Below are 230,686 nucleotides of genomic sequence, written 5' to 3' on the forward strand. Positions count from 1 at the left end.
TACCTGTTCAGGAAAAAGCATGTGCAGTTGCCGGTTTTCAATCTTATGCCCGATAAAATCGATATCGTGATTACCTGAGCCAACTTCGAAAAGCATGAAAAGAAAAAAATCGTGCTTATGCGGTTTATCAATAATCCGTTTTCCTATTAATTCATGGTAAAGCAATACATTTCCCGTATCATTACCGGCATTAAATTCATCGATATTTAGGACAGGAAATTGCGCCATAAGCGATTATAAGAAAAAAATCCTGCATACAATTAAGTAAGCAGGATTTTAATTAGAATTTGTGGAAGCAATATTAATTTAAAACCATTTACGAAAAAGGAATATTTATTTTACATAAAAATTCCATCGCTTAATTGTTATTACACCTAAACCTCCCATAACAACAAGAAGACAAGGCATATAATTATCAATAGGACAAGGAACAAAATCATAGGTAACTAAAAATCCATTGTATCTATAATTTCCCGCATTATTAGGATTTGTTCCAGGGCCAATAAAATCAGTCCAACAAACCGTACCTGGTATTGTAGTATTAGAAATATTTCCAGGATGAGTAGTTGAATAACCTGCATTAGCCGGACAATTTTCATTATAATAATCCGACCCCGTAAAATATCTTACAGGATTATTTTGTGAACCTGGGTACTGTTGATAGTAAATTCTGGTTTCAGGAACACTTAAAGTTACGCGACAACCCTGAAGGGCAAAACAGTTCATAGTAATACTCAGCAATATCAATATTGTTGCGATTAATTTAGAGGGATGAAACATAATTTGTAAAGATGCACCTAATATTGTCCTATTATGTTATTTGAAAGTTAAAAAAACGCAACTTAATTGTTTGAATGAAAATCAAATTAAAAATATCATTTGAACATTAAGTTAATAGGAATAAATTTACTTAGCTTTTCATAGACAAATTAGTCCCATAATACAAAACAGCCTCCATATTTAAATACAGAGGCTGTTTTTCGGTGGAGCCGAAGGGAGTCGAACCCTTGTCCAGTTGTGAGATAAATTATACCTTCTACATGCTTATTTTTCAATTAATTTTCGGGAAATAAACGGGCTGAAAACCGACCTAATTTAAATCCTTAGATACTTTATCTCACCTTAAGTCGTACCTCCTCAAGGCCAGCTTTGTTGTTTCGATGCCCCGGTTTCTAACCCAACAATGCAGCAGTTAGAGGGACAAAAGCTAAGCTAGTTCTAAACTAGGCAGCTAAGGCGTAAGTATTTTCGCCAACTAAAATGTGAACGTTCACTTTAAGTGCTCTCCGTACAACGCACTGCATGCTAACATAACCTTCGCCACCCTGTCAAATCCAAGAACGGCCCCGGTTCATGTCTGAGATTAGCCGATTTTAATTGGCTTTCTCAAACAGGTAACAAATATACGAAAATACCAGCAAAATTTAAACCTATAGACAATTACAAATCCGAATAATCCGTAGGATAAACAAATAGCGTAACATTTTTAGAAACATTATGCTGGTACTGAGGCAGTCCACTTATCTTTTTATAATCTTCGCCAAAGGCAACCCAATGTTTATCCCGATCGGCTTTATTATTAAAAGTGGTTAAATACATCAGGTTCGGCATTCTGCTACCCGATATTACCTGACCATAGAAAACTGCATTAAAGTTTAATTTAGAAAAAATCGCTACTTCATGGTCATTAAACATCCCGATTTTGTTTAAGGAAAGGTTTTCTGTTGCCGCCTCATAGCTTCTCAGCTCGTAAACCCTTTCACTTTTGGGTGTACTTAGCTGAGGAATTGCGAATTCAGGCATTGCCGAAAAAGCTTTTAAAATAATCGATTCAATTCTGGTATAAGGAGCTGCATTATATTCTGATTTCAAATAACCTGCCCCTGCTTCAAGGTATTGCTGGTCTTTAGCTAAGGTTTCATTCAGTTTTAAAAAATCATCCATTTTTTTAAATGGGATAAAAACGTAAACGAGTTGCTCTAAAGTATCTTTTGCAATGGGCTTAAAAACACCAATACTTTTAATCCCGGCGCGATGCACAGCAGGCAAAAAAGCATCCTTTAAATAGGCATCTAACAATGTTTCTTGTGCCTGGGTTTTTAGATGGTAAACTTTAAGCTGATAGTAAGACTGATTTTTGGCTGCAAAGGCAATGGAGCTGGTAGCCATTAAAACTATTGCTAAAAATAGTAGTTTGCTTAGGGTAGATTTCACGTTAGTAGGTTTTTGGTTTAACTGTTTACGCCCATGGCGTATAAAATAATATTCACCCCAAATTTAGTATTATCTTCGGCCAAAAAGCGTTTATTTCTAAAATCATAATCCCACTCGCAGCCATAATCTTTATTACTATATAAAACGCCAATCCGGTTATTAATTGTAATTGCTTTGAGGTAATCGTGTACCAAATCATCCCCCCAGCCATTCAATTCGAAAGAAGTAGTTGGCGGGCCTTTCTCAAATTTGAAAAATGAACTGTAGATACCGTGGTTATTCGGTATTTTTTTTAGTGCTGTTGGGCCAAACAAATTACTCATTTGCGTTTCGAAAGAACGGGCAAATAAACCATCGATATCGTGGTTACAGTCATCAACAAAAACGAAACCACCATTATGCACATAGGTTTTAAAATTTACGGCTTCCTGTTGGGTAAATTGCACCAGTTTATGTCCACTTAAATAACAAAAAGGGTATTTAAATAAATCAGGGCTGCTTAACTCAACAATTTTTTCCTCTTCATCTAAAGGGATAGTAGTATATTCTAAAAGCGAATTTAATAGGTTCGATGGCATACGCTGGTCGGTATCCCAATCACCAGAATTATATTTTAGCCTCGCAAATGTGAATTTAGCTCTTTGCATCGCTCTAAATTACTTTCAATTTTTATCAATTAAGGTTTTTCAAAAGATAATCTTGTAAATTTTTTGATATTTTATTACAGCGCTTAAAAAACATGTGCCTTTAAGCGCTATCTTGAGACACAATATCTCACATACTAAAAAATAAAACTGTTTTGGAGCGTTCAGAAAGCAACTTAAAAGCACTTATCAACAAAATATCTTCTTTAAAAAGCGAAATACAAAAAGTTATTGTAGGACAAGATGTAATTATTGAAGAAATGTTAATTGCCTTAATGGCGGGCGGGCACTGTTTATTGGAAGGTGTACCGGGTTTAGCTAAAACTTTAATGGTACGCACCATGTCGCAAGCTTTAGATCTTTCTTTCAGAAGGATTCAGTTTACACCCGATTTAATGCCAACTGATATTGTAGGCACAGAGATTCTTGAGGAAGACCATGTAACAGGTAAACGATTTTTCAAGTTTAATAAAGGGCCATTGTTTGCAAATATTGTGCTTGCCGACGAAGTGAACAGAACCCCTCCGAAAACGCAATCGGCACTTTTAGAGGCCATGCAGGAATTTGAGGTTACTTATGGTGGCCAAACTTATCCTTTAGACAGGCCTTTTTTCATTCTAGCAACGCAAAATCCTATTGAACAAGCCGGAACCTATCCCCTTCCTGAAGCACAGTTAGACCGTTTTCTCCTGTATATAAAAATTGGTTATCCAACAGCTGCCGAAGAAGCACAGATTTTAAGCAGCACTACGGGAAGTAAAAAAGCAGTAATTAACCCGGTTATTGGTGCCGAAGAAATTAAAGAGTTGCAGGCAATCACCCGTGAAGTAAGCATTAGTGATGATTTGGTAACTTATGTAGGTGAACTAATCAGGGCCACCCGACCAGATACAACTGCTGTACCTTTTGTTAAGGAATGGGTGAGATGGGGCGCTGGCCCGCGTGCAGGTCAGGCTTTAATTTTAACAGCAAAAGCCCGTGCCTTATTTAAGGGTCGTTATGCCGTAATTTTAGAAGATTTACAAACAATGGCTTATCCGGTATTGCGCCACAGGGTTTTAATGAATTTTAAAGCAGAAGCAGAAAATGTTTCAGCAGATAAAGTAACCGATGAATTGATTAAAGCAATTTCAAAACCTAAAGCAAATATTTAATGAGTAAACTACTCGATCCGAAGGTATTAATGGCGATTAAAGAACTGAGTTTGTCAGCAAAAATGACAATCGATGGTTTTATGAGCGGCATTAACAAAAGTACCATTAAAGGTGCAGGATTAGAGTTTAGTCAGTACCGGAGCTATCAGCCTGGGGATGATTTACGTTCTCTAGACTGGAAAATGTTCGCACGCTCCGATCGGTATTATATCCGCGAATCGGAGGTTGAAACCAATATTGCTGTGAGGATTTTAATTGATGCCAGTGCATCGATGAATCATAGCGATGGTGATTTTACCAAAATAGCTTATGCAAGATATCTTGGGGCATCACTGGCGTACCTCGCAAATTTGCAGGGAGATGCCATAGGATTATATGTTTTTAAGAATTCGGGGATTTATTCGATGACACCAAAACAGGATTTCCAGCATCTGGCCAGATTGTTTTACCAGCTTGAAAGCATAAACCCTGAAGGAACCTTTACCAAACCAATACATTACAAAGAGCTCTTTGCAGGCTCACAAAAAAGGGAACTGCTCATTTTTGTTACGGATTTATATCAAACAGATGAAGAAATTATAAACCTGTTAGATACCTTAAATACACTACGGCATGAAATTTTAGTTTTTCATGTTGTGTCGAGGAACGAACTTGAACTGGATTTTAAAGGTTATTCTACTTTTGAAGATTTGGAAACCGGCGAAACTATACAAATAGATCAGGCAAAGGCCAGAACAGCATATAAAACTAAACTGGCGAGTTACCTGGAAGAAACCAGAATTAAAATGCTCGACAGAAGGATTTTTTACAGGACAATTTGTACAGATGAACCTCTGGAACAAGCCTTGAGAGATTTTTTAAAACAAAGAAGTAAACTTAGAATTTAACTGTGCATTTTTTATACCCGATTGGTTTTCTGGCGTTTGCAGGCTTAATAATTCCGCTTATTATACATTTATGGAATGTTAAACAGGGAAAAACATTAAAAATTGGGAGCATCGTATTATTAGGGGAAAGTTCAAGAGCGAGTTCGAAAAGTTTCAGGATTAACGACTGGCTTTTACTCCTTTTAAGAGCATTGCTTTTAATCCTGATCGCTTTTCTCATTACTCAGCCTTTTTTACGAAAAACCATTTCAAATAAAGGCAGCGGGTGGATTTTAGTAGAAAAATCAATGTTTCCACAAGTATTTAAAGATAACCGTAAAACGATAGATTCTTTACTAAAGTTAAACTATAAAATCCATGATTTTAATACGGGTTTTGCTAACATTGAATTAAAAGATACCATAAATACCGACACGAGCAAAGCAGGTTCGATAAGCTATACTTCGCTACTAAATCAGTTGAACGGAACATTATCTTCAGGAAATACCGTTTATCTGTTTGCCGACCGTCGGTTAGCGAAATTCGGGAACCAGCTTCCGCAAACTGGCTATAAGCTGCAATGGAAAGCTTTGAATCAAACCGATACACTTTCGAGCTGGATTACTGATTATGCCGGAAAGAAATATGAGGCTAAATCTACCCCTTCAAACACCACATATACAGCAATTAAGGATAACAATATTATTCCGGTTAAAATTGCCATTTATGAGACAGCAGGAAATAATGATAAAAAATATTTGATTGCCGCTTTAAAAGCCATTGAAAGCTTTACCGGAAGACGAATAGAAATCAATCCAACTGGAAAAGCTGATATTGCTTTCTGGTTGTCTGCTAAACCGGTAGCTTCAGATTTTAAGTCGGCTATAAATACTAATGGGACCTTGTTTCAATACGAAAGCGGAAAAATTATTGATGAGCATTCATTTATAATTATTGAAGGAAATAAGGTTACCTTAAACAAACGTATCGAAGCACCAAAATCTTTATCAAATAGTTGGGAAGACGGTTTTGGCAACACTGTTTTAGCTAAAGAGAAAGCAAACAATATAAATATTTTTCATTTCTATAACCGGCTTAACCCCCAATGGAACCAGTTGGTTTGGGATGAAACTTTCATAAAAGCCCTGCTACCGATTATATTCCCGGATCAGGGTACTGAAGATTTTGGTTTTGAGCAAAATCCTGCCGACCAAAGACAATTAAGCGAAAAACAGGAAAAAAATATTCAGGTAAGTACACCTTCTTTAGCGGCTAACACGATTCAAAGCCCAGCCTTAAGTAACTTTTTTTGGATAGCCGCACTGCTGCTCTTTATTATCGAACGCATTTTATCTTTCGGAAAAAAAACGACTGTTTATGTTAAAAACTGAAGGACGAAATTGGATTCATAAGTTAAGGGCAAAGTGGATAACGCTTTCGTTGATTCGGTTATTGGCAATTAGTTTGGCAATTTCGCTCATCTTAACAGCCGTTTTCGTTTATATATTCCATTTAAGTCTCTGGTGGTTTACGCTTATTTTTATAGCTATAATAGTTGTTTCACTGTTTTTCAATCCCATCTGGAAAACTACCGATAAAGATTTTACCAGATTTGTGAACAACCATTATCCCGAGCTTGAGGAAAGTGCCGATTTACTGCTCCAGAACCCTGAAGAATTATCGATGCTACAGCGTTTACAGCTCGCTAAAATTGAAAGTATAATTCCGCAGATTCCTGTTCCAAAAGAACCTCAAAAGAAATTATATAGCGGTTTTATGATTCTCCTGGCCGGTATTTTAGCTGCGCTCGCGATAACTAAAATACCGCAGCTTAAAAAAGCATACCAATCTGACACAGTAGAAAAGATTGCAGCACCGGCAATTAAGGAAAAAATTCCGGCAGAAATTTCTGATTTCAGCGCAACAATAATCCCACCAGCTTATACCGGAAAACCTGAACGCCACCAAAAACAATTTTCGATAAAAGTTGAAACAGGTGCAAAAATTAACTGGAAATTTGAAACAAATATTAGTTTAAAGACACTTAAAATCATTTTTAATGATAAGGAAACTGTTACATTAAAGCCAAATAATCAGGCTGCAACTGATTGGTCTTTTTCCAGAAAAATTGAAAAATCAGGTTTCTATCAGCTGGAAATTAATGGTAAAAAATCAGATTTATATCAACTCGAAGTTATTCCTGATTTACCTGTTTCCATCAAAATTACACAACCAAAACAACACACTACAATTGATATTGGCCAGCCGCAAAAAATCAACCTTAATGTTGCGCTAAACGATGATTACGGCATTAATGATGCTTATATCTCGGCAACAATGGCCAGTGGAAAAGGCGAAGGTGTTAGTTTTACAGAGAAAAAATTAACATTTAACGCGAGTTTTAACAGCCAGAAGAGCATTTCGTTAAGTAAACAAATTGATTTAAAAAGCCTTGGGATGAAACCCGGAGATGAGCTTTATTTTTTCATTAAGGCTTTAGATAATCATGGGCAATCGAGCAGGTCGGATGTTTATTTTGTTTCGATAGTGGATACAACAGAGTTGATGAGCATGGCTGGCATGACCAATGGTGTTAACCTTGTTCCTGAATATTTCAGGAGCCAGCGACAAATTATTATCGATACGGAGAAATTACTGAAAGAACAATCGGGTTTAGCGACCGATGCTTTCAAAACACGGAGCAATGAACTGGGAATTGACCAAAAACTTTTAAGATTACGTTACGGACAGTTTCTGGGCGAGGAAAATGAAACCGAGATTGGTGGCGACCATGATGAACATGCGGAACATAAGGGCGGAGAAGAAAAATTTGGCGATGTAACCGCCATTATGGACAAATATGCACACAAGCATGATATTGCTGAAGATGCAACTTTCTTCGAACCTGAAATGAAAGCCCAGTTAAAGGCTGTTTTAACCGAAATGTGGAATTCGGAACTCCGTTTAAGAACTTATAAACCTCAGGAAGCTTTACCTTTTGAATATAAAGCCTTAAGGTTATTAAAAGATTTGCAACAAAAATCGAGGGCTTACGTGGCGAAAACAACGGTGAAAACAGCGTCATTAAAACCTGAAAAACGATTGAGTGGCGAACTGGACAAAATTACACAACCCGTTCAGAAAATGTCGGCAGAACAAAAAGAACAGCGGGTAAAACACTTAAAAGCATCGCTGGCACTGCTAGAAAACAGGAAATTGGGTAAGCCGTTTACCGAAGGCGACAAATTCTTGTTAAATGAAACCGAAAAATACATTATTGGTGCAGCAGCCGATAACCCGGCTACTTACCTTAACGCTTTAACAAGTTTAAGAAGATTATCATCTGCCGGAAAACTATTAAATAAGGATATCGATATCGTTCAGCAAGCGATACAGAAGATGATTAAAGGTGAAACGGCAATACCACAAGCGCAAAGTACGCTTCCGGCCTCGGCATTGTACCAGAATTATTTTAACAACTTAAATAAAGCCAGCAGGTAAACATGGAATTCAACAATATCGCTATCGTTTTGTGCTCGCTTTTACTTATTTTTTTATTGTTTAAAGAAATAAGTAGAAATAATAAATCAAGGTTAATCTGGAGGATTTTGGCCAGTATTATTGCCGTAACTTGTTTTGCATTACTGGTTATCCCGGTTAAATATCAAACAAAAATACAGCAAAATACAGGTGAAATAATTTTGCTTACCGAGGGAACAAATCCCGATTCAGTTGCAAAAATAAAAGGGACAAAATATTCGCTACCATCAGCAGACTTAAAAAATATAAAAACAACTGTACTGCCCGATCTCTCCTATTTTTTAAATACACATAAAGCAATAAGGAAAATAACTATTTACGGTTACGGATTAACCGATGAGGAACTAAAAGGTTTAAATGGTTACGAAATAAGCTTTCACCCATCCCTTAATCCAACAGGTGTGAGTGCGGCGAACTGGCCACAAAAACTAAAACACTCCGGTGGGTTAAGCATTCAGGGAAATTATCAAAACAACAGTGATAAAACCGTAAAACTTTTGCTTAAAGGTTTAGGAAACGTTGTCGATTCAACATTCATTGAAGCACAATCAAATAAAAAATTTTCCTTTAAAAGTAAACCAAAGCAAAGCGGAAGAGCCGTTTATGAGTTAATATCCTTTAATGGAAATGACACCTTAGCCAAAGAACCTGTGCCATTCATTGTTGAAGAACAGGCACCAATGAAAGTTTTAATATTGGCATCCTTTCCTGATTTTGAATACAAATTTCTCAAAAAGTGGCTATTCGATAACCAATACGCTTTAGCTTTCAGAAGTCAGATTAGTAAGAATAAATATAGCACCGATTTTCTTAACATGGATAGCATAAGCATTAACAGGATAAGTACTTCCTCGCTTAGAAAATTCGATGTGCTTATTATTGATGAAGAAGAGCTGGCTGCACTTGGACAGGATGAAAAGACAGCAATTAATAACGCTGTAAACAACGGCATGGGGCTATTCATAAGAATTTCAAACCCAAAACCGCTTGCTGTGCCAGGTGGAAATTTTGCCCGGTTTGAAAATCCTGCAACGAAAGACAAACACTTATCGCTTTTTTCAAAAGATGGTGGGTATAAATTTAGTCAGCTACCTGCGGAGCAAACCTTATACTTAAAACCATCGAAAAATGAGTTACCTGTAATTATTGATGGCAACGGAAAAACTTTAGTAAACAGCAACTTAAAAGGCTCCGGAAAGGTTTTAATCTCTTCTATCGCCTCAACTTTTAACTGGCAACTTTCCGGAAAAACGGCAGATTACACCAATTACTGGTCAGAAATTTTATCAAAAGCAGCAAGAAAAAAAATCGAAACGCAGTTTGTAAAAACCTCACCACAGTTCCCTTTAATAAATCAACAAATTCACTTTGTGACAGACCTAGCATCGGCAGGAAAAATACCTTCCTTAAAGGCTGAAGGGGTTAAACTCGCTCCAAAGCAAAACCTCGAGTTGCCTTTCGAATGGGATGCTGTATTCTGGCCGGTAAACAGTGGCTGGAACAACTTATCCGTGAATCAGTCGGATGTATCCTTTTTCGTATATAAAAATAACGATTGGCTTACATTAAAAAATCAGCAAAAAATAAATTCCACACGCCAATATTCCATTATTTCAAAAAATCAGGAAGCAAAAAGTTCATCAAACAATATTTTTATACAAGAAGAAGTATCGATCTGGTGGTTTTTTACCGGATTCTTATTCGCAATTGCATTTTTATGGTACGAATCAAGAATTCTGGACACCAAATAGTGTTTGAAACTAAAATGTTATAAACAATATTACCTTTTAAAACTACAATTTGGCTATATTGGAATCGTATATCACCTAAACTGAACCAATTGAAAAGAAAAGATTTCCTCTATTTATCCGGAATGGGTATGGGTGCCTTGTTGCTTCCCGACCTCTCCGCATTCGGAACCCCCATCGACCCTTTGCAGGCGCTTGATGGAGTTGATGTAAAAATTAAGAAAGAGCTGGCTGATGTTGCATTGAATGCAGCAAAATCTAAAGGTGCAACATATGCCGATATTCGCATTGGCCGCTACCTTAACCAGTTTGTAGCAACCCGCGAAAAACGGGTGCAGGGCGTAGCCAATACCGAATCTTACGGTGTTGGAATCCGCGTTCTTGCTAATGGCTGCTGGGGTTTTGCCGCTACAAACAATGTTACTAAAGATGCAATTGCCAAGGCCGCAGAACAAGCAGTAACCGTTGCAAAAGCCAATGCAAAAATTCAGGGCGAACCTGTTCAGCTGGCTCCTCAAAAAGGCTATGGTGAGGTAAGCTGGAAAACCCCTATCGAAATCAATGCCTTCGAAGTTCCAGTTAAGGAAAAAGTAGATTTACTGCTTAATGTTAATGATGTTGCCATGCAAAACGGCGCAAATTTCGTTAACTCCGTGATTTTTGCCGTAAACGAACAAAAATATTTTGCCTCAACTGATGGTTCTTATATAGACCAGGATGTTCATCGCATTTATCCAAACTTTAACGTTACCCGAATCGACAGGGCATCGGGACAGTTTAAAACCCGTAATTCCTTAAGCTCGCCAATGGGCAAGGGTTACGAATACATGCATGCACGACCAGAAGATAAGGTAAGCGGAATTGTTACCCGTTATAAAGGTCGTTACGATATGCTTGAAGATGTTAAAGAGGCTGCACGAGTAGCTACTGAAAAGATAAAAGCAAAATCTGTTGAACCTGGTAAATATGATTTAGTTCTAGACCCCTCTCACCTTTGGTTAACCATTCACGAATCTGTTGGACACCCGACTGAATTAGACCGTGTATTGGGTTACGAAGCAAACTATGCTGGTACGAGCTTCCTGACACTCGATAAATGGGAATCGAAAAAATTCAAATTTGGCAGTGATAAGGTAAACATTGTTGCCGATAAAACCCAGGTTGGCTCATTAGGTGCTGTTGGTTATGATGATGAAGGCGTAAAATGCAAGAAATGGGATTTGATTAAAGATGGCGTTCTGGTAAGCTATCAGGCAATCCGTGATCAGGCGCACATTATCGGTTTAACTGAATCGAATGGTTGCTGCTACTCTCAGGGCTGGGACGATGTTCAGTTTCAGCGTATGCCAAATGTATCCCTGCAACCTGGAAAAGAAAAACTAAGTGTTGATGATATGATTAAAAACGTCGAAAAGGGTATTTACATCATTGGTGATGGGAGTTTCTCTATCGACCAGCAACGTTATAATTTCCAGTTTGGCGGTCAGATTTTCTACGAAATTAAAGAAGGTAAAATTGTTGGCATGTTAAACGATGTGGCATACCAGGCGAATACGCAGGAATTCTGGAATTCTTGTAATGCCATTTGCGATGAAAGTGACTATCGTTTAGGCGGTTCATTCAATGATGGAAAAGGTCAGCCTTCACAAAGCAGTGCAGTTTCTCACGGTAGTTCTACCGCGAGATTTAATGGAGTTAATGTTATCAATACAGCAAGAAAAATATAATTATGGCTATATTAAGTAAAGAAGAAGCCCAGGCAATATTAAAAAAGGTAGTAGGTTTTTCAAAAGCCGACTTCTGCGAAGTGAGTTTAAGAGGTTCTGATGGTGGAAATATTCGTTACGCCCGTAATGCAGTATCAACCGCCGGACAAATCAGCACCATGAGTTTAGGTGTGAGTTCTACTTATGGTAAAAAAACAGGCTCGGCAACCATTAACGAATTTGATGACGCATCATTAGAAAAAGTAGTAAGGAGAGCCGAAGAACTGGCCATGCTTGCACCTGAAAACCCAGAGTTTATGCCGCTTTTAGGCCCTCAGACTTTTGCTGAATCAAAAACATTTAATGCGAATACAGCAGCTATGACTCCTGATACAAGGGCTGAAATGGTTGGAAAGAGTTTAAGTGTATCTAAAGCCGCAGGTTTAGATGCCGCAGGTTTCCTGGAAAACTCAACCAGCTTTAATGCGGTAATGAATTCAAAAGGCCTGTTTGCATATAACAAAGGGACAAACGTCTCTTTTTCGGTAACCGTAAGAAATAAACAAGGTACCGGTTCTGGTTATGTTGAGCAGGATTTTAACGACCTTTCTAAAATGGATACGCTTGCGCTGAGTAAAATTGCAGCAAGTAAAGCCAATGGTTCTGCCGGAGCAAAAGCCATCGAACCTGGAAAATATACCGTTATTCTGGAACCACTTGCAGCAAGTGATATGCTTGGAAATATGTTCAGGGGTTTTGATGCCCGCAGTGCTGATGAAGGCAGAAGCTTCATGAGTAAAAAGGGTGGCGGTACACGACTGGGAGAACAATTATTTTCAGAAAATGTAAATATTTATTCAGACCCTTTAAATCCTGAAGTTCCATCATCTACGTGGAGTGGCGATGGTTTACCAGTTAAAAGAACACAATGGGTAGAAAAAGGTATAGTTAAAAATCTTTCCTATTCAAGATACTGGGCAGCTCAAAAAAATGTTCAGCCAGTACCATTCAGTCGTAGTATTGTTATGGAAGGCGGAACCCAGTCGCTTGAAGATTTAATAAAAAGTACTGAAAAAGGGATTTTAGTAACACGTTTCTGGTACATCCGTTCGGTAGACCCACAAACATTACTACTAACAGGTTTAACGCGTGACGGTACTTTTTACATTGAAAATGGCGAAATTAAATTCCCGATTAAAAACTTCAGGTTTAATGAAAGTCCGGTGATTATGCTAAACAATGTTGAAGCATTGGGTAAACCGGTTAGAACAGGAAGTGGTTTAATTCCACCGATGAAAATCCGTGATTTTACATTTACATCATTATCAGACGCAATTTAACAAATTATCCCGTCATTGCGGAGGAACGAAGCAATTTTAGCCATCAGACCATTCGATGATTAAGATTGCTTCGTTTTCATCATCATAAATTAAATACTACCCTAAAGTTGAGAAGAAGAGATTTTTTATACATGACAGGCGTTGGTCTGGGCACCACAATGCTTCCAAACATTCCTGCTTTTGGCAAAATTATTTCCGTTGAGGAAGCATTAACACCAGTTGATGTTGCATTAAAGAAAAAAATGGCTGATGTAGCCCTCAATGCGGCAAAAAGTAAAGGCGCTACCTATGCTGATGTTCGTATTGGCCGCTATTTAAATCAGGTTATTGCCACACGGGAAACGAGAGTTGAAAATATTTCAAATGCCGAGTCTTATGGATTAGGTGTGCGGGTTATTGCTAATGGAAGCTGGGGTTTTGCCGCCACCAACAACCTCGACAATACAAGCATTGCCAAAGCGGCCGAAGCAGCAGTAGCCATCGCAAAAGGAAATGCTAAATTAATGGAAGAACCGGTTCAGCTGGCACCGCAACAAGGATTTGGCGAAGTAAGCTGGAAAACACCCATTGAAATTAATGCTTTTGAAGTACCGATAAAAGATAAGGTTGATTTGCTTTTAAAAGTAAATAGTGAGGCTTTAAAAGGTGGCACCAAGTACATTAATTCTAATCTTTTCATGATTAATGAGCAGAAATATTTTGCATCAACAGATGGCTCATATATCGATCAGGATATTCACAGGATCTGGCCAACTTTCACCTTAACGAAAACAGATGCTGCCAATGGCAAGTTCGAAACGAGAAACGCCTTAAGCGCACCAATGGGCATGGGCTTTGAATATCTTACACCGAAAGACACTGAAAAAATTAAGGGTGGTCCGGTAACGATGTACAAAAAACGTTACGATATCCTTGAAGATGTTCGGGAGGCTGCAGTTCATGTTGATGAAAAACTAAAAGCAAAACCGATAGCTCCGGGCAAATACGACCTAGTTTTAGACCCCTCTCACCTATTTTTAACCATTCACGAATCGGTTGGTCATCCAACAGAATTAGACCGGGTTTTAGGCTATGAGGCAAACTATGCCGGTACAAGCTTCTTAACTTTGGATAAATGGGAATCTAAAAAGTTTAATTTCGGGAGCAAAGAGGTAAACATCCTTGCCGACAAAACGGAAACCGGTTCACTAGGTGCTGTTGGCTATGATGATGAAGGCGTTAAATGCGGTAACTGGGACATCATTAAAGATGGGATCCTGGTAAACTACCAAACCATCCGCGATCAGGCACACATTCTGGGACTTAAAGCATCACAAGGTTGTTGTTACGCCGATAGCTGGGACAGCATTCAGTTCCAGAGAATGCCAAATGTTTCTTTAGCACCGGGAAATACGCCATTAAGTGCTGCAGAAATGGTTAAAAATGTTGAAAAAGGTATCTATATGTTTGGCCGTAACTCCTATTCTATCGACCAGCAGCGTTACAACTTTCAGTTTAGCGCACAACTGGCTTATGAAATTAAGGAAGGGAAAATTGTCAGCATGTTTAAAGATGCCGCTTACCAGGCAAATACACAGGAATTCTGGAACTCATGCGTGCAGCGCTGCGATAAAAATGACTATCGCTTAGGCGGAACCTTTTCGGATGGAAAAGGTCAGCCCGGACAGGCAAGTGCCGTTTCTCATGGAAGCGCAACTACTCGCTTTAATGGTGTAAATGTGATTAATACCGGCAGAAGATTGGGATAATTTCTAGTAATCAACCGCTCCTTAAACAGCGGTTGATTATTTAAACCATTTCTTTTTTAAAAATCTCCTGAATGGTTTTTAGTTGTTCTTCATAAATGGTCTTCTTCCTTGTACCGAAATACAAGGTATTTTCAATCTGGTTATAACCATCCCAAAGTATTTTAACCTTACCCGATTCCAGGTCTTTTTTTGAGAGAAAATCAGGAACTACGGCGATTCCATTACCCGAACTTAAACACCTTAGAATAGAACATATATTGGGCACTATATAATTTGGCTTAAAATCCGGTCGGGTACCAAAATTGGTATGCCAGAACCTTCTTAAATGTTCCATATCCCCCGCGGTACCATACCAAATCTGTTTCTTTAACCAGCTTTGTATTTCCGGAAGTTTATTCTTTTTAAAAAAGGCATCTGCTTCTTGTGTTTCGGTTTCAGCACCCGCAACAACAACTAGTTTTTCTTTAAAAAAAGGTTTGTACATAAGGTTTTTATAATCGCCCTTTTGCGGTGTTATAATCATATCAAGGATACCATTATCCAAATCGGCAAGCATTTGCGGGTACTCTCCAAATTTGATAATTACATTAAAAGGTAAAGTTGGCAGATATGATTCAAGGGTAAACTGAAAAGTTTCGAAACACATGCCAATACTTATGGTCGGTATATCTTTTTCTGTCGATTTATGAAAATGTTTTTCCGCTTCTTCCAGTTTGCAAATCGCCTCCTGAACATAGTTGTAAAGTATTTTACCACGCTCTGTCGATACCATTTTTCTGGAAGCACGATCAAATAATTTATAACCAACATAGCTTTCCAGTGAACTTAAATGCAAGCTGACACCCGGCTGCGAAATAAACAAATGCTCGGCCGCAGCCGTTAAAGAACCCGTTTCATAAATAGCTTTAAAAGTTCTGAACCATTCTAAATTTACCATCATTCAAATCATCATAATTATAATACAAATATATAATTTATATTATTTTATTAATAGAACATACTGTTATAGTTTTGCTTCATCAAAAGAAAATAAGCAAATGAAAAATATATTTGTAATAAACGGAGGCCAGGTTTTTGGCCATTCTGGTGGAAAATTTAATAAATCATTATTAGAAGCTACGGTTTCATTTTTTGAAAACCATCCAGGTTTTGAAGTAAAGTTTACCGACATCAACAAACCTTACAACTTAAAAGAAGAAGTTAAAAAATATAAATGGGCCGATATTGTAATTTACCATACCCCGGTTTGGTGGTTTCAAATCCCCTTTGGTTTTAAACAATACATCGATACGGTTTTTACCGAGGGGCATAAAACAGGTATTTACCATAGCGATGGTCGTTCTGCGGCAAATCCTGCAATAAATTATGGTACAGGTGGAATGTTACAGGGCAAACACTATATGCTTACTACATCGTGGAATGCACCAAAAGAGGCCTTTACCTTGCCAGGAGAATTTTTCAACGAACATAGTGTTGACGAGGGACCGATGTTTGGCTTTCATAGAATGAATGCTTTTATTGGAATGAAACCACTGGAAAGTATTCATTTCCATGATGTAATGAAGAATGATTTTATCCTTCAGGATCTGGAAAATTATAACCAACATTTAACTAAAATATTTACAGCTAATAAAATAGAAAATGAAAGTTTACTTAACAGCGCTATTGAAAGCTAAAAAAGAAAATGCTCCGGTTTTAAAGGCAGTTTTGGAGAACATGGTTTTAAACTCGAGAAAAGAAAAGGCCTGTTTGCAATATGATTTATTTGAGACGGATGATGCTCAAACATTCATCTTCCACGAAATATGGGAAACACAGAAAGGGCTTGATTTGCATAACAATATGCCTTACATCACCGAATTCCGCAATAAACATTCGGAACTGGCAAATGAAATTATCATCTATAAAACCAATAAAATAGCTTAAAATTAATCAGGCTGGCCGGGAATACACATTATTCCCGGTTGGCTTATTTACTCCACACCCTTAGCCGTTGTTGGCAATGTATAAAGTGATTTGGAAGCCGTAATAAACAATATATTTCTGTTCTTGCCACCAAAACAGATGTTGCCGCACCAATTTTCAGGCACTTCGATATGCCCGATTTGTTCTCCATTTGGTTTATAGATATTTACACCTTTCCCCGTAACATAGATATTTCCATTGTTATCTAAAGTCATCCCGTCAGAATTCTGATTTAAAACAAGTGTTCTATTGCTTAATGAAGCATCTTTATTAATTTGATAACGATAAGTTTTATTAGCAGCCATATCTGCAACATATAGCGATTTACCATCAGGCGTTCCAACTATTCCATTTGGCTTAATTAAATCATCCGCTACAACAATAGCTTCTTTTTTTCCTTTTGGGAGGTAATAAACACGTTGCTTTTCAATCTCTGGCTTTTGTCTTGTCCAGTAATCGCGTTGGTAATAAGGGTCGGTAAAGTAGATACCACCTTTGGCATCGAGCCAGATATCATTCGGGCCGTTAACTTTCTTCCCTTCAAAATCGGAAAATAATACCGTTATTTTTTTGTTCTTATCAATAGACCAGATTTGATTATTTTCATCGGCGCAAACAATCAGGTTTCCTTTTTTATCGAAATAAGTTCCATTTGCACGGCCCGATTTATCCATATATAAGCTTAGTTCGCCTTTAGTGTCGTATTTCCAGATTTTATCGTTTGGCTGATCGGTGAAAAACACATTGCCTTCTTTATCTACCGATGCCCCCTCAGTAAATTTAAATTGCGAGGAAATCAACTTTAAACTATCCTGAACAAAAATCGGGCTTTGCGATTGTCCATAAGATAAAGCCGGGCAAATTAATGTGATAACAGAAAGAAGCAGGTATTTTTTCATAGGATGATATTTGGTGAAGCAAAGTGCCTAATAATATCCTGTATTGCAAGTAAAAATGTTGTGCGAAACATCAAACCACACGTCATTTCAAGCGTAGAGGAGAAATCTTTGATTATACAAGACTTCAGTTTAAGCAATTATTTTTTCCCCTATCGCATCATCCATTCGCCATATCACATCATCCATATTACATATTGCATCATCGATTATTTACCTTTTACTCAAGTAAACTGATTATCAAAACGCTTTCTAACTCACCCGTTTTCCTTTCAACAACAGATCTAAAGCATCATTGAGTGTACCCGCTTGCTGAACTTCACCTTCGTTTACAAAGTAAATTTCATCTGCATTTTCGATGGTATTCAAGCGGTGCGCAATAATAACCAATGTGGTTTCTTTAGATAATTTATTCAGGATATTGCCAAGCAATTGCTCTGTAATGGTATCAATATTAGCAGTTGCCTCATCTAAAATTAACAACTCAGGGTTACGTAGCACGGCACGCATGAAGGCAATTAATTGTTTCTGCCCTAAACTAATACTATCCGAACCTGATGTAATCTGGGTATTTAATCCCTCGTCAAAAATGGCAAGCAGTTCATTTAGGTTTGCATCCTGGATAATCTTTTTTAACTCCTCATCACTTACATCCTTATATGCACTGTTGCCGTAAAGAATATTATCTTTCACAGTACCCGTAAACAAAAATGGTTCCTGTAAAATAAAGCCTATTTTCTGTGTGCGTTCTTCGGCACTAAAAGAGCGTATATCTCTTCCGTTAAGCAAAACAGTGCCTTTGGTTGCATCATATAAACGCGAAATTAATGAAGCAGTTGTTGTTTTTCCACCGCCAGTAGGGCCAATTAAAGCGTAAGTTTTGCCTTTTTCAAACCTCAGGTTAATGTTATGGAGAATTTCTTTCGAGTCATCATACGAGAAGTGAACATTTTTAAATTCCAGTAAGGCATCTGAAGTGATCGTTTCTGTATTTGGTATTTGAGTTAGATTAGTATCGAGTAAAAGGATTTGAGAAATCCTGTCCCAACCTGCCATGGCAACCTGAAAACTGGTCCAAAGGGCTGCCAGCTGCCTTAAAGGATTGTAAAAATTGGTACAATAAGAAATATAACTTACCAATAAACCCAAAGAAAAGTTACCGGTTGAAATCAGGTAAATACCAAAAAGTAATACGATTAATTGTGCAGCACTGGAAAGTAAACCGTAAACAGGGACAAAAATATTATTGGCCAAACCTGCGCCAATGGCGGTTTTGTAATTCTCAGCATTGGCTTCATCGAAACGTTTTCTAAAGTAATCGCGACGGTTAAAAGCAATGATCACCTTAAAATTATTAAGGCTTTCCTGTATTTCGGCACTCATACCGCCAACACTTTTTAAGTTTTTGGCATTTTTTCTTTTAACCCAGGGGGATAAAACCATGGTGAAGAGCACAATTACAACTGCCGGTGCCAACGCTGCAGCACCTAGCTCGAAATTGATCGTTAGCAGAAAGAACCCCGCACCAATCATGGTTACAATACTGCCGATAAACTGCATCAACGATTGCGAGAAAAACTGGTTTAACTTATCGGTATCATTGTTTACCCTGGAAATTAAATCTCCGGCTTTATTTTGATTAAAAAAGGAAACAGGTAACTCTTGTAACTTATTAAATATAGCATTTCTCAGCGTATAGAGCATCCTTTGCCCTATCCCTCCCATTAATTTGGTTTGCGTGTAGCCTGTAACCATAGCAACCATGTACATCACCAAAAGAATTCCGCCAAAAATCAGAACACCATGAAATTGTTTTGTACGAATGTAGGCATCGATGGTATGTCCAACTAAAAGCGGACCAAGCAACAACAGCCCTGAATTTATCAGGATGGCAATTAAGGCCAGCCAAAGATTTTTCCGCTCAGCAGATATGAGTTTGAGCAATCTTTTAAGCGCTTTATAGGTAGATTGCTTTTCCTGCCCCGAACTGAGCTGGTTAAGATTGTAGTTCATAATTGCTTGTGCTCTGTTGTGAATTGTAAATTTGAACATATTCAGGACTGCTTTTCAAAAGCGCCTGATGCGTTCCTGCAGCGATAATTTCGCCTTGCATCAATAAGATTACATTATCGTAACCTGTAACGGAAGCAATTTTTTGCGTTACAGACAATAATGTTAAACCTGGATAATATTGCTGAATATTTTCGAGGATTCTTTTTTCCGTATTCGTATCTACGCGTGCGGTAAAGTCATCAAGCAATAATATTTTAGGGTTAACGGCCAAAGCCCTTGCCAGCATAATGCGCTGCTTCTGCCCGCCCGACAGGCTATTTCCCCGCTCAGAAATAATCGTATCTAATTTATCGGGTAAGGCCTCAATAAAGTCTTTCAACTCCGCTGTTTTAATGGCTTTTTCTAACGACTCATCCGTCACCGTATCGCTAAAAGCAATATTTTCCCTGATACTCATGTTAAACATAATGCTATCCTGAAAAACGAAACCAACCTGTTTATGAAAGTTTTCCTGGTTGTAACTTTGAAGCGCCTTTCCGTCGAAAAGCGTTTCCCCTTCATTAGGGTTGATTAGTCCGGTAAGAATATAAAGTAACTGGGTTTTCCCTGCTGCTGTAGGACCAATAATTGCCGTTTTTGAACCTGCTTTGGCTCTGAAAGAAATATCCTTTAAGATGGGTTTCTGTCCGATAGTTAGTGAAATCGCTTTAGCTTCTACCTCACCTGTTAATTCGTCGGTTAAAGTTCCCGGATGTTTAATTTCCGGCGCATTTAATACACTTTCAATTCGCTGATAAGAAGCTGTTGCCTGTGCAATAACATTACTCATAAAACCAATAACCAATATCGGGAAGATAATCAACGCCAGGTAACTACTAAAAGCGGCAAACTCTCCCAAACTCATGGAGTTAGAAATAACAAAATGTCCCCCAAGAACCAGAATGGTTAATCCGGATAAATTGGCCACGAAAACAATAATCGGTATTAGGCCGGCAAATAAGCGAAGAATCCCTAAACCCAAATCCCGGGCTTTAGCATTGGCATCAAGAAATTTGTTATATTCTAACTGTTGCGAATTAATGACACGGATTAATGCCGAGCCCAAAATACTTTCACTAATTACCTTATTTAACCAGTCGATTACCTCCCGGCTCTTAATAAAAAGTACCCTAACCTTTTTTAATACAAAGAAAAATGCACCACCTATAATGGGAACAATAGCAATAACACAAAGTGCCAGTTTCCAGTTAATAGCAAGTAATAAAATACTCGCACCAACAATTAAAAAGATTGATGAGGCCAGCGAAACAATCGCTTGCGATACAAACATTTTTATCGAATCCGCATCTGAAGTAAGATTGGTAAGCAGCTTGGAAGGATTAGCCTGAATAATGTAAGCATGGCTTTGACGCGAAATCTGGTTGGATAACCTCGTCCTTAAATCTCTCGCAACACGCTCAGAAGCATAGGTTTGAACAATACTTTGTAAATATGTAAACATAAATACAAGTACAATAGCCAATGCGAACTGAAATAAAATGGAATTTACATGAAAGGTTTTATTGGTGTAAGAATCGATTCCGTGAGCAATAATTTTCGGCAGCAGCAAGTTGATACCGTTACTTAATAAAGCGAATAAAATCAGCAGAAAAATTAAGCCTTTATATGATGCAAGTAAACTAAAAACACTCGGTTTTTTAGCTTCTTTAGGTTTTGCCATGTTGGATACGAACTTTGTAAACTCAAATTTAACCCATTTATCTGAATAGTCTGCTGTTTAATTTATTTTTTGAACCGCTCTTTTGATTTGTTAACCTCATCATCAGCAAAGAAGCTCATTTCCCAACTGCTGTTGATTTCAAACTTTAATTTTTTTTACCCTTGGTTTCAACCTTTCCCTATTCTTTACCGTTGGTTTCAACCAACGGATTACTACCTTTGCATAACCATTGAAGAAAATGGTTTACCCATATTATGATTGAAATAGGAAAATACAACGAATTAAGAGTTTTAAGCAAATCAGAAGCCGGCTTAAACTTAACCGATGGCGATAAAATGGTTATCCTGCCTTACCAATACGTACCGAACGGATTGGAAATTGGCGATAATGTCAGCGTCTTCGTGTACATACAGAAAGATGGCCGCTTAACTGGGACTACCCAGAAAGCTTATGCCGAGGTTGGTGATTTTGCTTTCTTAAAAGTTGTTTCAGATGGCGAAAATGGTGTTTTCATGGATTTAGGCATCGATAAGGATGTTTATGTACCGGCAAGAGAACAAAAAAGGCCAATGCAAAAAGGCTACAAATATGTAGTTTATATTTATCTAGACGAAAACAACGACCGCTTATTGGCTTCATCAAAATTATATGATTTTGTAGAAGAAGAAGACTTTGATTTTGAAGAAGGCGATGAGGTGAGTTTATTAATTACCGAAGAAACTGATTTAGGTTTTAACGCCATCATTAATAACACCTACATCGGTTTACTTTACCACAACGAAGTTTTCGATAACATTCAAGTCGGCGACCAACGCAAAGGATGGATTAAGAAAATTCGTGTAGAAGGCAAGATCGACTTAACCTTACAACCAAGTGGTTATGGGCACATTCTCGATTCAAAAGAGATGGTTTTAGCAGCACTAAAAAAGAATGGCGGCATAATTGAACTGGGCGATAAAAGTTCTCCGGAAGAAATTTACCACCGTTTTCAAATCAGCAAAAGTGCTTTCAAAAAAACAATCGGCTCACTTTACAAGGAGCGTTTAATCATGCTTTCTGATGATTCCATCAGACTGCTGGGAAATGATGAAGAATAAAAAAGGCCTGAATTTTAAAAATTCAGGCCTTTTTTATGATAAACAAATAACTAGTTCAAATTAAACTTATCATTCTGAATCTTAACCACATTTGATGCAGAAACAATGTTGACCACCAATGCACCAATTGCAATGGCTAATAGAACCTGAAAAAAAGAGTAAACTTTAGTTCCTGAAACAAAAATCTTAGAGTCTTTAATCAGTTCATCACCAACTTTAGTTTGGATTTTTATTAAAGCCGAAAGTTTATTTAAGGTTTGCGTAAAAGTTTTTCGGCCAATCGATTCATAAATTTCATCCGCTTCTTCCCTTGCTGCATTGAGCAGTTTTAATTTCAGTTGCTGTTGAATTTTTAAGGCATTTTTTAAGTCGTTAAGAAATGTTTGCTCCTGCTTCACCAATAATGTAAGTTCATATTTATTGATAACAGAATCTATTTTGCGGTTATGCTTACTTATTTTGGAAATACTAACCGATGGGTGAATGTCATCATCTGTTAAAGCATCCTGTAAAATGGCATTTTTGTGGTATAAATTTTCAGCAATAAAATACAAATCTGTTGCCGGAACAAGCCTGTCATTATACATTGAAATAAAAGACTCGTTAATCTTGCTTACACTTTTATCTTCCAGAAAACGGATAAGTAGCGTACAACACATGATGCAAAACAGCAAAAATGCCATTTTTAGTTTATTTTTGAGGGTAAAAGCAAATTTCATCGTATTATTCAGTTAGCATTTCAAGTTAAGGAATTAAGGTCGTTTTGCAGCAACTTGTAAATGAATTTTCATCTTTATATTAATTGATATTTGATAAAACGAAAACATAATTTGGTCGGTGGGCAAACCAACTAAAAGTATTCTTCCTGCCCCGTCTTTGAGAAAAGCTGTGGGGCAAAATTAACCAGATAAAGCTCTTTTTTAGCCCTTGTAACCGCTGTATACAACCATCTCAAAAAATTCAAATCTATCATTTCTTCAGTTAAGTAGCCTTGATCAGCAAAAACTGCTTCCCATTGCCCCCCTTGCGCTTTATGGCAGGTAACCGCATAAGCGAACTTAATTTGCAAGGCATTATAAAAAGGATCTTGCTTAATGGCCAGCATTCGCTGTCGTTTATTGGCAATATGCTCGTAATCCTCGTTCAAACCATCAAAAAGCTTTTTATTTTGCTCATACGGCAGGTTAGCCGATTCTAAGTTTAAAGTATCGAGCATTACTTTACAGCTAATTTGCCCAGCCGCCGGGAAGTCCATAAACTCCAAAGTTGCCTCCGCAAAACGAAATCCATAACGTTCTTCTTCGCCACGCACCCTGATCACTTTCGCCATATCACCATTGGCAATAAAAGATGTTTCATCATTTTCGGGTAACCAGAAATAATTATTCCGAACCACCATAATCTGGTCCCCTCCGGTTAATTCCTCCTCGCGGTAAAGCAACCTCGCCCTGATTTGCTGGTTATAAATATTTGCCGATTTATTGGATCGGCAAACCACCAGCGTATTTTCTATGCCAAACTTCCGGTAAGCATACTCAAGCCCTTCAACCAATCGGGCGCCGGCCATATTGTAAATATCCGTGTAATTCTTGGTCAGGAATTTAGGCATCGGATGCTCAGGATTTTTTGCTATCTGGTTTCTCAACATCGTCGCATTCGCCAAAATACCCGATTTTTTGCCCTGCCGTACAACTTCTTTCAATTCAACCGACGTTACCGTTAAAGCAAACTTATCTTTCATGTAGGCTTCATTCAATGCAGGGCTATCCAAACTCCCAACCGGTGGTAATTGTGCCGTATCGCCCACAAAAAGCAAAAAACAGTTCTTTGTATTGTACACAAACTCCAGCAAATCGCGTAAAATAGAGGAACCTGTTTCATTAAACTCATCGGCAATCATCGATGCTTCATCAACAATAAAGAGTGTATTTTCTGATAGGTTCGGTGCAATTTGAAACTGCATTTCGGGAGATGCCGCCGAGCGTTTCCTATAAATCCTTTTATGTATGGTTAATGCTTTGCGATAAGAATATTGGCTCATTACTTTCGCCGCACGTCCGGTTGGCGCCAGTAATTCGCTTCTTAAATTAAATTGCGCAAGTACCTTTACCAAAGCCGCTACCGATGTTGTTTTACCAGTACCCGCATAACCTTTCAAAACAAAACACTTGTATTCATCGTCATCCTGCAAAAACTTCGACATACGCTCGCAAAAGAGCAACTGCTCTTTCGTTGGTGCATGTGCGTAGGCCTGGGCAATTAGCTGACTTTTATCAAGATACATAGATATTTTTTAATAGTTATAATTGGGTAATTGTTCCCGATTTAATAAATAATTTGAAAAGCAATTGCATTACCAATCGGCCGCTGTCATTCTGAGGAACGAAGAATCTGTTTCATCGCTTGTAGATTCTTCAGAATGACAATAAACGAAGTTACTACATATTAAAAAGGGTTCGGTCAGGATTAGAATAAATTTGAAGAGCGCTACTAAAATGTTATTCTTATGAATACTTAGTATGTACCATTCTTCGCAACGATAAATTAATAATTACAACAACAAGGTTTCAATTCGGTGTGCCATTACCATATTTTGTACTTTACTCCAGCTAAAAATAGTAAAATGCCCGTCTTGCGAAGCCACTAAACCTATGGCCTGAGGTTGGTCGTTAACAAATTGTGCCACCGAAAAGTGCCTTGTTCCACCTAATTGTCCAGGATATAAAATTTTATCTTCACCGCCAACAATCGGCTCAGAAAACGCTATTTGCTCTACAGTTGGCTTACCCTTAGCACGGCCAATTTTAGCACCAAAGGCTATTAAATCGAACTCTTCGTTTATAATTGTAGCGCCATCAACAGCGGTTAGTCCGGCAAGGTGCTCCACCTCGCGACGTAAAGCGCCCTGAGAAAATATTTCAGTCTGGTTACCACTTTGTTTTGCCAGATTAGACAATCCGCAAAACGGCGGTTCCACAAGGTATTGTATCGGGTGAATAATTGATTCTTCCCACTTAACATCGTTTTTAGGAACAATCAGCAAAGCCCCACCCCTTCCATGGCTACGCATAGAAACCGCAAACTGAATCAGAATATTTATAGGATCGTTCCAACTGGCAAGAACAGTTAAATCGAGCAGCGCTTTCAAAATCGGCGGACAATCGCGGTTAGCACACGAAGTGTCATCAACAATTCTGATTTGCTCTCCTTTCAAAACCGCTACATTAGTAAATTTACCAATCCCGTAAATCCTGCGGTGCTTGATTACGATAAGTCCCGGTTCCGAAACATCAACTACGAAACAAAAATTTGGAATATTTAAAGTTGTTCCCCAGATATAAAGTTCACCATCCTCTTCCCAAACCCCTAAATGAATACCCGAACGTTCGATGCCAGGGGCAATTTTAGTAAGTGTATTGGCATTTAATGGTAAAGGTTTTGCAAATTTTAAAGGCTTTGAGGTTTGCGATGGCGGCAGAAAAGCGATCGAAATACGAGGTGAATGCCCTTCTTCTTTCCTTAAGCTGCTCCAGAAAGCCACATCAATCAAAGCCTCGATGATTCGTTTATCTGGTTGTGTTGCTAAATCAACCTCACCTTGTGCCACAGCATTTGCATGCAGTTTAATAAAATGTTGCTCAATTTTAGCTGCAACGGTGTTTGCCGCTTTATAGGTAGGCTTGTAACTCATGTTCCGAATTTAAACCGAATATTTTAAATTCCAATTAAGTAAAACGTTTGAATTTAGTCAAAAAATTTAAAGCTCAAGCTGACACAACAGCAGGCAAATCGCTTAAAAAAGGAACTAAAATTCTGTATTTTGTTCTAAAAGATGTGTCGCTGATTTCATTTATCAGCTTTAGTTACGGTTAATCTCTAAAAAAAGCTATTTTTGTTTCAATGAGTAATAACAGTCTTCTATTAGTCGATCCGAATTTTAAAACTGCTTCCTCGGCGAGCTGCCATTTATTATTAAAAATAACGAATGATAGTTTTTCTTATGCCGTTATTGATAAAGATTCTGGAGATATCCGCATAATTTTCGATAAGCAAGGCTGCGAAGATATCGGACAGGAAATAAAAACGGCTTTTGAAACAGATAAACATTTAGCTCAAAAATACGGAGCGATTAAGGCTGCTGTACATACCTCAAACTTCATTTTCATACCTGATGAATGGTTTGATGCTGAAAACCTTACTGTGTATTCAAAATTTCTTGCATCCGACTCAAAGATTTATGCAAAACACCACGAGAAATTAGGTTTCAATACGCTTTTTTCATTGGATGAACAGCTGGAAAGTAAACTTCCCGAGAATACGGATTTACATCCGCAATCTTCACCACTACTAGCCTTGCTTAATCATTTATCGGGCGATTGCCTGTTAATCGATTTCACTGCAGCATCATTTAATGTATTGCTAGCAAAAGATAAAAAAGTTCAGTTTCAGAATCATTACGAGGCCGAAACCGCAGAAGAATTCAATTACTTTTTATTGTTAATCATCGAACAGTTAGGTTTGAATGAAACTGTTCCTGTTTATTTACAGGGTATTATCAATGAAGATGATGATTACTACAATACCCTTTTAAAATACTTCAATAATATTTATTTCTTTCTACCCGCTGGAAAACAAGACAGTGAATTACTGGCCGATATGCCTAAACACTATTTCAGCGGATTACTTGCTTTAGATTTATGCGAATAATTGGTGGCAGGTTAAAAGGCATTCGTTTACAGCCACCTGCAAACTTACCTGTGCGCCCGACAACGGATATGGCTAAAGAAGCCCTGTTCAACATATTAAATAATCAATTTGATTTTGAGGCTTGTACTGTTTTAGATCTGTTTTGCGGTACGGGCAACCTCACTTTTGAATTTGCTTCCCGCAATGCCGAACGCATTCTGGCTGTCGACATGGACTATGGTTGTGTAAACTGGGTAAAAACCACTGCTAAAAAATATGAGTTCGACCAGATAGAAGTGCGTAAGGGTGATGTTTTTAAATTATTGAAACAGATGACTGGCGCTTACGATTTAATTTTCGCCGACCCTCCTTATAACTTACCAAACATCCCGCAGATCCCGGTTTTAGTTGCAGCACAACAATTATTGAAACCTGGTGGGTTACTGGTAGTAGAACATCAGAGTAATATGCGTTTAAGCAGTCAGCCGGGTTACACTGAAACCCGCAAATACGGAAATTCTTCATTTAGTTTTTTTGATTTCAGTTAGCCGCAAAGCGCTTAAAGTTTTTCGCAAAGGATACAAAGATTTAACTATTTACTCAAAAGGCCCTCATTGAGAGGCACGAATTGGGAAATGCTTTCAGCTTTAATCTTTCACCTTTCTGCTTAAAAAGCTATATTTGAATTATGAAAATTGCGCTATTTCCAGGTTCTTTTGATCCCATAACAATTGCCCATGTAAACATTTTACAGCGTGCTACCCCACTTTTTGATAAGATTGTTATCGGTATCGGATTAAATAGCTCCAAACAAAATTTCTTAACGGCCGAACAGCGTCTTCAGATTTTAGAAACAGTCTTCAAGGGTTATCAGAATATTGAGGTACAAACCTATGAGGGTTTGACCGTAGATTTTTGCAGAAAAATAAATGCAACTTACATGGTGCGTGGTATTCGCTCAGCTGCCGATTTTGAATATGAGCGGGCCATTGCGCAAATTAACCAAACCATGATGCCTGAAGTAGAAACTATCTTACTTTTAAGTAAACCCGAATATTCAGCAATCAGCTCTACCATAGTTCGCGATATTTTAAGGAACCACGGTGATGTAAGTCCTTTTGTACCAAAAGAAGCCCTTAAGTTCCTATAGAAATTAATCTCTCCATTTTTTTATAAATGATGTAACGTTTCTTCAAAAACGATTACCAATACTGTAGATAAATAAATTATGTACAACAAATTGGTTTGTATTTTCATGCCATCATTATTAATTCTTTTCAGTTAAATGAAAGAAAAAGAAACGCTATTTCTTCAACTGATTAATCAGCACAAAGCGATTATACATAAAGTTTCCAAAATGTATATGGATGATGTGGAGGAACAGCGAGACCTTTTTCAGGAAATCGTAATGCAGCTTTGGAAAGCTTATCCAACTTTTAAGGGTAACAGTAAATTCTCTACCTGGATGTACCGTGTGGCTTTAAATACCGCTTTGCTTTATTTCAAAAAGGAAAAGCGCAAAGTAGAACAAACACCACTTGATGAACATTTCGATGTTATCGATAACAATGAAAATAATTTAAAGGAAGAAAAACTAGCCTATTTATATAAAGCGGTACAGGAGTTAAATGCTGTTGAAAAAGCCCTCATATTTCTTTTTCTGGAAAATCAATCGCACAGGGAAATTGCCGAAAACTTAGGGATTAGCGAGGTTAATGCAAGGGTAAAGCTGAACAGGACAAAAGAAAAATTACAATTCATCATAAAGAAAAACGGTTATGAATTTTGACGATTTAAAAAACGAATGGAATGCTGAAAATCTGCAAGAAAGCCAGGTTTCAGAAAATATGCTGAGCATTAAAGCCGCACAAACGCCAATAGATATAATCAGGAAAAAGATGAAGCACGAGTTCACCTATCAGCTTGTTGCATTAGCACTTATGGGCTTATTCCCTTATTTATTTGGTTTTTCGGCCGATATGAAACTTGTATTTTTTGTTTTTTATGCCATAACCTGTGGATTTATAGTCCATTATTTTTTCAAGTTTTACAAATTCTATAAAAACTCATACGACATGAGCCTGGACAGCAGAAAAAATATCCTATGGTTTTTTTACGAAATGAAATTGAATATCGAACTCTACAAAGCACTCACTTACATTATTGCATTTATTTGGGTCGGGTTTATTGCAGTTTATCTGCTCATTGAAAAAACATCTCTTACCAATAAAATTTTGGCAAAGCTATCTCCGGTCTATATCCTTCTGAACTGTTTTATCACCATTGTAATAATCGGAATAATTACAGAGCTGTGGGCTTGGCATTATTACGGAAAACACCTCAAAAGAGTTGGAAATGTTGTTGATCAGCTGGATTTTGAAAACTAATTAACTCGCCACTTTGGCTGGAGCAAAACGAAATGGAGAAAGCTCAATCCGTTTACTAAATTACTCAAAACATCATAGCACGACTTATTTTAACAACTCGTCATGCTGAATTCATTTCAGCATCTCTAAAAATTATAGACCCTGAAATAAATTCAGGGTGACGATCGAATTGAATTAGTTAAGTGCAAAGCTTATAAAATCCCTCCAGCCCTTAAAACATCCATAATAGATGGAAAAGTATTTTTTACCACAGGATTAATATGGTTTTTGTCTAACCAAACAGCTTCATCAATGCCTTCTTCCTTTTGCGGAACGAGTTTTGGCTCGCCTTTTACCTTCATCTTGTACCAATTGGTTTTCTTAATTACCATTTTCGAGCCCATTGGGTAAACGTGGTAAGTTTTGCAAAGCTTTTCTTCTCGTTTGGCAACCTTGATTCCACATTCCTCTTCAACTTCCCTAACGGCGGTTTCCTTCATATTTTCACCATCTTCGAGCTTTCCCTTAGGCAAATCCCATTTTTTATTCCTGAAAATAAACAGGTAATTGCCGTTAACACTCTCCACCAAACCACCGGCAGCCTTAATTACTTCGCAACCCTTTTTAAGCTTTTTAAAGGTTTCCTGTGGGTTTTTAGTTAGGAAAATGTAGCTTTTTTTAGACCCATTTTTTAATTTTTTGTAAAATGTTTGTAAATCAAAATCCTGAAATTCAAGTTGTTGTATTTTTTCTTTTTGTTCAGGCAAAACATCTGAGATAAACAAAGTGTTATCGTTAATATAAATTCTGTAATTTTGGGCCATGTATAATAAAAGTGATATTGAATTAAAGGTAGCGGAATTTTTATTACAAATAAAGGCAATTAAATTACAACCTAATAATCCTTTTACCTGGGCTTCTGGTTGGAAATCGCCGATTTATTGCGATAACAGAATTACCCTTTCCCACCCTCAGGTTAGAACTTACATCCGTCAGAAACTTGCACAGGCCATCCAGGAAGAATTTGGAGCGGTTGATGTTATTGCCGGAGTTGCAACTGCCGGAATTCCTCAGGGAGTTTTAGTAGCGCAAGAATTAGGTTTACCTTTTATCTACGTTAGGGCAAAAGCCAAAGAACACGGAACCGGAAGCCTTATTGAAGGTGAGGTTGTTGAAGGACAACGTGTAATGGTAATTGAAGACTTAATTTCGACAGGCAAAAGCAGCTTACAAGCTGTTGAAGCTTTAAGAAGTGCAGGATTATCAGTTGCCGGATTAGCTGCAATTTTTACCTATGGATTTGAAAAAGCTGATGAAAACTTTGCCGCAGCAAAATGTCGTTACATAACATTGTCTAATTATGGTGCATTAATCGATTATGCTGCTGAGCATAGCATTATTGCAAAAAGTGATATGGAATTGTTAGGAAAATGGCGTCTGAATCCAGCTGAGTGGGGTCAAAATCAAGTTTTAAATTCAGAATCTTAGTAACCCACTAACCTAAATATTTACCTAAATGACAATCATTGAAAGTGCTGTAGAGCTGAATAAACCTGTAAATGAAGTTTATTCTTTTCTTGCAAACATGAATAATCATCAGCAATTGATGCCCGAAAACATTTACAACTGGGAATCGACTGAAGATGATGCCCGTTTTACCATCCAGAACATGGCTAAACTGGCCATTAAAATTTCAAATCGTGTAGAAAACCAGGAGCTTGTTGCAATTCCGACAGAAAAAGCGCCTTTCGATTTAGAATTAAAATGGACAGTTACCGATAATGGAAATGGTACAACTACAGCCAGGCATATCATTTCAGCCGATTTAAATATGATGATGAAAATGCTTGCTTCAGGTCCGCTTCAAAAACTCGCCGATCACCAAACAGAAAAACTTAAAGAGATTTTGGGATAAGGTTAATTGTTTGAATTGATTAATTGTTTGAATTGGTTACATCAAACAGGCAACTTAAAACAGGTAACTTAAAAAAAGCATCTGCAAAATAAAACGCAGATGCTTTTTTTATGATCTGGGGTTTTCTTAAATAGTTGCATAAACCAGGCCTATTAAACCCGATTGAAGCGGTATCTTTTTGTTGTCATCCTGAGCGTAGTCGAAGGCCAACAAAAAATATTAGCGGAAAGCGGGACTGCAGTGCAAAAAAGGCGATCATAATTGCTTTTCAGATAAAAAATACGACAAATTTTCAACACAACAAACTAATTATCAGCAATTTAGTCGTAACAAAACAAGTCTTACCGACAAAATTTCCGATTCTAAAATCAAAACCACCATGGCATTTGTTTTGATTAAAACGGTTATATGAACTTCAACAATTTTACCATAAAAGCCCAGGAAGCAATTCAACAGGCTTCCGAAATAGCACAAGGCAATCAGCAACAGGCTATTGAGACAGCTCACCTGCTTAAAGGTTTGCTTACTGTTGATGAAAATGTAGTTTCTTATGTTTTAAAGAAGCTAAACGTTAACCTTAATGTTTTAAATCAGAATTTAGACAATGAGATTGCAAGGTTCCCGAAAGTGAGCGGAAGCAATGTTTATTTGTCGACCAATACCAATAGTGTTTTACAAAAGGCGCAGTCTTATTTAAAAGAATTTAAAGATGAGTTTGTGTCTGTTGAGCACCTGCTGCTTGGCATTTTGGCCGTTAATGATAGTACTTCAAAACTATTGAAAGAGCAGGGTGTTAACGAAAAAGACCTTAAAAAAGCAATCATAGAGCTTCGTGGCGATAACCGGGTAACCGACCAGAATGCTGAAGCAACCTATCAGGCTTTAGGTAAATATGCACGAAACCTTAATGAATATGCCGAAAGCGGCAAATTAGATCCGGTTATTGGCCGTGATGAAGAAATACGTCGCGTCATTCAGATTTTATCACGCAGAACCAAAAACAACCCTATTTTAATCGGCGAACCAGGTGTGGGTAAAACTGCCATTGCCGAGGGAATCGCCTTCAGGATTATTAAAGGCGATGTGCCTGAAAACCTGAAAAGTAAAATCGTATATTCCCTTGACATGGGCGCACTGATTGCAGGTGCTAAATATAAGGGTGAGTTCGAAGAGCGTTTAAAAGCGGTAGTTAAAGAAGTAACACAAAGTGATGGTGATATCATTCTTTTTATTGATGAAATACACACTTTGGTTGGTGCTGGTGGTGGTGAAGGCGCAATGGATGCCGCTAACATCTTAAAACCAGCGCTGGCCCGCGGAGAATTAAGGGCAATTGGCGCTACCACTTTAGATGAATACCAGAAATACCTGGAGAAAGATAAAGCACTGGAACGCCGTTTCCAAAAGGTAATGGTAGAGGAACCTGACACACAGGATGCAATTTCCATCCTTCGCGGTTTAAAAGAACGTTACGAGACGCATCATAAGGTAAGGATTAAAGACGAAGCTATTATTGCAGCCGTAGAGATGAGCCAGCGTTATATTTCTGATCGTTTCTTACCCGATAAAGCCATCGATTTAATGGACGAAGCGGCATCGAAATTGCGCATGGAGATGGATAGTGTTCCTGAAAACGTTGATGCCCTGGGCAGAGAAATTATGCGACTGGAAATCGAACGTGAAGCCATTAAACGCGAAAAAGACGATAAAAAGGTTAAAGAGCTTTCAGAAGAGATTGCAAACCTTTCTGCCGAACGCGATGAGTTAAAGGCAAAATGGCAGGGCGAAAAAGATCTTGTTGATAACCTGAATAAGCAAATGGAGCTTATTGAGCAATATAAACACGAAGCCGAACAAGCTGAACGTGCCGGAGATTATGGTAAAGTTGCCGAAATCCGTTACGGAAAAATTAAAGAAGCACAAGATACTTTTGATAAGTTAAAAGCAGACTTAGAGAACCAGCAGAGCGAAAGCCGTATGCTTAAGGAAGAAGTTACTGCTGATGATATTGCAGGTGTTGTTGGTCGTTGGACGGGTATTCCGGTTACCAAACTTATAGCAAGTGAAAGGGAAAAACTGCTCAATCTCGAAACAGAATTGCACCAGCGTGTTGCAGGGCAGGATGAAGCCATAGAGGCGATATCTGATGCCATCCGCCGCTCGCGTGCAGGTTTACAGGATAAACGCAAGCCAATTGGTTCATTCATATTCCTGGGTACAACAGGTGTTGGTAAAACCGAATTAGCCAAAGCACTCGCCGAATTTTTGTTTAATGATGAAAATGCATTAACAAGAATTGACATGAGCGAATACCAGGAACGACATGCTGTTTCAAGACTAATTGGTGCGCCTCCGGGATATGTGGGTTATGATGAAGGCGGCCAGTTAACCGAAGCGGTTAGGCGTAAACCTTATTCAGTAGTATTGCTTGATGAGATTGAAAAAGCCCACCCTGATGTGTTTAACATCTTGTTGCAGGTTTTGGATGATGGCCGATTAACGGACAATAAAGGCAGGGTGGTGAATTTTAAAAACACAATCATCATCATGACTTCGAATATTGGCGCACATTTGATTCAGGATAATTTTAAAGATTTAAATGATGACAACAGGGATGAAGTGATTGCGAAAACTAAAAATGAATTATTTGAAGTATTGAAACAAACCATTCGTCCGGAGTTTTTAAACCGTATCGATGAACTGATTATGTTTACACCTTTAAACCGTAACGAAATCAGGGATATTGTATCACTTCAATTTAAGCATGTACAACAAACTTTAGCCGAAATGGGTATCGAAATGGATGCATCAACAGAAGCTTTAGACTGGCTGGCACAATTGGGTTACGACCCGCAATTTGGTGCAAGGCCATTAAAAAGAGTTATACAGAAACGTATCCTGAATGAATTATCGAAAGAAATACTGGCAGGAAAAGTTGATAAAGACAGTAAAATAAAACTCGATATGTTCGACAACAACTTTGTGTTTCTTAACCAGAACGCATAACTCAAAATAATTGATTTGTAAAGAGGCTGTTATCTAACAGCCTCTTTTATTTTAAGCTAAAAAATATTTGTATTTTGAATCAGCATCTCCACTATGACTGATTTACGCTCAAATACCATCAAGCTTACGCTGCTCCTGCTTTTGGCCAGCAGTTCCCTCTGTGCTCAAGAAAATAATACTTTCAGCTCAAAAATAATAAAGCAGTATGATAGCATAAGAACACTTTCGCCCCGGGAAAAAGTTTATGTTCATGTAGACCGCGATTTATTTGCAGTACAGGATACCCTCTGGTTCAAGGCCTATCTGGTAGATGCAGGGATTAATTCGTTTTCAAAAATTAGCGGATTGATTTACTTCGAAATGATTGATGCCAATGGAACCGTTGTACAAACCATGAGCATGCCCACAACCATGGGTATTACCTGGGGTGCATTTGCATTAAAACAAGAGGTTTACAAAAAAGGCGATTACACTTTCAGGGCCTATACAAACTGGATGCAAAACTTTAAAGATGTTTACATTTTCAAAAAGCCAATTAAAATTATCGATTTCCTGAGCGAAGAATCAACAACTGGAAATAGCAAAAAAACCAGCGCACCACCACAAAACAGCCCGGCAGCAACAGGAAAGCCGGCCACTGAAATTGATATTCAGTTTTTACCTGAGTCGGGTGCCTTGCTGAGTGATAAATGGCAGAAAATCGCATTTAAAGCGATGAATGATGCAGGCAAAGGCATTAAAGTAAAAGGTACTGTTACCGATTCAAAACAACAGAATGTTGTAAATTTCGAATCAAATGACAAGGGAATGGGCATCCTGGAAATGCTCCCACTGGCAGCTGAAAGCTACACTGTAAACCTGGATGGCTATGATATGGCTAAAAAAATAGCTTTCCCAAAAGTGAACGTTACCGGCACTTATCTAAATGTAACCAATAGCTATAAAGCAGATTCAATAAAGATTTTAATTTATTCAGATTTACCCGACCAGGAGCTTACCTTGATTGGCCAATCGAGAGGTATTGTTTGTTTTAGCGCTAAGCTTAAATCCCAAAAGCAATATAAGCCCATATGGATTCCGAAATCACTCTTTCCCACTGGTGTTTGCCAGGTTATATTACAAAATACCAAAGAGCAAAATATTAATCAGCGAAATTTCTTTATCAACCATCAGGACGAGCTAAAGCTGACCGTAAACTCTGCTAAAAGCACCTACAATATCCGCGACAGCATTGCCATATCAATGCTTGCAAAAAACGCTGAAAAGCAATTTATAACAGGTTCTTTTTCGGTTGCAGTAACCGACGACAATCAAAGCAGTAAAGACAGTTTAAATGATGCAAATATCCGCTCGTACTTGCTGTTAACAGCCGATTTGAAAGGAGAAATTGAAACACCTGGTTATTACCTCAACAACTTCAACGAACAAAAGCATCAGGATTTAGAGGCCTTAATGCTTACACAAGGTTGGGTCAGCTATAACTGGGAATCTACAAAAGCCCCATCATACAAGGCAGAAAAGGATTTCGAAATCAGTGGCAGGGTAAGCAACATGATGAATAAACCTGGTGTTAATGCAAAAATCATTTTACTGGGAAACAAAAAATTCTCAACCGTGAGAGACACCGTTACCAACGAGAACGGCCTGTTTAAGTTTACTGATTTTCCGGCAATGGATAGCACAGCCTTTGTTATTCAGGCGAAGAACTCAAAAGGAAAAACAGGCACCTTAGGCATCGAATTAAATGAGTTTCACCGTGCCCCATTTTTAATTCCCAGCAAAAGAAAAACCTTAAATATCGATTATACAACCGATAGTATAGCCAAACAGTTCGAAAAGATTAAAAATGATGAATATGAAAAAGGAATCCGATCGGGAATTGCGCTCAGGGAAGTAAAAATTACCGGTAAAAGGATTATTAAAGGTTCTAAAAATTTAAATGGCGATGGCAATGCCGACCAGACAATAACTGAGGGAGATTTAGATAAAGTAGCAAAAAAAACACTTTTAAATGTATTGGAAGCAGATGTTAAAGGCTTTAGAAGAGGTACTCACCGAAGATCTGTTGTACCGGATTACTTTATAAATAGCGATATTTTCAAACTGATTATTGATGGAGTTGATGTAGATTTCTTTTATGCTCCATTTACCGAAACCATTTATGAACATTTCGAATACATAAAAGGCTACCTGGATTTTTATAAAGCCGAAGACATTAAGGGTATTGAAGTAATGGCAAGTAAAAGATACAGCAACACTTATTTCTCAGAATTTCAAAAACCGTTAGACCAAGGAGAATATGCATACATTGAAGTAACCACACGCACTGGTGAAGGACCGTTTGTGCGCCATGCGGCCAATATGTATAATTACAAACCACAGTTCAGTTACGGCGACAATAAAATATTTTACAGCCCGAAGTATACTGCTACCAACAAAAACGATAGCAAACCCGATTACCGCTCAACCATTTACTGGAATCCTCACCTGTTAACCAACGAGAATGGAGAAGCTTCTTTTTCATTCTTTTCGGCAGATAAAAGAGGAAGTTATACTGTTTGGATTGAAGGCTCGGATATGAACGGAAATTTTGGTTTTAAAACAATGAAACTCGAAATAAAGTAAGCTAAGCAGATGAATTTGAAATAGTCGCCAAAAACCTAATAAAATACATATGAGCCGTTTTTTCTTATACACTTTCCGGGTTTTATTTGCTATTATGTTTTTTTGTACCGCTGCCCTTGCTCAGCAAAACTTTCCCGACGCAAAATACATTACACGTTTTGACAGTATCAGAAAAAATTTCCCTAGGGAAAAGCTGCATATTCATTTAGATAAAGCTATTTACGCCCCTCAGGATACACTTTGGTTCAAGGCCTATCTGGTTGATGCGAGTTCGCTGCAGGCATCAAAAGTTAGCGGCTTAATTTATTTTGAAATGTTCGATGCCAGCGGAAACAATATCCAAAGAATCTGCCTGCCCACAGCTGTAGGGCTAACCTGGGGTGGTTTTGCGCTCAAAAGCGACAACTACAAAGCAGGCACTTATACCCTCAGGGCTTACACCAACTGGATGCTGAATTTTGGGAGTGAGTATATTTTTAAAAAGGAAATTAAAATTGTCGATTTTTTAACCGCTGAGGATACTTATCAGGAAGATAAAAAAATTCCAAAATCAGCTGTCAAAAACTATAGTACTTCCAAAGAAAAGGCCAGTGATTTCGACATTCAGTTTTTACCCGAAGGCGGAAACTGGATAGCCGGAAGAAATCAAAAAGTGGCATTCAAAGCAATAAATAACATTGGTAAAGGCATAAAAGTTAGCGGAGAAATTATTGATTCCAGACAGAATAGCGTACTTGCATTTCAATCGAACGATAAGGGAATGGGTTATTTTACGATAATGGCCAACGATGACGAAAACTATTCTGCAATAATTAAAACCGGGGAGACGACAAAAAAACAAAGCTTGCCCGGCATTTCAAAATCGGGGACTTTTCTACAGGTAAACAACAATTATGGAGCCGATTCTCTTTTGGTGAACATGTTTTCGGATTTACCCGATCAGGAAATTACCATGATAGCCCAATCAAGAGGCGTGCTGTGTTTTCTTGCCAGGTTCCGTTCAGGCAAGAAATACAATACACTTAAAATAGCCAAAAACCTCTTCCCTACCGGTGTTTGCCAAATCTATCTTGCCGACGAAAAAAATAAAACACTTAGTCAGCGGAATTTTTACATCAATCATAAAGACGCGCTACAAGTTGAAGGCTTGCCAAATAAGAGCGTATATGGAAACCGCGACAGTATTTGTATTGATATTAAGGCTATAGATTTTCTAAACAACCCAATATCAGGAAGTTTTTCCATCGCCATAACAGATGATAACCAGGTTGAAAAGGATAGTATAAATAATGATAATATTTTAAGCCGGTTTTTATTAACCGCTGATTTAAAAGGAACGATCGAAAATCCGGGTTACTATTTCAATAACTTTAAGGAAGAAAAGCACAATGATTTAGAAGCCCTGATGCTGACACAGGGCTGGGTTAACTATAACTGGGAATCAAATAAAAAGCCAGTAAGTAAAGCCGAAAAAGACTTTAGCATAAGTGGCAGGGTTACCAATATGGTGAATAAACCTGGAGTTAATGCCCAGGTTCTGCTATTGGGAACGAAAAAACCCATATCTATTACCGAAACAACTACTAATGAGAACGGGGAATTTATCTTTAAGAATTTCCCGGCATTAGATAGTGCTGCATATGTTATACAGGTTAAAAATTCAAAAGGACGGGCAGGTACCTTGGGTTTTGAGATCAACAACCCTCAAATGCCGCCTTTTATCCCTGAAGTAATCAAAAAACAATTTATAGCTGAAGCGCCGGATAGCATCGCCAACAATTTTATCGCCACAAAAAACAAAGAATATCAGGCTGCCTATAAAAATGGCATTATACTTCGTGAAGTTAAAATTACAGGCAAACACATTATTAAAGGCTCAAAAAACTTAAATGGTGAAGGAAATGCCGATATCACCATGACTCAGGATGAGTTGAATAAAGTTGCAAAGAAGACATTATTACAAATTTTTGAAGAAAAGCTTAAAGGATTCCACAGAGCAGTTATACCAAAAACATCTTTTCAACTATACAAGGTTAACAGTTCTTTTTTTAAACTTATAATCGATGGAATGGAGGTTGATTATTTCTTTAATCCCACTATTCCAAATTCAACAACAGAGTACTATGAATATATTAAAAGCTACCTCGATTATTACAATGCCGAAGACATTAAAGGCATCGAAATAATGACGAGCAATAAAAATGTAAACAAATATCTTGTTGAATACGACAGCCCGTTTACAATGAATACATACGTTTATGCTGAGGTAACAACACGAAGCGGAAGCGGGCCTTTCCTTAGAAAAAGCTCAAACATGTACCGCTTCCTGCCCCCAGCTTATGGTGACAATAAAGTTTTTTATAGTCCGAAATATACACTGGCTAATAAAGAGGATAAAGCACCCGATTACCGCTCAACCATTTACTGGAATCCTCACCTATTAACCAACGAGAAAGGAGAAGCTTCTTTTTCATTCTTTTCGGCAGATAAAAAAGGAAGTTACACCGTTTGGATTGAAGGCTCGGATATGAATGGAAATTTTGGTTTTAAAACAATGAAACTCGAAATAAAGTAACATCTAGTTTGCAAAAGCATTATTTAAAACTGATAAACAATAAGTTACGCATACACCAGCCAGATCAGTAGTTCTTTTGTGTTTTTTTAATTATTATTGAATACACACACAAACACACACACAAATGAAAAAGCAATTTTTAATTATGGCAGCGCTATGCGCCTTCCTGTCTCCGCTGCTGGCAAATGCCCAGCTAGGCAGAAACATCGAATATTACAACAGCGTATTTCCAAGTGAGGATGGAAAAATCAAATCAATTGATGGCGTCGATATCAGGTACTACAATTCTGTTTTTCCTTCAGAAGACGGTAAAGTGAAATCAATTGGCGATATCAGTGTACAATATTACAATAGCGTTTTTCCTTCAGAAAATGGAAAGGTTAAAACAATTGGCAATGTGAAAATTGAGTACTATAACTCTGTATTTCCCGGAGAAGACGGAAAAATCAAGTCAATTGGCAATATTAAATTTGAGTACAACATCCTTGGCTCATCAAAAAGCACGGGAAAAGTAAAATCTATCCAAAATAACGGAAATGACCAGGCATCAGAGGAAGCCCTGGATAACTACTATCTTATAAAAAGGCTTAACGAGCAGTAAATAAAAAACTCCCTCCGGTTTAACACCAACGGGAGTTTTTTCTATTTCTTCCTGGTTTCGATATTAGGCAGAAACCCGGTAAGCAAACCAATCAAGGGTAAAAACGCACATATCGAAAACACATATTCAATGCCTTTCGAATCGGCCAGCTTACCCAGCAAAGCCGAACCTATTCCACCCATACCGAAAGCAAAGCCAAAAAACAAACCGGCAACCAGCCCGACTTTTCCGGGAATAAGTTCCTGTGCATAAACCAGGATTGCCGAAAATGCCGAAGCTAAAATCATCCCGATAGGAACAATTAAAACACCAATCCAGAATAAGCTGGCATGAGGTAATAACAGGGCGAAGGGTGCTGTTCCTAAAATAGAAACCCAGATTACATATTTTCGCCCGATTTTATCGCCTATCGGGCCGCCAAGTAAAGTTCCGGCAGCAACTGAAAACAGAAATACAAATAAATACAATTGCGAAGTTTGTACGGAAACGTGGAATTTATTGATCAGGTAAAACGTAAAATAGTTGGTTAAACTCGCCATGTAAAAATATTTTGAGAAAATCAGCAACAACAAGATCACAATAGAAAATATAACCTTACTGCGTGAAAAATGATTTACCACCGTTTGAATAGCTGGTTTTTTACTCCTGGCAATCATAAAACCTTTGTACCAGTTTCCAACATAAGTTAGCACCATAATGGCCAGAAGCGCAATTGCCGAAAACCAGATAACACTGAACTGTCCGTAAGGAACAATAATCCATGCAGCCAGTAAGGGACCTAACGAGCTGCCAGCATTACCGCCCAACTGAAAAACTGATTGTGCCAGCCCTCGCTTACCACCCGATGCAGCATGAGCCATTCTGGAAGCTTCGGGATGAAATATAGATGAACCCACGCCAATCATACCAACCGAAAGCAGCATCATATAAAAATGCGCTGACATGGAAAGCATAATCAAACCTGCTAAAGTAAATCCCATTCCTATGGCCAGCGAATAAGGCTGAGGTTTTTTATCGGTATAAATACCAACAAAGGGTTGTAGCAGCGATGCGGCAAGCTGAAATGTTAAAGTAATAAGGCCAATCTGCGAAAAACTTAAATGGTAATTAGTTTTAATGATCGGATAAATAGCCGGAATAAGCGACTGAATGGTATCGTTAAGCAAATGCGAAAAGCTTAAAGCAAATAAAATTGGGAAAACCGTTTTTTCGATAATGTTTTGGGTAGATGCCTGCTCGTTCATAGTTCTTCTTAAAACTCAAAAATAGGCATTATAATTTTTAACACAGCTCTTGATGTCCTTGTAAAAATCAAACTTTTTTACGATGTACTGGTTTATCATACATGGAAAAGAACAGAAAAATTGTTGGTTTATGCGGAAGCCTGAGAAAAGGCTCTTATAATGCAATGTTGTTAACAGCAGTTGGCAACATGCTTCCTGATGATATCGATTTTGACATCGTTCCTTTCGATGATATTCCTATTTATAATGCAGACAATGATACTCCCGAAGCAGCTGAACGCCCTGCAAGTGTTGTAAAATTCAGGGACGCACTTGCACAAGCCAGTGCCTTTATTATTGTTTCGCCTGAGTATAATTATTCTATTCCCGGTGGCTTAAAAAATGCTATCGACTGGGCAAGCCGTGGAAAAGATTCGCCGTTAATGCATAAACCTGTAGCCGTAATGGGTGCAACACAAGGTATGTGGGGAACCGTAAGAATGCAAACCGCCTTTCTACCCGTATTTACCTTTTTAAATATGAACCCCGTTCTGCAACCTGAAGTGCTGGTTGCCCAGGCACAAAATAAATTTGATGCAGCAGGAAACTTAACCGACGAGGCCGCAAAAGGAATTATTAAAAAGAAAATTGAAAACCTGCTCAAAGCCTGCAAAGTTTAAAGCACCTTCCTGACAAATGAACTAAAAACCTGACAATATTGTCTGCAAAATTCCTGACATTTATTCTAAAAAAGTCAGATTGTCAATCCATATGCAGCTAAAAAATTAATCAAACGATTAACTTTTAGTCACAGCAAAATAATATTGAATTAACACTAATTTTATATCTGTTTACTAATAAGTGAGTTAGCCAAAAACTGATTTTTTAATGACTTAAATAAACTTTTTTGGCACAAGTGTTGACTTTTAGGCGAATATAGTCAGAAATTAAAAAGGTAAAAATTGACTATATTTTTAAACAAATAAATAGTAAAAAGATGAAAAAATTATTATTATCATTAGTTGCAGTTGCAGGTTTAGTTTATGGTGCAAATGCACAAACAGAAAAAGGAAAAGTAATTTTAGGTGGTAGCGTTGGCTTCAACTCTACTAAAGTTGAAGGCGCAGCAAAATCAGATGTTAGCTTTAATATTATCCCAAGTGTTGGTTATTTTGTAGGCAACAACTTTGCTATCGGTACAGGTGTTGGTTATACATATAATAAAGAAGTAAGTGCTTTAACACAAAATGAAGCATTTGTAGTTGCACCATTTGGCCGTTACTATGTTGGTTTATCTGACCAGTTTAAATTCTTCGGACAGTTATCAGTTCCAATGGCATTTGGCTCAAATAAAGTTGTTGCAGCTAACGGCGATACAGGTGCTAAAGTTGGTTCTACTACATCAATCGGTGTAAACGTAGCACCAGGTTTTGCATTCTTCCCTACTAAAAGAATCGGTATCGAAGTTTCAGTTAACGGTTTAGGTTACCAGAACTTCCAGGTTAAAAACGAAGCTACAGGCAATAAAGTTACCACTAACTCATTTGGTTTAGAAGCTGATACATTTGCACCAAAATTAGGTGTGATGTTCCACTTCTAGTCTGATAGAAACTCTATTACAAAACCACAGGTTTGCAGATTTATTCAATCTGCGAATCTGTGGTTTTTTCATTTTACTGGAAAGCCATTGTTTATATCCTCAAGAACCATAACTGTGCTTTCGATTTGTTGGGCCAGGAACCGAGATGTTAGATTATAAAAATTTGAAATAAAATAATATTTAACTTACAAAATCAAAATTAAATACTGATTTACAACAAGTTACCTATAACACAACTAAACAAATAGTTTTAAGTGTTTTTTTTATTTATTATTACATACACATAAAAAACACACAAATGAAAAAACAATTATTAATTACTGCCGTAGCAGTACTTTGCCTTGGCATGACCGGATTTGCGCAAACCAAAGGAACTAATGCCCTAAGCTTTGGTATTAATGCAACAACCAACAAAAGCAGTTATAAAAACGTAAATCAAACCGAACAAACTTCTGAGCAAAAAAGTAACTTGTTTTCTGTAGGTTATGGTTATTTTATTAAGGACAATAGCAAAATTGGCGTTGAGGCAATTTATGGTCAAAATACCATTAATTCCACTGGTACTACTGAGCAAATCATTAAATCTTATGGTGGAAATATATCTTATCAAAAGTATTTTCCAATAGTAAAAACTTTATTTGCCTACGCTGGTGGTAAAGCAGGTTACACCTATGGAACTCAGAATCAGTCTCAACCTTCTAATTCAAGTAATGTATCACAAGATTATACAAGCAATAGTTATTCTTTGGGTGCCTACGGTGGTGTTACCTGGTTTTTAGGAAAAAGTTTGCATTGGAAACGAGTTTACTATCGGCAGATATTGCATATAATTCTACTGAACAAACACAGGGTACAAACTTAACGACTTATAAAACTAAAAATACCTCATTCAACTTCAATAGCCAGGGTTTTATAAATAATTTAGGCTTTAAAATTTATATACTGTTTTAAAGAGATAGCGTATAAGTCATTCTAATTTTATATTAATAGTCGCAGATTCATAGGTTATAATTTAACCTGCGTATCTGCGACTGTTTTATTTCAATTCTTTTCCCTAATCGCCTTAAACTCCGAGCCTTCTTTCCATTTCGGATAAGTACTTTCACTACTCAGGCGATAGCCCATATCAAACAACATTCGTACATCCTCTACAATACCAGATAAATCCCAGGTTTTGGCATCAAAGTTATCCTGCGGCGAATGATAGCGGTTTTTAGTAAAATCGGCTACCTGCTTTAAACCCCATTCCCTGCCATTTTTCACATTATCAACCCCCGAACCTGTAAATAAAGAAGGTACGCCAACTTTAGCCAGGTTAAAATGATCAGAACGGTAATATAAACCCGATGAAGGTACCGGGTCAGGAACCAATACACGACCTTGCTTTTTAGCCGAGACCGCAGCATAATCTTCCAGCTCAGATTGTCCGAAACCATACACCACAATATCCTTTGTTTTCCCCGCAAGTCCCATCATATCCATGTTAATATTTGCCACCGTTTTATCCAGCGGATATGTCGGGTGCTTTGCATAATATTCCGATCCGAGTAACCCCTGCTCCTCGGCCGTGTACGAAATAAACAAAATCGTTCTATCGGGATTTTTAGGTAATTTTTTAAATGCCGAAGCAATTTCGAATAAGGAAGCCACTCCTGTTGCGTTATCAACAGCGCCGTTGTAAATCGAATCGCCCATTACCTTTTCGCCGACGCCCAGATGATCCCAGTGTGCTGAATAAATAATGGTTTCATCCTTACGTTTATCGCCGGGTATTGCCGCAAGCACATTGTAAGTAACCGATTTTTTAATTTTGTTTTTAACCGTTAACGAAGTACTCAGGTTTAAATCAACAGCCTTAAAATCTTTTTTACGGGCTTTCACAGCAAGCGCATCAAAGGACTGGCCGCCCAATGTAAACAGCTTTTTAGCCACATCTAAACCAATCCAGCCCTCAATCACGGTCCTGTTCATGCCGTTATCTTCCGATTGCAACTGCAGTTTCGATTTCGACCAGCCACTTCGTACTACCGACCATGGATAGGCTGCCGGTTCCGTATCATGAACAATGAGAATTCCCGCTGCCCCTTGCCTCGAAGCCTCTTCAAACTTGTAAGTCCAGCGGCCGTAGTAAGTCATATTTTTGCCTTTAAACAAAGTAGAATCAGCAAAACCAGGGTCGTTAATTAACACCACAACTGTTTTGCCCTTTACATCGAGGTCTTTATAATCATTCCAGCCATATTCAGGCGCTACAATACCATAGCCCGCAAACACCAGTGGCGAATTTTTAATGCTTACGGCTTCCTGCACACGGCGGGAGCCGGCAACAAATTCGGTAAGGTAATTTAAAGAAAGTTCTTTGGTGCCCGATTTAACCACCATTTTATCATCAGGCGTAGATTTAATCTCAACCATTGGCACCTCCTGAAAGTAACTATCGCCATTTCCAGGTTTTAAACCCAGTTTTTCGAATTCACGCTTCAAATAATTTATCGTTTTGGTTTCGCCGCTGGTAAAGGGTTTCCTGCCTTCCAGACTGTCGGCTGCGATAACTGATAAATATTGGGTTAAACTCGAATCGTTTATGGCTTTAATGGCTAATGAATCGGGGCCATTGGCGTTGCTTTCGGCTGATTGCTTGCATGCCGAAACACAAATTGCCAGCGCCGACAAATAAAACAGGGATTTCTTCATAACATTTAATTTGATGGTAATTTAATAATTTCTGCCGATTTAAGCAGTTAAAGATTCGAAGCGCTGCACCAGCAACTGTTTTTACCTTAATTACCCTTACCCATTACATTTCCAGCAACACTATGATTTCAGTTCTGGCAGGACGCAAAAGCATTATGGGTTTTCCTTGTTGCATACCATTTTTTAATTACTATTTTAGTAAAACTAAATTACCTGATACGCTCCCCCCTCTGAAGAACACTCTTTAACCGGGTGTAATCGACAGTAAGCACGAGCAAATCTAAAGAGCATAACAAAAAATGCCTGAAATCGAACTCATTACCGAAATAAATGCTTCAATTGAAGTCTGCTTCGACCTCGCACGAAGTATCGATTTACATAAAATTTCCACTGCCCATACAAATGAAGAAGCAATAGCTGGAAGAACAAAAGGTTTAATAAACTTAAATGAAACCGTAACCTGGCAAGCAACTCATTTTGGCATTAAACAAAAACTAACGTCGAAAATTACGGCATTTAACAAGCCTTACTCTTTCGTGGATGAACAAACTGAAGGCATATTCAAATCCATAAACCATAAACATAGTTTTGAACAGGTTGAAGGTATAACTGTAATGAAAGATATTTTTACGTTTAGCTCGCCATTTGGCATTTTTGGAAAGGTTTTCAACAAACTCGTATTAACAAATTACCTAAAAAAATTGCTCGTGAACAGAAACCAGGTAATTAAATCATTTGCAGAAACTGAAAAATGGAAGGAAGTTTTGAATGGAAAATAATGTTATAGACACCTACAATGGAAACAAAGACTTTGTAGGGAAATAAAGTACTTAAAGTAATCAAAAAAAGAATAATGGTAACAAAACACTAATTTGGAGACTTCAGTATTTCTCTTCTCATTACTTTCTCCGCTGTAACCTGGATTGATATTTTTAGTAGCGAATTATAATAATGAAATAATATGAGATAGATTTAAGCAACTTAAAGGAATATTTAAAATCAATTCAACAAAATAAAAATGTCAGCAATAGATAAATACAACCATAGACATTTAGGCTTCATTGAATGTCCCTCTACTTTTAATTTTATATATAATAACGATACAAGAAAAGTTGCCATTTATGAGTTGCAGGAAGATATGACAGCAGATGAATTAGATTTTGACGGTAAAATTGGTGATATAATTTTAGGAGGAGGTAGTGGAGAAGCACCAGCATTTAGGATTTCAATACCTGAGGCGATAAAGTTTTTCAGAGAGGACGAATGGAATGATTTTGAAGATTATACTGATTTATACAAAGCCTTTTGGACGCCAACCCAATCGTATAATTATTGCGAGGGGTTTTCAAAAACAGGATGGACACCAGAATCAACAATCGAATTTTGGTTAGCAAAAAATATATGCTCATTACTTATCGATAATTTCGAAAATTATTCAGCTTACAGCACTCCATTATTATCAAAAAGCACTTTAAAATTCATTAAATCACATTAATACCCGTCAGCGAACGCGTGTCGCGTGTGATCGATAAACCAAATGATTAACCTTAAGGAAATTGTTTTGCATACACTTTACGCGATCGTCAGCATTTGTCCAGCTTTTTAATAAACGGTCATAAAACATCAAAGGCCTGCATTTATGCAGGCCTTTGATTAGATAAATAGGAATAAATCTTTACTTCCCATTCTGCTCAATATCCCTGTCCATTTCCACCAAATCTACATCTTCAGGGCTCGAGAAATCGCCAATGAGGTATTTGTTAAAGTGGTCGGCAAGTTTCCAGAAAGCATATTCCGTCATATCTCCAAAACCATGGCGCTGTCCCGGTATTAAAAGGAAATCGAAACGTTTTCCTGCTTTCATTAAAGCATTTGCCACTCGGATAGAGTTAGCCGGATGTACGTTATTATCAACATCACCATGCATCAGCAATAAATGGCCTTTAAGATTTTTCGCCAGGTCAGGATTTTTATCAATGCTGTATTTAAATGAGGTATCACCCTTTAACGAAACAATTTCCTTTACCCCGTGGTGTTTCTCGCTCCACCAGCGGTTATAAATACTGTTATCGTGGTTTCCGGCGTTTGATACCGCAACTTTAAAGAAATCAGGATAAACCAGCATGGCAGCTGTCGACATGAAACCACCACCCGAGTGCCCGGTAATACCTACTTTGGTATCATCAATCCAGGAGTATTTTGCAGCCAGTTGCTCAATTGTTGTTTTCTTATCAGCCAATCCATAATCGCGAAGGTTACCATAACCATATGTATGGTACCATTTAGAACGCGAAGGATTACCACCACGGTTCCCTACCGTAATTACGATGTAGCCAAATTGTGCCAAACGCTCCGTACGGTCCATGCTCTTACTGAAAGCTTTGTTAACCGCTTCCGTTTGCGGACCCGGATACACATACTCGATAACCGGATACTTCTTGTTCGGGTCGAAATCGAATGGTTTGTACATCACGCCATATAAATCAGTAATACCGTCATCAGCCTTCACCTTGAAAGTTTCAGGAAATTTATATCCCGCAGCCATCAATAAGGACAAATCAGTAGTTTCCAGATCCATCACCTTTTTACCATTTCTATCGTAAACGGTAGATTTTGGCGCTGTATTTACCCTCGAGTAATTATCAACAAAAAAGGTATTGTTATCATTCATGCTCGATGCATGATCAAAATCGCCAGCATTAAGCAATTTTAAATTCGAACCATCAAAATTGATGCTGTAAAGGTGCAGGTAATAAGAATCTTCCTTAGCTTCACGTCCGTTAGCAGTAAAATACAAAACACGGTTTTTCTCATCGATGTTTACAATACTTTCGCAGTGGAAAGCACCTTTGGTAATCTGGTTTTTTAGTTTACCATTTTCATCAAAAAGATAGAAATGTGCCCAGCCATCGCGTTCGCTCCAGTGGATGAGCTCTTTTCCATCGTTAACTACGCCAGGTCTGTTTACTTCAACATAAGTATTAAAACGTTCGTCGATTAAAGGCGTAACTTTTCCGGTAGCAATATCAACTGTACCAATATCAATGCGTTTTAAATCGCGGCTGGTACGTGAGAAATAAAACCTGCTGTCGTTACCCAACCAAACCGAAGGGCGGAATTGGTTGTCGCGGTCTTTAGCTAAAGATGGCTTGCCCCATACACCAACGCTTTGGTCTTTAAAGGCAGCAATATTTAGTTTTTTGTAAGATTTAGCAGGAAAGTCGAAAAGTAAAACTTCATCCTGAGGGGCTTCAGCCTCACCAGGCATCTGGTATTTATAGGTTTCCAATGTCGGGCGACCAGGGGTAACACTATTAATTACCCATAAATCTTTCACCTTACGCGAATCGGTACGGTCTAAAACAAAGTACTTCGAATTCGGCGACCACAATACATAAGCACCTCTCCTCTTTTTATTGTTCTTTTCGTTTTCAACGTTGTTTTCACCATCGCCATCGCTACCGTACGAGTAAAACTTAACACCATCCTTAGTTAACTGGTGTTCTACAATTGTACTGTCATCTTCGTTTTTAATGGCCTTTTTATAGTTTTCTTTATCCATCCAGTACAAGTTATAATTGCGTGAAAAGATAATCGCCGAAGAATCGGGCGCTACGGAACCCCACATTGGTTTAGGCTTCGGTTTACTGTAATTTGGTATTTCGGTAAGCTTGGTGGTTGCTAAGTCGTATTTAAAAGAATAGATTTTCTTCTGCATAGAATCGGCAGCTTTCTTGTCCTTTCTGTCTTTTTTAAGCTCTTCAACTGTGCTTTTAATTTCGAAAGTGATGCTTTTTTCGTCAGAAGCAAACTTCAGGTTTTCCAATGGAAGGTGTTCAGCATCAAAAGGATCGCGAACAACAAGTGTAATGCCTGCAGCAAGCTGTGCATTATCGAACATAACTTTTTTCGACTTAGTAGCCGGGTCAACCAGGTACCAGAATTTTCCTTTCGGACTTTCAAAAGTGTACCAGAAACGGTTACTTAACTTAAGCCAATGCGGATCAACAGCCGTTGAATAAACCATCTTTTTAAGTTTATTAGGCGAAAACCTCGATGCCAGCTGGTAATTTGCTTTGGGTTGTGCCTGTACGTTTTCGGTTATGGTAAATGTTTTGGTTTGTGCGGCAACTGCAAACGATAAAAGTTGTGCGCACAAAACGAGTTTGTAAAATTTATTCATTAATGCCTGGTTTTTGAACTGCCTAAATTATTCAATTAACTGCAATTAAGCTGCATTAGCCATGTAATAAATGCGATAGCTAAATGAAGTGCATTTACCGAATAGTTATCAACACAAAAGCATTTGTTAATGATTTTTTAATAGAATTTATAGTTTTGCATGAAATACTTATTTATGAAATTCAACTTTTTAACCCTTTTAACCGCAGGAGTAATCCTGTTTGCCGGCTGCCAGTCTAAATCGCAGGCAGAAGGTGGCAAATCTGCCGATTCTACCACTACAACAGCAGATAGCCAGTCTCCAACGGAAAAAATTGATGTATCGAAAATTAAAGTTGCCGATGCTAAAACCATATTGGCCCGTAAACAGGTGCCTATTTTATGTTATCACCAGGTAAGAAACTGGAAACCTACAGATGGTAAAGTGGGCAAAGATTATATTGTAGAGATACAGAATTTTAAAGACCAGATGAAAATGCTGGCTGATAGCGGTTACCACACCATTTTGCCCGACCAGCTTTACGCCTATTTAAATACAGGTGCGGCTTTACCGAGCAAACCGATTATGCTGACTTTTGATGATACCGACGAAGACCAGTTTACAGTAGTTCGTCCAACGTTGGAAAAACTGGGTTATAAGGCCGTTTATTTTATCATGACCGTTTCCATCGGCCGCAAAGGTAAGTTTGTTAACTATATGAGCAAGGAGCAGATTAAACAACTGTCGGATGAAGGCAATGTTATCGGCTCGCACACTTACGACCATAAAAACTTCAAGAAATACGCGGGTAAAGACTGGGAAGAACAACTGGATAAACCAACCAAAAAACTGGAGGAAATTACAGGCAAGAAAATGACTGAATTTGCTTATCCATTTGGCTTGTGGAATGCAGAAGGAATTCCGGAGTTAAAGAAACGTGGTTTCCGGATGGCTTACCAGTTATCTACAAAACGCGATGAAAAAGACCCTTTGTTTACCATCCGAAGAATTATTGCAAGTGGCTACTGGTCGCCAAAGACTTTAAGTAATAGCATTAAAAACAGCTTTTAAGAATAAAACCCCGGTACTTTGTATTGGGGTTTTATGTTTATTAACCCACGCTAACCAACTAACATGAAGAAAACATTATTATTTCTTATAACTGCATTAGCATACCTTAATGTAAGCGCCCAGACCCCGCATTTAAGCGGCAAAGTGGAGATTGTTATGGCAACCGGACAGATAAACTGCGACTTTGTTTTAAGCAATATTCCTAACCTGGGGAAAGATTACCAGATTCTGCTAAATAAAGGTTTCAACATTAAGGCAATTAAAGATTCTTCAAACAATACCATCCCTTATATTGGCTTTTACAATGGTAAAATGCGTGGCGAAGGTTTAACATACATTCCGCAAAAGGGTGATGATGTTTTCGTAAACCCAAGACAACTTCACATTACCTATACAGGTGCTTTCCCGATTTATACCGACACTTTAAATTTCATCGATTTTAAGGGATTAATTGCTTTTAATGGTAAAACTGTCAGGGCTACCGACCAGTCGAAATGGTACCCGGTTATTTACGATGTTAAAAACGACAGGCAGATCGAGCAAATGACCTACAACATTGGGGTAAGCAGCAAAGATTCGAAAACGATATTTGTAAACGGCGATCTGCCAAAATCAGGCCCTGTTGCACAATTCAAATCAGATATTGCCATTGCTCCCATGCTTTTTGCCGGCGATTATGCAGTACAAAAAACCAATGGCGCCCTCTTTCTGAATACCGATATGAATGCTAAGCAACTTGCCGTATTTGAACAGAACATTGCCGAAATGAAGGCTTATTATTTTAAAAAATTAAAAATCCCTTACGATACGAAGAATGTTTTTATTGAACATGCCCCGGTAGAAAAATTTAATAAAGGCCGCAGCTGGGGATTTGTATCTTTCCCTGTAATCGCTTTCGCAGGCATAAAACTAGGCGATATGGTTGACGAACCAAATTCCAGACTTAAAGATTCTACTGATTACCCATTCATTGCGCACGAAATTGGCCATTATTATTTTGGCAATGTATTACAACCAAACTCCACCCTATTCTGGTTTTTCCTCGAATCCACAGCCGAGTACCTTTCAGTTAAAGCTGCCGAGGCTAAGTTTGGAAAAACCTTCGCCACAGCCTATTTCCAGGACAGAGGAAAACAGCTGAAAAACTTTAAGGCCGTGCCTTTAAACAGTATTAAAGATATGAACAGTATTTCAGGCACTTACCGCTATACCTATGGTCCTTTTTTATTGAGAGGGCTGGAACAAATGATTGGTGAGCAAAGGATGTTCAAGTTTTTAACAACCTGTTTAACTACTAAAAATGAACTAACGGATTACGATTTCTTTAAACGCAATGCATTGAAATCAGGTATCAGCCAGAAAGAATGGGATGCTTATGAAAAGGACTTTATTTTAGCTGAAAACGCAGTATATTTGGTCAAATAAAATACCAGATAAATTGATCAGACATCTTAAAAAAAGCGCTAATTATTTCTTTTTAATGGCACTTACCGGCTTGGCTTTTACTTCATGCTCAAATAATCAGGCTAAAGAAAAGAATACAAAAACAAGCATAGTCGAAGCTAATAAAAGCGATTCGGTTAAACCCGACGCCAAACCTGCCGACAACAAAACCATTTTAGCCCGTAAAGAGGTACCAGTTTTGTGCTACCACCAGATTAGGAATAACCTGTCCAGCGATAGCAAATGGGCTCATGATGACATCATTGCACCTGACAAGTTCAGGGAGCACATTAAAATGCTGGCCGATAGTGGTTACCATACCATCTTACCCGACCAGCTTTACAATTACCTGGTATATGGAGCCGCTTTGCCTGAAAAACCAATTATGATCACTTTTGATGATACCGATGAAGACCAGTTTACCGTTGGTGCCTCAACACTGAAAAAACATGGTTTCAAAGGTGTATACTTCATCATGACTGTATCTATTGGCCGAAAAGGAAGAATCAGTTACATGACTAAAGAACAGATTAAGCAACTATCGGATGAAGGAAATACCATTGCCAGCCACACTTACGACCATAAGAATTTTGCACAGTTTACAGATGAAGACTGGACAAAGCAAATAGATGAACCAACTAAAAAGCTCGAAGAAATCACAGGCAAAAAGGTAGAATATTTCGCCTATCCTTACGGGGTTTACAAAGCTGCAAACCTGCATAAATTAAAAGAACATGGTTTTAAGGCAGCTTTTATACTCTCCACTGCAAGGGATGAAAACTATCCGCTTTACACCATACGCCGCATTATCGACCCGGGAAGATATACAGCAAAAAACCTTTACTACAGCATTAATAAGAGTTTTAATAAAACAAAACCGTAGTTTCAGGTGTAAACTAATAAGCATTACCTAATTCTTACTATGAGAAACTACCTTCTTTTAAGCCTTTTTGCAGTATTAGTATGCTCGGCTTGTAACCAGCAAAAAACCGATAGCAGCAGTAATGAAACTGCCGATTCTTCGACGCAGGTAAATACCTCATTACCCGAAAACTTCTATAAAAGATTGGAAGGAACCATTGCAGGTAACTCTATTGTAATGCATTTGCAAAAAGTAAACGGCGATTATGATGGCGATTATTATTATGATGGTTCATGGCTAAACCTCACCACGGATACTTTAATCGGAACCGATAGCCTGGTGTTGACCGAAAACAGCTTTAACGATTATTATTTCGATAAAGATGGTAAACAGGCACACTTAAATTTAAAATGGACCGGCAACGGCTTTAAAGGAAACTGGACAAGTGGTGATAAAACCAAAAGCTATCCGATAATACTAAAAGAAAGTTATCCTGAAGGAAGTTATGCACTGGCAGCAGGGATTTATCAGGATTCAGTTAAAGCAATGAAAGATAAACCAAAATCGCCGGTGGCCGAAATTAGTTTCGAATACCTGAAACCTGTAGCAAAAGATGATGCCGCGAACTGGCTTGACAATCAGCTGAAACGTATCTCGGGTATCAGACTAGGTGCTGTTGACCGGGAAATTGGTTTCAAAAAAATTGCCGATGCCTATTTTACGGATTACAAAAAAGATATAACCGAGCAACAAAAAAATGGCCCTGACAGGGGTTTTATGGAATGGATGAACTACACCAATAATAGTCAGCAGTCGGTTGTTTACAATGATAATGGCTTTGTGGTCATCGATTTTCTGGCCGATACCTATACGGGTGGTGCTCACGGCAATTATGCCAGTACGATGTATTGTCTTGATGTGCAAAATAAACGCCAGTTAATGCTTGGCGATGTTGTAAAGGCAGATTCAACGGTACTACAGCAATTGCTGGAAAAAAACCTGAGAAAACAATACAACATTAAAGCACAGGATAAAATCAGCACCGTACTTTTTGATGATTTCCTGAAACCAAATAAAAATTTCTACTTTAATAAGAATGGCCTGGCATTTATGTACAACCCATATGAGGTGGCCAGTTACGCACAAGGGCAAATAGTGGTATTTATCCCTTTCGCTGAGTTGAAACCTTACCTGGTGCCTGCCTTTTCAACTAGAATGGGTATAAAATAATCAGATCGTTATTGCGAGGTGCAACGCGTTCCGAGTTATTCGGAAAAGCAATCGCTTAGCCAACGATACAAACCAGCAAAGTTTTAGCACTTCGCTGGTTTAAAGCTTATAAAATCGCTTCAATCAAATATTTTTTACCATTGAAGACCAGCTCATCATCAACCTTTTTCCCGATAAAAACCTTACCAATCGGCGATGCCTGAGAAACGGCAAAAAAAGTTTGGCCATCATGCTTGAGTTCCCCGGCGCTAATACTAATGTAAAAGTTACCTGAAGGCGTTAAAACCAGACTTCCGTTTTTAACTTCGGGAGAAACATCAACGTTTTCAATTTGCTGCAAAGCAATTTTCTGCTGCCCGGCCTCATAAAGCAATTTACTGTTCCGGTCCATCTCCTGCTGCATCATTTCACGCGTTGTTTCATACTTATCGCCGGCGCTGCTTTTGGTATCATCGTTCGAGGCCTGCCTTGCCTGCTGCAATGAATATTCGATATTTTCTATCCGCTTTTGAATAAAATTTAAGCAAAGCTGGTATAATTTAGATTTTAAGGTAGACATGGTTTTGATGGAAAATGTAAGATGGATAATAGAAGATGGATGATGTAAGATGTAAGATGGCAAATGTACTCGAATTACTTATTACGATGGTTAATGGCTTGTTGCAGGATAGATTTTATCTTTTCTTTGGGTATATCTTCAAAATCGTTGATTAATAAAATCTTCATTCTTGCTCTTTTTTCCTGTAGCAGGTCTTCGTGCTCAATTTTATTTCCATCAACAAAACCAATATAAGGCTGATGGAACTTTTTATGATTCCAGAGGTAGCATAACATCTTTCCTTTATAATAATAAAAAGGCATTCCGTATTTCAAATGCTCCGTTACATCGGTATTGTTCAGCAAAATCGACCTTAAATAGAGCAGACAGCTTTTTAGCGGTTCAGCCTGCTGCTCGAAATAATGATCTAATGGATTAAGCATATAAAGCCCGATTTTATTCTTTTATTGCTAAATTGTCTGTCATTTTCACCAACTAACCAACTAACCAACTAACCAACTAACCAACTAACCAACTAACCAACTAACCAACTAACCAACTAACCCTCAATCCAGGTAACCTTTCCTTCAATAGAAGTACGGTTTGGTTCCCATGGTTTTTCATTGTGATAGCCCATATAAAATAGTCCGATACACTTCTCATTTTCCTTCAGCCCTAAGAAAGCACCCAAATCATGAATAAGAGGTGGAGAACTCCAGTAAGCACCAACTTTCAAGCTTTCGGCCGTTAAGGCCATGTTTTGAACGGCACATGAAACCGCGGCCAATTCTTCCCACTCGGGTATTTTGCCACTAACTGCCATGTTTATTGCAATGATACAATCAGCCTGGCTGGTTTTTTCAGCAAAACTATCATATTTCTTCTGCAGGAAATTTTGTGGTGAAACCAGTTCCTTATACAAACGGCCTAACTCCGCCCCCAGTTTCGCTAATCCAGCCTTTCTGATTACTGTAAAGCGCCAGGGTTGTGTAAGCTTGTGTGTAGGTGCGTAATTTGCCGTTTCTAAAATCTGGTTAATTACCTCAACAGGAATTTCTTTTTTTATATAACTCGCCGGAAAAATACTACGGCGTTCTTTTATCACTTGCGATACGATATCGTAATTTGTACTCATCTGGTAAAAATAGCTAAAAGACCAAAGAATAAAGTGTAAAGATTAAGATTTGACGATTAGATAGCGGAAAGCTTAATGTGGAAAGCACAAAGGCTTCATTAACTATTTTTCTTAACACTCCCCACCTGATACTTGATACCTGATACTAACTACTTAATACCCCTCAACTGCTTCCTGATTTGTTTTACCTTCGCAAAAAAGGCTATACTCTCTTTATCAACCAGAAACTCCATGGTCTCACTCAGTTCGTTTTTAATCCACTCATGTTTGGGAATTAAATTTGCCAGGATATTTAAACAATGCGATTTTACAGCAACAGGAATTTTCTCATCAATTAACCAGGCAAAAACTACTTCCACAATCGTATCCATTTCATAAGCTTCAATTACCTTCTTTATTTCTGCTGAGGCCTTTTTATCAGTCATAAAAGCAAGGATTTTAACATAATGCCTTAAGGCAGATAAGTTGTGCTGAAGGGGAAGTTGAGCTAAAAAATAACGGGCAAAGGGTAAAAACCTTTCTTCATACTGTGAATAAACACGTTCTAAAATCCATGCAGCCCTGAAACCGATTTGTTCGTCATGATGAAAACTAACATCAATTAAAGTTTGAGCGGAAAGGGTCTCAACAGATGCCAGTTCTTCTGCTTTAATTTTTCCGATAGGATGCTGTATGATACTTTCAAGGGCTTGCATAAAACATAATTAAATATGCCATCTGCCAAGGGCAGATGGCAATAAAGCTAATGGCTAAAAAGATTAATTCTCCGGAACGAATACTTTGTTCCCAAAAATATCTGTTTTATAAGTACCAATTTTCTTTCCGTTTTTATCCTCCACTATCGTATTTCCAAAAATATCCGTCTTTTGTTTTGATATTACATTCCCCCGCTCATCTTCAATAATGGTATTGCCAAAAGAATCGGTCTTTTGTTTGCCAATAGTACGGCCTTTACCATCTTCGATCACCGTATTTCCGAAAATGTCTTTTTTAAAAACACCCGTAACATTCCCCCGATCATCTTCCAGAATTGTATTCCCAAAAACATCGGTTTTTTGCTTGGTCACCGTTTCCTTTTTCCCGTTACCAGGCACTATACCTCCGAAATGGTCATCTCGATCTTTCTCTAAGCTTCTTCCGTTCTCCGTATTTATTACCGTATTGCCCGAGAAATCTTTTGCTTGTTTACCAATTACTTTGCCATCCGCATTTTCCAGTACCGTGTTGTTAAAGAAATCAGTTTTTTGGGTCGCAATGGTTTTACCCTGATTGTCTACAATAATGGTTTTACCAAAGAAATCTTTCTTCTGCTTTCCGATGGTTTGATCCTTTTCATCAACGATAATGGTATCACCAGAAAAGTCGACTTTATACTTATAATTTGTGGTTTGACCATGAGCCAATGGCCCGATAATAGACATGAAAATGCCCAGTGTTAATTTTTTCATAATGTTTCATTTTGCGTGTGTGAAAACAAAATACGAAAATGAAATCAATAAAAAACAATTTCATAAAATTTCTGATTGCCCCTGTGCGAAAGCATTGTAATAAAACACAATAAGATTAATTACTGTTGGTTTCAACTTAATATTGATTCGTTACCGTTGGTTTCAACCAACGGCCAAACCCATTTACCACCAGTCTTTCAACCAACGGCCTAACCACAAGCGGACAAACCTGTATTAATCGTACACCTTTTGCCACCAAGCTTTTTACCCTCAACCTTTTTCCCTATCTTTGCGGCTTATTTTACTTACAACATGATTTCAGTTTCTAATTTATCGTTAAGATACGGCAAACGCACATTATTTGAGGATGTTAACCTAAAGTTTACCCAGGGCAATTGCTATGGTGTAATCGGCGCCAATGGTGCTGGTAAATCTACATTCCTGAAAATTTTATCGGGCGAAGTTAACCAGACTTCGGGTAATGTAGCCTTTACCCCTGGTGAAAGGATGGCCGTTTTAAAACAAAATCATTATGAGTTTGATGAGTTTACGGTATTGGAAACTGTAATGATGGGCCACAAGGAACTTTATTCCATCATGAAGGAAAAAGACGCCATTTACATGAAAGAAGATTTCACAGAAAAAGATGGCGAGCGTGCCGGAGAGCTGGAAAATCTTTTTGCTGAAATGGATGGCTGGAACATGGAAAGCAACGCAGCAACTTTATTGAGCAACCTTGGTATCACTGAAGATAATCACTACAAATTATTAAAGGAGCTCGATAACACGCAAAAAGTAAGAGTGTTATTGGCACAGGCATTATTCGGTAATCCTGATATCTTATTACTCGATGAGCCTACCAACGATTTGGATATTGAAACCATTGCCTGGTTAGAGAACTTTTTAGCCGATTACCAGAATATTGTATTGGTAGTATCACACGACAGGCACTTTTTAGATGCCGTTTGTACACATATCGTTGATATCGACTTTGCGAAGATGAGCATCTACACCGGGAACTACACTTTCTGGTACGAATCTAGTCAATTAGCACTAAAACAACGTAGCGACCAGAACAAGAAAATGGAAGAAAAAGTGAAAGAGTTGCAGGAGTTTATCCGCAGGTTTAGCGCTAACGCTTCAAAATCCAAACAAGCTACTTCACGTAAAAAAGCATTGGATAAAATCGATATTACTGAGATTAAGGCATCGAGTCGTAAGTATCCGGCAATTATATTTAATAACACTGGTCGCGAGGCTGGAGACCAGATTTTACAGGTAGAGAATTTAGGTAAATCTGGTAACGACGGTGTTTTATTTGATAAAGTAACCTTCATGGTTAACAAGGGCGACAAAATCGCAGTTTTATCACAAAACAGTTTGGCCACTGCAGCATTTTACGATGTATTAACAGGCAGAACTCCGGCTGATAAAGGAGAATTCAAATGGGGCGTAACCATCAGCACAGCTGATATTCCTAATGATAATTCAGAATATTTCGCCGGAAAAGATGAAAACCTTGTTGATTGGTTACGTGAATATTCTGGTACTGATGCTGATGAGCAATTTGTACGCAGCTTTTTAGGCCGTATGTTATTTTCAGGGGAAGAGGTATTGAAAAACGTGAAAGTACTTTCAGGAGGAGAAAAAATGCGTTGTATGTTCTCGAGAATGATGTTGCAACAGGCAAACCTTTTAATGTTTGACGAGCCTACCAACCACCTCGACTTAGAATCAATCGAAGCATTGAACAATGGTATGAAAGATTTTAAAGGCACTATTTTATTCACTTCGCGAGATCACCAGTTAACAGAAACGGTTGCAAACCGAATTATCGAAATTACACCAAAAGGTACTATTGATAAGTTAATGACTTACGATGAATACATTAACAACGATGAAGTTGCAAAACTTCGCGAAGAAATGTACGCCTAGTATATTTAATAAAAATTTAACCGAAAGAGTTTTGATATCTGATCAAAACTCTTTTTTTTTATGGTATCTATGAAAAGTATATTAACGTTATTACTAGCCACCTTAGCTTCATTCGGTTTTGCTCAGCAAAGCGATTCAACAAGTATGCGTTCAAGAAATATCAGGGACGGATTTATTGAAAATTATACCGCTTTAAAAGCTGACAAAAATGTAAAGAATGGTTTTGCAGAGATTTTATTTCTTGAACGAAAAATTGCCTCAGGACAATATAAAAATAACACACGCACGGGGCAATGGAAATTTTATCTTCTGAATGGTGAAATCGATCAGATTTACAATTACACAACCAAACGAGTGGAGTTTGAAACAAAAAATAATTCATCTTCCTTTAAAATAGACAATTCCAACCCTGGCGATGAGGTTATTCCTCCCGTTAAAATTGGGGGTACTTATGCAGGCATTTTAGTGATGAGTAAAATCACCGCTCGTATGCTCGATTTTAGATCTAAAAAAGGCAGTTATGAGGTAAACTATATATATCAGTTGGATAAGCAAGGGGTTGTAAAGCAAATTGAGTTAAAAGTTTCCGGACCAGATTATAACCAATCTCAATATATCGACCTGCAATTATTCAAACCTCAGGAGTTAGATTTCCTTCCAGCTATGGTAAATAAAACACCTATAAGCAGTACTTTTACAATTAATACTAAAATAATTTCAAATTAAATTGCTTAAGCTGTAGCGTTTCCACATCCCTCCCCGTTTTATCAGAAAAAGTGTTAATGGCCATTAACCAATTTGTTAAAAATTGATTTAAAACATTAAAATGAAGACTACGCTGAGAAACTTTAAAACAACTACAAAAATTATATTTGCGCTCCTTGGTATTACCTTATTTCTTTCTGCCTGTAAAAAGGACTGGGAAAATTCAGACTCATTTACAGTTGCCGGAATAGGCTTTGTACATGCATCACCTGGAACCGGAGCTTTGGATTTTATAGTTGATAACCAGAAGGCGAACAATAAGGAATTTACATATACTAATGATTTGGGCTATTTTGGTGCCTATCCTGGTTCCAGGCTGTTTGGTGTGACGAAAAAAGATTCGTTAAAATACCTTACAACGGCAAATGTTAACTTACAATCGGGTTTATTTTATTCAGCTTTTGTGATCGATGTATTGCCGGCACCAAAAATATTACTCGTACAGGATGATTTAACAGCACCGGCAACAGGTAAAGCCAAAATCCGTTTCATCAATTTAAGTCCTGATGCACCTGCTTTAGATTTAGCTGTTGAAGGAACAAGCGCTTCACTGGTAACAGCAAAAGCTTACAAAGAAGCCTCGGCATTTATTTCGATTGATCCGGGTGCAAGCTTAAACTTCCAGATTAAAGAAAACAACACCGTTACCGCTACCCTGCCTGCAACGAAAATCGAATCGGGAAAGATTTATACTTTATGGGCTAAGGGGTTGAAAAGCAAAACAGATAGTACAAAATTTGGATTATCGATACTTACGAACAAATAACACCTACATATGAAATGAATCTGGCACCATCCTGCTTTGGATGGTGTCATTTTCTTAAATTTACATTGCATAACTAATCTTTATTAAGTTCGGAAGGGTTGATCAAAAAAATACTCAGCATTGAGGAAATTATAAAAGGCTGCAAAAAGAACGACAACAGCTGTAAAGAAATGATGTATAAATCATTTTACGGCTATTTAATGGGCATTATTTTACGTTATGTAAACAACAGTTATGATGGCGAAGAGCTTGTAAACGACTGTTTTATAAAGATTTTCAAAAACATTCAGGGTTTTCAACCTCCACATAATCCGGCCGACTTACAAAAGACGTTTAAAGGCTGGATTGCCCGAATTGCTTCCCGAACGGCAATAGATAAATTGCGTACACTCAAAAACCAGTCGTATGTAGATGATTTAGCTGAAAATGAACACCCTGTAAGTAACGTATCAGTAGCTTCCGATTTACACGTACAGGATATTTTAAAATTACTGAATAACCTGCCTGATACCCACAGGTTAGTTTTTAACCTCTACGAAATTGAAGGATTTGCCCATGATGAGATTTCGAAAATGATGAATATACCTGAGAGTTCGAGCAGGGTATATTTAACAAGGGCAAAGAATAAGCTACGGACATTGTATTTAAAGACATTGGTTAATTCGTATGAGAAAAATGGATAAAGAATTAATTGACCATATAAAAGATAATCTTGTTTCGCACGAAGAAGCATATACTCCCGGAGCCTGGGAGCGCTTTTCTGCGCAGGAAGAAAAAAAACAAAGGGGTTTTGTGCTTTGGCCGCTATGGTCGGCTGCTGCAATTATTTTAGTTATTGGCAGTATATTTTTCTTACAAAATAATAATCCTGCAGAAAAGGTGCAGGTGGTTAAAACAGTTAAACAAAAAAACAACGAGGTAAAACCTGCTACTCCAGAAATAACCCCAAAAACTGAAAATACACAAAGTAATACAAGCGTTGCAAGGTCAAAAACGCTGAAAACAGGCCATTCTTCAAATCCGGTAAAGCAGCCTGCGGCGCAAAAAGAAGAAAATAGTACCACTAACCTTAGCATCCCGGTGCAGAAGGAAGAGGTACTGGCGAACAATACAACAATTGTTACGCCAATAACATCAGCTGCTGTGCCTGCAAAAGTATATGAGGAAACCGTTTCTGAAAGTGAGGCAAAATTGCTTGGTGGTATGCATCAGGAAAGGATTGCCTCAAACCTGACTGTTAAAAAAGCGGAGTTTGTACCGGAAAAGAAAAAAGCAGCATCAACTAAAGAAGAAATGCTGGCGGGCAATACAACAACTGTTACGCCAATAACATCAACTGCTGTGCCTGCAAAAGTATATGAGGAAATCGTTTCTGAAAGTGAGGCAAAATTGCTTGGTGGTATGCATCAGGAAAGGATTGCCACAAACCTGCCTGTTAAAAAAGCGGAGTTTGTACCCGAAAAGAAAAAAACATCATCAACTAAAATTACATTTGAACAGCTTTTAGAGCAAGATAGTTACAACAATAAACTTGCAAAAAACGAAAAAACTAAACACGCTACAAAATGGGAACCTGGTGTTTTTGTTGCTCCATCAATGGGTAACGACAATAAGGTAAACATGAATTATGGTTTTTCACTTTCCTATAATGTAGCTGATAAGCTATCAATCAGTTCAGGTATTACCTATGCTGCCCTAAGCACAACGAGCAATCCATCAGCGCTAAATGCAAGCCATAACGATGCCGTTGCCAGCGCTCCGGTTACCTCAACAGGTTTTGCTTATTCAAGTGCATCAAGAAGCCTGGAGTCAATAAATGCGAGTGTTAGGGGCATAAATATTCCTTTAGAACTAAAATATAACCTCAGTAAGAAGTTTTATGCCGGCGCCGGTGTATCTGCACTTGCGGTATTAAATAATAAACAGGATAATAATTACCTGGTAAGCAGTGCCCAGAATACTGCTGTGGCCAATAGTGCAGGCATTACCGAACAACGTATGCTTATCGTAACCGACAGGGTTTCAGAGCCGCAGAGTCAGGCAGCAACGGCTTCAGACAAGTATATTGGCTTTTACAACTTCTCTTTAGGCTACAAACAAAAGATTTCGAAGAAAAATGATTTTGCCATTGAGCCGTTTTTAAGACTTCCGATGAAAACCTTTTCTAACGATAACCTTAATCTGACTAATGGTGGCGTAAGGTTAAAGTTTGATTTTTAAAGATTTAGAAAGCAATTCTACTGCATTTTTATACGGCAGCCCGCTAATTACTTCAACCTCATTATTGGCTTCTGTCATGCTGAGGAACGAAGTATCTGTTGCATCGGTTGCGGATGCTTCGTTCCTCAGCATGACAGTTTATTCAGGGTTGCTGAAAATAAACAAAAAAGCTCCAGGGAAACCCTGAAGCTTATATTTAGTTTTGTTGTTATTGTAATTTTAGTGACCTGAGTGACCGTCTACGCCATGAGCATGACCATGAGCCAACTCATCTTGTGTTGCTTCACGAACGTTTAAGATTGTTCCCGCAAACATTAAGTTTTTACCAGCCATTGGGTGGTTTAAATCTACCGCAACAGTTTCATCATGAACAGCGGTAACACCTGCCCTGAACTGGTTACCTTGATTATCCTGTAAAGGAATAACATCACCAACATTCGGAACTTCACCACCAGCATCAGTAAACATCGATTTTGGTAAATCTGCGAAAGCACCCGGATCAATCTCTCCATAACCATCTGCAGCCGACAATTCGAAGCTATATTCATCGCCGGTTTTAAGGCCAGCTAAATGCTCTTCAAATTTTGGCAACATCATGCCAACGCCATATAAAAATACTAAAGGATTCTGCTCATCAGCTTTTTCTACAAAAACTTGTTGTCCTTCTTCGTTCGTAGTGTGCAATTCGTAAGTTAATGCCACTACAGAGTTTGGTGAAATATTCATCTAATTTTTTTTATTGTACATACGCTAATGCTTCCTCAACAGTATTAACTGGCAACTGGCATACTTTATTTCGGCAAATATAAACTTTTGTTTCATTGCTTTGCTTACCTTTTAACAGCGGTAAGTTACTTTTTGTTCCACCCAATGTAATTTTGTTCGGAATATAATGATTGCTTAACGCTATTTTAACCACATCGGCTTCCAAACCTGTAATGGCAATTTCGTTTATACCGTAAACTTCATTAAGTAGCTGTATTGCCCAGTTTGAATAGGCCGAACCATAGGTTTTTATTTTGTCTTGTACCGCAGCGAGCATTGCTGCTGCCTTTTCGGTATAGGTTTCAAGGTCGAACAACAGACCTAATTTCTGAAGGTTTTGGGCCATTACTGAGTTGGCTGCAGGAATAACATTATCCATCACCTCGTGTTTACGGGCAATTAAACTTTCGCTTTCGGAAGAAGTATAAAAAAACATTGGCGATGCCGGATCGGTAAAATTCTCAAGCACATGCGCAGTTAATGCCCTGGCTTCGCTTAACCATTTTTCATCAAAATCATATTCGTACAAAGCAATCAGTGCATCAATCAAAAAGGCATAATCATCTAAAAATCCGGTTATCGAAGCCTTCCCGTTCTTATAATTCCGGAACAAGCCACCATTTTCAGCCTTAAGGTTTTTCAGGATAAAGTTAGCTGCCAGGGATGCTTTCTCATAATAACCATGATGGCTTAAAACGCTTGCAGCATCAGTCAACCCTTTAATCATCATCGCATTCCATGCTGTCAGGCATTTATCATCCAGCCCCGGCCTTACTCTTGTACTGCGTACTTCAAGCAGTTTTTCCTTTGCTGATTTTACCTTATCGTATAGTGTTGCCGCATCAATATGGTATTTGGCAATTAGATCATCATCTGATAAAGTTTTACGCAAAATATTGGTTTGCTCCTCTTCCCAGTTCCCATTTTCAGTAACATTGTAATATTCACCGATCAATGCAGCATCTTCGCCTAAAAGTTCATCAAATTGCGCTTTTTCCCAAACATAAAACTTGCCTTCAACCCCCTCGCTATCGGCATCCAGTGCCGAATAAAATAAGCCTTCCGCAGAAGTCATTTCATGATACACCCAGTCTATCGTTTCAGTTATGGTTTGCTTAAAAGAATCGAATTTTGTGCATTGGTAAGCTTCAGCATACAAACTGATGAGCTGCCCATTATCGTAAAGCATTTTTTCAAAATGCGGCACATGCCATTTATCATCAACCGAATAGCGGGCAAAACCACCACCAATCTGGTCGTAGATTCCACCCCGGCTCATTTCTTCCAGCGTATGGCAAACGGCAGTAAAAACAGCTTCATCATCTTTCAGAAAACCATACCTCAGCAGAAATACCCAGTTGTTGGGTAAGGGAAATTTCGGCGCACGGTTATATCCACCGAAACCAATATCGAAATGCCGTTTCCATGGCTCAACAATCTCCTTAAGGTGTTCCTGCGTGTAAGTTTCCAGGTTATCAACGGCAATTATTTTTTCACTGTCACGAATGCCTGAGGTTAGTCGTTCGGCATACTGAATGGCTTTATCCGGCTCATTTGCCCATAAACCGGCAACGTTTTCGAGTATATTAATCCAGTCGTTTTTTCTAAAGTAAGTACCTCCATAAATCGGACGCTGATCCGGCAGGCAGATGCAATTTAAAGGCCAGCCACCACTCCCCGTCATTAGCTGTATGGCGTACATGTAAATCTGGTCGATATCCGGACGTTCTTCGCGGTCAACCTTAATACATACAAAATGCCGGTTCATTACTTCAGCAACCTCATGATTTTCAAAACTTTCGCGCTCCATTACATGACACCAATGGCAGGCAGAATAGCCAATACTTACCAGAATCAGTTTATTTTCAGCCTTAGCTTTTTCTAATGCTTCTGGACCCCACTCATACCAGTCAACAGGGTTATGGGCATGTTGCAACAAATATGGCGATGAGGCGTGAATGAGGTTATTGGTTTCAGACATATGGCTAATGGATGATGTAAAACGAATGATATAACAGGAAACTTTAGATTTGTAAATCTATTAATAATCTACAAAAGCTATCTCCATTTAGTTTTTGTTTTTATATTTTAGGTGTCATTATAAGTTTCTCTAAATTATTCTTGGTTCCAGGTGCAATGCATCGAGAGCAAAATTTAAAAAAATGAAAAATTTTAGCACTATAGCCCCTAAACCTTTATCCTTCTACCTTCACCCTTAAAAACCATGAAAATCACTCATACCGAAATATACCGCTTTAGTATTCCCATGGAGCCTTTTGTTATTGCAACCGGCACCATGCATTTTGCACAAAATGTACTGGTGCGCATTTACACTGATACGGGCATTCATGGTATCGGAGAGTGCTCTGCATTTCCGATGATTGTTGGCGAAACACAGGAAACCTGTATTGCCATGGCTAAAGATTTTGCAGCTATTTTAAAAGATAAAGATCCATTAGACATTCCGGAGCGGATGAACGATCTGCTGGGATATGCCGACCATAACAGCACCATTAAAAGCGCTTTTGACATGGCCTTGTTTGATATTGCAGCCAAAAATGCGGGTTTACCGCTCTACAAGTATCTCGGTGGGCAAAAACGGACTATTGAAACCGACATGACCATAGGTATCGATACACCGGAAGGGATGGCCGAAACAGCTTTGAAATACAAAAGCAAAGGTTGTAAAATATTAAAAATCAAGCTGGGTAAAAAAGTAAATGAAGATATTGAACGGGTAAAACACATTCGTGAAGCTGTTGGTTATGAAATCACTTTGCGATTGGATGCCAACCAGGGCTGGAGTTTTGATGATGCCTTATTTGCATTGGGCGAGCTGGAAAAGTACAACATCGAATTCTGCGAACAACCCATGCGCACCTGGTTTGATGATAAACTGCCGGAACTCAACCTGAACTCACCCATAAAATTAATGGCCGATGAGAGTTGTTATAACCACCATGATGCCAGAAAACTGATTAACAGCCAATCGACAACCTATTTAAACATTAAGTTTTCGAAATCAGGGGGGATTTTAGAGGCACAGAAAATACACGAAGAAGCTTTACAAACCGGCGTGAAATGTATGATTGGCAGCATGCTCGAAAGCCGTATTGCATTAAGCGCCAACCTCCATTTTGCTTATGCGAGTCCGAACGTAGAGTTTTTTGATTTGGATACTGCCTTATTGGGGCATTTGGTAGATCCGGTTGTTGGAGGCTTAACTTATAATGGCTACTTTTTGGATGTACCGGATGAAATTGGCATCGGTGCTGAAGCCGACGAGTTCTTCCTCGAAAAATGTGAAAGCTGGGTTGTGTAGTATATTGGTTCAGTAGTCATTAGTTTATAAGGGTATTTCTAAAGTACAACAAAGTATATACAATTATCAAGTACCAATAATTAAACACCAATTATCAAATGAATCATTGAACAATTTTCAGCTGACAGTTTTCAGTTACCAATGAACTAATGACCAATGAACCATTGAACTATTGAACAAGCATCTTCGCCAGCGCAGTACTATCACCATTAAAAGCATTAAAATCTACAACATGGCCAACACCATTAATTTTTGCTTTATCAGAGTGCTGCCAGAATTTCCAGCGACTGTTATCCAATCGTAATTTAGGCTGATAATAATGTGCAATCCACAAGGGATATTCATCAAAATTATCCTGAAGATAATCCTCATAAAATTTTAACCCCGTGTAAATAATCGGTCTTACTTTAGTCTTCATTTCAACATAGTTGAGGAAATCAGAAAGCTCAAGGCGCATCCTTAAAGGAGAAACACCATCCAAAGTTTCAATGTCAACTACAGGAGGCAAATCGCCTTTTTCGATGTTTACAACCTGCAGGAAGAACTTAGCTTGCGCTTTGCCGCTTTTCTTTGGCCGGAGAAAATGATAGGCACCACAAATAATCCCGGCCTTAGGAGCTTCACGCCAGTTGCGCTGAAAATAAGGATCGACAAGTAAAATCCCTTCAGTAGCCTTGATAAAAGCAAAACTAACCTTTACCCCATCTTCCTTCATTTCCTTTACCTTAAGCCAGTCTATCTTACCCTGGTAGTATGACACATCGATGCCATGAACGGTATATTTTTTCGGTATCTTAATGTTGAAGCTTTCGTAACTGCGGTAATTAGGATCCTCCCCAAAATCTTTTACCCAGCGCCACGCAGAAACAAAACCACTTAAAATATAACCATAATAAAAAGGTGATAGCAGGATTAGTAACAAACCAGCTATAGCCACTTTCCATGCTGTAGGAAATGGTTTAGCTTTCTTTTTACGATTTACAGGTTTTCGGCTTGAAGGTTTTCTAACAACCGGTTTTCTTTTCTCTGGAGGCATAAACTGCTGCTAAGTTGAGGAAATTTAGGAAATAAAAAAAGGATACAAATTCATTAAAATCATAATAATACCAGCATTATTGGTTAAATTTACCTGTACTACAGGATGTTCTGTCCACTCTCCAAAATACAAAGAAACCTGATCTTTAAAGTCCACCTTCAGTCCGTATCAAGTCCGTATCAAGTCCACATCATATCCACCCCTGCGCCTGTTGTATCCCGGCCATACCTCAATCTTAATCCCATAATACTTGCATTTAAAAGAAAGCCATGCCTGAAAAAGTATCAAAGAGTAGCGCTGCGGTATAAATATTATACGAATCAGAGGGCAATTGTCTGCCAGATGGGTATCTGAAAGCTGGCCAACAAAAAGAAGTAATAAGGAATACGCCTCGTTGCAATAAGGCTAAAAAACTAAGCAGAAAGCAGCTAATTGCTACTGTTAATCACCTGCTGATTTACTACTTTTGCAACTGAAAATATAGCCATGTTCAAACTCATATTAAATACCTATAAAGCTGCTTTCAGTGGTCTGGGCCGCGAAACCTGGTTGTTAAGCATCGTAATGATGTTTAACCGTTGTGGCAGTATGGCTGTACCTTTTATGGGCTTGTATGTTACACAAAGCTTACATCATTCTGAAACCGATGCCGGCCTGATTATTACCTTATTTGGTGTTGGTTCTATTTTGGGTTCCTTAACTGGCGGTAAATTAACTGATATCATTGGTTTCAGACCTGTTCAGGTGCTTTCATCTATCATTGGGGGATTACTTTTCATCCTCTTTTCTACTATCGGGCATTTCTCTACATTATGTATTTTAGCAGTGGTCATCAGTTTCTTTTCAGAAGCCTTCAGGCCGGCAAATTTCACCGCCGTTGCCCATTACGCTAAAGCCGGAACAACAACCCGCTCTTATTCGCTAAACAGGCTGGCAACCAACATCGGCTGGTCGGTTGGCATTAGTATGGCCGGTATTGTAGCCTCGATTAATTATAAATTACTTTTTATTGTAGAGGGTAGCGTAAGTATCCTGGTAGGGCTTTCCATATTGTTTTTACTGCCACAGGTTAAAGATTTCATCAAGAAAGCAAAGGTACACCGGAACACCATGATTATTAAAAAACCATGGCAAGATCACTTTTACATTAAATTTATTCTTGTTACTACGGTTTTTATCACATCGGCATTTCTAATGTTCAGGGTTGTTCCTGTATTTTTTAAAGATCATTGGCACATTAATGAAGCGGCCATTGGTATAATAATGGGGCTTAACGGCGCTATAATTGCCTTGTTCGAAATGGTGATGATTAATAAAATAGAAAATAAGCGACCGCCGATTTTCTTCATTGTTATCGGTGCAGTTTTATTTGCGGCTTCATACCTGATCTTAAGCGTTCCTTTTGCATTGCATATAGCCTTGGCCGTTCTTACGGTTGTAATTTTTACCCTTGGCGAAATGTTTGTTTTACCTTTTATTAATACAGTAGTAATTAGCAGGAGTAACGAGCATAACCGCGGATTGTACGCTGCCGGATATACTTTAAGCTGGTCGGTGGCGCAGGTATCAGGACCTGTAACAGGTTTCTTTATCGCCAAACATTTAGGCTACAACTGGCTTTGGGCTAGTATTGCAGGCATTTTATTATTGTGCGCCTTTGGTTTTAAGCTTTTAGCTAAAGGCGAGAGCCAAAATCCGCCAGTTACAATAAAGGGATAAACACTTTGTTTATCCCTTTATTAATCGTTTGAAAAATTACTTTACTTTTTGCGCCTTTACGCCTTCTTTGGTAATTTTTACCGGTAAAATATTACCCTGATCATCGAAATTCATTTCATCGATACAAGTTTCACGATGGTTTCCGTCAGTTTCTGTTAGTGGCCTGCGATGGTAAACAATGTAATATTTATTCTTTTTCTCATTGATGATCAAAGAATGGTGCCCCGCTCCCCTTGCTATTGTTGCATCTTGCTGTAAAATTTTACCTGCCCTTTTAAACGGGCCAAACGGCGAATCGCTTACCGCGTAAGCCACCGAATAATCGGGACCGGTCCACCCGCCTTCGCTCCACATAAAATAGTATTTTCCATTTCTGATGAACATATAAGGACCTTCCACATATTTATCGGGTGTAATTTCCTTAAAAGTTGTTCCGTCTTCAAATGGTAAAAACCCCGTGAAATCTTTATTCAGTTTTGCGATGTTGCAATGGCGCCATCCACCATAGATTAAGTAATACTGGCCATCTTTATCTTTGAAAACAAACTGATCAATAGGCTGTGCACCATTATAAAATTTATCAACCAATGGTTTTCCCAAATGATCTTTGAACGGTCCTTCCGGTTTATCGGCAACCGCTACACCAATACCGCCCACCTCTTTATCACTCTGGATATCATTCGCCCCAAAGAAAAGATAATATTTCTTGTCTTTTTGTACAATTGCAGGTGCCCACATGGCCTTATTAGCCCATTTAACTGCAGCTGTATCCAAAACATGAGGATGTTTTTTCCAGTTTACCAGATCATCCGAAGAAAAAGCATCAAGAAAAACCTGTTCTTTATATTTGGCAGAGTATGTTGGATAAACCCAGTACTTATTATTAAAAACGGCAGCCTCAGGATCGGCATACCACCCTGGAAATATTGGGTTTCCCGATTGCTTAATCGTTTTAGTACTTTGAGCAAAGGAAGTAACCCCTGCAAAAAGTAAAAGAGATGTGATCATGTATTTCATGCCTGTAATTTAGAGAAAAAAAATAAGTTTCAAAACTTAAGCATGGCTTTTGGAAAGCGATGGCAGGACTACAGTACCAGTGGAATACTCTTGCTGGTTTCAAAAAAAATCCCTGTTCAGTTGAACCAAACAGGGATTACATATACAGAAGGAAGCTTATTTACTTAATTCTGCGAAATATTTATGAAACAAAGGAAGGGTTTCAATTCCTTTATAGTAGTTATAAATATCATACTTCTCATTTGGCGAGTGAAGCGCATCGCTATCTAAACCGAAGCCAAAAAGAACCGATTTTATACCCAAAACATCTTCAAAAAGTGCTACAATAGGAATGCTACCACCACCTCGCGTTGGAATTGCAGTTTTACCGAAACTATCTTCAATGGCTTTTTCTGCCGCACGGTAAGCAATGCTATCTGTAGGTGTTACCACGGGCTCACCACCATGGTGTGGGGTTACTTTAACTTTAACGTTTTTAGGCGCAATACTTTCAAAGTGCTTCGTAAAGATTTCAGCAATTTCTTCCGAGCTTTGGTTAGGTACCAGGCGCATGGAAATTTTCGCATTTGCTTTACTTGGCAATACCGTTTTAGCACCTTCGCCAATATAACCACTCCAGATTCCGTTTACTTCCAGAGTTGGACGTGTGCCCGTACGCTCCAAAGTAGAGTAACCTTTTTCTCCCCAAACCTCATCTATAGCAAGATCCTTTTTATATTCCGCTTCATCATAAGGTGCTGAATTTAAAGCTTTTTTCTCCTCATCTGTCAGCTCAACCACTTTATCATAAAAAGCCGGAATGGTGATATGATTGTTTTCATCATGTAATGAAGCAATCATTTTACAAAGAATTGTTGCCGGATTAGCCACTGCACCGCCGTATACGCCAGAATGTAAATCGCGGTTTGGCCCAACAACCTCAACCTCCATATAAGCCAGGCCACGCAAACCAGTCTCAATTGATGGATGCTCCATACTGATCATTGAAGTGTCTGAAATCAGAACTACATCTGCTTTTAAGCGATCGGCATTTTCTTTAACAAAAATACCAAGGTTGGCCGAACCTACTTCCTCCTCACCCTCAATCATAAATTTAACATTGCAGGCTAAGGTTTTGGTTTCCATCATTAATTCAAATGCCTTAACGTGCATATAAAACTGGCCTTTATCATCGCAGGCGCCACGGGCGTAAATTTTACCATCACGAACGGTAGGCTCGAAAGGTGGTGTATGCCAAAGTTCTAATGGGTCGGCAGGCTGAACATCATAATGACCATAAATTAATACAGTTGGCAAAGCAGCATCAATAAGCTTTTCGCCATAAACAATCGGGTAACCAGCTGTAGGGCAAATCTCTACATTATCAGCACCGGCATCCTTAAGCTTTTGAGCAACATAGTCTGCAGTTTTTAAAACATCGCCTTTGTATTTTGGATCGGCACTAACCGAAGGGAAACGCAATAATTCAAACAACTCATCTAAAAACCGTTGTTTGTGTGTTTCCACATAATTTTTAATCTCTTGCATAACAAAATGAATTTGGGCAAATATAGGGTTTTAGGATAAAACAGGTTTAATATTTGACCGGAATTGACAAGATTGACATATTATACATAATGGAGGTTTTATAGCTTAAATAGTACTACAAGTTTTAAAATTCCTGTTTATGTAATTTAACTGTTGAATGTTTAAAAAAAAATATACCAGCAACGTTATTTTTTCGTTTTTTTACTAAATTGCGCCCTTAAAATTCAACATACAAATCTCAAAACAAGAAAGTTATCAATGAAATTAAGCGCAATTGTTTCGCATGTTCTGCTGCTATTTTCATTTTTGTTTCCGACGATAGCTTTTTCACAAAATAACACAAAGGTTAGTTGCCCTGAAGCGGCCCAGTATTATGCTAAAGACAGTATTAATATTGTAACATTCGGAGCCAGTACGGTAGAAGGTGTTAGGGGACTTGGTTTTCAAACCATGCTCGAAAGTAATTTCGCAAACTGTTATACAGGAAAGGTTATAGATATTACCAACCAGGGCATTGGTGGGCAAACAACGTTACAAGGCTTGCTTCGTATAGATAATGCAGTACAAAACCGTACGGGTTTTATTGTAATTGATATGGGGATTAACGATGCATTATCAATTGCAACCGGAAAAGGAAGTGTTGCTGAAACCGAATCGAACATGAGGTTACTCATAACCACGAGCCTGAAGCAGAAACTGGTACCAATAATTTGCACCTTGCAGAATGTAGATGATCGTGCCAACACCAATCTTGTGGCGGTTAATACAACGATTCGGCAAATCAATGCTGTTTACCGAAAATTAGTTACAGAATATAAGTTATACCTTGCTGATGTAAATGCAGCCATGCGTCGCGATTTTTCGCTCTACCAGGACCCCTACCACCCTAACGCAAGAGGTTACAGATTGATTAGTTATGTAATTTTTGATGCAGTAAACAAAGCTATTTTCGACAAGTTTTTGATGTTTGTAGTTACACAGAACTACCCAAATCCAGCATCTACGCAAACCTATATTGATATTGTACTTCCTGAGTCGGACAAAATAAACGTTCAGATTTATGATATGATGGGGCGTTTAGCCAAAACTGTAATTAATGAGTACCTGAACACAGGAAAACACACCCTTGAAATAAACACCACTACATTTGTGCCTGGGATATATTTCTTCAAAATATCATCCGATTCCGGGCAATACAATGCGGTTAAAAAGTTTATTGTAGCGCGGTAAATCCACCCGGTAAAAAAGAAGCTGCTTAACATATTATATAAACATATTAAGCAGCAATAATAATTAAAGCACCATAATACCACTTATCGTGGCTACCTGCTTATAAATAGCAATTACCTCATCGGCATTTTGCATTTGTTTTTTCACCGTGATGGATACATATTTACCGGTTTTAGAGGCTTGTTCTATAAACTCATCGTTAGGTAAAACGGCCCGCAGCTCTTGTATTTTTTCCAGTCCACCGGTGATGATAAACTTAAAATGATAAATACCCGGAAACTTTTCTACACTTTCTAATTTCTCTTTCAGATTGGTGTAAATATCAGTGCTTGCTCCTTCAGGTATATCGGTGAATGTTATTTCTTTATTTATTTTTTTATCTTCCATGCCAACTGTATATCAAATTCTATTCCCAAACAATTAAGATGTAATTTTGGCATAAAGTATATAGTTTTCGACCAATAACGGCATGAAAATAACTGGTTTTACCATATAAGAAAGCTTAATTACTGTATAATGCTATTTCCCTAATGTCCCTGTGGTTAATGTTTATGAAGTTTGGCTTTTAAATCTTAAAGAATAGCACAAAACTAATTTCTTTAAACCTTGGCGAAGCGGATACCGGCCCCCTGCCTAAGGCCTGAAGGCGTATGAGTGAAGCAAAGGACTAGCAATAATGGATACACAGTATTTGCTTTTCAAAAAAATTAGCCTGCTATTTCTCCACAAATTCAATAAAAAACTTTTGAATTATTATTTTTGAGCCTCAAAAAAACAGGAGCCGATTTGGATTATTTAGAAGGATTAAACCCACAACAAAGAGCAGCAGTAGAGAACACTAAAGGACCGGTAATGATTGTTGCAGGTGCCGGCTCGGGGAAAACACGTGTAATAACATTTCGTGTAGCACACCTTATTCAAACCGGAACCGACCCTTTTAACATTCTGGTTTTAACCTTTACCAACAAAGCCAGTAAGGATATGCGTGAGCGTATTAGTAAAGTTGTTGGTGCCGAGGCTAAAAATATCTGGATGGGTACTTTCCACTCAGTTTTTGCAAAAATATTACGCGTGGAGGCGGAGAAAATCGGTTATCCGAATAACTTTACCATTTACGATACCGACGACAGCAAAAGTGTTATCCGTGCAATTTTGAAAGAAATGCAGCTTGATGATAAATTGTATGCACCAAACTTTGTGTATGGCCGGATCTCATCGGCAAAAAACAATTTAATTTCATGGGGCGAATACCAGGCAAACGACCAGATTCAGGCTGAAGACATACAGAATAAACGCCCATTGTTAGGGCAAATTTATGAGCAATATGCAAAACGCTGCTTCAGGGCCGGTGCAATGGATTTCGACGACTTACTCTTTAAAACCAATATCCTGCTGAAAGAGCATCCTGATGTTTTAAACAAGTATCAGCAAAAATTCAGGTATTTAATGGTGGATGAGTACCAGGATACCAACTTTTCGCAATATACAATTGTAAGAAAACTCGCAGCCGCCTACCAGAACATTTGTGTTGTGGGTGATGACGCACAGAGTATCTATGCTTTCCGCGGAGCGAACATTCAGAATATTCTGAATTTCGAGCGTGATTACCCGGATTTAAAAGTTTATAAATTAGAGCAGAATTACCGCTCTACACAAAATATTGTTGATGCTGCCAGCAGCATTATTGCCAACAACAAAAACCAGCTGGAAAAAAATGTTTTCTCAGAAAACGTAGAAGGCGACAGGATTAAGGTTTCAAGGGCATTTACCGATAACGAAGAAGGCAAGCTGGTTGCCGAGGCTATCCTTCAGGAACGTGGCTTAAAGGGCTATCCGTACCACGATTTTGCAATTTTGTACCGGACTAATGCACAGAGCCGTGCAATGGAGGAAGGTTTAAGAAAACTCAATATCCCCTATCGCATCTTTGGAGGTACTTCTTTCTACCAACGTAAAGAAATTAAAGATTTAATTGCCTATTTCCGCTTAACTTTTAATCCGAAGGATGAAGAGGCAATAAAAAGGGTAATTAATTATCCAAAGCGGGGAATTGGTGATACCTCAATTGATAAGATTATAGTTGCTGCCGACCAAAATAACATTACCATGTGGGATGTGATTTCGAATGCGCAGATGTATGTTGATGGCCGTTTAGCCAACCAGCTAAATGATTTTGCTATGATGGTGCAAAGCTTTCAGGCCGAAGCTAAAAAGCTCGACGCATATGATTCGGCTTTATTTATTGCCCAGCATGCTGGTATTTTAAAGGAATTATATACTGATGATAGCGTTGAAGGCCGTGCAAGGTATGAAAACATTCAGGAATTATTAAATGGTATAAAAGAGTTTGCCGAGCGTGAAGATATTGAAGAGAAAGGTCTTGATATTTTTATGCAGGATGTGGCGCTTTTAACCAATGATGACAAAGATGGCGATAAGAACAAGGATACGGTTTCGTTAATGACGATCCACTCAGCCAAAGGTTTGGAGTTTAAAAACGTATTTATTGTAGGTTTGGAAGAAAACCTTTTCCCATCGCAGATGTCGGTTAATTCACGCTCTGATTTGGAAGAAGAGCGCAGGTTATTTTATGTGGCCATTACCCGTGCTGAAGTTAAATTAACAATTACCTATGCAACATCACGTTATCGCTGGGGAACGCTAACCAACTGCGAACCAAGCCGTTTCATAAACGAAATCAATCCTCGCTACCTGGAACTGGATGTTAAACCTGCAAAAAGTAATGTTTTTGAAGGTAATTTTGACGACGAAAGAAAAACCTGGACCTCACAGCCACGTGATTTCTTCAGTAAACCCAAACCGGCAAGCACCTCTTCTGCTCCGCCCCCACGCCCGAAAACAACTTCGCTCCTGGCTAAGGCACATGTTCCGAGCCCGGGTTTTACACCATCGCAACCACATGAATTTCAAAATGGTATGGAAGTAGAACACGAAAAATTTGGTTTTGGAAAAATTGTCAGCCTCGAAGGCACCTTGCCTGATGTTAAGGCAACTGTATTTTTTCAGGGATTGGGCAATAAACAACTATTACTGAAGTTCGCCAAACTGATGATTGTAAAATAACTACATTTTCTCAATGGAAACATGGTTCTATTAGGAATAAATTCAATATTTTTCCGTGTTTTCAGCGTTTCCATGGCAATTATTTTTACTTTCCCGCAGATTTCACTAATAAACGCAGAAAATGGCTTTTAGGCAAATTGAGTTGCAATAATTCCATCGAGTTCCGTGTTTTCAGCATTTCCGTGGCAATTATTTTTACATTCCCGCAGATTTCACTAATAAACGCAGAAAATGGCTTTTAGGCAAATTGAGTTGCAATAATTCCATCGAGTTCCGTGTATTTCATGTTTCCGTGACAATCCTCTTTTTTACCGTTAAATCCAATATCCGTGTTTGAAAAACAACAAAATTATCCTTAATATTGGGGTCGGTTCTCCCGAATACAAACCATGCAACTTACTCGTTTAGAAATTAAAGGATTTAAAAGCTTTGGCGACAAAGTCACCATCAATTTTAATGAGGGCGTTACAGCTATTGTTGGGCCAAATGGTTGCGGAAAATCGAATGTAATTGACGCTATGCGTTGGGTTTTAGGCGAACAAAGCACCAAAGCGCTTCGCTCTGAAAAGATGGAAAACATTATTTTCAATGGTACCAAAAACCGTAAACAGGCGCAGCTTGCAGAAGTTTCATTGAGCTTTGACAACACTAAAAACATCCTTCCAACCGCCTATTCTCAGGTTACAGTTACACGTAAATTATACCGTAATGGAGATAGTGAATATCGGTTAAATGATGTTCAGTGCCGTTTAAAAGACATAACCGATTTATTTCTAGATACCGGCATTGGCTCAGACAGCTATTCTATCATTGAGCTGAAAATGGTTGATGAAATCATTACCAATAAAGAGCATAGCCGACGCTCATTATTTGAAGAAGCCTCGGGTATTTCGAAATACAAGCTTCGTAAAAAACAGACTTTTAATAAACTAAAGGATACAGAAACCGATTTAGAGCGTGTTGAGGATCTACTTTTCGAAATAGAAAAAAACCTTAAAACCCTCGAAAGCCAGGCCCGTAAAGCCGAACGCTATTATAAGTTAAAGGAACAATACCGGGAATTGAGTGTTCAGCTGGCTACCCATCGCATTGCCTTTTTCCGTACCGATTTAAATGCACTCGAAACCCAGGAACAGCAGCAGCAGGTTTTGAGAACGGAGTTAAGCACCCAGATTGACACACAGGAAGCTGACTTACAAAAACTTAAACTGGGAAGCATCAATCAGGAAAAGAACCTTTCTATACAGCAAAAAGCAACTAATGAACTGATTTCGAAAATCAGGGCTTATGAAAGCGAAAAGAAAGTAAAAAATGAGCAGATGCGTTTCTTACAGGAGAAAGAAACACGCTTATCTGGCGAACTTGAAAAGGACAAAAACCAGGTTAATCATATAAAATACAATATTAAGCGCCTCAATGAAGAAGTTTTAACCGAAACAGAGGTCTTTAATAAATTAGAATCAGATTTAAAGCTATTAAAATCTTCACTGGATACCCTTCGTGAACAACAGCAAACGGAGAAAAACCGAATTGACAACCTTGTAAAATCAGTTAATGATATCCAGAACCAGGTTTACCAGTCGCAAAAGGAAATTGATATTTTAAATATCCAAAAAGATGCCCTGGTACAGGAGACCAACAGAAATGTTGATGATACGGAAACCAAAACACTCGAACTAAAGGCATTTGACCATGCATTAGCCGAGCTGGACATACAGGTTTCAGAAAAGCAAAACACCATAAAGCAACTAAAGGAAGCCGAAGAAATACTCAAGGAAAAGCTGGAAATATCAGAGGTTAACCTTAGTACAAACAAGGAAAAACTAACGGCCGAGAACCGTAAAAAAGACGCCAAACAAAACGAATATAACCTTACCAAATCGCTGGTAGATAGCTTGGAAGGCTTTCCTGAGTCGATCCGATTCCTGAAAAAGAATAATGCCTTTGCAAAGAGTGCCTTACTCCTTTCGGATATTCTGTTTTGTAACGAAGATTACCGCATAGCAATAGAAAATTACCTGGAACCGGTAATGAATCACTATGTGGTTGATAAATACTCGGATGCCGTACAGGCCATCAACCTTTTAACTGATGCCAGCCGCGGAAGGGCTAACTTTTTTATCCTCGAAAATATTCCGGATAAAAATGCATCACCACTCAACCACGATGGACTGGTTTCTGCCTTATCGGTAACTGAAGTAGACAAAAAGTACCAGCATCTTTGCAACCTGCTGTTACAAAATGTATATATCGCTGTGGCTGAGCAGGAAAATCTTTTTAAGGAAACACCAACTGAAAGCTTAACTATACTAGCCAAGAACGGAAAATATGCCCAAACTAAATTCACTTTAGCTGGCGGTTCTGTAGGGTTATTTGAAGGGAAACGAATAGGCCGGGCTAAAAACCTCGAAAATTTAGCTAAAGAAATAAAAGCATCAGAAACGCTGATCAATCAATACAACACGGCAATAAAAGCAGAAACGGAGAATATTTTTAACCTGAAAGAAGCCTCGAAAGTTAATCAGATTAATACCTTACAACAGGAGCTTAACCGGTTAATTAATGAAAATATTTCCGTTCAAACCCGTCGCGACCAGTACCAGGAGTTTATTACAACCAGCGAAAACCGTAAGACGGACATTGCACAGAAGATCGTATCGATAGAAAAATCTTTAGCTGAAAAACTACCCGCTTTGGTTGAATTGCAGAAAAAACAGCAGCAAGATCATGTTGATTTACAAGAGCAGCAGCTAAACTACCAGGAACTTGCTGATCAGGTTAATGAATCGGCGGGAAAATATAACCAGGATAATATCCGTTTCCACCAGCAGCAGAATAAACTATCAGGTTTAGAGAAGGATTTAGATTATCGTTTCGTGCAGGAAGAAGCACTTAACAAACGTATTGCACAGAATGAAAAAGAGTTTCAGGAAACACTTGCACAAATAACGGAAACACTGCAACATACCGATTTAAGCGACGATACACTCTTAGAAATGTATCAGCAACGCGAAGACATGGAAAAAGGGCTTGCAGAGGTAGAAAAGACATATTTTGAAAGTAAAGGAAATATTAACGAGGTTGAAAACAACCTGACCACTATTCGTAAAAACCGGGAAGAAACCGATTTTCTGTTAACAGAAATAAAGGATAAGAAAAACACCTTAAAGATTGACCTAAACTCGTTGAAAGAACGTTTAGCCGTTGAGTTCAATATCGATATAAACGACCTTTTAGAAACCGACACTGAAGTTGAAGCCCTGGAAAGTGAATTCGAAATCCGCCAGAAGGTAGAAAAGATGAAACGCCAGCTGGATGAATTTGGCGCTATTAACTCGATGGCTATGGAAGCATTCAAGGAAATGGAAGAGCGTTATGTTTTTATACAGAACCAGAAAAAAGACCTTAATGCCGCTAAAACCGACCTGCTGCAAACCATCAAAGAAATAGATGATACGGCAAAAGATAAATTTATGCAGGCATTTACACAGGCCCGCGAACATTTTATTGTCGTTTTCCGCTCCCTGTTTAATGAAGAAGACAGCTGCGATTTGATTCTATCAGATGCAAACAATCCACTGGAAGCCGACATTGACATTGTTGCACGCCCTAAAGGTAAAAGACCACTATCAATCAATCAGTTATCAGGTGGAGAAAAAACGCTAACTGCTACTGCCCTTTTATTCTCACTTTACCTTTTAAAGCCTGCGCCTTTCTGTATTTTCGATGAGGTTGACGCCCCTTTAGATGATACCAACATTGATAAATTCAATAACATTATCCGCAAGTTTTCAAACCAGTCACAATTCATCATTGTATCGCACAATAAGCGTACAATTGCAAGTACCGACATCATTTATGGAGTAACCATGGTAGAACAAGGTGTTTCGAGAGTTGTTGCAGTAGATTTAAGAGAAGTGGCCGCTTAAGGAACTTAAAGATAAAGGTATTTAGTTTAGCGTCTTTGTAAATCATCCTATTATTTTAACGTATAAGTATTGGACAATAAACTAAATAAGCTTTTGCTTTCAATACCTCAATATTTAATATCTTTAGGAAAATTTATAAACCAACGCATTAAGATTGCTTCGTGCATCGCAATGACGAAAAGAAATATAAAATGAAATTACTATATATTATTCCTCTAGCACTTACCATTAGCTGCTGTTCTTCCGTAAAAAACCAGTCTTCAACCGGGTCTGGTAAATTAGATACACAACTTTTAAAAGATGTTGAAGTGTTGTCTTCTGATGCTTATCAGGGCAGAAAAACAGGGACTAAAGGTGCTGAAATGGCAAGAGCTTACATTATTGAACGTTTTCAGAAACTTGGCTTGAAATCGTATCCGCAAAATGTAAACTATGCGCAGGAGTTCACCTTTAATGCAAGAGGTGGGGCAAAAACAAATGGAACAAATATTATTGGATACATACCTGGCAAAAGCACCAATGTTATTGTTGTATCAGCACATTACGATCATTTAGGGGTTATAAAGGATGAAGTATTTAATGGTGCTGATGACAATGCATCGGGTACTGCCGGTTTATTAAAAATTGCTGCGTACTTTGCTAAAAACAAACCGAACAATACCATCATTTTTGCCGCTTTTGATGCAGAAGAAATGGGTTTACAGGGCGCTAAAGCATTTGTGGCCAATCCGCCTGTACCAATCAATACCATTGCTGTTGATTTAAACATGGACATGATCAGCCATAGCGAAAAGGGAGAGCTTTATGTTTGTGGAACCTTCAGATACCCTAACCTTAAAAAGTATGTAGATACAAGCAGAAAGGATATAAAGTTAATTTTAGGTCATGACGACCCTAAGCTTGGCCGCGACGACTGGACCAACCAAAGCGACCAGGGTGCTTTCAATGCTAAAAATATCCCTTTCCTGTATTTTGGTGTTGAAGACCATAAAGATTACCATAAGGCAACAGACGAATATGCAACCATTACAAAACAGTTTTTCAGCGATGCAGCTAATGCTGTTTTAGATGTGGTAAAAAGTATAGATAAACAGTCGGCTTTGCAGCAATCATTAAAAGATAAGATGATTATGAGGTAATCCCGTCAGATTACAGAAATTTTAAAGAACCATTAACCATCAGGAACCTGCCCTACAAGGCAGGTTTTCTTGTGTATAAAGCTTTTCAATTAAAAATTATAAGACTGATTATAAGACAGTTAAAAACAAAACTACAAAAATAGTTTGAAAACTATTTTTATAGTAGTAACTTCATATAACCGAACTATAAATATAGTTACTATGATGAAAGAACTTACAAAAGCAGAAGAACAGGTGATGCTTATCCTTTGGGAAATGGGAGAAGCACTGGTAAAAGAAGTAATTGAAAAGATGAATGAACCCAAGCCTGCATACAATACCGTATCGACAGTAATCAGGGTACTTGAAGGAAAAGGTTTTGTTGATCACAAAGCTGTTGGAAATACCTACATCTACTTCCCGATCATTCAGGAAGCTGACTATAAACACTTTGCTTTAGATAAAGTAATGAACAATTACTTTGAGAATTCTTACGAAAGCCTGGTTTCTTTTCTGGTAAAAGAAAAAAGCATGAGTAAGCAGGAACTAGACGAAATCATCCAACTGGCAGAAAAACTTAAACAAGATAAATAATGAGCTGGCTATATTATTTACTCGAGGCAAACCTGTATCTGGTATTATTTTATGGGTTTTACAGATTGTTTTTATACAAAGAAACCTTCTATGTTTTAAATCGGTATTACCTGATATTAAGCACATTAACAGCATTTACAATACCTTTCATGCAATTGGGTTTCTTAACCAAGGAAATCATTTACGATAATTTGCCGATATACCAGCAAATACAGGAGGAAAAGCCATTGTTAAGCACAGAAAACATTTTAATATTTCTTTATTTATTAATCACCATCATCTTTCTTTCAAAAATATGTTGGGGGTTCAGGCACATCTTCAAGCTTTTAGGACGGCCGAACAAGATTGTTGAAAACGGTATAACAATAGTTGAATTACGGCATTCAAAAATTGCGTTTTCCTTCTTCAATCTACTTTTTATCGACCCGGAATTGCCCCAGAGGAATACCATTTTAAATCATGAAATGGCCCATATCAGGCAAAAACACAGTTTTGATGTATTGTTTTTTGAGTTATTGCGCAGCTTTTGCTGGTTCAACCCAATTGCACATTTGCTAAAAAACGACATAAAACTACTGCATGAATACCTGGCCGATGAGGAAACAACTAATAAAGGAATAGCAAAATACGAATATGCACTCTTCCTGATTCAAAATTCTTGCGGAGGGCATGAAACAGCATTAACTAACCAAATTTTTAATTCATCCATTTTAAAAAGAAGAATAAGCATGTTAAATCAAAAGAAAACTGCAAAATGGGCAAGGCTCAGATTGTTACTCGTACTTCCTGTAGTTGGCGGAATGTTATGTACTTCTACCATGGCATTTACAAAAGATTACGGGATTGTAGACTTATATCCTAAACAAGAGAAAGTAAAAGAAATTGTAATTCAGGAGCCTGTAGTGAAGAATAAAGCGGCTAAAAAAGCACTACCCGCCCCTCCTCCTCCGCCAGCTGCACCTCCGAAACTTAAATTACAGAAAGTAGCCCCACCGCCGCCACCGATAGAGCCGGCACCGGCGAAAAAAGCAAAGAAAAAGATTGCCCCACCTCCGCCACCAATTGAGCCTAAGCCCGCTAAGGCCAAAGAAATTGTGATTGAAGAACCACTGGCCAATCCAGTTCCGAATAGGAAAAAGTATGATAAAGACGATGTAATTTATGGCGATCCGACACCAGAAAATAAGAAAACATCAACTAACGGAAGGATTCTCGGAGAATTGGTAAAAGACGGTGTTATTAACGGCGTAATTTTAAAAGGTACTAAATAGCACCGCCTAAAAGTTATTGTGGTACGTAAACCACGTATTTCGTTTCAAAAAAATCTTCCTCAAAATAAGCTGAAAGCGGATAAAGTTCTGCTTTCAGTTTTGATTCTTTAATCTCCTCAGCAAGATCACCACCTTTTAAATACAGAATTCCATTTGGAATGGCATTTAAAGATTCTTTTTTGAATTTACCCTGAATCCATGGATAGAATTCGCCGAGCCTGGTTACGGCCCTCGAAACAATAAAATTAAACTTATCTTTAATCTGTTCAGCCCTAAGATGATCGGCTTTTAGATTATCTAAACCTAATGCAGATGCAACCTCTTTAACCACTTTTATCTTCTTACCGATAGAATCTACAAGATAGAATTGTGTTTCCGGGAACAAAATTGCCAATGGAATACCCGGAAAACCACCTCCCGTTCCAACATCCAGCACACTTTCACCAGGTTTAAAAGAACAAACCTTAGCTATGCCTAAAGAGTGTAAAACATGTCGCTCATATAGTTCTTCGATATCTTTTCTTGAGATTACATTGATTTGTGCATTCCAAAAGCTATACAAATCAAACAATTGCTCAAATTGAGCGATCTGCTTTTCTGTTAATTCGGGAAAATATTTTAAAACGATATCGGGTTTTACTTCAGACATGGTATTGATAAAATTAATAGCTATTAAGAAAGTTCAGGTTTATTTCCATTGAACTTTTTTTACAAAGATAGACAGAAAGCCGTTAAACACTAAAAATACGAATAAAATCATATCAAGTATTGGGAACCACCACCTCAAATCGCCATAATTTAGCCTTTTGAGTAACCTTGAATAAATAAAACTCCTGATAATTACACTAAAGGCTAAAATGCCCAATGCTATATATCTGGTATCCGGTAAACAGATTAAACTTATTAATAATATGTAAAACAGAAACTGGATGATAATTTGCGTAGACAGGATGAATTTATGTTTAGGCTTATAAAATTTCCCTGCACCAAAATGTCTTTTCTTTTGGCGTAAATATCCGCCCCATGTTTTATTTGGCTCACTCCAAACCTGGCTATCCGGATTGATTCTGATTGCCGTGTTTGAAGCGTTGGCATGTGCATTAACGAATAAATCATCGTCGCCCGATGGAATATGCATGTGCGCTGCAAACCCCTTATTCTTAAAGAAAAGCGATTTTTTATAGGCCATATTTCGGCCTACGCCCATATACGGCATTCCCTTCAGCGCAAAGCTCAGGTAGTTCACAGCAGTAAAAAAGGTTTCAAAACGAATTAGCGCATTTAATAAACTACGTTTTTTCATGTATGGCGAATACCCCAAAACAATTTCTACATTTTCATCAGCCGGTTGCTGCATACACATTAACCAATTGTCGCTTTCGGGTTCACAATCAGCATCAGTAAAAACGAGCCACTCATATTTCGCAGCCTTTATCCCCATGGTGACTGCAAATTTTTTCCCGGCTATAAACTTATCATTATCTAGTATTTTAACCACCTTAAGCTTTGGAAATTGTTTCTCAAGCTCTTCAAGGTATTCTTCAGTACCATCCCATGAGCGGTCGTTTACAACAACTACTTCAAATTCGGGATAATTCTGATTGAGCACTGCGGGTAAATATTGCTGAAGATTAGCAATTTCATTTCTTGCACATATAATTACGCTAACAGGCGACTTTGAAAGCTGAGGAACATCATCAATTACTGTAGCAGCAAGTTTTAGATGAACAAAAAGGCTAAAATATAATTGCACCAGGAGGCAAAAACCTAATGCGGAAAGTAAATAAATTTCGGGTATGGTTAATATCACAACGTTAAAATAAACAGGCGCAAATTTCTCATTTTTAATCTGTAATACAGTTTTATGTTGATAAAAAATTAAACAAAAATATACCCTCATATTTTCTTATTTTTGGCTGATTTTTGTGATAAGAAAAACACCATAAAAACTAGCCTGATCAAAATTCAGGATGATAGTTTTAGCTGAATTAATCAGGGGGTGAAATCCATCTTTAGGGTGGAAAAATTAAGAGGAAACAGATGAAATTTACTTTACAGGCCAACGACCCGCTATCTAAAGCCAGGGCAGGAACAGTTACTACTGCACACGGCGAAATACAAACACCTATTTTTATGCCTGTAGGCACCGCAGGTACGGTAAAAGCGGTTCACCAGCGTGAGCTTGAGCAGGATATTAATGCGCAGATCATATTAGGGAACACCTATCACCTTTATCTGCGCCCCGGACTGGACATACTTGAAAAGGCGGGTGGTTTGCATAAATTTATCGGGTGGGATCGCCCTATTTTAACAGATAGTGGTGGTTATCAGGTTTATTCTCTAAGTAAAGTAAGAAAAATCAAGGAAGAAGGCGTTACTTTCAATTCACACATTGATGGGTCAAAACATTTGTTTACACCTGAATATGCCATGGATATACAGCGCACTATTGGTGCTGATATTATTATGGCCTTCGATGAATGTACACCCTATCCATGCGACTACAACTATGCTGCGCAGTCGATTAAAATGACTCACCGCTGGTTAAAACGTTGCTGCACTCATTTTGATAATACCGAACCTAAATATGGCTTCGACCAAACACTTTTTCCGATTGTACAGGGTTCTGTTTATAAAGATTTAAGGATAAAATCCGCAGAGTTTATCGCCACCATGGGCCGTGAAGGAAATGCAATCGGGGGTTTATCAGTAGGAGAACCAGCTGAAGAGATGTATGCAATGACAGAAATTGTATGCGATATATTACCTTACGAAAAACCACGTTACTTAATGGGCGTTGGTACACCAATTAATATCCTCGAAAATATAGCACTTGGTGTTGATATGTTTGATTGTGTAATGCCAACAAGAAATGCCCGTAATGGTATGTTATTTACCAAGAATGGCATCATCAATATCAGGAATAAGAAGTGGGAAAATGATTTCTCGCCTATTGAAGCCGATAGTGATTTACATGTGGATTTAGTAACAACAAAAGCATATTTACGTCACTTAGTACATAGTAATGAGATGCTTGGCGCACAAATTGCTACCTTGCACAACCTGCATTTTTATCTTTGGCTGGTAAAAGAAGCCAGGGAAAAGATTATCGCCGGCGAATTTTACGAATGGAAAAACCAAATGGTTAAAGTATTGGGCAACAAGCTATAAAATGAATCTGATTAAGGGCAATATCAAAATCATCGATCGTTATATTATCGGAAAATACCTCGGTACGTTTATTTACACCCTGGCAATATTCGTCATCATTATAATTGTATTCGATTTATCGGAAAAACTCGATGATTTTTTAAAAAGCGGATTAAGCCTTTGGGGGGTAATTACCAAATACTATGCAGGTTCTATCCCCTTTTACATCAATATGCTTTCGCCCCTGATTAATTTCATTGCCGTAATCTTTTTTACCGCAAAGATGGCCGATCAGACTGAAATTGTACCAATTTTAAGTGGTGGAGTAAGTTTCAACCGTTTTTTATGGCCTTATTTTGTTTCAGCGAGTATTATATTTTCTGCTAATTTAATATCGAATCTCTACATACTGCCGTATACCAATACTTTAAAAAACAGCTTCGAAAACACTTATGTAAAGCGAAACGACCCTTCTACGAAGTCGAATATCCACATGAAACTGGATGACAAAACATACATCTATATCCAGAGTTTCGACAATAAAACCAATTATGGCTACCGCTTTTCGCTCGATAATTTTAATGGAGATATATTAACCAAGAAGATTATTGCCGATAATATTAAATGGGATTCTACGAAAAGAAAATGGCAACTGAGCAACTATTCCATCAGGAAAATAGATGGCTTGAAGGAAACCATGATTTACGGTAGCGGTAAGCTAAAAGACACCATTTTAGATATGCGTCCGGATGATTTTTCAGCTTATGATAATGTTGTACAGAATCTATCAACAAACGAGCTGGCAGAAAAAATACGTAAAGAAAAAACCAGGGGAACCGGCATCATGAACGATCTTCAGTTTGAACGCTATAAACGTTATTTGCATCCCTTATCAGCCTTTGTATTAACGCTTATTGGCGTAGCACTTTCTTCGCGTAAAGTACGCGGGGGCGTTGGCGTATCCTTAGGAATTGGCATATTCATCAGCTTCGCCTATATTGTGTTTAACCAGTTTACACAAATGTTTTCTACCAAGGGAGGATTACCACCCTTTATCGCCGTTTTACTACCAACAATTGTGTTTGGCTTACTGGGTTTCTACCTGTTAAAACGTGCCCCAAAATAAAAATGAACGCAACTAAAAAAAACCTCCTTATTCTTCATCTTACTGTTTTTGTTTGGGGCTTTACAGGAGTACTGGGAAAGGTAATTTCCATTGATGCGGTGCCCATGGTTTGGTACCGGGTTTTGATTGCAAGCATCACGCTTTTCGCATGGTTTTCGGTTACAAAAAAGGATATTAAGATTTCGAAAAAACAATTTATTCAATTCTTTTTAACCGGAGGAATTGTAGCTATTCACTGGATTTTTTTCTTTCATGCCATTAAAGTTTCGACCGTTTCCGTTACACTTGTATGCCTTTCATCCTTCACTTTATTTACGGCAATACTAGAGCCATTAATAAAAAAGCAACAGATTTATATTGGCGATATATTAGTCGGTATTTTAATTATTATTGGGATTTACACGATTTTTAAATTCGAAAGTCAGTATACTTCAGGCATTATATTCGGTCTTTTAGCAGCCTTTGCAGCCAGTCTTTTTTCAACGATCAATTCTACTTTTGTTCAAAAAAGTGAGCCATCAATTATTGGATTTTACGAACTGGTTGGCGGATTATTCTGGATAACTTTATATCGTATTTACGATGGTTCTTTTTTGAATATGCCATTTAATTTAAGTACAAAAGACTGGTTTTATATTTCAATATTAGGCACCTTTTGCACTTCGGTTGCTTACGTTGCAGGCGTTTCTGTAATGCGAACTTTATCTGCTTTCAGAACGGCTTTAGTTACTAATTTAGAACCTGTATACGGCATTCTATTAGCCTTTATTTTCTTTAAAGATAAAGAGCAAATGACAGGCGGATTTTACATCGGTGCAGTGATAATTCTCGCTTCTGTTTTCCTTTATCCAATCTACAAGAACAGAAAGAATCACCGCTAGTAGCTGAACCTTTTTAGTCGTTATTTATTACGATTTATCTTCGCAACATCAACTTTAAAAAAGCGATAGACCACTTAAACTGCAGTAGGTTCTTACTCATCAATATTCGCAATTTAAGCAGCCAATTTAACCTGAAAATTCAAGCAACAAACATCAGAAAACCCAAGCTTCCAAGCACTATTTCAAATTGAAAAGAGGGTCTAAAACAGCTAAATAATCATTATTTTTTTAATGAAGATGCAGCGCTCATCTATTTTATTCAAAGTTGCACAAAAAACACAAAAAAGCCGATTAAAACAACGTTAGAGCCACTTTTATATCAAATATTTAGTTTTTTTTAAAAATCTGCGAATTAAAGACTTCAAACATTGAATATTCGATTCTCAGCCTATTACAAAGGCAAATTCGGCGCAAAAAAGGGATAAAAAACGATGCTTTGTATACAAAAAACAATCAGATCAGGCATCAGGAACGCTAAAAAAATACAGCAAAAATCCACTATCACTAAATTTTAAGCATCGAAAACAGCAATAAAATTTATTCGATTAGCTTGCAAAAACATAGTATTGAAACCCTAAAATTTTCAAATATAAGCAACAATCCAACCGAGTAATAAATGGATAAGACCAAAAAACAAACTGACATTATGTCTTTATAAATTTAAAAAACCCTAAACTAACATAATATATTATACTGATTTTTTTGGTTCAATTTCATTGGAGTATCCATACAAAACCAAATTGATTTTTCCTTTCTGAATCCAATAAACAAACCCTTAATCCACACCACCAAATTTGAACTTGTATTAACACTTGCAACATCAAAATTGCCGTATAAGCTATTGATTTCTTTCCGTTAAAAATGAAGAAATAAGAAACCCACAAGCAAGTTAATCAGTATACAAAATAATTTTATTTAACAAGATTTGGCAAAGAATATCGATTAATAAGTGTAAATTAAAAGCTTTGTTCAACTGATTAAACTTAATGATGAATAGCAGGACTTAAGCTATAGATTCGTTAGTTTAAACCATATAAAACAAAGAAAAACACAATTTAAATAAATAACATATAATTTTAAAAATCAATTATTTAAATAATTTTAATTAAATTAAAAGTACACAGATTATAATTTCTAAAACTTTAGAAAAACTAAATATTTTAGCAAACATTTTGAATGACCACTATAAACAACAATAAAACATTATTTATCAAATACTTAATAACTTTTATATTAAGTATTATTTCATTATCAGTTTTTGGACAGATTTTCAGTACTGCGCAGAACCCACTTAGTGTAAAATGGAGCTACATTAATACAAATGGCTTTAAAATCATATTCCCTGAGGAACTCGAAAAAGAGGCACAAAGAATGGCTAATACACTACCCCTCATTTACCCTAAAGTTGGGTTCGGACTAAAGCAGCAAAACACCTCCATCCCACTCATATTACAGAACCGAGGAACCATAGCAAATGGCTTCGTACAACTGGGCCCGAAGAAGTCAGAATTCTACGCAACACCACCACAGTATTTCGATAGTCAGGACTGGTTAAACAACCTTGCCGTTCACGAACTCAGGCACGTTGCACAGTTTGACAAATTGACAGGAACACAGGCACACCCTTTCCCTGAGCTGGTTTACTTCGCCTACTTTGGGGCAGGTATACCAACCTGGTTTTTTGAAGGCGATGCCGTTGTTAACGAAACAGCATTAACTGATGCCGGAAGAGGAAGACAACCAAAATGGCTAATGCCTTTTCGGGCTTCACTTTTAGCAGGCAAAAAATTCTCTTACAGTAAAGCCTACTTTGGCTCGAACAAAGATGTAACTCCAGGTTACTATCAAACCGGTTATTTGATGGTTGCAAACATGAGGGAAAAATACGGTCAGTTTATCTCCGACAGTTTACTGAATGACATCAAAAAAAGACCCATAAGATTATATCCATTTTCACAGAGCTTAAAAAAAATAACAGGTGAAAATTCTAAAAAATATTTTCTCTCGACACAGGAAAAACTTATTCAGGAATGGAAAGTACAGGGTAAAAAAATCACCTTCGATAATTATGAATCCCTGAATGAAAAAACCGATCTGGCAACCAACTATTTTATTCCCGTTAGGCTGAATAAAAATCAGATTCTAGCGCTTAAAGAAAGCAAGCAAGATGCCCGGCATTTCGTTATCATAAACCAGGATAAATCGGAACAGAAATTATTCAGTATCGGGTACCAGGAACAACCCTCGTACAGCTACAAAAATGGCACATTGGTTTGGGATGAAATTCGTTATGATCCTCGTTACAAACAAAGAAGCTATAGCGTAATCTGTGCTTATAATTTAACAAGTAAAAAATTTCAAAAACTAAGCAGTAAAAGCAGGCTCTTCTCTCCGGCTCTATCGGAAGACGGAAAGAAAATTATAGCCGCGAAAGTTGAGCTTAATAATCAATTTAATCTTGTAGAAATTGATGCTTCAACCGGCAAGGTTTTGAAAACGTATCCAAACCCTGAAAACCAGATTTTGCAAACACCGGCTTTTGATAAAACCGGAAACCGGATTACTTACATCAGCGTTACTGAAAGCGGAAAAAATTTATGCTTACTCGAAGGCAGTAAAAAAACTTTACTTATCCGGAACAGCAGACAACAACTCAGCCGGCCAGTCTTTATCGACAACAAAATTGTTTTCAATGCACATTTTAATGGCATTGATAATATTTACAGTATTGATATCGCAACAAAAAAAATCAGTGCCCTGAGTACTTCAAAATACGGTGCTTTTAATGCTACGGAAAGCGGCGATGGAAAAATCATTTTTAACGATTACAAAATTAACGGCTACGAAATTGCCGAGCAGGAAATTTCAGCTAAAGCTGTAGGCAAAAATGTTTTCATCGACTTTACCGCCGCAGCCGAAAAGCAGGAAAATACCGGCAATGTTTTTACGAAGATTCCGGACAGTACATTCCAAACGAAAAGGTTTCATCAGGGTTTAAATCTTTTCAGTTTCCACAGTGTAATTCCGGTGATCGACAACGAGTATATTTTCGGGCTTGAGCTTCAATCCAACAATCTGTTAAACACCATGGACTTTTATACGGGTGCAAAATACCATCGCGACCTTAGGCGTTTTGAATACACAGCAGATATTAGCTACAAGGCACTTTACCCTGTTTTTAGCGTTCTGTATCGCAACCGACCTAAAAGAACGTTCTACAGAGCTAAAAACATTACTCAGCAAGGCGATTGGAGGGAGAACTATATTAAACTTAACGCTTCACTCCCATTATCATTCAACGCAAGGAATAACACCTACGGTTTTACCCTTAATGCGGCAACAAGTTTTACACAGCGGTACATGACAGAAAATATGCCAACGAGTTTTATTCGCGAACTGAAATTTCCGATGGAGTATAGTTTTACCTTCAACCACAGCGTAAGAACAACTGAAAGAGACATCGCTCCACCATGGGCGCAGATTTTTAGGGCAACCTACAACAATCAACCTTTTGATAAAAACCTGGGCGGCGAAATTATGGCATTGGAAAGCTTTTTATATTTCCCTGGTTTAGCAAAAAATCATTCTTTCTTAACCAGTTTTAACTACCAAAAGGCTAGTGGTGTTAATCAGTATGCTACCGAAATACCTACTGTTTATGGTTACAACAATATTCTTGCAAGAAGCAAACTGCAAAATAGCTTACTGTTTAATTATCGTTTTCCATTCGCCTTTCCTGATTGGGAATTAGGTCCGCTGGCTTATGTGAGAAACATCAGGGCCGGGATTTTCAGCCATTATGAAAATATCGGAATTGAAACAAATATTGGTCAGCCAAAAACTTACGGAGTAGAATTGAACAGTAGTTTAAACATTTTGCGCTACCAACCTGTTGTTGATGTAGGCGCAAGATTGGTTTTCGTTAATAAGATTTACAATCAAAATCCGATATTAGAGTTTTCTTTTAATTATAGCTTTTAATCCATGAGTGGAAAAACCATTTTTATCATTGTCCTTACCGCATTACTAACCATATTTTTAATGGTAAATACCGAACCAGTTGATTTCGACTTCCTGGTTACAACCGGTGCTGTTTCTAAACTACTTGTTATTGGTATCTGCATTGTAATTGGCTTCATAATCGGTTTCATTGTAGGCCGCCCAAAGAAAACCGTAAGTAGTTACGATGATGAAATTGAAAGAAATCAGACAAACTCCGGCAAGAAAGAGTTGAGCGACGAGGACAGGGATTATATCAGTTAACAGCAAAAAGATATACCAAGATTTTAAGGATTGAATGATTTTAGGATTATGGTACTCTACCGATTTGAATTCAATAATTCTGGGATTTGTTATGCTTAAGTGTATTTTGAAAATAATTTCAAAGGATTAAAAATTTAATAAATATTAGATTATCCCTATTTCTAAAAAGTAAAATTTTATTCTGCTAAAATGAAATATGGCGATTTAACTGGAAAAATTATTGGTTGTGCTATGAAAGTGCATGGAACCCTGGGTTCAGGCTTTCAAGAAGTAATTTATCAAAGGGCACTTGCTATAGAAATGCAAAAACAACATTTGAGTTTTTGCAGAGAAATGGAAATGACCATCTTTTACGATAACATTCAAATCGGCATAAGAAGAGTAGATTTCTTTGTAGAAGATATTATTATGCTTGAACTTAAAGCAGTATCCGAATTGAATGATACACATTTAAATCAAGCCATAAATTACTTAGAAGCTTACAATCTCCCAATTGGTTTACTCATAAATTTCGGAAGCAAAAGCTTAACTTTTAAAAGAGTTTACAACACTAGCCATCCAGATAATAAAACCTAAATACTAAAAAGTGATCTTAGAATCCTTTAATCTTAACAATCCTAGTAAAGACAATTTTAGCTCAATGCAGTCATAATTTCGCCATAGAGCAAACCACTTCCTCCACCATAATGCTGGATAATTTTTACTTCAGGATTTAAGGTATTTACAGCCTCTCTAAGCGCTTTTTCGCACACATCACTAATACCATTCCCCAAAAGAACCAAATCAACGCCCTGAGCCTTTAAAATCGACACCCCCTCTTCATCTGTGCAGACACAAATACCTTTCCATTCAGGCCGGGCATTAAGTAAGCGGTTCATTACAACTGTTATTTCAGGATCACGGCCAATGTAAAGTATTGTTGTTTGCATAATAAAATTCAAAAAGTAATTAAACTAAATCCATCGTCATTTCAACTGGAACACAGCGAAATGACGACAAATTTATTTTATTGGTAAAAAGATTAATTCAATTCCATCGGAACATCCATTAACAAAACTTCAGCTCCTGCTGTATTCGCTTTAAAGCTAATACTATCGGTATCCCAAATTCCTAAACCATCTCTTTTAACTAAAGTCTGTCCGTTGATAGTAACATCGCCGTCTATCACAAAAGCATACACCCCATTACCAGCTTTTTTAATTTTGTATTCCGTTTCGAAGCCTTCATCAAATTTACCTAACGAAAACCAGGCATCCTGATGGATCCACACACCGGCATCATCCTGATTTGGAGATAAAATCTGCTGGAAATTGTTGCGACGGGCATCAACATCCAAAGCCATTTGGTCGTAACGTGGTGTAACGTTTTTCTGGTTAGGAAATAACCAAATCTGCAATAAACTGAGTTTTTCATCAGCTAAAGCATTAAATTCGCTATGACTAACACCAGTACCGGCGCTCATCACCTGAATTTCCCCGCTTTTTATCACAGCCGAATTTCCCATGCTATCTTTGTGTGCAATGGCTCCGGCCAATGGAATCGTGATGATTTCCATGTTATCATGCGGATGCGTTCCAAAACCCATTCCACCATCAATTAAGTCATCATTTAAAACCCTTAAAACTCCAAAGTGCATTCTTTCAGGATTGTAATAATTCGCAAAACTGAATGAGTGGTGAGCATTTAACCAACCATGATTTGCATGGCCCCTTGTGTTTTCTTTGTGCAAAATAAACTGTGACATAAATTTCCTTTCTTGTTTATGATACAAATTTACTTCAGATTTTAAGCCTGTGCATTGATGTAGGGTAAGAAAGAGCAGGACTGTGGTTACCTTGAAAGATTTTAAAGATGAATTACTAAAGTTATTTCAGGTTATGCTTGCTCAAAACAGCATCACTGTTCAGTTCCCTGAGCGCATCTAAGGCAATCCAGTTCGCTTTTTTACTTTGTTGCGCAAGAATATTATTTGCCGTTTCAATGGCATGTTGATGTAAAAAGCTATTTCTTTTACCAATTTGCCTCAGCGCCCAGTTGGCAGCCTTTTTTACGAAATTACGGTTATCGTAAGCTTCTCTTTCGATAATAGGCAAAAAGCTTAAAAAAGTTTCATCGGGTTCTTTTTTAAGGTGAACAGCGGCTTCAGCCATTAAAACAAAACCAGTTCGTTTTACAAATACCTCTTCCGCCTTGGTATATTCAAGAATCCTCGATTTGAAATAAGGCGTTTTAACGAACAGGTTCCCGCAAGCCTGGTCGCATACATCCCAGGATGAGAAGTCCTTCGTCCAGGTATCTATCTGCGCTACAGAAACAAGTTTATAATCACCAATAAAGGTTGCCAGCAGCTTTGCTTCGTGAAAACCAGTCTCCCATAGCAATAATGAAAGTTCCTGATTTTTACCAATCTGTTTTGCCAGTTTACGGATATTAGGCACCCGAATACCAAAAGCTTTAGTGATATCAATACCAAAATGAGCCATCTTTTTTAAATATTCTGGCTCACTGATGGCTTTGAGTTCGGAAAGAATAAATTCAATATCGTTCATCTTCGTTTTTTAATAGCCAGATAATCTGGAGAACATAATTTCTTAAAATTTCCATTACTCTACGGCGAAATCAGATGCGGCAACTGCTTTACGTTTCGATTTACCGACACTGTATTCCAATTGCAGGGTATAGCCACCACCGCCTTCCAGAAACAATAACTCAAAAGGATGATAACCTTTTTTTAATGCTACCTGAGCAGATTTTTCAATTGCAAAATGCATCCCATCATTATCAACCAGCGTTTTATTTTGTATTTTCAAAAGACTACCATCATCCGATCGAAGAAAGAATGTATAAATACCATCTTCTGAAGCATAAAAATATCCTTTGTGTCGGGTAGCAAAGCTTCCTGCTTTATTCTCCACAGGAATTTCGATGGCAGAAGTAACTCCTGATTCTGTTTTATCGGCTTCTGCAATCAGGTTCACAGATTTATAAAACATAGGATAATAACTAAATGCCAGGCCAGGTTTAGGGTTCTTAAGAGAAATGGCTTCATTATAATTGGTCTTTACATAATTAGCTGTAAAAACATCACCCATCCTGCCATTAAGTCCAAATATAGCCACCTTTACTGTTTGCGTTTTGTCGATATAAACTGGTTCTGTATACTTTGCAGCGTTAATTGTTGGCGTACTCCCATCAATAGTGTAATGAACAACGGTATTTTTAGGTGCTTCAATGTTCAAGTATGCCGACTTCAGGAAAACATTATCTCCGGCAAAACCTTTAAGATCGGTATAGCGGTAATTGATATGCATGGCATCTAAAACCCCAAACTGCTGGTCCATTTTACGGCTAAATACTTCAAAATTTTGTTGGTGCCCCCATAAAACATCAGACATAGCCAGCAAACGTGGAAAAAGCATGTATTCTAACCGTTGTTCACTTGGAATAGATTCAGTCCACAGATTGGCCTGCCCGCCAAGCACATATTTTTGCTCATGCTCATTAAGTCCGAACCCAACCGGGTTAAAGCTATATACTTTTTCGAGCGAATGGGCATCCTGTTGTGCATCAAAATAACAATATTCTCCAGGGGTCATAATTATATCATTACCCTTTTCTGCGGCATGCTTAGGTGCCGTTGGCACCCAGGTTCGCCAATACATCAGCGTTGCAGTGGGCGAAACGCCACCATCCAGAATTTCATCCCATCCAATTAATTTTTTCCCCAGGCTGTTAAAATATTTTTCCATTCGTTTAACAAAGTAGCTCTGCACCTCATCAATACTTTTAAGGTTTTCTCGTTTCATTAATTCCTCACATTCCGGAATGTTTTTCCAGCTGCTTTTTTCAACCTCGTCTGCACCTAAATGGATGTATTTTGAAGGAAAGAGCTGTGCAATTTCTTTAAAAACATTTTCTGCAAACTCAAATGTCGTTTCTTTGCATGGGCAAATGGGATCGGTAAAGTTTTTTTCTTTTTGCACCGAACCGGTTGAGGTTAGCCATGGAAAAAGCCTGGTAGCCGCTTGCATGTGCCCGGGCATATCAATTTCAGGAATAATTTCTATTCCCTTCGCTGCCGCATAGTCAACCAATTCCCTGATTTCCTGCTGCGTATAAAAACCACCATAAAGTTTTTCGCCATTAATTACTTTAAAATGCTTTTCAGGAAGGCGAAAATCGGGATTGGTTTCAGCTCGTTTTAAGCATACGGAATCCTGGTTGTTTAGCTTTCTCCAGGCGCCGACTGCAGTTAGTTCCGGATATTTCTTAATTTCAATTCGCCAGCCCTGATCATCAGTTAAGTGCCAATGGAATTTATTAAATTTATAAAAGGCAAGCCTATCGATAAAACGGTGGAGATAACTGATGTCAAAAAAATGGCGTGAAACATCCAGGTGGACACCACGCCATGAAAATTTGGGCTGGTCACTTATTTCAACCCCAGGCAATATCCAGGTATTTTTAGTCTTAAATGCATTTGCTCCGGCAAGTTGTTTCAGCGTTTGGACCGCCCAAAAAGCACCTGCTTTATCTTTTGCCGTAATGGTTATTTGTTTAGCGGCAATTTGAAGTCGGTAAGCTTCCGGCCTTAAACTGGCATCTGTTAATAATATAATTTTGTTGCTCAGCCCACCAATCCTGTCCTTCTTTAAAAGTTTAATTTCCTTAAGGGCAATTGCAAAAATACTGTCGTTATGATCAACAATAGCGGTATTTGCAGAAAAAACGAATTTGCTTTGCAGCATTTTAACAGATTCGGGTTGAGGAAGGACCTGAAAATCTTGTGCCTGAATAGATCCAACACTAAGGATTAAGGCAATGCCCAGCAATGCCCTGATTGTTTTAATCTTCATAAATTTATTTGGTTAAGTAATCAGGGATGATTTCTTTTTCGGTTGCCTGGTGAAGGTAAGAAATAAATGCAAAAAAATAGCGAGGTGTTAGCAACAACCTCGCTTTTAAATTCAAAAAAAAGTCTTTTTACGCCAATGCCTGTTCAATATCGGCTAAAATATCATTAATATGTTCCAAGCCAATCGATAAACGAATAGAACCTTGTTCAATACCAACAATATTGCGCTCTGCTTCACTTAATTTACTATGTGTACTCGTTGCCGGATGCGTAGCAATTGATCGCGTGTCAGCCAGATTAGCTGAAATAGAGAACATTTTTAAACCATCCATAAACTTACGGGCACCTTCTATTCCACCCTCAACAACAATAGTAACAATGCCACCACCCTGTTTCATTTGCTTTTTGGCAATTTCATATTGCGGGTGCGATGGTAAAAACGGATATTTCACCAGTTTAATTTTAGGATGCTTTTCTAAATATTCAGCAACCTTTAAAGCACTTTCGCAATGACGATCCATGCGTACAGCCAAAGTTTCTAAACTTTTTGATAGAATCCAGGCATTGAATGGCGACAATGATGGTCCACTGTGACGGGCAAAACCTATCACTTCTGCAATAAGTGCTTTACTTCCTAAAATAATTCCACCCAAAACACGCCCCTGCCCATCGATGTATTTGGTAGCCGAGTGAATAGAGATATGTGCACCTAATTTGATTGGTTGCTGTAGATAAGGCGTAGCAAAACAATTATCAACCACCAAAAGCTGGTTATATTTTTTTGCTAAAGCCACTAAAAATGCTAAATCGATAATATCAATTCCCGGATTTGATGGAGTTTCAACAAAAATCATTTTGGTGTTTGGTTTAATCAAACCTTCCCAGTCTTCGGGTTTATCTAAATCGGCATAATCGAAAGTAACGCCCCATTTAGAAAAAACATTAGTTAATAACTGGTGAGTAGAACCAAAAACCGAACGGCTGGAAACAATGTGATCGCCAGCTTTTAAAAATGCGCCAAAGGTCGTGAAAATAGCTGCCATACCTGTTGCAGTTGCAAAACCATCTTCCGCTCCCTCTAAAAGGCACATTTTTTCGATAAATTCAGATGTATTGGGATTTGAATAACGGCTGTATACATTACCTTCCTTTTCATTTGCGAAAAGTGCCCGCATTTCTTCAGCATCATCAAACTTGTAGCTCGATGTTAAGTAAATTGGTGCTGAATGTTCTTTATGTGAACTGCGTTCAGTTTGAGTGCGTATAGCTATTGTTTCAAAATTTTCAGATTTCATTTTTAGTATTAAGATTTAAGTATCAAGATTTCAGTATCAGGTATCAAGACATCATAATAAATGTGAATCTTAACCTGTTACTTGTTACTTTATACCATTTATTTTATATGTAAAGTTAATTTTTGCTGAGCGGCCTAAAATGTTAGCTACCGAGCAGTATTTATCGAAAGTCATTGATAATGCACGTTCTACCTTTGCCTGGCTTAATTCGCCAAATAAATCGAAGTGAATATCAATAACGTCGAAAATCGGAGGTATTTCTTCGTCTTTCCGGGTTGCATTGATGGAAATTTTAATATCATCAAGCGGCTCCTTTTGTTTGGTTAGTACATTCACCATGTCGATTCCACTGCAGCCACCTAAGCCAACCAAAAGCATTTCCATTGGCCTGAACCCTTTGCCCTCGCCGCCAATAGCAGCCTTTGCATCTAATTCAACAGTAAAACCGCTCTCGTTTTCTGCTTCAAAATTAAACTTTCCGCTTTTGCGGATCAGATTGATATTCATGTTGTTAGTAATCAGTATCGAGTAGTTGGTATCAAGTATCAAGACAAATTTGCTTTAATCTTTCTGCTTTTACCTTTCAGCTCTTTTAAATATTATAATAAACTAAATTGTCTTTTTCCAGTCCGGGCAGTTTAACGGGTTCGTTAAAAATTGCAAAAACCGATGAACCGCTACCACTCATTAAAGCGAATGTTGCGCCTGCATCGTATAAACTGGTTTTTATTTGATGAATTTGGGGATACTTCGTGAATACCGATTGCTCGAAATCATTTGTAACCTTATATTTCCATGTTGTTGCTGGCAAATGTATGATTTCTTTTAACGATTGCAAAGGTTTTTGGGGTTTTACCAGCGCATAAGCGTCAGCTGTGCTTACATGCACGGGTGGTTTTACCAAAACTTTAAAGTAGCCTGACAAATCTACCTCACATTTTTCAAATTCATCCCCCTTATTAAAGGCATAAACAGGTTTATTTTCAATAAAGAATGCGCAATCTGCTCCAAGCTGCCTGGCGTAATCTTCCATTTGATTTACACCTAAGCCAAGGCCGAACTTATCATTCAGCAATTTAATTATAAAGGCACAATCGGCAGAACCACCACCCAAACCTGCACCCACAGGGATATTTTTTAGCAGGTTAATCTGCTGTGCCGGGATATCAAAATCATTCCTGACCAGGTTATAAGCTTTCACACACAAATTATCGTTTGTATTCCCTGGAATATCAATACCATGAATTTTACACGATGTAAATGCTGCATCCGTAATTTCTACAGCATCTTTTATATTAACCGGATAAAAAACAGTTTCGAGATTGTGGTAACCATCGCTCCTCTTTTCGGTAATATTTAAACCCAGGTTAATTTTTGCGTTTGGAAAAGATAACATTGTCGTAAGTATCGAGTAGTAAGTATCGCGTATCAAGATTTTCTCTCAATTGACACATCACATCGCAAACATACAAAAGTCAGGCTTGTTTAAAAATGCATTAATGTAGAAAACTAAAAGATTTTGAGATTAGTATTTTTTACATATTTGTAGTTGATTATTTATTTAAGATTTGGAATTTCCGATTATTTGGGATTAAGGGGCATATGAAACAATATTTAGATTTAATGCAGCACGTGCTGGATAACGGCGCACAGAAACACGACCGCACAGGAACCGGAACCATTAGCGTTTTTGGCTATCAGATGCGGTTTAACCTTCAGGAAGGTTTCCCTATGGTTACAACCAAGAAACTGCATTTAAAATCTATTATTCATGAGTTAATCTGGTTTTTAACCGGCGACACCAACATCAAATACCTGAAAGACAATGGTGTTCGTATCTGGGATGAATGGGCCGATGAAGACGGTAACCTGGGTCCTGTTTATGGTTCACAGTGGAGAAGCTGGCCAACACCCGACGGACAACACATCGACCAGATCACCAACATCATCAATACGATTAAAAATAATCCCGATTCGCGTAGAATAATTGTTTCTGCCTGGAATGTTGCGGAGATTGAAAATATGGCTTTGCCACCATGCCATGCATTCTTTCAGTTTTATGTAGCTGATGGAAAGTTAAGCTGCCAGTTGTACCAACGCAGTGCCGATATTTTTCTTGGTGTACCTTTTAACATTGCATCCTATGCTTTACTGACCATGATGGTTGCACAGGTTTGCGGTCTGGAGGCCGGAGATTTTATCCATACTTTAGGCGATGCACACTTATATAATAACCATATCGAGCAGGCGAACCTTCAGTTAAGCCGCGAACCAAAACCACTGCCAACCATGAAAATAAATCCTGAGGTGAAAAGTATTTTCGATTTTAAGTTCGAAGATTTTACCTTAGAAAACTACGAAGCCCATCCGCATATTAAAGGAGTGGTGGCTGTGTAGTATGATTGTTCATTAGGCATTGGTTCATTAGGCTAAGTGTTTATTCAAAAAATCTCTATTCAATTTCATCCTTATAATTAATGTGTAAACAAAGTAATTATGAGTTATAATCGAATTGAAGATTTGGAAGTCTATATACTTGCTGAAGATTTATCAAATGAAATTTGGGATATTACAAATAAATGGGACTTTTTTGCTAAAGACACTGTAGGGAAGCAGGTTTGCAGAGCTGCAGATTCAATTAGTGCAAACATAGCTGAGGGTTACGGTCGTTTTCATTTCAAGGAAAATAAAAACTTTTGCTATTATAGCAGAGGTTCTATTCTGGAAACCAAATCTTTTTTGAGAAAAATGCGACATAGGGGTTTAGTTAGCGAGGAAATTTATGACCAACTTTTCGACAAGCTTGAAATAATACACATTAAGCTCAATGCTTATTTAAAATATATTGGAAAGGGCTCGCCTAGCACAAAATCATGAACGGATGGCCCCAATGAACTAATGAAACTAATGACCAATAAACCAAACTACCTTTCTATCGCCGTAGCAACAGGCGAAAACTTTGAAATTGGCAAAAATAACCAGCTCCTGTGGCACATGCCTGCCGATTTAAAGTTTTTTAAGCAAACTACATCAGGGCATACCGTTATTATGGGGCGCAAGACATTTGATTCTGTCGGACGACCATTGCCTAACCGCCGCAACATTGTAATTACACGTGATACAAAACTAAAGATTGATGGCGTGGAAGTGGTAAACAGTTTGGCTGAAGCCTTAAAAATCACGGCCAATGAAGATAAACCTGTTTTCATTGTTGGGGGAGCTGAAATCTACCGTCAGGCGCTACCTGAAACCGACACCTTATATTTAACCACCATTCACCATACTTTCGATGCTGATACTTTCTTCCCTGAAATTGATAAAAATGAATGGAAAATTATTAGTTCAGAACCGCACAAAGCTGATGAAAAAAATATTTACGATTATACCTTTGAGGTTTTAGAACGCAAGAAATAATCTATAATTCGTCATTGCGAGGCAGGAAGTAATTTCTTTCATAGGACTACTTCGTTCTTCTTAGTGATCAAGCCCCAAAAAGTCGAACCCGGCGCTTAACCGAAAACAGCTATTCTATCGATGCCACTTAAACCCGATAAAGTGGAAATACTTTTTGTTAGCAGCACCTTAAATATGATGTCATGCTGAGGCACGAAGCATCTGCAACCTATGAAACAGATGCTTCGTGCCTCAGCATGAAAGTAATAAAAAAAAGATTGGAACGATAGCGGGGCCGAACCAAAGCCAAAAGTTACTGCAAATGCTTTCCAAATAAAAATGTTACCAAACTTGTATAAATGAGGGTGTGCTGAGTAACGATTCAGCAGGGATAATTCAAGAATAGAAATTATTGTTAATAAATTATCAATTAAGGGGTTCTATAATTTAAAAATTTAATTAGATTTGCCGACTTGTTAAAAAACAGCGAAAGACAAATTATTTTAAACAAACAATGCAAGGAAAAGGTTTTATTAAGTTTATAGCGATAGTTTTAGCTATCGTTTGTGCGTATGCACTCTCTTTTACTTTGGTAGCAAACAAAGTAGAAAAAGACGCACAGAACTATGCGAAAGGTGATGTAGCCAAAGAGAAGGCTTATTTAGATTCGATGAGTACCGAGAAAGTTTACCCGCTTTTGGGCTTTACTTATCAATCGGTTAAATCGAAAGAAATCAATTTAGGTCTTGACTTAAAAGGCGGTATTAACGTAACGATGGAGATATCGTTATCGGAATTAGTAAAATCGTTGGCTGATAACACCAATGATGCTAATTTTAACAAAGCATTACAAAATGCACAGGCACAATTAAACGCCGGCGGTAAAGATTACATCAAATTATTTGTTAATGAATTTGAGAAATTAAGTCCGGGTGTGAAACTTGCAGATTATTTCTCAAATCAGGATAATGCTTCGCAGTTAAAACCAAACGCAACGAACAGCGAGGTTCAGTCTTTCTTATCAAAAGAAGCAGAAAGCGCAATTGACCGTTCATTTACAATTTTACGTTCACGTATTGATGGTTTTGGCGTAGTTAGCCCTAACATGCAAAAACAACCTGGAAGTAACCGTATCTTAATCGAGATGCCGGGTATTCAGGATAAAGAACGTGTTTATAAATTATTACAAGGTTCTGCCGAATTACAGTTCTGGCAAGTTTATCAGATTCAGGATGTAGTTTCTTTGCTTGAAAACATTAACAAAACCTTAGCATCTACTTTAAAAGATACTGCTCCGGCTGTTAAAGATACAACTGCTGCTCCGGCTGCTGGTGGTAAATTAGCTGGCCTTGAAAAAGCAGCTACTGATACAACTAAAGGTGGAAAACTTGCAGGTTTAGCTAAAAAAGATTCAACAGCTGCTAAAGCTGAAGCAACAAAATCAAATCCATTGTTTTCTGTTTTAAGTATCCCTACTTATCAGGCAGAAAATGGTCAGCCAGCTTTACGCCCCGGACCGATTGTTGGTTGGGTAGCCCAAAAAGATACTGCTAAAGTAAACTCATATTTCAAATTACCTGAAATTGCTGCTGCTATTCCTTCTACAATGAAGTTTATGTGGAGCGTTAAGCCAATGGAAGGAACTAAAGTTTTCGAACTTTATGCAATTAAAGTGGTAAGTGCTGATGGTAAACCAGATTTAGGTGGTGATGCGGTAAGCGACTCACGTAACGACTTTGACCAAAAAGGCAAACCTGAGGTAACCATGTACATGACCAGCGAAGGTGCTGCGAAATGGAAAAAAATTACTGCTGAGGCTTCTGCTGATATAAACAATAAAAAAGCAATTGCAATTGTATTAGATAACCAGGTTTATTCTGCCCCTACCGTTCAGAATGAAATCCCTAACGGCGTTTCATCAATCTCAGGTAACTTTACACAAGAAGACACCAAAGATTTATCAAACATCTTAAAAGCTGGTAAATTACCTGCGCCTGCACGTATTGCCGGTAGTTTCGTAGTTGGTCCAACTTTAGGTGCACAAGCAATTCACGATGGTTTAATCTCTTTCATCATTGCATTTATTGTAATCTTAATCTTCATGGCGTTATATTATCACCGTGCAGGTTGGGTTGCTAACTTCGCTTTATTATTAAACTTATTCTTCATCATTGGTATCCTAGTATCACTTGGTGCGGTATTAACGCTTCCTGGTATCGCTGGTATCGTTTTAACCATCGGTTTATCAGTTGATGCGAACATCCTTATTTTCGAACGTGTACGTGAAGAACTTGCCTTAGGTAAGAATATCCCAACGGCAATTAAAGAAGGTTTTAAACACGCTATGCCATCTATTCTTGATGCCAACATCACTGTGTTTATCTTAGGTGCTATCCTTTACTTATTCGGTAGCGGTCCGGTACAAGGTTTCGCAACTACTTTATGTATTGGTATTCTTTCATCTTTATTCGCTGCTGTAGCAATTTCGAGAGTTGTATTTGAATCGATGTTAAGCCGTAAAATGGAAATCAGCTTCGATAACAACTTTACACGCAACGCATTTAAAAACCTTGCTTTCAACTTCGTTGGTCGCCGTAAAATTTACTATATCATTTCATCTGTAATTATTATAGCAGGTATTGGTATGTACTTCAAAAATGGCGGTTTAAACTTAGGTGTAGACTTTAAAGGAGGTAGAACTTACCTTGTTCATTTCGACAAATCTGTAAATACAGAAGATCTAAAAACAAAATTAAACCCTGTTTTTGGTAACGAAACACCAGAGGTTAAAACTGCAGGAGAAGATAGTCAAGTAAAAATTACCACTACTTTCCATATTGAAGACCAAGATCCTAAAACGGATAAAGTTGTAGAGGATGCTTTAAACAAAGGTTTAGCAGGTTCAAAATATGAAATCGTAAGCTCGCAAAAAGTTACGCCGATTATCGCAAGCGATATTGTAAACGGTGCATTCTACGCAGTATTAATTTCATGTATCTTCATGTTTATCTATATTGTTGTACGATTCAAAAAATGGCAATATGGTTTAGGTGCGGTACTTGCATTATTCCACGACGTTTTAATGGTATTATCTTTCTATACTATTTTAGATGGTGTTATGCCATTCTCATTAGAAATCGGTCAGGATTTCATTGCAGCGATTTTAACAGTAATGGGTTACACCATGACAGAAACCGTTGTTGTATTCGATCGTATCCGTGAGCGTTTAAAAGAAGCTGGTAAAGATGATTTACATGGTGAAGAACGTAACAACCTAATCAACTTCGCATTAAACAGTACATTAAGCCGTACCATTTTAACATCATTAACCGTATTCTTCGTGTTATTGGTAATCTTCATTTTCGGTGGCGATAGCATCCGCGGATTCATCTTCGCACTATTAATAGGCCGTATTATCGGTACTTATTCATCGTTATGCATCTCTACACCTATCGTAATCGATTTGGGTAGCTCTGCAGAGAAGAAAAAATAAGACATCAAATCTTAATATATAAACGCTCCGATTTTATCGGGGCGTTTTTTTTTGCTACAGAAAACTGAATTATTATTTTGTTAAAATTTTTGAAAAACAGTTTCAGTATTTCATAGGCAACTCCAGTCCTGTTGTTCATTCCAATCTTTTTAATTAGGCACTATCATGCGGAGGCACGAAGCATCTATTTCATCGGTTGCAGATGCTTCGTGCCTCAGCATAACAAGAAATACAGGTTGTTGCAAATTAAAAAGTATTTCCACTTCCATCAGGTTTATTTAACTCAAGCTTCTGCTGAAAACCGCCAAAAATCCAAGCGTCATATTAAAGTTATATTATTTTCAATAACTGCTGAAACTTCAAACCCTAAACCTTTTGGCTATCTTTTTGTTACATTAGCAACAGATAAAACCGATAAAAAATGGATTTACAACTTCCTGAAAGCGAATACCCGAGAGTAGTTATAGTTGGCGGCGGATTTGGAGGAATTGAATTAGCGAAAAGATTAAAAAACAAACCTTTCCAGGTTGTAATGCTCGATAAACATAACTACCATACCTTCCAGCCATTGCTTTACCAGGTAGCTACAGGCGGTCTTGAAGCCGATTCCATCGCCTTTCCGCTACGTAAAATATTCAAAGGACAAAAAAATCTCATTTTCAGGGTAACGAAAGTTACAGAAGTGAATGCAGCTGAAAATTGCCTGCAAACCGATATTGGTAAGGTACACTACGATTACCTGGTTATTGCTACTGGTTCTACAAGTAACTTTTTTGGCAATAAAGAAATAGAAGCCAACTCTATGCCGATGAAATCCATTCCTGAGGCATTGGATTTGAGAAGTTTGATTTTACAGAATTTTGAAAAATCGCTTATCGAAAAAGATGCGGATAAAAAAAGTGCACTCTTAAACTTTGTTGTTGTTGGTGGTGGCCCTACAGGTGTAGAAACTTCCGGTGCCATTGCGGAACTTAAAAAGCATGTTATTCCCAACGATTACCCGGAAATGGATCTAAGTAAGGTAAATATCTATCTGGTAGAGAATTCGCCCGAGTTATTAGGCCCAATGTCGCCGCAGGCACAACAAAAATCGAAAGAATTCCTCATTAAAATGGGCGTTCAGGTAATGAACGAAACAAGGGTATTAGGATACGATGGGCATACCTTAACCCTTCAGGATAAAGCACCAATTTTAAGTTCTACTGTAATCTGGAGTGCAGGTGTTAAAGGAGAAGTATTGGCGGGTTTAGACAAAGCGGAGGTTGTGCGTGGAGGAAGGTTAAAAACGGACACTCAAAATCTGGTAACAGGCTATCCGAATATATATGCCATAGGCGATGTTGCAGCAATTATAACCGAAGAAACACCAAACGGGCATCCCGGAGTTGCCCCTGCTGCCATTCAACAAGGCCATCATTTGGCTAAAAACCTGATCAATATCATCGAAAATAAGCCCCTTGAGAAATTTAAGTATTTTGACAAAGGCTCAATGGCTACCGTTGGAAGAAACAAAGCCGTGGTAGATATCGGTAAAATTCGTTTCCAGGGTGTATTTGCGTGGTTCACCTGGATGTTTGTCCACTTGATGACTTTAGTTGGCTTTAGAAACAAGATTATTGTGTTTATTAACTGGTTATGGAGCTATTTCAGTTATGATAGAGGAACAAGGTTAATTATCAGAACTTTTGCGAAAGACAGAAGTATCGATTACCGGGAAGAAGTTAAAGAGGTTCATTAGTTCATTCGTCATTAGTTCATTGGTAACTGAAAACTGCCAACAGAAAACTGTTAATTGGTGTTTGATTATTGGTTTATTGATTATTAATCGATTTCTCTTTAAACTTCTTTTCTTTGCGAAAAACTTTGTGCAATTTCGGTTAACCAGAAGATATGAGCCAAAACAAGTTTAAATTAGTAGAGTGCCCTCGTGATGCCATGCAGGGATTACACGATTTCATTCCTACAGCACTTAAAGTCGAGTATCTTAACTTGCTTCTTCAAGTCGGTTTTGACACACTTGATTTTGGAAGTTTTGTTTCGCCAAGGGCTATTCCGCAGATGGCCGATACGGCAGAAGTGCTTGCCAATTTAGATTTAAGGAATACTACGACTAAACTTCTCGCAATTGTGGCTAATTTAAGAGGTGTTGAGGAAGCCGTAACACACGAGGAGATTAGTTATTTAGGTTTTCCCTTCTCGATATCCGAAACCTTTCAGCAACGCAATACGAACTCGAGCATCGAACAATCTTTATCAACTGTTGAACAAATGTTATCCCTGTGCGAAAAAAACAGAAAACAAGCTGTAGTATATCTTTCTATGGGATTCGGAAACCCTTATGGAGATGAATGGAACTACGAAATTGTAGAAAAATGGGCAACTGTTTTGGTTAATAAAGGAGTAGAAATTCTTTCACTTGCAGATACCGTGGGTGTTTCTACTGCAGAGAAGATTAAAACAATATTACCCAGACTTATTTCCAGATTTCCAGATACGGAAATAGGCATACACCTGCATTCAACTCCGGGAGAGTGTTATGAAAAAATTGAAGCAGCTTATTATGCAGGTGTAAAACGGATTGACTCAGCCCTGAAAGGCTTTGGTGGTTGCCCAATGGCTGCTGATGATTTAACTGGTAATATCGCAACTGAAGAAGTAATTGGTTTCCTCAACACAAAAGGAGAAAACCTAAACCTTGATATGGAAAAATGGAACGAGGTAATGGCTTTATCAGCAAAGATATTTGGTTAATTTTTCACAGTCGTCATTCCGATTTACGAAGCAATCCTACAACTTCAGCTGGGATTTATACACTAAAAAAACAGGCTCTACCTTAGCGAGCGCTTTAATATTGCTTCGTTACCTCGCAATGACGAAGTGCTAATCCAAGTTGTCATATAAATATTACTACAGAAGATATAATAGATTTTTAAATTCAAAATGGGGATAATCTAAACCTCAACATGTAAAAATGGGATGAAGAAATGCAATTATCAGGGAAGATACTTGGGTAAATTTTCACTTATTCATCTTGTCGTCATTGCGAGGTACGAAGCAATCTTACAACTTGGGGTGGGATTTATACACTAAAAAATAGGTTCTACCATAGCGAGCGCTTTAAGATTGCTTCGTACCTCGCAATGACGAAGCGTTAATCCAAGTTATCGTATAAATCTTTCCAACTCGGATTTAGCCTCTCAATTAAATTAATCTTTTGCTGACGGCTCCCTCCTTTTAATCTTTTTTCCTCCGAAATTGCATCATCAATTGTAGGAAAAAACATAAAGTATACCAGCTTATAGCATTTATACTTCGACGTAAAGCTTTTTAAAAAATCGTTATTTTTATGTTGCCAAATTCTGTTTTGTAAATATGAAGTTACTCCAACATATAAAACGTTATTAAAAGAGTTTGTCATGATGTAAACACAGCCTCCTCTCTCCATTTTAATGTATTTTAAATAGCAAACGTACTAAGATCGTTTCTTACATCGCAATGACGACAACTTTACTTAAACTTTCTTAACCATTTTAAAGTGCTGTATACCAGCCTCCTCAAACTGCTCTCCTTCTGCTGCAAAACCAAATTTGGCGTATAAACTCACTGCATCCAATTGCGAATTGAGGTAAATATAATGGGCATCTTCCGGTAAATCCGATAGTGCTTCAGCAATTAAAGCACGGCCAACCCCCTGCCCTCTGAACTCTTTCAAAACAGCAAAACGTTCCAGTTTATAACCTAAGTCTGTTTTGCGCCAGCGGCAAGCACCACATGGCTGTCCGTTTTGGGTAGCTAAAAAGTGTATCGAAACATCTTCATTTTCCCATTCTAACTCTGGCGGACAATTTTGCTCATCTACAAATACCTTTTTACGTATAGCGAATACCTTATCTAAATCTTCGGGGTGTATAACTTTCTGAACGAGTAGGCTCATGGTTTTGGATGTTTAAAGTGTTTATTCGTTTTTAATTTCAGCTCATTTAATTCTTTTGCGACATCAATGGAGTGCGAGCAATGAATATCAGCTTCTTTTTTGGCAAGTGCAGCAATAGTAACGTAAAACTTATGTAACTGATCCAATTCCCTTTCACTTAAGTCCTCAATATCAACCATACGGTTACTTGCGCCTTGCTGCGCGGCAATAAGTTCATTCAGTTTTAATTGTATTGCTTTCCCATCTTTATTTTGTGCTTTCTGAATCAGAAAAACCATCAGAAAAGTAATAATTGTTGTTCCGGTATTAATTACCAACTGCCACGTTTCTGAATAGTTAAACAGTGGTCCGCTAACCGCCCAGATTACTACAATTGCCGTAGCAGCAATAAATGCCGCAGAACTACCAGTAAATTTGGTTGCAGCATTAGCAAACCTTTCAAAAAAGTTGTTTTTTTTGTTATGCGCCTTAGATTTTGTCATCACATTTTCGTTTGCTTAAATATAGCTAATAACAAATAAAAGCGCCATAAGTTTTTAAACCTATGGCGCTTTGTTTATTCTTTGAAGATTAAAAATTTTGCAACGTTTCAACGTTACAACTTTCAATACCTACTATAATTTATCGTTGGCGTTTACACAATTTAAATCTTCAAAAGCAACAGTTAAACGTTTAACAAATGCTTCTTCAGCCTTACGTAACCAAACACGTGGGTCATAGTATTTTTTATTTGGTTTGTCATCACCTTCAGGGTTACCGATTTGTCCTTGAAGATAAGCCTCATTCTTTTTGTAGTATTCTAAAATACCTTCCCAGAAAGCCCACTGCATATCGGTATCGATATTCATTTTAATCGCACCGTAAGAAATTGCTTCTCTGATTTCTTCCTGAGAAGAACCTGAACCACCATGGAATACGAAATTGATTGGTTTCTCAGCTGTTAAATTGAATTTCTCTTTGATGAAATCCTGAGAGTTTTTCAAAATTACCGGTTGCAATTTCACGTTACCCGGTTTATAAACACCATGAACATTACCAAACGCAGCTGCAACTGTAAAACGAGGAGAAACTTTGCTCAATTCTTCGTAAGCATAAGCTACTTCACTCGGTTGTGTATATAATTTAGAGCTATCTACATCGCTGTTATCTACACCATCTTCCTCACCACCGGTTACACCAAGTTCAATTTCGATAGTCATGTTCATTTTCGACATGCGAGCTAAATATTTAGCTGAAATTTCCATGTTTTCTTCGATAGACTCTTCAGATAAATCTAACATATGTGAAGAAAATAATGGTTTTCCGGTTTCAGCGAAGAATTTCTCGCCATGGTCTAAAAGGCCGTCAATCCAAGGCAACAATTTTTTAGCGGCGTGGTCGGTATGTAAAACCACAGCAACACCATAATGTTCTGCCAATAAATGTACATGTTTAGCTGCCGATACAGCACCTAAAATACATGCCTGCAATTTCTCATTATCTAAAGATTTACCAGCATAAAACTGGGCACCACCATTCGATAATTGAATCATAACAGGCGAATTTACTGCCTTAGCAGTTTCCATTACCGCATTAACCGTGTTTGTACCGGTTACGTTTACTGCTGGTAAAGCAAACTGATGTTTTTTAGCCTGTTCAAATAATTCCTGAACGGCATCTCCGTAAATTACGCCTTTGTAGCCTTTTAAACTCATCTCTTGTTAATTTTTATTTGTCCGAAGTTATAAAAAAAAATAACAATCCAAGCTTTTGTAACAACAGAATTATTTGCCTTACAACCAAATAGAGGGCGTTTAGTGTAAAAAACACATTATCCTTAGTGTAAAAAGAACACACCTACTGTAATATTCAATTTTCAATAATCAATTTTCAAACAATTTAAAACACCACATAAGTTTTGATTTATGAATTTGTTATCGAAAATTTTATCTATTCAGTATTGATAATTGTAATTTGGTTATTGGTTATTTATAAACTTGATTATATTTTTCGTTTCTTTGCAATCCAATTCTTTAAAAAATTATATGGCTTGGTTTAAAAGAGAAAATAAAGGTATCATTACCACAACCGAAGAGAAGAAAGAGGCACCTGATGGCGTGTGGAATAAATGTCCGAATTGTAAAAAACCCTTGCATCAGGCAGAGCTTCAGGAAAACAAATATGTTTGCCATTACTGCGATTATCACCTGAGAGTAGGTTCTAAAGAATACTTCGAAGTTCTTTTCGATAATAATGAGTTTAAAGAGCTTTTCGCCAATTTAACCTCTGGCGACCCACTTAACTTTAACGATAACAAACCTTATACCGATAGAATTAAAGAAAGTCAGGCAAAAACCGGCTTAAAAGATGCTATCCGTGCAGGTGTAGGTAAAATTGAAGGTCAGGATATTGTAATTGCCTGTATGGACTTCGCTTTTATTGGTGGTTCAATGGGTTCTGTAGTAGGTGAAAAAATAGGTCGTTCTATCGATTATAGCATCAAGCACAAAATTCCTTTCCTGATGATCTCAAAATCGGGTGGCGCACGTATGATGGAAGCTGCATTTTCTTTAATGCAAATGGCTAAAACATCGGCAAAGCTTGCGTTATTAAGTCAGGCTAAAGTTCCATACATCTCTTTACTTACCGACCCTACAACCGGTGGTGTAACGGCTTCATATGCGATGCTGGGTGATATTAACATCGCTGAACCGGGTGCGTTAATCGGTTTCGCTGGCCCTCGTGTAATTAAAGAAACCATTAAAAAAGACTTACCTAAAGGTTTCCAGACTTCTGAATTCGTTTTAGAACATGGATTCCTTGATTTTATTGTCGATAGAAGAGCCATGAAAGCTAAGCTGGGTGCTTTTATCAAAATGATGAATAACTAATTTTTAGTTTAATTGGTCAATCGTCTTAATTGATTAATTGAAATTTCGAAAAGCAGGGTTTGAATACCTTCGGGTAATTCAGCCCTGCTTTTTGCTTTATCCCAAAGGAGAATCGGGATGCCCGCTACAATCAGGTTTAGTTTACTAAGTTTGATCATTCTTGGGTAGCGGCAGCTTCTTTTCTATCGCCCTATTTTTCCATCTACTGAAGCTAGCCGGCAATTAAGCTTAACACTAAGATTCCCACTAATGGGCACCCAATTCATTGCCGTTGACTTCAGACAACGGCGGCAGCAATTAACACACACTGCAACATTTCCATTAACATCACTCATCACCTTTCTAATTGCTTAAATTAGCCTCATCAGTTAACTAAAAACGATTATGAATAAAAAACTACTATTACCTTCTCTCCTCCTCCTCACATCATCTTTTGCTTTTGCACAAGACAAAAAAGTAATCGACAACATTGTTAAAGAGGTTAATGAGAACTCTCAGTTAGAGAAACTGGCACATGAACTTTTAGATGTTGTCGGACCACGTTTGGTAGGTTCACCGCAAATGAAACAGGCAAACGACTGGGCAGTAAAAAAATACAGTGACTGGGGTATTTCTGCAAAGAATGAAAAATGGGGTGAATGGCGTGGCTGGGAAAGAGGTGTTACCCACATCGATTTGGTAAGCCCGCGTTTAAGAACCTTAGAGGGTACGCAATTAGCCTGGAGTCCATCAACCAATGGAAAACCAATTAATGCTGAAGCAATTGTGCTACCTGCCATTACCGACTCTGTTTCCTTCCAGCAATGGCTGCCAAATGTGAAAGGTAAATTGGTTTTGATATCAATGAACCAGATTTCGGGCCGTTCGGAAAAGAACTGGGAAGAATTTGCGACCAAAGACTTATTCGAAAAATATAAAAAAGAAAAAGCTGACGCAGCGAAAGCATGGACTGCAAGTATGGCTAAAACTGGTCTAACAGCTAAAAATCTGGCTTTGGCTATCGAAAATGCAGGTGCAGCAGGAATTATCATTAATAACTGGTCGCAGGGCTTTGGTGTCGACAAAATTTTCGGCGCAAATACTACAAAAATCCCAACATTGGATTTATCTGTGGAAGATTATGGCCTGGTATACCGTTTGGCTGTGGGTGGCAACAAACCCGTATTAAAAATTGAATCAGAATCGAAAGAATTAGGTGTTGTTCCAACTTTTAATACAATAGCAGAAATAAAAGGTAAGCAAAAGCCTAAAGAATATGTAATGTTATCCGCACACTTCGATTCGTGGGATGGTGCAAGCGGTGCAACGGATAATGGTTCTGGCACTATCCTAATGATGGAAGCTATGCGCATTTTAAAGAAATTCTATCCAAACCCTAAACGTACCATCTTAGTTGGCCACTGGGGAAGTGAAGAACAAGGTTTAAATGGTTCAAGGGCATTTGTTGAAGACCACCCGGAAATCGTTAGCAATTTACAGGCTTTATTTAATCAGGATAACGGAACAGGCCGTGTGGTAAACATTGGCGGACAAGGCTTTGCAAAATCAAAGGATTATATTACCCGTTGGTTAAATGCCGTTCCTGATACCATTAAAAACCAGATTAAAACCAACTTCCCAGGGATGCCTGGTGCTGGCGGCTCTGATTTTGCATCTTTTGTTGCTGCCGGTGCATTAGGCTACTCTTTAAGCTCAACAAGTTGGGATTACGGCACTTATACCTGGCATACTAACCGCGACACCTATGATAAATTAGTGTTCGACGAAATCCGCAGCAATGTAATTTTAGCAGCAATAATGGTTTATATGGCTTGTGAAGACCCGGAGAAAACATCAACTGAGAAAGCTACAGATTTACCGGCAAATCCGAGAACAGGTAAACCAGCAGAATGGCCTACCCAAACAAAATCGAATAGAAAAGGTGGTTTGTAAATAAAACTGAAATGTAATTGAAAAGAGCATCCGAAAACGGATGCTCTTTTTTATTCTAGTAAAAGCAGGCTTACTGTCATGCTTAGGCAGCACGTATCAGCAATCGTTAAATAGATTCTTCGTTCCTCAGCATGACAGAGCTGACGAGGAAACAGTCTACTCCTCTTTCTTCTGAAACTTATAAAACAAATAGCCTAAAAAAGGTAAAATAAGAACACTTCCTAATAAAAGCGCAAGGCCCAGACTGTAAATTGTTTTTTCAGGACCTACAGTTTCTAAAAGTGAAATTGCGCCACCATTTTTTAACCGGATAAAGTTTGGAAAGTGGGCATAGCTAATAGCCACTAAAATCATGGTCACCTGGAAACCAGCCAGGATTCTTAATACCTTTGTTTTTCCTTTCAAAAGCAGGTACCATAACAACACCAATGATAAACTGGCCAGTATAATTGCCGTTAGCCCAACTGGATTTTTAAATACCCAATCTATCAATGGGATCGCATCAAACTGGGCGGCAATAAATACCATTGCTCCAAATACAACGGCCGCTACATTCATATACTCGGCCTTTTTGATGAACCTTCGTTTATCATGTTCATTATCAGTTTCGCCGATTAAGTAAACCGCCGCCAGGAACCCACAAAGCGATACGGTAAAGAAACCAACAGCAAAAGAAAACCAGTTAAACCAGCTGTAAACGTAAGCCGATAAAAAATCATTTGCTTCCGTATTGATGTGACCGGAAATAACGCTTCCGGCAATAATACCCAGGAAAAGTGCAGTAATAAAGCTAGAGTACCTGAAAATCCGATTGTAAAGCCATTGCATATCATCTTTCACAGCATCATAATGGCGAAACACAAAGGCTGTTCCCCTTGCTATAATTCCGATAAGCATAATCAATAGCGGAATATGCAGATAAACCGACATGGTGGTATAAATATGCGGAAAACCGACAAAGAGGATTACAATGGCGATAATCAGCCACATGTGGTTGGCTTCCCAAACCGGGCCAATGGCCTGGTACATGGTTTTACGGGTTCGGCTCCGGTTTTTTGTCGAGGTAAAAAGTTCTATAATCCCCGCACCAAAATCTGCTCCACCCAGAAGGAAATAAAGCAAAATACCTAAACATAAAAATGTAATAACAACGTATTCCATAGCTTACTATTTTTGGATTTCGGGTTTATCATAAACAAATGGCACCATTTTTATTTGCCTGTATAGTAAAAAAGTAACGATAAAACTTAATGATAAATAAATGGCCGAAAAGATATAAAATGAATAGGCTATGCCGGGCATTGGCGTAACAGCATCCTTTGTACGCATAATGCCGTAAATAATCCATGGCTGGCGCCCTACCTCTGTAACAACCCATCCGGCTTCTAAAGCAATGTATCCTAAAGGAATGGCAAACACAAATAACTTTAGCAGCCAGGGTTTATCGGTAAAAGGTTTCTTTTTAAATAAAGTGATAAAATAGATGATAGCAATTAACATCATAAAGGTTCCGAGGCCAACCATTACCTGAAAAGCATAATGTGTAACCGCTACCGGAGGATGGTCGCTTTCAGGAATTTTATCCAGCCCTTTTACTTCAGCCTTAAAATCGCCATGGGCAAGGAAACTTAATGCACCAGGAATTTTAATGGCACCACTTACCGTCTTATCTTTTTCATTCACTATCCCTCCGATAAGTAATGGAGCGGGCTTTTCTGTATTGTAAAGTGCCTCCATTGCGGCAAGCTTTGCAGGTTGCCGTTTAGCTACATCTTTTGCTGAAATATCGCCGCTTAAAGGCTGCAATAAGGCACCGATACATGCAAAAGTTGCCGCAATTTTAAAGGCTTTTAAATGAAAAACCTTATTTCTGTTTCGCAAGATCATTAGGGCATGTACGCCTGCTACAGCAAAACCAGTTGCCGTAAACGCTGCCAGGCACATGTGTAATGATTGCGAAAACCAGGCTTTATTAAACATTGCCTGCATGGGGTCGATGTTCAGGTATTTTCCATTAACGAAATCGAATCCTGCAGGACTGTTCATCCAGGCATTAGCCGCAACAACCAGAATACCCGATGCGAGACCACTTACCCCTACAACCATCCCTGTAAACCAATGAAACCATTTATTTAACTTGTTCCAGCCGTATAAAAAGAAACCTAAGGCAATTGCTTCGATAAAAAATGCTGTTCCTTCTAATGAAAAAGGCATTCCAAAAATTGGTCCTGCATGCTCCATGAACTTTGGCCAAAGCAAACCCAATTCAAAAGACAACATGGTTCCTGATACTGCTCCTGTGGCAAAGAAAATAGCTACCCCTTTACTCCAGGCTTTAGTAAGGTTCTTATAAATTTCATCGTTTGTTTTTAACCATTTATAGTGCGACACAGCCATGAAAAAGGGCATCACCATACCTATGCAGGAAAAAACAATGTGAAAGCCTAACGACAAGGCCATTTGTGAGCGGGCGGCTAAAAAATCATCCATATCTGAATTGGATTTTGTGTAACACAAATATAGCAGATAAGGCTTTACCAATAATGATTTATAAGCCCTTGTTTAGAATTATTTTAAATATAGAACGTTTATAAATTGAAAATAGATTTGGATTAAGTTTCTTCAACACTTTGATTTTCACCGAATACCATTTAAAAAGCGAAATGGCTCTCATTTCAGGAAAGCCATTTTATTTAACCTTGTTTATGTTCAGTATTTCATAACCTCAATTACGCACCCTTTAATTCATCATAGGCAGCTGTTAAACTACGCTGAATACCATCTCCCTGCCATTCTGGTGAATTTGGAATACTGGTAGCCTTTAAGATGTCTTCCTTACTTTTTCCAGCCTTGATTTCAGCGCTTACAAAAGCCATCAGGTTTTTTAAATATTCCTGGTAAGCTTTTACATCTGCCTTTGTTCCGGTAACCTTTTCCGGGTCGAGACTATGCCCCCAGATAAATAAAGTATCATTATCAAACTGGTTCTGGATTTTATCCAAAGCTGTAATCCAATTGCCAATATGCGCACCATTTTCCCTATCTATATAAGGATAACGGCGGTTGAAAACCAAATCACCAACATGAACGATGTTCGCATTTTCAAAATGGTATACGGCATCACCATTGGTATGGCCAGATCCATAATAATATGCACTGATTTTTTCGCCGCCAACAGGCGCCTTCCACCCGGTGCCAAAGGTCGTATCAGGCAGGAGCTGCTTATCTAAATTATTTCCCTTTTCAGCGGCCTTCTTTTGGTTTACCAAAGAATTTTGATGTGCAACCACTTTTTCAGCCAGGCCTTTGAAAGCAATATTTCCGGCGGTATGGTCGCCATGATGGTGGGTATTAATCAGGTACTTAAATGGTTTTTCGCCAAGTTTTTTAAGCTCCTCTATTACATGGGGAGCAGATGTTGGAAATTGTGCATCAACCACAACAAAACCATTTGGTGAGTTTAACCAGCCAATTGTTCCACCCTGCTCGGTAAAAATACCCACATTATTTCTTAAAGGCTTAAAATTGTAAGCCCGGAATAATTCTTTTTGAGCAAAAACATCCGTTTTGTACATTGAGAGCAAGGCCAAAGCCAATGCCGAATTTTTAATAAAATTTCTTCTTTCCATTTTGGGATAAATTTAAAAAGCCACAACTAATGCTGTGGCTTAAATTTAATAATTTTCACTCGTAAATTATTTAATACTCCATTATATTCCTGATCCCGGTACCGTTCCTGGCTCGTGCCCAGGACCAAATGCATTATTTTTTCGATTACTATCTTTATTGAACAGGTTAGTTGATTGTTTTGACGATTTATTATTATCTAAGGAATCGTGTTCTCTTACATCTTCAACTTTTTTATCAAGCAAGTCATTCTCAATAACTTTCCCTTTTTCTTTATTATTTTCCATGATATTTCAAATTGATGTATTATTGGAACATTGGAAAAATAATATTGTTTTCATTAGCGCTTTCAGGAATGAGTTTTATCCATAACAAATCCATTCCCTAAAATAAGAGTTAAACAGCGTAGAAGAAACAATAAACTAGAGCATTGAACCTGCCAGTTTTCTCAAGTCATGGATACAGCCAAATGAGTTGAATTTCCGCTTATGAATCTTGTTAAAATGATGTGAAGATTCAAACGAAAAAGGCAATAAAATAAACTTGTAAATGTGTTTCCGTTCTTCAGGTAGCTTTCCACTATCAGGATTTGTTAACTGTGGATTGGTTTCATAATTTTCCATAACGATAAGATTTATAGAAAGCACAGGTTGCTTTCGTGGGTTGATAAATTTTAAACAGATATAGATATAAAATTTGCCTGGCCTTATACCAAAGGATTTCTGATAAGGTCTCGTTTAGGAGCTAATTGTTATCGGCAATGCAGATTGCCTTTATCTTACCTAAATTTAATATTTTGTTTTGAAATTTGCAAGGGCTTTGTTTTTTATAAAAATCGTTGACTAAAGTCAACGGGAACAGAAAATGAAATGGGTTAAATAAAAAAAGTCCCGAATTGCTCCGAGACTGTTCCTATTTGGTTAATGATATTTTTAAGCTAAGGCATTTTGCTTAACCACCATTTTAACTTTTTCAATTACGTAATCTAATTCTTCTTTAGTGGTGTACTTACTGAAAGAAAAACGAACTGAAGGACGGTTTGGATCGGCATTAATTCCGTTTAAAACATGCGAACCTATGTTGGAACCTGATGAACACGCACTTCCACCAGAAGCACAGATGCCGTTAATATCTAAATTAAACAATAACATATCAGCCATATCCATTTCCGGGAACGATACGTTTAACACGGTATAAAGGCTTTTGTCAGCAGCTGTTTCGCCATTAAAGGCAATTCCAGGAATTTCGGCAATTAATTGTTCTTTTAAATAATCTTTCAGGCCCTGAATATGCTGCTGGTGCTCACTCATTTCGGCATAAGCAATTTCCAAAGCTTTAGCTAAACCAACGATACCATAAACATTTTCTGTGCCACCACGCATGTTGCGTTCCTGCGCACCACCATAAATCATTGGTGGGATTTTGATATTGCTGTTAACATACAAAAAGCCTACGCCTTTAGGTCCGTGTAACTTATGCGCTGCGCAAACAATAAAATGAGCCTTCAGTTCACGCACATTGTGTACGTAATGCCCCATGGTTTGAACTGTATCTGCATGATAAATTGCATTGTATTTTTCACAAATATCACCAACTTTAACCATATCAGTTAAGGTACCTAATTCGTTGTTTGCATGCATTAAAGAGACAAAAGTGCGTTCATTGTTTTGCAACAGTTCTTCTAAATGCGCATAATCAACATTACCCTTTTCATCTATATTAACGAAACTTAACTTATCAATTTCGCCATTTTTAAGCATCATACCCAATGTATGCTCAACGGCATGGTGTTCAATTTTTGAAGTAATGGCATGTTTAATACCATAAGCCGAAATACCGCAACGTATGGCTGTATTATCTGCCTCCGTTCCGCCCGAAGTAAAAAATATTTCAGAAGGTGAAGCACCCAAAAGGCTGGCAACAGTTTTTCTGGCTTTTTCAACCAAAGTCCTCACCTCTCTCCCTAATGCATGAATAGCCGATGGATTACCAAAATAGTTCTCCATTACATTCGCCATTTCTGCAATTACTTCTTTATCTAATGGCGTTGTTGCTGCATTATCTAAATAAACTCTCTTCATCGGTTAGTTTAATTTTAGAATTTCTTTAATATCTGAAATGATTTTGTTTGCCAGATTTTCTGCTACAGTTTCATTTTCAGCTTCGCTATAAATACGGATAATCGGTTCAGTGTTAGAGCGACGTAAATGCACCCAGGTTTTATCAAACTCGATTTTCAGTCCATCAATAGTACTATAAGGTTGGTTTTTATACTTTTCTTCCACCTGTTTCAATAAGAAATCGATATCCATTTCAGGTGTAAGCGTAATCTTGTTTTTTGAAATATGATATTGCGGATAGCTGCTTCTTAGCAATGAGATTGATTTACCAAACTTAGCTAGATGTGTTAAAAACAATGCAATACCAACCAAAGCATCTCTGCCATAGTGCGATTCAGGATAAATAATTCCACCATTTCCTTCACCACCTATAACTGCATTGGTTTCTTTCATTTTATTAACCACGTTAACCTCTCCAACCGCAGCTGCATTATACTCAGATCCGGCTTTTTCCGTAACATCACGTAATGCACGTGTTGAAGAAAGATTAGAAACCGTATTTCCAGGTGTATTCTGCAGTACGTAATCGGCAACTGCAACGAGGGTATACTCTTCGCCAAACATGCTGCCATCTTCGTTTACAAAGCATAAACGATCAACATCAGGATCTACAACTATACCTAAATCTGCATTTTGTTTAATGACTTCTTTTGAAATTTCCGTTAAGTTTTCCGGAAGCGGTTCAGGATTGTGAGGGAAATGACCATCAGGCGTACAATATAGTTCTGTAACTTTACTTACACCTAAAGCCTCTAGCAGCGCCGGAATAAAAATTCCGCCTGTTGAGTTCACACAGTCGATAACGACTTTGAAATCGGCTCTCTTTATGGCCTCAACATCAACCAAAGGTAATGCTAAAACTTTATCAATATGTTTTTGAAGGTAAGTATCGTTTTTGATTACTTTACCCAATTTATCTACATCTGCAAACTCGAAACTAGCCGATTCTGCCAGGTCTAAAACTTCTTTACCATCTAAATCGCTGATAAATTCGCCCGACGCATTTAATAGTTTTAAAGCATTCCATTGCTTAGGATTATGGCTTGCTGTTAAAATAATACCTCCACCCGCCTGCTCATCAGGAACGGCAACCTCTACCGTAGGCGTTGTAGATAAACCTAAATCTATTACTTCAATGCCTAAACCTTGTAAAGTACCAATAACCAGGTTATTAACCATCTCACCAGAAATGCGGGCATCTCTACCCAAAACAATTCTCTTATTCCCTGTTTTTTGTACTACCCAGCTACCAAATGCAGCCGTAAATTTTACTATGTCAATTGGTGTAAGGCCGTTTCCGGCTTGCCCGCCTATAGTTCCGCGTATTCCTGAAATCGATTTTATTAAACTCACTTATTCTATATTGTATGATTTTCAAAAATAAGAAAAAAAAGCAGATTGGCAGGCAATTAAGCCTGATTACCCTTTTAATTTACATTGTTTTTATATCTATTTATACGATGTATTTAATAGAAATTGACTTATTCGGATTGAGCAAACGTATGTTTGAGTTCAGTACGAAGCAGCTTTATAATAATTGATACTGCTATACGAAAAACACGAAAACCAATTTTATGCAATAATGTTGCAAAATGATGTACGCAAACTTCGCTAACAACAGTAAAAGCTTATATTTGCACTTTAATATTGAATTTAAGTGGCTGCCCAGGGCTTGATAATTGGTATCGGTATTTAGATTGATACTTCACCTTTAGTGCAATTTATCTAAGTTTGCAGCTTTTTAAAACAAAAAAGCTTTTTTCTATGCAGCGCAAGTGGTTTCAGTATTGGTTTAACTCCCCTTATTATCACATTCTTTACCAGCAAAGAAATGATGCCGAAGCCGAGTTTTTTATCGATAACATTACGAAACACCTCAATCCTGCTACCGATTCAAAAATGCTTGATATTGCCTGTGGAAAAGGCCGTCACTCCATTTATCTGAATAAAAAAGGCTTCGATGTAACCGGGATTGATCTATCAGAACAAAGCATAAAATACGCCCGGCAATTCGAGAACAACAAATTACATTTTCTGGTGCACGACATGAGAAGGCTGTTTTACATCAACTACTTCGACGTTGCTTTAAACCTGTTTACCAGCTTCGGCTATTTTGATACGGAAAAAGAGCATGTGAATGCCCTAAAAACCTTTAGAAAATGTTTAAAAGCTGAAGGAACACTTGTGCTCGATTATTTTAATACTGAAAAAATTATCCGCAATTTAAATCATTGCGAAGCCAAGTCATTCGATGGCATTACTTTCAACATCTCTAAAAATGTTGTTGATGGAAAAATCATTAAAAAAATTCAGTTCGAAGACCAGGGCAAAACATATCATTTCGAAGAAAGGGTTCAGGCTTTTAGTTTTGAAGATTTCAAGCGAATGCTTACCAAAGCAGGCATTTTGATCGAGAAAACCTTCGGGAGTTACGCACTTGATGATTTTGATGAATTAAATTCTGACCGGTTAATCTTAATCTGCAAAAAGGCATGATAGAAAGCTTACAGCAATTTGATGTTGAATTGTTTCTGAAAATCCACCGCGGACTTTCGAATGGCTTTTTAGATTGGCTCATGCCTTTGGTGCGCAATCGTTTTTTCTGGTCGCCTTTATACCTTTTTATTGTTGTTTTTTGCATTAAACAATACAAAAAACAAGGCTACTACATTATTGGAATGGTGTTATTTACCTTTGCCATGGGCGATCTAATTGCATCCAGATTAATTAAACCTTTTGTTCAACGGGTTAGGCCTTGTAATGATTTTAATCTCGCAAATGATATTATTCATCGTGTTCCTTGTGGAAGCGGATTAAGCTTTCCTTCGGCACATGCAACCAATCACTTTGCTATTGCAGTATTTTTAATCTGTGTTTTTTACAGCCGCTGGAAGCCAATTTTACCATTAGGTATATTCTGGGCGGCAATGATTAGCTTTGCTCAAGTATATGTTGGGGTACATTATCCTATTGATGTAAGCACAGGCGCAATTTTAGGAACGGTAATCGGTTTTACCTGTTCGCAAATTTTTAAGAAACTACAACCCGAATTTTAATGGAAATCTGGAAATTTGCCGTATTGTTTTGCTGTGCTTTTTTTGGAGGCTCTGCTATTTTTTTAGTCAAAAGCGACAAATCCAAGCTGCTGAAATTAATCCTGTCTTTTAGCGGTGCATACCTGTTCGCCATTACCGTTCTTCATCTTATTCCGGATGCATACAGCGGCCCGGATAAATGGCAGATTGGAATATTTATCCTGATTGGTTTTCTATTGCAGGTGTTTCTCGAACAATTTTCTGAAGGTGTAGAACATGGGCACATACACAAACACCACGATGGCCACGTTTTTCCATTCGGAATTATGATAAGCCTTTGCTTACATGCATTTCTAGAAGGGATGCCATTGGCAAAGGATCAGCACAATGAATTGATCTTTGGTATCTCCTTACACCACATACCAGCCGCATTTGCGCTGGCCAGCATACTCATGCAAAATCACTTTAAAAAAGGAAGTATTATGGTGTACCTGCTGATTTTTGCTGTAATGGCTCCTTTAGGCTTTTATGTTAGTGTGGGCTTAAGCAATGGAACTATTGGAGGTATCGACGCTTACTTCAACAAAATTATGGGTATCGTTATTGGTATCTTCCTGCATATTTCGACAACTATCCTTTTCGAATCGAGTGCCGACCATAAAATTAATACCCGAAAAATGATTGCGGTATTGCTTGGCATCGGGGTAGCGCTGATCGGTTTCTTTGCTGGCCATTAGCATATTCCAGGTTCACCTAAAATCTTAAACTGAAAAATATTCAGTATATTAGAATATGGAAGAAATTGTAAATGAGCCGGATGTAGAATATAAAAAAAGGCATTTCACTATTGCAGAATACCTGGAAATGGAAAAAGCATCGCAGGAAAAGCATGAGTATTTTCAGGGTGAAATATTTTCAATGGCCGGAGCAAGCACAAACCATAATGAGATTTTCACCAATCTCTTTTTAGCAATCGGAGATAAGCTGAAAGGTAAACCTTGCCGTCCTTATGGCAGTGATCTTCGTACTCAGATAACAGCAAACGGCTTATTTACCTATCCTGATATTTCAATTTACTGTAATGGCTTGAACCAAAGTGATATCGATGATAAAAGTTTTATTGACCCAACAGTAATTATCGAAATACTATCTCCATCTACAAAGGATTATGACAGAGGACATAAATTCGACCTCTATAAAGATATTCCAACTTTAAAAGAATATATTTTAGTTGATTCAGAAGCTGTATTAATAGAAGCTTTTTACTTAAATGAAAAACAAAATTGGGAACTTATCGAATACAGAGAAATTGGAGATGCTGTTAAGTTTATTTCAATGGATTTTGAGGTAGCATTGAGTGATATTTATAACCGGGTTCGTTTTTAAAAGCCGACGATTCACTTTTTTTCTTTCTTCTTCCCATAGCCCCAAGGACAATGCTTGCATTTATTTTTACAGCAATACCCACGTTTTAAATGGTAGGCTTCAGTAAAAACCATCAAACCCGCTTCATTAAAATAAAAATCCTCGCCTTCTTTCATTTTGGTTGTTTTTGTTAAGTGCTCAAAATACTATCCCCATCATTTTTAATTAAGTATTTTCACCTCCAGTTTACCCGCAAAATAATCGCGAAGCTGTTTACCATCGCCGTGTAAAGTCCATACCTGTTTAGGTTTTACCCTCTCAATAGTTTCTAAAATAGCGTTCCAGTCGGCATGGTCGGAAATGTAAAGGGAAATACCATTTTGCTGTTGCAGGTTCTTCCATCCCGAAGCAAAAGCCTTCACCACATTTATGGCTTTATGGTAACTGTGAAAAACCATAGGAGGTACAATATAAACCTGATTTTCATGATTATTTTTCATCACTTTCCGGTCGTACGCCTTATATTTTCCAATCTTCATGCCGTAATCTTCGTATATTTTTACAAAGGGCATAATGCTATGGTGAACCATTATATTCTTTGCAGGGCAGTATTCATTTAGCAGCTGAATAATTCGCTGGCTTTTACCCAGCGCATAAGCCCCCAGCATAATGTTGGCTTTAGTTTCATTAAGCTTTTTTATTTCATCAACCGGCGAAGGGTGTTTTGTTTCAGGGTTTGCAAAGGTACTTTCTGTAATCAAAACATCCGCCTCGACAAACACAAAAGGTTCGCAGGTAGCATCTGGTTCTATCTTGTAATCGCCGGTGTAAAGGTATTTCACGCCTTTATATTCCATTAACACTTGTGCTGAGCCTAAAATATGCCCTGCTGAATAAAAAGTAATGGCTACTTCTTTTAGCTTAAAGGTTTCCTGGTACGTTTTAACATGAAAATCTACTGCAGCAAATTTACGGTAGCGGTGGAGCATAAAACTTTCAGTTGCCGCGGTGCAATAAACATTCTGGCTACCACCTACAGCATGATCACCATGAGCATGAGAAACTACAGCATTGGTTACCGGCTGTTGCGGATCAAGGTAAAAATCGCCGTAAACACAGTATAAACCTGTTGGTGTGATGGTTATAAAATCAGCTAAAATCATTAATAAGATTTGTGAAATTTAAGGATAATGCAGGATTTAGTAAATTACTCAGCTGGTAAAAAGCTGCTTAAGAATTAGTTTGAACTGAAGCTGCTGCTAAAAACTTTTCATGTAAGGCTAAAACCTGTTCGATAACAGAAAGTTTTTCATCGTTCCGGATAAAATAATTCGCCATTGCAGATTTCTCCTCATCACTTAACTGCTTATCTATTCGTGCTTTCACCTGTTCTGCCGTTACCTGGTCACGGTGCATAACCCTTTTCAACTTCATATCTAAAGTCGCTGTAACCAGAATTGTTGTATCGCACATTTTATAAGAACCGCTTTCAAAGAGTAAGGCAGCCTCTTTTAAAGTATAGGGAACACTTTGATTAATTTGTTGTTCCCAGGCCTCAAAGGCCCTGAAAACAGCAGGATGCACCAATGCATTTAACTTATTCAGTTCTGCTTCATTATTGAACACAATACCGGCAATGTGTTTATTATTTAATGTTCCGTTTTCAAAATAACTTTCTTCACCAAAAGTTGATTTTATTCCTTCGATAAGCAATTCATCCTGAACCATAATATTTTTTGCTTCGGTATCTGCATAAAAAACCGGAATCCCTAAAACTTCAAAAACTTTGCAAACAGTCGTTTTTCCACTGCCTATGCCACCTGTTATACCTACTTTATACATTATTTTTCTACAACAAAATCTACTTTCGACGGTACAATTTTAACCAGCTTACAATAATCAGGAAATTCGGTAAGCTTAACGGTAAACTTATTATGATGGAGAACCGACCATTCATCAACATCTACGGTAGCGGTGATGAATGTTTCATCTACCTGATCAAAATAACTCAAAGCCACCATAAACGTTACCTTCACCTTTCTCGGATAAAGCTTAATGCTGTTGAAATTCCTGTTATTGGTTAGCTTTAAAGGCACTTCAAGTGTTTTTTCGGTAAACTCATCAACCGGAAGTTTTACCTCCACCGATGGCGGAAAAATATTTACATTCTTATGCGTACTGTGCTGCATGTTAATGCGCACCGTTGTACTGTTCTGCACCTGATTTAGCTTTAACGTGTCAGTTGACCACTCGTGAATCTTATTTAACTCTTCTATCGGCCCAGTTACCGTAATTTGCTTGGGATTTAACTTAATTTCACTAGCTATACCATACTGCTTAACAAAATCCAGCTGCTGAACAAGTTTAACAGGCACCCTTTTTACCGTTCTTTTGGTAAAATCGAAATAGAGCGTATCAGGTTTTATGGAGATAACTTTCTGCGAGGTTTCCAGTTGTTTGTTAACGTTGTATAACTGATCGGAAAAAACAACAAAATCCCTGGTATTAAGCTTATTGAGGCTTACGGAGATGGATTGTGGATTAATTCTTAATCGGGCAAAAAGCAATTGCCATCCCGTACCTTCCACCTGTAAATCAACCGTATCGGATTGTAGAGGATGAAAAGCCCTGTTCTGAGGAAAGTTTTTGTAAATCAGAACCGTTTTAGCCGTGTAAACATATTTATTATTTAATGCCATGAAAAACCATGCAGCAATTGCAAGCAACAAACAGGCTAACAAACTAAATACACGTCTTCGCTCTATTTTGGTTAATTTAATAAAGGGCATAATAAATTAAAATGTCATTCAATCAAATGTAGTAAAACAAAAACAGTCCCGAAAACATTCGGGACTGCTCTTTTAATCATTATTAAATAAGCTTATGCTTTTGGCGCCGTTGTTGATGCCTTTGTTGCATCTAAAGAAATCGCAGATTTATCAAATCTGATTTTACCGCCACCTTCAGTTTCAATTAAAAAAGTTGTGTCGTTAGCGCCAACAATTTTACCGTGAATACCTGCTGTAGTGATTACTTTATCGCCAATACCTAACTCGGCTACTAATTTTTTATGGTCTTTTGCTTTTTTAACCTGCGGGCGAATCATAAAGAAGTAGAAAACTACCATGATTAAAACCATTGGTACAATTGTACCTAACATACCTCCACCAGCTGCTGCTTGTAAAATTACTGTTGATATCATTTTTTATTTATTTGTTATTGAAATTAATGATTAGTTATTGAAAATTAATCAACCGATTATTTTTTCTCGAGCACTTCGCCCACAAGGTGAACGGTGCTTATATTAGGATTAGCATTTGACGTTATCGTCACCACTTTATCCTGCATTCCCATTTTACCTTCACTATTGAAAACAACCTTAATTGTACCTTCTTTCCCTGGTAAAATTGGTTCTTTTGGTGTTTCAGGTATTGTACAGCCACAGGTAGCCGTTGCGTTTGAAATGATTAAAGGGCTTTTACCTGTATTTTTAAATTTAAATTCGTGCTGTACCTTTTCGCCTTGTTTAATTTTCTCAAAATCGTAGATATCACGCTCGAAAGTGATTACCGGAGCATCAGGCGATGCTATTTTCGATGCGCCATTTTCAACCGCTGCACCCGAAGTTTCGGCAGTGCTGTTATTTGCGTTACGGCAAGCGCTAAAAGCTATCGCTACAATAGCAATTATAAATATTCTTTTCATTTTAATCTTCAATTAATCCGCGACCGATTTTTTTAATCGTATTTGATTTTTTAAGGTCGCCCAAAATTTTATCTAAAATACCGTTTATAAACGAATTACTCTTCGGTGTACTGTAATCTTTTGATAATTCAAGGTATTCGTTAATGGTAACTTTAACCGGAATCGACGGAAAGTTTAACAGTTCGCAAATCGCCATTTTCATCAGAATCGTATCCATTAAAGCAATACGCTCCGATTCCCAGTTTTTAGTCCTGTCGGCAATCATATCCTGGTATTTTGCATCGTTTTGAAGGGTATAAACGAACAAGTCCTGAACAAATTTACTGTCCTCAACCCAATCTGCACTAATCTCAGTAAGTTTATTTTTGAAAGGATCGTCTGAAGTAAAATTCTTAAGTGTTTTGGCCACCATACCTTTCATTACTTCGTGGTCTACCTGCCAGTTAATAAATTTCTCTTCAAAAACCTGAATAATAGCCTGGTTTTTAAGGATAATTTTTCTGAAAATATATTTGATGATATCTTTAGATGATTCTAAGCTCTCATTTGGCTCAGCAAGATACTCGGCATATTCTTTTGATGCTTTTAGTGCATTATAAACTGTTTTCCTGATTTCAGGATCAAAACCCCAGTCTACCTTATATTTTTTAATTGCTGAAACATATTCAGGGTTTTGCTGTAGCAGCACGCTAAATTTATTATGCAGCAATTTCATGTTAGGATTCATATCCTCGGCAGTTTTGATGTGCTTATTTGCACGCTCAGCTGCATCATTAGCAGTAAATTCGGTAACCTCTACCAGTAAAGAAAGCATCCAGATGTACATTTCGTACACGCTATCAATGCTTTGCATTAAAGTTTTAAGGTCGCCCTTAATGTCTTTTTTGTCTGCCATGTGCCATGCAAAAATATTTTGCAAAGCTTTAATTCTTAAGTGCCTTCTGTTTAACATGAATGTAAGAACGAGTGTGGTTTTTTAAAACCGGTTAATAAATATTTAATATGTTGATTTAATTTTTTTAATATCTGCAATACGTTTTTCTGCAATACGGTTTGCGGCTGTGTTTGTTGGTATTTTTTCGGCCTTGCTTAGCTTAATTACATTTCTGGTGGCTTCATAAATATTTTCTGTAAGCTGAACCGTACGTTTCTTACCAAAACCTGTCAGTTCCGAATAACAGGAAATTAATCCGCCTGCATTGATTAAGTAATCAGGTGCGAACAGAATTCCTTTCTTTAAAAGCAGTTCACTGTCTAAAACTTCATCCTGTAACTGATTGTTTGCTGAACCTGCAATAATTGCAAACTTCATGCGCTCGATGGTTTTGTGGTTCACCGTTGCACCCATTGCGCAAGGCGCATACACATCTGCATCTATTCCAAAAATTTTATCGGCCTCAATCGGTTTTGCCTTATATTTTCGGGCTACATAAGTTAATTGCTCCTGGTTAATATCACTGATTAATACCTCAGCATTTTCTTTTCTGAGTAAAGCAACCAAATGCTCCCCTACATTGCCGATTCCCTGTACCACAACGGTTCTGCCAGCAAGCATATCGGTACCGAAAACCTCCTTAACACTGGCTTTAATGCCTAAATAAACGCCTTGTGCAGTAAAAGGGGCCGGATTACCAGCACCACCAATTGATTCGGGAACACCGGTAACATGATTGGTTTCCATACGGATATACTCCATATCACGGGTATTGGTACCCATCTCCTCTGCGGTAATAAATTCGCCGTTCAGGTTTTTAATAAACCTGCCATAACTGCGCATTAAGGGTTCAGTTTTGTCTTTTCTCGAATCGCCGATGATAACGCCTTTTCCGCCTCCAAGGTTTAAACCGGTAATAGCCGATTTATAAGTCATTCCTCTTGATAAACGAAGGGCATCTTCGAGGGCTTCAGCCTCGGTTGTATAACTCCACATACGGGTGCCGCCTAAAGCTGGCCCCAGTGTAGTGTCGTGAATCGCAATTATCGCTTTTAAACCTGAGTCGGCATCATTACAGAAAACCAACTTTTTATGCCCATAGGCACTTAATTGCTCTAAAATGGATGAATCTGACGAAGAATTTGCTGGCATAATGAACGTTAGGCTTACCTGCTGCAAAATTAAAATAAAAAACCATTATTACACGATTTTAACTAAACTATAACAAAATTTGTTTCGCTTTGGCTAAGTTTGTGCAGTATGAAACACCTGAGTCGCTTAAATAAATACTTCCTTAAATATAAATGGTGGATTATTCCGGGAAGTATTTTCGTTGTCATATCAAACATTTTTGGTGTTGTACCTGCACAGGTTATCGGCTATGCTTTTGATTTAATAACTGAAAACATACAAACCTACGGGCTATTTAACGGCTTCAACCGGCAGCAAATCGTTTACGATATGTTCAGCAACAGCCTGCTGTATTTCGGCTTAATGGTTGTTGGCTTATATATTTTAAGAGGGCTCTTCCTATTCTTCATGCGGCAAACCATTATCCTGATGTCGCGGCATATCGAATTTGACATGAAGAATGAGATTTACCAGCACTATCAACGTTTAAGCCTTGGTTTTTACCGCAGGAATAACACCGGCGATTTGATGAACCGGGCAACGGAAGATGTAAACCGGGTTAGGATGTATGTTGGCCCGGCAATTATGTACACAATAAATACATTCGTATTGTCGGTACTGATCATCTGGTCGATGTTTGATGTTAATTCAAAACTGGCCATTTACTGCCTTTTGCCGCTTCCCTTCCTGGTTGTGATCATCTACTATGTAAACACTTTAATCTTCAAGAAAAGCGGAAAAATCCAGGAACGTCTTTCTGAACTGTCAAGCTTTGTTCAGGAACGTTTCTCCGGCATAAGGATTATTAAATCTTACGTTCGCGAAGACTACACCAGAAATATGTTCGAAATCCAGAGCAATGAATACAAAAAAGATTCGATGAGCCTGGTAAAAGTTTCTGCCCTGTTCTATCCTACAATGCTGCTTTTAATCGGACTTAGTACCATATTAACCATTTATATCGGCGGTATCCAGGTAATGAACGGCAGCATTACCGCCGGCAATATTGCCGAGTTTATTATTTACATCAATCAGCTAACCTTCCCGGTTACCATGCTGGGCTGGGTTACTTCGCTGATTCAAAGGGCTGCAGCATCGCAAAAAAGGATAAATGAATTTTTAGATATTCCCTCAGATATTCAGTCGGTTAACAAGGAAGAAAAAATAATAGCCGGTAATATCAGCTTTAATAACGTAAACTTCACCTATCCTGATACCGGAATCCAGGCTTTAAAAAATGTGAGTTTCGAAATTAATCAAGGGGAATTTGTGGCCATTATCGGCAAAACAGGTTCGGGGAAATCTACTTTAGCCAACCTGATTATGCGCATGTACGATGTAGAAAATGGTGCAATAAAGATAGATGGGCAGGATATTAAATCGCTTAACCTTAAAAACTATCGTAATCAGATTGGTTTTGTACCGCAGGAAGTTTTCCTTTTTTCGGATACCATTAAAAACAACATTGCCTTTGGTTTGGATACGGTAACCGACGAGGAGGTTTATGATGCGGCAAAAAATGCTTCGGTTTACCATAACATCATCGATTTCGAAGAGAAGTTTGAAACCATGCTGGGCGAACGCGGTATTACCCTTTCAGGAGGGCAAAAACAAAGGGTTTCCATCGCCAGGGCATTGATTAAATCGCCAGGAATTTTAATCTTCGATGATTGTTTATCAGCTGTTGATACCAAAACGGAAGAAGAAATTCTTCAAAATCTCGGAAAAATAATGAGTGGAAAAACAAGTATTCTCATTGCACACAGGATATCAACAATAAAAAACGCTGATAAGATCATTGTTCTTGATGACGGAAAAATAATTGAACAAGGCACACATAATGAATTACTTAGTTTAAATGGCAGCTATACCGAACTCTATAACAACCAGCTTTTAGAAGAACAAAGCCGAAGTATTTAAATTGTGTTAATTTCTATTTTGAACTTTAAATATTTGCTTTATATTTACCGAAACCAAAAACCAACATCAATACCAACCATGGGAGAATTCGACAATAAAGAGAGAGAAGAAGTTTTTTCAAAGAAAGTAAGAGCAGGTAAGAGAACTTATTTTTTCGATGTGAAGGCTACTCGTTCGGGTGATTATTACTTAACAGTTACCGAGAGCAAGAAAAGATTAGAAGACGGTGTATTTGTAAAACATAAAATCTTTTTATACAAAGAGGATTTCGAAAAATTTACAGAAGGCCTTACAGAGACTGTTGATTACATTAAAACTCATCAGGATGTTGTTGAAAAACGCTACGAATACTCTGAAAATGGCGAACACAGCACAAAAACAAGTGACGATTTTTCTTTTTAAGTAAATACAATTTCAATAAGAGAGTCCCGGTTAATCCGGGACTTTTTTTATGCTTACATTTAGCCTACAAAATTGTTTCCCCATGAAAAAAACACTTCTGTTGCTGGCATTTTTAATCACGGCTTCTTTCGTTTACGCACAGAAACGAAGCGATAAAAAGCTTCAGCAAAAATTAAATGAACTGGTTAAAGGTTTCAACGGCGATGTTGGCATTTATGTAAAGCATTTAAAAACCGGCAAAACAGCCTCTATCAATGCCGACACCATATTCCCTACGGCGAGCATGATTAAGGTACCCATAACCTGCGGCATTTTTAATAAAATAGAAAAAGGTGAACTTGATTACCATGCAAACCTGATGTATTGCGACAGTTTATTGTATGCCGGAGAAGATATTTTAGGTTCTTTTAAGGATAGCGAAAAAATAGCCTTAAGTAAGGTTTTAATGCTGATGATTACCACCAGCGATAATACTGCAAGCTTATGGGCACAGTTACTGGCCGGAACTGGAACAGCCATAAACGAAGTAATGGCAAATAATGGATTAACGAATACGAGGGTTAATTCACGTACACCGGGCCGCAGGAAAAACCAGCAAAAATATGGATGGGGACAAACCACACCCAGGGAAATGGCAACCCTATTAACACTCATCAGGGATGGAAAAATGATAAACGCTGCTGCATCAGAAAGGATTTACAGAAACCTGATCCGAATTTACTGGGATACAGAGGCGCTTTCTCAAATTCCGCCTACCGTACAGGTAGCCTCAAAATCGGGCGCTGTAGATGCTGCCCGCTCTGAAGTGTTATTAGTTAATGCACCGCATGGCGATTACGTTTTTTGCATCACCACCAAAAACCAGAAAGACACCTCATGGAATTACAGCAACGAGGGCTGGACGATGATCCGCAAATTAAGCAATCTATTATGGAATTATTATGAGCCTGATTTCGGCTGGAAACAACCCGATGGTATTCAGAAATATTTCAAGTAGTTAAACCCTGGCCATGCTCGCGGCAAACAATAAAACGAACAGGAAATAACAAATCATAATAACGATTGTAAAAATCCCCCAGAATTTAAACAGTGATTTCATGTTCATTAGGGCATCGTTAAGGCTTTCCTGGTCGCCATACAAAACGCCTTGTTTACCCTTGTTAGAGAACCTGAAAAGTAATAAGCTCGGATAGAAATACATTAAGGCAAGTACCAGGTAAACCACCGTTACCCCAATGGCGCCTGCACCTGCTAAAGGGCCTAATTGTGCCAGCATCGCAGGGTTTGAAGTAATGGCAGCACCAATACCAAAAGAACCGATAATTAGGAAAGCAGATAATATAAATCCTATTATTGATAAAAACCTCGCCCATTTAGCTGTTTCGTAAATGTAACTTCTCATTTCTTCCGTAACAATTAAGTTTACTTCCTGAGGTTCTTGTTGTACTGAATCTTCCATGCCTGAAAATATAATTTTCGTTAAACTTAGATAAAATATCCAACCACAGCAAATTCTGACCTTTAAATAAAGATTTTAAAAGCTTATCTTTGCCGCCTGAAAAAGGTGAAAGGTGAAAGGTGAAAGGTGAAAGGTGAAAGGTGAAAGGTGAAAGGTGAAAGGTGAAAGGTGAAAGGTGAAAGGTGAAAGGTGAAATCGTAAAATCGTAAAATCAAGATAATATAAATGGCATTACAATGTGGTATAGTAGGTTTACCAAACGTAGGTAAATCAACTCTTTTTAACTGTTTATCAAATGCAAAAGCGCAGGCGGCAAACTTTCCTTTTTGTACAATTGAGCCCAATGTTGGTGTAATTACCGTACCTGATGACAGATTAACAAAGCTTACTGAGTTGGTTAAACCAAACAAGGTTGTTCCGAATACAATTGAAATTGTAGACATTGCCGGCTTGGTAAAGGGCGCATCAAAAGGTGAAGGTTTAGGTAATCAGTTTTTAGGAAATATCCGTGCTACAAACGCAATTATTCATGTATTACGTTGTTTTGATGATGGAAACGTTATTCACGTAGATGGTTCTGTAGATCCTATCCGCGACAAGGAAATTATCGATACCGAGTTACAGCTTAAAGATTTAGATACCGTGGATAAACGTATCCAGAAGGTTGAAAAAATGGCTAAAACCGGTGGCGATAAGGATGCAAAACGCACTTACGAAATTTTAACAGTGGTTAAAGCCCACCTGGAAAGCGGCAAATCCATCCGCACAGCACCTTTAGCACAGGATGATTTCGATTTCATTGAGGATTTAGGTTTACTTACCCAGAAACCGGTAATGTATGTTTGTAATGTTGATGAAGCATCGGTAATTACGGGAAACAAATATGTTGACTTAGTTAAAGCGAATGTTGCTGACGAAAAAGCTGAAGTTTTGGTTATTTCAGCAAAAATTGAATCAGAAATTGCTGAATTGGAAAGCTATGAAGAACGTCAGGAGTTTTTAGCTGATTTAGGTCTAACCGAATCAGGGGTAAATAAGTTAATCCGTGCCGCTTATAAATTGTTAAATCTTTATACTTATTTCACTGCAGGTGTACAGGAAGTAAGGGCCTGGACCATCACTAAAGGCTTTACTGCTCCCCAGGCAGCTGGTGTAATCCATACTGATTTCGAAAAGGGCTTTATCCGTGCTGAAGTAATTAAATACAACGACTTTGTAACCCTGGGTTCTGAAAATGCTTGTAAAGAGGCCGGAAAACTAGGTGTAGAAGGAAAAACGTATGTTGTTGAAGATGGTGACATCATGCACTTCAGGTTTAATGTTTAATGTTTAATGCATGACAGCTGTATATAACGAGAAAGCCACTTTAAGAGTGGCTTTTTTATTTATGTTTTTTTACAATTCTTTTGGTTACTACGAATTGATAAGCTGCGCTGATCAGCAAAATCTGCGGGAGAATTAAAACAATTGCCACGGAAACACGGAATACACGGAATTAGCTTGAATTATTGCAACTCAATTTGCTTAAAAAATTTATTCTGCGCTTATCAGCGAAATCTGCGGGAAACTAAAAAATAATTACCAGAGCAGAACAATCTTTAATCTTATTCCCTAAACCTCCAGCCCATAAGCCGCAAGCTGTGCCTTTGTATCTTCGTATGTAGTATGGTGAATCCCTTTTAAGCCTAACCCTTCAGCAACCTGAACAAACAGCATCCTGTCGTCGATGTATAAACTGGTTTCAACATCGCTCTGTGAAATATCAATTGCTACTTTAAAGATATCAGCGTCGGGTTTACGAAAGTGAACAAAACTTGAGGAAACAAAAAAATCGACAAACTCATTTAGCTTGAATGTTGCAATCCGGTATTGGTTAAGTTCCCTGCCCTCATTACTGATTACGGCTACTTTTAAATTGTATTTACGTTTTAAATCACAAACCAAAGCAATCATGTTATCATAAGGAAGTGATTTCCTGAACATGAAAGCCTTAAAATCATCATAAGAAAAATTACGTTCTTCGAAGAAAACAATACGTTCCAGGTATTCATCAAGTGTAAGCTTTCCCACTTCGTAGGTATCGAAAGTAAGGTGGTGACGTTCTTCCAGATCAACAGAATCGAGGTTAAACAAAACCGAAGCTTCGCCCCTGGCCTGCCTGTCCCAGCCATTGGTTAGTAACACGCCGCCGATATCGGTAAAAAGTGTGGTAATTTTATTTTTCATCCTATAATTTAGAGTAATACGCCTTTTAAAAACAGTACTGCACAGCTAAAATAAATAATTAAACCCGTTACATCAACGAGGGTTGCTACAAATGGCGCAGAAGAAGTTGCCGGGTCGGCGCCTAATTTTTTAAGCAAAACAGGTAACATTGAACCACTTAATGAGCCCCATAAAACCACAAACACCAGGGAAACACTAATGGTGGCCGCAATTAAAATCCAGTGTTCACCATAAACGTTCGGCGCTGCAAGATGCCATAACAGGATACGTAAGAAACCAATGAGACCTAGACATACACCAAGTAAAAACCCTGACGTAATTTCCCTCCTCATTACCAGCCACCAATCTTTAATGGTCACCTCGCCTAAAGCCATCGCCTGAATAATCAGCGTAGAAGCTTGAGAACCGCTATTACCACCGCAAGATATAATCAGCGGAATAAAAAGCGCCAGAACAGTAGCCTTGTGTATTTGTCCCTCAAAAAACCCCATTGCCGTGGCCGTAAGCATTTCCCCAATCATTAGAATAGCCAGCCAGCCCACACGTTTTTTTACCAGGTTAAAAATCGAGGTATCAAGATAAGGTTCATCCAATGCTTCAGTACCCCCGATTTTGTGCATATCTTCCGTATATTCTTCGTTTGCAATCCAAAGAATATCATCTACGGTTACAATGCCCAAAAGAATGTTATTCTCGTCAACAACGGGTAAGGCTACTCGGTTGTTCATCCTGAAAATATTAATGGCATCTTCCTGAGGGTCGTTCGCCTTTAAAGCAATGAAACGCTTATCTGTTAATTCACCAATAATGGCTTCAGGATCGGCAAGTAAAACCTCCCTGATCCGGATATCATCAAGTAATACACCGTCCTTATCAATTACATAGACAACGTCCGTAGTTTCTGAGTTTTTTCCATAGCGCCTGATGTGCGCCAAAACACGGGTAATCGACCATTCAGGTTTAACGGCTATATAATCGGGGGTCATTAAACGTCCGATACTATATTCATTATAACCCAAAAGTGCCAGCGATTCTTTCCGTTCTTCAGGCGGCAAAAGTGTAATCATTTTCTTTACCACATCGCCTTTTAGCTCACTGAAAAGTGCTGTACGGTCGTCGGGTGGTAAATCTTTTATAATCTGATTAAGTTTATTACCCGAAAGTTTTTTTATTATGCGCTCCTGTGTAGGGAAATCAAGAATCCGGAATACATTTACGGCCCTGTTTAACGAAATGGTTTCTATAAATTTGGCTGCATATTGCGGAAGTTCATCTATCAATTCTTCTACATCAGAGATATTCAGCCCATCCAGATATTGCTTCAACGCCTTATCTTTTTCTTTATCAAGCAGTTCCTGAACCTCTTCTACAACCATTTCTTCCATAAATAACCAGTTAATTTTTTACATGCCTAAACCTTTAATCGCGGTTCGCAAAGGTGCACTTTTATTTTCTAAAATGCCAATTTTGACATTAAGAGCGCATTAATTTTCAGTAAAGCCAGCGCCATAATTATTTTACACTTCCGCGTTTAAAACAATTCATCGGTTTTGTGTTCATGGCTAACGCTAACTATTGGTCATCATTGATCCCAATCAAAAGGAAACTACACTCAGATATCAAGATATTAACCAGAAATTAGTTATTAAGTCGCAGTTTAGTCGGGGTTTGGTCGGACTTCAGACGGAGTTATGACAATTCTCCCCGAATAAAGTCCAGCTTATCTACGAATAAAGCCTATGTTAAAGTTTAAGTTAAATCAGTACAAAAGACCACATGGGTTTATTAGCTTCTGCTTTAGAAATTATGATAAAGTCAGTAATGCAAGTGGTATGGATAGCCTTGCATGTTCAGTTTGAGTGCAAACGTTAAGATTTTAATAAAAATATATTGATTTTAGCCTAACTATTAGCGTGAACTAACATTTCGTTTTTCTATATTTGCAGCCCTGCTCCCGTAGTTCAATGGATAGAATTATGGTTTCCGGTACCATCGATATGAGTTCGAATCTCGTCGGGAGCACAAAAACAGATTTAATAAAGTTGATTAATAAACAATAATCAACTTTTTTTATGCTTAAGTAGTATTTACTAATATTTTTAGTGTTTTTATAGCCTTATTTAAACCGCTTTTCGCTTACGCATTATTTACACATGGTTGATATTCTCGCGAAAGTGGTTCATCGTCACTTTCAATTGCAAAGCCTCCCTGGCGCAAACCACTCGCCACCACATATCAGTAATCCCCACTTTATCTTTAGCTAACAAAATATAGTAATAATTAGAAAATTTCTGACTGCAAAATAGCAGACGAGAACTTTATACTGAATTAAAAATCCTTAGTTACCTTTGATAAGTTTAGAATAGAATTATGAAAGTTGTATCGGTATTCCTAATATTTTGCTTTTTCGTGTGTACAAAATTCGCTTTGGCACAAAGCAAGAATACCGTAATCAAGCTAATGCCTGCGGGAACAGTATTGTATGAGAATCTCAATTACAATAGTGATAAACAAATCAGGCATCAATTAGACATCTATGTTCCTTCAACAGGAAAGCATAGTTACCCGGTTGTTGTATTGTTCCATGGAGGAGGCTGGCGAAAAGGCGATAAGTTTTCTGCCATGGATTTCCTTGATCAAACCATTCAGGAAATGATTCAACAGGATTTTGCCATTGTTTCGATAAATTACCGCTATAGCAGCACCGATAAATTTCCGGCACAGGTTCAGGACTGCAATGATGCCTTAAAGTATATTAGTGAAAATAGCATGAGGTACCATCTCGACAGGAATAATATTGCCGTTATGGGATTTTCAGCAGGCGGGCATCTGGCAGCATTAACAGGTCTTTCTAACAACGATAATGTCAGCAAATTTTTCTCAAATGGGCAACCTGAGCGGTTCAAAATTAAACTGATCATTGATTACTACGGGATAAGTAACCTGGAAACTCTTAGCGGCCCGGGAACTATTGATCCTAATTCGGGTGTTCAGCTTTTGATTGGAGGTAAGGCAAGTGAACTTCCTGATAAAGCGAAAGAAGCAAGTCCTGTTTCGTATATTGACAGTAATGACCCGCCTTTTTTTATTGTTCATGGGGATAGTGATGAGGCAGTTGATGTGAGCCAATCGAAAGAATTGAGTGCCTTGCTGAACAAGAAAGGTGTAAGAAATGAACTCATCATAATACCTGGTGCTCCGCATGGAGGTAATATGTTCGACATGCCATTGATAAGAGCACGACTATTTGCCTTGCTGAAAAAACATTTAAAATAACAGAAATGTCTTGCCGGAGTTCCAAAGATATTAGCATTTTCCACAGCTTTTTCGAAAACGCCCTACAAATGTTTAGTACTCACATAAGATAGATTTCTCGCTGATTACCTATACCAAAACCGCAAAAGGTATAATTCAGATCTGGTTCTGACATGCTTTTTTCGTTTTTGAAGATAAACTAGTGATGATTTTTCAATCCCGTTTCGCTGTTTGATGCCAACAATACCTCTGCTTTCTGAAAAAGATGACGAGCTCAGAGAAGAGGTTCCTGAATTTATCCAGAATCTCTCCAATAGTCAGGTACTTTTCCTGAAGTGTATTGCAGATAATGACACCCTTTAAGCCAAATTGTTTAGTGGTGACGGCAAATACAGTCAATTCCAATTTTTCCGTCTCATTAAGGCAGTAACAATCTATGGTTTCATCAATATCATAGTCTATTTCTGCTGGCCAGGCAGCCATTACTCCCCAGGCAGCTCCGTTCGTTTTTTCAGGGTTAAAATCGAGAGTATACCCTTTTAACCGCAGCATTTCCAGTACCAGGTCAAGCTCCTCTTTCTCTTTCATAAACAGCGGGAATTTATATTAACTAATTCACCCTGTAACTTTTTTGCTCCCATGTGGCAACATTAAAAATCAGGCCTAGTGCGATCAAAAGTCCACCTGTAAACTGCACCCAGGGAAATGACCTTAAGCCATTGATATTGATCGTCCATGGATGTGAATCTACAGGATTAACGGCTTTTAGATGTGTAAAGGTTGCAAAACCTAATATACTAATGATAACTCCGAGTATCATTAGCAGATAACTTGCTTTTTTCATGATATTAATTCAATTTATTTTTTTCTGAGCGCATTCTATTTTTTAAGATGATTTTCTTTCTGGCTCTACCCAAATCCAGACTTCTCCCTCTTCTTCCATCGGCTTCACGTAAGCTATGATAACATGATAAAACATCATTGTAAGTGAGCAGTCCCAAAAATGCACCATCCACCGACCGTTTAATCGCTAGTGAACTTCGGTTATTGGCTGACATGAGTTCCATCGCTTTTCTCAAACTATCTTCAGGTTGTGCCGTCATTTCTTCATTTTTCAAAAAAGTTGAAACCGTAAGTTGTGAATCGAGTGCCGGATCGAGGATTTCCATAACATTAAGCGTCCCTTTATAATTACCCTGAACGTCAGTAACAGCAAAAAGCGGGTTCTCCCTGTTTATCCTTCCAATAATCGTCCGCACCTGATCAATTGTATCAGTGGTGAGTAACTTTGGCGAACTTTTTTTCAAAACCTGGCTAATTGTTGTCTTCATCATAGGATCCGGTTCGTAAGCATCAGGAGTGTATACACCACGACGGGCGATCTTCTCTGTCATAATGGTATTTTCCATTAAAAAGAAAGAAACCAGGTAAGCACCCGAACAGGCACAAAGCAGCGGTAATAGTCCATTAATCTGGTGCGTGGCTTCCAGGGCAAATAAAATGCTGGTTAAATAGGCACGCGAAGCACCAGCAAACATAGCCGACATACCTACTAGTGCACAAGCAGAAATACTGATTCCCGATTGGGGATACGAAGATAAAATGGCGTATCCGATGATGGCACCAGTTGCACCTCCTATCGTCATGAGTGGTGCTAAAGTGCCTCCAGAAGTTCCACTACCAAGTGCTAAAGACCAGGAGAGGAATTTGAGCAAGCATAAGGAAAGCATCATTGCCAATGGCACTTTGCCCGAAAGCAGGTTGGTGATATTTTCATAACCCACGCCAAGTGTATGCGGCGCAAAATAACCAATCAAGCCTACTGCAAGCCCACCAATTGCCGGCCACCACATCCAGTGAATGGGTAGCTTTTCAAAGAGATCCTCGATGAAATAGACCACGCGGGTTAAACCAACAGATAGCAGTCCTATTACCACACCTACCACACTATAAATAAATAAGACCTGGTTCGAAGGTGGGGCCAGAGCAGGCATGGGGAAGACAGGACCGGATTCAAAAAAAAGATGATGCCCGGCAGCTCCGGTAATACAAGCTAGCGCAACAGGAATAATTGCCCTGGGTGAAAACTCGAATAGTAAAAGTTCAATAGCCAGAAATACCGCCGCTATAGGTGTACCAAAAATAGCCGACATGCCTGCCGTTGCGCCGGCTGCCAGAATTACTTTACGTTCGTTTGGTGTAACCCGGATAAGTTGTCCCAGTGTTGATCCTAATGCTCCACCAGTAGCAATAATAGGTCCTTCTGCTCCAAAAGGACCACCAGTTCCAATAGCAATTGCTGATGAAACTGGTTTCAATATTGCAATCATGGGTTTTATTTTACTCTGATTGGTCAATACCTGCTCCATAGCTTCAGGAATTCCGTGTCCCCTGATTGCTTTCGATCCGTAGAGTGCCATCAGGCCAACGACGCCCCCTCCGATCACTGGAATTATAATTACCCAGTATCCTAGCTGGTTTTCTGCCGGACTATGAAAGTCCCAATCAAAGTGACCAAAGAAAGAAATATTAGTAACAAGGTTGATTAAGGATACCAGTACTTTGGCCACCATACTGATAAGTAGCGCTACTCCAATTGAGAGTAGTGAAATGTAAAATAAACGCTTTTTAGCGAGCTTCTCCTTTGCTCCGCTAAAACGCCACCTTTTGAAAAGATCCAGTGCAGGTGAAATCGGGATCCTGTTATGATTGTTATCAGACATTGTGTATTGTTTATGCAACAAAGATAATGCACAAATAAATTAAAAACCAAATAAAATATATTTTAAACAATAAAAATAAAGCTAAAAACACAATATAAACACTAATAAACATTGCTAATGCAATATAAAAACTAACACCATTTCCTTTATAACCATAAAAAACACTATTTTTGGGTATTAAATGATGATGAGCCAATGAAAGAAATTAAAAGCGGATGCGATATTATGAACTGCTATTTATGCAGCCGCTGCATTGCAGAATGGCAAGCCGCCCTTGATCAGCATAAAAAACTTTTCAGTTATAAGAAAGGCGAATCTATATTTAGTGAGGGTGAGGCAGTAAACGGGATTTACTTTGTCAATTCAGGTGCTGTCAAAGTACATAAACGCTGGGATAAGGAAAAAGAAATTATTACACGCTTTGCATCGCAAGGCGATATCATTGGACACCTGGGGCTTGGCAAAAAACCGGTTTACCCCGTATCTGCCACGGCATTATTGCCAACAACGGTATGTTATGTAGATCGAAGCTTTTTCGATGCTACTTTAAAAGTGAATCCTTCACTTACACTAGACCTGATGCAGTTTTTTGCCAATGAATTGCAGGAATCGCAAAACATGATGCGTAACCTGGTACACATGACAGTAAAAGCAAGGATTGCCAATACCTTTATTCACCTGGAGAAACAGTTCGGAATCGATGAAGACAAAGCAATCAATATCGATTTGTCCAGACAAGACATGGCTTCTTTTTCAGGTACGACCTACGAAACGCTTTTCAAAGTAATTAACGACCTTTCTGGCCAAGGATTAATTACCCAAGTAGGAAAACGGATTTCAATCTCTAATCCTATGGAATTAAAGAAACTGGTTGATAGTGATAATCATTAGTAAAGTTTTTCATATAAATACAATTCGAATCTGTTCTTCATTCCATGGACTAATGTTTTGAAATATCTCTTTTATTTTAGCTTCGAAATGAAAAATCCGGCAAAGATCTGCTATGAGATTGGCTTCGCCGGATAATCCGTTGTTTATCTTGCTAAAGGATAAAACAACTACCTAATCAATCTAATCCTTACCGGTCCGAATACGGGATTCGGATTTCTGCTAAAAATTAGCAGGAACCAGTTAACAAAAATTATTACTTATAAAGTTAAATTACATAACAGGTGAAAAATTGTTTCCTTTTATCCAATCGTTAAATCTTTTTGTATAAAACTCAATAAATAAAGTAGTTTTCATTTATTTCAATGTTCAAATCCAACTGAATAAAGCTGTTTTTTGTACTCGCCGGGCGTAAGCCCAGTCATTTTCTTAAAGGTTTTTGAAAAATGTGAACGATCTTCAAAACCAAGCGCCGTCCCAATTTCAGTATAATTCATACTGCTTGTTGCCATCAGGTATTGTGCCCTTTCAATTCTTTTTTCGATGATGAAATTTAGTGGTCTGCTGCCTGTAAGGAGCTTGAATTGTCTTGAGAAATAATCGGGATGCTGGTTCGCCATGGAGGCCAGTTCTGAAACCAGTAATGGCTGATGTAGGTTAGTCAGAATATAGCTTACTATTTCGGAAATTTTATCAGGAATATGTTTCAGCCCATTAACCTTATCAGGAACGAGGCTTAAAAACCTTGAGCTAAGCTGCTGTATTATCCCTTGTGTTTCAAGATATACAGATTGGTTTTGCTGGGCATTAAGCTGCTGGCATTCTTTATAAAATTCGTCCTTTTCGTAGATGAGGGGATTAAAAGAACGGTTAATCCCCCGATGCGGGTTGATATGAAGAAGGCGAAGAAAAAGTTCTACATCCAGCGAAGAGGCATCTGTTTTCAGGATCGAACGTATATTCGAAAAGATAGATACCCCATTAATAGAATCTTCAAAAAATTGCACAAAAAACTGTTCCATATGCTCATCGCAAGCCATACTACACATGGTAAAACTCGGTATAAGGTATAGATAACCTTTTTCAAGAACGATGCGGCCCGAGGAATCTGACAATTCGCCCCTACCCGAGTTAATATAGTAAATCCGGTTATAAGGGCTAATTATGTTTGCATAGTTCCATTGCGAACTCAGTTGTACCCGGTCTACATTAAGCAGTGCAAAAGTATGTCGTGAGTTTCTTTTAATCATCAGCTTCAAGGTAAAACAAAAGTCGGATTTATACAATAAAAAGTCCTTTTTGCACAAAAATAGCATTAGCAGCTTGAATAATTTTGAAACAACCAAATTATATTGCATTTAACAGCAATTCATTAAGCATAAATACTGCAATATATTGGCACTAACCAAATTAATACCATTACAAAATGAAACCTTTTGTACTTAATAACGCCACGGATTCATTTCATTCTTTCGGTGCACGACTTGATATTAAACCGGATATCAACAATCGCTGGCACTGTCATTCGGCAATCGAGATAGTCTACTTCAAAAAAGGCCATGGCAGGCAATTCATTGGTGATAATATTAGCGATTTTAATGCCGGCGATCTGGTTATTGTTGGTAGTAATATCCCTCATTTCTGGCGTTTCGATGATAAGTATTTCGATAAAACAGGCAAAAACAATGTAGAAGTATACGTTGTACATTTCAAAGAAGATTTCTGGGGAGAAACATTCCTCAATCTCCATGAAAACCTCGAACTAAAAAAAGTAATAGCATGTACAAAGCAGGCCATACAGGTTAAGGGTAAAAGCAGAAAAATGGCAGCTGAAATAATTATCAGGCTGGTAAACAGTAAGGGCTTTAAAAGAATTACTTTGCTAATGGATTTCCTGAATGAAGTAGCGCAATGTAAAAACACAAAAAACATCGTTTCGGTTGGTTTTCAGCCTAATTTACCTGAAGGAATTGGCGACAGAATACAAACAGTTTACAACTACACACTGAGTAATTTTAAAAAGAAAATAGAGCTTAAAGAAATTGCCGATGTTGCCAGGATGAGCCCACATTCCTTTTGTAAATTTTTCAAATCGAGCAGTCAAAAAACCTATACCCAGTTTGTAAATGAAGTTAGAATAGGACAAGCCTGTAAACTACTCATCAACAGCAAATTAAGCGTTAAGGAAATCTGTTTCGAAAGCGGCTTCCTCAATTTCACAAGCTTTCACAAGTCGTTCAGGAGTATTACAGGCAAAACACCCTTAATTTATCAGAAGCTTCATGAATAAGCATTCGCGCCAGGATTAAAGGCATTAAGACACATTGAACTTTAATTGGAAGATTAATGGCAATGAGGCTTAATAAACTGATGATAGCTTTACAGCAGAGCTATCCGATCCGGATGCATGTTCAAAAGCTGTTAATGAAATACTTAAACGCTATGGTGAAATTAACGAATTGATTAATAATGCCGGCGTGAATGATGGTGTAGGGCTTGAATACGGAAACTATGAGGGTTTTATAAATTCGCTGCATAAAAACGTAATACAATATTATTTGCTGGCGCAGCAATTATTGCCTGCCCTAATTAATCATGGCATTTTATTTCTTTAAGTCATAAAACCACATTGTAATTTAAGGCTTAAAAATAATTGCTAATTTTAACCGGTAGATGAGACGTAGTTTAGCAAAACAAATTGAGCAGGAAGATATTGAATTTATAGCGGCAGTTTTAACCGCTAAAGAGAGAAGTGCATCAGAAAAAGTCGGTTTACTGGAGGAATTTCACCAAAGATTTGAGCACAATCGACTTGCGCTATTAAATTTCAGGCAAAAGGCTGCCGGCATCAGGCTTCAACTTGATTACGAGCAGGACAAAGCAAGAACTAATGAAACACTGCAGTACCTTCAAAAACAGGTTAATCAGCTCGATAACCGGATTATTGCTGTTGAGCAGAAACTGGCCCGTGGTATTCCTGAAGATTTGCTGGTTATGGAAAAACTGATTACAGAACAAGAAGCGATTGTTGCAGATCAGGAAAGACTTAATGAGGCCGAGCTTGCATTGTTAGCTGAAATAAGTAAAATTGATATCGAATTTAGCAACCAGCAGAAAATACTTAACCGTTCATCATCGGTTAATTCAACAGATCCGGTAAAGATGTATGATGCAAAGCAATTTCAAGCTAAACAAAGCAAACTCATTTTGTTTGCCAGATTTACATCATTAATGATTTTACTGCTAATCCCGATATTTCTCGATAACCTTATCGGTCACAATTGGTTAAATACAAAAGCTAAGGTTCCGTCATTACTTATGGATCATTATATATTTTTCATCAGTTTAATAGCAATGGAACTTTTCGCCGGTGAAAGAATAAGATTAATAACCGCTCATTTGTTTACCGCAGCTTACTTTAAACAACATTTTTTCGTCCTTCGGCAAGCGTTCGAACAAAATGAAGCTGAAATATCTTCTCTCGAAAAAACGTATCGCGTTGATTATAAAACAGACATAAATATTTAATTCGCCTGTAATTATTCTTTCCGAAAAAATGATTAATATTTTTTTAAAACCAAATTTAAATTAGATCGTTTATTACTAAAATCCTCAGGTAATTTCCTGTCAGCATATATTTGGTTAAAGCTATTGACACAATCAATGGCTTTTTTTTATTGGATAGGATCAGGTGTTGTTGGGTGCTTAGGGTCATAAACAGCAACACCTACCCTCGAATCGGCACAACCATAATATAAATACCATTTATTTTTAAACCAGCACATACCTTCGATAAATACCGTACCATTTACATATTGGCCGCTTTTTTCAAAAGGCTCCATAGGCCTTAAAAATGGGACATCAAGACGTGTTATAAGCTTAGTCGGATCAGTTTTACTAAAAAGCATCTGCCCTGCCGAATAGGAGTTTCCATGAAATCGCTTGTCGCCTTTTTCGCCAGGATTGTTTTTACCATTATACAATAAGATAATGCCCTTATGGGTTAAAATTGCAGGAGGACCACATTCAGTGAGGTCGCTATCGAAGTAGCCTGGTCTTGTTGATGCCAGTATTTTCAATTCGCCTTTTCCATCAATCAGTGGTTTCCAGTCGACAAGATTTTCTGAACTTGCACCGTAAACATGGCTTTCGCCCCAGTACATAAAGTATTTACCATTCACTTTTGTGATAACCTGTTTGTTGGCTTTTATTGTGGTAAGTATGGATGCAGATTTGTGCGGAATATCTAAAAACTTTCCACCAAAAGCATCCTGAAATATAGGGCCATGTTTTTTCCAGTGAATCAAATCTTTGGATGTAGCCACACCTAAGCGTGGCGTTTTACGGTTCCACTGTGTGTAGAAAACAACATAGGTTCCATTTTCAGTAACGGCAACCCTGGGGTCTTCACACCCGCCAGGCCACTCAAATTCATGCTGCGAATCGTTTCCGGGAAAAAGAACCGGTACACTTTTTCTGTTAAAATGTAATCCATCGCTACTTTCAGCATAACCAACGCGTGATGTCCGCATACCAATTTGTATACCCGTTTTATCTTCTGAACGGTAAAGCACTACAATTTTACCATTTTTAACTGCTGCCGCAGGATTAAATGTATCGTTCGATTCCCAATGCACCATTGTTTTTAACACCGGATCGAAGAACTTTGATGAATCTCTCGGAGCAATAATTGGATTTACACCAGCTGGTCTTTGAAATCCGCCTAAGGCCCAGTCGGGCAAAACGTTTTTATCCTGGGCATAAATGGCCTGACTGAAAGAAACCAGCAGGCTAATGAGTAGTATTTTGTAAATGTTTTTCATTTGTTCAGGGAATGTATTCTCAAGATAATACAAAATAGCCTGAATTAAAATACCAACTACTGAGGTTACATGATTGATGTGGGCCGGGTAATCAAATTTCTCCGGCCCAATCCAGTTACTCGTCTTCCTTGCGGTTAGGCCGACAAAGGGTAAACAATATCCCTAAGCTGCTAAGGATAGTGAATACGCCGATAAATAAGTTAACTTTTTCACTCATGTGGTTATCGTTTAGTTTCTACAAAGTATAACATAATTGTGACAAAGGCAATAGCTACACAAAAATGGAGTAAGAATTATAATTTGTACCACGGTAAGCATGCTCATTTTGGCTACTTAATTCCTCAATAAGACTACAAATCCCGAATTGGTATTTTCAACCTTTGTTATGTTCTAATACAACATATAATTATGGAAAATAAAAATGAAAATACAGCTGAAAGAAAGCAGGCTGGTAATAAAGTATGGTTTATAACAGGTGCTTCAAGAGGCTTTGGGCGTATCTGGGCTAAAGCAGCCCTCGAGCGTGGTGATAAGGTGGCTGTTACAGCAAGAAATTTATCCAGCATTGATGAGTTTAATGATCAGTATGGCGAAAGCGTGCTCACACTTGAACTTGATGTAACTGATGCTGCACAGGTAAAAGCAGCCGTTAATAAGGCGCATGATCATTTCGGTAAATTGGACATCGTGTTGAATAATGCGGGTTATTCGCTTGTAGGTACCATTGAAGAAGCAACACCCGAGCAGATTAAAGCCATGTACGAAACGAATATTTTTGGTGCAATCAGTGTTATTCAGGCAGCTTTACCACTATTACGCAAACAAGGTAGTGGCCATATTTTAGGTACATCCAGTAATTTAGGCCATGTAACTTTACCGGTTATTGGTTACTATTGTTCGTCGAAATGGGCTTTCGAGGCTATCCATGAAAGCTTAGCACAGGAAATTAAAGCATTTGGTATTAAGGTAACGATTATTGAGCCCGGTGCTTATGCAACAGAATTTGGCAGCCAGGAATCATTAAAATTTGCTGATGGCCTTGAAGTTTACCAGGATTTCAAAGCAGAATTTTTCCAAAGCCTTGGCGGATTGGAAAGAGGCGACCCTAATGCAACGCCAGAAGCTATCTTTAAAGTTGTTGATGCAGAAACCCCTCCTCTTCGTATAAACCTGGGTAGTAATAATCTTCCATGGGTAAAAAAGGCTTATGCAGAAAGATTAGCCAGCTGGGAAGAATGGGATGGAGTTGCTTCGGCAGCGCAAAACTTAGCTAAGTAATTTTTAGGTAAACAATTAATTATAGCTGGCAATACCTGCAATTGTCGGCTATAATTGCATTAAATTTAATTTATGAAAAAGGAAGATTTGAATCTTATCAATATGGATTCGCTGGCAGATATACACCGGGCTTTTGGTTTACCTGCTCCTGTACATCCTTTAATAAGTATGATTGATGGCTCAACCAACCGGGTTATTATCGAAAACATGCCTCAATCTCATGTTTTAAAATTCTATAAAATTTCATATAAACCGAGTTTAGGTGGTAAATTAAAATACGGACAGGATTACTACGATTTTGATGAGGGTGGTTTACTTTTTGCTGCGCCAAACCAGGTAATTGGAAATCATGGAAGTAATGATCCGGAAGCTTGTTCTCAGTACACCTTATTAATCCATCCCGATTTTTTATGGAATTACCCATTGGCAAAGAAAATCAGGCAGTACGGATTTTTCTCTTACTCAACCAATGAAACGTTACACCTATCAGATGAAGAGAAAGCAACAGTCATGTCGATTTTTGCCTTGATTGACAAAGAATTGAAAAGCCGTATAGATGATTTTAGCCAGGATGTGGTTATTGCGCAAATTGAACTGTTATTAAATTACGCCAACCGCTTTTACAAAAGGCAATTTATTACCCGCAAATTAGCTAACAATAATTTACTGCAGCAGCTTGAAGAAATTCTGGATGGCTATTTCAACGCTGAGCAACCGGTGCTAAATGGATTGCCTACCGTTCAGTACCTGGCAGAAAAGCTGAATGTTTCGCCAAGTTATTTAAGCGATATGCTTCGTTCGCTTACCGGCCAAAATGCACAGCAACATATTCATAATAAATTAATTGAGCAGGCAAAAGAGAAGCTTTCAACAACGAGCCTATCAGTTAGTGAGGTGGCTTACCACCTGGGTTTTGAGCATCCACAGTCTTTCAACAAGCTTTTCAAAACGAAAACAAAACTTTCTCCGCTCGAATTCAGGCGTACCTTTAATTAAGTATTTTATTTACTATGGCAGGTAAAATACTTCTTCAAGCGGGAAAGAAACAGGTGAATTATCGGCATTGCTTTCCATGATATCGCCCATATAAGCCCACCACTTTTGCATAACAGGTTGTTCCGGCAATGTATCCATAAGTTTTGGATCGGCCACTTTCAGCACACCAAATAAATCATTTGTATTTTTATCAAGAAAAATTGAATACTCGGCTATTCCGGTATCATTGAGTAACTTCACGAGTTCTGGCCAGATTTCATCATGCCTTTTTTTATACTCCGATTCGTATCCCGGAAACAACTTCATTTTAAACGCGATTCTAACCATTTCTTTTAAATTGATTGTTATTTCTTATCAAGTACAATAACACTAAAACTATATTTAGGAATTTTTAAACTAATCTTATTCCGGTTGTTTGTTACAGCTGATTCCCTGGGCTTGATTTGATCAGGATTTTGTATGCTGTTCATTTCAGAAAGGACATCGCTTTGTAAGGAGAAGATTTTAGCACTTTTAGCGAAAGGTTTTCCGGCATCGATTAATAAATCATAATTTTTTACCGATGCACCTGCATTTACAAGTTTAATAATCAGCTGCCCCTTTGTTTTATCTTCAACGGCACTGGCATACAAACTATCCTGGCCAGTTAAATTTTTGCCATTCGATAATACACTTAATACATCAGTTCCTTTATAATTCGCGTACATTTTTTGCACCCAGTAATTTGGCGTGGCTATTGAATTTAAATTATCGAACCATATTAAATCGGGACGCCATTGCCATGCTTCAACATGGGCCAATAAAGGTGCATAAGACGACATCTGCACAATATCAGCATTGCGTTCAAGTCCTGTCATGAATGCCGCTTCCGTTAAGGCACTTAACCAGGTATTACGGGATTCGGCAGCTTTGTCTTCTTTATCATGCGCAGCAAATTCACCAGCAAAAATTTTAGGCCCTTTCCTGTCGTAATGATCATATCGGCTGGCATTTTTTAAAAACCACTCAGGCGACATGTAATAGTGCTCGTCCATAAAATCGACACCTGTTGATTTAAATTTTTCCCAGGCATAATCGAAGTTGGCACCACTCGGACCAGGTCCTGCGGCCCCTACCAATTGAACATTTGGGCATTTAACTTTTAAAACGGCTTCGAAAAGCTTATACTTCTCGATATACTGCGGACCCCATTGCTCATTTCCAATACCAATTCGGTCAAGATTAAAAGGTTTAGGGTGTCCCATTTTGGCCCTTAAATTCCCCCATTTGGTCGTGGTATCGCCATTGGCAAATTCTACCAGGTCAACAGCATCCTGAATATATGGGTCGAGTTCAGTATTGGCAACAACTTCAGCTGTATTAAACTGGCAAGCCATTCCGCAGTTGAGAATGGGTAAGGCTTTTGCACCAATATCTTCAGAAAGAAGGAAATACTCATAGAAACCTAAACCAAAAGTTTGAAAATAATCTGGTGCAGAACGGTAATCGAATTCCGTATTCCATCGGTTTATCATAACTTTCCTATCAAAGGGTGCCCCAACGGTTTCTTTCCACTGATAGCGATTGGCTAAATCACGGCCTTCAACAATACATCCTCCGGGAAAGCGTACAAAGCCAGGTTTTAGGTCTGCAAGCTTTTGTACCAGGTCTTTACGCAACCCATTTGGCCTGCCTTTCCAGGTATCGGTTGGGAAAAGTGATATCAAATCGAGATTGACAGTACCTTCGCCCGAAAACAATAAGCGTATTTTTCCTTTCAGAACCGTTTTAGCAGCTTTGATTTCAACAGAAATCCTATCCCAACTCTTCTTAATACCCGTTAGGTTTTGTTCTGAAATCACCTGGTTATCAGCATCGAGCAACTGCACTGTAATTTTTGGTTGTGCTGCCGAAACCAGTTTTCCATTAAGTGAAAACCGATAGGTTTCATTTGCCTTGTAGCCAATTCCACGGAAACCCTCATTAGTTAATGAAAATTTATCTGCACCTGATTCTATCGTAATATACCTCGCATTATTCGGGCTTTCGGCAGTTTGATTTACAACCAGCAATTTACCTTTCCCTTCTGTTTTCCATCCCATTAAAGGATTAGCAAATTCAAAAGAACGATTTTTAATCAGCTCGGCGTAAAGCCCGCCATCGGCAGCAAAATTAATGTCTTCAAAAAATATCCCCCACATGGATGGCGAAACTTTAGCTATTGACTTATCAGCAGAAACAACAATTACATTTTTCTGCTGTGCGAAAGCACAAAAGGAGACAAACAAAAACAGGAAAGTTATTCTTTTATACATCTTTTTAGTTTTTTAACTGCTAGTCCTAATTAAGGTTAATATTATGATTAATTAGAAATGCTGCTTAGTATTGGCTTATCAATAGCATTTAAAACATCGTGCTGAGGTTTTAATAATTCCAAAACAACGATATCATTTTTACCAGCTTTTAGCCATTCTTTTGGCACGTAAAGTGTCTGCTGCGGACCAATTGCCCAGTATTTACCCAGGTTGTGCCCGTTAAGCCAAACCACGCCTTTACCCCAATCTGTCATGTCTAAATAAGTATCGCCAACTTTAGCAATGTTAAATGTACCTTTTTGAATTGAAGGGCCTTCATTAATTTTCTCACTTGTGGTTTTTTTAACTACATCAGCAATATTATTGAAAGGCAGGCTAAACATTTGCCAGTTTTTTACTTCCTCACCAGCAAATAATACCTGTTCGGTTATACCCTTTTTATTTTCGAGCAAGTACTTTCCAAAATTGACACGCCCCATGTTTTCAACAAAAATATCCAGCTGCACTTCACCATCCGGAAGTTGCAATTCAAGGCTATCTAAAAGTGTTCTCCGATCTAAAACACCTACCCTTTTCTGGTTTACAAAAACCAGGGCGTAATCTCTAAGTTGCTTCACCTGAAGCAAACCTTTTCTGCCACCCTTAATTTTTGTACGGTACAACATATAACCATAATCCTGTTTTAAATCTTCGAAAGTTAAAGGTTTATCGTTATTTACAGGCTTAGGTAAAGCATTAAAGAGAATAATTTTATCAGTAAGTTTAAAAGATTTTACGGTTATAGCAGGTTTTATAGCAGGAATAGCTGGTAGTTTTTCTCCTTTTGGTAAGTGTTTTTCGATCACTGCCCTGAATTGTCTGAATTTTTCGGTTGCATTACCTGCTTCATTCAGGGGTGCATCATAATCGTAACTACTAATCTGAGGTTCGTATGGCGAAATATCTTTATAATTTGCACCATTCATAAATCCTCTTGTTGTTCCGCCGTGAAACATATACATATTTATGGAGACGCCTGCTGCCAGAACAGAATCGAGTTTACCAGTATATTTTTCTGCAGGTACCGTGTGATGAGGTGCACCCCACCAATCGAACCATGCCGGATACCATTCGGCAATAAAGTAAGGCCCCTTTCCATCATGGTATTTATTAATCATCGTTTTTACACGTTCAGGATTATCCTGGCCGTTAATTGCAGGCAACAAGCCGGTGAGATAACCACCCTTGATATCAGGTTCCGGATCGCAGGTATAAAGCAAGCCATCAAAACCTGCATCGATAAACATTTTCCTGTTGATAGCCAGGTATTCCTTATCAGCTGCATATGAGCCATATTCGTTTTCTACCTGAACCATTAAAACATTGCCTCCATGGTTAACCTGCAGTGGCGCTAACTGCTTACCAACTTCATCAATGTATTTCCTGTATTCTTCAAGATATTGTGATTCTTTACTTCTAACTACAAGTCCTTTTTCAGTTTGTAACCAATAAGGATAACCGCCAAATTCCCATTCGGCACAAACGTATGGGCTTGGCCTTAAAATTACCCAAAGCCCCTCTTCTTTTGCTATTTTAACAAATTCAGCGATGTTATTATTGCCCGAAAAATCGAACTTTCCTTTTTGTGGTTCGTGAAGATTCCAGAAAACGTAAGTTCCAATGGTGTTTAATCCCATGGCTTTGGCCATCTTCATCCTGTCTCTCCAGGCTTCCTTCGGAACCCGAGGATAATGAATTTCGCCAGAGATAATCTGAAAGGGTTTTCCATCAAGTAAAAACGCCTCTTTACCCAGTTCGAAAGTATGCTTAATTTGCTGACTAAAACCATTTAATGAAAAGCAAAGGCAGATTATTAGTAACAGATTCTTTTTCATTTTGAAATTTTTGGTAGATTTTTAAAAGCTTTTTTTGTGCAAAGAATACCTGATTAAGCGCATTTATTACGCAGATTCACTGTACTCTTTTAATAAAATTCAGATGTTCTATTTTCTTATTTAAAGAAACTCAGGTCCCACTTATCCGACCATTCGATTTTTAGTTTATCATCTTCAAACTGGATTGGCAACCACAGATAACGACCATCGATAGCATTTTTAGGTTCCCATTTATCGGCCATAAAAATAAAGGCATTCTTTTTTCCAGGAGCTGGAAGCACATGAGTACTTTGTCCGCCAAATGTTTTATCTGCGCCGGGGCCTACACAGGGATTGCCCATATATTCCCATGGCCCGAAAATAGATTTGGCCTTAAACCACCTTGCCGGATTTGGTGCCCAGCCTGTACAGCCAGAACCAACCATATAGTAAATACCATCTTTTTTAAATAAAGCCGGAGCTTCAGTTTGCTGACCAACGTAAATCCTGATAAATTTTCCGGTGTGACTTAAGTAATCGGGTGTAAGTTCAGCTAAATGTAAGGTGAAATTTTCTTCTGAAGAAAAAACATGGTAAGCTTTTCCATCATCATCAACAAAAACGGTCATATCTCTTGCCATCTGACCACCTGCAAAATCGCGGCAGAAAAAGCCATCGCTTTTGTTTGCAGGTTTGTCGCAGTTTACTTTATCGGCTTCGGGTGTTGCTGCATCATAGAAAGGCATTTTACCAGCATTCGGGCGGTAACTTTTAATAAAAGTATAAGGCCCAGTTACTTTATCCGCTACTGCTACACCGGCACGGGCAGCCTCATAACCTTTGCCTAATAGCTCCAGATGGAACCACATCACAAACTTCTTCGTTTTTTTATTGTATACAACCTTTGGGCGTTCTAAAATACTGCCTTTAGCAATATCAATTTTCAAATCCTCAGAAACTGAAAGCGCAATACCTTCATCTTTCCAGTTATATAAATCTTTTGAAGAATAACAATGAACACCTACCTGCGCTGTATTTCCTTTTTCGCCTTCAATTTTATGTTCACCGAACCAATAATATAACCCTTTGCTGTATACAATTCCTCCGCCATGCGCATTGATATGTACACCGTTATTATCTTTCCAAATTTTACCAGGGTTGAAATCCTGATATTTCTCCTGAGAAAAAACCGGATGATTTACTAAACAACTACTAAAAATTAAAGCAAAGAGAAGGGATAAACGACTGTACATAAACCTGGATTATAATATATTGTGAAATAAAAATGTAATATAGCGATTGTGTTTAATTAATAATCGGGTCATCCGAAGACGACCCGAAAAACTAACCAAAATATTATTAATAACCAGGGTTTTGGGTTAAAACAGCATCTTTATTCAGCTGAATTTCGCTCAATGGGATTGGCAATAACAAGGCTTTTGAAGTTAAACCGGTAATAGGTTTAGAAGCATCGTTTGAGTTTAAACGCAGTGCCCTTTCTACCAGTGTTCCGGTTCTCATCAATGTCATTCTTCTATTTTCCTCACCGATTAACTCTCTGGCTCTTTCATCTAAAATAAAGTCTTTTGTCATTTCTGCCGCAGTAACCTGCGCTGCATTAGCCCTTGTTCTTAATACATTGATTGATGTTGCAGCCTCGGTAAGCTTGCCTTGGGCAACCTGTGCTTCAGCAAGCAAAAGGTAGGTTTCACCTAAACGCATCAGGATAAAATCTTTAATCATCGCATAGCCAAAAGTATCATTAGGATCAAAAGCACCCCATTTGGTTGTACTTGGACAGATGTTAATTAGCGTATCAGGACCAGTAAACGGAACTTGTTTACCATATCTTGCGGCATAAGCAGGACTCGGATCGTTATAGTAATACCTTCTGCGGATATTGTATTGTGAGTTACGAATATCGTTTCCTTTGTACAAACCATAAAGTACCCAGTTACTTAAACGTAAACGGCCAATTGAACGACCGCCCAATGAATCGGCGATAGCCATACCTGCAATGTTATAATATGCTGCTCCCCAAACCCTTCTTTGTTGTGGATTATCAGTAATACCACCTACCACACTCGTTGGGTTTTCCTGTTCCAATACCCAGATGGCTTCAGTATTACCTTGCGATCTTCTTTCATTACCATATTGGAACATATCAGAATAATAATCACCCGGAAGACTTGACTTTACACCGTAGCGACTTTTAATCAAACTAAATTTACCGCTGCTAATAATTGCCTGTGCTTGTTGTTCGGCCAAATCTGGCTTACCCATACGAAGATAAACTTCAGCCAATAACTGCATGGCCATGAACTTATTCGCTCGACCATACATTTTACCTTTTGTATTTGTTTTTACCGATTCGATATCGGGAAGATTTGCCGCTGCATACACTAAATCTGATACGATAAAATTATTTACATCTGCTATTGGTGCCCTTACGAAATCTGTTTTAGGACCAGTTAAAGCATGCGTAATTAATGGAACGCCGCCAAACAATGTTGCTAAATTGTTATAGGCATAAGCCCTGAAAAATTTAGCTTCGGCACTTACCAAACTTTTTCCTTTCGCACTTAAACTGGTTGTACTAGGATTTTCAATACCATCAACAATGATATTGGTTAAATTAACCATAATGTAGTTCCTGTTCCACGTACGTGCTGCTCCGTTATCTGTTGAAGTTAGCGTAGCATAGTTGTAATAAGGAATTTCTACACCCTGCTGATTATTTGTAGCGTTGGCTACGTCAGTTCCAACCTGCCAAACACTTGGCCAGCCTTGCTGATCAGACCATGAAAATATGGTACTGGTATGGTTATACAAACCAATTAATGATGCTTCAAATCCAAGTGAATCTGTTAGTGTTAATGGTGTATATGATGAAAAAGGTTTCTCATCCAGAAATGTTTTTTTGCATGATGAAAACGCAACAAAAAGAATTGATAATGATGCGAGTATGGTTATATATTTTTTCATGATGATTCTAATTAACGTAATGAAACATTTAAGCCCAATACAAAAGTGCGTGTAAGTGGGTAATTGTTTGTCCAGTCGCCCGAGCCCCTTGTTGAGTAATTATTCTCAGGGTCCCAACCTACCCATTTTGTGAAGGTATAAAGGTTACGGCCACTCGCGTAAACAGTTAAACCGCCCAGGTGAAGTTTATCCAATAAAGACTGACCGAAAACATAACTCAAGGTAACATCTTTAATCCTGGTGTAACTTGCATCAGATGCATAACCATAACCCAATGTATTGTTATACGATAATGCCGGTCTTGTCTGGCTCTGGTTTTCAGGTGTCCAGTAACCAATTTCAGCAGGTGTATTTCTTCTTCCGGTTTCATCACCATATTGTAAATCCGGGTTATTTTTCGTCATACCCTGAGCAGTCTGGATGAAGATACTCAAATTAACATTTTTGTAGTGGAAGGTGTTGGTTAAACCGCCGGTCCATTTTGGAGCTGTCTGACCTAAAATCATTCTATCGCCATCGCCGGTTATTTTACCGTCGCCGTTTAAATCGGCAAATTTTAAACTACCAGGTTTAGCTGTAGGGTCTTGTTTTGAAGCATCTTCACCAGTTTGCCAAACACCCGTCATTTTGTAATCATAAATTACGCCGATCGGTTTACCCAAAAACCATCTGTTACCTAAATCATCTTTGCCATCACCATATAAATCGGTTATTTTATTTCTGTTTGCTGCAAAAACAATCATGGTTTCCCAACGGAAATCTTTACCTACAAAGTTTTGGGTATTTAAGGTAAGTTCTAAACCTTTATTTGTCGTTTTTCCAATATTATCTAAAACACTGGTGTAACCGGTAATAATTGGTAAACTTCTGCTTAGTAATAAACCACTTGTTTTATTTTGATAAGCTTCGATACTACCGCTGATCCTGTTGTTAAAAATACCAAAGTCTAAACCGATGTTGGCTGTTTTAGTTGTTTCCCACTGTAAATTAGAGTTACCCAAATTACCTGCAAGCACACCAATTGTACTGATACCGTTAAATGGTGAGCGGGCTGTTCCGTCAGTAGTAATTGTTCTGTAAACACTTACCGCTTCGTTACCCGTTTTACCGTATGATAATCTAAGTTTCAGGTTATTGAAAACTTTAACATTTTTCATAAAGTCTTCATTAATAATATTCCATCCAAGCGCTGCAGAAGGGAAAACACCATATTTGGTTGTATTGGCACCAAAAACTGATGAACCATCTCTACGAGCTGTTAGGGTTAACAGGTAACGGCTGTCGTAAGAGTAGAATAAACGCCCCATTTGTGAGTTAATTCCGTACCTGTCGCGATATGAAGCACTTGTTTGTGTAGCGCCAGCGCCAATATTATCTAAACCAACCTCATCATTGATAAAACCAACTGCTCCGGCTGTTGTAGAGTTATATTTACGTTCCTGCGCACTGTATAATGCCGTGAAGTCGAAATGATGCTTTTTAATATCTTTTGAATAGGTTAAGATATTCTCAACAGTGTAACTGTTTGTAGAGGCATTAAAGCTACTTGCCGTACCATTTAAATCATTTGCCAAACGGCCTGTGTAACTTCCTCTTCTTTCAGGGAAATAGGTATAACCTGCATTTAAACGAAACTTTAAGCCGGTTAATGCTCCAGGAAACTTAATCTCCGCATAACCATTTCCATTAATGTTTGTGGTTCTGCTGATTTGCGTTGTTGTTAAACCCAACAATGGATTAACATAAAGCTGCTCCGGATTCATTGGGTAAATTGTATAAGTGCCGTTAGCGTTATATTCCTGCCCGTAAGGACTCATTGCAGTAGCTAAAAGTAAATTTGCACGGCCGCCATCATAGTTATTACTTGTCAGGAATAAAGATGTTCCAACAGTTAAGAAACTGGTTACGTTAACATCTAAATTAGAGCGCAAACCAATACGTTTAAAATCATAACCTTTAATTACCCCTTTTTGGTTCAGGTAATCGCCTGAGATAAAATATTTAACATCCTGAGAACCACCAGAAATTCCAACGTTATGGTCCTGAATAACACCTTGCTGTGTTGCTTCTTTAACCCAATCCGTTGTAGTGCCTGCGTTATAAGCAGGTAGTTCACCAATATTCGGCACTGGTCTCGTTTGTACCTGTCCGGTTTGTTTCAAATAATCAGCATATTTTTGTACGTATTCGGCACCGCTTCTTGGTTCCAGGATATGTGCAAGGTTATCAAAACCAGCGTAACCACTGTAACGAATCACTGGTTTGCCTGTTGTACCTCTTTTGGTTGTAATCAAAATTACACCATTAGAACCGTTTGTACCGTAAATTGCTGTAGCACTCGCATCTTTCAAAATCTCAACAGAAGCAATATCGTTAGGATTAATATCATTCAACGAACCGCCTGTTTTACTCAAGGGCACCCCATCAACCACAACATAAGGACCAGTACCTGCAGTAATAGAGTTTTGCCCCCTGATTAAAGCATTTGGCTGGCTACCTGGTACCGATGATGTTGTTGTAACGTTTACACCTGCAACAGCACCTTCAATAGATTGTAAAACGTTGGTAACAGGCAACTGAGATAATCTTGCTTTAGGTACAGAAACCACCGAACCTGTAACATCAGATCGTTTTTGCGTACCATAACCGATAACGACAACATCGTTAAGTGTTTTATCAGCAGCCTCTGCTAGTGAAACATTTAATTGTATTTCGTTGCCAACAACAATCGATTTTGTGGTATAACCGATAAAAGTATATACCAATGTTTCTCCTTTTGCCGCTGCAATTTTATAACGGCCATTTCCATCAGAGATGGCAACTTTTGAAGTGTTTTGATTTTTTATGGTTGCCCCAGGAATTGGTGAACCTTTTGCATCGACAACTGTACCGGAAACATCTGCGTTTCCTGTTTGGGCAAAAGCACTTATCGGATTTATTTCTGCCATCAGAAATATTGCGAGGAATGCCAGCACACACCTAAGTGGTGAAAGTAAATTTTTTAGCATAATGACTATTTGGTTAGTTTGTTCTTATTTGTGTTTGATTTCTTTAATCAGTTGATTTTTGTGAAGAGTTAATTTTCAAAAAATCTTTCCGCTCAAGGGAGCGTATCAGTTTAAGTCTTTCTGTCTGTTTTCATTAGTTTTTTTATATTTGGTTTAAACAAATTAACTACAAAATTGAGCTGCAGCGTGAGGGGTAATACGGTAATTAATAGGGGATAAATTCTCACTTTTATGTTAAAAAATGGCTTTTCAGGCACTTTTTAACATAACTCCACTTTTTTTAAACGTAAATAGAACGTTTATTTTTTTCAGCACAAAAACATTATGAAGCTTTTGTGCTGAATGTTCCTATGAATTACCTTAAGTCTGCGCTGTGATCGTTCGGAAAATCTTCACCCGACCATATTTTCTGCGCACTCCATTTTGCAGGTGGATTTGCCCAGAAAGCATCGGTGGCAGGGAGGCCCAAGGGAAGAAATATATTGCTGGAGATGTAGGGACTACCCTGGTTGTTGTAGAAATCGCCTAAATCGGGTTGTGCGCCATATAAGCCAATTGTTAACCAACCGTTTTTATAGGTTGTCGGGCTCTCTAAAGTTTTTCGTATTACAGCTGTTAATGCGCAACGCACCTGCTCTGGGCTTAATTGTTTTGGCAGTGCTTTTCTAAATGCCATATCGGCTAAATGATGAAATGCGCCACCACGATAGATAATTGAACGTCCGGTAGCAGGGTAAGTTCCATCAGTGTTAATTAACCTTTCCTGAATAATAGCATAACGCTCGTTGCGTTTCTTAATCTTTTCGAACATGGTATTATAGTCTTTCACTTTGCTGCCGATAATGGTTGATATCGTTGCCAGATAAGGATGAATAACGTAACTGTTGTAATAATCAAATGCGTAGGTACTGCCATCTGTATACATACCATCGCCAACATACCATTGTTCCATTTGTTGCAATGCATAGTCTACCCGCATTGGATCCCAGCTATATCCAAATTTCGCCAAAAAGGCTTCATTCATTGCAGAAAACAACAACCAGTTCGAGAAAACAGGTTTAAATCTTCTTGTGGTTACAATCGATTTCATCATTAATTCCTGATGTTTTTTATCGAGGTTTTCCCATAACCATGGCGCACGTACAAAAGCCAATGCTACATAGGAGGCATCTACAAGCTGTTGCCCGCCGATATCGTAATTCATGAAATCCTTAGCATTGGAATCGAGTGAATTTTTAAGGCCCTGAATCGCCCAATCTCTATACTGCTTCCTTAGTGCAACTTCGGCAGCATCACCACCTTCTAATTGTAACCATGGCGCAATACCACTTAAAACCCTCCCCAGCACCTCAACATATTGCACCTTAATACGATGTTCCTTATTGTCAATGTGAATAGATGTCACCTGCGGCATATTGATACGCAAGCTATCTTTCGCCAGATTATACAGAACTGGCTTAACCATCTTATCCATCTGCTGAAGCCAGAATTGTCTATCGGTTAAAATTTCGGCCTTTTTACTCGTTTTTTTCTTCTGCCCGAAAGCGCTATTCGTTAATATTGCCAGAAAGCATAAACCTATCAGCAACTTTTTAGTAAACATATTCATTGTAATTTTGTATGATTATTTTTTTAAATACCTGTACATTTCGCAATTGGCCAGCAAAAAGGCACCTACACCAAAATTAGCCGTTGAGTTAGCATCTACTACCTGCCCAGGGATTGCCTTTTCGCCGATTGGCTGTACATATCCTATTTTACCGTTTTCCTGCAAAGCAGTTTTAGTTAAATAATTCCAGGCTTTTAGTGCCGGCGGGAAGTAAGTTTTTTTATCGAGATAGCCATTGTTTATACCCCATAAGAGACCATAAGTAAAAAAGGCTGTGCCACTTGTCTCCGGTCCTGGTGCATGTTCAGCATCGAGCATACTGCGTGTCCAGTAACCTTGTTCCTGCTGGCTTTTCAAAATGGCATCAGCCATATTTTTGTATTTGGTAAGGTACTCTGCCCGATGTTTATCATTTTTAGGCAAATCTTTAAGCACTTTGGCTAAGCCGGCAAATACCCATCCATCGCCTCTTGCCCAAAAATCTTTTTTACCATTAGCGCTTTTATGCTGCGGATAAACATACTTCGCGTCACGGTAGTATAATTTGGCTTCGCTATCGTACATAATGCTGTTGGCATACATAAAATACGCATAAAGCTTATCAAGATATTGTTCGTTACCTGTTGTTTTATACAGCTTTGTCATCACAGGCATAACCATATATAAGCCATCTGCCCACCACCAGTAATCGTTTTGCGAAGTACTCATTTCATATTCCATTACTTCTTTAGCCCTGGCAATTTTATGCTCTTCAGGTTTTAAATGATACAAATCGATATAGGTTTGAAAGCAGATTTGCCAATCGCCAAAAAGCACAAAATCATCTGTTTCTCCATACTTATATTTCCACTGACTTTTATCAGTAGATTTTGCACCCATCCATTTATTATAAATTGCCCAGTCTTCTGAGTATTTCCGGTAGGTTTCATTTTTAGTAAGGGCTACAACTTCCATGTTTCCGGTGTGGTAAGCTGCATTATCCCAAAATGAACGTACTTCAGGTTTATTGTTATTTTGCCAATAGGTATTTGCTTTATCGATAATAGCAAGCACCTCTTTCTTGCCAGGCAGTTTCTGGGCATTTAAGTTCATTGCTACAAACAGCAGCATTATAAAACTGATATAGGTTTTGTTTCTCATTAGTTAACAGGTTTAATTCCGGTTAGGGTTGGGATTATTTTCTTTATTGTTCCGTCAGGATTGAATTCCATTTTATCGATACAAACTTCGCGGTTATAACCCGCAGCATTTCCCATGGTAATCCCTTTTGGCCTTGTAAAACGATGGTACACAATATACCACTCATCTTTACCAGGAACCTGGATTACACTATTGTGCCCGGTTCCATAAATACCGTTTGGCACATCTTTGGCTAAAATCAAATTATCTGCCGGGATGGTTATATTGCCAGTTGGCGAATCGGCAAAGCCATAACGAACGCGATAGTTTTCACTTCTTGTATCATCTTCCGACCAAAGAAAATAGTATTTACCGTTTCGAAAAAATACTTCGGTGCCCTCACGAAAATCTTTATTTGGGGTAATTACTTTAATCGAGTTGGTATCGATAGAAACCATATCCGGATTAAGGGCAGCGCAAGCCATGTAACCATTTCCCCAATACAAATAGCTTTTACCGGTTTTAGGATCGGTAAAAACATCAGGGTCTATTTCCTGGCCGCCATTAATACCGGTCGGTTTTTGGGCAATCAATGCTTTACCGCTATCGGTAAACGGTCCTTCGGGACGATCAGCTACGGCAACACCTATTTTTTGAGCAGCAGTAAAATAGTAGAAGTATTTGAAATCCCCGTTTACTTTCTTCTCGGTTATTGTTGGCGCCCAGGCGTTTCTTTTTCCCCAGCTTACATCTTTCACCAAATCGAGTATTACCCCTTCATCTTTCCAATCGACTAAATTGACAGAGGAGAAGGTTTTAAAGTAATTCCCACTCCAGCCGGTAAAACCATCGCTCGTGGGATATAAATAGTATTTACCTGTTTTGTTTGAATATAATATTTCAGGATCGGCATAGTAACCTTTTAGTACCGGATTGTTATTAACCTGAACATCTACGAGATAAGTAACAGCAGCTTTTCCCAAGACACGAACTGTAATTTTTTGCGGCCCTTTTGAAAAATCCAGTTTTCCTTTCGGAGAAATTTCAACACCAGGAAAAGCAGTAAATTCAGGGTCGAAACTTTTAAGGTTTGTACCATAATCAACCGGAAGGAAAAGTCTTTTATTTATACTATCTAAAACAACGTTATTTTTCTTAATCAATTTCGATTGTGGGGATTTCAAAACTGATGCTGCGCTATACCATTTTGAGACTAAACGTTCCATTTCAACCTGATTAATCGGCAGCACGGTTCCGTGCCTTGGATGAAAATCCATAGAAACATCTTCATCAATTACTTTAAAGTTTTCCAGGTCTTTACTTCTGGTAAACTGATATTTACCTTTCATGTAAACATCGTACATTAAAATGTATTCGTCGCTATTGTTAAGTTTAAATACACCTGCTCCTTCAACGGCTTCAGTAGTTTGTTGCAGGTATTTATCTTCTAAAACATAGCCTTCCGTAAGTTTATTGGAAATTGCCTTTTTTATACCGTTACCGTTGCCTTCAGTCTTAAAAAACAAATTGTATTTACCCTTGTGATAAATTATATCGCCATCAATACAAGAACCATTCGTTGGGCTAAAAAATAATTGTTTTGGTTCGGTCTCAAGGTCGGTAAAATCGGCATTGGCGTAAGCATAATAAATTTTATCGGGGTCTTTTCCATGTTTCATAGACCAGTAAACCACGTATTTCTTTTTTTCACTATCATAAATAGTTTGTGGTGCCCATACCCGAAGCAGGTTTTCATTTCCGGGAAATCTTTTCTGGATATTGATTATTGATGAAGTCCAGTTAACCAAATCTGTTGATTTGAGCAATACCATTGCCCTGTTACTATCCCAGCCTTTGGCCGAAACCATATCGGTTACAACCATGTAAAATGTCTTTCCATCAGCACCACGTAATATGTGTGGATCGCGTACTCCCCCTGTCGAACTTATTTTTTCGGTGGCAATTATTGGCTCATCATTATTCAGGGCATTAAAAGCGTAGCCATTTTTACTTATTGCATAATGAATGGCTTCTTCCTTTTTATCATTTCCAGTGAAGTAAACAAAAAGATAGCCTACATTTTTGGTATCGGATGAAACACTTTTTTGCGCAAATAACTGAAATGGGAAAAGTGCTGAAAGCAGCCATGTGCAGCAGATGAGTTTAATCTGCCTTATTGTTGATAAAGTTTTCATTCTAAATTTTCGATTTCGGTTTCCATTCTAAAACTTTAACCGCGGTTGGTTTTGCATCAGCTTTACCTTCGCCATCTACCTGGGTAACGTTTTGCAGGTATAGATTGAGGATCGTTTTATCTTTCCATAATTCGGTATCGTAACTGGGCTCCCAATCGCCCACACTTTCTGAAGTTAAATCCTCAATCTGCCAGTTATTGGTATAAATATCCTTGTTCAAGGCAATAGAAGCTTTGCTTCCCCGTTCGGCATCCCTGAATAAAATTCCCGCAGCATAGCTTTTATTTACCGGCCAAACGATGATCTGCGGCCGTGAAACCGGTATTTTCTTGGTTCCTCCCCCGCTCAAACTAAAGGGTGTTTTCCTGAATGATAAAGCATTTACTTTCCAGCTTTTTCCATCGTTAAAAACGATATGGTATTGCGGAATATCATTAGGAAGATCACGCCAGTAACCAGCAATAAAAACCCTCCCCTTTGCATCAGCATACATGGAGGTCTGGTTAATTAACTCGCTTTTCTGAGGGATTTTTAAAGCATATTCAGCATTCGACTCGATTATCGGCAGCTGGTACTTTTCTCCGTTTGATTTTTGCCAGCTTAAGCCGCCATCAAATGATTTTGCATAACAAAGATCGTGATTACTGGCTACGTCAGGGCTTTCACGCCATACCCACGATAAGTGTATCGTCCCGGCTTTGTCTATTGCAACCTGCCAATAGGCATTACGTTTTCCTTCGCCATCAATCATTCCATCCTGAACGCGGCTCCAGGTTTTACTTTTTACGGCATAACGGTTTATCATCAGGTTTCCATTGCCCGAACCACCATCACGATAAAAGAAAAGTAAATCACCAGACGGCAGCTTGTAAAATTCCGGGTAACTTACTTTATTTTCCTTTTTGGCAAGCATTGACTGCTTCTCTCCTAGCGTTAAAGCACCTGCCGATGTACCTTTTGCATAATTTAAGTTATTATTATGCTGGCCCCAGGCCACATGTAAAATTCCCGAACCATCTACAATGATGCTTATCGATTTATGTGCATCGGTTGCATCGCCTTTATATTGAGTTTTCTCAATTGTCCAGTGTTTATCACCTGTTTTTCGCTTAGCCAAAACAACTGATTGCTCATTATCGTAATAGGCGGCGTACTGGTAATTCCTAAAAGTTACCAGCGAGTTTTTCCTAAAAATTACCGCATTAACCGAATTATTAGCCCAGCCATTTTCAGCGATTACATTAATTTCCTTTTCCTGTGAAAAAGCCAAGCCTCCTGATAATATGAAACATGATAAAAATAAAACCAGTGCTGCTAAAAACTTCGATTTGATGTTATGGTTAGTCAATTTGATATATTTGGTTAACCGAAGTACCGAATTTCTACAGGCTTGTTTAGGGGGGTAAATCATATTTAAAAGGGGGTGATTTAATACTGCAAATTAATCTTTTTTGTCAATTAACGTTACAACAACGTTTTTAAAAAATTTCAGGGCTTTTACAAATCACTTTAGTAACCTTATTTCGTAAATATTTCCAATAGAAGAATTGCTATCAGCCACAAACTTTATTTCCATATCGGCTGAAAGTAACTGGCCAGGAATTGTTATTTCTTCGTTATAAAAATCTTTGCCTTTTGTGCCATCAAGTGTTAGGTGTTTTATCAGCTCATTATTTATAAGAATTGAAAATGCTTTATTTTTCTCTTCGCCAGATAAAGTAATTGTCAGTTTTTTAGCTTGTAAAGCATTATTTTTTAAACGATAACTAAACCATGCTTTTCCATTTCTGAAATGCCTCTCCCCGAACGTGCCATTGTCCGTTTGTTCGCCTTTAAAACCATGATCTGTTTCAGGTTGTTGTTCACCTGTATTAATTAAATCTACCGTTGATGCCTCTATTTTATTTTTTTCGACCTCATAAGTTTTAATGCTGCTTATTCTTTCAGCCAAATGCTCTTTGCTGCTATATGGCCAGTAAATTACGTAGCGCTTTTCACTTAAATTATAAAAAGGAGTAAGCTGGAGCCTTTTATACCTCGGCTGATAAATGATTTGAGCAGCATTAAAAACGGTATTACTTTGGTTTACTTGTTTTATTCCCGTTGCAATTTGTTCTTTCTCTCCAACAATAAGGGGTGCATCGTTAAGCGGTAATAATGCACCATTGGCAATGTGGCCCATTCTGCTGCCATCGGCGATAAGATTTGGCTGGCTCAACGTATCTAATTCGGCCGCCAGAACGATTGGTCCGCGTTTAAAGGCAACCCAATCAGAGCCATCGGGCAAAAAGCTAGCCTTAATCCGCATCGGAAGCTTTAATTCAATCACGTCGCTATTTTGCCAGTTTCGGTTTAGGCTTATGTAGCCGTTTGTATTAAAGAGTATTTTCTGCCTTTTACCGTTAACGAAAACCTGTAATTTACCTTTTTCTACCCACGATGGATACCTTAAACTGATATTGAAACGACTGCTTCTTTTTAATTTTAAAGTTAATTTAGACGTTTCTGATTCAGGAAATGAAGTATGCTGCGTAAGTTGAAGTCCTTTTTCTTTCCAGTTTAAAACTGAAGGTATGTAAAGGTTTACAAATACCGAATTGCTGTTGTGGCTGTAAATCATTTCACCGTATTTTGCATGATTTTCCAATCCTGAGCCCACGCAGCACCAGAAACTTTCCTGTGGATTAGAGTATGTTCTGTAATGACCCGGCCGTATCGGTGTAAAATAAACGAAACCGCCTTTAGTATTTTGCGATGTTAGAATGTGGTTGTATAGTGTTTCTTCGTAATAATCGATGTATTTGGCAGATGGCGACGAAAGGAAAAGCTGTTTGGTCAGCTTCAGCAAGTTATAAGAGTTGCAGGTTTCGGGTCCTTCTCTCGATTCTATCATCGAGGAAAAATCATTCTCCGGATTGAAATGCTCGCGAACACTATTGCCGCCAATAGCAACTGTACGGTTATTCACAACTGTGTTCCAGAAAAATTTGGAGGCATTTTCCCATGTGGTATCTTTATCAGCTATTGCTATTTGTTCATAACCGATAACTTTAGGAATTTGTGTATTGGCATGAAGCCCATTTAAGGCATCAGTATTTTCAAGTAATGGATTGAGGATACGTTTATCGGAAAACTTGCGGGCGAGTTGCAGGTATTTTTTATCGCCAGTTATGGAATATACATTGGCAAAAACCTCATTTAATCCACCGTGCTCACTTTTCAGCATTTCCTGAATTTGCAAGTCAGTCAAATCAGAAACCAGATCTACGCACCAATCTGTTAACTTAATGAGCATTTCTTTTGCCTGTAGATTACCTGCAGCCGTATAAGCATCGTACAAACCCGCATAAATTTTATGGATATTGTATAGCGGAACCCATTTATCATTCAAAGAGAAAGATGAAGCCCTGATGTTTCCACCTCTGATTTCCGTCCACATTTTTTTACCGCCTGGAATTCCGGAAACATAGCCGTTGCCATTCGCATCCTGGCACTTTTTCAATTCGGAAAGCATGTAATTTATGCGGTTTTTCAACACCTCACTTCCTGTAGCGGCATACATTAAAGAAAGAGCGGACAGATAATGGCCAGCCATGTGCCCGTCTAGTCCGGTATTCTCCCAGTTCCCATAAGATTCGGCTTTGGGTTTTAAGCCAGCTTCACGCAAATATGGTGCTAATAACCGGTCAGGATTAAGCTCAATAATGTATTTTAAATCGGTTTGTTGTGCATCTTTAAATCTTCCATCAAGCAAAATCACTTCGTTTAATTTAAAAGCTTTTAATTTTTGCTGACCGAAAACCGGCACGGAAAAGAGAAGGAGCAGAAAAAGTTTAATTGCAATTTTCATATCATTTCACTGCCGGAACAGTTATAATTTTTATTGGTTAACAGCGAATTAAGTTAAGTTTATGCTGCGTATAAACAGCTAAAGTTAATTCTCCAAACTTTGTTGTAAAACCAAGCATCTGGTTAGTTATTTCGCGAAGTACTAAAATTTTGCTTTCCAAAACACGGGGCTAAATCATAAATATAAGGGGGTATTTTAGCAAAAGAGCCTTTAGTTAAAGCTACTTCAATACACTATTTAGATTATAATATTTGTGAAAGGTTTTTCTGTGCTTTTTTACAAACTCAGAGGGTGTTAGTTTAAAAAGCTTCTGAAACTGTTCCCTAAAATATTTTATATCGTTAATACCCACCCTGAAAGCGGCTTCATTTATATTCAGGTTTGTATTAATCAGCAATTCAGCGGCTTTTCTTAATCTTATAAACCTTACAAAGCCATTTACCGATTGTCCGGAGGTGGTTTTAATCTTTTTGTAAAGATTGGAATGGCTCATGCCCAAATCAGAAGCCAGCGTTTTAACGTTAAAACCATCTTCCGTTAGGTTATCTTCTATGATGGAAATACATTTCAATAGAAATCCTTTATCCTCCTGGGATACTTTATGGGTATCGGATTTAAGTGTTATCTCGTTGTAGAAATACGACTGCAGATTTGTTCGGTTCTTAATAATTCCATTTATTTTCGCAGTAAACAAATCTTTATCAAAGGGTTTGCTAATAAAATCATAAGCACCAACTTCAATCCCTTTTAGCCGAACTTCGGCGGTTGGGTCGGCAGTTAGCAGGATTACGGGAATATGGTTCAGTGCTGAATCATCTTTTATTGCCTTGCATAGCTCTATACCATTCAGGCCATCCATGTTTACATCAGAAATAACAATATCAGGTAAGAATTCTCTACAGCTGTTCAGTCCGTCGATACCGTTAGTTGCCTGGTAAATTTTAAAATTATCCTGAAAAATCTGCCGGATGTAATCAATAATTTCAGTATTATCATCAACCACCAGAATGGAGTTGAGATCCGATATCAGTAATTCGAGATTACCTGTATTATTTTTATCAGATGGCTCATCTTCCGAATCTTCCTGAGCAATTAACTCATTCACATAAGTCAGTTCGTTTTCATTGATGTTATTTTCATATAAATCGATTGGCTCACCTACAGGCATTTCAATAAAAAAGCTCGTTCCTAAACCCTTTTTAGAGTGGAAATAGATTTTTCCCTTATGTAATTCAACAAAACTTTTAACGAGGTATAAGCCGATTCCAAATCCCATTTTAAGCGATTCTTTACTCATCACCTTGTAAAACTTATCGAAAAGCTTCTCACCAATATCATCCGGAATTCCAGGGCCATTATCGCTGACTTCTATTTTTATCCCATTAGGATGATGTTCTATTTTAAATTTAACGAAGCCCCCCTTAGGCGTAAATTTTAATGCATTTGAGAGTAAATTAAAGAACACGATTTCCAGTTTATCCTTATCGCCATAAACTACTGTTTCTTCATCATCGCATTCAAAAGTATAATCGATGTTATTGTTTTTTGCCAGGTAACCGAAGCACAGAAAAATTTCGCGTGCAAATTTGAAGAGGTTAATCTTTACAATATTTAGTGTATCATTTTCACTTTCTGTTTTTCTAAATAAAAGCAATTGATCTACCAGACTTAGTAATCTGCGGGAATTACGATAAACAACATTTAAGTCATTCTTCTCCTGCCCCGATTCTTTGTTGTTTAAAATATCTTTAATCGGGTTAACGATAAGTGTTAATGGCGTACGCAGTTCGTGCGAAATATTGGTAAAGAAATTTAGTTTTTTCTCGTTTAAATCTTTCTCACGTTCCATTTTCAGGTTCGTAATTTCTATTTCGTGTTTCAAGTTCCGCTGCCTGTTTCGGTAAGTCTGAAACAAATAAGATACACCTGAAAACAGGATTAAATAAATGCCATAGGCCCACCATGTTCTATACCAGGGCGGTAAAATTTTAATGATTATTATTTTTTCGTTATTGCTCCAGGCGCCTTCAGTATCGGTACTTTTAATATGCAGTTTGTACTCGCCTTCATTTAACCTTGAGTAATAAGCAGTATTGAGTTTATTTACATAATTCCAGTTTCTGTCCCATCCTTCAAGGTAATACGCATAAGAAATCTGTTCCTGAAATGAAAATTCTATAGCAGCGTAATCAACGGAAATTACTGCAGCGTTATATGGAATTTCAATCTTTTTAAGGTTTACAATAGATGTGTTTTTATAACTGGAATCTTCATCTAGCGGAACATTGTTTATCCTGAAATCGGTAAGTACAATTTTTGGAACCCTGTTATTTTCTTTTATACTATCAGGATAAAATAAGTTGAAACCATTAATTCCCCCAAATAAAAATGCACCGTCTTTTAATTTTAAGGCAGCGTTGTAGTTAAACTGATTACTTTGCAAACCATCTGAGGTATAGTAGTTTTTAAACTTTTGCTCCTTAATGTCAAACTTCGAAAGGCCATTATAAGTACTGCACCAAAGGTTATCTTTCGAATCGATTAGTATATTCAAAACGGAGTTGCTAGGCAAGCCATCACTTTGAACATAGCGTTTTATTGCTTTGGTTTTGGCATTAAGCCGGATTAAACCACCACCCTCTGTGCCTATCCACAACTGACCTTTCGAATCTTCGTTTATCGCCCGTATCGCCAGGTTAATTTTAATGTACTCATGTTTCTTATTAAGAAGGTCAACTTTTATCAAATCGGTATAATTCCCAACCCATAAATTACCTTCAGCATCCTGAAAAATGGAATGAATATCTTTCAAACTATTATCAAAAAGTTCAAATTTATCGGCTAATTTATTATAACGGTAAAGTGCCCCACCACGTGTAGTACCTGCCCAAATGTTATTATTTCTATCCTGGTAAAGCTTCCAGATATTTACCTCATCAACTCCTTTAACCGGATTGTGGCAGGTATAATGAATAAACTTTTGGCTTTGCTTATCAAAACGGTCTATACCTCCGCTAAAGCTAGAAACCCAGGTGTTATTTTCATTATCATTTAAAATACTGGTGATAAAATTACTCTTCAGTGCACCCGGATTGCTGGTTTTAACATAATTTGTAAAACTGTTCTTTTTCCTGTTCCATAAACTCAAGCCGCCACCATCTGTTCCAATCCAGATGTTTTGGAATTCATCTTCGCTAAATGAAAGCACAAAATTGTTCACCAATGAGTTACTTTTCAAGGCATCTTTTCTTATGCTTTGAAATTGTGTGCTCTGCTGGTCGATAATGTTTATACCGCCACGCAAGGTCGCAATCCATTTTCTTGATTCCTTGTCTTCATAAACCTGCGCCACCGAATTGCTGCTGAGTAAACCTTTATCCTTTCCTGCAGATAACCGATTTATTTTGCCTGCCCTGGTATCAAACAACACGATGCCACTGCCATCGGTCGATATCCAAAGTTTTTGCTGTTTATCCAGCATCAAACTCATAATATTATCCTTATCGGGATATTGAGCGGGTTTTGTTAACGAATTATTGTTTTTCCCGAATAGATAAAGTCCTTGTTCGGTTCCGATCCAGAGCTGGTTATTTATACCGCTTATGATACTGGTTACATTCTTGATATCTTGCTTAACCAGTTTTATCTCTTTGTGCCCGATATCGTATTTACATAAACCAAAATCTTTGATAAAAAGCCACAAAACATCTTTATCATCAATACAAAGTGCTTTAACAGTATAGTTTTTGTTCTTTTTGAACTGGATTTTTTCAGCAATCTCTTTGTTGTTTTCCAATTCGTAGATACCACCATCATCAGTAGCAATAAACACCGACGATTGCCGGCTTACAGCGATTGCATTTACCGGCGCAGAAACGGCTAATTGTTTGCCGTTATCATTATAAAACAATTTATGAAGTTTAGTATCAGCGTAATTGTAATACGAAATACCTTTTTGCGTACCAACCCAGATTCTATTAAGGTTGTCGCCATTTAAAGCCGTGATATGGTTATTTATGAGGGAATTATCTACCCCCCAGTTATTCCTGAAAACCTTAAAATTATAGCCATCATACCGGTTTAGGCCATCGTAGGTACCCATCCACATAAAGCCAAAATGATCTAAATACAGTGAATTAACGACATTGTTTGATAAACCATTTTCTACCCCAAGGTATTTTACTGGTGATGGTGGTATTTGCGCAAGTGTAGAATTAAAACTCAAAACCAAACAGGCTATTATACAGGCAAAAACCTTGCGAATTGAGTTCATAGAGTGATAAAGAGGGAAATATTTGGTATTAACGAAGATACAATTTTTCATGATTGGCGGTATTAAAAATTGCTTTTCGTTTTGGCTTTAACTATTCAGTGATTACATAGCACTTGTATAACTAACCTTGCTTACATTGTTATAAGTATCGATGTAGGCTCTTGGCGACTGCCCAATAATACTTTTAAAAACACGGTTAAAATTAGTTATGCTATTGAAACCCGCTTTATAAGCAACTCCCGAAATACAATCAGCTTTTTCTCCGGAAATAAGACTTTTACAAGCATCATTAATTCTTACCTCATTTAAAAACGAAACAAAAGTATGGCCTGTATGCTTTTTAAAATACCTGCAAAATGCCTGTGGTGTCATAAAAGCAGCGTTAGCTACGTCTTCTAATGAAATCTGGCTGTTATAATTTTCGGTAATAAAACTGATAATTTTACTCAGGCGCATTCCTTCATTCTCCGTTACATTAGCAGAATACATTTCCGAACAAAGCGGTAAAATGTTTTCATTTAACTCTTGTAAACCGTTGATAAGTTTTAAAAAATTAAAAAGTACATCCGAACCGGAAGCCTTGTGCACATCGAACATTTTTTGAATGATGGTAGCTGTGTAAGGCTCAGGGATTTTGAAACCGTGTTTGTTTTTCTGTAGGAAAGCACTCGCCAGTTTCATCTCGGGCAGGTTAAAAAGAGCGCTTAAAATACCGTTTGAATTGAAATAAACAGAGCAGGCTTTTACCGTTTTATCTTTATCATTTGAGAAATATTCAGGGTTGCTTTTAAATAAATGCGGTAGCTTCGCACCGATTAAAAAAACATCTCCCGAACGAAAAGGATGCATGTCATTTCCTGCGATTAGCGTCCCCTCGCCCCTTTCCACGAAAGTTATTTGCCACTCATCATGTCTGTGTAAGTACTGATAAAAAAATGGAAGTTCGATGTGTTCCGATATTACACTTTTATCATCAGGAACGAGCATTGTAAATGGCAGTACCTTCATTGTTTTAAAGAATTAGTTTGTTGATTTACTAAAACAATGTAAGAATATTAACCCAATAAGCACAATAATATTCAAATCGGGTTAAAATACGGTTAATACAAGCTAATATTTGCCGGATTGCCTGGCTTTTCTCAATCCTTAATTTATCTTAAGGCAAAAGGTGCTATTTCCATCTCTGTTACCTGTTCGGCAACGAGTTGGCTAACAAGCAATCCGCTAGCAGGCCCTAAGCTTAGGCCCATCATTCCATGTCCGGTAGCTACAATTAAGTTTTTCATTTTTTCACTTCGGCCGATGTAAGGTAAACCATCCGGAGAAGATGGACGGAAACCGTACCAGATTTTATTTTCGGCTGGTAATGCTGGTTGTAAATCAGGGAAATATTTAGGAACGGATTCTACAATGCCTTTTACCCTTTCCATATTTACGTTTGTATTGATTTTGTCGAGTTCCATTGTGCCGCCATACCTTATCTGACCGTTCATCGGGGTAATGGCGACCCTTGCCTCGCAAAGTAAAGCGGGAATAGTAAGCCTTTTGAGGGGCTCAGGTTCCATAAAAGAATAACCTTTACCCGGCATTAAAGAAACTTTGACACCTGCCATTTTAGCAATTGCAGGCGACCAGGAACCTGAGGCCAGCAAATAATTATCTGCTTCCCACACCTCATTGCCTGTAAAAACCTTTGTAATGCGATTTCCATTACATTCGATTTTATCAACTTCTTTATTGCGTATAATTTTTACTCCATTTTGCTCGAGGAACTGCAATAAATTATTCATTAATTTCCCCGGATATAAATGCGCATCACAACGATAATGAACAGCTCCCAGCACATCCAAAGTTAGTTCGGGTTGTAAGGTTTTACATTCAGCTGCATTTAAAATCGCCATATCCAAACCAAGTTCAATGGCTTTTTCAGCCAGATGTGCCTCTTCTTCTGCAGCTTGCTCGGTTTTATAAAAGGCCAGTATGCCTTTTCCCGTAAGCTCAAAGTCAAAGCCTGGCTCTTTTGCTAAATCTTCATAAAGCTTTTTACTCAGTAAAGATAAATCGCGAAGTGGCTGAGCGGCCGCAGCTACATGTTTTGCTGTTGCATTTTTAATAAATTTTAAACCCCAGTTTATGAGGTTTAGGTTTAAGGCAGGACGAACATAAAAAGGGCTTTTGCTGTCAAACATCCATCTTATGCCCTGTTTTATCATTCCAGGGGCAGCCAAAGGCACAAAATGACTGGGCACAATCATTCCGGCATTTCCAAAAGAACAGTTATCTGTAATATCTCCTTTATCTAAAACCGTAATTTCATAACCTTTTTTATGCAGATAATATGCTGAACTTAGCCCTACAATTCCGCCACCAATAATTAATACCTTCGACATGCTTTTAAATTGAAAATTATTCAGTTCCTACTGAAAACTTAACTAATATTATAATCAAATAACCTGAAAACCATAGGCATAAGGATCATCTTCGGCATCTATTTTAATAGTGTTGTAACCATAAATTTTTGCCCAGCCTTCAACGCTCGGAATAATTGCTTTCAAACCATTTAAGTCAACTTCTTCTTCAACCCTGCCTGTAAACTTACTCCCGATAAAGCTTTCATGTATAAAGTCTTCCCCTTTTTTAAGTTTTCCTTTTGCATGCCATTGTGCCATCCGGGCTGAGGTACCTGTTCCGCAAGGCGACCTGTCGATTGCCTTATCACCATAAAAAACAGCGTTTCTGGCGGTCGAAGTTTCGTCGAGTGTTTTCCCTGTCCAAAGCACATGGCTGCAGCCGTTTATGGTTTCATCAAGCGGATGGACGAATTTATACTGTTCGTTTATACGCTTTCTGATGGTTTGACTCCAGGTAATCAGCTGTGCTGCAGTATAATTTTCCAGTCCGGCAAAGTTTTCCTGCGGATCTACAATCGCATAAAAATTACCACCATAAGCAACGTCGAAAGTTAATAATCCCAAATCGGGACATTCTACTTGTAGATTTTCTGCCGCAAGATAGGAAGCAACATTTTTTAGTTTTACTGATTTAACTTTTTTGCCTTCCTGCTTATATTCAATCAGTACTAAGCCTGCCGGAGCCTCCATTCTGATCATACCAGGTACTTTTGGCTGAATTAATCCTTCTTCAATAGCGATTGTAATGGTACCAATTGTACCATGGCCACACATGGGTAGGCAGCCACTGGTTTCAATAAACAGAACTGCCACATCATTATCAGGATTATGTGGCGGATAGAGAATACTTCCCGACATCATATCATGCCCCCTCGGTTCGAACATTAAACCAGTTCTAATCCAGTCGAACTCCTTTAAAAAATGTTGCCGTTTTTCACTCATATTTGCCCCGATTAACTCAGGGCCACCGCCTGCAACCAGCCTCACGGGATTACCGCAGGTATGTGCGTCTACACAGAAAAAAGTTTTACTCATCTGCTTTGGTTAATTTTTGGTTAACAGTTCTGAAAATATTCAATGGATTGCCATCTCTAAGCGCATCCGGTAGTAACTCCTGCTGCCAGTCTTGATAGGCAAGCGGGCGTACAAAACGATAAATTGCGGTAGAACCAACTGAAGTAAAACGGCTGTCGCTGCTTGCCGGAAATGGTCCGCCATGTTGCATTGCAGCGCAAACTTCTACGCCTGTTGGTACACCATTCAGTATTATCCGGCCGGTTATATCCGTCAACCTGTCTATTAACGACTGATAATTTTTTAATTCATCAGTTTCGGCCATTATAGTTGTGGTAAGCTGTCCTTTAAGATTACCAATTACTGTTTCCAATTCATCTAAATCTTTGGCAATAACTAAAAGTGAATAAGGGCCAAATATTTCCTCGCTAAATACCGGATTTTCTATAAATGCAGAGGCACTGATTTCACAAACCATTGCCTGAGATTGGTTTTCTAAATTTTTATCCTTTAGATTTGAAATACCTAAAACGGTAGCTTCTTTGCTGTTAATAATATTTGCCGTAAGGCTATTATAGTTATAGGCAATTCCCTCAGTTAGCATTGTTGCTGATGGAATAAGCGAAATTGTGGCGGCCAGTGCTTCTTTAAATTTTCCGAGTGCAGGAGACTCAATCGCAAGCATTAAACCCGGATTTGTACAGAACTGCCCGGCACCCAACGTAATCGATGCTGCGTATTTTTTAGCAAGTTCTTCAGGCTGATTTTCGAGTGCTTTTGGCAGCAAGATTACCGGATTAATACTACCCATCTCTGCAAAAACCGGAATAGGAACAGCCCTATCCTCTGCAATTTTCATTAAGGCCTTTCCTCCTTTTAATGAACCGGTAAAGGTTACAGCTTTGGTTAAAGGATGTTTTACCAACGCTGTGCCAATGCTATAGCCATCATCATAAAGCATGGAGAAAATACCTGCAGGTAAACCTGATTTTTCAATAGCCCTAATGATAGCACCACCAACAAGGGCACTTGTTCCGTAATGTGCCGGATGTGCTTTTACAATTACCGGACAACCTGATGCCAGGGCTGAAGCTGTATCGCCACCGGCAACCGAAAATGCAAGCGGAAAGTTACTTGCACCGAAAACCACTACCGGCCCAATAGGCACCATCATTCTCCTGATATCCGGTTTTGGAAGCGGCATCCGATCGGGTTGTGCCGTGTCGATTATGGCATTAACCCAAGAACCTTCAGCTAAAAGATTGGCAAATAAACGGATTTGACCTGTTGTTCTGCCTACTTCTCCTTGCAAGCGGGCAACTGGTAAGCCACTTTCCAAAACTGCCCTGCTTACTAATTCATCGGTTATAGCTGTAATTTCATCGGCAATGGCATTTAAAAACGCCGCTTTTAAATCTTTGTGCAGGTTTCGGTAGGTTTGAAATGCCTCAGTTGCTGCTATTAATGCTTTATTTACAAGTGCTTCATTTGCTTTAAAGAAATTTCCTTCAATAGCTAATCCGGTAGAAGGATTTATTGCACTGAGCGTTTTTTCACTTGTATCGGCATATGCAGATGCAATGATATTTTTTCCATTCATTATTATAAAGGTTTAGTTACCCCAGCTGCCAGCTGGTAATTCTGGGCGATTTTCCAGGGCATCATTTATAATTTTTAATACCTTTTCACGCTCGGAACCTTGAATTGGCAATCTTGGCGCTCTTACAGTTTCCGTACCTAAACCCGTTGCTACTTCTGCAAGCTTAATATACTGTACCAGTTTTGGATGAATATCCAGTTCGAGTACTGGTAAAAACCAACGATAAATTTTTAAGGCCTCTGCTATCCTGTTTTCTTTTATTAACCTAAAAATAGCAACGGTTTCTTTCGGGAATGCATCAACCAGACCTGCAACCCAGCCATCAGCGCCCATCACAATACTTTCCATAGCCAAAGGATCTACACCAGTAAAGATTTTAAACCTGTCACCAAAGCGATTGATTAATCTGGTAACATTTGAAACATCCCTGGTCGATTCTTTTATTGCCTGGATATTGCTATATTTTGTTAATACCTCAAACATATCAAGCGTTACCTCAATTTTATAATCAACGGGATTGTTATAAATCATAATGGGTAAATCGGTACTTTCAGCAACAGCACCAAAGAAAGCCAGCGTTTCATCAGCGGCAGCATTATAACGCATTGGCGGGAGCAACATCAAACCATTAGCACCCAAAGCTTTAGCTTTTGCTGCAACTTCAATAGCTTTTTTAGTTGTAGATTCGGCAATATTTAAAAGTACCGGCACTCTACCGTTAACGAGTGTTAACGTGTGATCTAACAAACTGAATTTCTCTTCATCAGTAAGTACGCTTGCTTCGCCAAGCGAACCTCCCAAAATAATCCCTTCGGCTCCGGCTTCAAGTTGTGCCTCGATATTGTGATCGAAAGCTTCAAAATCCAATTCATCGTTTGCTGTAAACTTTGTGGTTACAGCCGGAAAAATCCCGGTCCATTTTATACTCATTATTGTGTTTTTAATTGATTAATCTTCGATTTATTATTTCAAAGTTAATTGATATAAACACCTAAGTATTGTTAGATTTTAACCGATATCAGCTAGAAATACACCGGTTTAGCAGTTTAAAAACAATTGGAATTATTTTGCATTTTTTACCTGCAGATAATACATAAATTCTATCGCCTGTGGGGTAAACAAAAATTCTTGTCCATTTGCCAAAACAAGTTCCTGCCAGCTTTCTGATGGAATAATTTTAACGGTTTTTACTCCATTGGCTTTAAGGGTTAACGGCAGGTTGAACCCCTTAACACAGTTGGTATACCTATAAAATGCTTTACCGTTTTTCAGGTAATATTCTAAAATGGGGATTTCTATCGTACGTAAATATTGGTCGAAAACCTTACTATAATTAAAGCCCGCTTGCTTGGAAACATAATTTTCAATTTGTTTTGTGGTTACCGTTTGGTGATAAAAAGTCTTATTTAAACCTCTTAATATCGACCTGAAAAGCACATCATTATTAAGCCCATGACGGATAGCATGCAGCATATTGCCTGCCTTAGGGTACATATCGCCACTTCCCTGGGCATTCACGCCATAAGGAGGAATGATCGGACTGTCATTTCTGATACCTTTTCTGATACCATAATTATATTCGTTACCCGCGCTATTACCAAAAATATAATCGACAAAAAGTGTTTCGCTATAATTAGTAAAACCTTCATGTACCCACATATCCGCCAAATCGTTACTGGTAATATTATTTCCAAACCATTCGTGGCCACTTTCGTGGATGATGATGAAATCCCACTTCAGTCCCCAGCCATCGCCCGACATATCTCTACCCCGGTAGCCAAACTTGTACCAGTTCCCGTACGATACCGCCGACTGGTGCTCCATGCCCGTATGCGATGCATCAATTAGCTGATAGCCATCTTCATAAAAAGGATATGGCCCAAACCAGTATTCAAAGCTTTTCATCATTTTATGTACCTGATCGGGCATATATGTTTTTGCCTTTGGATAGTTATAATCGAGCACCCAATAATTAACATCAAGCAGACCCTTTTCGCCTGCATACTTCTCTTTAAAGTTTACATATTTCCCAACATAAGGGATGATGCAGTAGTTACTGATTGGGTTAACCACATTATATTTATAAGTGGTAGTACCATCATTATTATTTTTCTTAAAAACGAGCCTCCCATTGCCTACTGCTACTAAGGTATCGGGAACGGTCATGGTTAAAGATGCTCCAAGATTTGGTTCATCGCTCTGATGGTCTTTATTTGGATACCAGATAGATGCGCCCAAGCCCTGGCAGGCAACAGTCATCCACGGGCGACCGAGTGAATCTGCAGTAAAAATAAAGCCGCCATCCCAAGGTGCACGCTTTGCCTGGTGAACTTTTCCATGATAAAAGATATTTACCTTGTTTAAAGCTGCAAGTTTTTGTGCCGGAACCTGAGCGTACCACACACTACCTTCATGATCGAATTTCAACCTTAATTTTCCATTATAAATGATGCTATCGATAATTAATGGTTCCTGCAAATCAATTTGCATGCGTGTTTTGCCATTATTTGTTCGAACAACCTTGTATGCAATCTGGTTCGAACCGGATATACTTTTATCATTGTAATCGGGTTTTACTGCAAGTTCGTAACGTTGAACATCCCACCAGGTCCGTTCAGGTGTTAAACTGCCGCGTAAGGTATCGGCTAAAGTGTAAACCTTTTTATGCTGGGCTGCAACACTGCCACTAAAAAGTGTAAAAACCAATACAGCAATTACAAGATTAAAAATTTTCATTTTATGGTAATTAATAGGCCTGACTTCTTATAGCCTCAATTTCTTCTACAGTATTTGCAAGATGCTTTCCTAACATCCTGCTTCCATTTTCAGTGATTAAAAAATCATCTTCAACCCTGATTCCGGTAAAATCTCTGTACTGTTCAAGTTTATCATAATTAATGAATTCAGTAAACTGACCTGCGGCTTTCCACCTATCGATAAGTTCAGGAATTATATAAACGCCGGGTTCAACAGTTAAAACATAACCTGTTTCTAGTGCCTTGCCCAGGCGTAAGGATTTTAAACCAAACTGACTTGTGTTTTTCTTGAGTTCATCAGTATAGCCTACAAACTGCTCGCCCAAATCTTCCATATCATGTACATCAAGCCCCATCATGTGCCCCGTTCCGCATTGAAAGAACATGGCATGTGCTCCACTTTCAACGGCATCGTCAATATTTCCACGCATCAATCCGATATCTTTTAAACCCTGCGCCAGGCGCTTACAAGAAGTTAAGTGAACATCCAAATACCTCACTCCCGGAGCCAAAGTATTTTTCGCATCGGTATAAGCATTGAGCACAATGTTGTAGATATCTTTCTGCAACGGGCTAAATTGCTTGCTCACGGGAAAAGTCCTGGTCAAATCGCCTGCATAGCCTAAGGCAGTTTCTACACCCGAATCGTTAAGTACCATTTGCCCCTCTTTAAGGATATTACCATGATAGTGGTTGTGTAGTATTTCGCCTCGAACGGTTAAAATTGCAGGATAAGAAAGGTTTCCACCCGATGCCAGTGCAGCTTCCTGAATTTTAGCGGCGAGTTCCCGTTCATACATTCCCGGTTTGGCCTGCTGCATTATCATTAAATGGATATCGGCTGAGATAGCCGCAGCTTGATCAAGTTCAGCTATTTCTTCTGTGGCTTTTACAGAACGTTGTTCAATAACTGCTTTAATAAAAGTTAATGAAGCAGCGTTCTTAAGTCCGTCAACTGGTAAATTAAACCACTTTGATAATTTAATTTTATTTTCCGGGCGATAAGGTGGTAAGAAATGTACTGCCCTGTTCTGTTGTTTATATCGGTTAAGATAAATTTCCAGCTGCTCTAAAGGCTGAACATGGCTTAAGCCTGAATCTTCTGATTTTTCTTTCAACGTTTTCTGCCTGCCCATCCAAACAATATCATCAATGCTCATTTCGTTGCCAAACAGTATTACCTTATCCTCATCAATATCAATAATGGCTGCAAGAGCTGGCTCGCTGATACCAAAATAGTACAAAAAGCTACTATCCTGCCTAAAGTGGTAAGTATTATCGGCATAGTTCATAGGGCTTTCTTCATTCCCTAAAAAAAGTAATACGCCCGAATCAACTGAAGATTTTAACGTTTTTCTTCTTTCGATGTAAATTGTTTTATCAAACATATTTTCTGGAGTTAAAACAAATATCCCAAAAGCATTTTTCATCCGGCAAGTTTTAAATTGAATGGATAAAATATGAGATGTATTTGCAAATTATAAGCTAATGTTGTGGTATAAAAATCGCAAATAATATGCTTTTTTAAGAAAATAAAGGTAAAATCCGCACAATAACTGCAAAATAAGGGGCGATTTTTACATTCACATTTGAATAATTTTATTTTTCAAGAATTCGTTTTAACATGCATAAAATTATTGCCAGAAGTTTATTAACCTGCTCAGTTATATTTTCGCTAAATGCCAAAGCGCAAAACTACCTGCCACAGTTTAAGGATAGCAGGATAAAGGTTAAAAATGTTGCGTCAATCAATGCTTATGCTTTTGATTTATCGCAGGTAACATTGCTTGAAAGCACTTTTAAAACCGCCATGAAAGCCGATGAAGCTTACCTGATCATTATCGACCCCGATCGTTTATTAGCTGGTTTCAGAAAAAATGCCGGATTAACACCTAAAGCAGAAATTTACGGCGGATGGGAAGCCGATGGCCTTGCCGGACACACTTTAGGTCATTACCTTTCAGCGATATCAATGCAGTATGCGGCAAGCAAAAACCCTGTCTTTCTTCAAAAAGTAAATTACATTGTTGATGAACTGGAAGCATGCCAGCAAGCGAGAAAAACTGGTTATATCGGTGCAATTCCCAAAGAAGATATCATCTGGAGTGAAGTAGCAAAAGGAAACATTAAATCTGGTGGTTTTGACTTAAATGGCGGCTGGTCGCCATGGTACACCGTTCATAAAATAATGGCTGGTTTACTTGATGCCTACCTCTATACCGGCAATAAAAAAGCACTTAATGAGTGCATCGGAATGGCCAACTGGACGCAAAAAACCATTAGTGGATTAAATGATGAATTGCTTCAAAAGATGCTTTTTTGTGAGTACGGTGGCATGGCCGATGCGCTGGTAAATCTATATGCAATAACGGGCGAAAAGAAATTTCTCGATTTATCCTATAAGTTTTATGATAAACGTATTCTGGATCCGCTGGCGAAACAACAGGATATTTTGCCCGGAAAGCATTCTAACACACAAATCCCCAAGATTATTGCAAGCGCAAGACGACATGAACTTACAGGCGACAAAAATGATGAGGCAATTGCCCGCTTTTTCTGGAAGACCATTGTTTACAACCACTCCTATGTAACCGGTGGCAACAGCAATTATGAATATTTGAGCGAGCCTAATAAATTAAACGACAAGCTTACAGAGAACACTACCGAAACCTGTAATACCTATAACATGCTTAAGCTTACCGGTCATTTGTTTACCGAAACACCTACTGCAGAACTATTCGACTATTATGAAAGGGCACTATATAATCACATTTTAGCTTCACAAAATCACGATGATGGTATGACTTGTTATTTCGTACCACTCCGGATGGGCGGTAAAAAGGAATATAGCGATAAGTTTAACACCTTTACCTGTTGCGTAGGCACAGGAATGGAAAACCATGTTAAATACAATGAAAGTATTTATTTCAGAGGAAGTGATGGCAGCTTATATGTTAACCTTTTTATTCCTTCCGCTTTAAACTGGAAAGAAAAAGGAATAAAAATAAGACAGCAAAGTTCCCTGCCTCAAGGCGATAAAACAGAATTAACCATAAATACCCTGAAGCCACAAACTTTTTCTATCCGGTTAAGAAAACCAAAATGGTCGGAAGGAACAGTAATTAAAGTAAATGGCATACAGCAAACTATAAAAGCTGATGATGCCGGTTACCTGGTGATAAACCGAAACTGGAAAAACAACGATAAAATTAGCTATACAACACCAGAAAAACTACACACCGAGGCTATGCCTGATAACCCTGATCGAAGGGCTGTATTTTACGGACCGGTTTTATTGGCCGGCATTTTAGGTACAACCGAGCCCGACCCAATAAAGGGTGTTCCTGTGTTCGTAAGTGCAACCAACGACCCGGAAAACTGGTTAAAAGTTACAAATAAACAGGAATTAAAATTCCAAACCGTTAAAACAGCACAGCCTGCAGAGGTTACCATGATTCCCTTTTATCAAACTAAAAACCAATATTATAGTGTTTATTGGGATGTTTTCACACCTGATAAATGGCAGGTTCAGCAGAAGATTTACGATGAACAAAAACGTAAACAAAAAGAACTGGAAGATAAAACCACTGATATTTTCCGCTTTGGAGAAATGCAACCCGAAAGAGACCATAATTTTACGGCTGCCAAAGAATCAATGGGTGAAGAACATGGCCGGAAATGGCGGCTCGCCGGTGAGAAAGGTTTTCTCCAATTCGATATTAAAGTTGATCCGAACAACCAGAATATAATGATCGCTTCCTATTGGGGAATGGATAACAGAGGCCGCGTTTTTGATGTTTTAGTTGATGGTGTAAACATTGCAACCGAAGACTTAAACAAATATAAGGAGAGCCGATTTTATGATATTTCTTATAAAATCCCTCATGAAATAACCAAAGGAAAACAGAAAGTAACCATTAAATTCTTTCCTAAAGCTAAGAATAATGCAGGCCCGGTTTATCAGCTAAGGGTTATTAAAGAAAATCCTTAAAATTCAAAATCATCAGTAGAATTACAACGTTTATCCAATATCAGATTGCTTCGGACCTCGTAATGAGGTGTCGACTATTGTCCTCCTGAGCTTTGTCGAAGGACTTGCCAGTCGTCATACTTACGACTTATTTTTATCAGGCTTACGAAGTTTATTGGCAAAACACAATTCAAACTTCGTAAACCTGAGAAGTATATTATTTTGATAATATCACTTCAGTTGTATTCCCTTCAGACAGCTGAATTTCATAAGCGCCACGTTTACCAATGGTTTTATCTTTAAGAGAATATTTCAGAACACCAGCTATTTTTGCAGGTTGGCTGATTCTCAGTATTGCCCTTGGTGTATGTTCATCAGCTTTGCTTAATTTTAATCGGATTGAACCAGTTGAAGGATCATAATCGAGTTCATCAATGCTTCCGGCTTCTAAAGTAATCCAAACACCAACCGGGGCAACAAAAACTGAAGATTTTGCTGCAGTAGTTGGCTTTAAAATGATGTTATTTCCGTTTTGATTCAGGTTTCCGCCAAAAGCAAGCCAGCCGAATTCCTTATGCTTTAACAAGTATGATGAAGTATTTACCGCGTAACCAAAAAAACCAGAACCATAATCGCCTGTTATCCCATCATTTTTTAATGTTGATGGATAGGCATGAAATGCTGCTGGCGCAAAACCATCTTTTGTAATGTTAGCAATCGAGCCCATCAAACCACCATAACCGGTACGTAAAAGGTAAAAATTATCCGGGTTTTTGCGGTAATCCATCAACACGGGAATTGCATTTAAGGCCGAACCGTAATGGTGAATCATTCGTTCAATACGCATGAGCTTTCCTCCATATAAAAAATCCCAGTACCGGCGGGCATTACCATTATAGGCCCAATGCGGTATAACAGGCATATAGGCCAGAATTGCATTGAGGGTTACTTGCGCTTTATCCTGGTAGCCAAAATAATCAGACCAAACATAAACTTCTTCCTGTCCTGTTGAATCCCAGGGCATTTCACTTCCAAAAGGATAGTCGAGTGTACGCCAGTGATTGGCACGCTTTTTCATCTCATTTTCCAGCCGGGTATATTCTTCATTCAAACCTTCATTTTTAAGATCGTTTAAAATGAGGTAAAAAATTGTTCCCTCCATTTGCCCGAATTGTGCGTAATATGGCGCAATGTTTACCATTGCCATTCCGGTTTCAGCAGCATCTATAAGGTGCTGTTTCCAACTTGTTTCGTCGATATAACCTTTATAATTACGTGCCAGGCGGTACATTACCCAATGTGCAGCAGCTACGTGTGGGTAATTATATGAACGCCCTAAATCATCGGCTTCTTTTTTAGGCCAGGCCGACCATGTTTTAAAATTAATATCCTTTGAGTAAGTATCTTTTGGCAACGAGTCAGGTGCGTAATAAAACAAACTTTTTCTAACACCGTATTTTTTCGGCCCATCTTTAAGCTGAATCCTTCCAAACATTACTGAGTCGACAAATTGCTTCAGTTTAGTTATCTCCGTTTGATCTGGATGAACCAACTGTTTCATCATTGCCCCCAACCATGAACCTGCTCCACCTTCATCACTTAAACCCGCAATCCATGCCCTGCTATCCTGTACCACCTGCTGTTGTTTTTCATAATCGTAGGTGATTACCGATGGACTGCGTTTAAAAACCTGATCTGGTTGATTGAACCATTGCTTAGTGGTTAAAAAATTACCGTAACTCGCTATTACTTCGCTTTCAGGTTCAATTACTTTATAATTTATGGTTTGCTCAAGCCCATCGGCATAAGTAATTGTTAGTCTTGCCCTGCCAGAAATAACTCCTTTAATAAAATAGCTGTTCCAGCCTTTTTTAGTTGTTTCTGCTACTTTTACAGTTAATGTACCAAACGGATACACTTCAATCGATTTTATCTTTTTTTCGTATTTGGTAAACAATTTTGCGTCAACATCTTTTGGAAGTACATACCCGGGCACAGCGACTGCCACTGGCCTTTTGTTCTCTATTAATTTACTTTCTATATCTTTTGCGGCTCCTGCTAAAATAAACTGTAATGCGTAATTTCTGGTTTCACCAGGTTTAAGGATTATTGACGTCGGCGTATTCCATTGCTCAGCATTCTTCCATTCTTTTTCGGCGTAAGCCTTGCTATAAACCATCCATTCATAAAAGCCTTCAAAAGCGATTCCCCGTGGGGTTTTATCATCGTTTAAAGGATTATAGGCCTCGAACGGCGTTTTACCTATTGGTGCTACAATTAATGATGGCGCATGACCGCTTAACCTGGTAACCTGCAAATAACCTGCATCTTTACCAATATAAGGGTCGTAAAATACATTTTTTGCATGTGCCTGCTCAAGCGTTCTTCCATCTAGGATATTATCGAATATCATGGGTATCCCAAGTGCACCAATTTCTACAGCTTTACTGGTTTTATTGCTGAGCTGAAAACGAAGTACCAGTTTTCCATCTTTCAACTCCCATATCCTTTTTATTGTTAAGGGGATATCAGCTGCTAAAGTTTCGCTTAAATCGGCTGCAGCAAGCGTATTTTTCATTGCAATAGCTTTAACGGGTTTTCGTTTTGCAGCCGTGCTGTAACTTTTCCAGGCGGTATCAGTTATTGTACGCAACCTTAAGTTAATATCACCAAGATGATAAAGTCCGTCTGCACTTCTCACTTTCAGGCTATCGCCAGGTACAAAATCAAATCCTTTAACAGATTTGGGTAGCAAGCCAGCTACGGTTTGCGATGACTTTACCAACTTTAAGGTAAACCCTCCTGCATCAAAAGATGAAAATCCCTTTTCGAGCTGTAAAGAAGAGGTTTTTTTGCCAAGTGCTATCCATGGCGATTGCGCAAATAACAAATGGCTATTTAAGAGCAATACGATACTGGCAATACCTATTTTAACTAAATTCCGTTTAGAAAATTTAAAAATTATTCTTTTAAAAAAAATCTTCATCAATTTGATCTGTTAAGATGTAAACCAAAAATATACTTTAAAATTTAAAGCATACAGCATCGGCAAAAACAGGGCAAAACAGGTCAATATCCGGCATATCTGTTAAAAACCTATTTTTAATTTTGTTAATGTGAGGCTATTAAAACCAAGTCGAATTTTCAATCTAAAAATAAACGTTTAAATAACATTTATTAGCTTATTTTTTTACATTTACAACTAAATCTTCCAAATATAAACTCCTTTACAAATGAATCTTTCGGGGTAAATATATCTTAGGTTTTATATGAGAAGATAAGTTAAATGCAGGCAAACACCTTATAAAAAAACCATTTTTTCTATCCGCAATGCTTTTAGGATTAGAAAATTTAAAAAGAGTCGTTTTAAGAATTTAAAAATATCATCACATGATTACTAAAAAATCAAACATCCTGATCATCGCAGCTTGCTGTTTATCTTTAAAAGGCTTCACGCAGGAAAAGCTGATCAATTCAAAGGGAAATCCCATTATAACCGATAAATACACGGCCGATCCTGCCGCATTTGTTTATAAAGACTCGGTTTATTTGTATACTGGACACGATGTAGCGCCAAAATCTAAAAACAATTATGAGATGCACGAATGGCTTTGTTATTCATCTGCCGACATGGTTAACTGGAAAGAGCACAAATCTCCACTAAATGTTAAGGATTTTGCCTGGGCTAAAGACGATGCCTGGGCATCGCAGGTTATTGAAAGAAACGGAAAGTTTTACTGGTATGTAGCTACAGAGCATGGATCAATCGGTGGAAAATCGATTGGTGTAGCCGTGGCCGATAATCCGAGAGGGCCTTTTAAAGATGCACTCGGAAAAGCTTTGATTACAAATAATATGACTACTGCAGTTGGTATTACCTGGGATGATATTGACCCAACCGTTATCATCGACAATGATAGGCAGGCATATCTTTTCTGGGGGAACCAACGGTGTTATTACGCTAAATTAAAGACAAACATGATTGAACTGGATGGGCCTATTAAAACTGTTGATGTTCCCGATTTTACGGAAGCGCCATGGATTCATAAACGCAAAGACTGGTATTACTTATCCTATGCATCTGGTTTTCCTGAAAAAATAGTATACGCAATGAGCAAAAACATTAATGGCCCGTGGATTTACAAAGGAATTTTAAACGAAATTGCCGGTAATTCCAATACTAATCATCAGTCGATTATCGATTTTAAAGGAAAATCTTACTTCATTTACCACAACGGGGCTATTAATAATGATGGCGGAAGTTATAGAAGATCGGTTTGTATTGATTACCTGTATTACAACAATGATGGTACAATAAAACGCATCGTTATGACATCGGAAGGCATAAAAAAAGCTCAATAAACATTGAGCTTTTTTTATTAATCAATCGGAATTATCTGACTGAATTTTGTTTCTGTATCTACTGGCGCATCTGCCGGATAAGTTTTATAATTTACGGTTAGTACCGAATTTTTAATGGTAAATTTTCCCTGATCAAACCATTTGTAATTTACCGCAGTTGTTGTTACCGGCCCCGAACCATTTCTTTCTGATTGTTCTGTAACTGTAGCTTCCAGGTTATTTCCGTTAATTACATACTTTCCGGTCAGTTTTATGTTCCAATCGGCAAATTGGCTTGCTTTTATTAAAATCGTAATCTTTCCACCAGCTTCGAAAATGAGTACGCGATTATAGCCTGTTGTCATCTCCTGCCACGAAGTATTAGTTAAAGCATCTTTGGATAAATTCCCGATACCATCCTTTTTGCAGGAAAGCATAAGCATTGAAAGCAAAATCAGCAGACCGCAGGCATTAAAGGTTTTCTTAATCATAATTAGTTTTTTAGTTCGTTTGTAAAACGATAAGAAATCGTAAAACGCTACAAAGCAAACAATAAAATCCCGCTAAATATCTTCGTTTTCCATTCCGGCTTCAAGCCTTCTTAATTCTTCATCCATATCCAGCATCGCCATTTCCTGTTTTGCAATAATTTCACGGCAGGCAGCGAGTTGATTTCTTAAATCCAGAATCTCTTTTTGCAGTTCGAGCATACTTTTTCCGGTTTCCTCCTGCATCTTTCTAAGCTCAAGACGTTTCATGAAACCGCCCTCACTCATAAAAATTTCAAGTCCCGATTGTTTACCGATTAGTGCGGGCAATGGATGCCCATGTACCTCACCGATAAGCATGATTAAATTTAACTGATTAAGTAATTGTAAATACTCGGCCGCCAGAATAGCATTACCCCTGAATATATGCAACACACGGTCGGTCTTGATATATTCTTCATACTTAAATTCTTCAAGTATTCGGTCTAATAATTCGCATTTAGCTGAAGTTAGATTAACGGGAAACCTATCCATTTACGACAATTTAGGGCGCTGAGTTTAAAGTTCCAATTAACTTTACACGAAATAAATATAGAAATTATTTATTTACAGCCTAAATTTTTTAGCATATCATTATAAAATGAACTGATTAATCGTTTATCCTAAGTTTTTTTACCAACCAGGGAAGACTTAAGCCTTGTCCGATCAAAGTAAAAAGCACGACGGCTACTGAAATGAAAATAATTACATTCCTCTGTGGAAAAGGAGTTCCGTCAGCGAGCTTTTCAGGTAAACCTATCGCGATAGCCAAAGAAACAATTCCCCTCATTCCCGACCAGCTAATAATTAAGCTGTTTTTAAAATCAAGCAAGGCAAATTCGGTAATCCTGTTTTTTCCCTTTTTAAAAGCATTCTGAAGGTTTATTTTCTGAAGAAAAACACGCCCCATTCTTAATATCAGCGCAATAATAGTGATAATAAAAGCATAGCCGATATATGTCCAAACCATGCTTTTACTAATGCTTTTTATAACGTAAGGAAACTGGAGCCCAATAAGGATAAAGATTAAGCCGTTAAGCAGGAAGATTATGATATCCCAAATATTTCTGGATTGCCGTTTTAATTCGGCAGGAAATACCTTATTGCTGAACCTGGCGATACTCAACCCTAAGATAACTACTGCAATTACCCCCGAAACTTCGAAGTGTTCGGCTATAAGGTAAGTAACAAAAGGCATTAGCAACATAAAGCTAACCGTTACAAGCTGATTATGATGTACGCGTGCAATAATGAGGGAAAGTATTTTCCCCATGATAACACCAACTAAAATTCCTCCAGTCATCAGAATTACGAAGGTTAATCCTGCCCGCCAGAATATAAAAGCCGAACCCGTAACCGCAGCCACAGCAAAACGATAGGCAACCAAAGCCGATGCATCGTTTATTAAGCTTTCGCCTTCTAAAATAGTGTTCGTTTTATGCGAAAGGCCTAACCCTTTTGTAATACTCATAGCCGCTACAGCATCTGTTGCCGATAAAATTGCACCGAGAACAAAAGAAAGCGGCCAGGTCATCCCCGGAATTAAATAACGTGAAACTACAGCAATACCAAGTGCTGTTATAAAAACGAGCGATATGGATAAAGTTCCGATGGTGTTGATATTGGTTTTAAATTCCTTAAACGAAATATTGAATGCAGCATCGTAAAGCAATGGGGGTAAAAATATCAGAAATATAATTTCCGGGTTTAATGAAACTGGTGGAATTGAAGGAATAAAACCGATGGCAATTCCCGCAATAATTAACAGCACAGGGTATGGCAGTTTTATTTTGTCAGCTATTGCCGATAAGCCAATCATTACAGCCATAATCAGCATTACTACACTATAGTTTTCCATGTTTTTTCCTGAGGATGATAAACGGCGATCTAAAATATAACAATTGCGAGAACACTCAATTATAGCAAATTTATGTTCAAATTGTTACAGGTTTTTGCATTCATCTTAAAAAAACAGTTCGCTTTAATCAATAAATTAGCAATCTTAATTATTCCTTAATGAAAAAAATTTTTACAATAATCTTTTTTAGTGGTCTTACCCTTTCTTTAAGTGCTCAAACCATTGTTAACCGCAATGCTGATATCGATAAAATGGTAAAGGCCGTAAATCCCGATTCTTTAAAATCATATATCACAAAAATGGTTGCCTTTGGTACCAGAAGCACCATTAGCGATACAAAAAGCAAAACCAAAGGAATTGGCGCAGCAAGAAACTGGGTAGTAAGTAAATTTAATCAGTTTGCAAAACAGGGCGATGGAAGATTAACTGCTTTTTTAGATACTGTTACGATAAAACCAGATGGCAGACGCGTTGACCAGCCAATTGTTTTAGGCAATGCCGTTGCCGTTTTAAAGGGTACCGATGCTAATGACAAACGGGTTTTTGTTGTAAGTGGCCATTTAGATAGCCGTGTTACCGATGTAATGAATCGTGTTAGTGATGCACCCGGTGCAAATGATGATGGTAGTGGTGTAGCAGGTGTTATTGAAGCCGCCAGGATAATGAGTCAGTATAAATTTGGTGCAACCGTAATATTTGTTGCCGTTAGCGGCGAAGAACAATCCTTACTGGGCTCGGGTTTTATGGCTGCAAAAGCAAAAAAAGAAGGCTGGAATATCGAAGCAATGCTAAATAATGATATGATTGGCAGTAATAATGCCAGTGAAACCCAAATTATCGACAACACAAAACTCAGGGTTTTTAGCGAAGGCTTGCCAGCTTATGAGCTTGATAAATATGCAAAAAGTATTCGCCAGTATGGATTGGAAAACGACGGTAAAAGCCGGCAATTAGCCCGTTATGTAAAAGAAACAGGCGAACGCTATGTAGACCAGCTGGAAATAAAATTAATTTACCGTAATGATAGGTTCCTTCGTGGTGGCGACCATTCTCCCTTTGCCGAAAATGGCTTCGCAGCAGTTCGAATTACCGAAATGAACGAAAATTTTGATCACCAGCATCAGGATTTAAGAACTGACAAAGGGGTTAAATATGGCGACTTAATCGAGTTTATGGATTTCGAATATTTAAGAAAAAATACCGCTGTCAATATCGCCACACTTGCCAACCTGGCAAAAGCACCATCAATGCCAACAGAAGTCAAGGTTGATGTTAAAAACCTTAGTAATTCGACATATCTATACTGGAAAGCCCCGGTAAATGGCGTGGTAAAAGGATATTATGTGCTCATGCGTGAAACCAGTAATGCAGCATGGCAAAAGAAGTTTTTTACTACTTCAACAGAAATGCAATTGCCATACAGTAAGGATAATTATTTATTTGCTGTTCAAAGTGTTGGCAATGAAGATAATGAAAGCCTTCCAGTAGTGCCTGCAGTTGGCCGATAACAAACTTTTAAGTTTAATTCTTGTTTAAAATCAAATTAATAACATGAAATTTAAACCCGTAGCGTTTATTATCAACATTGCTATAACACTAAGTATTGGGGCTTTGGGTGGATGGGCAACCGCACAATCTGTAAGAAGCTGGTATCCGACACTAAATAAACCATCATTCAATCCGCCAAACCAGTTATTTGCACCAGTTTGGACTTCACTATATGTTCTAATCGGCATTGCAGCATATCTTGTTTGGACTAAACGTGCAGAAATTGTTCACTTCCCGAGAACAGTAGCTATTTATTTTATCCAGTTAATTTTAAACCTTTGCTGGTCGTTTATCTTTTTTTACCTGCATGAAATTGGTTTTGCACTCGCCGAAATTATAGTTTTGCTTGTCATCATTATTATCAATGCAATAATGTTTTATAAAATAAACAAGTTGGCCGGATTGTTATTCATCCCTTACATCCTTTGGGTAAGTTTTGCATCATTTTTAACATATAACATCTTCATCCTGAATTAAATTCTAAAAGAAAACCTTATTTTTAGGGGTGGTAACTTTTAAAAGATATTTGCTGATACTTCTCGTTCTGTGCTGTACACAACTGCATGCGCAAAAGGTGGGGCTTGTATTTAGCGGAGGTGGCGCAAAAGGATTGGCACATATCGGCACCTTAAAGGCACTCGAAGAAAACCACATTCCCATCGATTACATTACCGGCACCTCGATGGGTGGAATTGTCGGCGCCATGTACGCTGCAGGATATTCGCCGGCACAGATTGAGAAAATTGCCTTGAGCGATGATTTTCAAAACTGGGTAAACGGTCGTTACACAAGTGACTTTACTTATTTTTTTGAGAAGAATGCGCCAAATGCCTCAATGCTTACCGCAAAAGTTGCTGTTGATACTGGTTTCCATTTCAGCTTTCGATCTAACCTCATCAATGATATCCCATTAAACTTTGCCTTTCTAGAGCTTTTCTCCCAGGCATCGGCAGCATCAAAAGATAATTTCGATAATCTTTTTGTTCCATACCGTTGTATGGTGGCCGATGTGCTTTCACAAAAAAGTATAACGGTTAATAAAGGTAGTTTAGCCGAGGCGGTAAGGGCAACGATGACCGTTCCGATTATCTATCGCCCGATTAAACTGGATGGAAAGTATGTTTTTGATGGCGGACTATATAATAATTTTCCCGCCGATGTAATGGAGCGGGAATTTAAACCCGACTACATTATTGGTGCAAATGTTTCATCGAAAACCTACAATGAATACCCAAAAAACAACGACGACCGGCTGATGAACAGGTTTCTGGTTTTTATGTTTTTATCAAAATCAGACTCTACCATGGTTGGAAAAAATGGTATATATATCCAGCCCGATTTAACAGATTACAGCGTAACTAATTTCTCGCCGGTTGAAGACCTTATTAAGAAAGGTTATGATGCTACAATGGCTGATATGGAGCGCATAAAAGCGCTTATTAGCCGTCGTGTAAGTGATGAGGAACTGACAAAGCGCAGGGAAAAATTCAACAGGAAAAAACCCGAATTTGTATTCAGCAACATCACGGTTAGTGGTGTAAATGAGCAACAAAAACGTTATGTAGAAAGGCTTTTTAAGAGCGATAAGAAGACTTTTAACCTTCAGGATATAAAACGTGGCTACTATAAACTTGTTGCCGACCAGACTTTCGAAACTATTTATCCAAAGATTGTTTATGAGCCTACTACCGATAGTTATACCTTCGAAGTGGTGGCACAACCAAAAAAAAGCTTTAAACTCGATTTAGGCGGTAATATATCTACGCGGCCTATCAGCAATGTTTTCCTTGGTGTACAATATAATTACCTCAATCGTAAGGCTTACACATTTGGAACAAGCTTTTATTCGGGTCGTTTTTACGAGTCGGTTCAGGTAAGCGGCCGCATTGATTATCCAACCAAACTTCCCTTATTTGTAGGTGCAGAATTAACTTACAACCACTGGAATTTTTATAACACCAGTCAGATTTTCATCGAAAACCCACACCCGATTTATATTGAACAGGCCGACCGTAAAATTGATTTGATGATGGGAGTACCGCTGAATTATAATACTAAGATTATCCTGCACTCAGCTTTCATTAATAATCAGGATGAATATAGCCCTAACAATACATTTGCCGTGGGCGATGTACTTGACCAAACTGTTTTTAATGGATTTAAGGGCTCGCTAAACCTTGAGAAAAACTCGCTGAACCGTAAGCAATATGCAACCCGCGGGCAAAGTTTCCTACTGAGTTTTAATTTTACAACTGGGAGGGAAAATTACAATCCGGGAAATATTTTCAGGAATACCGTAGCACCAAATACAATTACACCATCTAACCATTTAAGGCAATGGATTGGCGTTAAACTTACCCAGGAAAATTATTTTCTTCATTTAAATAAATATACATTGGGTTACCTTGTTGAAGGTGTTATCTCAAACCAGCCTTTGTTTAACAATTATTATTCAACACTGCTGGTTTCGCCGGCTTTTTACCCATTACAAGATAGCCGCTCTTTATTTCTTGATAAATTCAGGGCATCGACCTATGCCGCTGGCGGAATAAAAAATATCTTTAGTGTGAGAAAAAACCTCGATTTAAGATTGGAAGGTTATTTATTTTTACCGCACAAAGAATATGAACTGAATAATTTGCAGGATGTTTCTTATGCTAAGGCGATAACAAAATTGAGATACGCTGCAACTGCCGGATTAGTTTACCAAACGCCCGTTGGCCCTGTAAGCTTAAGTTATAATTTATATAACGATGCGATTAAAAGAAATGGTGTATTATTGCATATTGGCTATTTAATTTACAATAAACGTTCTATCGAATGAAACGAGGATTTATCTTAATTTTTCTTTGCCTTTTAGGTTTTTCAGGCTTTGCGCAAACTGCGGCAATTAATAATTTTCTTGTAAAGGAAAACCTGTTGAAAAACAACAAACTTGCCATTATCGCTGCCGATTCGCTCGATGTTCCGAATGAAAACATTAACGGCATTTATACTTTTAGCGTGAGTGGCTTTACACAAAGCCTTAAATTTAATGATGGAATTGCCGTTCTGCCTTTGCCTATCGAACGTTCTACCTTTGTTTACTTAAAACACCAGAACGATTCAGGCACGCACAGTAAACTGGTTTACGTTTATAAAAAAGATAATGATTTAACCCCTTATCCCATCAACAGCTTGTGGCTTTTCATTATCCCGATTGTATTGGTAATACTGGCATTTGCTTTCCGAAAACTCATCATTTTTGCAGTAATTATATTTCTGGCCTTCGTATATTTTAACCATAGTAATGGTTTAAACCTGGGTACTTTTTTCGAGAGTATCTTTGATGGTTTAAAAAACTTATTTTAATAAACAGGTCAATTTACTAATATTTTTAGTAAATTAGCCTTATGGAAAATCTATTTTTAGTTTGTCTTATTCCTCCCTTATCGATTGCTGAAGATATCGATGAGATAAGAAACAACATTTCAGAAAAGTACAATGTGTTCGAATCGCTCAAACGCCCTGCACACATTACCCTTTATAATCCTGTAAAGATTTCCTCGCTGGCAAACGAAGCTAAATTTTTCAAGGCACTTGAAGATGCTTCCTATTCAGATGCATTTCATCAGGTTTTGAAGAATTTCAATGCTTTTGAGCCGCATACAGTTTATATTGATGTTGAGCAGAATGATGGCATAATGAAGTTACAGTCGCAGATTAAATCGGCACTAAAGCCTTTAAATCTAATTCCTGCCAAAGATATAATGAAGTTTACGCCGCACTTAACCATTGCCTTTAAAGATGTAAAACTCCCCGTTTATCAATCAATAATGAAAGAATATGGAGCGAAAAATTTCAAGCGTACTTTTAACGTAAATAGCTTTTCGGTTTATAAACACACAGATAAGAGATGGCGACCATACAGGGATTTTGCATTTAAAAACCCTGCAGATAAACCTAAGCCTTTAAGTCTTTTTGATTAAGTTAGAACGGCATTCCAATACCAAAGTTATACTGTAGGAAACGATAAGTATCTGGGCCATGTGTTGCGTTGTAGGTATTTCGAAAATCTTTTCCACCAGATAAGAATTTGCCTATAACCCATTGCTCATCGCTCGAAAATTGTGGATCTTTTATTTTCAAACCTACATCAAATCTGAAAACGAAATACTGTACATCGTACCTTAAACCAACACCAGCGCCAATAGCCAGCTGCTGTACAAGTTTACTTAGTTTAAACATTTTCTCTTCACCTTCATCGGCATTCAGGTTCCATATATTACCGGCATCAACAAATGCAGCTCCTTTTAAAACGCCACCAAAGAATTTGCGGAGCAGGATATTTCTGTATTCAAAATTTGTTTCAATTCTTAAATCGCCCAACTGATCGAGGCCAAAAACAGCCCTTCTAACAGTATCAGAAGCTAAAGATGCCCTGTTGTAATTCCCCGGCCCAAGGGTTCTGGCCTGCCATGCCCTGATACTATTTGAACCTCCCGCAAAAAATCTTTTTTCGAAGGGCATAAAAACCGAGTTACCATATGCATAGGCAACACCGGCATTCATACGTGCAACAAATTGCCTGTCGCCACCTAAATGCTTATACCACCTAATATCAACCTCGGGTTTAAGATATTCGTTGTACGGTAATCCTAAAATCTTTGCGTAATCTCTATCTATGGTGCTGCCCGGCAGAAAATTATTCGGATTGTGTTTATTGTTGTTGAAATTAGAAATCGCCTGAAGCAGATTTCCTGCAATATCAATCCCGCCTCTTAAATACACAAAGGTTCTTAACTGATTAAGTTTATCAGCATTTAAAGTGTATGTGTACTTCATCCCCAGGGTTAAATCTTTTCTGGCCAGTAATGAAGAATAATAAAGATTATTTGCAACCGATGCAGAATCAATCAGCGGGTCCAGATTACCAAAGCGGTATTCGAAATTTAAAGGGGTAAATGAGTGTAATTTAGATTTCGTTTCTACCCAGTCATAAGTAATCGAATTGATGAATATCCTCCTCACCGAAACATCTTTCTGTAAAGCATAAATATAACTCGATGAAAAAGTAGTGTGTGGCATACCGTTCGATCCTAATACCGGATTATAAAAAGGAATCATCAAACGCGGAACGGTGATGCTCGAACTTATGGAAAAATCCCGCTGGTAAATATCGCTGAAAGGTGAAGCCCCGTTTCCTATACGCGATTGCAAACCTCCTTTTATCTGCAGTTCAAAGCGTTCTGCACCCCTGAAAAAATTATTATTGGTATAAGTATTACTCAGGGTAAAACCAACGGTACCACCATTAAAAGGAACCTCCCCCTCAACCCGGTTACTCATTACTTTTTGTGGTATTAATAAAACTATCGGGTTTATTTTATTTGATGTACTATCCTGATTAATGTAATCGATTTTTACATTTTTAAAAATATTGAGTTCGTAAAGCCTGTCGTAGGTAAGGTTTTCATTTCTCAGGTCGTACATTTCATTCTTCTTCAGAAAATCGTATCGGAGGATAGGGTTGCGCCTGTATCGCTTCGATAAATCGGTAAATGAAATACCATTCGTGGTATCGCGATTTACATAATTTCTTAGCGAATCTGGAAAACCATCAGGACTTGGCGCTATAATCATATAAGTTGTTCCAATGTTGTACTGCTTGTGGTTTCCCTTGGGCGGATTGGTAACATTTAACCTTAAATCAACTTTTTTAACGTCAGTAGTTTCAATAACATCGAAATTTATATATGGACGGAGAAAATAAAAATAACCGTTCTCTTTCATCACCCTGTAAATCTGATCTCTTTCGTATGATAAAGAATCAGAATCGTATTGCATCCCCGCATGGAGGTGTGTAAATTTTGGGCGTTCGGCGTGGTAAATTCCCTTAATATTAGGTGTATAAATAGAATCAGTAAGCTTATTGATAAAAGAAGCAGGCCCTGGATCGGCTTTAAAATTGATTTCTGCTTTTTTATCTTTTACTTTAATATCAGAAGTAACTTTTGCCTGGAAGTACCCTTTCCCTTTTAAAAATTTCTCTATCTGGGTTCTCGATATTTCTACTAACGTACTATCCAAAATTGCCGGCGGCGTACCAAATGGCTTTATGTTAGTGGTTTTATAGCGTCCATCCTTGGTATTAAACAAATTATATAATGGAACATTAATACTAAATGATGATGAAGGACGAATATCTTTCTGTACATAGTTGTACGCCTGTTCTTCAAATTTAGCGTCAACACTATCTATGGTAACTTTTTTAACGATAGCCTGGTAATCCGGAATGTATTTAGTTGATGAACAGGCCTGCATTAAAACAATAATTAATAGTAATATTGCAGGGCTTTTCAATTTAGAATATTTAAAGGATTTGTATGCTTTCAAAATCTCAGATTAGTTTTATTAAATCGTTACATCAAAAAAAATACCGTAAAGAAAATGGATTATTCTTAGTTGAAGGTATAAAATCTATTAAAGAATTTATACAATCTGCTTACCAAATTCATACCATATTTTACGTTAGCGAACAATATAATTTGTTACCCAAATTACCCGCAAATATAAACTTATTTGAAGTAAACAACGCTGAATTGAGTAAGATTAGTACTTTACAGACGCCACAAGGTTTTTTGGCTGTAGTAGTGTTACCAGAAAGCCAGCCTGTAGACTTAAATAACCTGAAAAATCAGTTTACCATTGTGCTCGATGGCGTGCAAGATCCAGGTAATATGGGCACCATTATCAGAACTGCAGATTGGTTTGGATTTAAAAACATTATTTGTTCTGAAGATTGCGTAGAAGCTTTTAACCCTAAAACGGTACAGGCTACGATGGGCTCGCTGGCACGTATTAATATTTATTATGAAAATTTGCCGGTGCTTTTAAATAAGAATTCGCTCCCGGTTTTTGGCGCTTTGCTCGATGGAAACGCTATTTACAAAACCGACTGGGGAAAAGAAGGCTTAATTATTTTAGGAAACGAAGGAAAAGGAATTACGGCCGAAGTAATAAAAAAAATAACGCAACCCATTACTATACCGAGAGTTGGCGCTGCCGAATCGTTAAATGTTGCGGTTAGTGCGGCAATATTTTGCTCGGAAATTGCAAGAATTCAAAATTAAATATTCATTTATATTTGCGGGCTAACTAATAATTGCTATTTTTGCAGCCTTGAATTTAAGGGTCGAGTGGCCGAGTGGCTAGGCAGAGGTCTGCAAAACCTTCTACAGCGGTTCGAATCCGCTCTCGACCTCCATTTGTACAAATAAAATAATAAAAGGTTATTACCATGGCAGTTACCAGATTAAAAAGAAAAGACAGAAGAAATAAAAATACAGCTCACCAAGAGGTAGATTTTTTAAAAAGAGCAACTAACATCGAGTTAGGAAGCCGCTCTACACAACCTAAAAACGATCAATTAGCTAAAAACAATGCTGTTTTAGCTGCTTTGGCAAAATAGTTTTTAGAGATCTTCTAAAAAATTTAAAGCATCCTTCTGATCAAAGGATGCTTTTTTTATGCCCGGAATTTAGATAAATTTGAATTAACCAAAACTTTAAAGTCATGAATCTCCAGCAAACGTTAGCTACTCTAGAATCATTAGCCGATGAAAAAGTGCGTAAACAACATTTAAAAAACGGCGCCAGAGAGAATCTTTTTGGCGTTAAAATGGGGGATATCCGAACACTTGCTAAAAAAATTAAAACCAACCATCCTTTAGCGATGGAGCTTTGGGCTACTGAAAATATTGATGCCCGCATGCTGGCTATTTTAATCCTTGATCCGAAAAAACTATCAACAGCTGAAATTGAAACCATGGTTTCGTCGGAACAGTTTACCTGGGCTGCCGATTGGTTTTATAGTTATGTGATAAAAGAATATGATAACAAGGAGCAATTCCGTGAAAAATGGATGAATTCAAACGACAAAATGTTAGCCCGGGCTGGCTGGAGTTTAATGAGCAGAAGAGTTACCAGAGCACCTGAAGGCATAGACCTTGATGTGACTTTAGACAGGATTGAAGCAGAAATGGCAAGTGCAGTACCCGAAGTGCAATGGACAATGAATTCAACACTAGCACAGATTGGCATTAATCATCCGGCTTTAAGAGAAAGGGCTTTAGCAATTGGCGAGCAATTAGGTGTTCTTCGCGATTATCCGGTTTCAAAAGGCTGTACCTCTCCTTTTGCACCTATATGGATTAATGCGATGGTGAGCCGGCAGAAGTAGATTTACGTAATGCATGAGTATTAGTTGCCGTGTGCAAACAAACTTCTGTTTATGCTAAATCAGATCAATAATTAAAAATGAATAATCAATGAAAAATGAAAACAGATTTCCCCGTATTTTCTTCTTAATTACTTTATTCGGGATCATGAATTTTTTAGCTATGCTTAGTGGCCCAGCCTGGAAAGCCTTGAGAGGAGTGGATATTTTACGTTTTATTGGTACAGGAATGTGCTTTGGTGCTGCACTTGTTATTATTGCTACATACCTTTCAAACCGTCGCTCATAATGAAAACCAGGGATTCTTTGCAGCTGGAGATTCCAAAAACTTCATTTAGTCGTTACTAACCTAATATGTTGGTCAACAATATATACGGCAAAACCAAACAGATTAGGTATGATGATGCTAAATTTATATACTACTTTACCAAAGCTTTGCAAATCGACTTAATCAAGCCTGGACCTTCATAAATAAAACCGGTATATAACTGAACTAAACTTGCGCCGGCAGCTAATTTTTCCTGCGCATCTTCGGCCGAGTGTACCCCTCCAACACCAATGATCGGGAAAGCTTTATTTGATTTTTCGGACAGATATTTAATTACTTCAGTAGAACGCTCTTTAACAGGTTTACCACTTAATCCACCTGTTTCATCTGTTAATGTTTTTTCGGTAGCTAAATTTTCGCGACTAATAGTCGTATTGGTTGCAATGATGCCAGCGATATTTGTTTCTGCTACAATTTCGATAATATCATCCAACTGCGCATTTGTTAAATCAGGTGCAATTTTCAATAAAATCGGTCTCGAAATATCGTTTTTACGGTTTCGCTGCTGAAGTGTGTTTAAGATTTTCTTAAGCGGTTCTTTCTCCTGCAGCTCCCGCAAACCTGGGGTATTTGGCGAACTCACGTTAACCACAAAATAATCAACTACATCAAACAAACGATCAAAACATTTTATATAGTCGCTTACTGCATCCTCATTAGGCGTAGCCTTGTTTTTGCCAATGTTACCTCCTACAACAATTTCAGGATGTTTATCTTTTAGCAAACGTAAACGTTCTGCCATCACATCAACACCTTTATTGTTAAAACCCATCCTGTTGATTAAAGCCTCATCATTAGGCAACCTGAACATACGGGGCTTATCATTTCCGGGTTGAGGCATCGGTGTTACCGTTCCAACCTCAATAAAACCAAAGCCAAGGTTACTTAAAGCTTCAACATATTCACCGTTTTTATCAAAACCAGCGGCTAAACCAACCGGATTTCTGAATTTAATTCCAAAAACTTCCTTTTCTAAACCTTTAATATGAACATCAAAACTACTGCGGATAATCGTTTTGCCTAGAGGAAACTTGTCATTAAACCATTTTAACCGTTTAACAACGAAATAATGCACGTTTTCAGGGTCAAATCTGAAGAATATTGGTTTAATGATGCGATACATGCAACGAAGATAGATAAAATATGGAAAATGTAAAAAATGGAAAACGGATAAGGGTATTTACCGCAATAACCCTTTCCATTTTCCATCAAACATCTTACATCAACTAGTATGCTGCTGTAAACTGCTCCTGATGATGTGCATTATTTTCCAGTTCATCAGCAAGAACGATAGACAAGTCCTCTACCGATAAAATTGAACGGCCTTCTTCGTTAAAAACAGGAGACGTTTTACCTAAACGATATTTTCCTGTACGGCCTGTGCTGATACCTTGATGCATTTCAATTGCAGGACTAAAAAACAACCAATCCAATTCTTTTTCTTGTTTTAGGATGTTGAAGTAATCTCTTACTGCAGATGCACCGGCATAATATTCTTTAGGAAAATTAGGTCCGTCTACCAATTGGTTTCCATCGATTTGTAAAGTACCAGCACCACCAATAAAGATATAACGTTTTACACCTGATGCTTTAACTGCTTTCTGAATGGCTTCAGCACCTGTAATGGTATCGTTATAAAGGTTTGGATTTGCCCATCCGGCGTTGAAAGCACTGATTACAGCGTCAGTTCCTTTCAATGCTTCTGCTAATTTTTCAGTTTCCAAAACATCGGCAGCAACTTTAGTTACTTTTTCGTCGTTGTTTTCAATTTTATTGGTATCGCGGGCAATGGCGATTACTTCGTTTCCACGACTTACCAACTCGTTCAAAAGGGCTTTACCTACAAATCCTGAGGCGCCTATTAATGCTACTTTCATGTTATTTATGTTTAATTATTTATTTATAGTTCATTAGTCACTGGTCCATTGATCATTTGTAATTGTTTGTTAACTACATATATTGTAACAAATTTTATTACAGTTAAATCCAAATTTTTTTACTCAAATTTTGCTGCAAAATCTTCCAATGTCTGTTTCGAAAGGTTTTCAATCAAGGCATTTTCTGCATCACTGTAAAGTGTATCTAAATGCTGGTTAATTTGCCTCCCAATAGGGCATTTAGGGTTTGGTTCATTTTTGCTCTGACCTAAAATATTGTTATTTCTAACAGCACGATATACTTCTCCAAGGTTAATTTCTGATGCTTTTTTCGCCAGAAAAGAACCTCCACCCTTACCTTCTTTACTATCTACAAAACCATGTTTGCGGAGATTCATAATTTCCTTACGAACCAAAACAGGGTTGATATTGATGCTTCCCGCCAGAAAATCTGAGCTCACCAATCCACCTTTCGCATCATGAAGCAAAGTGAGGATATGTAATGAAATCGGGAAACGGCTGCTGTTCATTCTGTAATTATTTTTATTACAGTACAAAGGTATGCAAATATTTTATATTTCAAAAAATGTTAAATATTTATTCCTAATTCATCTAAAGCTTATCTTTGCTTAAATTTTCCACCAAACAAATCGTATTGAAAAAGCTCTTTAAAATATTGGGAATCAGTCTGGCTTCTGTTATAGCCTTACTTGTTATTATCCCCTATTTGATTCCGCAAACCATCACTAAAGAAATTACCCAGGTAATTAATAAAAATATAAAAGGCGAAGTAAAATTTGAAAGCACCAGCATTTCGTTTTTCAATCATTTCCCATCGTTAACACTTAACCTGAATCAGTTTTTGCTTAAAGGTTCTGCCCCATTTGAGAAAGACACACTTATTTACACCAAAAAACTTGCGCTGGGCATTAATTTGCTCTCCTTATTTTCTAACCAAATCAAGGTTGATGAATTTTACCTTGATGATGCACATATAAACATACTGACTGATGAGAAAGGCCACGCGAATTACAATGTTTATGAAAGCAAAGCGGAAAACAAAACTCCAAAAAGTGAGGGAGGTACTGCCATTAAAATTGAGGGGATTTTCATTAATCACAGTAATTTAACTTATAGTGATAAATCGATACCGATGCTGATTCGTACAAATGATTTAAATTACACTGGAAAAGGTGATTTAAGCAATGCGATTTTCGATTTAAAAAGTACACTTTCTATCAAGGAAATGGATGTGCTTTATGCAAATACACCTTATCTGCTAAAAAAGAAAATCAATGCTAAACTAATAACCAAGGTAAATACCAACTCTTTAAACCTGATTTTCGACGAAAATAATCTTAAAATTAATTCACTACCCATTGAGTTTGTCGGCCATTTTACGTTTTTAAAAGACGGATATGATATTGATTTCAGAACCAGAGCGAAAGAAACTGATTTGCACAATATTTTCACTGCACTACCACCAGCAATTGCCGAGCGCCTTGAGCGCACCAATATTAAGGGCTATGCAGAAATAGATGCCTCTTTAATAGGTAAATATATTGCCGCGACACACGAGATGCCTACTGCTTCTTTTAACATGAAAATCCGCGATGGCTATATTTCTAATCCAAATGCACCAGAACCAATTAGCAACCTGTTCCTAAACCTGAAAACCAAAGTTCCGGGATTAAATACAGACAGCTTGAATGTTAACATGGATAGTCTTTATTTTAATATTGGCAAAGATTACGTAGCGTCGGTAACTAAAATTAAGGGTTTTACAACACCTGAAATTTATAGCGACACACGCTCAAACATAGATTTAGAAAAATGGGCGAAGGTGATTAACCTCGACAGCCTGGCTTTAAAAGGCCGGTTAAACATCAATTTCAAGGCAGATGGAAAATACACAAAGAAAATTGTTCGCTCAGGTATAAGGCAAGTAGATACAGTAATTGCGACAGTGCCTAAGTTTAGTTTGAAAGCTTCGCTAAATAATGGCTATTTTAAATACCTGGCCATGCCCGCAGCCATCGATAAAATTAACTTTGAAGTAAATGGTTCGAATACTGATGGCGATTATAAAAGCACAAAAATCTCGATTGATAATATTGATATTAAGTCGCTGAACAATTTCATCAAAGGTTATGCAAAACTGCAAACAGCTGAAAACATGCCTTTCGAAGCGCAATTAAAATCGGTTATTAACTTCGGTGATTTAAAAAACATTTATCCGATTAACAGCTACGAGTTAAGCGGCCTGTTAAACCTCGATTTACAAAGCAAAGGGCCCTTTAATAAAGCAAAAAAACTTTTTCCGGTTACCACTGCTGCAATAAAACTCAACAACGGCCGGATTAAAACAGCCAGTTTTGACCAGCCTTTGGAAAAAATTCAAATCGATGCTGATTTGGTTAATACAGATGGAACACTTAGAAGCACCAAATTAAACATCAGGCCTATTGCTTTCGAAATGGCCGGACAACCTTTTACACTTAAAGCGGAAGTAAATAATTTTGATAATATTACCTACAACGTCTCTACAAAAGGCCTCGTCGACATTGGTAAAATCTATCAATTATTTGCAGTAAAAGGATATCAGGTAAAAGGTATTATTGCTACAAATGCATCATTTAAAGGGTCGCAAAGCGATGCTATGAATGGACGCTATGGAAGGTTACAAAATAACGGAACCTTAACCATAAAACAGTTAAACCTGCAATCAGATTTATTCCCGAAAACTTTTTTCATCCACAATGGGATATTCTCTTTTCACCAGGACAAGATGAGGTTTGATGAATTTAATGCCAGCTATGGAGCATCCGATTTTAAATTAAATGGCAATTTGAGTAACGTAATTAATTATATTTTAAATGATAAGGCTAAATTAACAGGAACCTTTACGCTCAAAAGCAATAAGATTTATGCCGATGAATTTATGGTTAATGCAGATCATGCGCTGCCAAGTAGTTCATCATCAAAAGGTGTCATCCTAATCCCTGATAATTTAAACGTTACCTTTTCTGCCAATGCAAATGATGTTTTTTACAATGGCTTAAACATAAAAAATGCGAAAGGCACACTGCTAATGAGCAATGCTACACTTGCTTTGAAACAAACAGGTTTTACTATCGCTGGCGCAGAAGTTGGCATGGACGCAAACTATAAAAGCCTGAATACACAAAGCGGATTATTCGATTTCCACTTAACGGCGAAGGAATTTGACATTGCAAGAGCTTACAAAGAAATCAAACTTTTCAGGGAAATGGCGAGTTCTGCCTCGAAAGTTAAGGGAGTTGTGGGATTAGACTATCAACTTTCAGGAAAACTGAATGATGAAATGTTCCCTGTTTTCCCATCCTTAAAAGGTGGCGGTGTATTAAGCCTGAAAAAAGTAAGCCTGATGGGTTTCAAAATGATGAACGCTGTAAGTAAAGAAACCAAACGCGATAGCCTCACCAACCCCAACTTATCTGATGTCCAGGTAAAATCTACCATCAAAAACAATATCATCACCATCGAGCAAACCAAAATGAAAGTTGCAGGATTTCGTCCGCGTTTTGAAGGACAGGTAAGTTTTGATGGCCGTTTAAATATGAGTGGTCGTTTGGGACTTCCTCCCTTTGGATTATTTGGCATTCCGCTGAGCATTACCGGCACTCAGGAAAAACCAATTGTAAAATTAAAGAGAAATAAAGAGGGAAAGTTAGAAGAAACAACAGATGGTAAATAATTGGCCTGAATAATCCAGGCAATTATTTACTACCAACAACAGCAATTGCTAATTAAACTAAACGGTTTATCTGTGCATATTGTAAAAGCATTATTGTTTTTCCATCTTTAATTTCGCCCGATTGTATCATTTCTAGGGCTTTTGAAAAAGGTATCTCCAACACTTCAATATTTTCCTGCTCTTCATGATGGCCGCCTCCATCGCTCACTTTCATATCTTTTGAATATTCAGCAACAAAAAAATAAAGAATTTCTGTTACTGAGCCAGGAGACATATAAGCTTCGAAAACTTTTTTAACATACTTAATTTTGTAGCCTGTCTCTTCTTCGGTTTCCCTTTTAATCGCTGTTTCCGGATTATCTTTATCCAATAAACCCACACAAGTTTCTATTAACATACCACTTTCATTACCATTGATGTATGTTGGCAAGCGAAATTGTCTTGTTAAAATAATATGCTGCTGATCCTTATTATAAAGTAAAATTGTGGCTCCATTACCTCTATCGTAAGCTTCACGCTGCTGAATTTCGCAGGTTCCATCTTTTTTACGATACTCGAAAGTAATCTTGTTTAAAGTGTACCAATTATCTGAAAGAATTTCTTTACTAATGATCTTGACGTTGTCGTTACTCATGTTTTTATAAACTATTGAATTCAAAGATATCGAATTCTCTCATGGTGCTAATCATGTAACACGAATCAATTGAGTTGGCAAGCGATGGTAAATAAATTGCTTTTCACAATTCATTCTGTTTGAATATGACCTTAAAAAGGCTTTAAAAATTCGTACTTTTGCAGCCGCAATGATTTCAATAAATAATTTAACATTCCTGATTGGCTCAAGAGCCTTGTACGATGAAGCGAACTGGCACATTAAACCTGGCGATAGAGCTGGCTTAATTGGCGCCAACGGGACAGGAAAATCTACTCTTTTAAAGCTGATTGTAGGCGAATACGCACCAAGTTCGGGAACAATCTCAATGTCGAAAGACCTGAAAATTGGCTACCTGAACCAGGATTTACTTTCTTACGATTCGCATCACAGCATTCTGCATGTTGCCATGGAAGCTTTCGAGCGCCAGAATCAGTTGCATGATGAAATTGAAGAGCTGTTAAAAAAAATTGAAACCGATTACAGTGAAGAAGTACTGAACAAACTGAGCGATAAGCAGCAGGAGTTTGAAGCTTTGGATGGCTATAACATCGAGTACCGTGCAAATGAAATTTTAGCTGGTCTGGGTTTCAGTACTGCCGACCAGCAACGCCCATTAAATACCTTTTCCGGAGGTTGGCGTATGCGGGTTATGCTAGCTAAAATCTTACTTCAGGACCCTGATATTTTACTACTGGATGAGCCGACCAACCACATGGATTTACCATCAATTAAATGGCTGGAAAACTATTTGGGAAGTTTTGAAGGCGCAATTGTTATTGTTTCTCACGACAGGTATTTCCTTGATAAAATCGTAAACCGTACAGTAGAATCGCGTAAAGGAAAACTAACCGTGTATGCCGGTAATTACAGCTTTTACGTAGAAGAAAAAGCTTTACGAGGCGAAATACAGAAAGGCGAATTTAAGAACCAGCAGGCCAAAATTAAGCAGGAAGAACGTTTAATCGAGCGTTTTAAAGCAAAGGCATCAAAAGCTAAAATGGCGCAATCACGTATGAAAGCGCTTGAAAAAATGGAGCGTGTAGAGGATGTTGATGATGATAACCCAACGGTTAACTTCAGTTTTAAATTCACAAAACCTTCAGGCCGACATGTAGTACGCATTGAACATGCCACCAAGCATTATCCAAATGTACATATCCTGGAAGATGCTGAAGCAGTAATTGAAAAAGGCGATAAAATTGCCTTGATCGGTGCTAACGGTAAGGGAAAATCTACACTTCTTAGAATTGTTGCCGGAACGGAGAAATTTGAGGGAATGTGCGAAACCGGGCATAACGTAACCACTACGTTCTTTGCGCAGCACCAGCTGGAATCATTACACTTAGAAAACTCTATTTTAGAAGAACTACAAGCATTTGCACCTAAACATAGCGACACTGAATTACGTAGTATTTTGGGTTGTTTCCTCTTTACCGGAGATGATGTTTTCAAGAAAATCAAAGTATTATCCGGTGGAGAAAAATCGCGAGTAGCTCTGGCAAAATCATTAACAACAGATTCGAACTTCCTGATCCTGGATGAGCCGACCAACCACCTGGACATACAATCGGTTAACATTTTAATCCAGGCTTTAGATCAGTTTGAAGGAACTTTCATTGCTGTATCTCACGATAGGTATTTTCTTGATAATGTAGCCAACAAAATCTGGTTTATCGAAAACGAGAAAATCAAACAATATCCCGGAACTTATGCCGAGTACGAAGAATGGAATAGCAAGAGGGTAATTCCGGCATCAAAACCAATTCCGGTTAAAATGCCAGAAAAGCAAAAGGAAGCACCAAAACCAGTAGTGCCAAACGCGGCTAATCAGTTGAAAAAACTTAACGATGAGCTAAAGAAAGTCGAAAACGTAATCGCCGATCTTGAAACATCGGTTAAAAATATAGAAACAGAACTGGCAGACGAAAATGTATATGGTAATGCGGAGAAATTAGCAGAAGCCAATAAACGTTACCAGGATACCAAACAGGAGCTGGATGTTAACCAGAACAAATGGGAAACACTGGCTGCAGAAATAATGGAACTAGAGGGCTAAGTCCATCAGTTAAAATCGAGCCGCAGAAATTCTGCGGCTTTTTTTATGATCCATACCTCGGAAAATTAATCTCACCCCCTTGTAAATCCATGATTCAGTGGCAAAATAAAAAGCATTCCCTTCCTTGCCTCCATAGCTAATAAAAAAATATAGGTGCTCTTTCTTTTTATCTGTGGTTAATATCCTGTACTTTTAACCATGCAAAAACTAATCTTTACACTTTTACTTATTCTACCTTCCCTGTGTTTTGCACAAAACGAAAAAGCTTTTACAAACGATAACAAAACTTATTTACCTAACATCAAAACAGTACTTTGTTACAACAGCAACAAAGAACAAAGTATCCCGGTAATTACACTAAACACTACCGAAACACTGTCTTTTTCATTCGATGACTTACTCGGCGGCACAAAAAACTATTGGTACACTGTTGAACACTGCACCTCAGACTGGCAGACATCAAGAATTTCTACCATGGATTACCTGCAAGGCTTTGATAGCGACAGGATCATTACTTATCACTATTCATCAAATACAACGAGAAAATATACACATTACGAACTAACCTTACCCAACACGCAGGTACAACCAAAAATAGGCGGTAATTATGTATTAAAGGTTTATCTTGATGGCGATAAGAACAAGCCTGTAATATCGCAGCGCTTTTATATCCTCGATAGTCAGGTAGCGGTTGCAGCCGAGATTACAAATTCCATGCAGGTTGCCGATCGGAATTCAAAACAAAAGATAAATTTTATCATTAACCATTCAATTGCTATTCCTAATCCTTATCAGGATTTAAAGGCCATTGTAATGCAGAATTTTAATTCGAACACTGCCATCATCAACACCAGACCAGCATTTATTAAGCCAAATCAATTGGTTTATAATGATTTAAACACAAATGATTTCTGGGGCGATAATGAATTCAGAAAATTCGACACCAGAAGTTTACGCTTTAAGGGCGATAACGTAAGGGATATTTACCGCGATAACGAATCGGTTAGTGTTATGCTTTTTCAGGATGCGCCAAGAAATAACGGGGCATTTGCCAACCAGTATGATGAAAACGGAAATTTCTTTATACGCAATACCGATGGTCGCGACGACAAAACCGAGTCGGAATACATGGGTGTACTTTTTACGTTAAACGCTGCGGCTCCCGGCGCCAATGGTGATGCCTACGTTGTTGGCCGTTTTAACAACTATACACTGAACAAAGAAAATAAATTGCTGTACGACGCCAGCCGGAAACAATTTTATGCCAACATCATGCTAAAACAAGGCCTATATGATTATGAATACGCCTGGTTTAACAACGACACTAAAAAACTGGAAACCCAGCCTTTTGAAGGTTCATTTTTCCAGACAGAAAACAGCTACCAGATTTTTGTTTATTACCGCAAACCTGGTGCCCGCTGGGATACACTGGTAGGCTATGCCAACCTGAGCAATAAAGTTACCGACCGTTAAATTGTTAGCCTATCTTTAATATCCAAACGGAAACACTTCCGGCATTACAATGGAATTCGGCCCAGCCATTTTCATCAATTACAACCTCCTGCTCACGGTGGCCTAAAGCGTCGATAAAAGTTTTACCGGCAAATTTTTTTCCTATTTCCATTTCCTTAAAACCTTCCTCACCGGTACTCATCAAAACGGCTAAACCACTATTTTCATGCTCATCATCACCTTCGCGGGTCCAGCCTACGCAATTGCCGTGGTCAAAATGTTCCCGTTGAAAGCCATAGGCAAGTGCTGTCCTTATCTTACTCATGGTCTCCACTTCAGGTAACGCCACCAGTTCAACATGTACTTCTTCGCCTTCAGCATCTTTATCATCGTAAATACCGCCATATAAATCAGGAAAAAAAAGACAAGGTATTCCCTGTTCGCGTAAAAGGATAATGGCATAAGCCAGGGGCCTGAACCAGAACTCAACATAAGACTCTAAAGCCTGCAAAGGCTGCGAGTCGTGATTATCAACAAAAGTTACCGCAAGTTCGGGCTTAATCTGCACCAACGTTTTATCGAAAATTGTTCGCATATCAAACTGGTTGTCTTCATGGCTTGCCAGGTAAAAATTATGGTGAAGCAGCGAGTCAAAAATCTGCGTCCGCCCACCGGTAATATCAATATATTCCAACTGACCTTCAATATCTACCACATTCCAATCTTCGGCAACCACAAAAAACTCACGGCTATATTTTGTGTTCAAATGGTCTAACCATTCAATGATAAAATCAGGGTTTATGTGTTTTACCGCATCCAACCTAAAACCATCAATTTTTGTCGTTTCAACCAGCCATTCACCCCAGTATTTCAATTCATCAATAACCGCCTGGTTTCGGTAATCAATATCATTAAACATCAGGTAATCGTAATTACCAAGCTCGGTTGAAGGCACTTTTTCAAAACCTTCGCCCAGGTAATTCTGAATTGAATAAATAGCGCTTTGCTTTAAATCTTCCGCCCAGTCTACACCGCTGAAACATAAATGATCCCAAATAAACGCTGAATATTTCCCTTGCCTGCCCGGGAATGTAAATTTCGTCCAGGCTTCAATTTCAAAAACATCGCTCGTAAACTCATTCCGATTTTCGGGGTTTACCGTTCGCACCTTAATTTTTTCCAGTTCATCGCCACCCGCCTTATGGTTAAAAACAATATCGGCAAGCGCAGCAATTCCCTGTTCATGCAAGGCATCAATTGCTTTTATATACTCATCTTTAGTACCATATTTCGTGTGCACGGCGCCTTTCTGGTCAAATTCGCCCAAATCAAACAAATCGTAAACAGCATAACCAACATCAAAAGCTGCATTATTCGATTTATAGGCTGGCGGCAACCAAACCGATGTTACCCCAACTTCTTTTAAATGGGCAGCTTCTGCCGCTACCTTTGTCCATAAATTTTGCTCTTCGTTATAATACCAGTGAAAAAACTGGATAATGGTTTGGTTCTGCATTAATTTCGATTTTTTATGCTAACACAACATCCTTATACCCCAATTGTTTTTCAAATTATTATCATAAAACGCTTTTTTTTTGAAAATTTAAGCCTTTCTGCTTTGGCTAGTGCAGCCCCGCTTTTCATTTCAATCTTTTGAACCACTACTGTCGTGCTGAGGAACGAAGCATGTATTTTATCGCTTCAGATGCTTCGTGCCTCAGCATGACAAAATATTAAAGGTTATTGCAAATCAAAAGTATTTTCATTTCAATCGGGTTTAGTTAACAAACGTTCGGGATAAATGGCTAAAATACATGGCCGAAAATTTGCATAGCAATACGGTTTTATGGCAATTTTGCTTATTTTTGCGCAATATTATGAGTTTGAAGAAGAAATTTGCAAAAGAGAGTTTTACAATAATGAATGAGCTGGTACTCCCTAACGATACCAACACATTAAACAACCTTATGGGTGGTCGTTTGCTGCATTGGATGGATATTGCCGCAGCAATTTCTGCTCAAAAGCACTGTAATCGAATTGTTGTAACCGCTTCGGTTGATAATGTTTCTTTTAAACAACCCATAAAACTTGGCGATGTTATTACCATCGAAGCTAAAGTTACCCGTGCTTTCAATACTTCGGTTGAAGTTCGGCTGGATGTATGGGCAGAAAACATTCCCAGTGGTGCTCGCCAGAAAAGTAACGAAGCTTATTATACTTTCGTTGCAGTAGACCAAAGTGCCCGTACCATTCCTGTGCCCGAAGTAATCCCTGAAACAGAAGATGAAATTGCCCTTTTTGATGGTGCCTTACGCCGCAGACAGTTACGCCTGGTTTTGGGTGGCAAAATGAATCCTGACGACGCCAGCGAGCTTAAAGCCTTATTTTTTAAAGCATAATTTTTACATAAACCTTCTTGCCGGTTAATATGTTTGTTCTATTTTAGCGAATTACCAACGCCGGAAATATGACAACTTATACCATTCTTATTATCTTAAGCGGGTTAGTAATTTTCTCTTATCTGTTTGATTTAGTCGCCAGCAAAACAAAAATACCTTCGGTATTACTATTGCTTTTACTGGGTATTGGCCTTCGGTTTCTGGTAAGCTATTTAAAAATACAAACATTTAACTTCCTGTCCATTTTACCTACACTTGGTACTGTGGGGCTTATTTTAATCGTTTTTGAAGGCTCGCTGGAACTTAAATACGACCGAGAAAAAAATAAAATAATAAAGAGTGCCTTTCTTTCTGCCTTAAGCATTTTACTGGGTACCACAACCATTATTACCCTGATTATTTACCAGATTTCGCACCGCGATTTATATTCCTGTATCTCAAATGCAATTCCATTTAGTGTAATCAGTTCGGCAATTGCCATTCCATCAGCAGCAGCATTGGGCAAACACGACCGGGAATTTGTTATTTATGAATCTTCTTTTTCTGATATTCTTGGCATTATCCTATTCAATTTTGCCATTTCAAACCATTCCATTACCACCTCGGCTTTTATTGGCCTCGGGCTTAGCACTTTCCTAATCATCTTCCTTTCAGCAGTTGCCTGTATTGTGCTTTTGTATATTATGGGTAAACTGGTGCATCACATTAAGTTTTTCTTAATTATTTCCATCTTAATTTTAGTTTACGCCATAGGCCAGTCTTACCACCTGTCATCACTGGTTTTAATTTTAAGTACGGGTTTATTTCTTAACAATGCCGATACTATCCAAAACCTCTGGTTTAGGTCTACGTTTCTATATAAAAATTTAACAGCCGATTTAGCCCAGCTTTACCAATTATCAGCCGAAAGCGCCTTTATTTTACGAACATTTTTCTTCGTAATATTTGGCTTTACCATGAATGTTTATGAATTAAATAATCTCCCTGTCCTGGCGAACGGTTTGTTTATATTGCTGGCCATTTACGGCATCAGGTTTATCTTTCTGAAAGCTTTTAAAAAGGGGAATGCGGCACCAATTATGTATGTAGCGCCACGTGGACTGATTAGTATTTTGTTGTACTTTAATTTGCCGGCATCGCTAAAAATGCCCGAAGTGGGTACTTCATTCCTGTTTCTGGTGGTTTTGGGAACCAGTGTTTTTATGACATTCGGTTTAATGCTGAGTAAGCGAAAAATTGAAGAAAGGGTAGTTTAATTAACTACCCATTTCTAAAATCTTATCAAATTCTTCAGCTTTTAAAGGCATTACCGATAACCGCCCCTGGCGAACCAAAGAAATATCTTTCAGGCTTTCTTCAGCTTTAATCTGCTCCAGTGAAACCGGATTTTTTAACGATTCTACAGGAGCCAAATCTACCACCACCCAGTTTGCATCATCAGTAGTTGGGTCCTGGTAAAATTCTTTTACCACTTTGGCAATACCAACTACATTTTTACCCTCGTTACTGTGGTAAAAAAGCACTAAATCGCCTTCTTTCATTTCTTTCAGGTTGTTTCGTGCCTGGTAATTACGCACACCATCCCAAAAGGTACGTCCATCTTTATTAAATTTTTCCCAGCTGTATTTAAAAGGTTCTGACTTTACTAACCAATGTTTCATTTATTCCGTGTTTAGAATTGTTTTTATGCTTAAAGTCCAAAACTAAGAAATCTGAAAGAAATTAGTATACATAAAGATAATGTTATCAGGAAGCGAATTACAGATTTGCATTGAAATCGATATCTACTAAAAAAGTTTATTTCTACCACCGATTTTTTCACCAAAATTTCTGATGTTGTAGGTAAAAGTTACCAGACCATACCTTCTGATGGTACTGCCTTGTAAATCTTCCACCAGGTTTTCACGTATTGAGCGTGAAGCAATGATATTCTGGTCTAGCAAATCGTTCACGGCGAACTTCAATTGCCCGCGGTTCCCCTTTAAAAACAGGTAGGTAATTGCCGCATTCCACTTATAATAACTTTTCAGTAAGCCTGGCACCTGGTTTCCGTTATAGCGGTAATCGAGCGTGGTTTCCATTACAATTTTGCCAAAACGATAAATCAGTTCGCTTTTGGCATCGTGGGTATTAATTAACTGGTTAGTAAACTCAGGGCTTTGATAAATACTGCGGTAATTGGAAAAAGTGTACGATTGGTTGTATTCAAACTTATCATTCAGGTTAATGCGGATTTCTGTAGAAGGCCTTAAACTGATAATCCGTGCATCACTACGTTCGTTATTTACCAATACCAGGGTTTCATTCATTGAAGCGCCACCCGATACCAGGAGCGAAATCTGTTTATTATCGGGTAGCTTCCAGTCTTTTTGAAGCATAAAACTACCAGAAAGATTCCAGGTTCCATTAACATTCACAGGTTTCGAACTTTGCAAGCCAGTGGCGCTCACTGTTCTCGAAACTACAGTAGCATTATCTACAAAAGTGCCACTGGCGCTGGCATTATAGGTAAAGTTCCTCTTCGTATCGTATTTTCTGGCACTAAGCGCTATCGAGTTACTAAATGAGGGCTTAAGATCGGGATTACCATAACGGATATACAAGGGATTCGTATTATTGGCTACTGGCTGCAGGTTGAGCATATTGGGCTCGCGGAAACTTGTCTGGTAATTTAAGCTGAAAGCACCCTGACTTAGCTCTAAATTAGGTAGGAAAAAGCTAAAATGCTGTACAACGGCCGGAGCGCTGCTGAAAATATTCTTCGCATCGAAAAGCCCAATCCCAAGTCCTGGCGTTATGCTTAATTTCTTATGTTTCCATCTGATGGCTGTATTAAGCTCATTTCTTAACCCTTCACGCGAGAAATCTTCACTTGCAGAAGGAATTATAATAGTATAATCATTCAGCATATCGGACAGAAAACTGGCGATATCATTCTTATTGTTAAAATAGGTGGCATTGATACCGGCAGTGAAAATCAGGTTTTCCTTTAGCATATCTGAGTACCTGCCCAACACCATGTTCGAGGCATTCCTAGCATCATTTCTACGTAGCTGATCCAAATTACTTACCGATGGCGGCATAAAGAATATGCTGTTCACATTGTTAAACAGGTTCCCTTTGATATCTTCTATACTGGTATAATTGGTCAGAAACAGGCTTCTACCTTTCTTTTTAAAGGTGGGCGTAATGTTTAACCATGATAGATAAGTTAAACCGCTGTTATTAGTCAACTGGTTATTTTTACTGGTATTTAACTGCCCCAGCTGGTTTGATGAAGAATTGATATCTATTAGGTCGTTAATATGGTCTTTTGTGAAAACTACTGTCGGTTTAAAACTGATTACTAAATTTTCTGAGGCTTTAAACTGAACCTTCGAACTGATCATGTGGGCAAAATTGCCCGATGTTTGTTTAAGGTTTTGCCTGGCGGTGAGTACCGTATCGTTATAGGTTTGTCTTGTATTTTTAAGTTCGTCGTAATCCGAATTAACCTGTCCATAGAAATAGCTGAGGTTAAACTGGATTTTCTTCTTGATAACTGTATTAAAATTACCTCCACCCCCTGCAGAATTCATTAAACCCGAACCAAAACCACCAAAAGAAACCTTATCAATAGAAAGACCTCCATTTCCGTTTCCATTCGCATTTCCCCAGCCCCCACGGCCAAAGCCACCCACCGAACGGATATCGGTAAATGCAAAAGCGGCTTTATTCAGGTTATTGCCATATCCTAGCAAGCTGATTTGCGTGGTATCACGAAATAAGTTTACCAGGCCACCAAGTTCGTATTTATCTTTTACGCCGCCGCCGGCGTATAACTTCCCAAAAATGCCTTTCTTAATACCTGGTTTTAGTTTCAGGTTAATTACCTGCGGGATATCCGCTTCGGCCATAAGCGGATTGGCTTTTACCACTTCAGGATCGTTACTCACCTGAACCCGATCGATAGTATTGGCAGGCAGGTTTTTCGATGCAATGCGTACATCACCCCCAAAAAAGTCTTTTCCGTCTACATAAATCGTTGAAACACGTTTCCCGTTAACCATAATATTACCGTCTTTATCTACACTTACCCCTGGAAGCTTACGCAATAAATCTTCAACGAGGGCATCGGGTAAAGTTTTAAAGGCCGCAGCATTAAACTCAATGGTATCTTTTCTAACCATTACGGGAGGCCGCTCAGCCCTGATCATTACCTCATCTAAATTTACCGAAGAGGCTGCCAGCGATAACTTACCCAAAGCTGTAGCTGGCTTTTCGGCAGTTAGCAATACTGCTTTTCTAAAAATTGAATAACCTGTTGAAGTGATAACAAGCCTTATCGACTGCCCTAATGGTAAGCCTGTAAGCTTAAAAAAACCTTTTTCATCGCTAAGTTTATAACCCAGCAAACTGGTATCGCCGCTTGTGTAAACACTCACGGTTGCATAAACCAATGGTGCATGTGTAGCAGAATCGGTAAGCGTCCCGGTTAACTCTCCTTTTTGTTGAGAAAATGCAAAGAAAAATAGGTGAATAAAAATAATACTTAGTAAATAGCGCTTCATAAAGAGTGATTTTGATGGTCAGTTCTGTTATGAAGACACCTAAATACTTAGGTTGTTGCATCGGACGGTGGTGCTTTATGAAATAAAACTTAAAAGTGCTAAAAGCATAATGATGCTTAATCTCATATAATGATGATAAGCTGCTTATTTTAACATCATCCAAACTAGCACAAGGAAAAATACGCTGCAGCAGATTAAAAGTTTGTTAGCCTGTTTCATTGTTTTATGATTAAGATTTGCTCCTACTCATTTCTAAAAATTGAAAATGAATAAGTTGAACAGGCTAAAAATCAACACAAAAATTTTCAGAATTTAACGTCTGTCGATAGAAGCACTTTTTGTATCGTTAAAAAAACTTTTGTTTCAAAGTAGTGTTAAATAGGTTGTACCGAAATATTTTATACTTAAATATGAAAAAGTTAAGCCAAAAGCGGGTCAAGGTTAGTGAGTAACAACGGTATTTTAAATACTACAGACAATTGTGTCTTTTATTTATTTCAAAATGCGTAATCAAATAAAGAATATTAGAAAATTTGTATTTTTAGAAATGTTTAGAATCGCCCCATTCATCCTGTTAATAAGCTGCTTAACAGCAAGTAATGCATTTGCTCAAAACAGTAATCCCGATTCGTTAAGGAGAATTGCGGTTGAAGATGCGAAAAACTTTAAATTGAGTGAGGAAAATTTAAAACGGTTCAAAATAAACAGAAGCAGTTCATCATCTGATCTTTTTAAACCTACCAGCCTGAATACCAGCAATGCGTCTTTATTAAGCGATTCGGTTTATGTTAATGCATTCCGTAAATCTGCTCACAAAAACATTAGAAAAGCTAACGCAGTTGGCCACCATAAGAAAATAGGCGTACTGGGTTATGCTGCTGCCATTGTATTTGTAGGCCTGGTTTTTTTAGGTTTTAACCAAATCTAGTTAAGCATTGCCAATCTCCTTCTAGCGTATCGTTATGAACCAAGTATTTGCAGTGAATTAGTGTTCCACCTGTCAATAAGTGTAGACATAAAAAAAGCTTCCTGAATTTAGTTCAGAAAGCTTTTTTTAACGCCAGTAATTAATTATTTACTTTTTGCGTCTAAAGCATCATCAATTCTTCCTGATAAATCTTCCAGGTGATACTTGCTTAAACCTGTAGCGGTATTTGCACTGGTTTTAATCAATGTATTTAAAGATTTCAACTCGCCTTTAACAACGGAGAGTACATCACTTTGTGAAGCAGATAAACCACCTTGTACGACGCCACCTCTGCCACCACCTGCTAAAATTGCATTCACAGCAGTTGGTACAGGCGCTGGTTTAACGATAGCAATTAATTTATCAACATAAAGTTTCTGCAGGTTTCTTCTGTAAACATCAATAGGTTGATTCGCTTTTAATTCAGTAAAAATCGAAGCATCTAAATCAGTAAATAAATCAGTGATTTTATAAGCACTTGCACCATCAGCTGCTTCAGCCGAAATTAATTTTGTTAAAGTACTTGTTCCTAATAACCTGCTAAGCGTGGTATTCTGTAACCTGCCCACAACTTCTAACCCATTCTGGTCGATATTATCAAGAATAGGTTTATCGATCATCCAGGTTGGTGTTTTAAACAGCTGAACATCCAAGAAGTTCATTGCTTCTTTTTGTGTAGCTGCAGGCGTACGTTCGTAAACCGGACCAGCTTGCTCCACTGTTTTAGGATTTTCGTAAATACCTCCGATATTTTTTGCTACGTGTCCCATATAACGACCAAACTGAGTAGTTAACTGGCTGTACATATTTGCAAGGTTATCATAGCCATCAGCTGGCTCTTTAGTCCAGGTTGGTAAGTTGCTCAAAATAACTTTTAAGTTCTTGATTCCATAAGTACTGGCTTTCATCGCATTGTCTGATAGATCTTCATTCTGTGAATGCGGATCATCAGGATTAGTTTCAGTACCGAACCATAACCTACGGTTTTTAGCCGATTCGATGGTCATTTTATTTAAGATAGGCACTTCCTGTTGCGCATTTTTAGTTTCAGGGAAATATTTGTAACCCCACTCAATTGCCCATTTATCATAATCGCCAATGCGGGGATATAATCCTTTTGATGAAATATTATCTTCAGGTTGCGCCACATAGTTGAAGCGGGCATAATCCATGATAGATGGCGTATGACCGTTAGCTTCTACCCATTTTTTATCCCTTAATAATTCTGTTGGAACAGTTGAACTCGAGCCATAATTATGACGTAAGCCTAAGGTATGACCAACTTCGTGCGAAGAAACAAAACGTATTAAATCGCCCATTAATTCGTCACTGAAAGTCATTTTGCGAGCTCTTGGATCAACTGCTGCCGTTTGAATCATGTACCAGTCGTGAACAAGTTTTTGTACGTTATGGAACCAGTTGATGTGGCTTTCCATAATTTCTCCACTACGTGGATCAGAAATACTTGGTCCGCTTGCATTTGCAATTTCAGATGGTTTGTAAACAATGGCCGAGTGACGGGCATCATCGATGCTCCAGGTTGAATCTTGTTTATAAGTTGGTGCTTCTTTTGCCATAATTGCATTTTTGAAGCCAGCTTTTTCGAATGCTTTAGCCCAATCATCAACACCTGCTTTTAAATATGGAATCCATTTTTTCGGTGTTGCCGGGTCGATATAGAAAATAATCGGTTTAATTGGCTCAACCAATTCACCGCGTTTATATTTAGCCATATCCTGTGGTTTTGGTTCTAAACGCCATCTTTTAATCAGCTCAATTTCTTTAACACCCTGAGGATTTAAATCAAAATCGGTATAACCAACAGCAAAATAACCTACACGAGGATCAAAATAACGTGCTTTCATTGGTACTTTAGGAAGGATGACCAATGATGTATTTAACTCGATGGTTGATGAACCAGCTGAAGCACCACCAGCCATTGCAGCTGGCGCAGCACCACCGAAAGGATTTGGTGCCGCTGTTAAACCATAAGTTTTAACAGTACTTATTTCAACGTTGGTTGGAAAACTTCTTAGATTCTGAATGTAGCTTCTGTCGGCTAACTGCGCACCTAACCTGAAACGGGTTTTTGCTAATGGCGAACTGAAGTAAAAGATATCGTTATCGCTGTTCAGGTAATCGGTTACATCGATTACACTACCCGTTTTATCAGGTGTGTAGGCCGCGATGTTAAATGAAGCTGCAATAGCCTGGATATTTGAGTTTTTTAGTGATTGGTACATTGAAGTTGTACTATCCGGGCCATAAGTTCTATAACTTATTTTACGCATAAAAATGCGGTTATTTGGTCCTTTCTCGAAACGGATAACCGAACTTCCGATTTGATCGCCGGCATAACCTTGTGCGGCCCTTACTTCACTACCCGATTTTGATATCCGGCTTACCACTAAAATATCTCTTCCTAAGGTAGAATCAGCAATTTCAAAGAAGAATTTATCTTCTAATCTATGCGTGGTTATCATTCCTTTTCGGGTAGTTGTTTTACTGGTAATAACCTGATCGTAAGGTTTTGGCTGCGCCCTAACACCTGAACCAAGAGCAGCTCCTGGTGCTCTTCTGGTAGAATCAGTTGGTGCTCCAGCGCCCTGCCTTACCTGTGCCTGAGCAAAAGTAACGGCAGAAACAGCAAATAAAATGCTGAGTAAATTTTTCTTCATAACAAATTAGTTGATTTCTGGCGTAAATATACTCTGCACGCAGATTCAGATACTGTATTTGAAATAACTTTTAAGTTACAAAGACTTTATTTCTCGCTTTTTATAAAAAAAATGATGCTATAAAGAAAATTCAGGGTTTTCTATTATACCAATTACATTTCCGAAAGGATCGAAAATACTGCCAACCCAGATTTCATCACCTACATTATTAGGTTTTTCGTGGATTTCGACTTCAAGGGCCTCAAAACGTTCAAAAGTTTCCTTAATATTTTGAACACCCCAATAAGTTATGGAGTGATTACCATTGCTAAAACCAGTATCATCGGGGTTTAAGCCTAGTTCAAATCCGCCAACATTATATCCAACGTAAAAAGGTTCGTCGAAATATGGTTCGATTTCAAATATCTTTTTATACCATTCTTTGGCGGCTTCTAAATCGCCAACATAATAAACGATGGTTCTTAATCCTTGCAGCATATTTTGATTAATTGTTGAATTGAATAGGTTGTTTAAATGGTTACCCGATTAAATAATTTAAACCTATCGGCTATTATTTTTTAGTGTATTATCTTAAAAATAAGTTCTTTATACAATGAGCCGTCGTCCACATTCCCGCTGCTATCCAATCCTTTACTTTTTAAATCGTATTCGCGAAGCAGGCTGATAATTTGAAAAACTTTACCGGTATTGTAATTTCTGGCTGCCACTTCGTAATCCTTAACAAAAAAAGGTGGCACCCCCAAAGCTGAAGCAGCATCGGCCTTATTGGGTATATAATGGTATTTCAACAGTTTGGTAAAATAACCACCCAAATTGGCTAAAACCATTACCGTTGGGTTGGCTTTAGGGTTGCTTGCAAAATAATCGATAATCTGGTTGCACTTGAGCACATTACGAACAGCCAGGGCTTTCTGCAATTCGAAAACATTATATTCCTTACTAATGCCAATATTTTTCTGAACTAAATCGGTGTTAATGGTTACTTCCTTACCAACATTAAGCATCAGTTTTTCAATTTCATTGGCAATTTTAGAAAGGTCAGTACCCAAATATTCAGCCATTAATGCAGATGCCTGCTGATCTATTTTATAACCTTTTTCCTTTACAAAGTCTTCAATCCAGGGTACCAGCTTATAATCCCTAACCGGGTCTGACTGAAAAATTAAACCACTTTTGCTTATGGCCTTGTAAATTTTCTTCCGCTTATCAAAATTAGCATATTTAAAGGCCAGTACCAGGATGGTACTAGGTAAGGGTTTTTCAAAATAACTAAGCACAAATTCGGCTTCCTTAGTATTCCCTTCCTCTTTTGCCCATTTTAAATCCTGTGCTTCTTTAACGATAACCACCTGATAATCCGACATCATCGGGTACCTTTTTGCAGCGCCTAAAACAGTCGCCATATCGGTGTCTTTTCCATATAAAACCGTTTGATTGAAACCTTTTTCGGCATCGTTCAACAATTTATCTTCGATATATTCGGTTACCTGGTCGATGTAAAAGGCTTCTTCCCCGTGCAGCAAATACACGGGTTTAAACTTTCGGGCTTTAATATCTTTAATAATTTCGGCAGCAGTCATTGCCTGTAAAATTACAATTTAGCTTTTAGGATTTCTTAAATGTTTATAAACAATATTAACTTTGACACTATTAATTGGCCCGACAGTTTCCTGTTGGATATTGCCAGAAAATTAGTCTTTTAAAAATGTTTAATCCCACCCCACTTAATCTTCCGGCTTATCCCTTCAGAATTACTGAAAAGGATGAGGTTGTTTTTATTTTCGATGAATTACGCAAAAAACACCTGGTATTAACGCCTGAAGAGTGGGTTCGGCAACATTTTATTCAGCATTTGATTCTGAGCAGGAAGTTCCCTAAAACGCTTATTCAAATTGAAGGTGGCCTGGTTTTAAATCAGCTGCAAAAACGAAGCGATATTTTAATTTACAATACCGCGGGCGAAAAATTAATGCTGATTGAATGCAAAGCCCCAAAAGTTAAGATTACGCCTGCAGTTTTTGAACAGGCTTCGCGTTATAATTCCATCCATCAGGCTAAATGGATTGTCCTGACCAATGGTTTACAGCATGTATATGCAAAAATGGATTTAGATAAAGGGAGTTTTGTGTTTACACCAGAAATGCCAGATTATCAGGATTTGTAATTAGATGTCCATAGTAGATTGTTTAAAGCCAGTGCTCTCATCCTGAGGCACGAAGGATCTGCATGCAACGAAACAGATCCTTCCTACCTCAGGATGACAGCGCCTTACAAATTATACGCTGTTTTCCAGACTTGTTTATTGCCAGAATAGATGGCTTCATTACACATGGCAACACAAATGGCTGCCTGGGTTCCGGTTTTCACATTCGAGGCTGGGAATTTCCCTGAAATGATGGATTCGTAAAACTCTTCAAGGGCATAATTCGTACCATCAATTGTTGGTTTCTCCAGAATAGGGATACCGCCATCTATATTCACTACAATTTTACTTGCACCGGTTACACCATCTACAATACCTAACTCTTTTTTCGTTTCTTGTTCAGGATAGAAAATCCCGGTATTGGTAAGTAAAGATACTGAACCTTTTGTTCCTTTAATTTTAAACAGATAACCATCGTGTGCATTACCGCAGGTGGCGCCGAAATTACCAATCATTCCTGCTTTTTCATAGCGTAAAATAGCCTGAATGTTATCATAGGTTTCCCTGCCATCTTTAAAAACATCTATTCCACCTGTTCCGGCAATGGTATCGGGTTGGGTTTCAAAAGCCCAGTTAATAAAGTCAATCTGGTGCGAAAGTAACTCAGCAGCTAAACCGCCCGAGTAAGCTTTATACATTCGCCAGTTAATCTGCCTTTCAAGTTTTGGGTCATTTACTTTTCTACGCCAGTTTCCGTTTCTGTCCCAGCGGCAATCTACCTGCGAAACCTCGCCAAGATAACCACTTTTAATCATGTCTTTAACCTTAAAATAAAGCGGCGAATAACGATATTGATAACCAACCTGATAAACTTGTTTAGGATATTTTAAAACCAGGCTTCTTAGCTCGAGTGCCTGAGCAATGTTGTAAGTCATTGTTTTTTCTACATACACATGTTTACCTGCAAGCACGGCATCTTTAGCGATTTTAAAATGCTCGCTCAATGGTGTTGCTATAAAAACAGCATCTATACTTTTATTATCAAGAACCTGCTTATAATCCTTTACTGGCTTTGCTGTATCCGGAACGTATTTTTTTGTTTCCTCTAAACGAAAATCCAACACATCGCAGTAGGAAACAATGTTAAATTTTGCTGGTATGGATTTGATTACGGAAAGTACACCTTTACCCCGGTCGCCACAACCAATCATGGCTACGTTGATTATTTTTTCGCGATTTAAGGATAAACTGGCCAGTGCAGAATCTGCTGCTAAAATACCGGTACTAAATAATGCTGATTTTTTAATGAAGGAACGACGATGCATAGTGTATGATTGATATTTCGGGGAGCGAAAATCCTGAATTGCTTTTATTGGTTTCTGCCAACATTCTAATTTCCGATGAAATATCGGAATATTTTTATGCAAGTACCGAACTATTTTATTCTTTCAGTCCTTTTGGCTGTTTAATGCACAATCCGGAAAACAATAAACCCGATTGTAGTAGAAATACTTTTATTTGCAGTAACCTTGAATAAGCTGTCATGCTGAAGAAAGAAGCATCTGCAACCTATGAAACAGATTCTTCGTTCTTCAGCATGACAGCGGTTTATAAAAGATTGAAACGAAAAGCGGGGCTGGTGGCCGCCATATTGACGAACCACTCCTTTTCAAATAATTAATCTATTACAGCTGCTTAATTTTTATGGTTCTAAAATCTACTTTATTACCATGATCCTGAAGCAGGATATGACCTTTAGGCGCCTCACCGAAGTTTTTCCAGTCTTTGTATTTGCTAATGGCAACCAGTTTTTTGAACTCTTCCGAGCCTCGAACATACTCCAATACTTTAACACCGTTCAGGTAGTGCTCAACTCTGTTATCGGGATAGACCACAACCCTGCCATTGTTCCAGCTGCCGATTGGGCGAAGGTACCTGGCTTCTTTTTTAGCAGTCATTAAATCGTATAACGATGCCAAGGTGCGATTACCATCTCTGCCTAATTTTGCATCAGGATGCAATACATCATCCAGAACCTGATATTCCAGGCCGATGGCAGATCCTTTATTATTTTCGCTTAGCGTTACAAAGTATTTCACACCACTGTTTGCGCCTGGAGTAAGTTTAAACTCGAAAGATAAATCGAAAGCTGCATATTCATCTTTAGTAACTATATCGCCACCATTTGTTGATTCAGCACCTCCTGAAGGCTCAACACTGATTACGCCATCGGCAATTTTCCAGCCTTTTTCAGGGAAAGCAGTTTTGTAAGCACCTATCCAGCCAGCATTGCTTTTACCATCGAAAAGAAGTTTATAACCATTCGATTTTTCGTAAGCGGATAAGGTATTTGGCGTTAAATTAACGGTATAAATTCCTTTAGGAAAGGCTTTGGCCTTTAAACCTTCCGTTTGAATATTAATATTTTTGAAATAAACTTTTTTGCCATCATTTCCTAACTCATTACCAATACCATGCACCTGTAAACCGATAAATCCTGATTTATCAAGTGTATCGATAACATAGGCCACAGGTGTTCCGTTAACCCAGGTTTTAAGTTCATTGCCGATATTTTCGATACGGTAGTGGTTAAATTCGTTCTTTTTGTAAAGCGGCTTGGCCGATGTATTTAACTCCAATGGATAAAGCCATAAGCGTCGGGCTTCATCGTAAATTCCGCCCGTCCACGCACGTGATGTAGGGTCGATTTCCACTTGTCTTCCATAAACCAATCCCCTGCCGTTATTGCCTTCCGGTTTAATATGGCTACGGGTTTGAATTCCGGAATTGGTGGTTTCACCTTCCAGTTTGATGTCCAGTTCAAGAATAAAGTCGCCGTATTCTTTTTCAGTAATTAAAAAGGAATTTGGGGTGCCTTTTGTCATTGTGCCTACAATCATTCCATCTTCTACTTTATAGGGCGCAACGCCTGCAACGGCTTTCCATCCGGTTAGGGTTTTGCCATCGAAAAGGGGCTTAGATTTTTGTGCAGCGGCAGTTAAACTGATTAGTGAAAGTGCTAAAATGCTATATTTTCTGAGTTTTAACATGATTTTGAACTTGTCGTCATTACGAGGCTATGAACAATCTTTTTTAACCAGATTGCTTAATACCTCGCAATGGCATTTTTATTAATTTTAATATTTAAAAACTTTTCCGTTTGCCATTACTTCTTGTTTGCCTTCATCGAATGTTGATTTCGCTCCGGTGCGTACTGCAGCGTTAGTCATGATGTTTGCAATTGAATGTGAATAACCAGCTTCAACCGGTGCATTTGGCGTTTTACGGCTACGCACACATTCCATCCAGTTGCGCATGTGGCCAGAGGTTAATGCATCGCCACCCATGTTTGCACCTGTGGCCGCCTTTATTTCGCTTTTACTTAAATCAAACTCAGGCAGAAGGTTAGCTTTTAAGCCCATTGCAGCGGCTTCGCGTTCTCTTAATCCGCCCTTTGGCGAAACTTTATTCGTGATTAAATTAAGCTCGCCACCATTTGAGTAGTAAACCTCGCCAACATCGCCTACACTGTTTTGCATTCTCGATGTAAAAGTAACCTGAAAACCATCCTGACTATTTGGCTGGCCATAATCAAAAACAGCAACCATCGAATCCCAGTTCCTGCGGCCATCTTTCCAGGTGTAAATACCACCATTGGCTACAACACTGCGAGGGTGTTTCAAATTGGTAAACCAGTGAACAGTATCAATCTGGTGCGACATCCACTGACCAGGCATCCCTGATGAATAAGGCCAGAATAAACGATATTCCAGGTATTTTCTTGGGTCGAACGCTTCTGTTGGGCGGTTTAATAAAAACCTTTTCCAGTCGATATCTTCATCTTTAAGCTTCGCTACCAAATCAGGGCGGCGCCAGCGTCCGGGCTGGTTTACATTCCAAACCAAATCTACTGCAGTAATTGGTCCGAATTTACCTTCCTGAATAAATTTAGCGGCATTGGCGTAATTTTCTCCGCTTCTGCGTTGTGAACCTATCTGTACAATTCGATCAGTCGCTTTAACAGCTTTTAATGCCGCCTTAGCGTCGTCCATTGTTTCGGCAAAGGGTTTTTCTACATAAGCATCGCAATTGGCTTTAACCGCTTCGATGGTATGCAAAGCATGTTGAAAATCGGCCGTACTAATAATCACCGCATCCAAATCTTTTGTTGCATAAAGCTCATCGTTATTTCGGCAAGCTTTAATATCGTGGCCGAATTTTTCTTTCAAATGGGCAATACCTAAATCCCTGCGGTAGTTCCACAAATCGGAAAGACCAACAATATCGAAGTTTAATTCTTTATTGTGGTTTAAGAAACAAGGCAACAAGGTATCTTTAAAGCGGTCAGAAAATCCAACAACGCCTACACGCACCCTGTCGTTAGCGCCAATTATACGGCCATAACTCTTAGCACTCATACCCATTGTACCGGCATAGGTTGCCGCAGCAAATATTGCAGATTGTTTAATGAATTTTCTTCTGGAATTTTCCATAGCAAATATTAGGTTAGATTAAATAGCAAACGGCTAACACATAAACCGTTTTATAATCCTAAAATATGGTTTAAAAAAATAAACCATTAATCATAGCAGGTAATATTTTTGAAACCTTTAAAACCTAATTTCGGCCTCGTTTTCAATATCATTAATAAAACCATTGAGAACGGCATTTTTTACCCTAAATATGGGACTTCGGAAAACTAGGAAAACGTTTGAAATAATTTTTTGGGTAAAATAGTGAGTAAACAAAAAACCCTCTTAGCTGCTGATTTCTAAAAGGGTTTTTGTTAATTATATAAATAACCTATCCTAATACAGCCAGGCTCTCCTCAATGATTTTGATTTTAGCTTCAGCATCGGCTTTTTTATTGCGTTCGTTAGCAATAATCTCAGGTTTTGCATTCTGCACGAAACGCTCATTGCTCAATTTCGCATCAACCGATTTTAAGAATCCTTGCAGATAAACCAGATCGGCATTTAAGCGGCTGCGCTCGGCATCAACATCGATATTCTCTGTTAAGGGAATAAAGAATTCATCTTTACCAGCCATAAAAGCAGTAGCGCCAACAATTTTATCGTTTACGATTTCGGCTTCGGATACATTTGCCAGTTTGAAAACAATATTTAACCATTTTTCGTAATCGATATCTGAGTTTACTTTCAGACTTAAAGGTAATGCTTCTTTTGGAGAAATTTGTTTCTGGTTACGG

194 protein-coding genes, 2 tRNA genes, 1 other RNA gene and 1 pseudogene (2 of these 198 cut by a window edge) are annotated in these 230,686 nt (G+C 38.1%); 95 read left to right on the forward strand and 103 right to left on the reverse strand.

Annotated features, from left to right (window positions below; genetic code table 11):
• The 5 genes from R2R71_RS04040 to R2R71_RS04060 form a co-directional block, all read right to left on the reverse strand.
• Positions 1–228, reverse strand: partial view of a helix-turn-helix domain-containing protein gene (locus R2R71_RS04040; protein WP_316829965.1) — the 5' portion only. It extends 612 nt beyond the left edge of the window; the window shows 228 of its 840 coding nt (coding positions 1–228); its start codon is at positions 226–228; the stop codon falls past the left edge of the window.
• 105 nt (positions 229–333) lie between these two features.
• On the reverse strand, positions 334–726 hold the full coding sequence (locus R2R71_RS04045; protein WP_316829966.1) for a hypothetical protein: 393 nt from the start codon (positions 724–726) through the stop codon (positions 334–336).
• 255 nt (positions 727–981) lie between these two features.
• Positions 982–1,348: a transfer-messenger RNA gene (ssrA, locus tag R2R71_RS04050) on the reverse strand.
• 92 nt (positions 1,349–1,440) lie between these two features.
• Positions 1,441–2,214, reverse strand: a complete 774-nt coding sequence (locus R2R71_RS04055; RefSeq protein ID WP_316829967.1) for an NIPSNAP family protein — start codon at positions 2,212–2,214, stop codon at positions 1,441–1,443.
• A gap of 17 nt (positions 2,215–2,231) precedes the next feature.
• A complete protein-coding gene (locus R2R71_RS04060; RefSeq protein ID WP_316829968.1) occupies positions 2,232–2,861 on the reverse strand; it encodes a DUF4159 domain-containing protein in 630 nt (209 codons plus the stop codon).
• A gap of 152 nt (positions 2,862–3,013) precedes the next feature.
• Here R2R71_RS04060 and R2R71_RS04065 point away from each other — a divergent pair, with 152 nt between their 5' ends.
• The 8 genes from R2R71_RS04065 (at position 3,014) to R2R71_RS04100 (ending at position 14,960) form a co-directional block, all read left to right on the forward strand.
• Positions 3,014–4,012, forward strand: a complete 999-nt coding sequence (locus R2R71_RS04065) for a MoxR family ATPase (RefSeq protein WP_316829969.1) — start codon at positions 3,014–3,016, stop codon at positions 4,010–4,012.
• Positions 4,012–4,899, forward strand: a complete 888-nt coding sequence (locus R2R71_RS04070) for a DUF58 domain-containing protein (protein WP_316829970.1) — start codon at positions 4,012–4,014, stop codon at positions 4,897–4,899. The genes R2R71_RS04065 and R2R71_RS04070 overlap by 1 nt, the downstream gene beginning before the upstream one ends.
• A 2-nt stretch (positions 4,900–4,901) precedes the next feature.
• The gene (locus R2R71_RS04075) at positions 4,902–6,269 is read left to right on the forward strand and encodes a BatA domain-containing protein (RefSeq protein WP_316829971.1); all 1,368 of its coding nucleotides are present in this window, start codon (positions 4,902–4,904) and stop codon (positions 6,267–6,269) included.
• Positions 6,256–8,379, forward strand: a complete 2,124-nt coding sequence (locus R2R71_RS04080; RefSeq protein ID WP_316829972.1) for a DUF4175 family protein — start codon at positions 6,256–6,258, stop codon at positions 8,377–8,379. The genes R2R71_RS04075 and R2R71_RS04080 overlap by 14 nt, the downstream gene beginning before the upstream one ends.
• Before the next feature lie 2 nt (positions 8,380–8,381).
• Positions 8,382–10,169: a hypothetical protein gene (locus R2R71_RS04085; RefSeq protein WP_316829973.1), complete on the forward strand. Its 1,788-nt coding sequence runs from the start codon at positions 8,382–8,384 to the stop codon at positions 10,167–10,169.
• An 89-nt stretch (positions 10,170–10,258) separates the two neighbouring features.
• Complete coding sequence (locus R2R71_RS04090) at positions 10,259–11,893, forward strand: TldD/PmbA family protein (protein ID WP_316829974.1); 1,635 nt, start codon at positions 10,259–10,261, stop codon at positions 11,891–11,893.
• Positions 11,894–11,895: 2 nt separating this feature from the next.
• The gene (locus R2R71_RS04095) at positions 11,896–13,212 is read left to right on the forward strand and encodes a TldD/PmbA family protein (RefSeq protein WP_316829975.1); all 1,317 of its coding nucleotides are present in this window, start codon (positions 11,896–11,898) and stop codon (positions 13,210–13,212) included.
• A gap of 107 nt (positions 13,213–13,319) precedes the next feature.
• Complete coding sequence (locus R2R71_RS04100) at positions 13,320–14,960, forward strand: TldD/PmbA family protein (protein WP_316829976.1); 1,641 nt, start codon at positions 13,320–13,322, stop codon at positions 14,958–14,960.
• Between the two features lie 40 nt (positions 14,961–15,000).
• On the opposite strand, the gene R2R71_RS04105 is transcribed toward R2R71_RS04100, so the two are convergent.
• A complete protein-coding gene (locus R2R71_RS04105) occupies positions 15,001–15,900 on the reverse strand; it encodes a LysR family transcriptional regulator (protein WP_316829977.1) in 900 nt (299 codons plus the stop codon).
• 97 nt (positions 15,901–15,997) lie between these two features.
• Between R2R71_RS04105 and R2R71_RS04110 the strand changes: the two genes are divergently transcribed.
• Together R2R71_RS04110 and R2R71_RS04115 are read left to right on the forward strand one after the other, a co-directional pair.
• Entirely contained in the window at positions 15,998–16,636 is a 639-nt protein-coding gene (locus tag R2R71_RS04110) for an NAD(P)H-dependent oxidoreductase (protein WP_316829978.1), read from the forward strand.
• Positions 16,602–16,886: a putative quinol monooxygenase gene (locus R2R71_RS04115; protein WP_316829979.1), complete on the forward strand. Its 285-nt coding sequence runs from the start codon at positions 16,602–16,604 to the stop codon at positions 16,884–16,886. The genes R2R71_RS04110 and R2R71_RS04115 overlap by 35 nt, the downstream gene beginning before the upstream one ends.
• Before the next feature lie 47 nt (positions 16,887–16,933).
• On the opposite strand, the gene R2R71_RS04120 is transcribed toward R2R71_RS04115, so the two are convergent.
• From R2R71_RS04120 to R2R71_RS04130, 3 genes are all read right to left on the reverse strand, one after another.
• A complete protein-coding gene (locus R2R71_RS04120) occupies positions 16,934–17,824 on the reverse strand; it encodes an SMP-30/gluconolactonase/LRE family protein (RefSeq protein WP_316829980.1) in 891 nt (296 codons plus the stop codon).
• A gap of 249 nt (positions 17,825–18,073) precedes the next feature.
• Entirely contained in the window at positions 18,074–19,834 is a 1,761-nt protein-coding gene (locus R2R71_RS04125; RefSeq protein ID WP_316829981.1) for an ABC transporter ATP-binding protein, read from the reverse strand.
• Complete coding sequence (locus R2R71_RS04130) at positions 19,818–21,554, reverse strand: ABC transporter ATP-binding protein (RefSeq protein ID WP_316829982.1); 1,737 nt, start codon at positions 21,552–21,554, stop codon at positions 19,818–19,820. Before R2R71_RS04130 ends, R2R71_RS04125 begins: the two co-directional genes overlap by 17 nt.
• 254 nt (positions 21,555–21,808) lie before the next feature.
• Between R2R71_RS04130 and R2R71_RS04135 the strand changes: the two genes are divergently transcribed.
• Positions 21,809–22,651, forward strand: a complete 843-nt coding sequence (locus R2R71_RS04135) for a S1 RNA-binding domain-containing protein (protein ID WP_316829983.1) — start codon at positions 21,809–21,811, stop codon at positions 22,649–22,651.
• Between the two features lie 50 nt (positions 22,652–22,701).
• On the opposite strand, the gene R2R71_RS04140 is transcribed toward R2R71_RS04135, so the two are convergent.
• From R2R71_RS04140 to R2R71_RS04150, 3 genes are all read right to left on the reverse strand, one after another.
• The gene (locus R2R71_RS04140; protein ID WP_316829984.1) at positions 22,702–23,370 is read right to left on the reverse strand and encodes an MCP four helix bundle domain-containing protein; all 669 of its coding nucleotides are present in this window, start codon (positions 23,368–23,370) and stop codon (positions 22,702–22,704) included.
• A 131-nt stretch (positions 23,371–23,501) separates the two neighbouring features.
• Positions 23,502–24,935, reverse strand: a complete 1,434-nt coding sequence (locus R2R71_RS04145; protein ID WP_316829985.1) for an ATP-dependent RecD-like DNA helicase — start codon at positions 24,933–24,935, stop codon at positions 23,502–23,504.
• A gap of 267 nt (positions 24,936–25,202) precedes the next feature.
• Entirely contained in the window at positions 25,203–26,342 is a 1,140-nt protein-coding gene (locus R2R71_RS04150; RefSeq protein WP_316829986.1) for a putative sensor domain DACNV-containing protein, read from the reverse strand.
• A gap of 209 nt (positions 26,343–26,551) precedes the next feature.
• Between R2R71_RS04150 and R2R71_RS04155 the strand changes: the two genes are divergently transcribed.
• From R2R71_RS04155 to R2R71_RS04175, 5 genes are all read left to right on the forward strand, one after another.
• Positions 26,552–27,358 carry a DUF3822 family protein gene (locus R2R71_RS04155; protein WP_316829987.1) on the forward strand — a complete coding sequence of 269 codons (807 nt, stop codon included), beginning with the start codon at positions 26,552–26,554 and terminating at the stop codon, positions 27,356–27,358.
• Positions 27,349–27,885: an RsmD family RNA methyltransferase gene (locus R2R71_RS04160; RefSeq protein ID WP_316829988.1), complete on the forward strand. Its 537-nt coding sequence runs from the start codon at positions 27,349–27,351 to the stop codon at positions 27,883–27,885. Before R2R71_RS04155 ends, R2R71_RS04160 begins: the two co-directional genes overlap by 10 nt.
• Before the next feature lie 140 nt (positions 27,886–28,025).
• Positions 28,026–28,487, forward strand: a complete 462-nt coding sequence (gene coaD / locus R2R71_RS04165; protein WP_316829989.1) for a pantetheine-phosphate adenylyltransferase — start codon at positions 28,026–28,028, stop codon at positions 28,485–28,487.
• A gap of 135 nt (positions 28,488–28,622) precedes the next feature.
• Positions 28,623–29,126 (forward strand): sigma-70 family RNA polymerase sigma factor, encoded by a 504-nt coding sequence (locus R2R71_RS04170; protein ID WP_316829990.1) that lies wholly within the window; start codon positions 28,623–28,625, stop codon positions 29,124–29,126.
• Positions 29,116–29,724 carry a hypothetical protein gene (locus R2R71_RS04175; RefSeq protein ID WP_316829991.1) on the forward strand — a complete coding sequence of 203 codons (609 nt, stop codon included), beginning with the start codon at positions 29,116–29,118 and terminating at the stop codon, positions 29,722–29,724. The genes R2R71_RS04170 and R2R71_RS04175 overlap by 11 nt, the downstream gene beginning before the upstream one ends.
• Before the next feature lie 191 nt (positions 29,725–29,915).
• Here R2R71_RS04175 and R2R71_RS04180 read toward each other — a convergent pair whose 3' ends face one another.
• Positions 29,916–30,527: an NUDIX hydrolase gene (locus R2R71_RS04180; protein WP_316829992.1), complete on the reverse strand. Its 612-nt coding sequence runs from the start codon at positions 30,525–30,527 to the stop codon at positions 29,916–29,918.
• On the opposite strand from R2R71_RS04180, the gene pyrE reads away from it, so the two are divergent.
• The 6 genes from pyrE (at position 30,526) to R2R71_RS04210 (ending at position 40,425) form a co-directional block, all read left to right on the forward strand.
• Positions 30,526–31,191, forward strand: a complete 666-nt coding sequence (pyrE, locus tag R2R71_RS04185) for an orotate phosphoribosyltransferase (protein ID WP_316829993.1) — start codon at positions 30,526–30,528, stop codon at positions 31,189–31,191. The genes R2R71_RS04180 and pyrE overlap by 2 nt on opposite strands.
• Before the next feature lie 28 nt (positions 31,192–31,219).
• Positions 31,220–31,618 carry an SRPBCC family protein gene (locus R2R71_RS04190; RefSeq protein ID WP_316829994.1) on the forward strand — a complete coding sequence of 133 codons (399 nt, stop codon included), beginning with the start codon at positions 31,220–31,222 and terminating at the stop codon, positions 31,616–31,618.
• A gap of 408 nt (positions 31,619–32,026) precedes the next feature.
• Entirely contained in the window at positions 32,027–34,624 is a 2,598-nt protein-coding gene (gene clpB, locus R2R71_RS04195; RefSeq protein WP_316829995.1) for an ATP-dependent chaperone ClpB, read from the forward strand.
• Between the two features lie 93 nt (positions 34,625–34,717).
• Positions 34,718–37,249: a hypothetical protein gene (locus tag R2R71_RS04200; RefSeq protein ID WP_316829996.1), complete on the forward strand. Its 2,532-nt coding sequence runs from the start codon at positions 34,718–34,720 to the stop codon at positions 37,247–37,249.
• 49 nt (positions 37,250–37,298) lie between these two features.
• Positions 37,299–39,824, forward strand: coding sequence for a hypothetical protein (locus R2R71_RS04205; protein WP_316829997.1), 2,526 nt, complete (start codon positions 37,299–37,301; stop codon positions 39,822–39,824).
• A 124-nt stretch (positions 39,825–39,948) separates the two neighbouring features.
• Positions 39,949–40,425 (forward strand): hypothetical protein, encoded by a 477-nt coding sequence (locus R2R71_RS04210; protein WP_316829998.1) that lies wholly within the window; start codon positions 39,949–39,951, stop codon positions 40,423–40,425.
• A 41-nt stretch (positions 40,426–40,466) separates the two neighbouring features.
• Here R2R71_RS04210 and R2R71_RS04215 read toward each other — a convergent pair whose 3' ends face one another.
• On the reverse strand, positions 40,467–41,669 hold the full coding sequence (locus R2R71_RS04215) for an MFS transporter (RefSeq protein ID WP_316829999.1): 1,203 nt from the start codon (positions 41,667–41,669) through the stop codon (positions 40,467–40,469).
• A gap of 101 nt (positions 41,670–41,770) precedes the next feature.
• Between R2R71_RS04215 and R2R71_RS04220 the strand changes: the two genes are divergently transcribed.
• From R2R71_RS04220 to R2R71_RS04230, 3 genes are all read left to right on the forward strand, one after another.
• Entirely contained in the window at positions 41,771–42,328 is a 558-nt protein-coding gene (locus R2R71_RS04220; RefSeq protein ID WP_316830000.1) for an NAD(P)H-dependent oxidoreductase, read from the forward strand.
• A gap of 317 nt (positions 42,329–42,645) precedes the next feature.
• The gene (locus tag R2R71_RS04225; RefSeq protein WP_316830001.1) at positions 42,646–43,248 is read left to right on the forward strand and encodes a DUF3575 domain-containing protein; all 603 of its coding nucleotides are present in this window, start codon (positions 42,646–42,648) and stop codon (positions 43,246–43,248) included.
• Positions 43,249–43,546: 298 nt separating this feature from the next.
• Positions 43,547–44,110 carry a hypothetical protein gene (locus R2R71_RS04230; RefSeq protein ID WP_316830002.1) on the forward strand — a complete coding sequence of 188 codons (564 nt, stop codon included), beginning with the start codon at positions 43,547–43,549 and terminating at the stop codon, positions 44,108–44,110.
• Positions 44,111–44,289: 179 nt separating this feature from the next.
• On the opposite strand, the gene R2R71_RS04235 is transcribed toward R2R71_RS04230, so the two are convergent.
• Positions 44,290–45,942, reverse strand: a complete 1,653-nt coding sequence (locus tag R2R71_RS04235) for a M28 family metallopeptidase (RefSeq protein ID WP_316830003.1) — start codon at positions 45,940–45,942, stop codon at positions 44,290–44,292.
• 299 nt (positions 45,943–46,241) lie between these two features.
• On the opposite strand from R2R71_RS04235, the gene R2R71_RS04240 reads away from it, so the two are divergent.
• Positions 46,242–46,721 (forward strand): SRPBCC family protein, encoded by a 480-nt coding sequence (locus R2R71_RS04240; RefSeq protein WP_316830004.1) that lies wholly within the window; start codon positions 46,242–46,244, stop codon positions 46,719–46,721.
• Positions 46,722–46,960: 239 nt separating this feature from the next.
• A complete protein-coding gene (locus R2R71_RS04245; RefSeq protein WP_316830005.1) occupies positions 46,961–47,437 on the forward strand; it encodes a hypothetical protein in 477 nt (158 codons plus the stop codon).
• 180 nt (positions 47,438–47,617) lie between these two features.
• Here the strand turns inward: R2R71_RS04245 and R2R71_RS04250 are convergent, their stop codons facing one another.
• The gene (locus tag R2R71_RS04250) at positions 47,618–50,125 is read right to left on the reverse strand and encodes a S9 family peptidase (RefSeq protein WP_316830006.1); all 2,508 of its coding nucleotides are present in this window, start codon (positions 50,123–50,125) and stop codon (positions 47,618–47,620) included.
• Positions 50,126–50,299: 174 nt separating this feature from the next.
• Between R2R71_RS04250 and R2R71_RS04255 the strand changes: the two genes are divergently transcribed.
• The 4 genes from R2R71_RS04255 to R2R71_RS04270 all read left to right on the forward strand — a co-directional run bounded on the left by R2R71_RS04255 (position 50,300) and on the right by R2R71_RS04270 (position 54,710).
• Positions 50,300–51,175, forward strand: a complete 876-nt coding sequence (locus R2R71_RS04255; protein WP_316830007.1) for a polysaccharide deacetylase family protein — start codon at positions 50,300–50,302, stop codon at positions 51,173–51,175.
• 63 nt (positions 51,176–51,238) lie between these two features.
• The gene (locus R2R71_RS04260; protein WP_316830008.1) at positions 51,239–52,600 is read left to right on the forward strand and encodes a M1 family aminopeptidase; all 1,362 of its coding nucleotides are present in this window, start codon (positions 51,239–51,241) and stop codon (positions 52,598–52,600) included.
• A gap of 55 nt (positions 52,601–52,655) precedes the next feature.
• A complete protein-coding gene (locus R2R71_RS04265; RefSeq protein WP_410478202.1) occupies positions 52,656–53,501 on the forward strand; it encodes a polysaccharide deacetylase family protein in 846 nt (281 codons plus the stop codon).
• 39 nt (positions 53,502–53,540) lie between these two features.
• Positions 53,541–54,710, forward strand: a complete 1,170-nt coding sequence (locus R2R71_RS04270) for a DUF3298 and DUF4163 domain-containing protein (protein ID WP_316830010.1) — start codon at positions 53,541–53,543, stop codon at positions 54,708–54,710.
• A 106-nt stretch (positions 54,711–54,816) separates the two neighbouring features.
• Here R2R71_RS04270 and R2R71_RS04275 read toward each other — a convergent pair whose 3' ends face one another.
• The 5 genes from R2R71_RS04275 to R2R71_RS04295 form a co-directional block, all read right to left on the reverse strand.
• Positions 54,817–55,269 carry a 3-oxoacyl-ACP synthase gene (locus tag R2R71_RS04275; RefSeq protein ID WP_316830011.1) on the reverse strand — a complete coding sequence of 151 codons (453 nt, stop codon included), beginning with the start codon at positions 55,267–55,269 and terminating at the stop codon, positions 54,817–54,819.
• A 74-nt stretch (positions 55,270–55,343) separates the two neighbouring features.
• Positions 55,344–55,691, reverse strand: a complete 348-nt coding sequence (locus tag R2R71_RS04280; RefSeq protein WP_316830012.1) for a DUF1801 domain-containing protein — start codon at positions 55,689–55,691, stop codon at positions 55,344–55,346.
• 116 nt (positions 55,692–55,807) lie between these two features.
• Positions 55,808–56,383 carry a nitroreductase gene (locus R2R71_RS04285; RefSeq protein ID WP_316830013.1) on the reverse strand — a complete coding sequence of 192 codons (576 nt, stop codon included), beginning with the start codon at positions 56,381–56,383 and terminating at the stop codon, positions 55,808–55,810.
• A gap of 149 nt (positions 56,384–56,532) precedes the next feature.
• A complete protein-coding gene (locus R2R71_RS04290) occupies positions 56,533–57,078 on the reverse strand; it encodes a hypothetical protein (protein ID WP_316830014.1) in 546 nt (181 codons plus the stop codon).
• A 63-nt stretch (positions 57,079–57,141) separates the two neighbouring features.
• Complete coding sequence (locus R2R71_RS04295; protein WP_316830015.1) at positions 57,142–57,831, reverse strand: hypothetical protein; 690 nt, start codon at positions 57,829–57,831, stop codon at positions 57,142–57,144.
• 312 nt (positions 57,832–58,143) lie between these two features.
• Between R2R71_RS04295 and R2R71_RS04300 the strand changes: the two genes are divergently transcribed.
• From R2R71_RS04300 to R2R71_RS04320, 5 genes are all read left to right on the forward strand, one after another.
• Entirely contained in the window at positions 58,144–59,766 is a 1,623-nt protein-coding gene (locus R2R71_RS04300; RefSeq protein ID WP_316830016.1) for an ABC-F family ATP-binding cassette domain-containing protein, read from the forward strand.
• Positions 59,767–59,835: 69 nt separating this feature from the next.
• The gene (locus tag R2R71_RS04305) at positions 59,836–60,492 is read left to right on the forward strand and encodes a hypothetical protein (RefSeq protein ID WP_316830017.1); all 657 of its coding nucleotides are present in this window, start codon (positions 59,836–59,838) and stop codon (positions 60,490–60,492) included.
• Between the two features lie 100 nt (positions 60,493–60,592).
• On the forward strand, positions 60,593–61,297 hold the full coding sequence (locus R2R71_RS04310) for a DUF4397 domain-containing protein (RefSeq protein WP_316830018.1): 705 nt from the start codon (positions 60,593–60,595) through the stop codon (positions 61,295–61,297).
• Positions 61,298–61,395: 98 nt separating this feature from the next.
• Complete coding sequence (locus tag R2R71_RS04315; protein WP_316830019.1) at positions 61,396–61,980, forward strand: RNA polymerase sigma factor; 585 nt, start codon at positions 61,396–61,398, stop codon at positions 61,978–61,980.
• Positions 61,973–63,517, forward strand: a complete 1,545-nt coding sequence (locus R2R71_RS04320) for a hypothetical protein (protein WP_316830020.1) — start codon at positions 61,973–61,975, stop codon at positions 63,515–63,517. Before R2R71_RS04315 ends, R2R71_RS04320 begins: the two co-directional genes overlap by 8 nt.
• Here R2R71_RS04320 and R2R71_RS04325 read toward each other — a convergent pair.
• From R2R71_RS04325 to R2R71_RS04335, 3 genes are all read right to left on the reverse strand, one after another.
• Positions 63,500–63,649: a hypothetical protein gene (locus R2R71_RS04325; protein WP_316830021.1), complete on the reverse strand. Its 150-nt coding sequence runs from the start codon at positions 63,647–63,649 to the stop codon at positions 63,500–63,502. The two genes, R2R71_RS04320 and R2R71_RS04325, sit on opposite strands and share 18 nt — an antisense overlap.
• Positions 63,650–63,736: 87 nt before the next feature.
• Positions 63,737–64,243, reverse strand: coding sequence for a peptidylprolyl isomerase (locus tag R2R71_RS04330; protein ID WP_316830022.1), 507 nt, complete (start codon positions 64,241–64,243; stop codon positions 63,737–63,739).
• A gap of 10 nt (positions 64,244–64,253) precedes the next feature.
• The gene (locus R2R71_RS04335) at positions 64,254–66,263 is read right to left on the reverse strand and encodes a thioredoxin domain-containing protein (RefSeq protein WP_316830023.1); all 2,010 of its coding nucleotides are present in this window, start codon (positions 66,261–66,263) and stop codon (positions 64,254–64,256) included.
• Between the two features lie 243 nt (positions 66,264–66,506).
• Between R2R71_RS04335 and R2R71_RS04340 the strand changes: the two genes are divergently transcribed.
• Entirely contained in the window at positions 66,507–67,604 is a 1,098-nt protein-coding gene (locus R2R71_RS04340; RefSeq protein ID WP_316830024.1) for a dipeptide epimerase, read from the forward strand.
• A gap of 169 nt (positions 67,605–67,773) precedes the next feature.
• Here R2R71_RS04340 and R2R71_RS04345 read toward each other — a convergent pair whose 3' ends face one another.
• Entirely contained in the window at positions 67,774–68,640 is an 867-nt protein-coding gene (locus R2R71_RS04345; RefSeq protein WP_316830025.1) for a glycoside hydrolase family 25 protein, read from the reverse strand.
• Between the two features lie 486 nt (positions 68,641–69,126).
• Here R2R71_RS04345 and R2R71_RS04350 point away from each other — a divergent pair, with 486 nt between their 5' ends.
• Positions 69,127–70,359, forward strand: a complete 1,233-nt coding sequence (locus R2R71_RS04350; protein ID WP_316830026.1) for an MFS transporter — start codon at positions 69,127–69,129, stop codon at positions 70,357–70,359.
• A gap of 36 nt (positions 70,360–70,395) precedes the next feature.
• Here the strand turns inward: R2R71_RS04350 and R2R71_RS04355 are convergent, their stop codons facing one another.
• A complete protein-coding gene (locus tag R2R71_RS04355; RefSeq protein ID WP_316830027.1) occupies positions 70,396–71,376 on the reverse strand; it encodes a glycoside hydrolase family 43 protein in 981 nt (326 codons plus the stop codon).
• Between the two features lie 156 nt (positions 71,377–71,532).
• Positions 71,533–72,903, reverse strand: coding sequence for a dipeptidase (locus R2R71_RS04360; RefSeq protein ID WP_316830028.1), 1,371 nt, complete (start codon positions 72,901–72,903; stop codon positions 71,533–71,535).
• A gap of 258 nt (positions 72,904–73,161) precedes the next feature.
• Here R2R71_RS04360 and R2R71_RS04365 point away from each other — a divergent pair, with 258 nt between their 5' ends.
• On the forward strand, positions 73,162–74,133 hold the full coding sequence (locus R2R71_RS04365) for an SGNH/GDSL hydrolase family protein (RefSeq protein WP_316830029.1): 972 nt from the start codon (positions 73,162–73,164) through the stop codon (positions 74,131–74,133).
• 63 nt (positions 74,134–74,196) lie between these two features.
• On the opposite strand, the gene R2R71_RS04370 is transcribed toward R2R71_RS04365, so the two are convergent.
• Complete coding sequence (locus R2R71_RS04370) at positions 74,197–74,520, reverse strand: DUF493 family protein (protein ID WP_316830030.1); 324 nt, start codon at positions 74,518–74,520, stop codon at positions 74,197–74,199.
• 399 nt (positions 74,521–74,919) lie between these two features.
• On the opposite strand from R2R71_RS04370, the gene R2R71_RS04375 reads away from it, so the two are divergent.
• The 5 genes from R2R71_RS04375 to R2R71_RS04395 all read left to right on the forward strand — a co-directional run bounded on the left by R2R71_RS04375 (position 74,920) and on the right by R2R71_RS04395 (position 84,129).
• Positions 74,920–77,217, forward strand: a complete 2,298-nt coding sequence (locus tag R2R71_RS04375; RefSeq protein WP_316830229.1) for an ATP-dependent helicase — start codon at positions 74,920–74,922, stop codon at positions 77,215–77,217.
• A gap of 389 nt (positions 77,218–77,606) precedes the next feature.
• Positions 77,607–81,146 carry a chromosome segregation protein SMC gene (gene smc, locus R2R71_RS04380; protein WP_316830031.1) on the forward strand — a complete coding sequence of 1,180 codons (3,540 nt, stop codon included), beginning with the start codon at positions 77,607–77,609 and terminating at the stop codon, positions 81,144–81,146.
• A gap of 191 nt (positions 81,147–81,337) precedes the next feature.
• Complete coding sequence (locus R2R71_RS04385; RefSeq protein ID WP_316830032.1) at positions 81,338–82,285, forward strand: M28 family peptidase; 948 nt, start codon at positions 81,338–81,340, stop codon at positions 82,283–82,285.
• A 201-nt stretch (positions 82,286–82,486) separates the two neighbouring features.
• Positions 82,487–82,858 carry a BlaI/MecI/CopY family transcriptional regulator gene (locus R2R71_RS04390; RefSeq protein ID WP_316830033.1) on the forward strand — a complete coding sequence of 124 codons (372 nt, stop codon included), beginning with the start codon at positions 82,487–82,489 and terminating at the stop codon, positions 82,856–82,858.
• Positions 82,858–84,129, forward strand: coding sequence for a M56 family metallopeptidase (locus tag R2R71_RS04395; RefSeq protein ID WP_316830034.1), 1,272 nt, complete (start codon positions 82,858–82,860; stop codon positions 84,127–84,129). Before R2R71_RS04390 ends, R2R71_RS04395 begins: the two co-directional genes overlap by 1 nt.
• Positions 84,130–84,142: 13 nt before the next feature.
• Here R2R71_RS04395 and rsmG read toward each other — a convergent pair whose 3' ends face one another.
• Positions 84,143–84,778 carry a 16S rRNA (guanine(527)-N(7))-methyltransferase RsmG gene (gene rsmG, locus R2R71_RS04400; protein WP_316830035.1) on the reverse strand — a complete coding sequence of 212 codons (636 nt, stop codon included), beginning with the start codon at positions 84,776–84,778 and terminating at the stop codon, positions 84,143–84,145.
• Positions 84,779–84,817: 39 nt separating this feature from the next.
• Entirely contained in the window at positions 84,818–86,029 is a 1,212-nt protein-coding gene (locus R2R71_RS04405; protein WP_316830036.1) for a glycosyltransferase, read from the reverse strand.
• A 140-nt stretch (positions 86,030–86,169) separates the two neighbouring features.
• On the opposite strand from R2R71_RS04405, the gene tgt reads away from it, so the two are divergent.
• The 6 genes from tgt (at position 86,170) to R2R71_RS04435 (ending at position 94,125) form a co-directional block, all read left to right on the forward strand.
• Positions 86,170–87,300, forward strand: a complete 1,131-nt coding sequence (gene tgt / locus R2R71_RS04410; protein WP_316830037.1) for a tRNA guanosine(34) transglycosylase Tgt — start codon at positions 86,170–86,172, stop codon at positions 87,298–87,300.
• 1 nt (position 87,301) lies between these two features.
• Complete coding sequence (locus R2R71_RS04415; protein ID WP_316830038.1) at positions 87,302–88,405, forward strand: LptF/LptG family permease; 1,104 nt, start codon at positions 87,302–87,304, stop codon at positions 88,403–88,405.
• Between the two features lie 2 nt (positions 88,406–88,407).
• Positions 88,408–89,286: a DMT family transporter gene (locus tag R2R71_RS04420; RefSeq protein WP_316830039.1), complete on the forward strand. Its 879-nt coding sequence runs from the start codon at positions 88,408–88,410 to the stop codon at positions 89,284–89,286.
• 1,176 nt (positions 89,287–90,462) lie between these two features.
• On the forward strand, positions 90,463–93,267 hold the full coding sequence (locus R2R71_RS04425) for a hypothetical protein (RefSeq protein WP_316830040.1): 2,805 nt from the start codon (positions 90,463–90,465) through the stop codon (positions 93,265–93,267).
• A 3-nt stretch (positions 93,268–93,270) separates the two neighbouring features.
• Entirely contained in the window at positions 93,271–93,549 is a 279-nt protein-coding gene (locus tag R2R71_RS04430; RefSeq protein ID WP_316830041.1) for a lipopolysaccharide assembly protein LapA domain-containing protein, read from the forward strand.
• 189 nt (positions 93,550–93,738) lie between these two features.
• Positions 93,739–94,125, forward strand: coding sequence for a GxxExxY protein (locus tag R2R71_RS04435; protein WP_316830042.1), 387 nt, complete (start codon positions 93,739–93,741; stop codon positions 94,123–94,125).
• 56 nt (positions 94,126–94,181) lie between these two features.
• On the opposite strand, the gene R2R71_RS04440 is transcribed toward R2R71_RS04435, so the two are convergent.
• From R2R71_RS04440 to ispE, 7 genes are all read right to left on the reverse strand, one after another.
• On the reverse strand, positions 94,182–94,478 hold the full coding sequence (locus R2R71_RS04440; RefSeq protein WP_316830043.1) for a hypothetical protein: 297 nt from the start codon (positions 94,476–94,478) through the stop codon (positions 94,182–94,184).
• A 92-nt stretch (positions 94,479–94,570) separates the two neighbouring features.
• Positions 94,571–95,293 (reverse strand): pirin family protein, encoded by a 723-nt coding sequence (locus R2R71_RS04445; RefSeq protein WP_316830044.1) that lies wholly within the window; start codon positions 95,291–95,293, stop codon positions 94,571–94,573.
• A 121-nt stretch (positions 95,294–95,414) separates the two neighbouring features.
• Positions 95,415–96,098 (reverse strand): DNA alkylation repair protein, encoded by a 684-nt coding sequence (locus R2R71_RS04450; RefSeq protein WP_316830045.1) that lies wholly within the window; start codon positions 96,096–96,098, stop codon positions 95,415–95,417.
• Between the two features lie 54 nt (positions 96,099–96,152).
• On the reverse strand, positions 96,153–98,405 hold the full coding sequence (locus tag R2R71_RS04455; protein ID WP_316830046.1) for a family 20 glycosylhydrolase: 2,253 nt from the start codon (positions 98,403–98,405) through the stop codon (positions 96,153–96,155).
• Positions 98,406–98,532: 127 nt separating this feature from the next.
• On the reverse strand, positions 98,533–99,699 hold the full coding sequence (locus tag R2R71_RS04460; RefSeq protein ID WP_316830047.1) for a trans-sulfuration enzyme family protein: 1,167 nt from the start codon (positions 99,697–99,699) through the stop codon (positions 98,533–98,535).
• An 84-nt stretch (positions 99,700–99,783) separates the two neighbouring features.
• Complete coding sequence (locus R2R71_RS04465; RefSeq protein WP_316830048.1) at positions 99,784–100,206, reverse strand: OsmC family protein; 423 nt, start codon at positions 100,204–100,206, stop codon at positions 99,784–99,786.
• Positions 100,207–100,291: 85 nt separating this feature from the next.
• Positions 100,292–101,095 carry a 4-(cytidine 5'-diphospho)-2-C-methyl-D-erythritol kinase gene (gene ispE, locus R2R71_RS04470; RefSeq protein ID WP_316830049.1) on the reverse strand — a complete coding sequence of 268 codons (804 nt, stop codon included), beginning with the start codon at positions 101,093–101,095 and terminating at the stop codon, positions 100,292–100,294.
• A 206-nt stretch (positions 101,096–101,301) separates the two neighbouring features.
• Here ispE and R2R71_RS04475 point away from each other — a divergent pair, with 206 nt between their 5' ends.
• The 6 genes from R2R71_RS04475 to R2R71_RS04500 all read left to right on the forward strand — a co-directional run bounded on the left by R2R71_RS04475 (position 101,302) and on the right by R2R71_RS04500 (position 109,336).
• Positions 101,302–102,096 (forward strand): thymidylate synthase, encoded by a 795-nt coding sequence (locus tag R2R71_RS04475; protein ID WP_316830050.1) that lies wholly within the window; start codon positions 101,302–101,304, stop codon positions 102,094–102,096.
• Positions 102,097–102,195: 99 nt separating this feature from the next.
• The gene (locus tag R2R71_RS04480) at positions 102,196–102,576 is read left to right on the forward strand and encodes a four helix bundle protein (protein WP_316830051.1); all 381 of its coding nucleotides are present in this window, start codon (positions 102,196–102,198) and stop codon (positions 102,574–102,576) included.
• A gap of 30 nt (positions 102,577–102,606) precedes the next feature.
• Positions 102,607–103,113, forward strand: coding sequence for a dihydrofolate reductase (locus tag R2R71_RS04485; protein ID WP_316830052.1), 507 nt, complete (start codon positions 102,607–102,609; stop codon positions 103,111–103,113).
• 493 nt (positions 103,114–103,606) lie between these two features.
• Positions 103,607–106,585 carry a protein translocase subunit SecDF gene (secDF, locus tag R2R71_RS04490; RefSeq protein WP_316830053.1) on the forward strand — a complete coding sequence of 993 codons (2,979 nt, stop codon included), beginning with the start codon at positions 103,607–103,609 and terminating at the stop codon, positions 106,583–106,585.
• A 421-nt stretch (positions 106,586–107,006) separates the two neighbouring features.
• Positions 107,007–108,323 carry an NAD(P)/FAD-dependent oxidoreductase gene (locus tag R2R71_RS04495; protein WP_316830054.1) on the forward strand — a complete coding sequence of 439 codons (1,317 nt, stop codon included), beginning with the start codon at positions 107,007–107,009 and terminating at the stop codon, positions 108,321–108,323.
• Positions 108,324–108,475: 152 nt separating this feature from the next.
• Positions 108,476–109,336, forward strand: a complete 861-nt coding sequence (locus R2R71_RS04500; RefSeq protein ID WP_316830055.1) for a hydroxymethylglutaryl-CoA lyase — start codon at positions 108,476–108,478, stop codon at positions 109,334–109,336.
• A 400-nt stretch (positions 109,337–109,736) separates the two neighbouring features.
• Here R2R71_RS04500 and R2R71_RS04505 read toward each other — a convergent pair whose 3' ends face one another.
• The 4 genes from R2R71_RS04505 to fbaA form a co-directional block, all read right to left on the reverse strand.
• Complete coding sequence (locus R2R71_RS04505) at positions 109,737–110,030, reverse strand: GIY-YIG nuclease family protein (protein WP_316830056.1); 294 nt, start codon at positions 110,028–110,030, stop codon at positions 109,737–109,739.
• Between the two features lie 66 nt (positions 110,031–110,096).
• A complete protein-coding gene (locus tag R2R71_RS04510; protein ID WP_316830057.1) occupies positions 110,097–110,519 on the reverse strand; it encodes a GNAT family N-acetyltransferase in 423 nt (140 codons plus the stop codon).
• Positions 110,516–111,001, reverse strand: a complete 486-nt coding sequence (locus R2R71_RS04515; protein WP_316830058.1) for a low affinity iron permease family protein — start codon at positions 110,999–111,001, stop codon at positions 110,516–110,518. Before R2R71_RS04515 ends, R2R71_RS04510 begins: the two co-directional genes overlap by 4 nt.
• Before the next feature lie 132 nt (positions 111,002–111,133).
• Positions 111,134–112,213 carry a class II fructose-bisphosphate aldolase gene (gene fbaA / locus R2R71_RS04520; protein WP_316830059.1) on the reverse strand — a complete coding sequence of 360 codons (1,080 nt, stop codon included), beginning with the start codon at positions 112,211–112,213 and terminating at the stop codon, positions 111,134–111,136.
• Between the two features lie 330 nt (positions 112,214–112,543).
• Between fbaA and accD the strand changes: the two genes are divergently transcribed.
• Complete coding sequence (gene accD / locus R2R71_RS04525) at positions 112,544–113,389, forward strand: acetyl-CoA carboxylase, carboxyltransferase subunit beta (protein WP_316830060.1); 846 nt, start codon at positions 112,544–112,546, stop codon at positions 113,387–113,389.
• Between the two features lie 8 nt (positions 113,390–113,397).
• Here the strand turns inward: accD and R2R71_RS04530 are convergent, their stop codons facing one another.
• Positions 113,398–113,547 carry a hypothetical protein gene (locus tag R2R71_RS04530; protein WP_316830061.1) on the reverse strand — a complete coding sequence of 50 codons (150 nt, stop codon included), beginning with the start codon at positions 113,545–113,547 and terminating at the stop codon, positions 113,398–113,400.
• Between the two features lie 226 nt (positions 113,548–113,773).
• Between R2R71_RS04530 and R2R71_RS04535 the strand changes: the two genes are divergently transcribed.
• Positions 113,774–115,321, forward strand: a complete 1,548-nt coding sequence (locus R2R71_RS04535; RefSeq protein WP_316830062.1) for a M20/M25/M40 family metallo-hydrolase — start codon at positions 113,774–113,776, stop codon at positions 115,319–115,321.
• Between the two features lie 156 nt (positions 115,322–115,477).
• Here the strand turns inward: R2R71_RS04535 and R2R71_RS04540 are convergent, their stop codons facing one another.
• From R2R71_RS04540 to glmM, 7 genes are all read right to left on the reverse strand, one after another.
• Complete coding sequence (locus tag R2R71_RS04540) at positions 115,478–116,482, reverse strand: cytochrome d ubiquinol oxidase subunit II (RefSeq protein WP_316830063.1); 1,005 nt, start codon at positions 116,480–116,482, stop codon at positions 115,478–115,480.
• Between the two features lie 6 nt (positions 116,483–116,488).
• Positions 116,489–117,811, reverse strand: coding sequence for a cytochrome ubiquinol oxidase subunit I (locus tag R2R71_RS04545; RefSeq protein ID WP_316830064.1), 1,323 nt, complete (start codon positions 117,809–117,811; stop codon positions 116,489–116,491).
• A 239-nt stretch (positions 117,812–118,050) separates the two neighbouring features.
• Positions 118,051–118,950 (reverse strand): MBL fold metallo-hydrolase, encoded by a 900-nt coding sequence (locus R2R71_RS04550; protein WP_316830065.1) that lies wholly within the window; start codon positions 118,948–118,950, stop codon positions 118,051–118,053.
• A gap of 81 nt (positions 118,951–119,031) precedes the next feature.
• Complete coding sequence (locus tag R2R71_RS04555; RefSeq protein ID WP_316830066.1) at positions 119,032–119,235, reverse strand: hypothetical protein; 204 nt, start codon at positions 119,233–119,235, stop codon at positions 119,032–119,034.
• Positions 119,236–119,370: 135 nt separating this feature from the next.
• On the reverse strand, positions 119,371–119,571 hold the full coding sequence (locus tag R2R71_RS04560; protein WP_316830067.1) for a hypothetical protein: 201 nt from the start codon (positions 119,569–119,571) through the stop codon (positions 119,371–119,373).
• A 309-nt stretch (positions 119,572–119,880) separates the two neighbouring features.
• Complete coding sequence (locus R2R71_RS04565) at positions 119,881–121,029, reverse strand: cysteine desulfurase family protein (RefSeq protein ID WP_316830068.1); 1,149 nt, start codon at positions 121,027–121,029, stop codon at positions 119,881–119,883.
• 3 nt (positions 121,030–121,032) lie between these two features.
• Positions 121,033–122,421, reverse strand: coding sequence for a phosphoglucosamine mutase (gene glmM / locus R2R71_RS04570; protein WP_316830069.1), 1,389 nt, complete (start codon positions 122,419–122,421; stop codon positions 121,033–121,035).
• Positions 122,422–122,832: 411 nt separating this feature from the next.
• On the opposite strand from glmM, the gene R2R71_RS04575 reads away from it, so the two are divergent.
• The 4 genes from R2R71_RS04575 to R2R71_RS04590 are packed head-to-tail and all read left to right on the forward strand — an operon-like array spanning position 122,833 to position 125,489.
• The gene (locus R2R71_RS04575) at positions 122,833–123,564 is read left to right on the forward strand and encodes a class I SAM-dependent methyltransferase (protein WP_316830070.1); all 732 of its coding nucleotides are present in this window, start codon (positions 122,833–122,835) and stop codon (positions 123,562–123,564) included.
• Positions 123,561–124,124: a phosphatase PAP2 family protein gene (locus R2R71_RS04580; protein WP_316830071.1), complete on the forward strand. Its 564-nt coding sequence runs from the start codon at positions 123,561–123,563 to the stop codon at positions 124,122–124,124. The genes R2R71_RS04575 and R2R71_RS04580 overlap by 4 nt, the downstream gene beginning before the upstream one ends.
• Positions 124,124–124,840 (forward strand): ZIP family metal transporter, encoded by a 717-nt coding sequence (locus R2R71_RS04585; RefSeq protein WP_316830072.1) that lies wholly within the window; start codon positions 124,124–124,126, stop codon positions 124,838–124,840. The genes R2R71_RS04580 and R2R71_RS04585 overlap by 1 nt, the downstream gene beginning before the upstream one ends.
• Positions 124,841–124,895: 55 nt before the next feature.
• Positions 124,896–125,489 (forward strand): Uma2 family endonuclease, encoded by a 594-nt coding sequence (locus R2R71_RS04590; protein ID WP_316830073.1) that lies wholly within the window; start codon positions 124,896–124,898, stop codon positions 125,487–125,489.
• A gap of 11 nt (positions 125,490–125,500) precedes the next feature.
• On the opposite strand, the gene R2R71_RS04595 is transcribed toward R2R71_RS04590, so the two are convergent.
• The 8 genes from R2R71_RS04595 to R2R71_RS04630 all read right to left on the reverse strand — a co-directional run bounded on the left by R2R71_RS04595 (position 125,501) and on the right by R2R71_RS04630 (position 131,259).
• Positions 125,501–125,644, reverse strand: a complete 144-nt coding sequence (locus R2R71_RS04595; protein ID WP_316806414.1) for a DUF5522 domain-containing protein — start codon at positions 125,642–125,644, stop codon at positions 125,501–125,503.
• A 45-nt stretch (positions 125,645–125,689) separates the two neighbouring features.
• The gene (locus R2R71_RS04600; RefSeq protein ID WP_316830074.1) at positions 125,690–126,631 is read right to left on the reverse strand and encodes an exonuclease; all 942 of its coding nucleotides are present in this window, start codon (positions 126,629–126,631) and stop codon (positions 125,690–125,692) included.
• A 67-nt stretch (positions 126,632–126,698) separates the two neighbouring features.
• Entirely contained in the window at positions 126,699–127,310 is a 612-nt protein-coding gene (gene coaE / locus R2R71_RS04605; protein ID WP_316830075.1) for a dephospho-CoA kinase, read from the reverse strand.
• Positions 127,310–128,257: a CdaR family protein gene (locus R2R71_RS04610; protein WP_316830076.1), complete on the reverse strand. Its 948-nt coding sequence runs from the start codon at positions 128,255–128,257 to the stop codon at positions 127,310–127,312. Before R2R71_RS04610 ends, coaE begins: the two co-directional genes overlap by 1 nt.
• 92 nt (positions 128,258–128,349) lie before the next feature.
• Complete coding sequence (gene yajC, locus R2R71_RS04615) at positions 128,350–128,670, reverse strand: preprotein translocase subunit YajC (protein WP_316830077.1); 321 nt, start codon at positions 128,668–128,670, stop codon at positions 128,350–128,352.
• A 56-nt stretch (positions 128,671–128,726) separates the two neighbouring features.
• Positions 128,727–129,173, reverse strand: coding sequence for a DUF1573 domain-containing protein (locus R2R71_RS04620; protein WP_316830078.1), 447 nt, complete (start codon positions 129,171–129,173; stop codon positions 128,727–128,729).
• Between the two features lies 1 nt (position 129,174).
• Positions 129,175–130,125, reverse strand: a complete 951-nt coding sequence (gene nusB, locus R2R71_RS04625; RefSeq protein ID WP_316830079.1) for a transcription antitermination factor NusB — start codon at positions 130,123–130,125, stop codon at positions 129,175–129,177.
• A gap of 45 nt (positions 130,126–130,170) precedes the next feature.
• On the reverse strand, positions 130,171–131,259 hold the full coding sequence (locus tag R2R71_RS04630) for a Glu/Leu/Phe/Val family dehydrogenase (RefSeq protein WP_316830080.1): 1,089 nt from the start codon (positions 131,257–131,259) through the stop codon (positions 130,171–130,173).
• 108 nt (positions 131,260–131,367) lie between these two features.
• Between R2R71_RS04630 and R2R71_RS04635 the strand changes: the two genes are divergently transcribed.
• The 3 genes from R2R71_RS04635 to R2R71_RS04645 all read left to right on the forward strand — a co-directional run bounded on the left by R2R71_RS04635 (position 131,368) and on the right by R2R71_RS04645 (position 134,557).
• Entirely contained in the window at positions 131,368–133,158 is a 1,791-nt protein-coding gene (locus tag R2R71_RS04635; RefSeq protein WP_316830081.1) for an ABC transporter ATP-binding protein, read from the forward strand.
• A gap of 78 nt (positions 133,159–133,236) precedes the next feature.
• Positions 133,237–133,560: a DUF3276 family protein gene (locus R2R71_RS04640; protein WP_316830082.1), complete on the forward strand. Its 324-nt coding sequence runs from the start codon at positions 133,237–133,239 to the stop codon at positions 133,558–133,560.
• A gap of 82 nt (positions 133,561–133,642) precedes the next feature.
• On the forward strand, positions 133,643–134,557 hold the full coding sequence (locus R2R71_RS04645; RefSeq protein WP_316830083.1) for a serine hydrolase: 915 nt from the start codon (positions 133,643–133,645) through the stop codon (positions 134,555–134,557).
• On the opposite strand, the gene R2R71_RS04650 is transcribed toward R2R71_RS04645, so the two are convergent.
• Positions 134,558–135,019 carry a DUF5362 family protein gene (locus tag R2R71_RS04650; protein ID WP_316830084.1) on the reverse strand — a complete coding sequence of 154 codons (462 nt, stop codon included), beginning with the start codon at positions 135,017–135,019 and terminating at the stop codon, positions 134,558–134,560.
• Between the two features lie 225 nt (positions 135,020–135,244).
• On the opposite strand from R2R71_RS04650, the gene ychF reads away from it, so the two are divergent.
• The gene (gene ychF / locus R2R71_RS04655) at positions 135,245–136,345 is read left to right on the forward strand and encodes a redox-regulated ATPase YchF (RefSeq protein ID WP_316830085.1); all 1,101 of its coding nucleotides are present in this window, start codon (positions 135,245–135,247) and stop codon (positions 136,343–136,345) included.
• Positions 136,346–136,630: 285 nt separating this feature from the next.
• Here ychF and R2R71_RS04660 read toward each other — a convergent pair whose 3' ends face one another.
• Together R2R71_RS04660 and mgtE are read right to left on the reverse strand one after the other, a co-directional pair.
• Positions 136,631–137,245, reverse strand: coding sequence for an HAD hydrolase-like protein (locus R2R71_RS04660; protein ID WP_316830086.1), 615 nt, complete (start codon positions 137,243–137,245; stop codon positions 136,631–136,633).
• 8 nt (positions 137,246–137,253) lie between these two features.
• On the reverse strand, positions 137,254–138,630 hold the full coding sequence (mgtE, locus tag R2R71_RS04665) for a magnesium transporter (protein ID WP_316830087.1): 1,377 nt from the start codon (positions 138,628–138,630) through the stop codon (positions 137,254–137,256).
• 565 nt (positions 138,631–139,195) lie between these two features.
• On the opposite strand from mgtE, the gene R2R71_RS04670 reads away from it, so the two are divergent.
• Positions 139,196–139,267, forward strand: a tRNA-Arg gene (locus tag R2R71_RS04670).
• 348 nt (positions 139,268–139,615) lie between these two features.
• Positions 139,616–140,521, forward strand: a complete 906-nt coding sequence (locus R2R71_RS04675; RefSeq protein WP_316830088.1) for an alpha/beta hydrolase — start codon at positions 139,616–139,618, stop codon at positions 140,519–140,521.
• Between the two features lie 192 nt (positions 140,522–140,713).
• Here the strand turns inward: R2R71_RS04675 and R2R71_RS04680 are convergent, their stop codons facing one another.
• Genes R2R71_RS04680 through R2R71_RS04690 form a run of 3 tightly spaced genes read right to left on the reverse strand, consistent with a single transcriptional unit; the run spans position 140,714 to position 143,223 of the window.
• A complete protein-coding gene (locus R2R71_RS04680; protein ID WP_316830089.1) occupies positions 140,714–141,088 on the reverse strand; it encodes a hypothetical protein in 375 nt (124 codons plus the stop codon).
• A 22-nt stretch (positions 141,089–141,110) separates the two neighbouring features.
• Positions 141,111–141,344: a hypothetical protein gene (locus R2R71_RS04685; RefSeq protein WP_316830090.1), complete on the reverse strand. Its 234-nt coding sequence runs from the start codon at positions 141,342–141,344 to the stop codon at positions 141,111–141,113.
• A gap of 4 nt (positions 141,345–141,348) precedes the next feature.
• Positions 141,349–143,223, reverse strand: a complete 1,875-nt coding sequence (locus tag R2R71_RS04690; protein WP_316830091.1) for a chloride channel protein — start codon at positions 143,221–143,223, stop codon at positions 141,349–141,351.
• A gap of 195 nt (positions 143,224–143,418) precedes the next feature.
• Between R2R71_RS04690 and R2R71_RS04695 the strand changes: the two genes are divergently transcribed.
• Complete coding sequence (locus R2R71_RS04695) at positions 143,419–144,114, forward strand: Crp/Fnr family transcriptional regulator (RefSeq protein ID WP_316830092.1); 696 nt, start codon at positions 143,419–143,421, stop codon at positions 144,112–144,114.
• A gap of 359 nt (positions 144,115–144,473) precedes the next feature.
• Here R2R71_RS04695 and R2R71_RS04700 read toward each other — a convergent pair whose 3' ends face one another.
• Entirely contained in the window at positions 144,474–145,361 is an 888-nt protein-coding gene (locus R2R71_RS04700; RefSeq protein ID WP_316830093.1) for an AraC family transcriptional regulator, read from the reverse strand.
• 176 nt (positions 145,362–145,537) lie between these two features.
• Between R2R71_RS04700 and R2R71_RS04705 the strand changes: the two genes are divergently transcribed.
• The 3 genes and pseudogenes from R2R71_RS04705 (at position 145,538) to R2R71_RS04715 (ending at position 147,639) form a co-directional block, all read left to right on the forward strand.
• A complete protein-coding gene (locus R2R71_RS04705; RefSeq protein ID WP_316830094.1) occupies positions 145,538–146,401 on the forward strand; it encodes an AraC family transcriptional regulator in 864 nt (287 codons plus the stop codon).
• 100 nt (positions 146,402–146,501) lie between these two features.
• Positions 146,502–146,726, forward strand: a pseudogene (locus R2R71_RS04710) (SDR family NAD(P)-dependent oxidoreductase); the annotation flags it as partial.
• Between the two features lie 58 nt (positions 146,727–146,784).
• Positions 146,785–147,639, forward strand: coding sequence for a hypothetical protein (locus R2R71_RS04715; RefSeq protein WP_316830095.1), 855 nt, complete (start codon positions 146,785–146,787; stop codon positions 147,637–147,639).
• Positions 147,640–147,785: 146 nt separating this feature from the next.
• Here the strand turns inward: R2R71_RS04715 and R2R71_RS04720 are convergent, their stop codons facing one another.
• Positions 147,786–148,934, reverse strand: a complete 1,149-nt coding sequence (locus R2R71_RS04720; RefSeq protein WP_316830096.1) for a glycoside hydrolase family 130 protein — start codon at positions 148,932–148,934, stop codon at positions 147,786–147,788.
• A 408-nt stretch (positions 148,935–149,342) separates the two neighbouring features.
• Between R2R71_RS04720 and R2R71_RS04725 the strand changes: the two genes are divergently transcribed.
• Positions 149,343–150,212: an SDR family NAD(P)-dependent oxidoreductase gene (locus R2R71_RS04725; RefSeq protein ID WP_316830097.1), complete on the forward strand. Its 870-nt coding sequence runs from the start codon at positions 149,343–149,345 to the stop codon at positions 150,210–150,212.
• Positions 150,213–150,284: 72 nt separating this feature from the next.
• Positions 150,285–151,208 (forward strand): helix-turn-helix transcriptional regulator, encoded by a 924-nt coding sequence (locus tag R2R71_RS04730; protein ID WP_316830098.1) that lies wholly within the window; start codon positions 150,285–150,287, stop codon positions 151,206–151,208.
• Positions 151,209–151,220: 12 nt separating this feature from the next.
• Here the strand turns inward: R2R71_RS04730 and rhaM are convergent, their stop codons facing one another.
• From rhaM to R2R71_RS04825, 19 genes are all read right to left on the reverse strand, one after another.
• Positions 151,221–151,535 carry an L-rhamnose mutarotase gene (gene rhaM, locus R2R71_RS04735; protein WP_316830099.1) on the reverse strand — a complete coding sequence of 105 codons (315 nt, stop codon included), beginning with the start codon at positions 151,533–151,535 and terminating at the stop codon, positions 151,221–151,223.
• A gap of 17 nt (positions 151,536–151,552) precedes the next feature.
• Positions 151,553–153,502 (reverse strand): alpha-L-arabinofuranosidase C-terminal domain-containing protein, encoded by a 1,950-nt coding sequence (locus R2R71_RS04740; protein WP_316830100.1) that lies wholly within the window; start codon positions 153,500–153,502, stop codon positions 151,553–151,555.
• 47 nt (positions 153,503–153,549) lie between these two features.
• Positions 153,550–155,376 carry a beta-galactosidase gene (locus R2R71_RS04745; protein WP_316830101.1) on the reverse strand — a complete coding sequence of 609 codons (1,827 nt, stop codon included), beginning with the start codon at positions 155,374–155,376 and terminating at the stop codon, positions 153,550–153,552.
• A 116-nt stretch (positions 155,377–155,492) separates the two neighbouring features.
• Positions 155,493–156,608, reverse strand: a complete 1,116-nt coding sequence (locus R2R71_RS04750) for a glycoside hydrolase family 43 protein (protein WP_316830102.1) — start codon at positions 156,606–156,608, stop codon at positions 155,493–155,495.
• Between the two features lie 106 nt (positions 156,609–156,714).
• Positions 156,715–158,340, reverse strand: coding sequence for a RagB/SusD family nutrient uptake outer membrane protein (locus R2R71_RS04755; protein WP_316830103.1), 1,626 nt, complete (start codon positions 158,338–158,340; stop codon positions 156,715–156,717).
• Between the two features lie 11 nt (positions 158,341–158,351).
• Complete coding sequence (locus tag R2R71_RS04760) at positions 158,352–161,348, reverse strand: TonB-dependent receptor (RefSeq protein ID WP_316830104.1); 2,997 nt, start codon at positions 161,346–161,348, stop codon at positions 158,352–158,354.
• A gap of 355 nt (positions 161,349–161,703) precedes the next feature.
• Positions 161,704–162,951, reverse strand: coding sequence for a DUF2264 domain-containing protein (locus tag R2R71_RS04765; RefSeq protein ID WP_316830105.1), 1,248 nt, complete (start codon positions 162,949–162,951; stop codon positions 161,704–161,706).
• 21 nt (positions 162,952–162,972) lie between these two features.
• Positions 162,973–164,097, reverse strand: a complete 1,125-nt coding sequence (locus tag R2R71_RS04770) for a glycoside hydrolase family 88 protein (RefSeq protein ID WP_316830106.1) — start codon at positions 164,095–164,097, stop codon at positions 162,973–162,975.
• Entirely contained in the window at positions 164,097–166,271 is a 2,175-nt protein-coding gene (locus R2R71_RS04775; RefSeq protein ID WP_316830107.1) for a family 43 glycosylhydrolase, read from the reverse strand. The genes R2R71_RS04770 and R2R71_RS04775 overlap by 1 nt, the downstream gene beginning before the upstream one ends.
• Before the next feature lies 1 nt (position 166,272).
• Positions 166,273–167,619, reverse strand: a complete 1,347-nt coding sequence (locus R2R71_RS04780) for a BNR repeat-containing protein (RefSeq protein WP_316830108.1) — start codon at positions 167,617–167,619, stop codon at positions 166,273–166,275.
• A gap of 156 nt (positions 167,620–167,775) precedes the next feature.
• Positions 167,776–170,121 carry a glycoside hydrolase family 127 protein gene (locus R2R71_RS04785; RefSeq protein WP_316830109.1) on the reverse strand — a complete coding sequence of 782 codons (2,346 nt, stop codon included), beginning with the start codon at positions 170,119–170,121 and terminating at the stop codon, positions 167,776–167,778.
• 220 nt (positions 170,122–170,341) lie between these two features.
• The gene (locus tag R2R71_RS04790; RefSeq protein WP_316830110.1) at positions 170,342–174,445 is read right to left on the reverse strand and encodes a two-component regulator propeller domain-containing protein; all 4,104 of its coding nucleotides are present in this window, start codon (positions 174,443–174,445) and stop codon (positions 170,342–170,344) included.
• Between the two features lie 51 nt (positions 174,446–174,496).
• A complete protein-coding gene (locus R2R71_RS04795) occupies positions 174,497–175,402 on the reverse strand; it encodes an AraC family transcriptional regulator (RefSeq protein WP_316830111.1) in 906 nt (301 codons plus the stop codon).
• A gap of 143 nt (positions 175,403–175,545) precedes the next feature.
• Positions 175,546–176,784, reverse strand: coding sequence for an NAD(P)/FAD-dependent oxidoreductase (locus R2R71_RS04800; RefSeq protein WP_316830112.1), 1,239 nt, complete (start codon positions 176,782–176,784; stop codon positions 175,546–175,548).
• Positions 176,785–176,838: 54 nt separating this feature from the next.
• Positions 176,839–177,840, reverse strand: coding sequence for a 4-hydroxyproline epimerase (locus tag R2R71_RS04805; protein ID WP_316830113.1), 1,002 nt, complete (start codon positions 177,838–177,840; stop codon positions 176,839–176,841).
• On the reverse strand, positions 177,833–179,419 hold the full coding sequence (locus R2R71_RS04810) for an aldehyde dehydrogenase (NADP(+)) (RefSeq protein ID WP_316830114.1): 1,587 nt from the start codon (positions 179,417–179,419) through the stop codon (positions 177,833–177,835). Before R2R71_RS04810 ends, R2R71_RS04805 begins: the two co-directional genes overlap by 8 nt.
• Positions 179,420–179,431: 12 nt before the next feature.
• Positions 179,432–180,349 carry a dihydrodipicolinate synthase family protein gene (locus R2R71_RS04815; protein ID WP_316830115.1) on the reverse strand — a complete coding sequence of 306 codons (918 nt, stop codon included), beginning with the start codon at positions 180,347–180,349 and terminating at the stop codon, positions 179,432–179,434.
• Positions 180,350–180,481: 132 nt separating this feature from the next.
• Complete coding sequence (locus R2R71_RS04820) at positions 180,482–182,155, reverse strand: M1 family metallopeptidase (RefSeq protein WP_316830116.1); 1,674 nt, start codon at positions 182,153–182,155, stop codon at positions 180,482–180,484.
• Between the two features lie 10 nt (positions 182,156–182,165).
• Positions 182,166–183,563 carry an aminopeptidase P family protein gene (locus tag R2R71_RS04825; RefSeq protein ID WP_316830117.1) on the reverse strand — a complete coding sequence of 466 codons (1,398 nt, stop codon included), beginning with the start codon at positions 183,561–183,563 and terminating at the stop codon, positions 182,166–182,168.
• A 236-nt stretch (positions 183,564–183,799) separates the two neighbouring features.
• Between R2R71_RS04825 and R2R71_RS04830 the strand changes: the two genes are divergently transcribed.
• On the forward strand, positions 183,800–186,166 hold the full coding sequence (locus R2R71_RS04830; RefSeq protein WP_316830118.1) for a beta-L-arabinofuranosidase domain-containing protein: 2,367 nt from the start codon (positions 183,800–183,802) through the stop codon (positions 186,164–186,166).
• A gap of 196 nt (positions 186,167–186,362) precedes the next feature.
• Here the strand turns inward: R2R71_RS04830 and R2R71_RS04835 are convergent, their stop codons facing one another.
• Positions 186,363–189,131 carry a DUF5695 domain-containing protein gene (locus R2R71_RS04835; RefSeq protein WP_316830119.1) on the reverse strand — a complete coding sequence of 923 codons (2,769 nt, stop codon included), beginning with the start codon at positions 189,129–189,131 and terminating at the stop codon, positions 186,363–186,365.
• A 404-nt stretch (positions 189,132–189,535) separates the two neighbouring features.
• Between R2R71_RS04835 and R2R71_RS04840 the strand changes: the two genes are divergently transcribed.
• Positions 189,536–190,507: a glycoside hydrolase family 43 protein gene (locus R2R71_RS04840; RefSeq protein WP_316830120.1), complete on the forward strand. Its 972-nt coding sequence runs from the start codon at positions 189,536–189,538 to the stop codon at positions 190,505–190,507.
• 17 nt (positions 190,508–190,524) lie between these two features.
• Here the strand turns inward: R2R71_RS04840 and R2R71_RS04845 are convergent, their stop codons facing one another.
• The 3 genes from R2R71_RS04845 to R2R71_RS04855 form a co-directional block, all read right to left on the reverse strand.
• Positions 190,525–190,977 carry a hypothetical protein gene (locus tag R2R71_RS04845; protein ID WP_316830121.1) on the reverse strand — a complete coding sequence of 151 codons (453 nt, stop codon included), beginning with the start codon at positions 190,975–190,977 and terminating at the stop codon, positions 190,525–190,527.
• Positions 190,978–191,049: 72 nt separating this feature from the next.
• Entirely contained in the window at positions 191,050–191,508 is a 459-nt protein-coding gene (locus R2R71_RS04850; RefSeq protein ID WP_316830122.1) for a hypothetical protein, read from the reverse strand.
• Between the two features lie 115 nt (positions 191,509–191,623).
• Positions 191,624–192,871: a Na+/H+ antiporter gene (locus R2R71_RS04855; RefSeq protein WP_316830123.1), complete on the reverse strand. Its 1,248-nt coding sequence runs from the start codon at positions 192,869–192,871 to the stop codon at positions 191,624–191,626.
• A gap of 158 nt (positions 192,872–193,029) precedes the next feature.
• On the opposite strand from R2R71_RS04855, the gene R2R71_RS04860 reads away from it, so the two are divergent.
• The 5 genes from R2R71_RS04860 to R2R71_RS04880 are packed head-to-tail and all read left to right on the forward strand — an operon-like array spanning position 193,030 to position 198,387.
• Entirely contained in the window at positions 193,030–194,379 is a 1,350-nt protein-coding gene (locus tag R2R71_RS04860) for a M28 family metallopeptidase (RefSeq protein ID WP_316830124.1), read from the forward strand.
• Positions 194,380–194,422: 43 nt separating this feature from the next.
• Positions 194,423–194,896 (forward strand): TspO/MBR family protein, encoded by a 474-nt coding sequence (locus R2R71_RS04865; RefSeq protein ID WP_316830125.1) that lies wholly within the window; start codon positions 194,423–194,425, stop codon positions 194,894–194,896.
• A gap of 49 nt (positions 194,897–194,945) precedes the next feature.
• Complete coding sequence (locus R2R71_RS04870; RefSeq protein ID WP_316830126.1) at positions 194,946–197,243, forward strand: patatin-like phospholipase family protein; 2,298 nt, start codon at positions 194,946–194,948, stop codon at positions 197,241–197,243.
• A complete protein-coding gene (locus tag R2R71_RS04875) occupies positions 197,240–197,770 on the forward strand; it encodes a hypothetical protein (protein ID WP_316830127.1) in 531 nt (176 codons plus the stop codon). The genes R2R71_RS04870 and R2R71_RS04875 overlap by 4 nt, the downstream gene beginning before the upstream one ends.
• A 41-nt stretch (positions 197,771–197,811) precedes the next feature.
• The gene (locus R2R71_RS04880) at positions 197,812–198,387 is read left to right on the forward strand and encodes a 2'-5' RNA ligase family protein (protein ID WP_316830128.1); all 576 of its coding nucleotides are present in this window, start codon (positions 197,812–197,814) and stop codon (positions 198,385–198,387) included.
• Position 198,388: 1 nt separating this feature from the next.
• On the opposite strand, the gene R2R71_RS04885 is transcribed toward R2R71_RS04880, so the two are convergent.
• Positions 198,389–200,794, reverse strand: coding sequence for a BamA/TamA family outer membrane protein (locus R2R71_RS04885; protein WP_316830129.1), 2,406 nt, complete (start codon positions 200,792–200,794; stop codon positions 198,389–198,391).
• On the opposite strand from R2R71_RS04885, the gene R2R71_RS04890 reads away from it, so the two are divergent.
• From R2R71_RS04890 to R2R71_RS04910, 5 genes are all read left to right on the forward strand, one after another.
• Complete coding sequence (locus R2R71_RS04890; protein ID WP_316830130.1) at positions 200,785–201,531, forward strand: RNA methyltransferase; 747 nt, start codon at positions 200,785–200,787, stop codon at positions 201,529–201,531. The genes R2R71_RS04885 and R2R71_RS04890 overlap by 10 nt on opposite strands.
• A 60-nt stretch (positions 201,532–201,591) precedes the next feature.
• Positions 201,592–201,665, forward strand: a tRNA-Cys gene (locus R2R71_RS04895).
• Between the two features lie 33 nt (positions 201,666–201,698).
• Positions 201,699–201,869, forward strand: a complete 171-nt coding sequence (locus tag R2R71_RS04900) for a spore protein (protein WP_316830131.1) — start codon at positions 201,699–201,701, stop codon at positions 201,867–201,869.
• 104 nt (positions 201,870–201,973) lie between these two features.
• On the forward strand, positions 201,974–202,639 hold the full coding sequence (locus tag R2R71_RS04905; protein ID WP_316830132.1) for a DNA alkylation repair protein: 666 nt from the start codon (positions 201,974–201,976) through the stop codon (positions 202,637–202,639).
• A gap of 88 nt (positions 202,640–202,727) precedes the next feature.
• Positions 202,728–202,925, forward strand: coding sequence for a hypothetical protein (locus tag R2R71_RS04910; RefSeq protein WP_316830133.1), 198 nt, complete (start codon positions 202,728–202,730; stop codon positions 202,923–202,925).
• A gap of 130 nt (positions 202,926–203,055) precedes the next feature.
• Here the strand turns inward: R2R71_RS04910 and R2R71_RS04915 are convergent, their stop codons facing one another.
• The 3 genes from R2R71_RS04915 to R2R71_RS04925 all read right to left on the reverse strand — a co-directional run bounded on the left by R2R71_RS04915 (position 203,056) and on the right by R2R71_RS04925 (position 205,371).
• A complete protein-coding gene (locus tag R2R71_RS04915; protein WP_316830134.1) occupies positions 203,056–204,087 on the reverse strand; it encodes a quinone-dependent dihydroorotate dehydrogenase in 1,032 nt (343 codons plus the stop codon).
• A 103-nt stretch (positions 204,088–204,190) separates the two neighbouring features.
• Positions 204,191–204,841, reverse strand: a complete 651-nt coding sequence (locus tag R2R71_RS04920) for an NAD(P)-dependent oxidoreductase (RefSeq protein WP_316830135.1) — start codon at positions 204,839–204,841, stop codon at positions 204,191–204,193.
• Positions 204,842–204,960: 119 nt separating this feature from the next.
• Positions 204,961–205,371 (reverse strand): Rrf2 family transcriptional regulator, encoded by a 411-nt coding sequence (locus R2R71_RS04925; RefSeq protein ID WP_316830136.1) that lies wholly within the window; start codon positions 205,369–205,371, stop codon positions 204,961–204,963.
• A 125-nt stretch (positions 205,372–205,496) separates the two neighbouring features.
• Here R2R71_RS04925 and R2R71_RS04930 point away from each other — a divergent pair, with 125 nt between their 5' ends.
• Positions 205,497–208,577 carry an AsmA-like C-terminal region-containing protein gene (locus R2R71_RS04930; RefSeq protein ID WP_316830137.1) on the forward strand — a complete coding sequence of 1,027 codons (3,081 nt, stop codon included), beginning with the start codon at positions 205,497–205,499 and terminating at the stop codon, positions 208,575–208,577.
• 52 nt (positions 208,578–208,629) lie between these two features.
• Here the strand turns inward: R2R71_RS04930 and nudK are convergent, their stop codons facing one another.
• The gene (gene nudK / locus R2R71_RS04935; protein ID WP_316830138.1) at positions 208,630–209,211 is read right to left on the reverse strand and encodes a GDP-mannose pyrophosphatase NudK; all 582 of its coding nucleotides are present in this window, start codon (positions 209,209–209,211) and stop codon (positions 208,630–208,632) included.
• A 169-nt stretch (positions 209,212–209,380) separates the two neighbouring features.
• Between nudK and R2R71_RS04940 the strand changes: the two genes are divergently transcribed.
• Together R2R71_RS04940 and R2R71_RS04945 are read left to right on the forward strand one after the other, a co-directional pair.
• Positions 209,381–211,288, forward strand: coding sequence for an ABC-F family ATP-binding cassette domain-containing protein (locus R2R71_RS04940; RefSeq protein ID WP_316830139.1), 1,908 nt, complete (start codon positions 209,381–209,383; stop codon positions 211,286–211,288).
• Positions 211,289–211,486: 198 nt separating this feature from the next.
• Entirely contained in the window at positions 211,487–212,761 is a 1,275-nt protein-coding gene (locus R2R71_RS04945; protein WP_316830140.1) for a DUF5103 domain-containing protein, read from the forward strand.
• A 4-nt stretch (positions 212,762–212,765) separates the two neighbouring features.
• On the opposite strand, the gene R2R71_RS04950 is transcribed toward R2R71_RS04945, so the two are convergent.
• On the reverse strand, positions 212,766–214,256 hold the full coding sequence (locus R2R71_RS04950; RefSeq protein ID WP_316830141.1) for an alpha-amylase: 1,491 nt from the start codon (positions 214,254–214,256) through the stop codon (positions 212,766–212,768).
• Positions 214,257–214,617: 361 nt separating this feature from the next.
• Between R2R71_RS04950 and R2R71_RS04955 the strand changes: the two genes are divergently transcribed.
• Together R2R71_RS04955 and R2R71_RS04960 are read left to right on the forward strand one after the other, a co-directional pair.
• Entirely contained in the window at positions 214,618–215,139 is a 522-nt protein-coding gene (locus tag R2R71_RS04955) for an acyl-CoA thioesterase (RefSeq protein WP_316830142.1), read from the forward strand.
• Positions 215,140–215,207: 68 nt separating this feature from the next.
• Positions 215,208–216,395, forward strand: a complete 1,188-nt coding sequence (locus R2R71_RS04960; protein WP_316830143.1) for a cation:proton antiporter — start codon at positions 215,208–215,210, stop codon at positions 216,393–216,395.
• Here R2R71_RS04960 and R2R71_RS04965 read toward each other — a convergent pair whose 3' ends face one another.
• Both R2R71_RS04965 and R2R71_RS04970 read right to left on the reverse strand, forming a co-directional pair.
• Positions 216,396–216,800: an EVE domain-containing protein gene (locus tag R2R71_RS04965; RefSeq protein ID WP_316830144.1), complete on the reverse strand. Its 405-nt coding sequence runs from the start codon at positions 216,798–216,800 to the stop codon at positions 216,396–216,398.
• 126 nt (positions 216,801–216,926) lie between these two features.
• Positions 216,927–219,689, reverse strand: a complete 2,763-nt coding sequence (locus tag R2R71_RS04970; protein WP_316830145.1) for an outer membrane beta-barrel protein — start codon at positions 219,687–219,689, stop codon at positions 216,927–216,929.
• A gap of 547 nt (positions 219,690–220,236) precedes the next feature.
• Here R2R71_RS04970 and R2R71_RS04975 point away from each other — a divergent pair.
• Complete coding sequence (locus R2R71_RS04975; RefSeq protein WP_316830146.1) at positions 220,237–220,617, forward strand: hypothetical protein; 381 nt, start codon at positions 220,237–220,239, stop codon at positions 220,615–220,617.
• Positions 220,618–220,760: 143 nt separating this feature from the next.
• Here the strand turns inward: R2R71_RS04975 and R2R71_RS04980 are convergent, their stop codons facing one another.
• The 3 genes from R2R71_RS04980 to holA form a co-directional block, all read right to left on the reverse strand.
• Positions 220,761–223,334: a zinc-dependent metalloprotease gene (locus R2R71_RS04980; protein ID WP_316830147.1), complete on the reverse strand. Its 2,574-nt coding sequence runs from the start codon at positions 223,332–223,334 to the stop codon at positions 220,761–220,763.
• Between the two features lie 117 nt (positions 223,335–223,451).
• Positions 223,452–223,811 carry a VOC family protein gene (locus R2R71_RS04985; protein ID WP_316830148.1) on the reverse strand — a complete coding sequence of 120 codons (360 nt, stop codon included), beginning with the start codon at positions 223,809–223,811 and terminating at the stop codon, positions 223,452–223,454.
• Positions 223,812–223,891: 80 nt separating this feature from the next.
• Positions 223,892–224,914: a DNA polymerase III subunit delta gene (gene holA, locus R2R71_RS04990; protein ID WP_316830149.1), complete on the reverse strand. Its 1,023-nt coding sequence runs from the start codon at positions 224,912–224,914 to the stop codon at positions 223,892–223,894.
• A 125-nt stretch (positions 224,915–225,039) separates the two neighbouring features.
• On the opposite strand from holA, the gene R2R71_RS04995 reads away from it, so the two are divergent.
• Positions 225,040–225,498: a type I restriction enzyme HsdR N-terminal domain-containing protein gene (locus R2R71_RS04995; protein WP_316830150.1), complete on the forward strand. Its 459-nt coding sequence runs from the start codon at positions 225,040–225,042 to the stop codon at positions 225,496–225,498.
• A 104-nt stretch (positions 225,499–225,602) separates the two neighbouring features.
• Here R2R71_RS04995 and R2R71_RS05000 read toward each other — a convergent pair whose 3' ends face one another.
• Positions 225,603–226,802: a Gfo/Idh/MocA family oxidoreductase gene (locus R2R71_RS05000; protein ID WP_316830151.1), complete on the reverse strand. Its 1,200-nt coding sequence runs from the start codon at positions 226,800–226,802 to the stop codon at positions 225,603–225,605.
• A 5-nt stretch (positions 226,803–226,807) separates the two neighbouring features.
• On the opposite strand from R2R71_RS05000, the gene R2R71_RS05005 reads away from it, so the two are divergent.
• The gene (locus R2R71_RS05005; RefSeq protein WP_316830152.1) at positions 226,808–227,014 is read left to right on the forward strand and encodes a hypothetical protein; all 207 of its coding nucleotides are present in this window, start codon (positions 226,808–226,810) and stop codon (positions 227,012–227,014) included.
• A gap of 6 nt (positions 227,015–227,020) precedes the next feature.
• A complete protein-coding gene (locus tag R2R71_RS05010) occupies positions 227,021–227,158 on the forward strand; it encodes a hypothetical protein (RefSeq protein ID WP_316830153.1) in 138 nt (45 codons plus the stop codon).
• A 4-nt stretch (positions 227,159–227,162) separates the two neighbouring features.
• On the opposite strand, the gene R2R71_RS05015 is transcribed toward R2R71_RS05010, so the two are convergent.
• The 3 genes from R2R71_RS05015 to R2R71_RS05025 all read right to left on the reverse strand — a co-directional run.
• On the reverse strand, positions 227,163–228,527 hold the full coding sequence (locus tag R2R71_RS05015; protein ID WP_316830154.1) for a DUF1080 domain-containing protein: 1,365 nt from the start codon (positions 228,525–228,527) through the stop codon (positions 227,163–227,165).
• An 87-nt stretch (positions 228,528–228,614) separates the two neighbouring features.
• Positions 228,615–229,970 carry a Gfo/Idh/MocA family protein gene (locus R2R71_RS05020; protein WP_316830155.1) on the reverse strand — a complete coding sequence of 452 codons (1,356 nt, stop codon included), beginning with the start codon at positions 229,968–229,970 and terminating at the stop codon, positions 228,615–228,617.
• A 310-nt stretch (positions 229,971–230,280) separates the two neighbouring features.
• On the reverse strand, positions 230,281–230,686 hold the end of the coding sequence (locus R2R71_RS05025; protein WP_316830156.1) for a valine--tRNA ligase. It continues 2,315 nt past the right edge of the window; the window shows 406 of its 2,721 coding nt (coding positions 2,316–2,721); the start codon falls outside the window, past its right edge — the gene reads right to left on this strand; it ends in the stop codon at positions 230,281–230,283.

Source organism: Pedobacter aquatilis, assembly GCF_032678405.1.
Classification (GTDB): domain Bacteria; phylum Bacteroidota; class Bacteroidia; order Sphingobacteriales; family Sphingobacteriaceae; genus Pedobacter; species Pedobacter aquatilis_A.

Bases quoted from the DNA above. Each gene is read 5' to 3' on its own strand.
- tgt (WP_316830037.1), top strand. From the start codon at position 86,170: ATGAAATTTACTTTACAGGCCAACGACCCGCTATCTAAAGCCAGGGCA.
- R2R71_RS04310 (WP_316830018.1), top strand. From the start codon at position 60,593: ATGAAGACTACGCTGAGAAACTTTAAAACAACTACAAAAATTATATTT.
- fbaA (WP_316830059.1), bottom strand. From the start codon at position 112,213: ATGAGTTTAAAAGGCTACAAAGGCGTAATTTACGGAGATGCCGTTCAG.
- R2R71_RS04355 (WP_316830027.1), bottom strand. From the start codon at position 71,376: ATGAAATACATGATCACATCTCTTTTACTTTTTGCAGGGGTTACTTCC.
- R2R71_RS04705 (WP_316830094.1), top strand. From the start codon at position 145,538: ATGAAACCTTTTGTACTTAATAACGCCACGGATTCATTTCATTCTTTC.
- R2R71_RS04295 (WP_316830015.1), bottom strand. From the start codon at position 57,831: ATGAAAAAATTAACACTGGGCATTTTCATGTCTATTATCGGGCCATTG.
- secDF (WP_316830053.1), top strand. From the start codon at position 103,607: ATGCAAGGAAAAGGTTTTATTAAGTTTATAGCGATAGTTTTAGCTATC.
- R2R71_RS04350 (WP_316830026.1), top strand. From the start codon at position 69,127: ATGTTCAAACTCATATTAAATACCTATAAAGCTGCTTTCAGTGGTCTG.
- R2R71_RS04370 (WP_316830030.1), bottom strand. From the start codon at position 74,520: ATGGAAGATAAAAAAATAAATAAAGAAATAACATTCACCGATATACCT.
- R2R71_RS04540 (WP_316830063.1), bottom strand. From the start codon at position 116,482: ATGGAATACGTTGTTATTACATTTTTATGTTTAGGTATTTTGCTTTAT.
- R2R71_RS04280 (WP_316830012.1), bottom strand. From the start codon at position 55,691: ATGCTTAATCCATTAGATCATTATTTCGAGCAGCAGGCTGAACCGCTA.
- R2R71_RS04515 (WP_316830058.1), bottom strand. From the start codon at position 111,001: ATGACAAAATCTAAGGCGCATAACAAAAAAAACAACTTTTTTGAAAGG.
- R2R71_RS04330 (WP_316830022.1), bottom strand. From the start codon at position 64,243: ATGAATATTTCACCAAACTCTGTAGTGGCATTAACTTACGAATTGCAC.
- R2R71_RS04905 (WP_316830132.1), top strand. From the start codon at position 201,974: ATGAATCTCCAGCAAACGTTAGCTACTCTAGAATCATTAGCCGATGAA.
- R2R71_RS04795 (WP_316830111.1), bottom strand. From the start codon at position 175,402: ATGAAGGTACTGCCATTTACAATGCTCGTTCCTGATGATAAAAGTGTA.
- R2R71_RS04975 (WP_316830146.1), top strand. From the start codon at position 220,237: ATGTTTAGAATCGCCCCATTCATCCTGTTAATAAGCTGCTTAACAGCA.
- R2R71_RS04865 (WP_316830125.1), top strand. From the start codon at position 194,423: ATGAAATTTAAACCCGTAGCGTTTATTATCAACATTGCTATAACACTA.
- R2R71_RS04810 (WP_316830114.1), bottom strand. From the start codon at position 179,419: ATGAATGGAAAAAATATCATTGCATCTGCATATGCCGATACAAGTGAA.
- R2R71_RS04305 (WP_316830017.1), top strand. From the start codon at position 59,836: ATGAAAAGTATATTAACGTTATTACTAGCCACCTTAGCTTCATTCGGT.
- R2R71_RS04965 (WP_316830144.1), bottom strand. From the start codon at position 216,800: ATGAAACATTGGTTAGTAAAGTCAGAACCTTTTAAATACAGCTGGGAA.
- R2R71_RS04825 (WP_316830117.1), bottom strand. From the start codon at position 183,563: ATGTTTGATAAAACAATTTACATCGAAAGAAGAAAAACGTTAAAATCT.
- R2R71_RS04460 (WP_316830047.1), bottom strand. From the start codon at position 99,699: ATGAAATCTGAAAATTTTGAAACAATAGCTATACGCACTCAAACTGAA.
- R2R71_RS04815 (WP_316830115.1), bottom strand. From the start codon at position 180,349: ATGAGTATAAAATGGACCGGGATTTTTCCGGCTGTAACCACAAAGTTT.
- R2R71_RS04325 (WP_316830021.1), bottom strand. From the start codon at position 63,649: ATGCTGAGGAACGAAGCATCCGCAACCGATGCAACAGATACTTCGTTC.
- R2R71_RS04435 (WP_316830042.1), top strand. From the start codon at position 93,739: ATGAAATATGGCGATTTAACTGGAAAAATTATTGGTTGTGCTATGAAA.
- R2R71_RS04480 (WP_316830051.1), top strand. From the start codon at position 102,196: ATGAGTTATAATCGAATTGAAGATTTGGAAGTCTATATACTTGCTGAA.
- smc (WP_316830031.1), top strand. From the start codon at position 77,607: ATGCAACTTACTCGTTTAGAAATTAAAGGATTTAAAAGCTTTGGCGAC.
- R2R71_RS04135 (WP_316829983.1), top strand. From the start codon at position 21,809: ATGATTGAAATAGGAAAATACAACGAATTAAGAGTTTTAAGCAAATCA.
- R2R71_RS04890 (WP_316830130.1), top strand. From the start codon at position 200,785: ATGCTTTCAAAATCTCAGATTAGTTTTATTAAATCGTTACATCAAAAA.
- R2R71_RS04265 (WP_410478202.1), top strand. From the start codon at position 52,656: ATGGCACTTACCGGCTTGGCTTTTACTTCATGCTCAAATAATCAGGCT.
- R2R71_RS04440 (WP_316830043.1), bottom strand. From the start codon at position 94,478: ATGCAAACAACAATACTTTACATTGGCCGTGATCCTGAAATAACAGTT.
- R2R71_RS04110 (WP_316829978.1), top strand. From the start codon at position 15,998: ATGAAAAATATATTTGTAATAAACGGAGGCCAGGTTTTTGGCCATTCT.
- R2R71_RS04270 (WP_316830010.1), top strand. From the start codon at position 53,541: ATGAGAAACTACCTTCTTTTAAGCCTTTTTGCAGTATTAGTATGCTCG.
- R2R71_RS04500 (WP_316830055.1), top strand. From the start codon at position 108,476: ATGAGCCAAAACAAGTTTAAATTAGTAGAGTGCCCTCGTGATGCCATG.
- R2R71_RS04175 (WP_316829991.1), top strand. From the start codon at position 29,116: ATGAATTTTGACGATTTAAAAAACGAATGGAATGCTGAAAATCTGCAA.
- R2R71_RS04875 (WP_316830127.1), top strand. From the start codon at position 197,240: ATGAAACGAGGATTTATCTTAATTTTTCTTTGCCTTTTAGGTTTTTCA.
- R2R71_RS04340 (WP_316830024.1), top strand. From the start codon at position 66,507: ATGAAAATCACTCATACCGAAATATACCGCTTTAGTATTCCCATGGAG.
- R2R71_RS04285 (WP_316830013.1), bottom strand. From the start codon at position 56,383: ATGAGTACAAATTACGATATCGTATCGCAAGTGATAAAAGAACGCCGT.
- R2R71_RS04740 (WP_316830100.1), bottom strand. From the start codon at position 153,502: ATGTATAAAAGAATAACTTTCCTGTTTTTGTTTGTCTCCTTTTGTGCT.
- R2R71_RS04345 (WP_316830025.1), bottom strand. From the start codon at position 68,640: ATGCCTCCAGAGAAAAGAAAACCGGTTGTTAGAAAACCTTCAAGCCGA.
- R2R71_RS04695 (WP_316830092.1), top strand. From the start codon at position 143,419: ATGAAAGAAATTAAAAGCGGATGCGATATTATGAACTGCTATTTATGC.
- R2R71_RS04415 (WP_316830038.1), top strand. From the start codon at position 87,302: ATGAATCTGATTAAGGGCAATATCAAAATCATCGATCGTTATATTATC.
- R2R71_RS04765 (WP_316830105.1), bottom strand. From the start codon at position 162,951: ATGTTTACTAAAAAGTTGCTGATAGGTTTATGCTTTCTGGCAATATTA.
- R2R71_RS04590 (WP_316830073.1), top strand. From the start codon at position 124,896: ATGGAAGAAATTGTAAATGAGCCGGATGTAGAATATAAAAAAAGGCAT.
- R2R71_RS04395 (WP_316830034.1), top strand. From the start codon at position 82,858: ATGAGCTGGCTATATTATTTACTCGAGGCAAACCTGTATCTGGTATTA.
- R2R71_RS05005 (WP_316830152.1), top strand. From the start codon at position 226,808: ATGATTGATATTTCGGGGAGCGAAAATCCTGAATTGCTTTTATTGGTT.
- holA (WP_316830149.1), bottom strand. From the start codon at position 224,914: ATGACTGCTGCCGAAATTATTAAAGATATTAAAGCCCGAAAGTTTAAA.
- R2R71_RS04405 (WP_316830036.1), bottom strand. From the start codon at position 86,029: ATGAGGGTATATTTTTGTTTAATTTTTTATCAACATAAAACTGTATTA.
- R2R71_RS04545 (WP_316830064.1), bottom strand. From the start codon at position 117,811: ATGGATGATTTTTTAGCCGCCCGCTCACAAATGGCCTTGTCGTTAGGC.
- R2R71_RS04200 (WP_316829996.1), top strand. From the start codon at position 34,718: ATGACTGATTTACGCTCAAATACCATCAAGCTTACGCTGCTCCTGCTT.
- R2R71_RS04450 (WP_316830045.1), bottom strand. From the start codon at position 96,098: ATGAACGATATTGAATTTATTCTTTCCGAACTCAAAGCCATCAGTGAG.
- R2R71_RS04145 (WP_316829985.1), bottom strand. From the start codon at position 24,935: ATGTATCTTGATAAAAGTCAGCTAATTGCCCAGGCCTACGCACATGCA.
- R2R71_RS04840 (WP_316830120.1), top strand. From the start codon at position 189,536: ATGATTACTAAAAAATCAAACATCCTGATCATCGCAGCTTGCTGTTTA.
- R2R71_RS04095 (WP_316829975.1), top strand. From the start codon at position 11,896: ATGGCTATATTAAGTAAAGAAGAAGCCCAGGCAATATTAAAAAAGGTA.
- R2R71_RS04910 (WP_316830133.1), top strand. From the start codon at position 202,728: ATGAAAAATGAAAACAGATTTCCCCGTATTTTCTTCTTAATTACTTTA.
- ychF (WP_316830085.1), top strand. From the start codon at position 135,245: ATGGCATTACAATGTGGTATAGTAGGTTTACCAAACGTAGGTAAATCA.
- R2R71_RS04465 (WP_316830048.1), bottom strand. From the start codon at position 100,206: ATGAATATCAATCTGATCCGCAAAAGCGGAAAGTTTAATTTTGAAGCA.
- R2R71_RS04365 (WP_316830029.1), top strand. From the start codon at position 73,162: ATGAAATTAAGCGCAATTGTTTCGCATGTTCTGCTGCTATTTTCATTT.
- R2R71_RS04970 (WP_316830145.1), bottom strand. From the start codon at position 219,689: ATGAAGCGCTATTTACTAAGTATTATTTTTATTCACCTATTTTTCTTT.
- R2R71_RS04060 (WP_316829968.1), bottom strand. From the start codon at position 2,861: ATGCAAAGAGCTAAATTCACATTTGCGAGGCTAAAATATAATTCTGGT.
- rhaM (WP_316830099.1), bottom strand. From the start codon at position 151,535: ATGGTTAGAATCGCGTTTAAAATGAAGTTGTTTCCGGGATACGAATCG.
- R2R71_RS04580 (WP_316830071.1), top strand. From the start codon at position 123,561: ATGATAGAAAGCTTACAGCAATTTGATGTTGAATTGTTTCTGAAAATC.
- R2R71_RS04850 (WP_316830122.1), bottom strand. From the start codon at position 191,508: ATGGATAGGTTTCCCGTTAATCTAACTTCAGCTAAATGCGAATTATTA.
- yajC (WP_316830077.1), bottom strand. From the start codon at position 128,670: ATGATATCAACAGTAATTTTACAAGCAGCAGCTGGTGGAGGTATGTTA.
- R2R71_RS04115 (WP_316829979.1), top strand. From the start codon at position 16,602: ATGAAAGTTTACTTAACAGCGCTATTGAAAGCTAAAAAAGAAAATGCT.
- R2R71_RS04750 (WP_316830102.1), bottom strand. From the start codon at position 156,608: ATGTACAGTCGTTTATCCCTTCTCTTTGCTTTAATTTTTAGTAGTTGT.
- R2R71_RS04430 (WP_316830041.1), top strand. From the start codon at position 93,271: ATGAGTGGAAAAACCATTTTTATCATTGTCCTTACCGCATTACTAACC.
- clpB (WP_316829995.1), top strand. From the start codon at position 32,027: ATGAACTTCAACAATTTTACCATAAAAGCCCAGGAAGCAATTCAACAG.
- R2R71_RS04860 (WP_316830124.1), top strand. From the start codon at position 193,030: ATGAAAAAAATTTTTACAATAATCTTTTTTAGTGGTCTTACCCTTTCT.
- R2R71_RS04690 (WP_316830091.1), bottom strand. From the start codon at position 143,223: ATGTCTGATAACAATCATAACAGGATCCCGATTTCACCTGCACTGGAT.
- R2R71_RS04335 (WP_316830023.1), bottom strand. From the start codon at position 66,263: ATGTCTGAAACCAATAACCTCATTCACGCCTCATCGCCATATTTGTTG.
- R2R71_RS04700 (WP_316830093.1), bottom strand. From the start codon at position 145,361: ATGATTAAAAGAAACTCACGACATACTTTTGCACTGCTTAATGTAGAC.
- R2R71_RS04755 (WP_316830103.1), bottom strand. From the start codon at position 158,340: ATGAAAAAATATATAACCATACTCGCATCATTATCAATTCTTTTTGTT.
- coaE (WP_316830075.1), bottom strand. From the start codon at position 127,310: ATGTATAAAGTAGGTATAACAGGTGGCATAGGCAGTGGAAAAACGACT.
- R2R71_RS04240 (WP_316830004.1), top strand. From the start codon at position 46,242: ATGCCTGAAATCGAACTCATTACCGAAATAAATGCTTCAATTGAAGTC.
- R2R71_RS04120 (WP_316829980.1), bottom strand. From the start codon at position 17,824: ATGAAAAAATACCTGCTTCTTTCTGTTATCACATTAATTTGCCCGGCT.
- R2R71_RS04535 (WP_316830062.1), top strand. From the start codon at position 113,774: ATGAATAAAAAACTACTATTACCTTCTCTCCTCCTCCTCACATCATCT.
- R2R71_RS04070 (WP_316829970.1), top strand. From the start codon at position 4,012: ATGAGTAAACTACTCGATCCGAAGGTATTAATGGCGATTAAAGAACTG.
- R2R71_RS04190 (WP_316829994.1), top strand. From the start codon at position 31,220: ATGACAATCATTGAAAGTGCTGTAGAGCTGAATAAACCTGTAAATGAA.
- R2R71_RS04290 (WP_316830014.1), bottom strand. From the start codon at position 57,078: ATGCAAGCCCTTGAAAGTATCATACAGCATCCTATCGGAAAAATTAAA.
- R2R71_RS04575 (WP_316830070.1), top strand. From the start codon at position 122,833: ATGCAGCGCAAGTGGTTTCAGTATTGGTTTAACTCCCCTTATTATCAC.
- R2R71_RS04835 (WP_316830119.1), bottom strand. From the start codon at position 189,131: ATGAAGATTTTTTTTAAAAGAATAATTTTTAAATTTTCTAAACGGAAT.
- R2R71_RS04645 (WP_316830083.1), top strand. From the start codon at position 133,643: ATGAAAAAAACACTTCTGTTGCTGGCATTTTTAATCACGGCTTCTTTC.
- R2R71_RS04760 (WP_316830104.1), bottom strand. From the start codon at position 161,348: ATGCTAAAAAATTTACTTTCACCACTTAGGTGTGTGCTGGCATTCCTC.
- R2R71_RS05015 (WP_316830154.1), bottom strand. From the start codon at position 228,527: ATGTTAAAACTCAGAAAATATAGCATTTTAGCACTTTCACTAATCAGT.
- R2R71_RS04475 (WP_316830050.1), top strand. From the start codon at position 101,302: ATGAAACAATATTTAGATTTAATGCAGCACGTGCTGGATAACGGCGCA.
- R2R71_RS04445 (WP_316830044.1), bottom strand. From the start codon at position 95,293: ATGTCACAGTTTATTTTGCACAAAGAAAACACAAGGGGCCATGCAAAT.
- R2R71_RS04585 (WP_316830072.1), top strand. From the start codon at position 124,124: ATGGAAATCTGGAAATTTGCCGTATTGTTTTGCTGTGCTTTTTTTGGA.
- R2R71_RS04845 (WP_316830121.1), bottom strand. From the start codon at position 190,977: ATGATTAAGAAAACCTTTAATGCCTGCGGTCTGCTGATTTTGCTTTCA.
- R2R71_RS04900 (WP_316830131.1), top strand. From the start codon at position 201,699: ATGGCAGTTACCAGATTAAAAAGAAAAGACAGAAGAAATAAAAATACA.
- rsmG (WP_316830035.1), bottom strand. From the start codon at position 84,778: ATGTCTGAAGTAAAACCCGATATCGTTTTAAAATATTTTCCCGAATTA.
- R2R71_RS04130 (WP_316829982.1), bottom strand. From the start codon at position 21,554: ATGGCAAAACCTAAAGAAGCTAAAAAACCGAGTGTTTTTAGTTTACTT.
- R2R71_RS04880 (WP_316830128.1), top strand. From the start codon at position 197,812: ATGGAAAATCTATTTTTAGTTTGTCTTATTCCTCCCTTATCGATTGCT.
- R2R71_RS04220 (WP_316830000.1), top strand. From the start codon at position 41,771: ATGGAAAAGAACAGAAAAATTGTTGGTTTATGCGGAAGCCTGAGAAAA.
- R2R71_RS04390 (WP_316830033.1), top strand. From the start codon at position 82,487: ATGATGAAAGAACTTACAAAAGCAGAAGAACAGGTGATGCTTATCCTT.
- R2R71_RS04770 (WP_316830106.1), bottom strand. From the start codon at position 164,097: ATGAGAAACAAAACCTATATCAGTTTTATAATGCTGCTGTTTGTAGCA.
- coaD (WP_316829989.1), top strand. From the start codon at position 28,026: ATGAAAATTGCGCTATTTCCAGGTTCTTTTGATCCCATAACAATTGCC.
- mgtE (WP_316830087.1), bottom strand. From the start codon at position 138,630: ATGGAAGAAATGGTTGTAGAAGAGGTTCAGGAACTGCTTGATAAAGAA.
- R2R71_RS04950 (WP_316830141.1), bottom strand. From the start codon at position 214,256: ATGCAGAACCAAACCATTATCCAGTTTTTTCACTGGTATTATAACGAA.
- R2R71_RS04555 (WP_316830066.1), bottom strand. From the start codon at position 119,235: ATGGAAAATAATAAAGAAAAAGGGAAAGTTATTGAGAATGACTTGCTT.
- R2R71_RS04080 (WP_316829972.1), top strand. From the start codon at position 6,256: ATGTTAAAAACTGAAGGACGAAATTGGATTCATAAGTTAAGGGCAAAG.
- R2R71_RS04820 (WP_316830116.1), bottom strand. From the start codon at position 182,155: ATGAAAATTTTTAATCTTGTAATTGCTGTATTGGTTTTTACACTTTTT.
- R2R71_RS04160 (WP_316829988.1), top strand. From the start codon at position 27,349: ATGCGAATAATTGGTGGCAGGTTAAAAGGCATTCGTTTACAGCCACCT.
- R2R71_RS05020 (WP_316830155.1), bottom strand. From the start codon at position 229,970: ATGGAAAATTCCAGAAGAAAATTCATTAAACAATCTGCAATATTTGCT.
- R2R71_RS04205 (WP_316829997.1), top strand. From the start codon at position 37,299: ATGAGCCGTTTTTTCTTATACACTTTCCGGGTTTTATTTGCTATTATG.
- R2R71_RS04180 (WP_316829992.1), bottom strand. From the start codon at position 30,527: ATGGCCCAAAATTACAGAATTTATATTAACGATAACACTTTGTTTATC.
- R2R71_RS04225 (WP_316830001.1), top strand. From the start codon at position 42,646: ATGAAAAAATTATTATTATCATTAGTTGCAGTTGCAGGTTTAGTTTAT.
- R2R71_RS04275 (WP_316830011.1), bottom strand. From the start codon at position 55,269: ATGTCTACCTTAAAATCTAAATTATACCAGCTTTGCTTAAATTTTATT.
- R2R71_RS04045 (WP_316829966.1), bottom strand. From the start codon at position 726: ATGAACTGTTTTGCCCTTCAGGGTTGTCGCGTAACTTTAAGTGTTCCT.
- R2R71_RS04250 (WP_316830006.1), bottom strand. From the start codon at position 50,125: ATGAATAAATTTTACAAACTCGTTTTGTGCGCACAACTTTTATCGTTT.
- R2R71_RS04485 (WP_316830052.1), top strand. From the start codon at position 102,607: ATGACCAATAAACCAAACTACCTTTCTATCGCCGTAGCAACAGGCGAA.
- R2R71_RS04245 (WP_316830005.1), top strand. From the start codon at position 46,961: ATGTCAGCAATAGATAAATACAACCATAGACATTTAGGCTTCATTGAA.
- R2R71_RS04630 (WP_316830080.1), bottom strand. From the start codon at position 131,259: ATGCCAGCAAATTCTTCGTCAGATTCATCCATTTTAGAGCAATTAAGT.
- R2R71_RS04715 (WP_316830095.1), top strand. From the start codon at position 146,785: ATGAGACGTAGTTTAGCAAAACAAATTGAGCAGGAAGATATTGAATTT.
- R2R71_RS04235 (WP_316830003.1), bottom strand. From the start codon at position 45,942: ATGAAGAAATCCCTGTTTTATTTGTCGGCGCTGGCAATTTGTGTTTCG.
- R2R71_RS04420 (WP_316830039.1), top strand. From the start codon at position 88,408: ATGAACGCAACTAAAAAAAACCTCCTTATTCTTCATCTTACTGTTTTT.
- nusB (WP_316830079.1), bottom strand. From the start codon at position 130,125: ATGTTAAACAGAAGGCACTTAAGAATTAAAGCTTTGCAAAATATTTTT.
- R2R71_RS04260 (WP_316830008.1), top strand. From the start codon at position 51,239: ATGAAGAAAACATTATTATTTCTTATAACTGCATTAGCATACCTTAAT.
- R2R71_RS04985 (WP_316830148.1), bottom strand. From the start codon at position 223,811: ATGCTGCAAGGATTAAGAACCATCGTTTATTATGTTGGCGATTTAGAA.
- R2R71_RS04255 (WP_316830007.1), top strand. From the start codon at position 50,300: ATGAAATTCAACTTTTTAACCCTTTTAACCGCAGGAGTAATCCTGTTT.
- R2R71_RS04685 (WP_316830090.1), bottom strand. From the start codon at position 141,344: ATGAAAAAAGCAAGTTATCTGCTAATGATACTCGGAGTTATCATTAGT.
- accD (WP_316830060.1), top strand. From the start codon at position 112,544: ATGGCTTGGTTTAAAAGAGAAAATAAAGGTATCATTACCACAACCGAA.
- R2R71_RS04170 (WP_316829990.1), top strand. From the start codon at position 28,623: ATGAAAGAAAAAGAAACGCTATTTCTTCAACTGATTAATCAGCACAAA.
- R2R71_RS04560 (WP_316830067.1), bottom strand. From the start codon at position 119,571: ATGGAAAATTATGAAACCAATCCACAGTTAACAAATCCTGATAGTGGA.
- ispE (WP_316830049.1), bottom strand. From the start codon at position 101,095: ATGTTATCTTTTCCAAACGCAAAAATTAACCTGGGTTTAAATATTACC.
- R2R71_RS05010 (WP_316830153.1), top strand. From the start codon at position 227,021: ATGCTGAAGAAAGAAGCATCTGCAACCTATGAAACAGATTCTTCGTTC.
- R2R71_RS04650 (WP_316830084.1), bottom strand. From the start codon at position 135,019: ATGGAAGATTCAGTACAACAAGAACCTCAGGAAGTAAACTTAATTGTT.
- R2R71_RS04785 (WP_316830109.1), bottom strand. From the start codon at position 170,121: ATGAAAATTGCAATTAAACTTTTTCTGCTCCTTCTCTTTTCCGTGCCG.
- R2R71_RS04680 (WP_316830089.1), bottom strand. From the start codon at position 141,088: ATGAAAGAGAAAGAGGAGCTTGACCTGGTACTGGAAATGCTGCGGTTA.
- R2R71_RS04955 (WP_316830142.1), top strand. From the start codon at position 214,618: ATGAGTTTGAAGAAGAAATTTGCAAAAGAGAGTTTTACAATAATGAAT.
- R2R71_RS04925 (WP_316830136.1), bottom strand. From the start codon at position 205,371: ATGAACAGCAGCCGTTTCCCGATTTCATTACATATCCTCACTTTGCTT.
- pyrE (WP_316829993.1), top strand. From the start codon at position 30,526: ATGTATAATAAAAGTGATATTGAATTAAAGGTAGCGGAATTTTTATTA.
- R2R71_RS04730 (WP_316830098.1), top strand. From the start codon at position 150,285: ATGAAAAAGGAAGATTTGAATCTTATCAATATGGATTCGCTGGCAGAT.
- R2R71_RS04600 (WP_316830074.1), bottom strand. From the start codon at position 126,631: ATGATTTTAGCTGATTTTATAACCATCACACCAACAGGTTTATACTGT.
- R2R71_RS04550 (WP_316830065.1), bottom strand. From the start codon at position 118,950: ATGGAAAGAAGAAATTTTATTAAAAATTCGGCATTGGCTTTGGCCTTG.
- R2R71_RS04980 (WP_316830147.1), bottom strand. From the start codon at position 223,334: ATGAAGAAAAATTTACTCAGCATTTTATTTGCTGTTTCTGCCGTTACT.
- R2R71_RS04210 (WP_316829998.1), top strand. From the start codon at position 39,949: ATGAAAAAGCAATTTTTAATTATGGCAGCGCTATGCGCCTTCCTGTCT.
- R2R71_RS04855 (WP_316830123.1), bottom strand. From the start codon at position 192,871: ATGGAAAACTATAGTGTAGTAATGCTGATTATGGCTGTAATGATTGGC.
- R2R71_RS04150 (WP_316829986.1), bottom strand. From the start codon at position 26,342: ATGAGTTACAAGCCTACCTATAAAGCGGCAAACACCGTTGCAGCTAAA.
- R2R71_RS04725 (WP_316830097.1), top strand. From the start codon at position 149,343: ATGGAAAATAAAAATGAAAATACAGCTGAAAGAAAGCAGGCTGGTAAT.
- R2R71_RS04385 (WP_316830032.1), top strand. From the start codon at position 81,338: ATGAAATTACTATATATTATTCCTCTAGCACTTACCATTAGCTGCTGT.
- R2R71_RS04635 (WP_316830081.1), top strand. From the start codon at position 131,368: ATGAAACACCTGAGTCGCTTAAATAAATACTTCCTTAAATATAAATGG.
- R2R71_RS04775 (WP_316830107.1), bottom strand. From the start codon at position 166,271: ATGAAAACTTTATCAACAATAAGGCAGATTAAACTCATCTGCTGCACA.
- R2R71_RS04105 (WP_316829977.1), bottom strand. From the start codon at position 15,900: ATGATGGTAAATTTAGAATGGTTCAGAACTTTTAAAGCTATTTATGAA.
- R2R71_RS04085 (WP_316829973.1), top strand. From the start codon at position 8,382: ATGGAATTCAACAATATCGCTATCGTTTTGTGCTCGCTTTTACTTATT.
- R2R71_RS04745 (WP_316830101.1), bottom strand. From the start codon at position 155,376: ATGAAAAAGAATCTGTTACTAATAATCTGCCTTTGCTTTTCATTAAAT.
- R2R71_RS04125 (WP_316829981.1), bottom strand. From the start codon at position 19,834: ATGAACTACAATCTTAACCAGCTCAGTTCGGGGCAGGAAAAGCAATCT.
- nudK (WP_316830138.1), bottom strand. From the start codon at position 209,211: ATGAGTAACGACAACGTCAAGATCATTAGTAAAGAAATTCTTTCAGAT.
- R2R71_RS04455 (WP_316830046.1), bottom strand. From the start codon at position 98,405: ATGAAGATTAAAACAATCAGGGCATTGCTGGGCATTGCCTTAATCCTT.
- R2R71_RS04620 (WP_316830078.1), bottom strand. From the start codon at position 129,173: ATGAAAAGAATATTTATAATTGCTATTGTAGCGATAGCTTTTAGCGCT.
- R2R71_RS04505 (WP_316830056.1), bottom strand. From the start codon at position 110,030: ATGGAGAGAGGAGGCTGTGTTTACATCATGACAAACTCTTTTAATAAC.
- R2R71_RS04320 (WP_316830020.1), top strand. From the start codon at position 61,973: ATGGATAAAGAATTAATTGACCATATAAAAGATAATCTTGTTTCGCAC.
- R2R71_RS04510 (WP_316830057.1), bottom strand. From the start codon at position 110,519: ATGAGCCTACTCGTTCAGAAAGTTATACACCCCGAAGATTTAGATAAG.
- R2R71_RS04915 (WP_316830134.1), bottom strand. From the start codon at position 204,087: ATGTATCGCATCATTAAACCAATATTCTTCAGATTTGACCCTGAAAAC.
- R2R71_RS04940 (WP_316830139.1), top strand. From the start codon at position 209,381: ATGATTTCAATAAATAATTTAACATTCCTGATTGGCTCAAGAGCCTTG.
- R2R71_RS04960 (WP_316830143.1), top strand. From the start codon at position 215,208: ATGACAACTTATACCATTCTTATTATCTTAAGCGGGTTAGTAATTTTC.
- R2R71_RS04155 (WP_316829987.1), top strand. From the start codon at position 26,552: ATGAGTAATAACAGTCTTCTATTAGTCGATCCGAATTTTAAAACTGCT.
- R2R71_RS05000 (WP_316830151.1), bottom strand. From the start codon at position 226,802: ATGCATCGTCGTTCCTTCATTAAAAAATCAGCATTATTTAGTACCGGT.
- R2R71_RS04660 (WP_316830086.1), bottom strand. From the start codon at position 137,245: ATGAAAAATAAAATTACCACACTTTTTACCGATATCGGCGGCGTGTTA.
- R2R71_RS04995 (WP_316830150.1), top strand. From the start codon at position 225,040: ATGTTTAATCCCACCCCACTTAATCTTCCGGCTTATCCCTTCAGAATT.
- R2R71_RS04360 (WP_316830028.1), bottom strand. From the start codon at position 72,903: ATGCAAGAGATTAAAAATTATGTGGAAACACACAAACAACGGTTTTTA.
- R2R71_RS04595 (WP_316806414.1), bottom strand. From the start codon at position 125,644: ATGAAAGAAGGCGAGGATTTTTATTTTAATGAAGCGGGTTTGATGGTT.
- R2R71_RS04720 (WP_316830096.1), bottom strand. From the start codon at position 148,934: ATGAAAAACATTTACAAAATACTACTCATTAGCCTGCTGGTTTCTTTC.
- R2R71_RS04140 (WP_316829984.1), bottom strand. From the start codon at position 23,370: ATGAAATTTGCTTTTACCCTCAAAAATAAACTAAAAATGGCATTTTTG.
- R2R71_RS04675 (WP_316830088.1), top strand. From the start codon at position 139,616: ATGAAAGTTGTATCGGTATTCCTAATATTTTGCTTTTTCGTGTGTACA.
- R2R71_RS04425 (WP_316830040.1), top strand. From the start codon at position 90,463: ATGACCACTATAAACAACAATAAAACATTATTTATCAAATACTTAATA.
- R2R71_RS04215 (WP_316829999.1), bottom strand. From the start codon at position 41,669: ATGAACGAGCAGGCATCTACCCAAAACATTATCGAAAAAACGGTTTTC.
- R2R71_RS04565 (WP_316830068.1), bottom strand. From the start codon at position 121,029: ATGAAGAGAGTTTATTTAGATAATGCAGCAACAACGCCATTAGATAAA.
- R2R71_RS04495 (WP_316830054.1), top strand. From the start codon at position 107,007: ATGGATTTACAACTTCCTGAAAGCGAATACCCGAGAGTAGTTATAGTT.
- R2R71_RS04530 (WP_316830061.1), bottom strand. From the start codon at position 113,547: ATGATCAAACTTAGTAAACTAAACCTGATTGTAGCGGGCATCCCGATT.
- R2R71_RS04800 (WP_316830112.1), bottom strand. From the start codon at position 176,784: ATGTCGAAGGTATTAATTATTGGTGGCGGAATTGTAGGGCTAAGTTCA.
- R2R71_RS04610 (WP_316830076.1), bottom strand. From the start codon at position 128,257: ATGCCCTTTATTAAATTAACCAAAATAGAGCGAAGACGTGTATTTAGT.
- R2R71_RS04920 (WP_316830135.1), bottom strand. From the start codon at position 204,841: ATGAAAGTAGCATTAATAGGCGCCTCAGGATTTGTAGGTAAAGCCCTT.
- R2R71_RS04640 (WP_316830082.1), top strand. From the start codon at position 133,237: ATGGGAGAATTCGACAATAAAGAGAGAGAAGAAGTTTTTTCAAAGAAA.
- R2R71_RS04945 (WP_316830140.1), top strand. From the start codon at position 211,487: ATGCAAAAACTAATCTTTACACTTTTACTTATTCTACCTTCCCTGTGT.
- R2R71_RS04830 (WP_316830118.1), top strand. From the start codon at position 183,800: ATGCATAAAATTATTGCCAGAAGTTTATTAACCTGCTCAGTTATATTT.
- R2R71_RS04790 (WP_316830110.1), bottom strand. From the start codon at position 174,445: ATGAAAAATTGTATCTTCGTTAATACCAAATATTTCCCTCTTTATCAC.
- R2R71_RS04230 (WP_316830002.1), top strand. From the start codon at position 43,547: ATGAAAAAACAATTATTAATTACTGCCGTAGCAGTACTTTGCCTTGGC.
- R2R71_RS04805 (WP_316830113.1), bottom strand. From the start codon at position 177,840: ATGAGTAAAACTTTTTTCTGTGTAGACGCACATACCTGCGGTAATCCC.
- R2R71_RS04300 (WP_316830016.1), top strand. From the start codon at position 58,144: ATGATTTCAGTTTCTAATTTATCGTTAAGATACGGCAAACGCACATTA.